The 197,168-nt window shown below is 71.5% G+C and carries 193 protein-coding genes, 1 tRNA gene, 6 pseudogenes and 1 riboswitch; of the genes and pseudogenes, 79 read left to right on the top strand and 121 right to left on the bottom strand.

Annotated elements, in window-relative coordinates; translation table 11 throughout:
* Positions 1-62: 62 nt before the first annotated feature.
* The 3 genes and pseudogenes from ACLQ2U_RS00005 to ACLQ2U_RS00015 all read right to left on the bottom strand — a co-directional run.
* Positions 63-1,712: a glycoside hydrolase family 15 protein gene (locus ACLQ2U_RS00005; RefSeq protein WP_425748352.1), complete on the bottom strand. Its 1,650-nt coding sequence runs from the start codon at positions 1,710-1,712 to the stop codon at positions 63-65.
* Positions 1,713-2,335: 623 nt separating this feature from the next.
* Positions 2,336-2,800: pseudogene (locus tag ACLQ2U_RS00010) on the bottom strand (HNH endonuclease family protein); the annotation flags it as partial.
* 3 nt (positions 2,801-2,803) lie between these two features.
* A pseudogene (locus ACLQ2U_RS00015) lies at positions 2,804-3,328 on the bottom strand (IS256 family transposase); the annotation flags it as partial.
* Positions 3,329-3,432: 104 nt separating this feature from the next.
* Between ACLQ2U_RS00015 and ACLQ2U_RS00020 the strand changes: the two are divergent.
* The gene (locus ACLQ2U_RS00020; RefSeq protein WP_425748353.1) at positions 3,433-4,275 is read left to right on the top strand and encodes an IS5 family transposase; all 843 of its coding nucleotides are present in this window, start codon (positions 3,433-3,435) and stop codon (positions 4,273-4,275) included.
* A gap of 23 nt (positions 4,276-4,298) precedes the next feature.
* On the opposite strand, the pseudogene ACLQ2U_RS00025 reads toward ACLQ2U_RS00020, so the two are convergent.
* From ACLQ2U_RS00025 to ACLQ2U_RS00040, 4 genes and pseudogenes are all read right to left on the bottom strand, one after another.
* Positions 4,299-4,643, bottom strand: a pseudogene (locus ACLQ2U_RS00025) (transposase); the annotation flags it as partial.
* A 190-nt stretch (positions 4,644-4,833) separates the two neighbouring features.
* Positions 4,834-5,103, bottom strand: coding sequence for a hypothetical protein (locus ACLQ2U_RS00030; protein WP_425748354.1), 270 nt, complete (start codon positions 5,101-5,103; stop codon positions 4,834-4,836).
* A gap of 522 nt (positions 5,104-5,625) precedes the next feature.
* Positions 5,626-6,126 carry a hypothetical protein gene (locus tag ACLQ2U_RS00035; RefSeq protein WP_425748355.1) on the bottom strand — a complete coding sequence of 167 codons (501 nt, stop codon included), beginning with the start codon at positions 6,124-6,126 and terminating at the stop codon, positions 5,626-5,628.
* A gap of 1,437 nt (positions 6,127-7,563) precedes the next feature.
* Positions 7,564-8,601 (bottom strand): IS110 family transposase, encoded by a 1,038-nt coding sequence (locus ACLQ2U_RS00040; protein ID WP_425748356.1) that lies wholly within the window; start codon positions 8,599-8,601, stop codon positions 7,564-7,566.
* 190 nt (positions 8,602-8,791) lie between these two features.
* On the opposite strand from ACLQ2U_RS00040, the gene ACLQ2U_RS00045 reads away from it, so the two are divergent.
* On the top strand, positions 8,792-9,160 hold the full coding sequence (locus ACLQ2U_RS00045) for a hypothetical protein (RefSeq protein ID WP_425748357.1): 369 nt from the start codon (positions 8,792-8,794) through the stop codon (positions 9,158-9,160).
* A 979-nt stretch (positions 9,161-10,139) separates the two neighbouring features.
* Here ACLQ2U_RS00045 and ACLQ2U_RS00050 read toward each other — a convergent pair.
* The 7 genes and pseudogenes from ACLQ2U_RS00050 to ACLQ2U_RS00080 all read right to left on the bottom strand — a co-directional run.
* Positions 10,140-11,024 carry a hypothetical protein gene (locus tag ACLQ2U_RS00050; protein WP_425748358.1) on the bottom strand — a complete coding sequence of 295 codons (885 nt, stop codon included), beginning with the start codon at positions 11,022-11,024 and terminating at the stop codon, positions 10,140-10,142.
* The gene (locus ACLQ2U_RS00055) at positions 11,014-11,547 is read right to left on the bottom strand and encodes a sigma factor-like helix-turn-helix DNA-binding protein (RefSeq protein WP_425748359.1); all 534 of its coding nucleotides are present in this window, start codon (positions 11,545-11,547) and stop codon (positions 11,014-11,016) included. The genes ACLQ2U_RS00050 and ACLQ2U_RS00055 overlap by 11 nt, the downstream gene beginning before the upstream one ends.
* Before the next feature lie 153 nt (positions 11,548-11,700).
* Positions 11,701-11,907, bottom strand: coding sequence for a DDE-type integrase/transposase/recombinase (locus ACLQ2U_RS00060; RefSeq protein ID WP_425748360.1), 207 nt, complete (start codon positions 11,905-11,907; stop codon positions 11,701-11,703).
* Entirely contained in the window at positions 11,908-12,132 is a 225-nt protein-coding gene (locus ACLQ2U_RS00065; protein ID WP_425748361.1) for a hypothetical protein, read from the bottom strand. It lies immediately after the preceding gene.
* Between the two features lie 15 nt (positions 12,133-12,147).
* Positions 12,148-13,392, bottom strand: coding sequence for an MFS transporter (locus ACLQ2U_RS00070; protein WP_425748362.1), 1,245 nt, complete (start codon positions 13,390-13,392; stop codon positions 12,148-12,150).
* The gene (locus ACLQ2U_RS00075; RefSeq protein ID WP_425748363.1) at positions 13,389-14,678 is read right to left on the bottom strand and encodes an ATP-grasp domain-containing protein; all 1,290 of its coding nucleotides are present in this window, start codon (positions 14,676-14,678) and stop codon (positions 13,389-13,391) included. Before ACLQ2U_RS00075 ends, ACLQ2U_RS00070 begins: the two co-directional genes overlap by 4 nt.
* Before the next feature lie 51 nt (positions 14,679-14,729).
* Positions 14,730-14,864 (bottom strand): annotated as a pseudogene (locus ACLQ2U_RS00080) (DUF664 domain-containing protein); the annotation flags it as partial.
* A gap of 175 nt (positions 14,865-15,039) precedes the next feature.
* On the opposite strand from ACLQ2U_RS00080, the gene ACLQ2U_RS00085 reads away from it, so the two are divergent.
* The 3 genes from ACLQ2U_RS00085 to ACLQ2U_RS00095 all read left to right on the top strand — a co-directional run bounded on the left by ACLQ2U_RS00085 (position 15,040) and on the right by ACLQ2U_RS00095 (position 16,065).
* Entirely contained in the window at positions 15,040-15,615 is a 576-nt protein-coding gene (locus ACLQ2U_RS00085) for a CGNR zinc finger domain-containing protein (protein ID WP_425748365.1), read from the top strand.
* Positions 15,616-15,712: 97 nt separating this feature from the next.
* Complete coding sequence (locus tag ACLQ2U_RS00090; RefSeq protein ID WP_425748366.1) at positions 15,713-15,940, top strand: hypothetical protein; 228 nt, start codon at positions 15,713-15,715, stop codon at positions 15,938-15,940.
* Positions 15,934-16,065: an alpha/beta hydrolase gene (locus tag ACLQ2U_RS00095; protein ID WP_425748367.1), complete on the top strand. Its 132-nt coding sequence runs from the start codon at positions 15,934-15,936 to the stop codon at positions 16,063-16,065. Before ACLQ2U_RS00090 ends, ACLQ2U_RS00095 begins: the two co-directional genes overlap by 7 nt.
* 20 nt (positions 16,066-16,085) lie before the next feature.
* Here the strand turns inward: ACLQ2U_RS00095 and ACLQ2U_RS00100 are convergent, their stop codons facing one another.
* Positions 16,086-16,649, bottom strand: coding sequence for a hypothetical protein (locus ACLQ2U_RS00100; protein ID WP_425748368.1), 564 nt, complete (start codon positions 16,647-16,649; stop codon positions 16,086-16,088).
* 80 nt (positions 16,650-16,729) lie between these two features.
* On the opposite strand from ACLQ2U_RS00100, the gene ACLQ2U_RS00105 reads away from it, so the two are divergent.
* Positions 16,730-17,374, top strand: coding sequence for a CGNR zinc finger domain-containing protein (locus ACLQ2U_RS00105; RefSeq protein WP_425748369.1), 645 nt, complete (start codon positions 16,730-16,732; stop codon positions 17,372-17,374).
* 307 nt (positions 17,375-17,681) lie between these two features.
* Here the strand turns inward: ACLQ2U_RS00105 and ACLQ2U_RS00110 are convergent, their stop codons facing one another.
* From ACLQ2U_RS00110 to ACLQ2U_RS00120, 3 genes are all read right to left on the bottom strand, one after another.
* Entirely contained in the window at positions 17,682-19,100 is a 1,419-nt protein-coding gene (locus ACLQ2U_RS00110) for an FAD-dependent oxidoreductase (RefSeq protein ID WP_425748370.1), read from the bottom strand.
* A 74-nt stretch (positions 19,101-19,174) separates the two neighbouring features.
* Positions 19,175-19,672, bottom strand: coding sequence for a GNAT family N-acetyltransferase (locus tag ACLQ2U_RS00115; protein ID WP_425748371.1), 498 nt, complete (start codon positions 19,670-19,672; stop codon positions 19,175-19,177).
* Positions 19,672-20,004 carry an ArsR/SmtB family transcription factor gene (locus ACLQ2U_RS00120; protein WP_425748372.1) on the bottom strand — a complete coding sequence of 111 codons (333 nt, stop codon included), beginning with the start codon at positions 20,002-20,004 and terminating at the stop codon, positions 19,672-19,674. The genes ACLQ2U_RS00115 and ACLQ2U_RS00120 overlap by 1 nt, the downstream gene beginning before the upstream one ends.
* A 125-nt stretch (positions 20,005-20,129) precedes the next feature.
* Here ACLQ2U_RS00120 and ACLQ2U_RS00125 point away from each other — a divergent pair, with 125 nt between their 5' ends.
* Genes ACLQ2U_RS00125 through ACLQ2U_RS00140 form a run of 4 tightly spaced genes read left to right on the top strand, consistent with a single transcriptional unit; the run spans position 20,130 to position 21,901 of the window.
* Positions 20,130-20,507, top strand: coding sequence for an ArsR/SmtB family transcription factor (locus ACLQ2U_RS00125; protein WP_425748373.1), 378 nt, complete (start codon positions 20,130-20,132; stop codon positions 20,505-20,507).
* A 58-nt stretch (positions 20,508-20,565) separates the two neighbouring features.
* Positions 20,566-21,312 carry an aquaporin gene (locus ACLQ2U_RS00130; RefSeq protein ID WP_425748374.1) on the top strand — a complete coding sequence of 249 codons (747 nt, stop codon included), beginning with the start codon at positions 20,566-20,568 and terminating at the stop codon, positions 21,310-21,312.
* Positions 21,309-21,494: a hypothetical protein gene (locus ACLQ2U_RS00135; protein WP_425748375.1), complete on the top strand. Its 186-nt coding sequence runs from the start codon at positions 21,309-21,311 to the stop codon at positions 21,492-21,494. Before ACLQ2U_RS00130 ends, ACLQ2U_RS00135 begins: the two co-directional genes overlap by 4 nt.
* The gene (locus tag ACLQ2U_RS00140; RefSeq protein ID WP_425748376.1) at positions 21,494-21,901 is read left to right on the top strand and encodes an arsenate reductase ArsC; all 408 of its coding nucleotides are present in this window, start codon (positions 21,494-21,496) and stop codon (positions 21,899-21,901) included. The genes ACLQ2U_RS00135 and ACLQ2U_RS00140 overlap by 1 nt, the downstream gene beginning before the upstream one ends.
* Before the next feature lie 113 nt (positions 21,902-22,014).
* On the opposite strand, the gene ACLQ2U_RS00145 is transcribed toward ACLQ2U_RS00140, so the two are convergent.
* From ACLQ2U_RS00145 to kdpF, 11 genes are all read right to left on the bottom strand, one after another.
* Positions 22,015-22,167: a hypothetical protein gene (locus tag ACLQ2U_RS00145; RefSeq protein ID WP_425748377.1), complete on the bottom strand. Its 153-nt coding sequence runs from the start codon at positions 22,165-22,167 to the stop codon at positions 22,015-22,017.
* A 41-nt stretch (positions 22,168-22,208) separates the two neighbouring features.
* The gene (locus tag ACLQ2U_RS00150; RefSeq protein WP_425748378.1) at positions 22,209-22,874 is read right to left on the bottom strand and encodes a DUF305 domain-containing protein; all 666 of its coding nucleotides are present in this window, start codon (positions 22,872-22,874) and stop codon (positions 22,209-22,211) included.
* A 96-nt stretch (positions 22,875-22,970) separates the two neighbouring features.
* On the bottom strand, positions 22,971-23,393 hold the full coding sequence (locus tag ACLQ2U_RS00155; protein WP_425748379.1) for a DUF6153 family protein: 423 nt from the start codon (positions 23,391-23,393) through the stop codon (positions 22,971-22,973).
* Positions 23,394-23,464: 71 nt separating this feature from the next.
* On the bottom strand, positions 23,465-25,579 hold the full coding sequence (locus tag ACLQ2U_RS00160) for a heavy metal translocating P-type ATPase (RefSeq protein WP_425748380.1): 2,115 nt from the start codon (positions 25,577-25,579) through the stop codon (positions 23,465-23,467).
* A gap of 149 nt (positions 25,580-25,728) precedes the next feature.
* A complete protein-coding gene (locus ACLQ2U_RS00165; RefSeq protein WP_425748381.1) occupies positions 25,729-26,373 on the bottom strand; it encodes a hypothetical protein in 645 nt (214 codons plus the stop codon).
* 322 nt (positions 26,374-26,695) lie between these two features.
* Entirely contained in the window at positions 26,696-27,373 is a 678-nt protein-coding gene (locus tag ACLQ2U_RS00170; protein ID WP_425748382.1) for a response regulator, read from the bottom strand.
* The gene (locus ACLQ2U_RS00175; protein WP_425748383.1) at positions 27,370-29,910 is read right to left on the bottom strand and encodes a DUF4118 domain-containing protein; all 2,541 of its coding nucleotides are present in this window, start codon (positions 29,908-29,910) and stop codon (positions 27,370-27,372) included. Before ACLQ2U_RS00175 ends, ACLQ2U_RS00170 begins: the two co-directional genes overlap by 4 nt.
* Before the next feature lie 143 nt (positions 29,911-30,053).
* A complete protein-coding gene (locus ACLQ2U_RS00180) occupies positions 30,054-30,935 on the bottom strand; it encodes a potassium-transporting ATPase subunit C (RefSeq protein ID WP_425748385.1) in 882 nt (293 codons plus the stop codon).
* 2 nt (positions 30,936-30,937) lie between these two features.
* Complete coding sequence (gene kdpB, locus ACLQ2U_RS00185; RefSeq protein ID WP_425748386.1) at positions 30,938-33,130, bottom strand: potassium-transporting ATPase subunit KdpB; 2,193 nt, start codon at positions 33,128-33,130, stop codon at positions 30,938-30,940.
* A gap of 20 nt (positions 33,131-33,150) precedes the next feature.
* On the bottom strand, positions 33,151-34,806 hold the full coding sequence (gene kdpA, locus ACLQ2U_RS00190; RefSeq protein WP_425748388.1) for a potassium-transporting ATPase subunit KdpA: 1,656 nt from the start codon (positions 34,804-34,806) through the stop codon (positions 33,151-33,153).
* Positions 34,806-34,895 carry a K(+)-transporting ATPase subunit F gene (kdpF, locus tag ACLQ2U_RS00195; protein ID WP_073839165.1) on the bottom strand — a complete coding sequence of 30 codons (90 nt, stop codon included), beginning with the start codon at positions 34,893-34,895 and terminating at the stop codon, positions 34,806-34,808. Before kdpF ends, kdpA begins: the two co-directional genes overlap by 1 nt.
* 532 nt (positions 34,896-35,427) lie before the next feature.
* Here kdpF and ileS point away from each other — a divergent pair.
* The gene (ileS, locus tag ACLQ2U_RS00200; RefSeq protein WP_425748390.1) at positions 35,428-38,550 is read left to right on the top strand and encodes an isoleucine--tRNA ligase; all 3,123 of its coding nucleotides are present in this window, start codon (positions 35,428-35,430) and stop codon (positions 38,548-38,550) included.
* Between the two features lie 488 nt (positions 38,551-39,038).
* Here ileS and ACLQ2U_RS00205 read toward each other — a convergent pair whose 3' ends face one another.
* Positions 39,039-39,488, bottom strand: a complete 450-nt coding sequence (locus tag ACLQ2U_RS00205) for a hypothetical protein (RefSeq protein ID WP_425748391.1) — start codon at positions 39,486-39,488, stop codon at positions 39,039-39,041.
* Between the two features lie 309 nt (positions 39,489-39,797).
* Here ACLQ2U_RS00205 and ACLQ2U_RS00210 point away from each other — a divergent pair, with 309 nt between their 5' ends.
* Positions 39,798-40,238 (top strand): hypothetical protein, encoded by a 441-nt coding sequence (locus tag ACLQ2U_RS00210; RefSeq protein WP_425748392.1) that lies wholly within the window; start codon positions 39,798-39,800, stop codon positions 40,236-40,238.
* A 227-nt stretch (positions 40,239-40,465) separates the two neighbouring features.
* Positions 40,466-41,467 (top strand): ATP-binding protein, encoded by a 1,002-nt coding sequence (locus tag ACLQ2U_RS00215; RefSeq protein ID WP_425748393.1) that lies wholly within the window; start codon positions 40,466-40,468, stop codon positions 41,465-41,467.
* 33 nt (positions 41,468-41,500) lie between these two features.
* On the opposite strand, the gene ACLQ2U_RS00220 is transcribed toward ACLQ2U_RS00215, so the two are convergent.
* Positions 41,501-41,716, bottom strand: a complete 216-nt coding sequence (locus ACLQ2U_RS00220) for a hypothetical protein (RefSeq protein ID WP_425748859.1) — start codon at positions 41,714-41,716, stop codon at positions 41,501-41,503.
* 547 nt (positions 41,717-42,263) lie between these two features.
* Between ACLQ2U_RS00220 and ACLQ2U_RS00225 the strand changes: the two genes are divergently transcribed.
* From ACLQ2U_RS00225 to ACLQ2U_RS00235, 3 genes are all read left to right on the top strand, one after another.
* Positions 42,264-42,692, top strand: a complete 429-nt coding sequence (locus ACLQ2U_RS00225; RefSeq protein ID WP_425748394.1) for an ATP-binding protein — start codon at positions 42,264-42,266, stop codon at positions 42,690-42,692.
* A gap of 80 nt (positions 42,693-42,772) precedes the next feature.
* Positions 42,773-42,925 (top strand): hypothetical protein, encoded by a 153-nt coding sequence (locus ACLQ2U_RS00230; protein WP_425748395.1) that lies wholly within the window; start codon positions 42,773-42,775, stop codon positions 42,923-42,925.
* A gap of 114 nt (positions 42,926-43,039) precedes the next feature.
* Positions 43,040-43,825, top strand: coding sequence for a GAF and ANTAR domain-containing protein (locus tag ACLQ2U_RS00235; protein WP_425748396.1), 786 nt, complete (start codon positions 43,040-43,042; stop codon positions 43,823-43,825).
* Between the two features lie 6 nt (positions 43,826-43,831).
* On the opposite strand, the gene ACLQ2U_RS00240 is transcribed toward ACLQ2U_RS00235, so the two are convergent.
* Together ACLQ2U_RS00240 and ACLQ2U_RS00245 are read right to left on the bottom strand one after the other, a co-directional pair.
* Entirely contained in the window at positions 43,832-44,185 is a 354-nt protein-coding gene (locus ACLQ2U_RS00240) for an STAS domain-containing protein (RefSeq protein ID WP_425748397.1), read from the bottom strand.
* Between the two features lie 109 nt (positions 44,186-44,294).
* Entirely contained in the window at positions 44,295-45,176 is an 882-nt protein-coding gene (locus ACLQ2U_RS00245; RefSeq protein WP_425748398.1) for a DUF3152 domain-containing protein, read from the bottom strand.
* 165 nt (positions 45,177-45,341) lie between these two features.
* Between ACLQ2U_RS00245 and ACLQ2U_RS00250 the strand changes: the two genes are divergently transcribed.
* The 3 genes from ACLQ2U_RS00250 (at position 45,342) to ACLQ2U_RS00260 (ending at position 48,303) form a co-directional block, all read left to right on the top strand.
* Positions 45,342-46,580, top strand: coding sequence for a DUF2786 domain-containing protein (locus tag ACLQ2U_RS00250; RefSeq protein ID WP_425748399.1), 1,239 nt, complete (start codon positions 45,342-45,344; stop codon positions 46,578-46,580).
* 110 nt (positions 46,581-46,690) lie between these two features.
* The gene (locus tag ACLQ2U_RS00255; RefSeq protein ID WP_425748860.1) at positions 46,691-47,050 is read left to right on the top strand and encodes a YciI family protein; all 360 of its coding nucleotides are present in this window, start codon (positions 46,691-46,693) and stop codon (positions 47,048-47,050) included.
* Entirely contained in the window at positions 47,047-48,303 is a 1,257-nt protein-coding gene (locus tag ACLQ2U_RS00260) for an RNA polymerase sigma factor (RefSeq protein WP_425748400.1), read from the top strand. The genes ACLQ2U_RS00255 and ACLQ2U_RS00260 overlap by 4 nt, the downstream gene beginning before the upstream one ends.
* 47 nt (positions 48,304-48,350) lie before the next feature.
* Here ACLQ2U_RS00260 and ACLQ2U_RS00265 read toward each other — a convergent pair whose 3' ends face one another.
* The 5 genes from ACLQ2U_RS00265 to ACLQ2U_RS00285 form a co-directional block, all read right to left on the bottom strand.
* Entirely contained in the window at positions 48,351-48,860 is a 510-nt protein-coding gene (locus tag ACLQ2U_RS00265; protein ID WP_425748401.1) for a hypothetical protein, read from the bottom strand.
* Between the two features lie 355 nt (positions 48,861-49,215).
* Positions 49,216-49,389: a CsbD family protein gene (locus tag ACLQ2U_RS00270; protein ID WP_425748403.1), complete on the bottom strand. Its 174-nt coding sequence runs from the start codon at positions 49,387-49,389 to the stop codon at positions 49,216-49,218.
* A gap of 195 nt (positions 49,390-49,584) precedes the next feature.
* Positions 49,585-51,840, bottom strand: a complete 2,256-nt coding sequence (locus ACLQ2U_RS00275) for a heavy metal translocating P-type ATPase (RefSeq protein WP_425748405.1) — start codon at positions 51,838-51,840, stop codon at positions 49,585-49,587.
* A 14-nt stretch (positions 51,841-51,854) separates the two neighbouring features.
* A complete protein-coding gene (locus tag ACLQ2U_RS00280) occupies positions 51,855-52,844 on the bottom strand; it encodes a hypothetical protein (protein ID WP_425748406.1) in 990 nt (329 codons plus the stop codon).
* Entirely contained in the window at positions 52,841-53,083 is a 243-nt protein-coding gene (locus ACLQ2U_RS00285; RefSeq protein ID WP_425748407.1) for a heavy-metal-associated domain-containing protein, read from the bottom strand. The genes ACLQ2U_RS00280 and ACLQ2U_RS00285 overlap by 4 nt, the downstream gene beginning before the upstream one ends.
* 95 nt (positions 53,084-53,178) lie before the next feature.
* Between ACLQ2U_RS00285 and ACLQ2U_RS00290 the strand changes: the two genes are divergently transcribed.
* The 3 genes from ACLQ2U_RS00290 to ACLQ2U_RS00300 all read left to right on the top strand — a co-directional run bounded on the left by ACLQ2U_RS00290 (position 53,179) and on the right by ACLQ2U_RS00300 (position 56,458).
* Complete coding sequence (locus tag ACLQ2U_RS00290) at positions 53,179-53,478, top strand: metal-sensitive transcriptional regulator (RefSeq protein WP_425748408.1); 300 nt, start codon at positions 53,179-53,181, stop codon at positions 53,476-53,478.
* 309 nt (positions 53,479-53,787) lie between these two features.
* Complete coding sequence (locus tag ACLQ2U_RS00295) at positions 53,788-55,137, top strand: YibE/F family protein (protein WP_425748409.1); 1,350 nt, start codon at positions 53,788-53,790, stop codon at positions 55,135-55,137.
* Between the two features lie 166 nt (positions 55,138-55,303).
* Positions 55,304-55,434: riboswitch (cyclic di-AMP (ydaO/yuaA leader) on the top strand.
* Between the two features lie 4 nt (positions 55,435-55,438).
* Complete coding sequence (locus tag ACLQ2U_RS00300) at positions 55,439-56,458, top strand: coiled-coil domain-containing protein (RefSeq protein ID WP_425748410.1); 1,020 nt, start codon at positions 55,439-55,441, stop codon at positions 56,456-56,458.
* 73 nt (positions 56,459-56,531) lie between these two features.
* On the opposite strand, the gene ACLQ2U_RS00305 is transcribed toward ACLQ2U_RS00300, so the two are convergent.
* Entirely contained in the window at positions 56,532-57,206 is a 675-nt protein-coding gene (locus ACLQ2U_RS00305; RefSeq protein ID WP_425748411.1) for a carbonic anhydrase, read from the bottom strand.
* A gap of 203 nt (positions 57,207-57,409) precedes the next feature.
* Between ACLQ2U_RS00305 and ACLQ2U_RS00310 the strand changes: the two genes are divergently transcribed.
* From ACLQ2U_RS00310 to ACLQ2U_RS00340, 7 genes are all read left to right on the top strand, one after another.
* Positions 57,410-57,742: a helix-turn-helix transcriptional regulator gene (locus tag ACLQ2U_RS00310; RefSeq protein WP_425748412.1), complete on the top strand. Its 333-nt coding sequence runs from the start codon at positions 57,410-57,412 to the stop codon at positions 57,740-57,742.
* Positions 57,743-57,863: 121 nt separating this feature from the next.
* Positions 57,864-58,211, top strand: coding sequence for a hypothetical protein (locus tag ACLQ2U_RS00315; RefSeq protein WP_425748414.1), 348 nt, complete (start codon positions 57,864-57,866; stop codon positions 58,209-58,211).
* Positions 58,212-58,361: 150 nt separating this feature from the next.
* Entirely contained in the window at positions 58,362-59,159 is a 798-nt protein-coding gene (locus ACLQ2U_RS00320; RefSeq protein ID WP_425748415.1) for a hypothetical protein, read from the top strand.
* 64 nt (positions 59,160-59,223) lie between these two features.
* Complete coding sequence (locus ACLQ2U_RS00325) at positions 59,224-59,565, top strand: DUF1232 domain-containing protein (protein ID WP_425748416.1); 342 nt, start codon at positions 59,224-59,226, stop codon at positions 59,563-59,565.
* A 47-nt stretch (positions 59,566-59,612) separates the two neighbouring features.
* Positions 59,613-60,038: a pyridoxamine 5'-phosphate oxidase family protein gene (locus ACLQ2U_RS00330; protein WP_425748418.1), complete on the top strand. Its 426-nt coding sequence runs from the start codon at positions 59,613-59,615 to the stop codon at positions 60,036-60,038.
* Positions 60,039-60,329: 291 nt separating this feature from the next.
* Entirely contained in the window at positions 60,330-61,025 is a 696-nt protein-coding gene (locus tag ACLQ2U_RS00335) for a C39 family peptidase (protein ID WP_425748420.1), read from the top strand.
* Positions 61,026-61,123: 98 nt separating this feature from the next.
* A complete protein-coding gene (locus ACLQ2U_RS00340; RefSeq protein WP_425748421.1) occupies positions 61,124-61,795 on the top strand; it encodes an HAD family hydrolase in 672 nt (223 codons plus the stop codon).
* Positions 61,796-61,962: 167 nt separating this feature from the next.
* Here the strand turns inward: ACLQ2U_RS00340 and ACLQ2U_RS00345 are convergent, their stop codons facing one another.
* Positions 61,963-62,145, bottom strand: a complete 183-nt coding sequence (locus tag ACLQ2U_RS00345) for an antitoxin (protein WP_425748423.1) — start codon at positions 62,143-62,145, stop codon at positions 61,963-61,965.
* 391 nt (positions 62,146-62,536) lie between these two features.
* Between ACLQ2U_RS00345 and ACLQ2U_RS00350 the strand changes: the two genes are divergently transcribed.
* A complete protein-coding gene (locus ACLQ2U_RS00350) occupies positions 62,537-63,676 on the top strand; it encodes an AI-2E family transporter (RefSeq protein ID WP_425748425.1) in 1,140 nt (379 codons plus the stop codon).
* Between the two features lie 81 nt (positions 63,677-63,757).
* Here ACLQ2U_RS00350 and ACLQ2U_RS00355 read toward each other — a convergent pair whose 3' ends face one another.
* Positions 63,758-64,417 carry a dienelactone hydrolase family protein gene (locus tag ACLQ2U_RS00355; RefSeq protein WP_425748427.1) on the bottom strand — a complete coding sequence of 220 codons (660 nt, stop codon included), beginning with the start codon at positions 64,415-64,417 and terminating at the stop codon, positions 63,758-63,760.
* A gap of 450 nt (positions 64,418-64,867) precedes the next feature.
* Between ACLQ2U_RS00355 and ACLQ2U_RS00360 the strand changes: the two genes are divergently transcribed.
* Positions 64,868-65,047 (top strand): hypothetical protein, encoded by a 180-nt coding sequence (locus ACLQ2U_RS00360; protein WP_425748861.1) that lies wholly within the window; start codon positions 64,868-64,870, stop codon positions 65,045-65,047.
* Between the two features lie 148 nt (positions 65,048-65,195).
* On the opposite strand, the gene ACLQ2U_RS00365 is transcribed toward ACLQ2U_RS00360, so the two are convergent.
* The 16 genes from ACLQ2U_RS00365 to pdxH form a co-directional block, all read right to left on the bottom strand.
* Positions 65,196-67,568 carry a glycoside hydrolase family 65 protein gene (locus ACLQ2U_RS00365; protein WP_425748429.1) on the bottom strand — a complete coding sequence of 791 codons (2,373 nt, stop codon included), beginning with the start codon at positions 67,566-67,568 and terminating at the stop codon, positions 65,196-65,198.
* Positions 67,565-68,314, bottom strand: coding sequence for a beta-phosphoglucomutase family hydrolase (locus tag ACLQ2U_RS00370; RefSeq protein ID WP_425748431.1), 750 nt, complete (start codon positions 68,312-68,314; stop codon positions 67,565-67,567). The genes ACLQ2U_RS00365 and ACLQ2U_RS00370 overlap by 4 nt, the downstream gene beginning before the upstream one ends.
* Before the next feature lie 58 nt (positions 68,315-68,372).
* Entirely contained in the window at positions 68,373-68,840 is a 468-nt protein-coding gene (locus ACLQ2U_RS00375; protein ID WP_425748432.1) for a DUF4442 domain-containing protein, read from the bottom strand.
* Between the two features lie 117 nt (positions 68,841-68,957).
* Positions 68,958-70,262, bottom strand: a complete 1,305-nt coding sequence (locus ACLQ2U_RS00380; protein WP_425748434.1) for an ABC transporter ATP-binding protein — start codon at positions 70,260-70,262, stop codon at positions 68,958-68,960.
* A gap of 129 nt (positions 70,263-70,391) precedes the next feature.
* Positions 70,392-72,569 carry a bifunctional glycosyltransferase/CDP-glycerol:glycerophosphate glycerophosphotransferase gene (locus tag ACLQ2U_RS00385; RefSeq protein ID WP_425748862.1) on the bottom strand — a complete coding sequence of 726 codons (2,178 nt, stop codon included), beginning with the start codon at positions 72,567-72,569 and terminating at the stop codon, positions 70,392-70,394.
* A 16-nt stretch (positions 72,570-72,585) separates the two neighbouring features.
* Positions 72,586-74,562, bottom strand: a complete 1,977-nt coding sequence (locus ACLQ2U_RS00390; protein WP_425748436.1) for a DUF5941 domain-containing protein — start codon at positions 74,560-74,562, stop codon at positions 72,586-72,588.
* Complete coding sequence (locus ACLQ2U_RS00395; protein ID WP_425748438.1) at positions 74,559-75,302, bottom strand: ABC transporter ATP-binding protein; 744 nt, start codon at positions 75,300-75,302, stop codon at positions 74,559-74,561. Before ACLQ2U_RS00395 ends, ACLQ2U_RS00390 begins: the two co-directional genes overlap by 4 nt.
* 1 nt (position 75,303) lies before the next feature.
* Positions 75,304-76,131, bottom strand: coding sequence for an ABC transporter permease (locus tag ACLQ2U_RS00400; RefSeq protein WP_425748440.1), 828 nt, complete (start codon positions 76,129-76,131; stop codon positions 75,304-75,306).
* 74 nt (positions 76,132-76,205) lie between these two features.
* A complete protein-coding gene (locus ACLQ2U_RS00405; RefSeq protein WP_425748442.1) occupies positions 76,206-77,576 on the bottom strand; it encodes an L-serine ammonia-lyase in 1,371 nt (456 codons plus the stop codon).
* A gap of 289 nt (positions 77,577-77,865) precedes the next feature.
* Positions 77,866-78,621, bottom strand: a complete 756-nt coding sequence (locus tag ACLQ2U_RS00410; RefSeq protein ID WP_425748444.1) for a DUF4230 domain-containing protein — start codon at positions 78,619-78,621, stop codon at positions 77,866-77,868.
* A gap of 98 nt (positions 78,622-78,719) precedes the next feature.
* Positions 78,720-79,880 (bottom strand): acyl-CoA dehydrogenase family protein, encoded by a 1,161-nt coding sequence (locus tag ACLQ2U_RS00415; RefSeq protein ID WP_425748446.1) that lies wholly within the window; start codon positions 79,878-79,880, stop codon positions 78,720-78,722.
* Between the two features lie 32 nt (positions 79,881-79,912).
* Positions 79,913-80,218: a type II toxin-antitoxin system VapB family antitoxin gene (locus tag ACLQ2U_RS00420; RefSeq protein ID WP_425748448.1), complete on the bottom strand. Its 306-nt coding sequence runs from the start codon at positions 80,216-80,218 to the stop codon at positions 79,913-79,915.
* A 179-nt stretch (positions 80,219-80,397) separates the two neighbouring features.
* Positions 80,398-81,000: a nitroreductase family protein gene (locus ACLQ2U_RS00425; protein WP_425748450.1), complete on the bottom strand. Its 603-nt coding sequence runs from the start codon at positions 80,998-81,000 to the stop codon at positions 80,398-80,400.
* 12 nt (positions 81,001-81,012) lie between these two features.
* Complete coding sequence (locus ACLQ2U_RS00430) at positions 81,013-81,942, bottom strand: aldose 1-epimerase family protein (protein ID WP_425748452.1); 930 nt, start codon at positions 81,940-81,942, stop codon at positions 81,013-81,015.
* 45 nt (positions 81,943-81,987) lie between these two features.
* The gene (locus ACLQ2U_RS00435) at positions 81,988-83,283 is read right to left on the bottom strand and encodes an MFS transporter (RefSeq protein WP_425748454.1); all 1,296 of its coding nucleotides are present in this window, start codon (positions 83,281-83,283) and stop codon (positions 81,988-81,990) included.
* Complete coding sequence (pdxH, locus tag ACLQ2U_RS00440; protein ID WP_425748456.1) at positions 83,280-83,936, bottom strand: pyridoxamine 5'-phosphate oxidase; 657 nt, start codon at positions 83,934-83,936, stop codon at positions 83,280-83,282. The genes ACLQ2U_RS00435 and pdxH overlap by 4 nt, the downstream gene beginning before the upstream one ends.
* A gap of 245 nt (positions 83,937-84,181) precedes the next feature.
* On the opposite strand from pdxH, the gene ACLQ2U_RS00445 reads away from it, so the two are divergent.
* From ACLQ2U_RS00445 to ACLQ2U_RS00460, 4 genes are all read left to right on the top strand, one after another.
* Positions 84,182-85,288 (top strand): citrate synthase 2, encoded by a 1,107-nt coding sequence (locus ACLQ2U_RS00445; RefSeq protein ID WP_425748458.1) that lies wholly within the window; start codon positions 84,182-84,184, stop codon positions 85,286-85,288.
* Positions 85,289-85,639: 351 nt separating this feature from the next.
* Positions 85,640-86,767, top strand: a complete 1,128-nt coding sequence (gene serC / locus ACLQ2U_RS00450; RefSeq protein WP_425748459.1) for a phosphoserine transaminase — start codon at positions 85,640-85,642, stop codon at positions 86,765-86,767.
* A 187-nt stretch (positions 86,768-86,954) separates the two neighbouring features.
* Positions 86,955-88,037 carry a septation protein SepH gene (gene sepH, locus ACLQ2U_RS00455; protein WP_425748461.1) on the top strand — a complete coding sequence of 361 codons (1,083 nt, stop codon included), beginning with the start codon at positions 86,955-86,957 and terminating at the stop codon, positions 88,035-88,037.
* 59 nt (positions 88,038-88,096) lie between these two features.
* The gene (locus ACLQ2U_RS00460) at positions 88,097-89,083 is read left to right on the top strand and encodes an aldo/keto reductase (protein ID WP_425748463.1); all 987 of its coding nucleotides are present in this window, start codon (positions 88,097-88,099) and stop codon (positions 89,081-89,083) included.
* A gap of 123 nt (positions 89,084-89,206) precedes the next feature.
* On the opposite strand, the gene thpR is transcribed toward ACLQ2U_RS00460, so the two are convergent.
* The 5 genes from thpR to ACLQ2U_RS00485 all read right to left on the bottom strand — a co-directional run bounded on the left by thpR (position 89,207) and on the right by ACLQ2U_RS00485 (position 93,828).
* Positions 89,207-89,785, bottom strand: coding sequence for an RNA 2',3'-cyclic phosphodiesterase (gene thpR / locus ACLQ2U_RS00465; RefSeq protein WP_425748465.1), 579 nt, complete (start codon positions 89,783-89,785; stop codon positions 89,207-89,209).
* Positions 89,782-90,297, bottom strand: a complete 516-nt coding sequence (locus ACLQ2U_RS00470; RefSeq protein WP_425748467.1) for a hypothetical protein — start codon at positions 90,295-90,297, stop codon at positions 89,782-89,784. Before ACLQ2U_RS00470 ends, thpR begins: the two co-directional genes overlap by 4 nt.
* A 180-nt stretch (positions 90,298-90,477) precedes the next feature.
* Entirely contained in the window at positions 90,478-91,764 is a 1,287-nt protein-coding gene (locus ACLQ2U_RS00475; RefSeq protein ID WP_425748469.1) for an MFS transporter, read from the bottom strand.
* Between the two features lie 71 nt (positions 91,765-91,835).
* On the bottom strand, positions 91,836-92,285 hold the full coding sequence (locus tag ACLQ2U_RS00480; protein WP_425748471.1) for a MarR family winged helix-turn-helix transcriptional regulator: 450 nt from the start codon (positions 92,283-92,285) through the stop codon (positions 91,836-91,838).
* 64 nt (positions 92,286-92,349) lie between these two features.
* Positions 92,350-93,828, bottom strand: a complete 1,479-nt coding sequence (locus ACLQ2U_RS00485) for an NCS2 family permease (RefSeq protein WP_425748473.1) — start codon at positions 93,826-93,828, stop codon at positions 92,350-92,352.
* A 90-nt stretch (positions 93,829-93,918) separates the two neighbouring features.
* Here ACLQ2U_RS00485 and ACLQ2U_RS00490 point away from each other — a divergent pair, with 90 nt between their 5' ends.
* A complete protein-coding gene (locus tag ACLQ2U_RS00490) occupies positions 93,919-94,176 on the top strand; it encodes a DUF2530 domain-containing protein (protein WP_425748475.1) in 258 nt (85 codons plus the stop codon).
* Positions 94,177-94,180: 4 nt separating this feature from the next.
* Here ACLQ2U_RS00490 and ACLQ2U_RS00495 read toward each other — a convergent pair whose 3' ends face one another.
* Positions 94,181-95,020 carry a DUF3027 domain-containing protein gene (locus ACLQ2U_RS00495; RefSeq protein WP_425748477.1) on the bottom strand — a complete coding sequence of 280 codons (840 nt, stop codon included), beginning with the start codon at positions 95,018-95,020 and terminating at the stop codon, positions 94,181-94,183.
* Positions 95,021-95,107: 87 nt separating this feature from the next.
* Here ACLQ2U_RS00495 and ACLQ2U_RS00500 point away from each other — a divergent pair, with 87 nt between their 5' ends.
* Both ACLQ2U_RS00500 and ACLQ2U_RS00505 read left to right on the top strand, forming a co-directional pair.
* Positions 95,108-96,811, top strand: coding sequence for an MFS transporter (locus ACLQ2U_RS00500; RefSeq protein ID WP_425748479.1), 1,704 nt, complete (start codon positions 95,108-95,110; stop codon positions 96,809-96,811).
* The gene (locus ACLQ2U_RS00505) at positions 96,808-97,458 is read left to right on the top strand and encodes a futalosine hydrolase (protein ID WP_425748481.1); all 651 of its coding nucleotides are present in this window, start codon (positions 96,808-96,810) and stop codon (positions 97,456-97,458) included. The genes ACLQ2U_RS00500 and ACLQ2U_RS00505 overlap by 4 nt, the downstream gene beginning before the upstream one ends.
* Here the strand turns inward: ACLQ2U_RS00505 and ACLQ2U_RS00510 are convergent.
* Entirely contained in the window at positions 97,421-98,320 is a 900-nt protein-coding gene (locus tag ACLQ2U_RS00510; protein ID WP_425748483.1) for a GNAT family N-acetyltransferase, read from the bottom strand. The genes ACLQ2U_RS00505 and ACLQ2U_RS00510 overlap by 38 nt on opposite strands.
* 423 nt (positions 98,321-98,743) lie before the next feature.
* Between ACLQ2U_RS00510 and ACLQ2U_RS00515 the strand changes: the two genes are divergently transcribed.
* Positions 98,744-99,574, top strand: coding sequence for a 1,4-dihydroxy-6-naphthoate synthase (locus tag ACLQ2U_RS00515; protein ID WP_425748485.1), 831 nt, complete (start codon positions 98,744-98,746; stop codon positions 99,572-99,574).
* On the opposite strand, the gene ACLQ2U_RS00520 is transcribed toward ACLQ2U_RS00515, so the two are convergent.
* Positions 99,535-99,921 (bottom strand): cold-shock protein, encoded by a 387-nt coding sequence (locus ACLQ2U_RS00520; RefSeq protein WP_425748486.1) that lies wholly within the window; start codon positions 99,919-99,921, stop codon positions 99,535-99,537. The two genes, ACLQ2U_RS00515 and ACLQ2U_RS00520, sit on opposite strands and share 40 nt — an antisense overlap.
* 28 nt (positions 99,922-99,949) lie before the next feature.
* The gene (locus ACLQ2U_RS00525; protein ID WP_425748488.1) at positions 99,950-100,573 is read right to left on the bottom strand and encodes an HAD family hydrolase; all 624 of its coding nucleotides are present in this window, start codon (positions 100,571-100,573) and stop codon (positions 99,950-99,952) included.
* 93 nt (positions 100,574-100,666) lie between these two features.
* Here ACLQ2U_RS00525 and ACLQ2U_RS00530 point away from each other — a divergent pair, with 93 nt between their 5' ends.
* Entirely contained in the window at positions 100,667-103,129 is a 2,463-nt protein-coding gene (locus ACLQ2U_RS00530; protein ID WP_425748490.1) for a helicase-associated domain-containing protein, read from the top strand.
* A gap of 4 nt (positions 103,130-103,133) precedes the next feature.
* Here ACLQ2U_RS00530 and ACLQ2U_RS00535 read toward each other — a convergent pair whose 3' ends face one another.
* Both ACLQ2U_RS00535 and ACLQ2U_RS00540 read right to left on the bottom strand, forming a co-directional pair.
* Complete coding sequence (locus ACLQ2U_RS00535; protein WP_425748491.1) at positions 103,134-103,382, bottom strand: hypothetical protein; 249 nt, start codon at positions 103,380-103,382, stop codon at positions 103,134-103,136.
* A 101-nt stretch (positions 103,383-103,483) separates the two neighbouring features.
* Complete coding sequence (locus ACLQ2U_RS00540) at positions 103,484-104,386, bottom strand: L,D-transpeptidase family protein (protein ID WP_425748493.1); 903 nt, start codon at positions 104,384-104,386, stop codon at positions 103,484-103,486.
* 174 nt (positions 104,387-104,560) lie between these two features.
* On the opposite strand from ACLQ2U_RS00540, the gene ACLQ2U_RS00545 reads away from it, so the two are divergent.
* Entirely contained in the window at positions 104,561-106,240 is a 1,680-nt protein-coding gene (locus ACLQ2U_RS00545) for a DNA repair helicase XPB (protein ID WP_425748494.1), read from the top strand.
* 9 nt (positions 106,241-106,249) lie between these two features.
* Here the strand turns inward: ACLQ2U_RS00545 and ACLQ2U_RS00550 are convergent, their stop codons facing one another.
* From ACLQ2U_RS00550 to ACLQ2U_RS00560, 3 genes are all read right to left on the bottom strand, one after another.
* Entirely contained in the window at positions 106,250-106,594 is a 345-nt protein-coding gene (locus tag ACLQ2U_RS00550; RefSeq protein WP_425748495.1) for a type II toxin-antitoxin system HicB family antitoxin, read from the bottom strand.
* A complete protein-coding gene (locus tag ACLQ2U_RS00555; protein WP_425748496.1) occupies positions 106,594-106,839 on the bottom strand; it encodes a toxin HicA in 246 nt (81 codons plus the stop codon). Before ACLQ2U_RS00555 ends, ACLQ2U_RS00550 begins: the two co-directional genes overlap by 1 nt.
* A 95-nt stretch (positions 106,840-106,934) precedes the next feature.
* Positions 106,935-107,876, bottom strand: a complete 942-nt coding sequence (locus tag ACLQ2U_RS00560; protein WP_425748497.1) for an RNA polymerase sigma-70 factor — start codon at positions 107,874-107,876, stop codon at positions 106,935-106,937.
* A gap of 167 nt (positions 107,877-108,043) precedes the next feature.
* Here ACLQ2U_RS00560 and ACLQ2U_RS00565 point away from each other — a divergent pair, with 167 nt between their 5' ends.
* Together ACLQ2U_RS00565 and ACLQ2U_RS00570 are read left to right on the top strand one after the other, a co-directional pair.
* Positions 108,044-108,529 (top strand): carboxymuconolactone decarboxylase family protein, encoded by a 486-nt coding sequence (locus ACLQ2U_RS00565; RefSeq protein ID WP_425748498.1) that lies wholly within the window; start codon positions 108,044-108,046, stop codon positions 108,527-108,529.
* 253 nt (positions 108,530-108,782) lie between these two features.
* Positions 108,783-109,345 (top strand): annotated as a pseudogene (locus ACLQ2U_RS00570) (helicase-related protein).
* A gap of 646 nt (positions 109,346-109,991) precedes the next feature.
* Here the strand turns inward: ACLQ2U_RS00570 and ACLQ2U_RS00575 are convergent.
* The 5 genes from ACLQ2U_RS00575 to ACLQ2U_RS00595 all read right to left on the bottom strand — a co-directional run bounded on the left by ACLQ2U_RS00575 (position 109,992) and on the right by ACLQ2U_RS00595 (position 116,388).
* Complete coding sequence (locus tag ACLQ2U_RS00575) at positions 109,992-111,350, bottom strand: DNA methyltransferase (protein ID WP_425748499.1); 1,359 nt, start codon at positions 111,348-111,350, stop codon at positions 109,992-109,994.
* 118 nt (positions 111,351-111,468) lie between these two features.
* The gene (locus ACLQ2U_RS00580) at positions 111,469-112,398 is read right to left on the bottom strand and encodes a hypothetical protein (RefSeq protein WP_425748500.1); all 930 of its coding nucleotides are present in this window, start codon (positions 112,396-112,398) and stop codon (positions 111,469-111,471) included.
* Between the two features lie 32 nt (positions 112,399-112,430).
* A complete protein-coding gene (locus ACLQ2U_RS00585) occupies positions 112,431-113,990 on the bottom strand; it encodes an ATP-binding protein (RefSeq protein ID WP_425748501.1) in 1,560 nt (519 codons plus the stop codon).
* A 797-nt stretch (positions 113,991-114,787) separates the two neighbouring features.
* Positions 114,788-115,273, bottom strand: coding sequence for a hypothetical protein (locus ACLQ2U_RS00590; protein WP_425748502.1), 486 nt, complete (start codon positions 115,271-115,273; stop codon positions 114,788-114,790).
* An 881-nt stretch (positions 115,274-116,154) separates the two neighbouring features.
* Positions 116,155-116,388 carry a winged helix-turn-helix domain-containing protein gene (locus ACLQ2U_RS00595; protein WP_425748503.1) on the bottom strand — a complete coding sequence of 78 codons (234 nt, stop codon included), beginning with the start codon at positions 116,386-116,388 and terminating at the stop codon, positions 116,155-116,157.
* A gap of 368 nt (positions 116,389-116,756) precedes the next feature.
* Here ACLQ2U_RS00595 and ACLQ2U_RS00600 point away from each other — a divergent pair, with 368 nt between their 5' ends.
* Together ACLQ2U_RS00600 and ACLQ2U_RS00605 are read left to right on the top strand one after the other, a co-directional pair.
* On the top strand, positions 116,757-117,053 hold the full coding sequence (locus ACLQ2U_RS00600; protein ID WP_425748504.1) for a DivIVA domain-containing protein: 297 nt from the start codon (positions 116,757-116,759) through the stop codon (positions 117,051-117,053).
* A complete protein-coding gene (locus ACLQ2U_RS00605; RefSeq protein WP_425748505.1) occupies positions 117,050-117,316 on the top strand; it encodes a hypothetical protein in 267 nt (88 codons plus the stop codon). Before ACLQ2U_RS00600 ends, ACLQ2U_RS00605 begins: the two co-directional genes overlap by 4 nt.
* A 118-nt stretch (positions 117,317-117,434) precedes the next feature.
* Here ACLQ2U_RS00605 and ACLQ2U_RS00610 read toward each other — a convergent pair whose 3' ends face one another.
* The 5 genes from ACLQ2U_RS00610 to ligD (ACLQ2U_RS00630) form a co-directional block, all read right to left on the bottom strand.
* Positions 117,435-118,295, bottom strand: coding sequence for a zinc metalloprotease (locus ACLQ2U_RS00610; RefSeq protein ID WP_425748506.1), 861 nt, complete (start codon positions 118,293-118,295; stop codon positions 117,435-117,437).
* Between the two features lie 268 nt (positions 118,296-118,563).
* Positions 118,564-119,448 carry a GNAT family N-acetyltransferase gene (locus ACLQ2U_RS00615; protein ID WP_425748507.1) on the bottom strand — a complete coding sequence of 295 codons (885 nt, stop codon included), beginning with the start codon at positions 119,446-119,448 and terminating at the stop codon, positions 118,564-118,566.
* A gap of 156 nt (positions 119,449-119,604) precedes the next feature.
* Positions 119,605-120,363: a TIGR03089 family protein gene (locus ACLQ2U_RS00620; RefSeq protein ID WP_425748508.1), complete on the bottom strand. Its 759-nt coding sequence runs from the start codon at positions 120,361-120,363 to the stop codon at positions 119,605-119,607.
* Between the two features lie 92 nt (positions 120,364-120,455).
* Positions 120,456-121,370 carry a non-homologous end-joining DNA ligase gene (ligD, locus tag ACLQ2U_RS00625; RefSeq protein WP_425748509.1) on the bottom strand — a complete coding sequence of 305 codons (915 nt, stop codon included), beginning with the start codon at positions 121,368-121,370 and terminating at the stop codon, positions 120,456-120,458.
* Complete coding sequence (gene ligD / locus ACLQ2U_RS00630; RefSeq protein WP_425748510.1) at positions 121,360-122,301, bottom strand: non-homologous end-joining DNA ligase; 942 nt, start codon at positions 122,299-122,301, stop codon at positions 121,360-121,362. Before ligD (ACLQ2U_RS00630) ends, ligD (ACLQ2U_RS00625) begins: the two co-directional genes overlap by 11 nt.
* Positions 122,302-122,384: 83 nt before the next feature.
* On the opposite strand from ligD (ACLQ2U_RS00630), the gene ACLQ2U_RS00635 reads away from it, so the two are divergent.
* The gene (locus tag ACLQ2U_RS00635) at positions 122,385-123,407 is read left to right on the top strand and encodes a Ku protein (RefSeq protein ID WP_425748511.1); all 1,023 of its coding nucleotides are present in this window, start codon (positions 122,385-122,387) and stop codon (positions 123,405-123,407) included.
* 42 nt (positions 123,408-123,449) lie between these two features.
* Here the strand turns inward: ACLQ2U_RS00635 and ACLQ2U_RS00640 are convergent, their stop codons facing one another.
* Positions 123,450-123,842: a PPOX class F420-dependent oxidoreductase gene (locus ACLQ2U_RS00640; RefSeq protein WP_425748512.1), complete on the bottom strand. Its 393-nt coding sequence runs from the start codon at positions 123,840-123,842 to the stop codon at positions 123,450-123,452.
* Between the two features lie 188 nt (positions 123,843-124,030).
* Here ACLQ2U_RS00640 and ACLQ2U_RS00645 point away from each other — a divergent pair, with 188 nt between their 5' ends.
* The 4 genes from ACLQ2U_RS00645 to ACLQ2U_RS00660 all read left to right on the top strand — a co-directional run bounded on the left by ACLQ2U_RS00645 (position 124,031) and on the right by ACLQ2U_RS00660 (position 127,591).
* On the top strand, positions 124,031-124,669 hold the full coding sequence (locus tag ACLQ2U_RS00645; protein WP_425748513.1) for an FKBP-type peptidyl-prolyl cis-trans isomerase: 639 nt from the start codon (positions 124,031-124,033) through the stop codon (positions 124,667-124,669).
* Positions 124,670-124,811: 142 nt separating this feature from the next.
* Positions 124,812-125,636: an SCO6745 family protein gene (locus tag ACLQ2U_RS00650; RefSeq protein WP_425748863.1), complete on the top strand. Its 825-nt coding sequence runs from the start codon at positions 124,812-124,814 to the stop codon at positions 125,634-125,636.
* 141 nt (positions 125,637-125,777) lie between these two features.
* Positions 125,778-126,434: an HAD family hydrolase gene (locus ACLQ2U_RS00655; RefSeq protein WP_425748514.1), complete on the top strand. Its 657-nt coding sequence runs from the start codon at positions 125,778-125,780 to the stop codon at positions 126,432-126,434.
* Positions 126,435-126,577: 143 nt separating this feature from the next.
* Complete coding sequence (locus ACLQ2U_RS00660) at positions 126,578-127,591, top strand: NADPH:quinone reductase (RefSeq protein WP_425748515.1); 1,014 nt, start codon at positions 126,578-126,580, stop codon at positions 127,589-127,591.
* Between the two features lie 211 nt (positions 127,592-127,802).
* Here the strand turns inward: ACLQ2U_RS00660 and ACLQ2U_RS00665 are convergent, their stop codons facing one another.
* A complete protein-coding gene (locus ACLQ2U_RS00665; RefSeq protein WP_425748864.1) occupies positions 127,803-129,437 on the bottom strand; it encodes a fatty acid--CoA ligase in 1,635 nt (544 codons plus the stop codon).
* Positions 129,438-129,537: 100 nt separating this feature from the next.
* Between ACLQ2U_RS00665 and ACLQ2U_RS00670 the strand changes: the two genes are divergently transcribed.
* Positions 129,538-130,029 carry an NUDIX domain-containing protein gene (locus ACLQ2U_RS00670; protein WP_425748516.1) on the top strand — a complete coding sequence of 164 codons (492 nt, stop codon included), beginning with the start codon at positions 129,538-129,540 and terminating at the stop codon, positions 130,027-130,029.
* Here ACLQ2U_RS00670 and ACLQ2U_RS00675 read toward each other — a convergent pair.
* Complete coding sequence (locus ACLQ2U_RS00675) at positions 130,022-130,951, bottom strand: EamA family transporter (protein WP_425748517.1); 930 nt, start codon at positions 130,949-130,951, stop codon at positions 130,022-130,024. The genes ACLQ2U_RS00670 and ACLQ2U_RS00675 overlap by 8 nt on opposite strands.
* A gap of 65 nt (positions 130,952-131,016) precedes the next feature.
* On the opposite strand from ACLQ2U_RS00675, the gene ACLQ2U_RS00680 reads away from it, so the two are divergent.
* Entirely contained in the window at positions 131,017-131,937 is a 921-nt protein-coding gene (locus ACLQ2U_RS00680) for a LysR family transcriptional regulator (RefSeq protein WP_425748518.1), read from the top strand.
* Between the two features lie 12 nt (positions 131,938-131,949).
* Here the strand turns inward: ACLQ2U_RS00680 and ACLQ2U_RS00685 are convergent, their stop codons facing one another.
* Positions 131,950-133,626, bottom strand: a complete 1,677-nt coding sequence (locus tag ACLQ2U_RS00685; protein ID WP_425748519.1) for an MDR family MFS transporter — start codon at positions 133,624-133,626, stop codon at positions 131,950-131,952.
* 276 nt (positions 133,627-133,902) lie between these two features.
* Here ACLQ2U_RS00685 and rfaE2 point away from each other — a divergent pair, with 276 nt between their 5' ends.
* Together rfaE2 and ACLQ2U_RS00695 are read left to right on the top strand one after the other, a co-directional pair.
* Positions 133,903-135,726 (top strand): D-glycero-beta-D-manno-heptose 1-phosphate adenylyltransferase, encoded by a 1,824-nt coding sequence (gene rfaE2 / locus ACLQ2U_RS00690; RefSeq protein ID WP_425748520.1) that lies wholly within the window; start codon positions 133,903-133,905, stop codon positions 135,724-135,726.
* Complete coding sequence (locus tag ACLQ2U_RS00695; RefSeq protein ID WP_425748521.1) at positions 135,723-136,601, top strand: glycosyltransferase family 2 protein; 879 nt, start codon at positions 135,723-135,725, stop codon at positions 136,599-136,601. The genes rfaE2 and ACLQ2U_RS00695 overlap by 4 nt, the downstream gene beginning before the upstream one ends.
* Before the next feature lie 30 nt (positions 136,602-136,631).
* Here the strand turns inward: ACLQ2U_RS00695 and ACLQ2U_RS00700 are convergent, their stop codons facing one another.
* From ACLQ2U_RS00700 to ACLQ2U_RS00710, 3 genes are read right to left on the bottom strand one after another with little or no spacing between them, the layout of a single operon-like run.
* Positions 136,632-137,756: a glycosyltransferase family 9 protein gene (locus tag ACLQ2U_RS00700; RefSeq protein WP_425748522.1), complete on the bottom strand. Its 1,125-nt coding sequence runs from the start codon at positions 137,754-137,756 to the stop codon at positions 136,632-136,634.
* A 7-nt stretch (positions 137,757-137,763) separates the two neighbouring features.
* Entirely contained in the window at positions 137,764-138,315 is a 552-nt protein-coding gene (locus tag ACLQ2U_RS00705; protein ID WP_425748523.1) for an Hsp20/alpha crystallin family protein, read from the bottom strand.
* Complete coding sequence (locus ACLQ2U_RS00710; RefSeq protein WP_425748524.1) at positions 138,312-138,818, bottom strand: DUF2231 domain-containing protein; 507 nt, start codon at positions 138,816-138,818, stop codon at positions 138,312-138,314. The genes ACLQ2U_RS00705 and ACLQ2U_RS00710 overlap by 4 nt, the downstream gene beginning before the upstream one ends.
* Before the next feature lie 154 nt (positions 138,819-138,972).
* Between ACLQ2U_RS00710 and ACLQ2U_RS00715 the strand changes: the two genes are divergently transcribed.
* Positions 138,973-139,593: a pyridoxamine 5'-phosphate oxidase family protein gene (locus ACLQ2U_RS00715; protein WP_425748525.1), complete on the top strand. Its 621-nt coding sequence runs from the start codon at positions 138,973-138,975 to the stop codon at positions 139,591-139,593.
* Between the two features lie 289 nt (positions 139,594-139,882).
* Positions 139,883-140,185 (top strand): DUF4190 domain-containing protein, encoded by a 303-nt coding sequence (locus tag ACLQ2U_RS00720; RefSeq protein ID WP_425748526.1) that lies wholly within the window; start codon positions 139,883-139,885, stop codon positions 140,183-140,185.
* A 226-nt stretch (positions 140,186-140,411) separates the two neighbouring features.
* Here ACLQ2U_RS00720 and ACLQ2U_RS00725 read toward each other — a convergent pair whose 3' ends face one another.
* The gene (locus ACLQ2U_RS00725) at positions 140,412-141,110 is read right to left on the bottom strand and encodes a TetR/AcrR family transcriptional regulator (RefSeq protein WP_425748527.1); all 699 of its coding nucleotides are present in this window, start codon (positions 141,108-141,110) and stop codon (positions 140,412-140,414) included.
* A gap of 59 nt (positions 141,111-141,169) precedes the next feature.
* Here ACLQ2U_RS00725 and ACLQ2U_RS00730 point away from each other — a divergent pair, with 59 nt between their 5' ends.
* Complete coding sequence (locus ACLQ2U_RS00730; protein WP_425748528.1) at positions 141,170-142,006, top strand: alpha/beta fold hydrolase; 837 nt, start codon at positions 141,170-141,172, stop codon at positions 142,004-142,006.
* Positions 142,007-142,269: 263 nt separating this feature from the next.
* On the opposite strand, the gene ACLQ2U_RS00735 is transcribed toward ACLQ2U_RS00730, so the two are convergent.
* Positions 142,270-142,560 carry a hypothetical protein gene (locus tag ACLQ2U_RS00735; protein ID WP_425748529.1) on the bottom strand — a complete coding sequence of 97 codons (291 nt, stop codon included), beginning with the start codon at positions 142,558-142,560 and terminating at the stop codon, positions 142,270-142,272.
* Between the two features lie 28 nt (positions 142,561-142,588).
* Here ACLQ2U_RS00735 and ACLQ2U_RS00740 point away from each other — a divergent pair, with 28 nt between their 5' ends.
* Positions 142,589-143,194, top strand: coding sequence for a hypothetical protein (locus ACLQ2U_RS00740; protein WP_425748530.1), 606 nt, complete (start codon positions 142,589-142,591; stop codon positions 143,192-143,194).
* Here ACLQ2U_RS00740 and ACLQ2U_RS00745 read toward each other — a convergent pair.
* From ACLQ2U_RS00745 to ACLQ2U_RS00775, 7 genes and pseudogenes are all read right to left on the bottom strand, one after another.
* The gene (locus ACLQ2U_RS00745; protein WP_425748531.1) at positions 143,185-144,234 is read right to left on the bottom strand and encodes a mechanosensitive ion channel family protein; all 1,050 of its coding nucleotides are present in this window, start codon (positions 144,232-144,234) and stop codon (positions 143,185-143,187) included. The two genes, ACLQ2U_RS00740 and ACLQ2U_RS00745, sit on opposite strands and share 10 nt — an antisense overlap.
* 511 nt (positions 144,235-144,745) lie before the next feature.
* Positions 144,746-145,078 carry a hypothetical protein gene (locus ACLQ2U_RS00750; RefSeq protein ID WP_425748532.1) on the bottom strand — a complete coding sequence of 111 codons (333 nt, stop codon included), beginning with the start codon at positions 145,076-145,078 and terminating at the stop codon, positions 144,746-144,748.
* A gap of 112 nt (positions 145,079-145,190) precedes the next feature.
* Positions 145,191-145,838 (bottom strand): DUF4142 domain-containing protein, encoded by a 648-nt coding sequence (locus ACLQ2U_RS00755; protein WP_425748533.1) that lies wholly within the window; start codon positions 145,836-145,838, stop codon positions 145,191-145,193.
* A 334-nt stretch (positions 145,839-146,172) separates the two neighbouring features.
* Positions 146,173-146,928 carry a hypothetical protein gene (locus tag ACLQ2U_RS00760; RefSeq protein ID WP_425748534.1) on the bottom strand — a complete coding sequence of 252 codons (756 nt, stop codon included), beginning with the start codon at positions 146,926-146,928 and terminating at the stop codon, positions 146,173-146,175.
* 965 nt (positions 146,929-147,893) lie between these two features.
* On the bottom strand, positions 147,894-148,352 hold the full coding sequence (locus ACLQ2U_RS00765; protein WP_425748535.1) for a DUF6069 family protein: 459 nt from the start codon (positions 148,350-148,352) through the stop codon (positions 147,894-147,896).
* A gap of 298 nt (positions 148,353-148,650) precedes the next feature.
* Positions 148,651-149,724 (bottom strand): RNA polymerase subunit sigma-70, encoded by a 1,074-nt coding sequence (locus ACLQ2U_RS00770; RefSeq protein WP_425748536.1) that lies wholly within the window; start codon positions 149,722-149,724, stop codon positions 148,651-148,653.
* A 97-nt stretch (positions 149,725-149,821) separates the two neighbouring features.
* A pseudogene (locus ACLQ2U_RS00775) lies at positions 149,822-150,591 on the bottom strand (transposase family protein).
* 268 nt (positions 150,592-150,859) lie between these two features.
* Here ACLQ2U_RS00775 and ACLQ2U_RS00780 point away from each other — a divergent pair.
* Positions 150,860-151,477, top strand: coding sequence for a hypothetical protein (locus tag ACLQ2U_RS00780; RefSeq protein ID WP_425748537.1), 618 nt, complete (start codon positions 150,860-150,862; stop codon positions 151,475-151,477).
* A 173-nt stretch (positions 151,478-151,650) separates the two neighbouring features.
* Here ACLQ2U_RS00780 and ACLQ2U_RS00785 read toward each other — a convergent pair whose 3' ends face one another.
* The gene (locus ACLQ2U_RS00785; protein ID WP_425748538.1) at positions 151,651-152,061 is read right to left on the bottom strand and encodes a hypothetical protein; all 411 of its coding nucleotides are present in this window, start codon (positions 152,059-152,061) and stop codon (positions 151,651-151,653) included.
* Between the two features lie 398 nt (positions 152,062-152,459).
* Between ACLQ2U_RS00785 and ACLQ2U_RS00790 the strand changes: the two genes are divergently transcribed.
* From ACLQ2U_RS00790 to ACLQ2U_RS00820, 7 genes are all read left to right on the top strand, one after another.
* Positions 152,460-152,870 carry a hypothetical protein gene (locus ACLQ2U_RS00790; RefSeq protein WP_425748539.1) on the top strand — a complete coding sequence of 137 codons (411 nt, stop codon included), beginning with the start codon at positions 152,460-152,462 and terminating at the stop codon, positions 152,868-152,870.
* A gap of 623 nt (positions 152,871-153,493) precedes the next feature.
* A complete protein-coding gene (locus ACLQ2U_RS00795; protein ID WP_425748540.1) occupies positions 153,494-154,018 on the top strand; it encodes a hypothetical protein in 525 nt (174 codons plus the stop codon).
* A gap of 133 nt (positions 154,019-154,151) precedes the next feature.
* Complete coding sequence (locus ACLQ2U_RS00800) at positions 154,152-154,523, top strand: tyrosine-type recombinase/integrase (protein ID WP_425748865.1); 372 nt, start codon at positions 154,152-154,154, stop codon at positions 154,521-154,523.
* Between the two features lie 238 nt (positions 154,524-154,761).
* Positions 154,762-155,034: a hypothetical protein gene (locus ACLQ2U_RS00805; RefSeq protein ID WP_425748541.1), complete on the top strand. Its 273-nt coding sequence runs from the start codon at positions 154,762-154,764 to the stop codon at positions 155,032-155,034.
* A gap of 162 nt (positions 155,035-155,196) precedes the next feature.
* Positions 155,197-156,246 carry a GNAT family N-acetyltransferase gene (locus tag ACLQ2U_RS00810; RefSeq protein WP_425748542.1) on the top strand — a complete coding sequence of 350 codons (1,050 nt, stop codon included), beginning with the start codon at positions 155,197-155,199 and terminating at the stop codon, positions 156,244-156,246.
* Positions 156,247-156,445: 199 nt separating this feature from the next.
* A complete protein-coding gene (locus ACLQ2U_RS00815; RefSeq protein WP_425748543.1) occupies positions 156,446-156,583 on the top strand; it encodes a hypothetical protein in 138 nt (45 codons plus the stop codon).
* 585 nt (positions 156,584-157,168) lie between these two features.
* Positions 157,169-158,203, top strand: a complete 1,035-nt coding sequence (locus ACLQ2U_RS00820) for a hypothetical protein (protein WP_425748544.1) — start codon at positions 157,169-157,171, stop codon at positions 158,201-158,203.
* A gap of 397 nt (positions 158,204-158,600) precedes the next feature.
* Here the strand turns inward: ACLQ2U_RS00820 and ACLQ2U_RS00825 are convergent, their stop codons facing one another.
* Positions 158,601-160,643, bottom strand: a complete 2,043-nt coding sequence (locus tag ACLQ2U_RS00825; RefSeq protein WP_425748545.1) for an MSCRAMM family protein — start codon at positions 160,641-160,643, stop codon at positions 158,601-158,603.
* 365 nt (positions 160,644-161,008) lie between these two features.
* Here ACLQ2U_RS00825 and ACLQ2U_RS00830 point away from each other — a divergent pair, with 365 nt between their 5' ends.
* The 3 genes from ACLQ2U_RS00830 to ACLQ2U_RS00840 all read left to right on the top strand — a co-directional run bounded on the left by ACLQ2U_RS00830 (position 161,009) and on the right by ACLQ2U_RS00840 (position 162,309).
* The gene (locus tag ACLQ2U_RS00830) at positions 161,009-161,503 is read left to right on the top strand and encodes a replication initiator (protein ID WP_425748546.1); all 495 of its coding nucleotides are present in this window, start codon (positions 161,009-161,011) and stop codon (positions 161,501-161,503) included.
* A 10-nt stretch (positions 161,504-161,513) separates the two neighbouring features.
* On the top strand, positions 161,514-161,810 hold the full coding sequence (locus tag ACLQ2U_RS00835) for a hypothetical protein (protein ID WP_425748547.1): 297 nt from the start codon (positions 161,514-161,516) through the stop codon (positions 161,808-161,810).
* 136 nt (positions 161,811-161,946) lie between these two features.
* Entirely contained in the window at positions 161,947-162,309 is a 363-nt protein-coding gene (locus ACLQ2U_RS00840; RefSeq protein WP_425748548.1) for a hypothetical protein, read from the top strand.
* 209 nt (positions 162,310-162,518) lie between these two features.
* On the opposite strand, the gene ACLQ2U_RS00845 is transcribed toward ACLQ2U_RS00840, so the two are convergent.
* Both ACLQ2U_RS00845 and ACLQ2U_RS00850 read right to left on the bottom strand, forming a co-directional pair.
* Positions 162,519-162,752: a hypothetical protein gene (locus tag ACLQ2U_RS00845; protein ID WP_425748549.1), complete on the bottom strand. Its 234-nt coding sequence runs from the start codon at positions 162,750-162,752 to the stop codon at positions 162,519-162,521.
* Between the two features lie 88 nt (positions 162,753-162,840).
* On the bottom strand, positions 162,841-163,308 hold the full coding sequence (locus tag ACLQ2U_RS00850; RefSeq protein ID WP_425748550.1) for a YkgB family protein: 468 nt from the start codon (positions 163,306-163,308) through the stop codon (positions 162,841-162,843).
* Positions 163,309-163,486: 178 nt separating this feature from the next.
* On the opposite strand from ACLQ2U_RS00850, the gene ACLQ2U_RS00855 reads away from it, so the two are divergent.
* From ACLQ2U_RS00855 to ACLQ2U_RS00865, 3 genes are all read left to right on the top strand, one after another.
* Positions 163,487-164,083, top strand: a complete 597-nt coding sequence (locus ACLQ2U_RS00855; RefSeq protein WP_425748551.1) for a DUF6518 family protein — start codon at positions 163,487-163,489, stop codon at positions 164,081-164,083.
* A gap of 385 nt (positions 164,084-164,468) precedes the next feature.
* Positions 164,469-164,936, top strand: coding sequence for a dihydrofolate reductase family protein (locus tag ACLQ2U_RS00860; RefSeq protein WP_425748552.1), 468 nt, complete (start codon positions 164,469-164,471; stop codon positions 164,934-164,936).
* An 8-nt stretch (positions 164,937-164,944) separates the two neighbouring features.
* Entirely contained in the window at positions 164,945-165,544 is a 600-nt protein-coding gene (locus ACLQ2U_RS00865; RefSeq protein ID WP_425748553.1) for a hypothetical protein, read from the top strand.
* Positions 165,545-165,824: 280 nt separating this feature from the next.
* Here ACLQ2U_RS00865 and ACLQ2U_RS00870 read toward each other — a convergent pair whose 3' ends face one another.
* Positions 165,825-166,205, bottom strand: coding sequence for a hypothetical protein (locus ACLQ2U_RS00870; protein ID WP_130332038.1), 381 nt, complete (start codon positions 166,203-166,205; stop codon positions 165,825-165,827).
* 352 nt (positions 166,206-166,557) lie between these two features.
* Entirely contained in the window at positions 166,558-167,025 is a 468-nt protein-coding gene (locus ACLQ2U_RS00875; RefSeq protein WP_425748554.1) for a DUF3592 domain-containing protein, read from the bottom strand.
* 103 nt (positions 167,026-167,128) lie between these two features.
* Between ACLQ2U_RS00875 and ACLQ2U_RS00880 the strand changes: the two genes are divergently transcribed.
* The gene (locus ACLQ2U_RS00880; RefSeq protein ID WP_425748866.1) at positions 167,129-168,223 is read left to right on the top strand and encodes an IS630 family transposase; all 1,095 of its coding nucleotides are present in this window, start codon (positions 167,129-167,131) and stop codon (positions 168,221-168,223) included.
* A gap of 174 nt (positions 168,224-168,397) precedes the next feature.
* On the opposite strand, the gene ACLQ2U_RS00885 is transcribed toward ACLQ2U_RS00880, so the two are convergent.
* The 3 genes from ACLQ2U_RS00885 to ACLQ2U_RS00895 all read right to left on the bottom strand — a co-directional run bounded on the left by ACLQ2U_RS00885 (position 168,398) and on the right by ACLQ2U_RS00895 (position 171,897).
* Complete coding sequence (locus ACLQ2U_RS00885) at positions 168,398-168,775, bottom strand: hypothetical protein (protein WP_425748555.1); 378 nt, start codon at positions 168,773-168,775, stop codon at positions 168,398-168,400.
* A 460-nt stretch (positions 168,776-169,235) separates the two neighbouring features.
* A complete protein-coding gene (locus ACLQ2U_RS00890) occupies positions 169,236-169,754 on the bottom strand; it encodes a hypothetical protein (protein ID WP_425748556.1) in 519 nt (172 codons plus the stop codon).
* 961 nt (positions 169,755-170,715) lie between these two features.
* Entirely contained in the window at positions 170,716-171,897 is a 1,182-nt protein-coding gene (locus ACLQ2U_RS00895; protein ID WP_425748557.1) for a low temperature requirement protein A, read from the bottom strand.
* A gap of 362 nt (positions 171,898-172,259) precedes the next feature.
* Between ACLQ2U_RS00895 and ACLQ2U_RS00900 the strand changes: the two genes are divergently transcribed.
* Positions 172,260-172,598: a tyrosine-type recombinase/integrase gene (locus ACLQ2U_RS00900; RefSeq protein WP_425748558.1), complete on the top strand. Its 339-nt coding sequence runs from the start codon at positions 172,260-172,262 to the stop codon at positions 172,596-172,598.
* Between the two features lie 94 nt (positions 172,599-172,692).
* Here the strand turns inward: ACLQ2U_RS00900 and ACLQ2U_RS00905 are convergent.
* Positions 172,693-172,769: transfer RNA gene (locus tag ACLQ2U_RS00905), tRNA-Thr, on the bottom strand.
* A 133-nt stretch (positions 172,770-172,902) separates the two neighbouring features.
* Between ACLQ2U_RS00905 and ACLQ2U_RS00910 the strand changes: the two genes are divergently transcribed.
* Positions 172,903-174,618 carry a metallophosphoesterase family protein gene (locus tag ACLQ2U_RS00910; RefSeq protein WP_425748559.1) on the top strand — a complete coding sequence of 572 codons (1,716 nt, stop codon included), beginning with the start codon at positions 172,903-172,905 and terminating at the stop codon, positions 174,616-174,618.
* Between the two features lie 87 nt (positions 174,619-174,705).
* On the opposite strand, the gene ACLQ2U_RS00915 is transcribed toward ACLQ2U_RS00910, so the two are convergent.
* The 6 genes from ACLQ2U_RS00915 to tmk form a co-directional block, all read right to left on the bottom strand.
* Positions 174,706-175,542, bottom strand: coding sequence for a PSP1 domain-containing protein (locus tag ACLQ2U_RS00915; protein WP_425748560.1), 837 nt, complete (start codon positions 175,540-175,542; stop codon positions 174,706-174,708).
* A gap of 153 nt (positions 175,543-175,695) precedes the next feature.
* A complete protein-coding gene (locus tag ACLQ2U_RS00920; protein WP_425748561.1) occupies positions 175,696-176,346 on the bottom strand; it encodes a hypothetical protein in 651 nt (216 codons plus the stop codon).
* Positions 176,346-176,651: a hypothetical protein gene (locus tag ACLQ2U_RS00925; protein WP_425748562.1), complete on the bottom strand. Its 306-nt coding sequence runs from the start codon at positions 176,649-176,651 to the stop codon at positions 176,346-176,348. Before ACLQ2U_RS00925 ends, ACLQ2U_RS00920 begins: the two co-directional genes overlap by 1 nt.
* A 1-nt stretch (position 176,652) precedes the next feature.
* Positions 176,653-176,982 (bottom strand): YbaB/EbfC family nucleoid-associated protein, encoded by a 330-nt coding sequence (locus ACLQ2U_RS00930; protein WP_425748563.1) that lies wholly within the window; start codon positions 176,980-176,982, stop codon positions 176,653-176,655.
* Positions 176,983-177,089: 107 nt separating this feature from the next.
* Positions 177,090-178,382 carry a DNA polymerase III subunit delta' gene (locus ACLQ2U_RS00935; protein WP_425748564.1) on the bottom strand — a complete coding sequence of 431 codons (1,293 nt, stop codon included), beginning with the start codon at positions 178,380-178,382 and terminating at the stop codon, positions 177,090-177,092.
* Positions 178,382-180,478, bottom strand: a complete 2,097-nt coding sequence (tmk, locus tag ACLQ2U_RS00940) for a dTMP kinase (RefSeq protein ID WP_425748867.1) — start codon at positions 180,476-180,478, stop codon at positions 178,382-178,384. The genes ACLQ2U_RS00935 and tmk overlap by 1 nt, the downstream gene beginning before the upstream one ends.
* 300 nt (positions 180,479-180,778) lie before the next feature.
* Here tmk and ACLQ2U_RS00945 point away from each other — a divergent pair, with 300 nt between their 5' ends.
* The gene (locus ACLQ2U_RS00945) at positions 180,779-181,987 is read left to right on the top strand and encodes an amino acid deaminase/aldolase (protein WP_425748565.1); all 1,209 of its coding nucleotides are present in this window, start codon (positions 180,779-180,781) and stop codon (positions 181,985-181,987) included.
* Positions 181,988-182,017: 30 nt separating this feature from the next.
* Here the strand turns inward: ACLQ2U_RS00945 and ACLQ2U_RS00950 are convergent, their stop codons facing one another.
* On the bottom strand, positions 182,018-182,587 hold the full coding sequence (locus ACLQ2U_RS00950) for a TetR family transcriptional regulator (RefSeq protein ID WP_425748868.1): 570 nt from the start codon (positions 182,585-182,587) through the stop codon (positions 182,018-182,020).
* A 224-nt stretch (positions 182,588-182,811) separates the two neighbouring features.
* On the opposite strand from ACLQ2U_RS00950, the gene ACLQ2U_RS00955 reads away from it, so the two are divergent.
* Positions 182,812-184,113, top strand: coding sequence for a D-arabinono-1,4-lactone oxidase (locus ACLQ2U_RS00955; RefSeq protein ID WP_425748566.1), 1,302 nt, complete (start codon positions 182,812-182,814; stop codon positions 184,111-184,113).
* A gap of 2 nt (positions 184,114-184,115) precedes the next feature.
* On the opposite strand, the gene ACLQ2U_RS00960 is transcribed toward ACLQ2U_RS00955, so the two are convergent.
* The 7 genes from ACLQ2U_RS00960 to ACLQ2U_RS00990 form a co-directional block, all read right to left on the bottom strand.
* Positions 184,116-185,372 carry a CapA family protein gene (locus tag ACLQ2U_RS00960; RefSeq protein ID WP_425748567.1) on the bottom strand — a complete coding sequence of 419 codons (1,257 nt, stop codon included), beginning with the start codon at positions 185,370-185,372 and terminating at the stop codon, positions 184,116-184,118.
* 90 nt (positions 185,373-185,462) lie between these two features.
* Positions 185,463-188,318 carry a type I DNA topoisomerase gene (gene topA / locus ACLQ2U_RS00965; protein WP_425748568.1) on the bottom strand — a complete coding sequence of 952 codons (2,856 nt, stop codon included), beginning with the start codon at positions 188,316-188,318 and terminating at the stop codon, positions 185,463-185,465.
* A gap of 413 nt (positions 188,319-188,731) precedes the next feature.
* Complete coding sequence (locus tag ACLQ2U_RS00970; protein WP_425748569.1) at positions 188,732-189,352, bottom strand: hypothetical protein; 621 nt, start codon at positions 189,350-189,352, stop codon at positions 188,732-188,734.
* A complete protein-coding gene (locus tag ACLQ2U_RS00975) occupies positions 189,343-189,885 on the bottom strand; it encodes a hypothetical protein (RefSeq protein WP_425748570.1) in 543 nt (180 codons plus the stop codon). The genes ACLQ2U_RS00970 and ACLQ2U_RS00975 overlap by 10 nt, the downstream gene beginning before the upstream one ends.
* A 138-nt stretch (positions 189,886-190,023) precedes the next feature.
* Positions 190,024-192,381, bottom strand: a complete 2,358-nt coding sequence (locus tag ACLQ2U_RS00980; RefSeq protein ID WP_425748571.1) for a sodium-translocating pyrophosphatase — start codon at positions 192,379-192,381, stop codon at positions 190,024-190,026.
* Positions 192,382-192,706: 325 nt separating this feature from the next.
* Positions 192,707-193,141, bottom strand: coding sequence for an ATP-binding protein (locus ACLQ2U_RS00985; RefSeq protein WP_425748572.1), 435 nt, complete (start codon positions 193,139-193,141; stop codon positions 192,707-192,709).
* Complete coding sequence (locus tag ACLQ2U_RS00990; protein ID WP_425748573.1) at positions 193,141-193,497, bottom strand: STAS domain-containing protein; 357 nt, start codon at positions 193,495-193,497, stop codon at positions 193,141-193,143. The genes ACLQ2U_RS00985 and ACLQ2U_RS00990 overlap by 1 nt, the downstream gene beginning before the upstream one ends.
* Positions 193,498-193,637: 140 nt before the next feature.
* On the opposite strand from ACLQ2U_RS00990, the gene ACLQ2U_RS00995 reads away from it, so the two are divergent.
* Together ACLQ2U_RS00995 and ACLQ2U_RS01000 are read left to right on the top strand one after the other, a co-directional pair.
* Positions 193,638-196,166, top strand: a complete 2,529-nt coding sequence (locus tag ACLQ2U_RS00995; RefSeq protein WP_425748574.1) for a DEAD/DEAH box helicase — start codon at positions 193,638-193,640, stop codon at positions 196,164-196,166.
* 164 nt (positions 196,167-196,330) lie between these two features.
* Positions 196,331-196,909 carry a hypothetical protein gene (locus ACLQ2U_RS01000; RefSeq protein WP_425748575.1) on the top strand — a complete coding sequence of 193 codons (579 nt, stop codon included), beginning with the start codon at positions 196,331-196,333 and terminating at the stop codon, positions 196,907-196,909.
* Positions 196,910-197,168 lie beyond the last annotated feature (259 nt).

The following is a 197,168-nucleotide window of genomic DNA, read 5'->3' on the forward strand; positions in this document are numbered from 1 at the left end:
TCTGACCTTCACGCCGCACAGACGGCCTTGTCGGCACCCGCCCACCCCTCAACACCCTTTGTTCAGGGGTCTCCTAGAGCCCGGACGTACCAGAAGCTGCACATGGTGAAGGTGCTCTCCTGGCCGGGCAGGCCGTCGGGCGAGGCGTTCGGGTCGTACCGGTAGACCAGGCTGTCGGAAACCAGTTCTGCGTCCATCGCCCGCAACGTTGACTGCCACATCGGGTCCGTCGGCGCAACGAACCCGACCGACGGCATGGTGAGCAGCGCCGCGTCCAGGACGTCGGTTGCGTAGTGCTGCACGAAGGCCCCGCGCCCGGGGTGGAAGCCACGCGTCATGATCTGTTCGTAGATCTGGTTTCGGTTACGCACCCACCGGTCGGTGTCGCCCGGTCGTCCGCGTCGCTGCGCGAGGCGGACCGCCCGGTCCAGGGTTACCCAGGACATCAGGCGCCCGTAGGTGAAGTCCTGGCGGCCACCGCGGGTTTCCCAGATCCCGTCTTCGGGCTGGTCCCAGTGCTTGCAGAGCCAGTCCACCAGTCGCATGGTGTCCAGCCACAATTGGTGGGAGAGCTGCAGACCATGGCTGTCAGCCTCGTGAAGGCCGTTGAGTACCTCGCCGTAGATGTCGAGTTGCAGCTGGTTCGCGGCGCCGTTACCAACCCGCACGGGCGCTGAACCGCGGTAACCCTCGAAGTGATCGAGCACCTCCTCGCTGAGATCGGGTGAGCCGTCGACGCGGTACATGATCTGCAGCGGCACCTCCCGTTCCTTGGCCTCCCGGACCCGGTCGTCGACCCAGTGCATGTACTGCCACGCTTCGTCGGTGAACCCCAGGGCGAGCAGGGCGTGTACGGAGATTGTCGCGTCGCGGATCCAGGTGTATCGGTAGTCCCAGTTGCGTTCCCCGCCGATCTGCTCCGGCAACCCGGCGGTAGGGGCGGCGACCAGCCCGCCGGTCGGCGCGTACGTCATGAGCTTGAGCGTCATCGCCGACCGCTCGACCATCTCCCGCCAGCGGCCGGTGTACCGGGAGCGGCTGAGCCAGCGCCGCCAGAAGTCACGGGTCTGCGCGAGCATGTCGCCCACCTCGCCCGGGGTGAAAAAGCGCGGCCGGTCAGGCGACACTCCGGTTTCCAGGACGACACCCCCCGCCTCGCCCTGGCGCAGCGTGGCGATCGCCCATATGCCCCCCTCCTTCCGCCGGACTCCCTGCTCGCCGGGCCGGGTTTCGGGGTATCGAACTATGTTCGTGGTGAGGGAGAGCGCAGAGCTGCGGAAAACGTGCCCTTCGGGGTATTCGTCGAGCTCGTGCGGATCCCGCCCGTAGTTGAAGCGGGGTTGGCAGTCGACCCGGAACCGCATCGTGCCTCGGACCATCCGCAGCATCCGCACCACGCGGTGGCGGTCGGTAGCCTGATCCCCCGCGACGGGCATGAAATCCACCAGCTCACCCACGCCGTCCGCGCTGAGAAAACGGGTGATCAGGATCGGCGTACCGGGCAGGTACAACTGCTTGCTCACGTACTCGACGCCCTCCGGCGCCACCTGGAAGTGCCCGCCCTTGCGCCGATCAAGCAGGCTGCCGAACAGGCTCGGCGAGTCGAACCGGGGGGCGCAGAACCAGTCAATCGTCCCGTCCATCGCCACCAGCGCCGCGGTCTGCAGGTCGCCGATCAAGCCGTGTGCCTCCACCGCGGGGTACGAGTCCACCCAGCCCCCCCCATTCACCTCACCGCACGCTCAATCACCCTAACCGGTTGTAACACGCATACGGCTCGTATCGTACGAAAGCATCCCCACCTGGTGACACATGCATGCACTTCCTCGACAGGTCCGACAACCCGCAACTTGTGGCGGTACTCCGCGCGACCCCGATCAACGAGCCCGGTCCTGACCCGGCGCAACGACCCGACGTAGCTCGACGCGGGCGGCCACCATCGGTGCAGGCCGCCACACCGCCCCCGACCATCGGCTCGCCCGACAGCGCCGATCGAACGCTTGTACGATGCGGTGGTGCGGGAAGTGGCGGGGCGCTGGTGGAATGGCATCTGGGGACGGTTAGGCCGCCGGGACGTGTGGTTGACCCGCGAGGTTCGGTGGAAGGTCGTCGCCCGCGCTGGCGATGCCGAGACGGGTCGGGTACTGCGGTGGGATTTCGACACCGAGTCCGAAGCTCTCGCCCTGATCCAGCGCCTGCTTGCCGCGGACGCCGGCGGGAGTTGGCGCGAGCAAGACGGTGACGCTGCCTCGTCCCCGCCCCAGTGATTGCTCCAGGGCCCGGCCAGCGGTCGCCTCGCGAGTGATGGCGCCGCTGGCCGGGAACTTGAGCGTGGTCAGGAGCTGCAGGTGTTGAGCATGCTCTGCAGCGCGGACTTTTCCGTCGACTGCAGGGTCAGGCCCCAGCTGTATTTCACGGTGATCCACATCTTGCTGTAGGTGCACCGGTAGGACGACAGCGGCGGTTGCCAGGTCGACGGGTCCTGGTCGCCCTTGGCCTGGTTGACGTTGTCGGTGACCGCGATCAGCTGCGGCCGGGTCAGGTCGTTGGCGAAGCTCTGCCGCCGGCTGGTCGTCCACGAGCTGGCACCGGACCGCCACGCCTCCGCCAAGGGCACGACGTGGTCGATGTCAACGTCGGAGGCGGCGTACCAGGTGGCGCCGTCGTACGGGCTGTACCAGCGACCGGAGGTGGCCGCGCAGGAGCTGTCGACGACGACGGAGGTGCCGTCGCGCTTGAGGACCTGCTCGCGGGTGTTGCAGCTGCCGCTGATGGTGATCCAGTGCGGGAACAGGTCCCGGCCGCCGGGATGCGCGGACTTCGGCAGCGCCGCGAGGACGTTGCCGATCTTGTGGAACCAGCAGCGCTGCTCACGGGTTTCGGGCAACACCTCACGTAACGCCGACCAGAAGCCGAGCGTGCCGTCGCCGACGGCCAGGACCGGGGCGCGCATCCCGCGGCGTTTGCAGTCGCGTAGCAGGTCCGCCCAGGAGCCGGACGACTCGCGGTAGCCCTCGGCCAGGGCGATGAGTTCCTTGGTGCCGTCGACGCGGACGCCGATCATGACGAGCAGGCACAGTTTCTCCTCGTCGAGGCGCACGTTGAGGTGCACCCCGTCCGCCCACAGGTAGACATAGTCCACACCCGAGAGGTCGCGGTCGGCGAACTGGCGAGCCTCGTCCTGCCACTGCACGGTCAGCCGGGTGATCACCGCCGCGGACAGTCCCGAGCCGGTGCCGAGGAAGTTCTCCAGCGCGGGGGCGAAATCCTGCGACGACAGGCCATGCAGGTAGAGCAGCGGTAACACCTCGGTGATCTTCGGCGACTTAGAGGTCGCGCGGAATGGTGGGGTTGCCCGGCGCGTCCGAACGGGTGCAGGCACAGAACCGGTGATCATGAAGGTGCTTACGCCTCGTGATCACGGGAGGTTCTGTGCCTGCCATCCCAGCATGGCTGATCGAGCCGCTGTGGGTCCAGTTCGCCGCGCTGTTACCCGAGCGGCCGACCTACGCCCCGACTCATCCGTTGGGCTGCCACCGTCAACGCGTCGATGACCGGATCGTGTTCGACAAGCTGATCCAGGTGCTGCGGTTCGGCTGCTCCTACGAGGCGATCGCCGACAGCACCTGCTCGGCCACGACGATCCGTGACCGCCGTGACGAGTGGATCAGCATCGGTCTGTTCGCCCAGCTCAAACAGATCGCGGTGGACGCCTACGACCGGCTCGTCGGCCTGGTGTTGGACGACATCGCCGTGGACGGCTGCATCACCAAGGCCCCCGGCGGCGGTGACTGCGCCGGACGGTCCCCCGTCGACCGTGGCAAACAAGGCATGAAACGCTCATCGATGGTCGACGGCCACGGCATCCCCCTCGGCCGGGTGCTGGCCGGCGCGAACCGGCACGACTCACCGCTGCTCGGCCCGACCCTCGACCACCTCGACGACCTGGGCCCTCTGCCCGACGAGGTCACCGTGCACCTCGACGCCGGATACGACTCTGCCGTCACCCGCACCCTGCTCGCTGACCGCGGCCTGACCGGCGAGATCGCCCGCAAGGGCGACAAAGCACCCCTCCAAGCAGGACGACGCTGGCATGTCGAATGCACCAACAGCTGGCACAACTCGTTCAACCGGCTGCAACGCTGCTACGAACGAACCGAGAAAGTCATCGACGCGTACTTCGACCTCGCCGACACGATCATCACCGTCCGTAGCCTGATCCGCCGCACCTGGACCACCCACCGGTGGGACAACCGCCCCACCCGCCGCCCATGACCCCCATCCATTCCGCGCGACCTCTTACGGCACCACGCCGGCAGGATCGCCGACGAGTACCGCTGACGCTCGCCGGCATCGTCGACGCGTTTGTCGTTGACCCGCGGCGCGGCGACCTCCACGGCCCCGGCCGCGGTCAGGACCTTCCGCGGCTGGGCGTGACCGTTACGCACGACTAACCGCCGCCCGGCATCGTCGACGTCGCCGGCGTGCGCAGCGATATACGCAGCGACCTCGGCTTCGAGGGCGGCGGCGAGCATCCTGCGGGCACCGTCCCGCACGATCTCGTCGATCAACGACCCACCCGCCCCGGCCGGGACCGATCCGGTCGCTGGCGTGGGGTCATCAGGGTTGACTACCGTGAGCACGGGCGTACCTTCCCGACCCGCGCTGGCAGGCGCGGGCCTTGCTGGAAACCTTCATCGGCTATCCCCGGGAAGGTACGCCCCTCCCAAGGTCATCCACAGGTTTCAAGCATTGCTCCGGCGCGGCCGAACTCGTCGCTGCCCGAACCGGGCCAGCATCGCCACGCAGAACCAAGAACACCCATTGACGTGGCTACAACCGGTCGGCGATGCGGCGCCTCAGTGGATCCACCGCGTCAAGAGCCTGCTCAACAGCCTCAGCCGACCCCCGGCCTGATCTCATGATCTCCTCCAGTGCTGACTCGGCGGCTGCCATGTCCTTAACGAAGGCCGAGCCGGCCAGAGCCCGGCTCGTGGCGAAGAGCAGCGCATGCACGTCGACCACGGTGGTCTGTCGGTCGAATAGCCGGTCGAACGCATCGAGGAGCGCCTCAAGGAGAGGCAGTTCATCTGCCGGGTTCATGCTTCATGATCCTATCGATCCGTCGCCCAAAGGCAGGGGTCTGCGGTGTGCCATTAGCGTGCCATTGGGCCAGGACAGCATGGGCGAGCCGAGGCCACGAGAGACCGCCGGGACTAGGCCGCCAACCCAGCAGACGGCCGGAGACCGACAATTCCCAAGCTGCGAGTGACCTAGCTAGGCTTCCTGCCATGAAGGTGCGCGAGGTAGTCGTCCGGCTGAGCCATGACGAGGCGCTGGTCCTGTTCGAGTGGCTGAGCCCGCCCCGATGAGCTGACCAACGACTTCGGCGACCTGGTCGAGGACCAGGCCGAGCAGCGAGCGTTGTGGAATCTCACCAGTCTGCTGGGGCGGCGGTCGGTGATGCTGGCCGGACGGTGGTCCAGTTGGCTCGTGATCGCGGCGTGTCGCGGCCGGTCGTGATGTCCGCGACGGTCGTTCACGCACGGCGGGTGCTGCCCTTGGAGCCGGAACCGGTGCGGGTCCTGGGCTTGGATGAGACCCGCCGGGGCCGGTCTGGCGCACTCACTCAACAAGCCGATCCTCAATGAAACGCATCCGCTTCAGGATTTTTCCTTCCTTACTTTTATCATAAAGATCGTATTCTTTTTGCGTTTGGGTATCTGACCAGGTGATCGATGCAATGAGATCGCTTTTATGATGTTCCAGTCGATCCGTATTCATGTAGCTTTCATCAGGTTGCCAGTTTCTTGGCAAATCGCTGCTTTCCCTGTAGAAAGACAAATCAACGAATTTGTTCTCGCTTTCGACTGGATGATTCTTGACGTATCCTTCAACTAAATCCTTCAAATCTATCAGATCTTCTGGTGAATTCAGAATCATATAATGCTTCCTGAGCGTCAACACTTCTTCGCCCTTCTTGCCGACAACCTCTTCGGTATTTGCGATTTCGAAAATCTTTGTTTCCCCGCTTGACTCCCCGTTCTCTGTGCACCCAATCAAGGATAATGGAATGAAGAATACGCCTATCATCAACCCTAGCACCTTCGAATTGACCTTCATCACCCAATCCTCCTTCGAATGGAGTATCCTTGAGTTCGGAATCTACTGCGGCAACCTTGGCGCGAGCACTTCCGCCAAAAGTTCCGATTCGCGGTCGCGGTATAGGCAGCGGCGGATGCGCGGCTCGCCAACGGAGCAGCCGCTGAACACCGCCAGAAGGTAGGCGTTCGCGACAGCAACAGGGGTCGCCTCACCCCGGTCCGCTTCTACCGTCTTGACGGCGTGCCCAGCCAACGGGACCGCGAGGCAGCCCGCGAGAGCGGCGGCGACAGCCGCTGCGGCGCGGAGTCGCCATGAACGCGCGGAGTCGCCATGAACGTGGGGGAGGGGCAGCGCGATCATGAGCGGAGACTACCTACCGGATCATAGTCGCCACAGAGCAGCGCGCCGGCCGTGTGGGACGCCGCTGTGCCGAACACCGCGGATCTTGTACAGTTCCCAAGCTGACATTCTGGGAGCCATGCGTGGGAGCCACCGGGGCGGACTGGACCGGACGGGACGGGACCGATCGGGTTGCCGAGCGCTTGAGGACCAGCACCAGGCGGACGGCGTCGGACGGCCTAGACATGGTCTTGGGAATCTACGGATCAGAAGGTTAGGGGTTCGAATCCCTTCGGGCGCACATAGCAGGGAGAAGCCCTCGACCAGCCGAAACGGCAGGGTTGGGGGCTTTTTCGTGTCCGCCAGATAAGGAGCCCACTCGGGCAGGTCCCCGGGCCGCCAATCTTGATCTCGTAATGCGTAGGTCGACGGTTCGATTCCGTCAGGCGGCTCGGCACAGAAGCCCAGGTCAACGACCTGGGCTTCGCCGCTTTCCGAGGTCGACCGCGCCGCCGGCCGTGCCAGTCCGCAAATAGTCCGCATCCCGCGCCGCGGCCGCCTCGTCCAGCCGGACGCAAGTCTTCACCAGGGCTTCGATTCCAATGGCAACGATCATGCCGCGTGCCATCGGCGCGGCGTTCGCTCAGTGGGGCGGATCGGGTTGTGATAAGGACTGAGCCCATGACCTCTCCACTGCCCGCCTACGCGGTGCCCGATGTCATCCATGAAGGAGCGGGGCCGGTCAAGGCTGGGGTTTTGACCTGCTGACGTTGATTTTTCCGGTTCCGGCAATGGGTTTCGGGCAGGCGTGTGTGCGGTGCCGGGGTCAATGGCTGGGCCGTAGGCCCACCCCGCAGGGGCGTGGCCTTGACGCCGGCGCCGTGCGCGCCATGCTCGTGATGCCGGAAGGCGTTGTGGGTGGTCGCGTCACCAGGTTCCGACCAGATGTCGGAGGGCAGGCCGAGGGGTTCGGCTGCCGGTCATCCATTCGCCCTGCGGGTTCGGGGCATGGTGATGTGCGACCGTGACCGGACGGGGTCAATCAAGCGGGCGGCCACGCCGTCGGCCGACGGGGGTCAGACACAGAACGACCTCGCGTCCGGTCACGTCCGAACCTGCTCACGCCGCCGCCTTGGCCGGTGCGAGGGCGCGGATGTGCCCGTCGCGCAGGCCGTAGTAGACGAGGGTGAGCAGCTTGCGGGCCACCGCGACGGTGGCGATGTTGCGTCCGCGTCGCTCGGCGATGCGGGCGCGGGTGCAGGTCAACCAGGCGGCGGTGTGCGGGACGCCGTGGGCGGCCTCGACCGCGGCCCACCGCACCAGGGTGGAGCCCTGCTTGGTGATCCGTCCCCGGTGCACGACAAGGTCGGACTCGCGGTGCCGCGGGGTGAGCCCGGCCCAGGAGGTCAGCTCCGTCGGGCCGGGGAACCGGTCGACCTCGCCGATCTCGGCGACGAACACCGCCGCCAGGACCGGGCCGACACCGGGGATGGCCTGGACCGCGGTGTAACCACGGTGCCCGGAGAGTCTGGCCCGGATCGGCCCGGCGACCGCGTCGATCTCGAAATCGATTGCGTCGATCAGCCGGCACAGCGAGGACACCCGACCCCGATAAGCCCCGTCCAACGGTGCGCGAGACAGCAGTTCCCGCCCACCAACGCCGAACAGATCCGAGACAGGGATGTGCACGCCCTGTTTGGCCAGCACCGCGTGCACGGATGCCTTCAGCCCGCTGCGCCACGCGACCAGCTTGGCCCGATACCGCACCAGCTCCCGCAACTCGCGCACCACCGGCGGGGCCGCATACGCCTCCGGCAGCCTGCCCATGCGCAGCAGATCGGCCAGGTCGGCGGCGTCCCGGGCGTCGTTCTTCACCCGCCGGTAGGCGAACCCTTTCACTCCCAACGGATGCGCCAAATGCACCCGGGCACCGGCCGCGGTCAGCACGTCCACCGCCCAGTACCAGCCATAGGTGGCCTCCAGGACCACCTCCGGGTCGGGACCGGCCTTGGCGATCTCCAGCCCGAGCGCGACCGGGTCGTTGTCGATCCGCACCGTGTCGAGTTTCTCGCCCGTCTCGGTCATCCGCACGATCACCGACCTGCGCCGATGCAGATCGATACCCACGATCTGCCGACCGTCGTCCTGTGCCTGCATGAGGGGCCTCCTTCGTCGTGAGACGTGAGCACCCCGAGCATCCCGCCCGGGACCCACGAGGAGCGAGGCCCCGCTCCTTCATGCCATCAAGCCCCTACGCGGCACCGATGACCTGCCCCGCATTAGCTACCGCGGCGACCAGCTCGCCACCTGCCCACCCGTCGCCGCCGTCCTCGACCGTATCCCGGCGGTGCTGACGACGATCGAGGAGGTGTGGCCGGGTCACACCCTCACCATCAGCCGCCCCGACCTCTGCGCGCAAGTCTCGGTTGGCAGCGACGACGGCCTGAACTGGGGGCTGAGCTTCGACGACGAGGTGGGATTGCTCGTCCAGCCCAGCTTCGTCCCTGGCCACGAGCCCGACCCCGATGACCTGCTCGAGGAGGCGCTCGCCGCGCAGCCCGAGGTCGACTCCGCCTACCACTACGACCGGGAGTACTTCGAGGTTCGCATGGCCCGGGTGCACCGGGCCGACGAGATGCTCGCCCGCTGGCTCGACGCGATCGTCACCGCCCACCGTGAGTTCGCCAGCCGTCGGGGCATCGACCTGCCGTACTGAGGCCCGTACGTACTGAGACCGGTAACTGATCGTTTCCGGCGGTGACAGGCTGTGGGGCGCCACACCCCGCCAGGTCGGGTGCTCCGCAAACTCGATGCGTGGAAGGCGGGCCACCGGGCAAGATGATTGTTGCCGCAAGGGCGATGACAGCAACAGATGACAGCAGCGGCGCTGGACGGTCCGACGCCACAGCGGACGACTGAAGGCGCTGCGACCAGTAGTTGTGGAGCCTCCTGCACCGAGTCGGACAGTCTGGCCCAGGCTACGAATCAGAAGGTTACGAGCGGCCGCCACGTGAGCAGGGCAACCGCGAAAGGCGGTCAAGCAGGTCCTACAGCCAGCCTGCTGATCTACCGGCCGACGAGCACAGCGCCTACCCGTTGCGAGCGGCACACGTGCGGCAGAATCAGAGGGGATGCAGGTTGTCAGCCTGCAGACGCGGATCGAGCACCGTCTTAGGAAACCGATGCTCTATCCCCTGAGCTACGAGGGCGCGAGCGCCCAGCCTACCTGCCAGCGGATGCCCCCGAGTATCCAGGAGTGCCCGCCGGTGCTCACGTATGCCAGGCGTCCCGTCTCCGACCGAGGGAGCGCACATGGAGCACACCGGTCAGCACCAGACGGGGCATGTCCCAGTGGCTCGGCGCCTCCGTTCGTGGATCTTGCGGTTTGCCTGGTAGTGGACGCAGCAATCGCGCGGTCGTTCGGCTCGGACTACGGATCAGAGGTTAGGGTTCGAGTCCCTTCGGGCGCACAAGATCAAGGGGCGTCTGGCCTCCCACAACAGGGGTCAGGCACCTCTTGACGTTCTCCCCGAAGACCGCCAGTTAGACAGGCAATACGGGTTCCGCAGCTCAGACGCGGTCTGATCTAGCCTGGACACGTCAACTCATCCTTCCGGTCGAGACAACGCTGCCCGCGGCCTTCAGACAGCCGCGGGCAGCTCATCGATGAAACGGGAATGAACCCGGATGCCGCGTTACCGGGCGACGATCACGTCAGTCGGCGTTTCCACCCGTACCGGCGTTCCGTAGTCCGACAACTCCAGGGTCAGCACAGAAGTCGAGTTGAAGGCCAGGCCACCCTTGTAGCCCTTCTTCACCCCCGGCTTGATCTGCCCCTTGTTCGTCGACTCGTAGGTCACCTTGGCGATCCGCTTGTCCGCATTGAGCGTCACATCGCCGATCAGAATCTTGGTTCCGGTCATGGCCTTGTCGTCGTACGGACGGATGCTTTCAAAGTGGTAAACGCTGTCACCGATCTGCGTGATCTTGGCGTCTACCTGCCGCAACGCCCGAAGCAGCTCCTCCGGGTCCGCGGATGCGCCCGCAGCCCCGCCCAGCGCATCGCCGTACTCGAACTTGCCGTTGCTCCCCTGCTGCTTCCACGTCTTCGTACCGTTGGAACCGAGGTACAGCTTTCCGTTGATCAGCCGCTGGTAACAGACGCCCGGACCGTCCAGCTGAGGGGAGTTCAGGTAGCCGGTGGACGTCGCCGGATCGTAGGCACCCTCCGCGGTCCCCCAGCCGTCCGGGTCGGCCTTGCTGCCAGCCGTGATCTTCAACTTGTAGCTGATGTTCTCGCTGGCCGAGATCGCCGAGGCCAGTTGCAGGTTCGCCGACTCGGCGCTCGCGACCGGGGGCCGGCCGCCGCCCGGCGTCGACTGGCCGGGCCCGCCGACCGCCACGACGGCCGCCAACGCCCCGGCCAGGCCGAGGACGCCCGCGGCGTACGCGCTGCGCTGCACGGCGGTACGGCGCCCGTGCCGTCGCGCCGCCTCACCGACGATATCGGTGCTCAGCGCGACGCCGGCGACCTCCTGGCGCATGCCGGCGATCAACTGCTCTTCGATGTCAGTGTTCATCTTCCCGCTCCGTTCCAGGCCGGGACGTCGTCAACCGCCCAGGCAGCCATAACCTCACGCAGGCGAGACAGCCCCCGCGAGGCGTTTGATTTGACGGTCCCGACAGAGCACCCGAGCATCTCTCGGCAGCCTCCGCCTCGCTGAACTGCTCCCAGTAGCGCAACACCAGCACCGCCCGCTGCCGCGGCGGCAGCAAGCCCAGCCCCTGGATCAGTGCCTGCCGCAGATGCAGCACGTCCGTACCGTCGGACTGCCCCGGCGGCTCCACGTCGACCAGAACCTCCGGCCGCCGCTTACGGCTGCGCCACTGATCGACCGCGAGGTGGTACATCGTGCGGCGCAGGAACCCCTCCTTGTTCCCGTGGATCCGGTTCCAGTGCCGCATCAGCCGCTCCAGCGCCGCCTGAAGCAGATCCTCCCCGGCGGCACGGCTGCCGGTCAGCAGTACCGCCGTCGCGAGCAGGGCACTGCCCCGTTCAGCGACGAGGCTGTCCAGACCCTCGAAGCTTCGCTTCCAACGCACGGGCTCTCCTTCCGTCGCCAACAAGGACGATGGCTCGGCCCCGAAGGTTGACCGGCGACCCGGAACTCTTCGCGAGCGGCCGATCGGCCCGTTGACACCGAACTGCGCGCACGCCTCGGTTGAGATCGCTCAGCGTGTCACTCTCGAGCCTGGTTAGTAGCTGTGGACGCTCGACGTGCTGCCACGCCCAGGGGACCAGTTCGTCGAGCACCGCGGGTAGATCGCGGCGGCGTCGGTGACGGCCTCGCTGGGTGTCGCCTTCAACGCCGACAATGCCCGGCGGAAGAATCGCCAGGCCGCGTCGGCGTCCCAGCGGGCTGAGACCAGCACGTCGATGACCTGCCCGTACTGCTGCGCCACTCAGGCACCGGTCGGATGGGCGGTCACCCGACCACGTGGACCTGGCGGGTGGCGGGCCAGCTCCGCGCGCGCCCGATGCCCGTCCGGCGAATAGTCGGGCAGGTCGTCGTCGTGGCCGCTGATGCCGAACTCGGTCGCCGCGGCGGGTTGCAGCCGGGCGTAGTCGGTCACGTCGGCGTCGCAGATCTCGTGTACGCCGGCGGCCGGTGACGTCGCGTCGTCCATCGTTCCACCCCCAGGTCAGGAATCCGGTTCGTGCACTGGGGACGCCGCGCGGCGGCGCGGCAGACAGAGCTGGGCGGACAGCAGCCCGGCCGCGCCGACCAGGGCCCACAGCGCCCATGGGCCGATCGCGTACACGGCGCCGCCGATGAGCGGTCCGGCGCCCGCACCGATCGTGTACGCGACGCCGTACAACCCCTGGTAGCGCCCGACCATCCGCGGCGGAGCCAGACTTCCCAGGTAGGCGTTGGCGACGGAGCTGGACATCATCTCGCCGAGCGTCCACATCAGCACCGTCGCCGACAGCAGGACCATGCCGGGCATGAACCCGGTCAGCGCGAGACCGACACCGATGAGCAGGTTGCCGATGGCCAGTACGTACTCCGGCCGGTACCGGGAGACCGCGCCGGTGATGGGCAGCTCCAACACCAACACCAGCAGACCGTTGAGCCCGATGAGGAGACCGAAGTCGCGCGCGCTCAGACCCACGTCGCTGACGTGTAGGGGCAGGCCGACGGTGGACTGGATGTAGACGAACTCGGCGACCACGGTCATCAGCAGGAATCGCACCAGGGTGTGGTCGGCGAACGCCTGCCGGTACCCCACCGCCCGGCCCGCCTGCGTGTCCGCGTCGACCTGGTCGGACCGCGGCTGGGGCGCATCCCGCAGCAGCACCGCCACGACCACGCCGAACAGCAGGCACGCGGCGGCATTACCCAGAAAGAGCTCCACATAGGAGGTGCTGGCCAGCACACCGCCGATGACGCCGCCTAGGGCAGCGCCGATGTTCATCGCGAACCGGAACACCCCGAAGGCGGCGAGCCGTTGCTGGTTGGTCGCCACGGAGTCGAGCAGCACCGCGGCCGCGGCCGGCCGGTAGATCTGCGACGTCACGCCGATGAGCCCGACCACCGCGACGATGAGCGGGAGCGGCTCGAGGGACGGCACGATCGCCGTCAGCCCGGCGGTGGTCACAGCGGACAGCACGATGGTCCATCGCCGGCCGATCTTGTCGGCGAGGTAGCCGCCGACGGCGTTGCCGAGCACCTTGCCCAGACCGGACACGCCCAGCACCAACCCGGCGGCACCGGCGGAATAGCCGCGCTCGGTCAGGTAGAGCACGATGAACACGGGCAGGAAGTTGCCGACCTGGTTGACCAGAATGCCGAGACTGATGATCCACACCCGGCCGGGCAGGCTGCGCAGCGCGTCGCGGAATCGCGGCTCGTCGACGCCCGACAGGTCCGGCGGCGCGATGCTCACGCGACGGCCTCGGTGCGCACGTGGATCGCCGCGGCCAGCCGCCTGCCGTGGGCGATCGCTTCGGTGGCAGTGGCGCCGCGGGCGATGACGTGACCGACCTTGTCCTCGTTCCAGGTCAGCGGTGGTACCTCGTCGCCCGGCTCCACCTCCAACTGGAGGTCGACGAACGCCGGGTCCGCGCGCACGGCGTCGACGCCGGTCACCTCCACGACCCGTCCGGGCTCCGGCGTGAGGAACCGGACGGCCGCTCCGCCCCGAGGCTCGGGCGACGTGGTCAGCGGCTCCACCACGCCGAACCTGGCGCCCAGCGCGTAGCGCTCCATGTCGACGCCGTACGCGATCTCGGCCAGTTCGTTGATCCGGTCACCGCCGATGCGGTTGTGCGACTCGACGATCCGCGGGCCGCGCGAGGTCAGCTTGACCTCGGTGTGCCCTGGACCGTTGCGCAGCCCCACCGCGTCGAGGAAGTCCGTCACCAACCGCGTGACCTCGCGCAGCGTCTCGGCCGAGCAGCCGCTGGGCTGCGAATGTCCGATCTCGACGAAACCAGGGCCACCGCACTCCTTGTCGGTCACCGCGACGACCACATGCCGGCCGTCGAAGGTCAGGGTCTCCACGCTGATTTCCGGGCCGTCCAGGAACTCCTCCATGAGGAACTCGTCGAAGGATTCGGCACAGGACAGGTCCCTGGCGGCCCAATGCCCGTCGTCGAGGGATCGGAACCGTTCGGCGACGACGTCCACGTCGGCTCGGTCGCGGATGCAGAACACCCCCAGGCTGCCCGATTCGCGGATCGGCTTGACGATGATCGGGAGCCCGTGCGCCTGAACGAACTCCCGAACGTCCTGCGCGGAACGGCCGACCGCGGAGGCCACCGGGCTGATGCCCCTCGCGGCCAGGTGCCGGCGCATCCGCCACTTGTCCAGCAGCAGTTCCACGGTGGCGACGGACTCGCCGCCGAGGCCGAGCGCCTCGTTGATCCGCGCCGTCGGCAGCAGCCCGAGCTCGAACAGCGACACGGCCGCCTGGAACGGGTACGCCTCGTGCAACGCCTGGATCAGCGGCAGGAGCCGGTCGATGTCGCCGTAGTCGAGCAGCAGCGCCTGATCGACGTAGGGCCAGTGGCCGCGGTCATACTCGTCCGGGAACTGGGCGTGAACCACGTCCAGGCCGAGCTCCCAGGCCTTGCGCACATGCTTGAGCTTGCCGCCGATGACCAGGACGCGAGGCCGTCCGGTGGCGACCGCCGAGGACCGTTGGCCGGTGGGTACGACATCGTCGGACAACGTGGCTCCCTCTCTCACGTCGGCGCTCATCCCTACTGCGCCGTCCAGTTGCTCGCGGAGGATGTCGGCATGCCCCGCGTGTCGGTTCGTCTCGGCCAGCACGTGGACGAGGCTCTGGTGCGGCGTCACCTCTGCGCCTCCCCACCAGAGCACCCGGCCGGGCGCGTCGAGGTCGAGGTCGTCGATCTCCGCTCACGGATCCACGCGCTGGCCAGAGCCTCGCTCACGTACGGGTCCATGCCGTGCTCCTTACGTCGGCCTTCAACACCAGCAAAAAAGTTATGCCGGTTGCGCTCGGAAGTCAACCAGCTTTCGGGCTATGCTGGTGTCGAGATCCGCAGCGCCAGGAACGACTCGAGGGGTGATCACGATCGCGACCACCAGTCCGGGCAAGGGCACAGGAACGCCCGCGCACGCGGACCTGCTGTGCGCCTTCGCCAACACCCTCGACGTGGACCTGCCCGACCCGGACACGCTCACCGACGCGGCCGTGCTCACCGACTGGCTCCGCGCCCGCGACCTGCTCGGACCCGACGAGCGGGCGGACGGGGACGACCTCGACCTCGCGCGCACCCTCCGCTCCGGGCTGCGTGCCGCCATGCTGCGTCACCACGAGGGCGACCACACCTCGACGGTGACCGACCTCGACGCGACCGCCACCTGCCTGCCGCTCCGGATCGTCTTCGACGGCACCCGTCCCCGGCTCGCCCCGACCGTCGGCGGCGCCAGGGGCGGCCTGGCCCGGCTTCTCGTGGCGGTGGCCGACGCGGAGTCCGACGACGCGTGGGTACGCCTGAAGCTCTGCGTCGCCGAGGACTGCCAGTGGGCGTTCTACGACACCTCGAAGAACCGTTCGCGGCACTGGTGCTCGATGGGCGTCTGCGGAAACCGGCAGAAGACCCGCACCTATCGCGCCCGCCAGCGAGCCAAGCAGTGAGCCAGACCGGGAACCAGGCAGTGAGCAGCGCAGCGGGCGAGCCGCTGCCGGGCCGCCGCCCGATCCGGTGCCGCCATCGGCTGACAGGACGGTCCGCATGAGCGACCACCCCGCCGACGTCAGCTTCCGGATCGCCTGGGCCGCCGACGCGCGCGACGTCGCCCGGGTCCAGGTCCGCGCCTGGCGGGGGGCGTACGCGAAGGTCTTCCCCGACGAGGTCCTCGAGGCACTCGCCGAACACGCCATCGCCGAACAGTGGGAGCGTTCGCTGGCCAGCCCGCCCGACGCCCGCCACCGGCTCCTCGTCTGCCGAGCGCGGTGCTGATCTCGGGGCAGGGCGCCGGTCACGGCGCGCTGGGCCCATCGGCCTGTGCCACGGACGCTGTCCGCAATTTCCTGGGGGACGGCAGGTGCCCGCGGCGGGCACCGCCTGCCCACCGGCGCCCGTAAGAGGACGTCCTCGGTGTGTGTCAGTCCAGGTCGGTGCAGACGTTGTGTTCGGTGCCGGCGTCCACCCGGATCTCCCGGTAGCCGCCATCGGGGGCGAAGTACACCTCGTGATACCCGTCCAACGCCCAGATCCCCTTTGGGAACCGGTCCGTCGCGCGGAAGCCGACCGCGGCGGCCCCGACCAAGCGCTGCACCATCGAGCCGTCGGTGCCGTACTCGATGAAGCCCGTGCCGTTGAGGTCATGCTCGACGCTCGCGCCGGTGTCGAGGTTCGTGTACCGGAACCGCAGGTCACCGGTGATCACCTGGTGCCGCGGGCTGCCGTCGGAGAAGGTCGCCAGCGTGGCGATCTGCTCCTCGTCCTTCACCGGCTCACCGGCGACCGGGAAGGCACAGCGCTGCCCGGCGGCCACCTGGAACGGCTGCGAGCGGTACGGCTCCCAGGTGAGGCCGCCCGGCAGCGTCGTACCCGGTCCAGGCGCGGGTTGCGCCGACGCCGAGGTGGCCGGGACCGCGACAGACGCCGCGACCGCGAGCCCGGCGGCGACGGCACCGATGGTGGAACGGCTGGTTCGCATACTCATTTCCTAACCGGTAGATGACAGATCTTCGGTTAGCTCCAACCAACCGTCTCCGGCGACCCGTGTCAAGGCAGAATTGAGCCATGCACTGGATCGAGGTCGAGGGGACGCCACTGCCGAAGCGCTACGGCGGACACCCCGCGCTGGACTTCTGCAATACCTGGGCCGGCTGGAACACCCCCCGCCGCAACCTGGGCGGACAGCCGGACCTCACGCGCGAATGGCTGCCGACATACGACCGGCTCGCGCTCTGGTCCGGGTACGTCCAACTGCTCACCCCCGAGACGACCCGACGGATCCGACGCCACGCCCACCACGACCGCGACCAGGCCGACAAGATCCTCCACCGCGCCCACCGGCTACGCGACCACCTGTACCGGCTACTGCTCAACCCCGACGACCGGCACGCGTTCGACACCTTCGCCACAGTGGCGCAGTCGGCGCTCCAGGCGACCAGGCTCGAGATCGACCCCGACGGGGCGCCCCGCCGGGTGCTGCCGGACACCGTCGGCTTGGCCCTCCCGCTGTTCGCCGTCGCCCGATCAGCCGAGAGCCTGCTCACCAGCGCCGACGCACACCACCGGGTCCGCGCCTGCCCGGGCGACGAGTGCGGCTGGCTCTTCCTCGACCTCCGCGGCCGCCGACGCTGGTGTGACATGGCCACCTGCGGCAACCGCGCCAAGGTCCGCGCACACGCCGCACGGTCGAAACCTGCCGCAACGCCCTGACTGTCGACGGTCGGGTCGACCCGCCTGCCCCTCGGAGGGACGGGGTCGAGCAGGCATTGGCACTGTTCCTCGCCCATCCTGATCTCGAGGCCGATACCGATGAGCGGGCCACCGGTTAGGTCCTGCTGCCACAAGAACGCCCCGACGTCGACCGGGTGGTGGCCTGCTTTCCAGGCAATGGGGAAGATCAGGTTGGCGCGTGCCCTTCCAGCGGGCCCGGCCCGGGCGACCGCCTCGGCCGGGCCAGCCGCGGCGGCGCGCTCAGGCTGGTCCGGGCCTTGCCGGGCCCGCCGGTCGTGGTGGGCATTCAGCTGCCGCAGCAGCCGCCGGCCTGACCGCCAGCGGGGGCGGCGTCGAGGGTGACCAGATTCAGCGGCGCGGCCAGCAGGCCGCCCGAGATGCCGGTGGCCAGACCCCGCCCCGCCGACTCGGCGGCCGGCGCGGGCCCGCAGCAACTGTCGCCGCCAGCGGAGTCGGCGGGGTTGCTGTTGCACACGCCGGTCTCGGGCAGGTCGAGCTGCACGTCGCGGGCGGCGTCCCAGTCGCCGGCGAGGGCGGCGACGACGGAGCGGACCTGCTCGTAGCCGGTCGCCATGAGGAACGTCGGCGCCCGGCCGTAGCTCTTCATGCCGACCGCGTAGTAGCCGGCCTCCGGGTGGGACAGTTCGTCCACCCCGTGCGGGGGCACCGTGCCGCAGGAGTGCTCGTTCGGGTCGATCAGCGGCGCGAGGGCGCGGGTGGCGCCCAGCACCGGGTCCAGGTCCAGGCGCAGCTCGGTGGCAATGGAGTGGTCGGGCCGGAAGCCGGTGGCCGCCACGATCCGGTCCACCGTGACGGACTCCTCGCCACCGTGGGCATCCCGGACGACCACCGCGACCCGGCCGCCGGCGGGCGTGAGGGCGTGCACGGAGAAGCCGGTGAGCAGCCGGATCCGGCCGGCGTCGACGTGCGCGCGCAGCCGGGATCCGAGGGCCCCGCGGGCCGGGAGGGCGTCGGCGTCGCCGCCGCCGTAGGTGCGCGCCGGCGAGACGGTCCGGATCGCCCAGGTCACCTCGGTGCCAGACTGGTCGGCGGCCAGTTCCGCGAGGGACAGCAGGGTGTTGGCGGCGGAGTGGCCGGCGCCGACGACGAGGGTGTGCCGGCCGGCGAACCGGGTTCGGTCGGCGCCGAGCACGTCGGGCAGCGCGTGCTCCAGGAACGCGGCGGCGTCCGTTTCGCCGTGGGCGGGCAGTCCGGAGGCGCCGAGTACGTTCGGGGTGCCCCAGGTGCCGGAGGCGTCGATCACGGCCCGGGCCAGCACCTCGTCACCGTCGGCGAGGCGGACCAGGTACGGGGTGGTCTCGCGGCCGGCGGTGCGCAGCCGGTCGAGGCCGAGGCGGCTGATCGCCTCGACGCGAGCGCCGTAGCGTACGTGCGGCTTGAGGCCCGGCAGCTCCGCGAGGGGCTGGAGGTAGTCGTCGACCAGTTCCCCGCCGGTGGGTAGCGCCTCCAGGTCAGGGGCGACCCAACCGGCGTCGTCCAGGAGCCGGCGGGCGGCGGGGTCCATGTTGTACCGCCACGGGGAGAACACGGGCACGTGCCTCCACTGCCGGACCGCCGCACCGGCGGTGTCGCCGGCTTCGAGGACGGTGAAGGGCAGGCCGCGCTCGTGGAGGCGCGCCGCGGCGGCCAGCCCGACCGGGCCGGCGCCGATCACGACGACGGGCAGGTCGTTCAGGGTGTTCATCAGACAACTCCTCTGCGTTGAGAACTATCGAATCAAGTAGGTGGACGGCGGCCCGACCGGTGGGGACCGGGTGGTCAGGTGATGACGGGGCTGCGCCGTTCGAGCAGGACGACGTCGCGCCACCGGCTGTGGTGGCGGCCGACACGCTCGCGGACGCCGATGACCCGGAACCCGGCCCGCTGGTGCAGGGCGAGGCTGGCGGTGTTCTCGGGGAAGACACCGGACTGGATGGTCCAGATCCCGGCCGATTCGGTGGAGGCGATCAGAGCGTCCAGGAGCAGGCGGGCGATGCCTCGGCCCTGGGCGGTCGGGTCGACATAGACGGAATGTTCCACCACGCCGGCGTAGACCGCGCGCGTCGAGGCCGGCGAGACGGCGACCCAGCCGAAGACGGTGTCGTCGCCGTCGACGGCCACGAGGCGATGGTCGGGGAGCCTGCCCGCGTCGAATGCGGCCCAGGTGGGTGCCACCGTTTCGAAGCTGGCGTTGCCCCCGTCGAGGCCGGCCTGGTAGATCGCCAGCACCCGGTCGGCGTCGTCGGTGCGCATGGGGCGGATGGCGGTGTCGGCCATCAGCAGACTCCGTTCGGACTGGGGGCGGGGCGGCCCATGACGACGTCGGCGGCGGACGGGAAGCACCCGACGCACACCTCGTTGATCCGGTAGTGCCGGGCCGTGCCGACCGCCTCCACCAGTACGAACCGCACCTCGGTGAGGATCTTCAGGTGCTGCGACACGGTGGACTGCGCGAGCCCGATCGCCGCGACGATCTCCCCCACGCTCAGCGGCCGGCTGCGGCGGGCCAGGTACTCCACGATCTGCACCCGAGTCGGGTCCGCGAGGGCCCGGAACCACGACGCATAGGTCTGCGCCGTCGCCCGATCCAGCAGCTCGTCCACCACCATCACCTTAATCGTTTATCGCCGATAGACGATGAAATCTAACAACCCTCGCCAACTTCGGACAACTATCTTGACGTCCGTCGAAACAGAGAGTTGCACGCTGATTAGATAGATGTCAACCTAGAGCCATGTCGAAGCAATCGGCTCCCCTCGCCATCATCGATCTGGCCGCTGACGCGCCGTGCTGTCCGCCCCTTGCGGAGCGGCGCGTACCGGCGGAGACCGCCGCGGTGCTCGCGCCGGCGTTCAAGGCCCTCGGCGATCCGGTGCGGTTGCAGCTGATGTCGATGATCGCCTCCGCCGAGGGTGGTGAGGCGTGCGTCTGCGACCTCACTCCTGCCTTCGACCTCACCGGCCCGACGATCTCGCACCACCTGAAGACGCTGCGCGAGGCCGGCCTGGTCGACGCCGAGCGGCGCGGCACCTGGGTCTACTACCGGGCCCGGCCGGCCATCCTGCGCCAGCTCGCCGCCCTGCTCACCGTCGAGCCGGCAGCCGCTGCGTGAGCCGCGGAGCTGGCGCCAGGCGGCTCGGGAAGTCACTGCAATGGGAGACAACAGACTGATGACCATCGCACTCTGGCGGCGCCTGCTGGCCGAGTTCACCGGCACCGTCCTGCTGGTCACCGCCGTGGTCGGCTCCGGCATCATGGCCACCACCCTCTCCCCGGACGACGTCGGCCTCCAGCTGCTGGAGAACTCGATCGCCACCGCGTTCGCCCTCGGCGCGCTGATCCTGATCTTCGGACCCGTCTCCGGCGCGCACTTCAACCCGGTCGTCTCCGCCGCCGACTGGCTCCTCGGCCGCCGCGCCGGCACCGGCCTCACCGCCCGGGACCTCGGCGGCTACGTCGTGGCCCAGGTCGCGGGCGCGATCGCCGGATCGATCGTGGCGAACCTGATGTTCGACCTGGCCGCCGTCGACTTCTCCGGCAAGGACCGGTCGGCTGCGCACCTGTGGCTCGGCGAGGTAGTCGCCACCACCGGGCTGATCCTGCTGATCTTCGCCCTCGCCCGGTCCGGCCGCGCCCCGGTCGCCCCCGCCGCGGTCGGCGCCTACATCGGCGCGGCGTACTGGTTCACCTCGTCGACCTCGTTCGCCAACCCCGCGGTGACGGTCGGCCGGGCGTTCACCGACACGTTCGCCGGCATCGCGCCCGCCTCGCTGCCCGGCTTCGTCATCGCGCAGCTCGTTGGCCTCGCCGTAGGGATCGGACTTCTTGCGGCGCTCTACCCCGACGCTGGGCAGGCCGCCGACCAGGTGGTCGTGCCCACCGACGGCCGCGACCCGGCGCTGGACCACGGCGCATGACCAGCGACCCGGAGGACGTCGGAGCGGACAGGTCGGAGCGCGACCTGCTCAACCCGCTGCGTCCCGCTGGCCGCTACCGGCTGCTCGACCGGAACAGCGACCCCCGCTGGTCGCTGCCCGCAGACCACTCCGAGGCGCCGGTGAACCGGCCCTGCGACCCGTACTGCGAGAAAGGCTCCTGATGTCCGACAAGCCCAGCGTCCTGTTCGTCTGCGTGCACAACGCCGGCCGCTCCCAGATGGCCGCCGGCTGGCTGCGCCACCTCGCCGGCGACGCCGTCGAGGTCCGCTCCGCCGGCTCCGCCCCCGCGGAGACGGTCAACCCGGCCGCCGTCGAGGCCATGCGGGAGGTCGGCATCGACATCACCGACCAGACGCCCAAGCTGCTGGAGTACGAGACGGCGGAGTCCTCTGACGTCATCGTGACCATGGGCTGTGGTGACGCCTGCCCGGTCTTCCCGGGTAAGCGCTACGAGGACTGGAAGCTTGAGGACCCGGCCGGCAAGGGCGTCGAGTCCGTGCGGCCGATCCGCGACGAGATCCGTACCCGGGTAGAGAAGCTCCTCGCCGAGCTGCGCCCCGCCGCCTGACCCACGCTGTCATCGCTGCCCGCTGCCCGCTGGCGAGGTTCCCTACGCCTCGTCGGCGGCGCGCCCCACGGGCTGCTGCTGGCTCGGGGGCGCGGTCCAGCTGGCGAGCAGGTTCAACCCGTCTTCAGACGCCGGTCGTACGGATTCCGGGCGGCCTCCGCGCGCAGCCTCGCCACGATGTCGTCCGCCGCGCGCTTCCAATGGACGTAGAAGTCCTTCGCGCGGGGGTTGAGGAACACGAACCGGGCGTTGTTCGCCGGCCGCACGAATCGGCGAACAACGCCCAGTGCCCGGGCGCCGACGAGTCCTAGAGTCGGGCCAGGATCTTGTTCATGGTGGCGATCTCGGCCTGCTGCGCGGTGATGATCCGCTGTGCGAGGGCCTTGGCGTCGGTGTTCGCGCCCCGGGTGACCTCGTCCTCGGCCATGGTAATGGCGCCCTGATGGTGGGCGATCATCATGGTCAGGAAGTGCTTGTCGAAGTCCTTGCCCGAGGCGGCCTCGAGCTTGTCCATGTCGGCGGCGGACACCATGCCGGGCATCCCGTGGTCCATCTCCGGCATGCCGCTGCCACCGGTCATTCCTGGCATGCCGCCGCTCGCGCTGGCCATCGGGGCGGGCTTGCCCCAGGCCGTCAGCCAGCCGCTCATGGTGGCGATCTCCGGCGCCTGCGCGGCCTTGATCTGTCCGGCGAGCTGCCTGACCTCCGGGTCGGCGGCCCGGGTGTCGGCCAGCTCGGCCATCTGCACCGCCTGCTGGTGGTGCGGGATCATCATCTGCGCGAACATCACGTCCGCGCCGTTGCCGGCCGCCGCGCTGCCGCCGGTGGTGGCGGTGGACGGCGAGCTCGACATGCCGTGGCCCATGCCCGAGGTTGAGCCGTGGTCGTCCGAGCCGCAGGCCGCCAGGGAGAGGGCGGCGGCGACGCCCACGCCGGCCAGAGCCGTACGGCGCAGGAAGGTACGAGTAGTCACGAGGAAAGCCTTTCGATTCGGTGGGTAGACGTGCGCACGCGAACGGACGCGGGAGCGGCGCGTCAACGCGCCGACGGTCCCGCGTCGGTTTCGCTCCTAGATGCGCAGCACCGACACCGTGGCCAATCGCAGCCCGACCATCCCCACGGGCGGCCCGCGAGAGCTCGTCGTACGTCCCGCACGACGCCGGCCGGGTTGCCCGGAAGCCCTACCGGCTGACAGCAGGACACCGAGCACGACCGCCACGGCGAACGACCCGACCACGGCGAGGCAGACCGCCCAGCCGGGAACGTGTCCGTGGTCCCGGTCGGCGGGTGCCGCGAGCAGGCGGCCGCACCCGTCACCGGAGCACTCGTCGTTCGCCACGGCGGCGGGCGACATCGCCGACTCCGCGTGCATCGCGTGGGCGGCGGTCGCCGCCACCCGCATGGCGGCGTCGTGGCCCAGACTGTGCATGGCCGCCAGCCCCACCAGGGTGCACGCCAGCAGCGCGAACCGGACCACACGTCCGGTCGTCACCGCCGCCGCAGCTCGCACGACGACCACGCTAGTGTGCCGCCGGGTCCCCCCGAACCTGGTACGCCGCATCGTCATTCCTGCGGGCGCAGCCGCACCCGGCGCAGCAGCTGGGCGTTGAGCGCCACCACGATGGTGGACGCCGACATCAGCACCGCCGCGACCGCCGGGCTGAGCGCCACCCCGGCCCAGGCCAGCACACCGGCGGCCAGCGGCAGGGCGACCACGTTGTAGCCGGCGGCCCAGGCCAGGTTCTGGACCATCTTGCGGTACGAGGCCCGGGACAGCCGGATCACCCCGCTCACACCCCGCGGGTCGGACGAGGCGAGCACCACCCCGGCGGACTCGATCGCCACGTCGGTGCCGGCGCCGATGGCGATGCCCACGTCGGCCCGGGCCAGCGCGGGCGCGTCGTTGACGCCGTCGCCGACCATCGCCACCCGGAGTCCGCGTCGCTGCAGGTCGGCCACCGCCTCGTCCTTGTCGGCGGGCAGCACCTCGGCGAACACCTCGTCCTCGCCGGAACGGAACCCGAGGTCGGCCGCCACCGCCTCGGCCACCGGTCGCGCGTCTCCGGTGATCATGGCGATCTTCCGGACGCCCTGCTCCCGCAGCTCGGCGATGGCCTGCCGGGCCTCGGGGCGTACCTGGTCCTCGAGGGCGAGGGCGCCGAGCACGCGGGCGGTGTCACCGTCGAGTCGCAGCAGGTGCAGCACGGCGGCGCCGCGCCGGGACCAGTCGGCCTGCCGCTGCGCGAGGTCGGCGGGGATGTCGGCGTGCAGCTCGCGGAGCAGGGTGGGACCGCCGACGGCGTACCCGCTGCCGTCGACCTCGGCGCGGACGCCGCGCCCGGTCAGCGACCGGAACCCGGTGGCCCGCCGGCGCGCGCCGCGCTCTTCGCCGGCCGCCACGATGGCCCTCGCCAGGGGGTGCTCGCTGTCGGCCTCCACGGCGGCGGCGAGCGCCAGCACCTCGTCCTCGTCGGTGCCGGCGGTGGCGGCGACCGCGGTGAGGACGTGCTCGCCGCGGGTCAGCGTGCCGGTCTTGTCGAACAGCACGGCGTCGACGGTACGCATCCGCTCCAGCGCCAGCCGGTCCTTGACCAGGATCCCGCCCTTGGCCGCGACGGCCGTGGACAGCGCGATCACCAGCGGGATGGCCAGGCCGAGGGCGTGCGGGCAGGCGATCACCAGGACGGTGACGGTCCGCACCACGGCCTCACCCAGATTCCCGACCAGGGCCCAGGTCACCAGCGTCACCACGGCGGTCGCCGTGGCGATGTAGAACAGCCAGGCAGCGAACCGGTCGGCGAGCACCTGCGCGCGGCCGCTGGACTGCTGGGCCTGCGCGACGAGGCGCTGGATGCCGGCCAGGGCGGTGTCCTCGCCGACGGCCTCGACCCGGACCCGGATCGCCGCGTCGGTGGCCACCGTGCCGGCCACCACCCGGTCCCCCTCGGCACGGGAGACGGGACGGGACTCACCGGTGACCATGGACTCGTCCAGCTCGGCGCCGCCCTCGATGATCCGGCCGTCGGCCGGCACCCGCGCACCGGGCCGGACCAGCACCACGTCGTCGACCCGCAGGTCGGTGACGGACACCCGCTCGACCTCGCCGCCCGCCGTCACCCGCTCGGCGTCGTCGGGCAGCAGCGCCGCGAGGGCGGAGAGCGCGCCCTGCGCCTGACCGATGGCCTTCATCTCCTGCCAGTGCCCCAGCAGCATGATGGTGACCAGGGCGGCGAGCTCCCACCAGAAGTCCAGGTCGAACGCGCCGAGCGCGGTGGCCAGCGAGGCGACGTACGCCACGGTGATCGCCATCGCGATCAGCAGCATCATGCCGGGCGCCCGATCGCGCACCTCCCGGACCGCGCCGACCAGGAACGGCCAACCGCCGTAGCAGAACACCACCGTGCCCAGCACCGGGCCGATCCAGGACATGCCCGGGAAGTCCAGCCGGTAGCCGAACCAGTCCATCACCATGTGACTGGTCGCCACGATCGGCACGGTCAGAACCAGGCTGAGCCAGAACTTGCGGCGGAACATCTCGGGGTCGTGCCCGGCGTGCTTGTCGTGTCCACCGTGCCCGCCCGGGCCGTGGTCAGGCCGGCCGCCATGCCGCTCCGCACCCGCTCCAGCCGCCGCACCCCGTGGCGAGTGGCCGTCGTGGTGGCGCTCATAGTGGGACATCTCATCGCCTCCTCGCGATCACCATATACCCCCAGGGGGTACTTTGCCTGAGATCTGGACCACCTCCAGGTCCTCGTCCTCGAAGGACGGCAGGGCTCTCCTGGCCGACCGAAATGGAGCGGGTGGCGACCGGAATCCGAGCCGCCTTCTCAGCTACGAAGGAGGTCGTAGGCCCGCGCGAAGTCGTCGGCCCACACCGAATCGTGGTCACGCTCGAACGCTCGGTGCAGCCGGTCGCGGACCGTCTCGCGGCGCAGCCAGTCGCCAAGGGCGCTCGGCTTCCGGGCCGCGAAGTCGAATCCGCTCACCGTCTCGGCCAGGTGACGGTCTGCCGGCGAGCCGAGTGTGACATCCCAGAGATCGAGGAACCGGTCGACGCTCTCCCCGGTGCTACCGGCCGCGTCGAGGAAGGTCGCCGCGTCGAGGAAAGACCCGACCCGCGACGGGTGATCCGCCAGCAACGACCGCCACACCGCATCGAGATATCCGTCGACGGCCTCCTGCTCGGCCGCCGGCCAGGTGCGCCACTCCCCACGGGGGAGCTTTGCCAGAACCATGCCGGGGTCGAGTTCCACGGACACCACCAAGCGCTCAAGAAGCACAGGTAGCAGGCTCTTCACGTCGTCGAGGCCGCCCACCGTGTTGCCGAGGCTGATGGTCAACGAGAAGAGGTCGTGCTCGTCGACCAGCACCGAGCCCCGGCAATGCGGGCAGCCGTCAAGCACCGTCCGGCGCGGGTACCGGGCGAACGCATCTCGAACGCGCGCCATCGCCGCGGCCAGCTCGTCACCCACCAGCCGATCTTCGCATCCGCAAGGTTCGCCTCGGCCATCCGTGACCGGGTGGAGCGGCTGGCGTCGTTACGGTTCGCCCGGTTCGGCGGCGGGTAGGCCACCGGAATGGCGAGGACCGCACTCAGGCTGCCAGGGAGGCCGAGATGACGCCCGCGACGCGCGCGATCATGTTGCCGTCGGGCCGCACGATGCCGGTACTCGGACAGGGAACCTGGTAACTGGGGAAAGCCCCGCGAAGCGGCGCGACGAGATCGTCGCCCTGCGTACCGGGCTCGACCTCGGCATGACGATGAGCGACACCGCAGGGCGTGACAGCGAGCGGTCAGGGTCGGTAGCGGTAGCCCATGCCCGGTTCGGTGATGAGGTGCCGGGGGCGGGCGGGGTCGTCCTCGAGCTTGCGCCGGAGCTGGGCCATGTACTGGCGCAGGTAGTTGGTCTCGTTCTGGTATTCCGGACCCCACACGTCGTGCAGCAGCTGGCGCTGACTGACCAGCTTGCCGGGGTGGCGCAGGAGCTTGTCGAGCATGGCCCACTGGATGGGCGTCAGCTTCACCTCGACCCCGTCGTCGCGGGTGACGGTCCGGTCGGCGAGGTCGACGGTGTGCCGGCCCACGCGCAGGGCCGGCACGGCGGCGGTGACGGTGAGGCGGCGGGTGACCGCGCGGATGCGGGCGAGGAGTTCGTCGATGCCGAACGGTTTGGTGACGTAGTCGTCAGCGCCGGCGTCCAGGGCGGCGACCTTGTCCTCGCTGCCGGCCCGGCCGGAGAGCACGATGATCGGCACGGTGGTCCAGCCGCGCAGGCCACGGATCACCTCGACGCCGTCGATGTCGGGCAGGCCGAGATCGAGCACCACCAGGTCCGGCGGGTGGGAGGCGGCGGCCTTGAGCGCGGCCGTGCCGTTCTCGGCGACCTCGACGTCGTAACCACGGGCGCGCAGGTTGATCCGCAGGGCACGCAGGATCTGCGGTTCGTCGTCGACGACGAGGATGCGGGTCACAGCTCCGGCCTCTCCCCGGCTGCGGGCAGTCGCAGCACCATGGTCAGTCCCCCACCGGGGGTGGTCTCCGGGGTGATGCTGCCACCCATCGCCTCGGCGAGACCGCGGGACAGGGCGAGGCCGAGACCGACCCCGGTCTGGTTGTCCCGGTCGCCGAGCCGCTGGAACGGCAGGAACACGTGCTCCCACTGGTCCTCGGGGATGCCGGGGCCGGTGTCGATGACTCGCAGCTCGACCTGCCCGGCGTGGGCGCTGGCGGTGACGGTGGGCGGACGCCCGGGCGGGCTGTAGCGCAGCGCGTTGGCCACGATGTTCACCAGGACGCGCTCCAGCAGGCCCGGGTCCGCGGTGGCGGCGGGGAGGTCGGCGGGGATGTCGGTGGTGACGTCGGCCGCCGCCGGGCCGAGTTCGTCCAGGGCCCGGGGTACGGCGTCCTCCAGGCCGATCGTCGTGGCGGTGACGCCGAGCGCGCCGGCCTGCAGCCGGCTCATGTCCAGCAGGTTCGCCACCAGGCGGCCGAGCCGGTCGAGGGACTCGTCGGCGGTGGCCAGCAGTTCCTCCCGGTCGTCGGCGTCGAATTCGATGTCCGGGCTGCGCAGGCTGCTCACCGCCGCCTTCGCCGAGGCGAGCGGCGTACGCAGGTCGTGGCTGACGGCGGCGAGCAGCGCAGTACGCATCCGGTCAGCCTCGGCGAGCGGCCGAGCGGTGGCGGCTTCCTCGGCGAGACGTTCCTGCTTCAGGGCGACGGCGGCCTGGGCGGCGAACGCCTCGACGATGCGCCGGTCGGCGGCCTCCAGCCGCCGGCCGCTGAGCACGACGGTGAGCCGGTCGTCGACCGGTACCGCGGTCTCGCCCGCGCTGGGGCTGCCCGCGGGGCTGTCACCGACGCTGGCCACCACCCGCCAGGCGCCCTCGTCGCGGGCGCGGTCGGGCCGTCCCTCGGCGCCGGCGGCCAGCTCCAGGACGCTGACCGCGCGCAGCCCGAAGGTCTCCCGCAGCCGGTCCAGCAGCGCCGGCAGCGGCCGCTCCCCGCGCAGGACACCGCCGGCGACGGTGGCCAGGGTCTGCGCGTCGGCGGACGCCCGCGCGGCCTCCCGGGTCCGCCGCGCGGCCACGTCCACCACCCAGCTGACGGCGACGGCGACGCCGACGAAGACGCCGAGGGCGAGCAGGTTCTCCGCCTCGGCGATGGTCAGCGTGTAGAAGGGCGGGGTGAAGAACCAGTTCAGCAGCAGGGAGCCGCCGAGCGCGGTGACCAGCGCCGGCCACAGCCCGCCGACCAGCGCGACGCCGACAACCCCGGCGAGGAAGAGCAGGATGTCGTTGGTGAGGCTCAGGTCCGGCAGCGCCCGCAGCAGCAGGGTGAGCAGCGGCATGCCGATCCCGGCGAGCGCGAAGCCGAGCAGCCGGCGGCGCCGGGACAGCGCCGCCGGGACCCCGGCCGTCCGCCGGCCGCGGCCCGCCTCGGGATGGGTGACCAGGTGTACGTCGATCGGCCCGGACAGCGCGGTGGTGGTCACGCCGACGCCCCGGGAGAAGAGCTGCGCGAACCGGCCGCGGCGGCTGGCGCCGAGGACGAGCTGGGTGGCGTTGACGCCGCGGGCGAAGTCCAGCAGCGCTGCCGGGATATCGGTGCCGAGCACCTGGTGGTACGTCCCGCCGAGGCTCTCCGCCAGCACCCGCTGCCGGGCGAGCTGGGCGGGGTCGGCGCCGGCCAGGCCGTCGCTGCGGGCGACGTGCACGGCGAGCAGGTCGGCGCCCTTGCTGCGGGCGGCGATCCGGGCGGCGCGGCGGACCAGGGTGTCGCCCTCCGGCCCGCCGGTGAGCGCGACGACGACCCGTTCGCGGGCCTCCCAGATGGCGGAGATACCGTGCTGGGCGCGGTACCGGTCGAGTTGCTCGTCGACCTTGTCGGCGAGCCAGAGCAGCGCCAGTTCGCGCAGGGCGGTGAGGTTGCCGACCCGGAAGTAGTTGCCGAGCGCGGCATCTATCTTGTCCGGCCGGTAGATGTTGCCGTGCGCCATCCGCCGCCGCAGCGCCTCCGGGGTCATGTCGACCAGCTCGACCTGCCCGGCCGCGCGGACGATCTGGTCAGGCAGGGTCTCCCGTTGGGTGGTGCCGGTGATCTGCGCGACGACGTCGTTGAGCGAATCCAGGTGCTGGACGTTGACCGTGGACAGCACGTTGATCCCGGCATCCAGGAGCTCCTGGATGTCCTGCCAGCGCTTCTCGTTACGGGAGCCGGGCACGTTGGTGTGTGCCAGCTCGTCGACCACGGCGACCTCGGGCCGGCGGGCCAGCACCGCGTCGAGATCCATCTCGGTGAACTCGGCGCCCCGGTAGTTGATCGTCCGGCGGGGCACCTGCTCCAGGTCGCCGATCATGGCGGCGGTGTGCGGCCGGCCGTGGGTCTCCACCAGGCCGATGACGACATCCGTGCCGCGTTCAGCGCGCCGCTGGGCCTCCTCCAGCATGGCGTAGGTCTTGCCGACGCCGGGGGCGGCCCCCAGGTAGACGCGGAGTTCTCCTCGTGACACGCAGAACATCCTCTCTGGTCCGGGGCCGCTGGTGAACCCGCCTCGGTCAGCACCGGGTCGGCGGGATGACCGGCGGGGTCGCCGGGCACGAAGGCGGTTCGGGCGGGGCCGGCCCCGGGGCCGGCCCCGCCTGAGGTCGTGCGTCAGCGGGCGGCGAACTGCTCGTCGAGGGCGAGGTTGAGCTCCAGGACGTTGACTCCCGGTTCGCCCATGAAGCCCAGCGCCCGGCCGGTCGTGTGCTGGTCGACCAGCCGGCGGATCGCCGCCGGATCCGCGCCGCGCTGGCGCGCGACCCGGTTCACCTGGATCTGCGCGTATGCCGGGCTGATGTGCGGGTCGAGGCCGCTGCCGCTGGCGGTGACCGCGTCGGCGGGGACGGCGGGCTCGGCCGGAGCGTCGCCCCGGACCGGGGTGATCAGCCCACCGGCGGCGACGTAGTCCTCGCCCGGCTGCGCCAGCTCCACCGGTACGCCCTGCCAGGAGGTCACGAACGGCGTGGCCGGGGCGGCCTGGTTCACGCTCACCACCCGGGTCACCCGGCCGGTCAGCCCGTCGGCGCGGAACACCGCGAGCACGGCCCCGACCCCGTCGGCGGTGCAGTACGGCCGACGCCCGTCGACGCCGTCGAGTTCCCCGACGGCCCTGCTGCGGGCGCAGACCTGGCTGAGCAGGCTCTGCGTGGACTCCTCCGGGTCGGTGGCGATGGTGTCGACCACGCTCTCCGGGCCGAGGTTGCTGGCCGCGGTGGAGGTGGGGTCGTAGCCGTCGCCGGCGGCCGAGGGGCGGGACTGGAAGTAGCGCGGGACCGGGTTGCCGTCCACGTCGGTGAAGGACTGGCCGAGCAGCGCGCTGCCGACCGTCCGCCCGTTCGCCGTCAGCAGCGAGCCGTCGGCCCTGTCGTTCAGGCCGGGCAGGTGGCCGGCGGCCACCAGGGCGAGCGGGTAGGCCAGGCCGAGCAGCACGGTGAAGACCAGCAGCGCGCGCAGCGCGGCGAGGTGTTGGGAGAGCCAGCTGGGAAGGCGCATTGTCAGATCCCCGGGATGAACTGGATGAGCAGGTCGATGAGCTTGATGCCGATGAACGGCACGATGATGCCGCCGAGGCCGTAGAGCCAGAGGTTGCGGCTGAGCAGCTTCGACGCGCTGGCCGGCCGGTACCGCACGCCGCGCAGGGCGAGCGGGATCAGCGCGATGATCACCAGAGCGTTGAAGATGACCGCGGCGAGGATCGCCGATTCCGGGCTGGCCAGCCGCATGATGTTGAGCGCGTCCAGGCTCGGGTAGAGGCCGGCGAACATGGCCGGGATGATCGCGAAGTATTTCGCGATGTCGTTGGCGATGCTGAACGTGGTCAGCGCGCCGCGGGTGATCAGCAACTGCTTGCCGATCTCCACGATCTCGATCAGCTTGGTCGGGTCGGAGTCGAGGTCGACCATGTTGCCGGCCTCCTTCGCGGCCGACGTGCCGGTGTTCATGGCAACGCCGACGTCGGCCTGGGCCAGGGCGGGAGCGTCGTTGGTGCCGTCCCCGGTCATCGCCACCAGCCGGCCGCCCTCCTGCTCCTTGCGGATCAGGGCGAGCTTGTCCTCCGGGGTGGCCTCGGCGAGGAAGTCGTCGACCCCCGCCTCGTCGGCGATCGCCTTCGCGGTACGCGGGTTGTCGCCGGTGATCATCACGGTGCGGATGCCCATCCGGCGCATCTCGTCGAACCGTTCCCGCATGCCGGCCTTCACCACGTCCTTGAGGTGGATCACCCCGAGGGCACGGGCCGGCTGACCGTCGACGTGTTCCGCCACCACCAGCGGCGTCCCGCCGACGCCGCTGATCTCGTCGACGATCTGCCCGACCTGCTCGGTGGGGTGGCCGCCGTTCTCGCGTACCCACTTCATCACGGCGGCCGCGGCGCCCTTGCGGACCCGCCGCGCCGGTCCAGTGACGCCCTCGTCGGCGCTCAGGTCGACGCCGCTCATCCGGGTCTGCGCGGTGAACGGGACGAAGGTGGCGTGCGGGATCAGGCCGGGAACGCGTTCGCGCAGCCCGAACTCGTTCTTCGCGAGCACCACGACCGAGCGGCCCTCGGGGGTCTCGTCGGCCAGGCTGGACAGCTGCGCGGCGTCGGCGACCTCGGCCGCGGTCAGCCCCTCCACCGGGACGAACTCGGCGGCCTGCCGGTTGCCCAGGGTGATCGTGCCGGTCTTGTCCAGCAGCAGCGTGTTGACGTCACCGGCGGCCTCGACCGCCCGGCCGCTCATGGCCAGCACGTTGCGCTGCACCAGCCGGTCCATGCCGGCGATGCCGATCGCCGACAGCAGCGCCCCGATGGTGGTGGGGATCAGGCAGACCAGCAGCGACACCAGCACCACGCCGGAGACGCCGGCGTCGGTGATCGCCCCGGTGTCTGGCGCGGCGGCCTGGTAGCCCTTCGAGAAGATCGCCAGCGGCTGGAGCGTCACCACGGCCAGCAGGAAGATGATCGTGAGCGCGGCGAGCAGGATGTTCAGCGCGATCTCGTTCGGGGTCTTCTGCCGGTTCGCGCCCTCGACCAGCGCGATCATCCGGTCGATGAAGCTCTCCCCCGGCTTCTGGGTGATCTGGACGATGATCCGGTCGGAGAGCACCTTGGTGCCGCCGGTGACCGCGCTGCGGTCGCCGCCGGACTCCCGGATCACCGGGGCGGACTCGCCGGTGATGGCCGACTCGTCCACGCTGGCGATGCCCTCGACCACGTCACCGTCGCCCGGGATGATGTTCCCGGCCTCGACCAGCACGAAGTCGCCCTGCTTCAGCTCCGGTGCGGGGACGGCCTCGTCGCGGTAGGCGTTCGCCGCGGCGCCCGGCGTCCAGCCGATCAGGCGGGTGGCGATGGTGTCCTTCTTCGCCTGCCGCAGGGTGGCGGCCTGCGCCTTGCCCCGGCCCTCGGCGACCGCCTCGGCCAGGTTGGCGAAGAGCACGGTCAGCCAGAGCCAGATCGCGATCGCCCAGGCGAACACCGACGGGTCGGTCACCGCGAGGACGGTGGTGAAGGCGGCGCCGATCTCGACGATCAGCATCACCGGGTTGCGCCACAGCGAGCGCGGGTCGAGCTTGCGCAGCGCGTCCGGCAGGGAGTGGAACAGCTGCTTCGGGTCGAGCAGCCCGCCGCCGACGCGGTTGCCGTGGGTGGCGGGGGTTCCGGCGGTCGGCGCGTCGCCGCCGCCAGTTGTCACGGGCGTGACGGTCATGTCGTTCTTCCTCATGGTGGTCACAGCCCCTCAGCGAGGGGGCCGAGCGCGAGGGCGGGCAGGAAGGTCAGCGCGACGAGGATCACCGTGACGCCGACGACCATGCCGACGAAGAGCGGTCGGTGGGTCGGCAGGGTGCCCTCGGAGGCCGGGGTGGGTCGCTGCCGCGCGAGGGAACCGGCCAGGGCGAGCACGAAGATGATCGGCAGGAACCGGCCGAGCAGCATGCACAGCCCCAGCGCGGTGTCCCACCACGTCGTGTTCACGGTGATGCCGCCGAACGCGGAGCCGTTGTTGTTGCTCGCCGAGGTGAACGCGTAGAGCACCTCGGACAGGCCGTGCGGGCCGACGTTCAACGCCGTCGAGTTGTTACCCGTGGCGAAGGCGGCCGCCGTCCCGATCAGCACCAGGGCCGGAGTGGTCAGGAAGTACAGCGAGGCGAACTTGATCTCGCGGGAGCCGATCTTCTTGCCCAGGTACTCCGGGGTGCGGCCGACCATCAGACCCGCCACGAATACGGTGATCACCGCGAGGATGAGCAGGCCGTAGAGGCCCGAACCGGTGCCGCCGGGGGCCACCTCGCCGAGCATCATGTTGACCATGGTCATCATGCCGCCGAGCGAGGTGAACGAGTCGTGGAACGAGTTCACCGCACCGGTCGAGGTCAGGGTGGTCGCCGCCGCGAAGGTCGCCGAGTTCGACACGTCGAACCGGACCTCCTTGCCCTCCAGGGCCGCACCGACCGCCTGCGGCACCGTGCCGTTGCCGGCCAGCTCGAAGACGTTGGTCAGGGCGATGCTGGCCAGCGCGAGGATGGCCATCACCGCCGCGATGGCGTACCCCTGGCGGTTCTGGCCGACCATCCGGCCGAACACCCGGGGCAGGCTCAACGGGATCAGCAGGATCAGGAAGATCTGCAGCCAGTTCGTCCAGTCGGTCGGGTTCTCGAACGGGTGGGCGCTGTTGACGTTGTAGAAGCCGCCGCCGTTCGTCCCGAGTTCCTTGATCACCTCCTGGCTGGCCACCGGGCCGCCGGTGACGGTCTGGCTGCCACCGGTCAGGGTGGTCACGTCGGTGCCGCCGGAGAGGTTCTGCACCGCGCCGCCGATCATCAGGGCGAGCGCGCCGAGCACCGCGATCGGCAGCAGGATCCGCAGCGTGATCCGGGTCAGGTCGACCCAGAAGTTGCCCAGCTCGCCGGTGCGGCTGCGGGCGAAGCCCCGGACCAGGGCCACCGCGACCGCGATGCCGACGGCGGCGGAGACGAAGTTCTGCACCGCCAGCCCGGCCATCTGCACCAGGTGGCCCATCGTCGACTCACCCGAGTACGACTGCCAGTTCGTGTTGGTCACGAAGGACACCGCGGTGTTCCAGGCGCCGTGCGGCACCACCGGGTCGAAGCCGAGCGACAGCCAGAGGTGGTTCTGCAGGCGCTGGAACGCGTACAGGAACAGGATCGAGACCGCGGAGAAGGCCAGCACGCTGCGGGCGTACACGCCCCAGGACTGCTCGGCGGCCGGGTTGACCCCGACCAGGCGGTAGATGCCCCGCTCGACCCGGGACTGCCGGGCGCCGGAGACCACCCGGTACATGTGGTCGCCGAAGGGTTTGTAGACCGCGACGAGCGCCGCGATCAGGGACAGGATGAAGATGACACCGGCTGTTGTCATGGTCATCAGAAGCGCTCCGGGAAGAGCAGGGCCACGACCATGAACACACCCAGGCCGATCGCCAGCACCAGGCCGACGGCGTTGACGGCGCTCACAGCTTCTCCACACCCCTCACCACGAGGGCGAGAGCCAGGAACAGCCCCACCGTCACCAGTACGAACAACACGTCAGGCACAGCTGACTCCTCTTACCGGACTCGTTCGTCACGACCGCCTTCCGGCCGCGCCGGGCAATCACAACGCCGCCGTCGGTGAATGGACAGGGTCCATAACGGGACCATGACGGCGATCCGCCATTTCTTGACGCGGTTTTCACGGAGGTCGGCTGACAGGTGATGGCGGTCACCGCACACGGGTCGTCATCGACCGGGTTACGATGCGACCGCGAGGCGCAGATGGGGACGAGTACCGCCGTACGCAGCCACGAGCGACCCGGGGACGGTGGAAGCCCGGGGGTGTTGCGCGACGGGAAGATCACCCCGGAGCCGTCGGAGGAAAGGCCCCGGCCGAGTAGAACCGACCGCACCCGAAACGAGAGGGCCGTCCGCGGCCAAGGAGGGTGGTACCGCGGGGCCGCCGGCCTCGTCCCTCCGCCGGAGCTTCCGCACATGCGTCCGACGGAGGAGCGATGTACCGCACCGTACCGACCCAGGTCGACCTGCCCGGGCTCGAACACGAGGTCCTGCACTTCTGGCACGCGAACAGCATCTTCGCGCGCAGCCTGGACCAGTCCCGGGGCCGGCCGGAGTGGGTGTTCTACGAGGGGCCGCCCACCGCCAACGGCATGCCCGGCGCGCACCACATCGAGGCGCGGGTCTTCAAGGACGTCTTCCCGCGCTACAAGACGATGAAGGGCTTCCACGTCGCCCGGAAGGCGGGCTGGGACTGCCACGGTCTGCCGGTCGAGCTCGCCGTCGAGAAGGAACTCGGCTTCGCCGGCAAGCAGGACATCGAGACGTTCGGCATCGCGGAGTTCAACGCGCGCTGCCGCGAGTCGGTGACCCGGCACACCGACGCGTTCGCCCGGCTCACCGAGCGGATGGGCTACTGGGTCGACATGGACGACGCCTACCGGACCATGGACCCGGAGTACATCGAGTCCGTCTGGTGGTCGTTGAAGCAGATCTTCGACAAGGGCCTCCTCGTCGAGGACTTCCGGGTCGCCCCGTGGTGCCCCCGGGACGAGACGGGCCTGTCCGACCACGAGCTCGCCCAGGGGTACGAGACGGTCGTCGACCCGTCGGTGTACGTCCGCTTCCCGCTCACCTCCGGCCCGCTGGCCGGACGGGCGTCGCTGCTGGTCTGGACCACCACGCCGTGGACCCTGCCGTCGAACGTCGCGGTGGCGGTGCACCCCGACGTGAACTACGTGGTGGCCACCGACGGCGCCGAGCAGTTGGTCGTCGCCGAGCCGCTGCTGGCCCAGGCGCTCGGGGACGGCTGGGACCTGACCGGGGAGTCGTTCACCGGCAAGGAGCTCGAACGGTGGAGCTACCGGGCCCCGTTCGACCTGCTGGAGGTCGCCGACGCGCACATCGTGATCCTGGCGTCGTTCGTCACCACGGACAGCGGCACCGGCCTGGTCCACCAGGCGCCGGCCTTCGGCGCGGACGACCTGGCCAGCTGCCGGGCGTACGGCCTGCCGATGGTGAACCCGGTACGGCCCGACGGCCGGTTCTCCCCGGAGCTTCCCCTCGTCGGCGGCCTCTTCTTCAAGGAGGCGGACCGCCCGCTCGTCGACGACCTGGCCGCCCGTGGGCTGCTCTTCCGCAACGTCCCGTACGAGCACAGCTACCCGCACTGCTGGCGCTGCCACACCGCCCTGATCTACTACGCCCAGCCCTCCTGGTACGTGCGGACCACCGCCGTCCGTGACGCCCTCCTGCGCGAGAACGAGCGCACCACCTGGCACCCCGCCACCGTGAAGTACGGCCGGTACGGCGACTGGCTCACCAACAACGTCGACTGGGCGCTGTCCCGGCGGCGTTACTGGGGCACCCCGCTGCCGATCTGGCGGTGCGCGGACGACCACCTGACCTGCGTCGGCTCGCTGGCCGAGCTGAGCGAGCTGACCGGCTCGGACGTCACCGGGCTCGACCCGCACCGGCCGTTCATCGACGAGGTGACGTTCCCCTGCCGCTGCGGGGAGACGGCCCGTCGGGTGCCCGAGGTGATCGACGCCTGGTACGACTCGGGCTCGATGCCCTTCGCGCAGTTCGGTTACCCGTACCGCAACGCCGAACTGTTCGCCGAGCGCTACCCGGCGCAGTTCATCTCGGAGGCGATCGACCAGACGCGCGGGTGGTTCTACACCCTGATGGCGGTCGGCACGCTGGTGTTCGACCGCTCGGCGTACGAGAACGTGGTCTGCCTGGGTCACATCCTGGCCGAGGACGGCCGGAAGATGTCCAAGCACCTCGGCAACATCCTGGAGCCGATCCCGCTGATGGACCAGCACGGCGCGGACGCGGTGCGCTGGTTCATGGCCGCCGTCGGCTCGCCCTGGTCGGCGCGCCGGGTCGGGCACACCGCGCTCCAGGAGGTGGTCCGCAAGATCCTGCTGACCTACTGGAACACGGTCGCCTTCCAGACCCTGTACGGCCGCACCGCCGGCTGGTCCCCCTCGGCCGCCGACCCGACGCCCGAGGATCGGCCGGTCCTCGACCGGTGGCTGCTCTCCGAGCTGAACACGCTGGTGCGGCAGGTCGACGCCGCGATGGCCGCCTTCGACACGCACCAGGCGGGCCGGCTGCTGGCCACGTTCATCGACGACCTGTCGAACTGGTACGTCCGGCGCAGCCGGCGGCGCTTCTGGCGGGGCGACCCGGCGGCGCTGGCCACCCTGCACGAGACCCTCTCCACCGTCACCCTGCTGCTGGCGCCGGTCACGCCGTTCATCACCGAGCGGGTCTGGCAGGACCTGGTCGTGCCGGTGTCCCCGGACGCGCCGCAGTCGGTGCACCTGGCCGGCTATCCGGTCGCCGACGAGTCCCTGATCGACCCGGCGCTGTCCCGGCAGATGGCGCTCGCCCGTCGGCTGGTCGAGCTGGGCCGGGCGGCCCGGGCCGAGTCCGGGATGAAGGTCCGGCAGCCGCTGTCCCGGGCGCTCGCCTCGGCCAACGGCTTCGAGGAACTCACCGCCGACCTGCTGGCGGAGATCGCGGCCGAGCTGAACGTCGGGGCGGTCTCCGCCGTGGGCGGGGCCGGCGGGTCCCTGGTGGACACCACGGCGAAGGCCAACTTCCGTACCCTCGGCAAGCGGTTCGGGAAGGCGGTGCAGCAGGTGGCCGCGGCGATCGCCGCGGCCGACGCCGCCGCCCTGAAGGAATCCCTGCGGGAATCCGGGACGGCGACCGTGGTGGTGGGCGACGAGCCGGTCACGCTGGGCCCGGACGAGGTGGTGGTCGTGGAGACGCCCCGGGAGGGCTGGGCGGTCACCAGTGACGCCGGCGCCACCGTGGCGCTGGACCTGCACCTCACGCCCGAGCTGCGCCGGGCCGGGGTGGCCCGGGACGCGATCCGGCAGATCCAGGAGGCGCGCAAGGCCAGCGGTCTCGAGGTGACCGACCGGATCGTGCTGCGGTACCGGGCGGGTCGGGAGGAGACCGCGCTGGCCCTCGCCGAGCATCGCGACCTGGTGGCGGAGGAGGTGCTGGCGGCCGACTGCGCCGACGGGAAGCCGTCGTGGGCCGACCCCGAGCCGTTCACCGACGAGTCGCTCGGCCTGACGTTCTGGCTCCGCAGGGCCTGACGCTCCGGCGCCTGGGGGCGGCCGCCTTCTGGCAGCTCAACGACGACCTGCTCGGCACGGTCTGGTCCCGACGCCGCCGGGTCGCCGACCTCCGGCGGTTCGACCGTCCGGTACGCGTCGTCTTCGGCGCCCGGGACCGCTACCTGAACCCGACCGTCGCCCGCCGGTTCGCGACCGCCTTCCCCTCCGCCGACCTGCTCCTGCTGCCCGACGCCGGGCACTACGTCCAGGTGGACGAGCCGGAGCGGACCGCCGCGCTGATCCTCGACGCCGGCAGGGTCCGGCCGCGGGGACCGCCAGGTCCGGGAGCTGACCGGGATCCGGTCCCGGCTCAACGCGGTTATCGTCTCGGCCCGCGAGCACGTCGCCCGGTCCACCGTCGACAGCGGCCACACCCGGGAGCCGCCATCACCACCCTGGACGCGGTGGAGGCCGCCGGGAACGTCCCGACGGCCTCCATCCTCAGCTCCGAGGCTGGTGTCTCCGATTCAGCCCAGCAGCGACAGGATCCGGTTGAGCAGGGCAACGACGCCGTCCAGCGCGCCGCCACCACCGGTGTTGTCGAGCAGGCCGGCAACGGCGCAGAGCAGGTTGCCGAGCAGGTTGCCCGGGGCCTGCTGCGCGGTGATGTCCAGCACCACCTTGTCGAGGTGCACCTGGAGGCCGAGCAGGTCCAGGTCGAGCGGCCCGAGCTCCAGGTTGAGGATGTCGCAGCTGGCGACGGCCTGCGCCGGCACGCTGGCCTGCACAGGCACGGTGACCTGCCGCGTCACGGCGCCGAGCGAGGTGCCCACCGAGTTGGTCAGCGTGCCGGTCAGCGTGCCGACGGCGGCCAGCTGACCGTTCTGGTTGACGAAACGGGTGGGCGTGAACGTACCTGCGAAGGTGCCGGTCCCGCCGAGGGCGTCGGTGAAGCTGCCCGTGACGGGAGTGCTCACCGTGGACGCTGCCGGCGCGACGGCCGGGGCCTGCTGGGTCACCGGCGCGGCCTGGGCAACTCCGGTGCTACCGAGGATGAGTCCTGCCCCCGCAGCGAGCGCTGCGGCGGTAACACCAAGGCGTGCTACGCGCATGAGCTGTTTCCTTCCTCTTGGTTGGCCTTGCGCTTATGTCCTACCCCGATCCGATCGACCAAACCGAAGAAGACAGTTCACATTGGCCGGGGGGTCGGTCCATGCACCGTGTCGAGGCGGATCCCTCGGAGACGAGGCCCGATGATGGATCGGCGAGGGGACTGGAGGACGGACATGAACGACAGCGGGCCCAGCAGCGGGATCAGCGAGGACATGCGTCGGCTCGACCGGCTGGTCGGCACCTGGCGGCTGACCGGCGAGGCCGTGGGCACGGTGCGCTACGAGTGGCTGACCGGCGGGTTCTTCCTGCTGCAGCACGTGGACCTGGTGCACGCCGGCAACCACGTGGTCGGCCTCGAGGTGATCGGCCACGACCGCCCGTTCGGGGGCGAGCCGAGCGAGCAGATCACCTCCCGGTTCTACGGCTCAAACGGTGACACCCTGCGGTACGTCCACGAGTTCGACGGTGACGAGCTGGTCATCTGGGGTGGCGAGAAGGGCTCGCCGGCGTACTGCCGAACCCGGTTCAGCGCCGACGGCGACACGATGAGCAGCACGTGGGTCTACCCCGGCGGCGGCTACGAGACCACCGCCACCCGGGTGACGGAGCGCTGACCTGTACGTCGGCTTCGTCCCGCCGCCGACCCCCGCGGCCGAGCGGATGCCGGTGGACCGCGATACGCTCGGCCAACGGGCCCTGCGCCCGATCGGGCGGCCGCCTCGACACGTACGCCGGACGCCGTACAGCCCGGCCGCCCCCTCGATCGCCCGGAAGGCGTGTGTCACGTGGCGGAACCGCGTCCAGCCCGAGCGCCCCTCGACCCGCCTCGAGGGACGGGCCGATGACCCTCGGTCAGGACGCTTTCGCCCCGGGGCGCTTCGTCCACACCGCGCTGATCGTCGACTCGGACGACACGCTGCGGTCGCGGCTCGTCCCCTCCCTGCGGCGCTCGCTCGACGCCCACGAGCGGGTGTTCCTGGTCGTCGGCCCGCACGTCGAACGGGTGGTCCGGGAGAGCCTGGGCGCGCTGGCCGACCGGCTGGAATGGGGTGACCGCACCGAGTTCTACGTCCGGCTGGGCCTCGCGTACGAGGGGTTACGGCGGTATCTCGCCGCGCAGCACGGCGCGCACAGTCCCGTCCACGTGATCACCGAACCCGACGTCGCCACCGACGCCGATCCGGGCTACCCGGACCGGGCCGCCGCCCACCTGTCGTACGAGGCCGCCTGCTGCGACGCGTACGCCGGGTACGGCTGCCCGGTCACCTGCCTGTGGGACAGCCGCCACCACCCGACGATCCTCATCGAAGGCGTCCGGAGCCTGCACAACCACGAGCTCACCGAAACCGGCCACGCGCCCAACGCCGGACACATCGCCGCGGCCGACTACCTCACGGTGCGCGGCGAGGTCCCGCTGGAGCCGGCGCCGCCGGTGGTGGACCTCGACGTCGGTCTCACCGGCCTCGACGAGCTCAGCCTGCTCCGGGGCGCGCTGCGCGGCTGGGCCGGCGACAGGTCCTTCGGCGTCGACGCGACGGGGGACCTGATCGTCGCGGTCACCGAGGTGACCACGAACGGTCTCGTCCACGGCGCGCCCCCGGTGCGCCTGCGGTGCTGGCACCACCGCAACACCCTCGTCGTCCAGGTCGACGACTGCGGCGGTCAGCGGATCCCGCCCACGGCCGGCTACCAGCGGCCGGACCGGACCGGGACGGTCGGCGGCCGAGGTCTCTGGCTGGCCCGCCAGTTCGCCGACGTGGTCACCACGCACAGCGGGGAGAGTCGCACCAGCGTGCGGTTGCACTTCCCGCACGCCGCGGCCAACGGCGGTCCCGCCGCCTGACCGGCGGGTCCACCGGGGCGGCAGGTCCCCGGGTCAGCGGGGCAGTTCGCGCCAGGCCGGGTTGCCCCCGCGCCAGGCGCCGGCGAGGATGCTCGCCGCGCTACGGCTCGGGCACTCCTGCACCTTCGACCGGCCGTACGCGCCACCGATCTGCGCCTGCACTTCCCACCGCCGCCCGTCCGTGCAGATAAACACGTCGCGACGACCGCGTGCCGACGCGTCCCCGTTCCACCAGTGCTCCTCGACCATCACCTGGCGACGATATCTCAACGGGGGTCCGGCCGGCACCGCCCGGCAGCCACACCCGCACCGCCGGCCGGTGGTAACGGCGTTGCCGGGGCCCGGCGGGGCTGCCAGAATCCGGCCGGTGACGACACGTGAGCGACTCCTGACCCTGCACGACCAACAGGTACGGGGCACCATCGCCGACCGGTTGCCGCGCACCTGGCAGCCGTCGTGGGACGGGCCGGTCCTCCGGATCGCCACCCCGACCCGGGGGTTCGCGTTCGCCCGCTGCGACGGCTCGGCCTGCACGAGGTCAGCACCACCACCCCGTGGGTGTGGTCGCCGACCTCCTGACGTCGCGCCCGCCCGGATCAGGCCGGGACGCGAGGTCAGCACCGCGACCCCGCTGCCGGTGCCCGGTGAGCTGGTTGAGCAGGTCGCCGCTGCCGTCACCCTCCGTCGACGTCGGCCCCGGGCGCGGGGATCCGGACAGCCGGGCTACATGGCCGCGATCGGCCACCCGACACCGGGATTCCGCTTAGCGGAGGGCTACGCAGGGTAAGCCAGGATCATGGGACAGCTGCCCACCTCGCCACCACCGCCGCAGGCCACCGAGCTGCGGCGGTGGGAGCTGGCCGAACCGGCCCACCTGCGCGCCCTGCGCGCGTCCCTGCACGAGGAGCTGACCGGCGCGGCGCCCGTCGCGGGCGAAAAGCTCGCCGAGGTCCCCGAGCTGGTCGTCCTGGTCGCCACCGAGCTGGCGACCAACGCGCTGAAGCACGGCAGGCCGCCGACCATCGTCCGCCTCCTGATCGCCGACGACAGCTTCCTCCTCGACGTCGCCGACCACGACCTGAGCACCATCCCGGAGCAGGCCGACACCCGCCCGCTCGGCGCCGGGGGCCGGGGCCTGCAGATCGCCATGGCGGTCTCCCTCGACGTCGGTTGGTACGCCACCGAGAGCACCAAGAACATCTGGGCCTCGGTCCCCCGCCACTGAGACCGCCCGGTCCGCGCGAGCGGCCGGCGGCCGACGTTCCGCGCGGCGTCCGGCGGGGTACCCCGGGAGGTCCGGCCCCGATGCGGCTGGCCGCCGAGATGCTCCGCGCCCACCTGCCGCCGCTGACCTTCTCCACCGTCAGCATGACCATCAACGGCGCGCTGGAGCCCAGCTACGACGTCGGCGGCGACGCCACCGTGCTGCTGGTCCGCTGGCACGGCCCACCGGGCTGAGCGTCGGGATTGGCGTCCGCGACCGCCGGGTAGGGAGTTGCTCCGATTCGAGGGACCGCTCCGGGATCGGCTGACCTGCCGACTGTCCCACCCGGGCGGTGGGGAGGAGACGCCGTGCAGAGCAGCATCCCGTCCAGCGCACTGTCCCCCCCGTCCAGCGCACCGTCCCCCCGGCATGGTGAGCCGTCGCTCAGTTTCCGGGGCAAGGCGGCCGAGGTCGACACGCTCGCCGTCCGGTTCTCCCGGCTCGCCCGGTCGTTGCAGGCGGAGCGGACGGTCGACGACACCCTGCGGGCCATCGTCCGGGCCGCCGCCGAGACCGTGCCGGGCGCGCGGCACGCCGGCATCACCGAGATCGAGGGGCGACGCCGGGTCTGGACCCCCGCCGCCACCGACGACCTCGTGCACCGGGTGGACCAGGCGCAGTACGCGACCGGCCAGGGCCCGTGCCTCACCTCGCTCCACGAGGAGCGGACCGTCCGCCTGCCGGACATGACCGTCGAGGACCGGTGGCCCGACTTCACCCCGCGGGCGTCCGCGCTCGGCGTCGGCAGCATGCTGTCGTTCCACCTCTACCTGGCCCGGGACAACCTCGGGTCGCTCAACCTGTACGCGCCGGAGCCGCACGCGTTCACCGACGAGTCGGAACGGGTCGGCCTGCTCTTCGCCGCGCACGCCGCCGTCGCGATGGGCGGCGCGCGCAAGGTCGCCCAGCTGAGCCGGGCGCTGGACGTGCGGGACCTGATCGGTCAGGCCAAGGGGATCCTGATGGAACGCCACCGGCTGACCGGCGACGAGGCGTTCGAGCTGCTGGTGACGGCGAGCCAGCGGTTCAACGTGAAGCTGGTCGAGGTGGCCCACCGGCTGGTGGAGACGGGTGAGATCACCGCGCCCCGGTGAGGGTGGTCAGTCGCCGATGAGCATGGCGGAGACGCCGGTGATCTCCAGCACCCGGAGGACGCCCGACTGCGCGTTGCTGACCACCAGCGGGCAGTCCTGCCCGGCCGCGCGGGCATGGGCGGTGAGCAGCACGAGAACCCCGGAGGAGTCGAGGAAGCGGACGTCCTCGAGGTCCACCTCGAGGACGGTGCCGGTGAGGCCGTCCAGCGCCACGTCCAGCGCGTCCCGGAGTTCCCCGGCGGTGGCGAGGTCGACCTCGCCGGCGACCCGCACCCGCAGCCGCCCGGCATCCACGCGGATCCGGGTGAGCTGGAGGCCCGTCGTCGACGTGGAGTGGAGGTGCGGTCCGTCCGAGTGCACTACGCCTGCTCCCTGCGTCGGCCGGCCTCATTCCCTCGTAGCAGAAGGCGGAGATCGGCTCGGACCAGCGTAACGACACTCCTCGCGGCGCGCACCTACGGTCCGGCGGTCAGCCCTCGGCGGGGACCGGGTCGTCGTACTCGCCGGACGGGCCGGTACGCAGGCCGCCGTCGACCTGCGGCCAGGCGTTGGGGACGCAGCCGTGCAGGCCGAGCGTCTGCTGCTGCATCACCGGCGCCGGTCCGCCCGGCGCCGGGCAGAGCTCGTGACCGTGGCCGAGCCGGTGCCCCACCTCGTGGTTGAGCACGTACGCCCGGTAGGTCGCCAGGTCGCCGTCGAAGCCGGGCACCCCGCGCGCCCAGCGGGCCACGTTGACCACCACCCGGTCGCCGTCGCGGCAGGAGGTGTAGTGGTCCGTGGTGTCCCCGCACAGCTCGCCACGGGTGACCGGGGTGGTCAGCATCACGGTGAAGTCGGCCGGTACGTCCGGGCCGACCCGTTGCAGCCGCCACCGCCCGTCGGCGGTCCAGCCCCGGCGGTCGGCCAGCACCACCGCGACCTCCCGGCCGAACCGTTCCACGTCGACGTCGTCGATGCCGCCCTCGACCGCCACCCGGTATCGCAGCAGCTCGCCGCCGCGCCCGGCCACCGCGCCCCGGGCGGTGGCCGTCCGCCAGGTGCCCGTACCCCGGTCGGGGTAGCGCAGCGCCGGCGGGGCCGGCGGTGCGTCCGGACGGTCGGGCGCGCCCGCAACGGCGGGTGTGGGAGGCACGACGGCGGCCGCCGGGCCGCCCGGCGCGGGGTCACGGCGGATGTCGCCGATCAGGTCGCCGACGACGTCGCCCCCGCCACGCCGGGCCGCCCAGGCTCCGCCGGCCGCCAGGCCGACGGCCACCACCAGCACCACCGTCCGCGTGCCGGCGCGGGTCGCCGCCCGCCGCCGCCCGCGGTGCCGGCCCCGGTCGGCCACCCCGCTCACCGTCAGGCTCACCGCCCTCGCCTCCGTCCCGGTCGGTCGCTCCGGCCAGGAGTACGCGGGCGCAGCCCGAAGGGTTGAGTGATCCGGGCACCGATTCCGCACCCGGTACCGTTGCCGGGCAGACACTCCCGACGATCCGGACAACCCCGGCCCGTCACCCCTCGGAAAGGACCACCCGTGCCGGACGCCGACGCCCTCATCGCCGCCGCGGTCGCGGCGGTGCGCGGCACCGACGTACGCGACGCGGAGCGGAAGCTGGACCGGCTGGTGGTCGGCACCGGCGCCGCGGACGGCGCGGCGGCGGTGGACGCCGCCCTGCTCGGTCGCCTGGTCGCCACCCTGGCCCGGCTCTGGCCACGCGGCTGGCAGCCGGTCGACGTGGCCCGGATCGTCCCGCGCCGGCTCGGCCCGCGCCCCGGCCGGCTCGTGGTGGACGCGCTCGCCGCCCAGCGGCGCGCGCAGGCCGGCGACGTCCCGCCCTGGTGGGACGAGCAGCTCGACGGCCTCGACGCCCGGGTGTGGTGGGACGACGACGCCGGCTGGCTGGCCCGCTGGGCGGCCCGCGAGGGCGAGGACCGGATCACCGCGCTGCGCGAGGCGGTCGAGGTGCTGGCCCTGCTCGACGGCCTGCCCGCGGTCGCGGTGCTGCGCCCGCCGCCGGGTGGCGGAGGGCCCACCGTCGCGCGCCGGAACGCCGCCGGGCCGAGCGGCTCGCGGATCCTCGACCGGGTACGGGCGCTGCTGGCCAAGGCCGAGTCGACCACTTTCCCGGCCGAGGCGGAGGCGCTGACCGGCAAGGCGCAGGAACTGATCGCCCGGCACAGCCTGGACCGGGCGCTGGTCGAGGCGGCCGCCGAACGCCCCGACCTGCCCGGCGGGGTCCGGCTCGGCGCCGACGCCCCGTACGCGGGCGCCAAGGCGCTGCTGGTGCAGGAGGTGGCGGCGGCGAACCGGTGCGAGTCGATCTGGTCCGACGACCTCGGTTTCGCCACCGTGCTCGGCTTCGAGGGCGACCTGGAGGCGGTCGAGCTGCTCTACACCTCGTTGCTGGTCCAGGCCACCGCCGCCATGCTGCGCGGGCGGGTCGAGCGGAAGGCGAAAGGCCGGCGGACCAAGGGGTACGACGAGTCGTTCCTCAACGCGTTCGCGCTGCGTATCGGCGAGCGGCTGCGGGCCGCGACCGAGGCGGCGAACCGGCAGGCCGCCGACGCCGCCGGCCCGGAACGGCTGCTCCCCGTCCTCGCCGCCCGCTCCGACGCGGTCCGCCAGCGGATGGAGACCCTCTTCCCCGGGGTCACCCGGGCCCGGCTGACGGTCCGGGACGCCGAGGGCTGGCACTCCGGCACCTCCGCCGCCGACCGCGCGTCGCTGGCCGTCGGCGCGCCGCCGCCCCGGCCGCTGCCCGGCCGGCGCTGACCTTTCGGGGAAAATCCTGCGGTACCCGTGTCGGATCCGGGCCGCCGGCTCCGATCCCCTGCCGAGAGGCCACGTCGTGGCCGTACCTGAGGAGCGCTGCCGTGAAGTACATGTTGCTGATCTGGAACCGGCCCGGCTTCGTCGAGGGGCTCTCCGAGCAGGAGCGCACCGCCCTCTTCGGCGAGGTCGACGAGATCATGAAGGAGCTGACCGCCTCCGGTGAGCTGGTCGGCGGCCAGGCGCTGGCCGACCCGTCGCAGACCCGTACCGTGCGGCTGGCCGGGGACCGGCCGGAAATCACCGACGGGCCGTTCCTGGAGAGCAAGGAGCAGTTCGCCGGCTACCTGATGGTCGACTGCGACAGCCCGGAGCGGGCCGCCGAGATCGCCGCCCGCTGGCCCGACGTCCGGATGGGCTTCGGTGTGCTGGAGGTACGGCCGGTGATGGACGAGGCCGGGACCGAGATGTGACTGTCCGGGAGGTGGAGGACCTGCTGCGCACCCTGGCGCCGCAGGTCCTCGGCACCCTGGCCCGCCGGCACGGAAATTTCTCCGCCTGTGAGGACGCGGTCCAGGAGGCGCTGCTCGCGGCCGCCACCCGGTGGCCGGAGCAGGGCGTGCCGGAGCACCCACAGGGGTGGCTGCTCACCGTCGCGGCTCGGCGGCTGACCGACGAGTGGCGCAGCGAGCGGGCCCGCCGGGAGCGCGAGGTCGCGGTCGCGCTCCGGGAGCCGGGGTACGCGACGGTCGCCCCGCCCGCCGACGCCGAACCGTCCACCGGGGACGACAGCCTCACCCTGCTCTTCCTCTGCTGCCATCCGGCGCTGCCCCGGTCGGCGCAGGTGGCGCTGACCCTGCGGGCGGTCGCTGGGCTGAGCACCGCGCAGATCGCCCGGGCGTTCCTGGTGCCGGAGCCCACGATGAGCCAGCGCATCCGCCGTGCCAAGCAGCGGATCGAGGCGGCCGGGGCACGGTTCGTCCTGCCGTCGCCGGCCGAACGGGACGAGCGGCTGCGCGCGGTGCTCCAGGTGCTCTACCTGATCTTCAACGAGGGCTACACCGCGTCCAGCGGGTCCCAGCTGCACCGGGCCGAGCTGACTGCGGAGGCGATCCGGCTGGCCCGGCAGCTGCACCGGGCGCTGCCCGGGGACGGCGAGGTGGCCGGACTGCTGGCGCTGATGCTGCTCACCGACGCGCACCGGGCGGCGCGTACCGGGCCGACCGGCGAGCTGGTGCCCCTCGCCGAGCAGGACCGTTCCCGGTGGGACCGGGCGGCGATCGACGAGGGGGTGGCCCTGGTGACCGAGGCGCTGACCTGGTCACCGCCGGGCCCGTACCAGCTCCAGGCGGCGATCGCCGCGGTGCACGCCGAGGCGCCGACGGCGGAGCACACCGACTGGCCGCAGATCGTCGCGCTCTACCGGGTGCTCGCGGCGGTGGCGCCCAACCCGATGGTCACCCTCAACCAGGCCGCTGCGGTGGCCATGGTGGACGGACCGGACGCCGGGCTCGCCCTGCTCACCCCGCTCGACGCCGACGAACGGATCGCCGGCCACCACCGGCTGGCCGCCGTCCGGGCCCACCTGCTGGAGCTGGCCGGGGAGCCGGCGGCGGCGCGGGAGGCGTGCCTGACCGCCGCCCGGCGGACCACCAGCCTCCCGGAGCGGCGCTACCTGGAGCTGCGGGCGGCCGGGCTGGGCGAGGCCCGACCGTCACGCACCTGACCTACCGGGTGCTCCGCTGACCTGCCGTCCGCCCCGGACGGTGGGCGTCAGACGTGGCAGTCGCGGGTCAGCCGCTGTGGGATGTCGACGAAGCTGGTCTGCATCCACTTCGCCGGGCTGGTCGCCTCGGCGCCCGCGTCGAGCCGCCCCGCGACGTCGGTCAACAGTCTCCTGATCCGTGGGTCCTCGGCCTTCGCGCCCTCGTCGCGCACGTCGTCGGCGAGCCGAGCCAGGCTGCCATTGAGCTGGCCGTTGAGCTGTTCCGGGGTCAGCTCCCGCTCGGTGGCCGCCGACGAGTCGACGGCGATCCTCCGGCTGCCGTCGATGATCAGCTGGTCGACCGCCCGGCAGACGGCGGCGGTGTTGGCCGCGGTACCCACGGACGGGGAGGCGCTCGCGGTGGGCGCGACGAGGACCGTCGGCGTGGCGCCGGCCGTGGGCGTGCCACCAGTGGTGGCGGGGACGCTCTGCGGCTGGTCGTCCCCGGCGTTCTGGCATCCGGCTGCGAGGGCGGCCAGGGTCACCAGGGCGAGGGTGCTGGCGGAGCTGCGGAACATCGGCTTCCCCGTTCGGTTGTCGGCCGTCCGGCGGGGACGGCGTACGTCGGCGTGGAGCGAGGCCCGGTCGCATCAGCCGCGCGACACCGGTCGTGGCGCGACCGGCCGATCACGAGCCGCTCGGCGGCCACCGGGCCGGCCGGCTGGCATGGCAGGTGAGCCGGTGATGCCGCAGAGGCATATTCATGACTCTGAGTCATATCGCCCGTCGAGACCTTGCCCCGACGACGGTCACTCTCCGCTGTCCGCGCGGCGGCACCGGCACCTACCGGCCGCGCCGTGCGGCGGAGGTGGCGACCCGACGCGCAGCACGCCGGGCCGACGAGTGTCGGCCCGGCGTCGCGGAAAGCGTTCGTCAGCTCTTGAAGGCGTCCTTGATCTTCTCGCCAGCCTGCTTGAGGTTGGCGTCCGCCTGGTCGTTGCGGCCCTCGGCCTCGAGGCGCTCGTTGTCGGTCGCCCGGCCGACGCCTTCCTTGACCTTGCCGGTGGTGTTCTCGGACGCGTTGTCGATCTTGTCGTCGATACCCATGCGAACCTCCAAGTAGCAGTTCATCCGACGTCCTGGATGTACCCCACCGTCCGATCGGGAAACTCGCTCCACGGACGGGTGATCACCGACGGTCACCGAGTGCGCGGCCGACCACAGTGGCGCCCCGCGTACCCCCGGAGAGCACGACGGCGCCGCCGGGCCTCGCGGACGGGGACCGGCGGCGCGCGTCGCGACTCAGGCGACCGGGCGGAACCCCCGCAGCCGCAGGCTGTTCGCGACCACGAAGACCGACGAGAAGGCCATCGCGGCCCCGGCGATCATCGGGTTGAGCAGGCCGGCGGCGGCCAGCGGCAGGGCGGCCACATTGTAGGCGAAGGCCCAGAACAGGTTGCCCCTGATGATGCCGAGGGTGCGCCGGGAGAGCCGGATGGCGTCGACCGCCGCGGTCAGGTCGCCGCGGACCAGGGTGAGGTCGGACGCCTCGATCGCCACGTCGGTGCCGGTGCCCATGGCCAGGCCCAGGTCGGCCTGGGCGAGGGCGGCGGCGTCGTTGATCCCGTCGCCGACCATGGCCACGGTCCGCCCCTCGGCCTGGAGCCGCTTGACCACGTCCACCTTGTCGGCCGGCAGCACCTCGGCGATCACCTCGTCGATGCCGACCTCGGCCGCCACCGCCTTCGCGACCGTGGCGTTGTCGCCGGTGAGCAGGATCGGGGTCAGGCCCAGCCCGCGCAGCCCGGCGATCGCGGCCCGGCTGGTCGGCTTGACCACGTCGGCCACCGCCAGGACGCCCCGCGCCCGGCCGTCCCAGCCGGCCACCACCGCCGTCCGGCCGGTGGCCTCCGCGTCGGTCGCCGTCCGCGCCACCTCCTCCGGTACGTCCAGACCCCGCTCCCGCAGCAGCCGCAGCCGCCCGACCATCAGCTCCCGGCCGTCCACCGTGCCGGTGACGCCGAGCCCCTCGACGTTGGCGAACCCGGTGACCGCCGGCAGGATGCCCGCCTCGGCGGCACCCGCCGCGACCGCCCGGGCGATCGGGTGCTCGGAGCCGGCCTCCAGCGCACCGGCGAGCCGGAGCAGCTCGGCGCGGTCCTCACCGGCGGCGGGGAGCACGTCGACCAGGGTCATCCGGCCGGTGGTGACGGTGCCGGTCTTGTCCAGCACCACGGTGTCGACCTGGCGGGTGGACTCCAGCACCTCCGGCCCCTTGATCAGGATGCCGAGCTGGGCACCCCGCCCGGTGCCGACCAGCAGCGCCGTCGGGGTGGCCAGGCCGAGCGCGCAGGGGCAGGCGATGATCAGTACGGCCACCGCGGCGGTGAACGCGGCGGTCGGCCCCGCCCCGGTGCCGAGCCACCAGCCCAGCGTGCCGGCGGCCAGGGCGATCACGATCGGCACGAACACGCCGGAGATCCGGTCGGCCAGCCGCTGCACGGCCGCCTTGCCGGTCTGCGCCTCCTCGACCAGCTTCGCCATCTGGGCGAGCTGGGTGTCCGCGCCGACCCGGGTGGCGGTGACCACCAGCCGGCCGCCGGCGTTCACGGTCGCGCCGACCACGGTGTCGCCCGGACCGACCTCGACCGGCACCGACTCGCCGGTGAGCATGCTGGCGTCCACCGCCGAGGTGCCCTCGTCGACCACGCCGTCGGTGGCGATCTTCTCGCCGGGCCGGACCACGAACCGGTCCCCCACCGCGAGCTGGTCGACCGGGATCCGGGTCTCCGTGCCGCCGCGCAGCACCGCGACGTCCTTGGCGCCCAACTCCAGCAGGGCGCGCAGGGCGGCGCCGGCGGTCCGCTTGGAGCGGGCCTCGAAATACCGGCCGGCCAGGATGAAGACGGTCACCCCGGCCGCCGCCTCCAGGTAGATGTTGCCGGCGCCGTCGGTGCGGGTGATGTCGAGACGGAACGGGTGGGTCATCCCGGGCATCCCGGCGTCGCCGAGGAAGAGCGCCCAGAGCGACCAGCCGAACGCGGCCAGGGTGCCGAGCGACACCAGCGTGTCCATGGTCGCGGCGCCGTGCCGCAGGTTGATCCAGGCGGCCCGGTGGAACGGCAGCCCGCCGTAAACGACGACCGGGGCGGCCAGCGTGAGCGAGAGCCACTGCCAGTAGGTGAACTGCCAGGCCGGGACCATCGCCAGCACGATCACCGGCACGGTCAGCGCGACCGAGACCCACAGCCGGGTACGCAGGCCGCGCAGCTCGTCCACCGGCTCGCCGGTCGGCTCCGCCCCGGACGGGGCGGGCGGCGGCGGGAGGACGGCGGTGTAGCCGGTCTTCTCCACCGTGGCGATCAACTCGTCCGGGGTGACCTCCTCGGCGTACTGGACGGTGGCCTTCTCGGTGGCGTAGTTGACCGTCGCGGTCACGCCCGCCATCCGGTTGAGCTTCTTCTCGATTCGGGCGGCGCAGGACGCGCAGGTCATGCCGCCGATCGCGAGTTCGATCCGATTCGGCGCGACCGGCAGGGACTTCGCGGTGGATGTCATCGCCGCACCTCCTGTCAGTTGTGCCCGTGACCGGGGGCGCCGTGGCCGGCGGTCGGGGTGGGTGTCGGGCCGCCCGTGGCGGTCGGCGTGCCGCCGGTGGTGGCGGTGCCGGCGGCCGGGGCGGTGGCGCCGGCCAGCACGGTGAACTCCGCGGTGTGCACCGCCCCGCCGTGCCGGAAGTCCAGGTAGAGCCGGTAGGCGCCGGCGGACGGCACCTCGGCGGAGAAGGTCACCGCCGGCCCGGCCGGGGTCCGCCCGTCGCCGGGCGCGCCCTCCGGGTGCACGTGCAGGTACGCCAGGTCACCCTGGCGCAGCGCCACCAGGTGACCGTACGCCCCGAGGTAGGGCTCCAGGTCGGTGACCGGCCGGCCGTCCCGGCTGACGGTCAGGGTGAGCGGGCTGGTGCGCCCCGGCTGCGGCGTCCCGCTGAGGGTGACCGTGTAGCCGTCGACCGTGGTCCTGGTCGCGGGCGCCGGCAGCGGCCGGGGCGCCAGCGGGCCGGGGACGGTCACGTCGACCCCGAGGGTGAGCGGCTCCCCGCCCGACGGGGTGAAGTCGGCGAAGGCCCGCCACACGCCCGGCCCACCGAGCGGCGAGTCGACCCGCCAGGTGCCGTCGGCGCCCAGCTCGGGGTGGACGTGCCGGAAGCCGGACAGGTCCCGCCGGGCGACGATCAGGTGCATCCGCTTGTCGTGCGCCACGTCGTAGCGGGTCACCGGCGCGCCGTCGGGACCGGTGACCCGGAAGGCGAACTGCCCGGTCGGGGCGGCCACCGGTTGCAGGGTGTAGCCGCGGTCGGAGACGAGCAGGCCGCCGGGCAGGTGCGCCGTGGCCGTGCCGTCGTGGCCGCCGGAGTCGTCGGCGTCGTGGCCGGCGCCGGCGGAGTCGTGACGGGTGTCGGCGGCCGGGGTGACGGGGCCGGCCAGGTGGCCAACCCCGTACGCCGCGCCGAACACCGCCGCGAGGCCGAGGGCGAAGCCGCTCAGCCTGGTAGCCGTGTTCATCGTGGTACCTCGGTTTCGTCGGTGACCCGTCCCGCCCCGACGAGGTCGTAGCCGGCCTCGTCGACCGCGGCGCGCACGGAGTCGGTGTCCAACGGGCTCTGGCTGGTGACGGTGGCCCGGCCGGTGGCCAGGTCGACCTCGACGCCGGTGACGCCCTCGATCGCGCCGACCTCGGCGCTCACCGAGTTGACGCAGTGCCCGCAGGTCATGCCCTGCACCTGGTACGTGGTGGTGACCATGGCAGTTCTCCTCCCAGCTCCGATGCTATACCCCCCAGGGGTAGCTTGCCCGGAGACCGTAGCATACCCCCCGGGGGTAGGCTATCCTTGTCGCCATGACCACACCGAGCACCCCGACCCGGGGTTACACCGCCAGCAAGGACCAACTGCTCGCGCGGCTGCGCCGCGTCGAGGGCCAGGTCCGCGGCATCGAGAAGATGGTCGACGACGACCGGTACTGCATCGACGTGCTCACCCAGATCTCCGCGATCCAGGCCGCCCTGGACAAGGTCGCCCTCGGGCTGCTGGACGGGCACGCCCGGCACTGCATGCGGGAGGGGGCGGCCGAGGGCCGCGCCGACGAGATGGCCGGCGAGATGATGGCCGCCGTCGGCCGCCTGATGAAGCGCGGCTGACCCGGACACCCGGTCGGCGAGCCGGGCGGACCAGCGGCCGGGATGGCTACCATTCTCCAACGATGACCCTCCGTCCACCGCCATCGCCGCCCGCGCACCGCGCCGGGGGCCGGCTCCCGTGGGCGGCGTCCCGGTCGTGCTGCGCGCGGGCGTGCCGCCTTCCGGGCCACCGCGCCGTCCGCCCGCCGTACGTGACGACGCCGGCACCCCGGGTCGACGCCCGGGCCCGTGTCCCGGTCCGGCCGTGCCGCCGGTGAACCGACCAGCCGGCTGACACGTACCCTGCCCCGGATCGTCAGGAGACTCACCATGGGCGCCGACCACACCCGTCCCGCTCCGTCCACCCCGCGCCGGGTGCGACGGATCCTCGTCGCGACGGTGGTCCCGCTGTTCGTCATCACGGTGATCGCCGCGCTGGTGCTCTGGCCGCAGGACACCCGGGAGCCGGACGGCGGGGGTGACGTGCCGCGCTACCACGGCACGGTGACCCGGGTGGTGAACGAGCCCTGCCCGCCCACGCCGGAGGTCCCCGAGGGGGCGCCGGGGGTGGCCGGTGGGCCGTGCGGCACGGTGACCGTCAAGGTCGAGCAGGGGCCGGACGCCGGGAAGCAGGTGGAGACCCCGATGCCGTCCGGGCCGGGCGCGCCCACCGTGGCGGTGCACGACGAGATCGTGCTGGTCAAGCTTTCCGACCCGGCGGACCCGACGGCCAGCAGCTGGAACATCGCCGAGCACCAGCGGGGCAAGCCGCTGGTCTGGCTGGTGGCGCTCTTCGCGGCGGCGATCGTGGCGTTCGGGCGGCTGCGCGGGCTGGCGGCGCTGGCCGGCCTGGCCGCCAGCTTCGCCATCCTGCTGGCCTTCGTGGTGCCCGGCATCTCCGCCGGCGGCTCACCGCTGCTGATCGCGATCACCGGTTCGGCGCTGATCATGTTCGTGGTGCTGTACCTCACCCACGGGGTCACCGCGCAAACCTCGGTCGCGGTGCTCGGCACGCTCGGCAGCCTGGTGCTGACCGGGATCCTCGGCACGCTGGCCACCGCCGCCACCCACCTGACCGGGTACGGCAGCGAGGAGGCCACCACGCTGTCGATGTACCAGCGCGACGTCGACCTGCACGGCCTGCTGCTGGCCGGCATCATCATCGGCTCGCTGGGCGTCCTCGACGACGTCACCGTCACCCAGGCGGCCACCGTCACCGAGCTGGCCCACGCCAACCCCGGGCTGTCCCGGTTGCAGCTCTACCGGGCCGCCACCCGGGTCGGCCGGGCGCACATCGCGTCCACGGTCAACACCATCGTGCTGGCGTACGCCGGCGCCTCGCTGCCGCTGCTGCTCCTGCTGACCGCCGACAGTCGGCCGGTGAGCCAGATCCTCACCAGCGAGTTCCTGGCCCAGGAGATCGTCCGCAGCGCGGTGGCGACGCTCGGCCTGGTGGCGGCCGTGCCGCTGACCACCGGCCTGGCCGCGCTGGTCACCACCGCCGGACGCGGACCCGCCCCCGACTCGGCGCCGCCGGACGGCCCGGCGCCCACGCCCCGCCCCCCGGTCGACCGTGCCGCGGCGCTGGAGGCGCTCAGCGCGCCGCGGCACGGCCGCACGTCCACCCCGGCCCCCGCTCGGTGGCCCGACCCGGAAAGGAACACGGACACGGCATGGTGACACTCCGCTGCGTGACCGCCCGCGGCGCGGAGGCTGATAACCGCGTCACTGATCACGCACCGCCATTGCGAAATAACGCGTTTAGTCGGGTTCTGGACGTAGATCCCTGGTACTCCTCTCGGGTAACCTCGCTGCCGGTCACCGCCGAAGGCGCGCAGCGGCGCCTGCGGTGCCACCGCCCAATCGCCGCACGGCGAGCCGGGGAACCAGGTATCTGGGGTGAATCCGCGACAGCGGTAGGGGCCACTTCCGTCCCGAACCCGTCAGCTAACTCGGTCGGCGGTCGAGGGAAGGGAACACTGTGACGGCACCCCTGCGCCGCTGGTTGACACCGGTGGTGGCCGTGCTCGCCGCCCTGGCGATCGTCGCCGGGCCGGCCCCCGCGATAGCCGCGCCCTCCACCCCGACCCCGTCGGGGCACGAGGAGGACGGGGAGCCCAAGCTGCTCACCGACGTCATCGAGCTGCGCAACCGCGAGTACTCCAAGGCGAAGTCGCAGCTGGAGAAGTCGAAGAAGCGTCAACGGCAGCTCGCACTCGAGGTACGCCGCGCCCAGGACGAGCTGGAGGCGCTGCGGCCGCGGGTGGGCCAGATCGCGGCGCAGTCCTACCGGACCGGCCGGATCGGCGCGGTGGCGATGCTGCTGGAGAGCGGTGACCCCGACTCGTTCGTCAAGCGCGCCTCCGCCCTTGACGAGCTGAACATGGTCAACGCGCAGAAGCTCAGCGGGATCACCGCCGCCAAGAACCGCGCGGAACAGGCCAAGCTGGCGCTCGACGGCGAGGTGCGCGAGCAGCAGCGGCTCACCAACGACATGGCCCGGGAGAGTCGGGAGGCGGAGAAGGCCCTCGCGCTGGTCGGCGGCGAGGGCTTCACCGGCGGCCTGGTCAACGCGACGTCACCGGTCGCCCGGATCGGGCCGGGCCGGACGGCGGACGGCGACTGGCGTCCCGAGTACCGTACCGAGAACGACCCGACCACCTCGGGCCTGATCACGCCGCGCACACTGCACGCCTACAACGAGGTCCGCCGGGCGGGCTTCAAGCGCTTCGCCGGCTGCTACCGGTCGGGCGGGCCGTGGGAGCACCCGAAGGGCAAGGCCTGCGACTGGTCGCTGCAGAGGAGCGGTTTCGCTCCCTGGTACAACAACGACACCCGGATGTACGGCAACAACCTCGCCGCGTTCCTGATCCGCAACGCGGACCGGCTGGGCATCTACTACGTCATCTGGAACCGGCAGATCTGGTTCCCGGCGACCGGGTGGAGGTCGTACAGCGGGCCGTCGAACCATACCGACCACGTACACATGTCGATGCTCTGACGACGCCGCCGCGTACCACCGAGGGCCGTCCCGCCGAGTGCGGGGCGGCCCTCGTCGCGTACCCGGGGGCGGGTCAGCCGGCGACGGCGGAGGCGCGGCCGTCGGGACCCGGCTGGGCCGGCACCGCGGTGGCGGGTCCGCCGGCCGGCACCGCGGCCACCGTCCGCACCTCACCGGCGGTGAGCCGGTACGACATGCCGACCACCGCGCACCGCCCGGCGGCCACCTCGGCGGCCAGCATCGCGGAGTTGCCGAGCAGGGCCTCGACGGTGTACGCGATATGGATGTCGACGATGCCGTCGATGTCGTCGACGCCCTCGGCGGCCGCCCGCCGCAGGCTCGGCCAGACCGCGTCCACCACCGCCCGGAGATGGCCGGCCGGCGGCGTACCGGTACGGGCGGCGTCCCGGGCGGCCTGCACCGCGCCGCAGGCGTCGTGCCCCAGCACCACCACCAGGGGCGTGCCGAGGACGGTCACCGCGTACTCGACGCTGCCCAGCACCTCGGGGCCGGCGGTGTGCCCGGCGGTCCGGACCACGAAGAGGTCGCCGAGACCCCGGTCGAAGATGATCTCCGCGGCGAGCCGGGAGTCCGAGCAGCCGACGATCACCGCGAACGGGTGCTGCGCGTCGGCGACCGCGGTCCGGTGGCCGGCGTCCTGATTGGGGTGGCGTGGGGCGCCGGTGACGAAGCGCCGGTTTCCGGCGTGCAGTTCGGCGAGCGCCTGGGTCGGAGTGGTCGGGGCCATTGCCTCACCTCGGTCCGCGATCGGCCTGGTCAACCCGGCCGGCGACGGAGGCGGCCGCCGTCCCACCGTCACACGCAGCGGAAGATACGTCAAGATTTACGTGATATAGATTTCATGCTTTCCGCTGGTATCACCCGGCTAAGCCGGACAGGCCGGACGATGCGCGGAGGCCAGGGCCGAAAACCCGAAGGCCGGGCCATACCATGGCGGGCATGGCGACTACAGCGAACGAGAACGGGAGTACCAGGAACTGGACGTTCCTCACCAACCATGGGCACGTGCTGCTCGCCATCGCCCGCAATCCCACCGCCCGGCTGCGCGACGTCGCCGAAGAGGTGGGGGTGACCGAACGGGCCGCCCAGGCGATCGTCGCCGACCTGGAGGCCGGCGGTTACCTGCGACGCACCCGGGTCGGCCGGCGCAACGAGTACACGGTCAACCCCAGCGGCCACTTTCGACACCCGGCCGAGGCGGACCGCCAGGTCGGCCACCTGCTCGCCCTCTTCACCGGCGAACCGGCCGGCTCCGGCTCCTGAGCTGAACGGTCAGGCCGCGACCGCGACCGCCACCCATCCACATCGGACGGGTGGCCCGGGTCACCCGTCCGCTCGCCGTCGTGCCGCTGCACACTCCGGCCCGAGGCGTTAGGTTGGTGGCGTGCCGACCGTAGCGACCACCCGTCCGATCTGGGCGGCGACGCTGCGCGTGATGCGCGATCTCACCCGGCTGGCGGTGACCACCCTGGTGCTCGGCGCCGCGGTCGCCGGCACCACCGGCCCGTCCGCCGCCGCCTCCGCCCCGGTCCGGCCCAGCGTGGTCGCCTCCCGGGTCGCCGAGCTGCCGGCCACCGCCCGGCCGACCGACGCGCCGGCCGCCGACACCTCCCCCCGGCCGCTCCCGGCCCGGCGTGCCGCCGCCTCTGCCCATCCGGCGCCGCTGGCGCCGGCGGCGACGACGGACCCGGTCCGGGACGCCACCGGCCGGCGCGGTCCGCCCCGGCACTGAACCCTCGCGACACCCGTCCGGGTGTCGGACCCGACCGCCGCAGCCGCGGCCGCCCGGTCCGGTCCCACGGGTGCGCCCGCCAGCTCGCACCGGCCGCCGACCCCGTCCCCGCTCGTCCCTCCACATCGTTCCCACCGTGAGGTGCTGGTGATGCAGACCGTCTTCTCCGCCGTCCTGCCCGACGTCCCCGCCGCCGCCCTGATCTGGCTGGCCCTGCTCGCCGTCGCGGCCGTCGCCGTGGCGGGCCTGGTCGTCCGCCCGGACCTGTTCCGGCTCGCCCTCGCCGGCCGGTTCCGGGAGGCCGCGCTCCCCGGCGACCTCGAGCTGGCCGAGGAGGAGCGGGAACGCACCCGGTACGCCCAGGAGGTCGCGGTGGCGGCCGAACGCGCGGCGGCGACCGCCGAGCGGCGGCGGGCCGAGTGGCTGGCCGTCCAGGAGGAGGTCGAGTCGGCCTGGCAGGCGTACGAGACCGCCGAGGCGGACGTCCGCCGGCTCTCCGCCGCCGCAGCCATGCCGCTGCCGCGGACGGTGCGCACCCCGGCCGAGTACGCCGACCGGGAGCGGTACCTGCACCGGGCGGCGCTGGACGCGTACTGGCGCAAGGAGTTCTCGGTCGAGCAGCTCAGCGACGTCTTCGGCCACCGCGCCGGCTGGGACCCGCGCCGGCACCCGGTGGAGCAGGAGCTGCTGCTGCGCCGCGCGGCGCGGGACAACCTGGCCGCCCGGCACCGGGCCGCGGTGGAGCGGGAGCAGGCAGCCTGGCGGGACGCCGACATCGCCGCCTCGGCCGCCCGGAGCCTGCGCGACGAGGCGTTCGCCGCGCTCGACCGCAGGCCGGAGGAGTCGGAGTCGGTGGTGCCGATGCCGGAGACCCGGCGGCCGGTGGCGGAGCCGACCCGGGAGTCGGCGGCCGTGGCGCGCGGTCGGGCGGCGGCCGCCGCGTACTGATCGGACAACGGCCGGCGGCGGCTCGTCCCGGGCGGGCCGGGCGTCGTTCGGCTAGCGTGGCGACATGTCCCGGGAGACGTGGGTCCTCGTGGTGGTCGGCGGCATCCTGGCGCTGGCCACGCTGGTCGGCGCGGTGCTGCTGGCGATCCGGGTGGTCCGCACCCGGCGGCTGCTCGGCGCGCTCGGCGTGAGCGGCAAGGTCGCCTTCTACGGCGCGCTGATCTACACCATCCTCCCGGTCGACCTGCTCCCCGACCCGATCTACCTGGACGACATGGGTGTCCTCGCCGGGGCGCTGTTCTTCCTGACCCGGCTGGTCCACCAGCGTCGTACGGCCGCCCGGCGGCTGCCCGGTCAGCCGGACACTCCCCCGGACCAGGAACCGGTACGCCGTACCGTGCCATGATCGGAGCCGGACCGGGGCGACGCCCGGCCGCGAGACGGGGGACGGACATGGCGGGCGACCATCGGTTGGACCCGCACGACGAGCGGGTGCTCGCCTTCTGTCGGGAGCGGCACCTCGCCACGCTGACCACCCTGCGCGCCGACGGCACCCCGCACGTGGTGCCGGTGGGTGTCACCTTCGACGCGGACGCCGGACTGGCCCGGGTGATCACGTCGGGGGGCTCGGCGAAGGCCCGGCACGTGGCCGCAGCCGGCGCGGCGGGCACCCCGGTGGCGGTCTGCCACGTCGGCGGTCGCTGGTGGCTCACCATCGAGGGGCGGGCGGTGCTCCGTTCCGACCCGGCGTCGGTGGCCGAGGCCGAGCGCCGGTACGCCGAGCGTTACCGGCAGCCCCGCCCGAACCCGGAACGGGTCGTCATCGAGATCACCGTCACCCGCCTGCTGGGCAGCCTGCCCCCGGCATCCGGTTCCTGACCACCCGACCACTTCCGAGGATCGGGCGCGAGGTCTTCACCCGGATGTCCGTTCTGTCGGTGGCCAGCGCCACCCCTCGGGCGGAATCGCCGCCTGCCACCGGTCGTTACACCCTCCGTATGACCGAGCAGCACGGCGGACGGGCCGGAATGGCCCAGGGCCACCGGTCGTTACATCCCCGGTGAGCGAGCGGGCCGAGCGCCCCGGCACACCGATCACTCGAGTGCCCTTCCCGATGCTTGCGTCCGCGTCCCCGACGCCGGACGTCAATCCCCGAGCGGAGCTTCGACCATGAACACGATCTTCCGTAACAGCATGCTTTCCGTCGCCGGCCTGATCATGACCGGTGGCGCCGTCGCCGGCCCCGCCGTGGCCGCGCACGCCGCGCCGGCCGAGAAGCCGACCACCTCCGTCGTCGCCGACAAGGGCGGCGACAAGGACAAGGCCGAGAAGGGCAAGTCCGACAAGGGCGGCGACAAGGGCAAGGCCGAGCGCCGCGCCGGCTTCGAGTACCAGGCCCAGCCGAACTTCTTCTACTGCGGCCCGGCCTCGACCCGGATCGCCCTGTCGGCCGAGGGCAAGACGGTCAGCCAGGACGAGCTGGCCGAGAAGCTCGGCACCACCGAGAACGGCACCGACTCGGCGATCGACATCACCCGGGTGCTGAATGAGTACACCCACGGCAAGTACAAGACCACCGAGATCAGCTCGGACACTGCCTCGAAGGAGCAGGTCGAGCGGCTCCGGGCCGACATCAAGGCCGCGGTGGACGACGGTGACCCGGTCGTCGCCAACATCCTGGGCGGCGCGGTGGACGTCGACGGCGTCGAGCACAGCTACCCCGGTCACTACGTGACCGTGGTGGAGTACAAGGACGACGGCAACATCGTCAAGATCGCCGACCCGGCCGCTCCGGACGTCCAGGAGTACTGGATGGACGTGACCGAGGTGGCGAACTGGATCGCGGGCCGCGGTTACAGCTCCTGATCCCAGCGCACGACCGACGAGGGCCGGCCTCCCCGCACGGGGAGGCCGGCCCTTTCGGCGTCTCAGCGCCGATGCCCCGCACCGGTTAGGATCCGGCGATGCCGCGAGCCGTGGTCCTCGACCTCTTCGACACCCTCGTTCGCGGAGCCGACGAGGAACGCGACCGGGTCGTCGCCGAGATGGGCGCGATGGTCGGGGTGGAACCGGCCGCGTTGGTCGCCGCCTACCACGCCACCTGGCGGGACCGGCTGGTCCGATGGGACGTGGAGGAGACGGTCCGGATCCTCGCCGGGCGGCTCGGCGGCACGCCCCCGGACGACGTCGTGGCGCGCGCGGGGTCGCTCCGCCGTGCGCTGGCCCGGCGGGTGCTCGACTCCGTTCCACCCACCACCCTGGACACACTCGACGCGCTCCGGGCCGCCGGACACCGGCTCGCCCTGGTCAGCAACGCCACCTCGGAGACGGCGGAGGCGTGGCCGCAGAGCAGGCTCGCCCGGCGCCTGGACGCCGCGATCTTCTCCTGCGAGCTGGGAGTGGCCAAACCGGATCGGGCGATCTACCTGGCCGCAGCCGGCCGGCTCGGCGTCGCGCCCGGCGACTGCGTGTTCGTCGGCGACGGTTCGGACGGCGAGCTGGCCGGGGCGGCGGCGCTCGGCATGACCGTGCTCCGCACCACCGAGCACAACGACACCGACCCGACCTGGGACGGCCCGGTGATCGCCTCCCTCACCGAACTGCCCGCCCTGCTCAGGACGCCGGCCCCGATCTGACCTGCCGGCGCCGACCGAACCGCGGGTCGCCGAGCACGACGCGGACGCCGGCGGGGTGGCCAACCAGGCCGGCTCCCCGCAGGTCGACGGTCAGCAGGGGTGTGCGGGTGTGGACACAGCGCTGCCGGGTCACCCGGATCGGGTGGCCCGGCAACGGGAAGGACGGATCAGCGATCCTGGTCGCCCTCACCGGTGCGCTGCTGCGCCATGTCGACGCCCTTGTCGATCTGCTCGTCGTGCCTGCCGGCAGTGCGCTGGTCGGCGTAGTCGCCGGCCTTGTCGAGGCCCTGGTCGACCTGCTTGTCGTGCTTGTCGGCGAAATCCTGGGCCTTGTCCCTGAAGTCACTCATCACGGTCCTCCTCATTCCTTGCCTTCTGCCTTCCCCCGGGTCCCGGCCGCAAACACCCGTAGGATCGACCGGCCGGCAGCTCGCCGGGAGGCTCCTGCTCGCCCGGATCGCCTGGGTGCCGCTCTCTGCGGACCTGAAGCGGCGTACCACATGGACGGTCCTCGCCGGCGCGGTCCATGGCATGGCCGCCGCCTCCGGCCGTGGCGGCGGTGGCGGCCCGGTGGACGAGGGTGCCGGAACCGCCCCACGGCGCGGCCCGACGACGGCGGCCACCTGGCGGCCTGGCCGGAACTGCGCTGAGCGGAACTCCGGTTCCGGCGGGACGTTGAGCCACCGGGTGTCGCGACACGGCCGGTCGGGTATCGACCCCGGCGAGACGAGGAGGGTCGACGTGGTCGATGACAGAGACGGGAGTACGCCCGAGGTGACGACGGCGGGCACCCGCCCGGCGCCGCGCCAGGCCTGGGCGGCGCTGCCCTGGCTGGTCCGCACCGCGGTGGTCTGGAGTGCCTGCGTGATCGTCGTGGTGGTCGGGCTGCACCTGCTGGGGAAGGTCGCGGTGCTGCTGGCGCCACTGGCGATCGCGCTGGCCGTGACGCTCTTCCTGACCGCGCTGCTGGACCCGGTGCTGCTGCGCCTGCGCCGGTTGCGGGTACCGCCGGCGCCGGCCGCCCTGCTCACCATCCTGCTGCTGCTCGGCATCCTGGTCGGGGCGGGCGTGCTGGTGTGGAACCTGACCGCCGCCCAGTTCAGCGAGCTGAGCCAGCAGCTCGGCGAGGGCCTGCAGCGCAGCCGGGACTTCGTCACCTCCACCCTGCCGATCAGCGACGCCCAGCTCGACAAGCTGATCCAGCAGGTACGGGACGGCATGGGCGGCGGCTTCGACCCGGTGGGCGGGGCGCGGACCGCCGCGGAGGTGGCCGGCTCCACCCTGCTCGCCCTGGTGCTTCTGTTCTTCCTGCTCAAGGACGGCCGGTCGATGTGGCGCTGGGTGCTGCGCCGGCTGACCGGCCCGAACCGCGAGGTGACCGCCGAGGCCGGTCGGGTCGGCTGGCGGACGCTCGGCTCGTACAGCCGGGGCACGATGATCATCGCGGCGATCGACGCGATCGGCATCGGGCTGGCGCTGGTGCTGCTCGGGGTGCCGCTGGCCCTGCCGCTGGCGCTGATCACCTTCCTCGGCGGCTTCGTGCCGATCATCGGGGCGACGGTGGCCGGCACGGTGGCGGTGCTGGTGGCGCTCGCCGCCAAGGGTCCGACCACGGCGCTGCTCGTGCTGGCCGCGGTGATCGCCGTCCAGCAGATCGAGGGCAACCTGCTGGAACCGCTGATCATGAAGCGACAGGTGCAGCTGCACCCGGTGGTCATCCTGGTGGCGGTCACCGCCGGCACGCTGATCGCCGGGATCGCCGGCGCCTTCGTCTCGGTGCCGATCGCCGCCGTCACCTACCGAGTGGTCGACACCGTGCAGCGGCACCGGGAGCGGGCCGCCGCCGCCCGCGCCACGCCACCCCCGTCCGCCCCCGCCTGATCCGCCGCCGGCGGGCGTCTTCGGGTGCGTTTCTTGTCGCCGGAGCGACGACAGACGCACCCGAAGACAGCGGAGTGGCGGTCAGGCGGGGACGCGGAGGTGGGTGGCGAACCAATCGGCGGCCGCGTCGGCGACCTGGTCGAGCTTGCCCGGCTCCTCGAAGAGGTGGGTGGCGCCGGGCACGATCCGCAGCTCGTGGGGCGCCTGAAGCGCCGCGGCGGCCTGCTCGTTCAACGTGATCACCTCTTCGTCGAGGCCGCCCACCAGCAGCAGCGTCGGCGCGCGTACCCCCGAGAGCGCGGCGCCGGCCAGGTCGGGACGGCCACCCCGGGACACCACCGCCGCCACCCGGTCCGGTCGGGCCGCCGCGGCGACCAGGGCCGCCGCCGCGCCGGTGCTCGCCCCGAACAGGCCAACCGGCAACCGACCCAGCGTGACCTCGGTGCCCAGCCAGTCCACGATCCCGGCGAGCCGGTCCGCGAGCAGCCCGATGTCGAAACGCAGCTCGGCCGTGACCGCGTCCAGCCGGTCCTCCTCGGGCGTGAGCAGGTCGACCAGCACGGTGGCGAGGCCGGCGCGCTGGAGCACCTGGGCCACCGCCACGTTGCGGGGGCTGTGCCGGGAACTGCCGCTGCCGTGCGCGAAGGCCACCACACCGGTCGCCCCCTCGGGTACCAGCACGTCGGCCGGAAGTCCCGCCTCCACGGCCGGAATCGTCACCTCGTTGCCGCCTGTGCGCATCGTCGACCTCCCTAGCCGCCGGCTCCGCGGCGGCGTCTCCCTAGCCTCCGGCTCCGCGCCGGTCCGCCGGTCATACCCGCACCGCCGGCACCCAAGCCCATCGCCGTGCACGTCGGGCCGGGCTGGGCGCTGCTGCTCCACCGCGCGGCCCGACCGGGGCCGCTCTTCGCCGCCGGGTTCGCCGTCGCCGGGCTGTTCGGCGCCGTGGTCCGCTCGATCGGGCTGGTCGTGGCGGACGGGGCGATCGCCGACTGGCGGCCGGACCGGTCCGGGCGGCAGGCGGTTCAGGCGGCGGGCGGGCGGAGGCAGGCGGCGGGCCGCGCGACGTCGTTCGGACCAGGGCCGGCGGCGACGCCCCGGCGCCCACGCCGTTTGTCGGCGGGGCGATCGGGAAGCCGCGGGGTGACCGCAGAGCCGGCGCAGCCGCGCCCCGACGATCGCGAGGACGTCATGGCCGAGCAGAAGGCCCGACAGCAGACCCGGACCGCCGAGCAGGAACGCCTCGAAGAGGACGCCGAGCGCAGCCGGGACTGGGCGGACGAGGCGGCGAAGGCCCGTACCTCGGACGACCCCCGCGCGACCAGCCCGCGCGACGCCGCGGGCCGCCCCTCCAACGGCCGCCAGTTCTGACCCGGGCCGCCCGACGACAGCGGTGATCATGAGGTTGGCGGCAGGATCGGCGATCGACTACGCCGTCAACCTCATGATCAACCCGGCAGAGGCCGGACGGCCGCGGGGGCGGGCAGGGTCAGGGCCGGCCCGGTCAGGGCGGGCAGAGTCAGGGGCGGCCTTCCGGAAGACGGAGCAGGGGGGCGCGGCCGGGGGGATGCTCCGGAGCCGGTCCGGACGGATCGGCGGGGGAAACCGGGACGGTGACCGGCATGGCGCAGGTGACCCGGACCGTCTCGCCGTGGTGCCGCAACTCCAGCACGGTGTCCGACCCGCCGTTGCGCAGCGAGTACGTCGTCTGGTGCGGCCGGACGTCCACCCGTAGCCGCATCGCGCGCCACTGAAGCGAGAACTCCAACCGGCTCATCCGGCTGGAGAGCCGTGGCGAGAACGACAGCGTCCCGTCGTGGTCGCGGAGCCCGCCGAAGCCCGCCACCAGCGCGATCCAGGCACCCGCGAGCGAGGCCATGTGCACGCCGTCGCGGGTGTTCTCGTTCAGGTCGTGCAGGTCCATCAGCGCGGCCTCGCGCAGGTACCTGTGGGCCAGCTCCGGGTGGCCCACCTCGGCCGCCATCACCGCCTGGGTGGAGGCCGACAGCGACGAGTCGCGGACGGTGCGCCGCTCGTAGTAGAGGAAGTTGCGCAGCTTTTCCGCGCCGGTGAACGCGTCACCCCGCCAGTGCATGGCGAGCACCAGGTCGGCCTGCTTGATCACCTGCTTGCGGTACAGGTCGAAGTACGGGTAGTGCAGCAGCAGCGGGTACTTCTCCGCCGGGGTGTGGTCGAAGTCCCACTCCTGCAGCCGGGTGAAGCCATCCACCTGCTCGTGCACGTCGAGCCCCTCGTCGTACGGGACGTGCATGGCACGCGCGGCGTCCCGCCACTCGGCCGCCTCCTCCTCGGTAACCCCGAGGTCGATGGCGTCGTCCCGGAGGCGCATCGCGCACTCGGCGGCGGCGAGCAGGTTCCGCTGCGCCATCAGGTTGGTGTAGATGTTGTCGTCCTTGACCGCGGTGTATTCGTCCGGGCCGGTCACCCCGTCGATGTGGAACCGGCCGCTCCGGTCGTGGTGTCCCAGCGAACGCCAGAGCCGGGCGGTCTCCACCAGCAGCTCCAGGCCGATGTCCCGTTCCAGCTGCTCGTCGCCGGTGACCAGCAGGTACCGGCGCAGCGCGTCGGCGACGTCGGCGGCGATGTGGAACGCGGCCGTACCGGCCGGCCAGTACGCCGACGACTCGGCGCCCTCGATGGTCCGCCACGGGAAAGCCGCACCCTCCAGGTTCAACGTCCGGGCCCGCTCCCGGGCCTGTTCCAGGGTGGAGTGCCGCCAGTGCAGCGCGTCCCGGACCGCGCTCGGCTGGGTGTACGTGAGCACCGGGAGCACGAACATCTCGGTGTCCCAGAAGGCGTGCCCGTCGTACCCGGGGCCGGTCAGGCCCTTCGCGGCGATCGGCCGCCGCTCAGCCCGGGCGCCGGCCTGGAGCACGTGGAACAGTCCGAACCGGACCGCCTGCTGCACCTCCGGGTCGCCCTCCAACCGCACGTCGGCCGCGTCCCAGAACTCGTCCAGGTATTCCCGCTGCTCCCGGCGCAGCCCCTCCCAGCCGTCCAGGCGGGCCGCGGCGAGCGCCGCGCCGACCTGGTCGCGCAGCGCCGGCAGCGACCGGCGGCTGGACCAGCCGTACGTCAGGTACTTGACCACCCGCAGCGTCTCGCCGGGCTTGAGCACGCACCCGACCGTGGTCCGCACCCAGTCCTGGTACCCCTCGGACTCGATGGTGGCCTTCGTCGGGGCGTCCACGTCGTGACCCATGATGGCGGCCACCCGCAGCCCGCTGACCTTGGTGCGGTGGATCAGCAGCCCGCCGTCGTCGGTGGTCAGCTCCTCCTCGGCCTGCAGGGGGGACTCCAGCACCGCGGCCACCCGGGGGTCGCGGCTCTGCGCCGGCAGGGTCTCGTTGGCGACCAGCTCGGACTGGAGGATGAGCCGCAGCGGGCCGTTCACCGCCTCCACCTCGTAGTGGATCGCGGCGACCGCCCGCTGGGTGAAGGAGACCAGCCGGGTGCTGCGCACCTTGACCTCACTCCCGGCCGGGGAGCGCCAGTGCAGCTCCCGGTGCAGGGTGCCGGCACGCAGGTCGAGGATCCGCTCGTGGGCGAGGAGCTCGCCGTACCGGACGTCGAGCGGCTCGTCGTCGACCAGCAGCCGGATCAGCTTGCCGTTGGTGACGTTGACGATGGTCTGGCCCGACTCGGGGAAGCCGAAGCCGGCCTCCGCGTACGGCAGCGGGCGCAGCTCGTAGAAGGAGTTGAGGTAGGTGCCGGGCAGGCCGTGCGGCTCCCCCTCGTCGAGGTTGCCGCGCAGGCCGACGTGGCCGTTGGAGAGCGCGAAGACCGACTCCGACTGGGCGAGCACGTCCATGTCCAGCCGGGTCTCCCGGACGTGCCACGGCTCGACCGGATAGGCGCGTTCGCGGATCATGCCGCCGCCCCCTTCAACAGGTCGGCGAGGTCGGTGACCACGATGTCCGCGCCGTGCGCGCGCAGCCCGTCGGCCTGACCGACCCGGTCGACACCGACCACGTACCCGAAGTTGCCGGCCCGGCCCGCGGCCACCCCGGCGAGGGCGTCCTCGAAGACGGCCGCGTTCGCCGGTTCGACGCCGAGCAGCTTCGCCCCGGCCAGGAAGGTGTCCGGGTACGGCTTGCCGCGCAGCCCCTCGGCCCGAGCCAGCAACCCGTCGACCCGCGCCTCGAGCAGCGGTTCCAGCCCGGCGGCGGCCACCACCTCGCGGCAGTTGGCGCTCGCCGAGACCACCGCCCGGCGCAGCCCGGCCGCGGCCGCGGCCCGCAGGTAGGTCACCGAGCCGGGGTAGACCTCGACGCCGTCGGTGTGGATCCGCTCCAGCAGGACGACGTTCTTGCGGTTCCCCACCCCGTTGACGGTGTCCGCCTCCGGCGGGTCGTTCGGGCTCCCCTCGGGAAGCACGATCCCGCGCGAGTCGAGGAAGGAGCGCACCCCGTCGGCCCGGGGCTTCCCGTCGACGTACCGGTTGTAGTCCGGGCCCGGGTCGTACGGCCGGAACGGCTCGCCGGTGGCGGCCGCGCGGCCCCGCAGGAAGTCGTCGAAGGTCTGCTTCCAGGCGGCGTTGTGCACCCGGGCGGTCTGCGTCAGCACACCGTCCAGATCGAAGAGACAGGCGGTCACATGAGTGGGTAGACCCAGCACGGTACGAATCTATCCACCGGATCGGCCGGGCAGACCGGATTCACGTCCGACGGGTGGGTCAGCGGTGGGGGCGCAGCGTCCAGACCACGGTCATCACCGAGGTCGGCGTGCCGTCCTCGGTGCCGATCTCGACCTCGACCGGGAACTCCGGCCGCTGCCCGGCGTCCAGCTCGGCGGTCACCTCGGCGGGGGGGCGGCCGAGCCGGGCGGTGGCCAGCACCGGCCCCATGGCCAGCTTCCGGTACGCGATGTCGGCCCGGACGGCGAGCGGCACCGCCCGGTCGAGCAGGTGACCGAAGGCGGCCATCACCACCGCGCCGGACGCGGTCTCGCCGAGGGTGAACATGGCCCCGGCGTGCGGACCGCCGACGTGGTTGTGGGTGGCCGGCGTGTCGGGCAGCCGGACGACCGCGCGGACGCCACCTTCGGCCTCCGGCGCGACCTCGACGAACTCGAAGCCGAGAGTACGGGCGAACGGGACGGCCTGGAGCATTCCGGCCGCCACCTGGCGCGAGTCGATGGACATGCCCCCGACGTTACTAGTCGGTAACTTTGCCGGCAAGACACCCCGGCGATATCGCCGACCAGCGAACGGCGACCAGAAGAGGGGACGACGGCGACTCCTCCGCGGCGGCCCGACGGCTCACCGCCAGCCCACGTCGATCCGGTCGCCGCGCTCGTCGAAGAAGTGCAGCGCGTCCATGCGTACCGCGACGGACATCGGGTGGCCCGCGGAGATCGCCGGGTACGGGGCGAGGCGCACCGCCAGCTCGGCGGGGCGGCGTTGGTGCCGACCCGGGTCGTTCAGCACGCTGGTCCGGTTGCCCCCGCCGACCGCCAGTTCCGGCTCGGTCTCAGCGGCCCGCCCGGTCAGCCGCTGCATCACCTGGCCGAACCGGCGCAGACCGCGCTGGCCACCGGCGGCGCTCTGCACCGGGGTGCCCAGCTCGTCGACCACGATGGCGGTGGCGCCGATGTCGAGGAAAGCCAGCGACTCGTGCCCGTGGTGCTCCAGGTGGCGGATCCGGCCCTGGAGCACGTCGCCCGGGGTGTCCGGGGCCACCGGGGTCAGCGCCTCGGCCCGCATCCCGACCACGATCCTTTCACCGTGGTAGTGCGCCACGGCCCGACTGCGGATGTCGTCCCACGGCAGATAGAGCGACTGCTCGCCGAGGTTGAGCGTGACGTACCGGTCGAGGTGGACGTAGACCGACGCCTCCAGCAGGTTCATCCGAGGGCTGCCGAGGAACGCGGCCACGTAGAGGGTGGCCGGCCGGCCGTACACCTGGGTGGGGGTGCCGACGTCCTGGAGGACCCCCCGGCGCATGATGGCGACCCGGTCGGCCATGGTCAGCGCCTCGGCCTGGTCGTGCGTGACGTAGATGGTGGTGATGCCCAGCTTCCGGGTCAGCCCGGAGATCTCCGCGCGCAGCTCGGCCCGAAGCCCGCTGTCCAGGTTGGAGAGGGGTTCGTCCATCAGGAACAGGCCGGGTCGGCGAACTATCGCCCGACCCATCGCCACCCGCTGCCGCTGGCCGCCGGAGAGCTGGCTCGGCTTGCGTCCCAGCACGTCGCCGATGCCGAGCGCGCTGGCCACATCGGTGACCCGCTCGCCGCGCGGGGCCGGCTCGACGCCGGCCAACCGCAGCGGGAAGGCGATGTTGTCGCCGACGCTCATGTGCGGGTAGAGCGCAAAGTCCTGGAAGACCATGGCGATCCTGCGCTCGCGCGGCGGCAGGTCGTTGGCGACCTCGCCGTCGAGCATCACCGCGCCGGAGGTCGGATCCTCCAGCCCGGCGACCATCCGCAGCACGGTGGACTTCCCGCAGCCGGACGGCCCGAGCAGCACCATGAACTCGCCGTCGTTGACGTCCAGATTGACGCTGTCGACCGCGAGCGTCCCGTCCTGGAACACCTTGGTGACATCCTTGAGCGCGACGGTGGTCACCGTCTCCTCCCCCAGCTCGGCGGAATCCCGCTTGACTGTGACGAGGATCTCTGCGGCAGCACATCGGGTGAACGTGCCATGTTCGACTCGTGACACCGCTATGACGGCCCAGCGTGCCGCCGGGGCGGATCAGGCCGGGTCGTCGAGGAAGACCCGGCGGACCACCCGCTCCGCCGCGTGCCCGTCGTCCAGGGCGCAGAACCGCTCCCGGAACCGTTGCCGCGCCCGGGTCGCCCCCGCGCCGTCGACCGCGCCGGCACGGAAGGTCTCCCGCAGCTCGTCGAAGGTGAGCGCGACCGCGCCGGGCGGTTCGGCGGTGACGTCGAAGTAGACCCCCCGAGCCAGCCGGTAGGCGTCCCGGTCCGGGGCGTAGACGACGATCGGCCGGTCCAGCACGGCATAGTCGAACATCGCCGAGGAGTAGTCGGTGACCAGCACGTCGGCGGCGAGGTAGAGGTCCTCCACGCAGCGGTGGTCGCTGACGTCGACGGCCCGTCCCCGGGTACGCCGGCGGGCCCGGCCGTCCCGGTCGTGGAAGTAGTGGCTGCGGATCAGCAGCCGTCCGGTCGGCCCGAGCACGTCGAGCAGCCGCTCCGGGTCGAACGGCGGCCGGTAGCCCGGCACGTGTTCCCGGTGCGTCGGCGCGTAGAGCACCACCCGCTCGTCCGGGGCGACGCCGAGCCGGTCCCGCACCTCCCGGACCTCCTCGGCGGTGGCGGTGGCCAGCCGGTCGTTGCGCGGGTAGCCGACCTCCAGGGTGGTGTAGTCCGCCGGGTAGGCCCGGTCCCACATCTGCGTGGAGAAGCTGTTCGAGGTGATGCTGAAGTCCCACCGGTCCACCCGGCGCAGCAGCCCGGCGAAGTCCATCCCGGCCGCGCCGAGCGGGTAGCGCTGCTGGTCCAGCCCCATCACCTTGACCGGGGTGCCGTGGTGGGTCTGCACGTGCACCGAACCGGGCCGCTTGCGGACGAAGTCGGGGAAGTTCACGTTGTTGACCAGCCAGCGCGCCCGGGCCAGCGCCTGGTAGTAGCCGCGGGTGCCGGCGACCACGTACTCGACGCCGGGCGGCAGCGTGTCGACCCGGTCCCGCCGGACGATCCACACCCCGCGTACCTGGGGGGCCAGCCGGCGGGCTGCGGCGTCGATGGCGGCCGGGTTGCAGGCGTACCCCCGGTACCAGTAGGCGGCGTAGACGGCCAGCGTCGGGTCCATCGGCCGGCGCAGCTCGGCCCGGTAGTACTCGCGCAGCAGCGCGTCCCGGGTCAGCCTGGCGGTCCGGCGGGCCACCGGCAGCGCCCGCCGGCGGGCGGACCGGGCCGTGGCCCGGGCCTGGTTCGCGCCACGCAACGCGCTGAAGGTACGCCACCGGCCCGCCGCCACCAGCCGGTGCTTGAGCCCCTCCACCCCGTCCGGTGCCGGGTAGCCGCCGGGCGGCAGCCAGCGCCGGTAGTCGGCGGTGATCCGCTCGAAGAAGGCCGGGCGCAGCTCCGGGGCGATCCGTTCGCCGTGGCCGAGCACGGTCAGGTAGTGCCAGATCATCCGCTCGAAGACGGCGGGGCGCAGGTCGGCCACCGGTTCGCCCCAGCGGTCCATCAGCCGGAACACCCGGTGCCACTGCTCGAAGACCTCGAAGTGCCGGTCACCCCGGGTCCGGGTGATCGCCCCGGCCCGCCGCTGCCGGTAGTTGACGCAGACCCGGTCGAGCACGTCGATCCGCTCGGCGGCCAGCATCACCGGATAGGTGAACGAGACGTCCTCGTACCAGCCGGGGGCGAAGCGCAACCCGAGGTCGACCAGGAACCGCCGGCGGACCAGCCGGTTCCAGGCCGTGTGCAACAGCCGCATGGTCTCCGGCCGGTCGCGCAGCCGGAACGTCGCCTCGCCGGGCGGTTCCGGGAAGACCTCGGCCATCGCGCTGCGGGTGGCGGTGTCGTCCCAGTACCGCCGGACGTGGTCGACGACGAGCACGTCCGGGCGGGTGGCCAGCAGCCGGTCGGCCACCTCCGCGAGGCACTCCGGCGCCAGCCAGTCGTCGCCGTCGACGAACCAGACGTACTCGCCGGCGGCCCGGTCCAGCCCCGCGTTGCGGGCCGGGCCGAGCCCGACGTTCTCGGTCAGCCGCAGCGGGCGGACCCGGGGGTCGCGGGCGGCGTACTCGTCGAGGATGTCGCCGCTGGCGTCCGGCGAGGCGTCGTCGACGCCGATCACCTCGATGTCGCCGAACGGCTGGTCGAGCAGGGAGTCCAGGCATTCGCGCAGGTAGCCCTGCACCCGGAAGGCGGGGACGACGACGCTGATCAGGGTCATCCTCACCGCCCGTCCGTCAGCCCGGCGAACCACCCCTCACCGAAGCGGCCGCCGCCCGGGTGGCGCGGGCCGGCAGGACGACCCAGGTCAGGACGACACTCGCCACGAAAACCACGAAAAGGTACGCACCGAGTGTAGCCATCCCGCTGCCCGCCAAACCGGCAATCGCCGCCAGCGCCAGCAGCACCGAGCGGCCCTCCCAGCCCAGGGTCCACGGGTGCAGCGGCGGGGCCGGCTGCCGCTTCTCCAGCCGGGCGACCAGGTCGTAGTGGTGCAGGGTGAGCACGAAGACGTACCCGAAGATCAGCCACGGCGGCCCGCCGCCGACCACCCCGACGGCGATCGCGAAGAGGTACTCCCCGGCCCGCAGCGCCGCCGGCACCAGCCAGTCCAGCGGTCCGTTGTGCGCCGCGCCCGCGCCCAGGCCGGCGACCAGCAGCACCAGCAACGCCACCGGCACCAAGCGGAGCAGCCCGCCGGGGTCACCGGCGCCGCCGAGCCGGAGCAGCTCCGCGACCAGCAGCGCCGCCGGGCCGAGCGCACCGACCACCGCCAGCCTCAACGGCCCCGCCCGCCGGACCACCGGCAGCCGGGCGGCCAGCGGCCCGTCGTCGCGGTGCAGCGTCGCGTCGACCGTGTCCAGCACCGGCACCCACATCCAGCGGGCCCGCAGGGTCCGCAGCGCGCCGGTGTACCCGAACGCCAGCGTCCCCCACACCAGCACCGCGACCAGGCTGACCAGCGGGTTGAACAGCGCCACGGTGAGCGCGATCAGCGCCCACCGCTCCCCGATCGGGAAGACCACCGTCCGCTTCAGCCAGTACGACGCCGACCCGGTGTCCGCCTGCACCCGGGTCGACGCGGTGTTCAACCGGTCGCCGATCGCGCCGCCGGCGCCCCGCGCCGTCCTCGGGCGGTGGACGGCCTCGTCGTGCAGCACGCCGTACCAGGCGTCGGTCATGTGCCGCACGGTCTGCATGGTCATCGCGGCGATCGCCAGGGCCCAGCCGTACCGGAACCCGGCCTGCGTCGCGCCGAAGCCCAGGCCGGCGTAGACCAGGTACTCCTTGGCCCGGTCGGCCATCGTGTCCAGCCAGCCGCCCCAGGCGCTGAACTGCCGGGTGTAGCGGGCCAGCTGGCCGTCCACGCAGTCCAGCACGAAGCCGAGATAGAGCAGGACCGCCCCGCCGACCAGCGCGGGACGCCCGCCGAGGCCGAAGAGGACCGCCGCGCTCACCGCGAAGAGCACCGAGAGCAGCGTGACGGCGGTCGGGCCGAGCCCGATCCGGGCGGCGAACTTCGTCAGGTACGGCGACCAGGTGCTGACGAAGAAGGTGGTGAAGAAGTCGTCCCGCTCCTTGACCGAGAGCCGCAGCTCTGCCCGATCCTCGTCGACCGCGGCCACCGCCGCCTCGGCCACGGAGAGCTCGTCCGGGTCGGCGACCCGGTGCGCGACGAGCAGGCGTACCCGGTGGGCGAAGGTCAGCGTGCCGAGGCCGACCAGCGAGGCGAAGACCCGGTCCACGGCGGGCCCGGCCGCGGGCACCTCGGCGGCGGGCGACGCGGCGGCCCGGGCGGCGGCCGCGAGGGCCGGCAGGTCCTCCGTGCCGACCCGCAGCGCCCCGCCGAAGACGCCGGTGGCGTCGGCCAGCTCCGGACCAGCGTCGACCACCTGCCCGCGCTCCTCGTGGACGGCGCTGCGCCCGGCGGCCGGCGGATCGGTGAGCACCAGGGCCACCGTCGGGCCGACCGGGCTGGTGGACAGGTGTCTGAGTACGGCGGTGTGCGCGACCAGGTCGGCGCCGGTGACGATCACCGGGCCGGCCGCGGTGCCGAGCAGGGCTGCCAGTTCGTCCAGGTCGGCGGCGGACCGGACCTGCTCCGCCCCGGCCCGGCGCCACTGGGCGGCGAGCCGGTCGGAGAGCGTCTCCCCGGTGCCGGTGGGCAGGCCCGCGGCTGGCGCGCCGGCGGCGAGCACGATCGCGAGCATCACGGCGGGACCGCGGCGTGGTACGCGTCCAGCGCCTCCGCGACCGTCCCGTCGATGGTGAGCCGGCCACCATCGAGGTAGAGGCCGCGACGGCAGAACCGGGTCAGGTCCTTCTCGTTGTGCGACACCAGCACCAAGGTCCGGCCCTCCGCGAGCAGCCGGTCGATCGTCGAATAGCACTTCTTGCGGAACTCCGCGTCGCCCACCGCGGTCACCTCGTCCATCAGCAGGATCGGATGCGGCAGGTGGGCGATGATCGCGAAGCCCAGCCGGACCTTCATCCCGGACGAGTAGTGCCGGACGGAGGTGTCGATGGCCCGTTCCACCTGCTCGCCGGCGAACGAGACGATGTCGTCGAAGTGCCGCTTCAGGTACGCCGAGGAGAGCCCGTGCAGCCCGCCGACCAGGTAGAGGTTGTCCCGCCCGGTCAGGTCGCTGGAGAAGCCGGCGGAGAGTTCCAGCAGCGGCGCGACGTCGCCGCGGACCCGGATCCGCCCCTCGTCGGGGATGAGCACGCCGGCGATCAGCCGGAGCAGCGTGCTCTTGCCGGTGCCGTTGCGCCCGATCACGCCGACCGTGTCCCCGGCCGCCACCGTGAAGGAGACGTCGCGCAGCGGCCAGAACTGCGCGGACGAGGCGCCGCGCCCACCCCGGTGGATGAAGAGTTCCCGCAGGCGCAGCTGACGCCGGCGGTTGCGGACGAACCGGATGCCGAGCCCCTCGGCCTCGATGATCGGCGCCATGTCAGAGTTCCTTCAGCACGGCCGGTTCCAGCCGGCGGAAGGCCCACCAGCCGGCGGCCAGCACGAGCACGCTGCCGGCGACGGTGGTGAGCAGCAGCCGGGCGTCCGGGAACTCGTCGGGGTACCAGATGGCGTGCTGGAGCTGGAAGATGCCGACCAGTGGGTTGAGCTCGTACACCACCTTCACCCAGCGCGGCATGCCGGACTGCCGGACCAGGCTCAGCGGGTAGATGATCGGCGTGGCGTAGAAGAGCACCCGGACGATCAGCCGCATGAACCGTTCGACGTCGCGCATCAGCACGTTGATCGCGGACAGCAGCAGGGAGAGGCCGACCAGCAGGGTCGCCTGCACCAGCACGGCGAGCGGCAGGGCGAGCAGCGACCAACCGAGGTGGATCTTCCCGTGCGCGGCGTAGACGGCGGCGATGGCGAGCAGGATCGGCAGGCCGGCGGCGTACTCGGCGAACCGGCCGGTGACCCGGCCGATCGGGAAGACCTGCCGGGGCACGTTCATCGTGGTGATCAGGCGGGACTGCCCGGTCAGCGCGTTGGCCGCCTCGCTCAGCGCCGAGCTGGTCCACATCCAGGCGAAGATGCCGGTGATCAGGAAGAGCGGGTACGACTCGGCGGCCTGCCCGAGATGCCGGCTGGTGTCGCCGGAATAGAGCACGCCGAAGACGAAGAAGTAGATCGCGCCCATCCCGAGCGGCTCGATCAGCGACCAGAAATAGCCGAGGACGGACTGCTGGTACTTGACGGCGAGGTCACGCTTGACCAGGATCCGCAGCGAGTTGCGGTGCGACCACAACGCTCCGACCGCAGAGGTCACCCGCCGCCTCCCGCCTGGAGAAGACTGGACGACAGGCTAGCAGTCGGTGTTCGAACGCCCCAAGTAGGACCAACTCAGCATTCGATCACATTGACGGCCAGACCGCCCCGTGCCGTCTCCTTGTACTTGACCTTCATGTCGGCGCCCGTCTCCCGCATGGTCTTGATGACCTTGTCCAGCGAGACGGCGTGCACCCCGTCGCCACGCAGCGCCAGCCGGGCGGCCGTGATCGCCTTGATGCTAGCCACGGCGTTCCGCTCGATGCACGGGATCTGCACCAGCCCCCCGACCGGGTCGCAGGTCAGCCCGAGGTTGTGCTCCATGCCGATCTCGGCGGCGTTCTCCACCTGCGCCGGGGTACCGCCGAGCGCCTCGGCCAGCCCAGCGGCCGCCATCGAGCAGGCCGAGCCGACCTCGCCCTGGCAGCCGACCTCGGCCCCGGAGATCGAGGCGTTCTCCTTGAACAGCACGCCGATCGCGCCGGCGGTCAGCAGGAACCGCACCACGCCGTCCTCGCTGGCGCCCGGCACGAACCGGGTGTAGTAGTGCAGCACCGCCGGGATGATCCCGGCCGCGCCGTTGGTCGGGGCGGTGACCACCCGGCCGCCGGCCGCGTTCTCCTCGTTGACCGCGAGGGCGAAGAGGGTCACCCAGTCCATCACGCGCAGCGGGTCGGTGGAGTCGGTTTCCGCCTCGAGGCCACGCCGCAGCTCGGCCGCGCGGCGGCGGACCTTCAGCCCGCCGGGCAGCACGCCGTCGCGCTCGCAGCCCCGCTCGACGCACTCTCGCATCACCCGCCAGATCTCCAGCAGGCCGGCCCGGACGTCGGCCTCGCTGCGCCAGGAACGCTCGTTGGCCAGCATTACCTCGCTGATCGACAGCCCGGTGGCGGCGGTGACGTCGAGCAGTTCGCCGCCGGTGTAGAAGGGGTGCCGCACCCGCGTGGTGTCCGCCTTGATCCGGTCCGCCCCGGCGGCCGCCTCGTCCACCACGAAGCCGCCACCCACCGAGTAGTAGGTACGGGCGCGCACCTGCGCGCCGGTCCCGTCGTACGCGGCGAAGGTCATCCCGTTCGGGTGGTACGGCAGCGAGCGGCGGCGGTGCAGCACCAGGTCCCGGTCCGGGTCGAAGTCGATCTCCTGGGTGCCGAGCAGGCTCAGCCGCCGGTCGGCGCGGATCGCGGCGACCCGGGGTCCCACGATGTCGGTGTCGACCGCCTCCGGGGCCTCACCCTCCAGCCCGAGCAGCACGGCCCGGTCGCTGCCGTGCCCGCGCCCGGTGGCGCCCAGCGACCCGAAGAGCTCGGCCTGGACCCGGGCGACGTTGGTGAGCAGCCCGTCGGCCTTCAACCCGGCGACGAACGTCCGGGCGGCCCGCATCGGGCCCACGGTGTGCGAGCTGGACGGCCCGATGCCGACGCTGAATAGGTCGAAAACACTGATCATGGCTGCACTTCCTCGCCGACGTCCCGTGGTGCGGGGTCCGGCCCGGGTCGCGACCACCCCCGGTCGGGGCGGTCGTCGGGCACCGCCCGGGTGTGGGCGGCACCGACCGGCGAGCCTACCCGCCCAGCTCAACCAGGTCGCATCGTCCCGAGCCCGCCCGGCACCTGGCCGCCCGCTTCCCCGCCGCCCGCGCCCACGCCGGGCCGGAGGCGGCGGGGACATGGCAGCGCCCGTCCCGGCGAGCCGGGGCGGGCGTTGGCGTTCGGGGCAGGGCGGGACCCCGGCCGGGTCAGGGGGCCGTGTACGTGACGGTGACCTTCTGGTAGCCGAGGGACCGGAGCAGCCCCTCCAGCATCTTGCGGGTGTTCTCCTCGGCGCGCTGGGTCAGCCCGCTGTCCCGCGCCGCCGCGGTGATCCGATCCTGGGCCAGCTGGTAGACCTGCTGCTGCCGGTTGGGGTCGCCGTTCACCAGCTCGCTCAGCCGGTTGAGCAGGCCGCGCTGCTCGGCGAAGACGTAGCTCTTCTCCAGGTCGAGGTTGGTCTTGCCGAGCTGCGGCGCCGGTAGCTTGATCTCGACCGACTTCCCGTCGGCGGACTCGACCACCGCCCCCTCGGAGATCTTCGTGAAGTCGACGTACGCCTCGACGCTGCCCGCCCCCACGAAGAGGGTGCGCTGGTTGAGCAGGAACTCCGGCACGTTGTTGCGGTCGTTCTGCAGGTCGACCACCACCTGGAAGTTGCCCTCGGCGGCGACGTACCGGCTGAGGTCCCGGATCGACTTGAGCAGCGGCGGCTGGCTGCGGTCGGTCTGCTCCTTGGCGAACGGGCTGCGGAAGTCGGGGAAGATCCCGGTGGCCTGGGCCCCGAGCAGCACCACCACGGCCAGCGCCGCCGCGCCCAGCACCAGGAGAAGGGAGCGCGTCGACCCACCGGAGGACGCCCACCGAAATGCACCCGGCCCATCGCCGGCAGGCCGGCGGTCGCCACTGGACGGGTCGTCCGGAAACTGCCCGGTGGGCTCGTTGGTGTCACCGTCGCGGGCCATCGCCCTCACCGTCCTCGTCAGACACGTCGTCTGCGGATGACGTTACGTGCCGGGTGCGACACGCGCGCGGCGAGCGACCCGAACGGGTGAACGCCCGCTCAGGCGAAGGCGGAGATCCCGGTCAGTTTCTGCCCGATGACCAGCTGGTGGATCTCCGAGGTGCCCTCGTAGGTGAGCACGCTCTCCAGGTTGTTGGCGTGCCGCATGACCGGGTACTCGCCGGAGACCCCGTTGGCGCCGAGGATGGTCCGGCACTGCCGGGCGATGGCGAGGGCCTCCCGGACGTTGTTCAGCTTGCCCACGCTGACCTGCTCGGGGCGCAGCTTGCCGGCGTCGGCGAGCCGGCCCAGGTGCAGCGCGAGCAGCAGCCCCTTGTTCCACTCGACCGCCATGTCGGCGAGCTTGGCCTGGGTGAGCTGGAAGCCGGCCAGCGGCCGGCCGAACTGGGTCCGGGTGGTGGCGTACCCCAGGGCGGTCTCCAGGCAGTCGCGGGCCGCGCCGAGCGCGCCCCAGACGATGCCGTGCCGGGCCTCGGTCAGGCAGCTCAGCGGGGCCTTCAACCCGACCGCCCCGGGCAGTTGGGCGTCCGCCGGGAGCCGGACGTCGTCGAGGGCGATCTCGCCGGTCAGCGAGGCGCGCAGCGACATCTTGCGCCGGATCTCCCGCGCCGTCACCCCGGGCGTGTCCATGGGTACGGCGAAACCGCGCACCCCCTCGTCGGTGCGGGCCCAGATCACCGCGACGTCGGCGATCGGCGCGTTGGTGATCCACATCTTGGCGCCGTTGAGGATCCAGTCGTCGCCGTCGCGGCGGGCCCGGGTGGCCATCGACGCCGGGTCGGAGCCGTGGTCCGGCTCGGTCAACCCGAAGCTGCCGATCGCCTCGCCGGCCGCCATCGCCGGCAACCAGCGCTGCTTCTGCTCCTCGCTGCCGAAGCGCCAGATGGCGTACATGGCCAGCGAGCCCTGCACCGAGACGAGCGACCGGACGCCGGAGTCGCCGGCCTCCAACTCCAGGCAGGCCAGGCCGTACGCGACGGCGGAGGCACCGGCGCAGCCGTACCCGGTCAGGTGCATGCCGAGCAGGCCGAGCTTGCCGAACTCGCGGGCCAGCTCCCGGGCCGGCACCTGGCCGTCCTCGTACCAGCCGGCGACGTGCGGGCGTACCCGGTCGTCGACGAGCTGGCGCACGACGGCGCGGATCTGCCGCTCCTCCTCGCCGAGCGACGCGTCGATGTCCAGCAGGTCGAGAGGGCTCATGGTGGCCACCTTAACGACTCTTCAGGCGGGCGTCACTCGGCGTGACCGCCGAGCACCAGCACCCGGGCGTGGATCTGGTTGCGCTGCTGCAGCGCCGCGCGCAGCGCGCGGTGCAGGCCGTCCTCCAGGTAGAGACCGCCGTTCCACTGCACCACGTGCGGGAAGAGGTCGCCGTAGAAGGTCGAGTCCTCGGCGAGGAGCTTGTCCAGCGCCAACTCCCGCTTGGTGGTGATGAGCTGGTCCAGCCGCAGCGGACGCGGCGGGATCTCCGCCCACTGCTTGAGCGTGTAGCTGTGCTCCGGGTAGGGACGCCCGTCCCGGACCGCTCTGAAGATCACGGCACGCTCCCCTCCCCGCGTCCGGGCCGACCGACGGCGTGGAGCCGGGTCACGCCGTGGCGCCGCGCGGTGCGGCGCCGATGACCGTGCCAGCCTAACCGCCCCCGCCACACCGCGTTTTACTCCCTCATGTCGGTTTCGCCACCGCTGGTACCTACCCGGGACCCTACGAACCGCCCTCAACTCCACCGGCCGCGCCGGACCACCTCACCGACCGGTCGGCGCCCTCGGCGCAGCGACGGTGACCGATGGTCGGGTACTCGGTAACCGACCGTCACCGCGCCGATCGGCTGGTACTCCCCGGGCACCCCGAACGCCTCCCGGTACGCGTCCAGCCGCTGCGGCGGGATGCCGAAGAAGCACGCCCCCAGCCCCTCGTCCACTGCGGTGAGCAGCATCAGCAGCGCGGCGAACCCGGTGTCGACGAACCAGTACGGCACCGGCCAGCGCTCGGTCGAGCGGTCCGCCCAGCCCTTGTCCGGCTCGGCGTACCGCTCCAGGTAGGCGGCCCGGTTGGCGTGCGGCACCACGATCACCGGCGCCCGACGCATGCCGGCCAGCCAGCGCTCCCGCCCGCCGCCGCCCGGGGTGGTCGCGGCCCAGAACCGCTCCCGGTCCTCCGGCTCCTCCAGCACCAGGAAACCCCAGCCCTGGGCGAACCCGGCCGAGGGCGCCCGGACGGCGTGGTCGAGCAGCCGGTCCACCACGTCGGGCGGGACCGGGCGGTCCGGGTCGTAGTTGCGCACCATCCGGCGCCGCCGGACGACCTCGCGGAACTCCATGCCGACCCCCGGTCAGGTCCCGGGCCGGAGACCCCACGTTCCCCGCCAGGTCACCCCCGGCTCCAGCGTGATCACGTCCTTGCCGGACCGGAACGCGTCCGGCGGGCAGGTCATCGGCTCGACCGCCACCGACCGGCGGTGCCGCTCCCCGGTCAGCGTGTCCCCGGTGAAGACCTGCCACCAGCCGAACTCCCGGTCCGCCCAGACCCGCAGCGCGGCGGAGCCGTCAAGGGCGGCCAGGGTCACCGCCGAGCCGCCGTCGGCGTCCCGCGCCACGTCACCGAAGGTCACGTCGAGCACCGCGTCGCCGATCGGGCGGGGCTCGGTGAAGTCGTACTCGGTGCCGGCCACCGCGGTGCCGCCGATTGGCAGCAGCCGGCCGTCCAGCAGCAGCCGGTTCCGGCCCGGGACCCGCAGCGACACCTCGCCCACCGGCACCCCGGGCAGCCGGAGGTAGGGATGCGCCGAGAAGCCGTACGGGGCAGCCTCGGCGCCGACGTTCGTCGCCTCGTGCTCGACCCGCAGGCCGTCCGCCCCGACGCTCCACCGGGTACGCAGCCGCAGCGGCCACGGGTAGCCCAGGGTGGCCGGCAGGTCGTACCCGACCGTGACCGCGTCGGCGGACTGCTCGACCAGGTCCCACCGCACCCAGTTGACCAGGCCGTGCATCGCGTTGTTCCGGGTCGGATCGGTCAGCGTGAGCTGCAACGAGCGCTCGCCGAAGGTGTACGCGCCGTCCCGGATCCGGTTCGGCCAGGGTGCCAGCACCTGCCCGGCGGAGCCGGGGCAGATCTCGTCCGCCTCGTACCCGTCGACGTAGTCCACCCCGTCGTGCCGGTACGACCGCAGCCCACCGCCCACCTCCACGACGACGGCCTCGTGTCCGTCGGCGGAAATCGTCCACTGTGTCCCGGACGCGGGGCGCGGTGCGCGGTTGTCCATGCCGGCGACCTTAGTCGGTCCCCCGAGGCCCGCGCCGGACCCGGCTCAGCCCCGCCGCTCCTCCGCGGCGCTCGCGGCCCGGTAGCGGAGCAGCGCCGGAAAGACCGCCACCAGCAGCACGGCCAGGGCGGCGGAGACCAGGCCGCCGCCCACCCAGGCGACGCCCGTGCCGAAGCCGGCCGCCACCCCGCCGGCCCGCAGGTCACCCAGGCGCGGCCCGCCGGCGACCACCACGGTGTTCACCCCCTGGAGCCGGCCGCGCATCCGGTCGGGCGCGTACACCAGCAGCATCGACTGCCGCAGTACGGCGCTGACCAGGTCGGCGGCCCCGGCGACGGCGAGCAGGGTGACCATCAGCCAGAGCTGGCGGGCCAGCCCGGCGGCGGCGATCGCCAGCCCCCAGCCGACCACCGCCACCACCAGGGCCAGGCCCTGCCGACGCATCCGGCCGATCCAGCCGGAGGTGAGGCCACCCAGCATGGCGCCGATCGCGATGGCGCTGTAGAGCCAGCCCACCGCCGCGCCCCCGCCGAACCGGCTCTCGGCGACCTCCGGGAAGAGCGCGCGCGGCATGGCCAGGATCATCGCGATCAGGTCGATGGCGAACGACGACAGCAGCACCGGCGTGGCGGCGAGGTAGCGGAACCCGTCGACGATGCCGGCGAGCCCGCCCCGGCGTACCTCGCCCTCGGCGGGCGGCTCCGGGGGCATCGCGGGCAGCCGCACGGTGGCCACCACCAACCCGGTGAAGAGCAGCGCGTCCAGCGCGTAGGCGATCGGCAGTCCCGGCCCGGTGCCGAAGGTCGCGAAGATCAGACCGGCGGCCAGCGGCCCGACCACCGACGCGGCGGTGAAGGTGGTGTAGTTCAGCGTGCTTCCGGCCGGGACCAGCTCCGGCGGCAACAGCCGGGGCAGGGTCGCGGTGCGGGCCGGCGAGCTGATCGCGAACGCGATCGAGTGCACCGTCACCAGGGCCAGCAGCACCACCGGGCTGCCCCGGTCGAGCAGCGCGTGCCCCAGGAGGCCGAGCATCGAGACCCACAGCAGCGCCGAACCGGCGAGCAGCACCCGCCGCCGGTCGCGGGCGTCGGCCACCGCGCCGCCCCAGAGCCCGAAGACCAACAGGGGTACGAAGCCCGCGACGCCGAGCAGCCCGACCCAGAACGAGTCCTCGGTCAGCGCGTACATCTCCACCGGCACCGCGACGGCGGTAAATTGAAACCCGAACATGGCCACCGTGTTGCCGAGCCACATCCGCCGGTAGGCCGGCACGGCCAGCGGGCGCAGGTCGATCGCCCAGCGGCGCGCCCCGCGCGGCCGGGTCTCCTTGACGGCGGTCACGGGGCCAACCGCTCCACGGTCCAGGCGCCGCCGTCGGTACGGCGGAAGCGCAGCCGGTCGTGCAGCCGGCTGGCCCGGCCCTGCCAGAACTCCACCGACTCGGGGCGGACCCGGAATCCGCCCCAGTGCGGCGGCGCGGGGATCTGCGCGACGTCGGCGAAGCGCTCCGCGACCGCCCGGTACGCCTCGTCCAGCGCGGCCCGGCCGGGGATCACCCGGGACTGGGTGCTGGCCCAGGCGCCGAGTTGGGAGCCGCGCGGCCGGCTGGCGAAGTACGCCTCGGTCTCCGCCCGCGCGACCTGCTCCACCCGGCCGGCGACCACCACCTGCCGCTGCACGGGGAACCACGGGAAGACCAGGCTGGCGTACGGGTTGGCCAGCGCCTCGGTGCCCTTGCGCGATCCGTGGTTGGTGTAGAAGACGAAGCCGTCCGGGTCGTACCCCTTGAGCAGCACGGTGCGGCCGCTCGGGTGGCCGGCGGCGTCGGCGGTGCCGACGATCATCGCGTTCGGCTCGGGCAGGCCGCCGGCCACCGCGTCGGCGAACCAGCGATCGAACTGGGTGTACCAGTCCGCCGCCAGATCCGCCTCGGAAAGGCCCTGGTCGGCGGCGTACTCGTTACGCATGACCGCCGGAGCCGGTGTGTCGCCCATCACAGTCGCTCTCCCCCTCGTCGGGGCTTCCGCGTCCCCCGACGCTGGCCAGCCCCCACCGCCCAGTCTCGCCGAGGACGTGACGGCGTCCACTGGCGGGGATGTCGCGTGCGGCACAGTCGCAGCGGGTCGCGCACTCGGTTGCCCAGCAGGCAAGATGTCACGAACACATCCCTGAGGGTCGCCTAAGGTACCGGGCCGGATGAGCCCCCGCGGGCGCACCGAGCCGGAAGCCAGGAGACGACATGTCGGACTTCAAACCGGGCCTGGAGGGCGTCGTAGCCTTCGAGACCGAGATCGCCGAACCCGACCGCGAGGGTGGCGCGCTGCGCTATCGCGGCGTGGACATCGAGGATCTGATCGGTCAGGTCTCCTTCGGCAACGTGTGGGCGCTGCTGGTCGACGGCCGCTTCGGACCGGGCCTGCCGCCGGCCGAGCCGTTCCCGGTCCCGGTGCACTCCGGCGACATCCGGGTCGACGTGCAGTCCGCGGTGGCCATGCTGGCCCCGTACTGGGGGCTCGACCAGCTGCTGGACATCTCCGACGAGCAGGCCCGCGAGGACCTGGCCCGGGTCTCCGTCACCGCGCTCTCCTTCGTCGCCCAGTCCGCCCGCGGCCTGGGCCTGCCGGCCGTGCCGCAGAAGGAGATCGACAAGGCGGAGACGATCGTCGAGCGCTTCATGAAGCGCTGGCGCGGCGAGCCGGACCCGCGGCACGTCAAGGCCGTCGACGCGTACTTCATCTCGGCCGCTGAGCACGGCCTGAACGCCTCCACCTTCACCACCCGGATCGTCGCCTCCACCGGCGCCGACGCCGCGGCCTGCATCTCCTCCGGCATCGGCGCGCTCTCCGGCCCGCTGCACGGCGGCGCCCCCTCCCGGGTGCTCAGCATGCTGGAGGCCGTCGAACGCAGCGGCGACGCCGAGGGGTACGTCAAGGGCGTCCTCGACCGCGGCGAGCGGCTGATGGGCTTCGGCCACCGGGTCTACCGGGCCGAGGACCCGCGCGCCCGGGTGCTCCGCCGCACCGCCAAGGAACTCGGCGCGCCGCGCTTCGAGATCGCCGAGGCGCTGGAGAAGGCCGCGCTGGCCGAGCTCAAGGCCCGCCGCCCCGACCGGGTGCTCGCCACCAACGTCGAGTTCTGGTCGGCCGTGGTGCTGGACTTCGCCGAGGTGCCGGCGCACATGTTCACCTCGATGTTCACCTGCGCCCGGATGGGCGGCTGGAGCGCGCACATCCTGGAGCAGAAGAAGCTCCAGCGGCTGGTCCGCCCGTCCGCCCGCTACGTCGGGCCGAGCAGCCGGAAGCCGCAGGAGGTCGAGGGCTGGGACGCCATCCCGCACGGCGTCTGATCCGCGTACGCCGAGGGCCCCGACCGACCGGTCGGGGCCCTCGGCATGCCAGCCCGGGCGCTCAGGACCCCCTGCGCCAGCGCTCCGTCCCCACCGCGCCTCCCCCGTGGTCGACAACCGGTCCCAGCGTGCCCTCCCCGGGCAACCGGACCCGGCGTGTGGGGCACGCCTCACCAGCCAGGGTGGGACTGGCGGGTCGGCCGGCGGGACAGGGTGCGAGGATGGAGGCTCGGCAGTGCCGCCGGACCGGGCTCGGAACCCGGCCGCCCGTGCGCCCCGCGCACGCGTCCGCCGTCGGTCCGCGCCGTTGAAGGGCCCGCCCTAAGCCCATGCGGAAGGATCTCGACAACCGTGGCTGACGCACCGACCATCCGGATTCCCGACGACATCAAGCCCGCCGACGGGCGGTTCGGCTGCGGGCCGTCCAAGGTCCGTCCGGCGGCGGTCTCCGCACTTGCCGAGGTGGCCACCAGCTACCTGGGCACCTCACACCGGCAGAAGACGGTCCGCGACGAGGTCGCCCGGCTCCGCCGGGGCATCGCCGAGTTCTTCTCCCTCCCCGAGGGCTACGAGGTGATCATCGGCAACGGCGGCACCACCGCGTTCTGGGAGGTGGCCACCTTCGGGCTGGTTCGCGACCGGGCACAGTTCGCCAGCTTCGGCGAATTCGGCGCCAAGTTCGCCAAGTCGGTCAAGGACGCGCCGTTCCTGGGCGAGCCGACCGTCCGCAGGTCTGAGCCGGGCAGCGCGCCGACGCTGGTCGCCGAGGCCGGGGTGGACGTCTACGCCACCCCGCACAACGAGACCTCCACCGGCGTGGCCGTGCCGATCAGCCGGGTGGCCGGCGCGGACCCGGGCTCGCTGCTGCTGGTTGACGCCACCTCGGGCGCGGGCGGCCTGGACGTGAACGTCGGCGAGACCGACGTCTACTACTTCGCCCCGCAGAAGTGCTTCGGCTCCGACGGCGGCCTCTGGCTGGCGCTGATGTCCCCGGCCGCGCTGGAGCGGGCCACCGAGATCAAGGGTTCGGGCCGCTACATCCCGGCCTTCCTGGACCTGGTCACCGCGATCGACAACTCGCGGCTGGAGCAGACCTACAACACCCCGGCGCTGGCCACCATCTTCCTGGCCGCCGAGCAGACCGACTGGATGAACTCGCAGGGCGGCCTGGCCTGGGCGGCCAAGCGCACCGCCGAGAGCGCCGGCATCGTGTACGGCTGGGCCGAGCGCTCCGACGTGGCCACACCGTTCGTCACCGACCCGGCGCTGCGCTCCAACGTGGTCGCCACCATCGACTTCGCCGACGAGGTGGACGCCTCCGCGGTCGCCAAGGCGCTGCGCGCCAACGGCATCGTGGACACCGAGCCGTACCGGAAGTTGGGGCGCAACCAACTCCGGGTGGCGCTCTTCCCGGCGGTGGAGCCGGCGGACGTGGAGGCGCTGACCGCCTCCATCGACTACGTGGTCGAGCGGCTCTAGCAGACCCGTCACGGTGGGTGGCCACGGAGGCCCTGGTGGCCACCCACCGTGATCATCGCCGCAGCTCAGTCGCGACGCGCGGGTGTCGCATCCCCCACCTCGGGGAAGAGAAGCGTACGGTGGTCCGAGACGCCCGGGTGGCCGGCTCGTGGCGTGACGGCCAGCGAAGCGGGACGGAGGCTACGCCATGCGCCCAGTACGCTTCGTCGCCCTCTCCGAGGACGGCCAGGCTCTGGTGCTCGCCGACGAGGTCGGGCGCCTGCTCGCCCTCCCCATCGACGGACGCATCGCCACGGCGCTGCACGCCGAGCCCGGCGCGACGCCGCTCGCGGTGGTGCCCACCGCGGCCGACCCGACGCCGTCACTGTCCCCACGGGACATCCAGGCCCGGATCCGCTCCGGCGAGTCCGCCGAGGAGGTAGCCCGGATCGCCGGCGTGCCGGTCGACCGCGTGCTGCGCTACGCCGGCCCGGTGCTCCAGGAGCGGGCCATGCTCGCCCAGCACGCCCGACGCACCCGGCTCAAGGGCGCCGAGAAGCCCACCCCGCTCGCCGAGGTGGTCAACGGCCGGCTGGCCCAGCACGGGATCGACACCGAGAAGATCTCCTGGGACGCCTACCGGCGCGACGACGGCGCCTGGCGGATCATCGCCACCTGGCCGTCCGGCAAGGCCACCGCACAGGCGGTCTGGGATCTCGACAAGCTCCGGCAGAACGTCACCCCGCACGACGACATGGCGCAATACCTCTGCGCCGAGCGGCCCACGCCGATCCTCGGCCAGGAGCCGGCGCCGGAGCGGGGTGGCCACGCGCTGCCCGGCCCGTCGCGCGGCGAGCCGAGCCGGGGCGGGCACGGCCTGCCGGCGGCCGGCGAGCACAGCCGTCCGGGTCGGGACCCGATCCGGGCCGGGCGGGACGCCCTGCTCGCGTCGCTGGACCGGCCGATCGGTGGCACCTCCGGGCGCGGGCTCGACCCGCGTTCCCCGGCCGCGCTGGCCGGTCAGGAGGCTCCCCGGCAGCGGGCGGTCGGCGGTGGCGCGGCGGCGCTGCTCGGCGGCGGCCAGGGGTCGGCGTTCGACGACGACTCGGACGCGCCGAAGGAGGTCCCGGCCGTACCCTCGCTGGCCGTGCTCCGGCCGCGCCGGACGGGCACTTCGGCGGCCGCCGCCGGCGGTGAGTCGACCGACGCCGCCGGCAAGCCGCGCAAGCGGCTGCCCAGCTGGGACGACGTTCTCTTCGGCACCGGCCCGGCGGCCCGCGAGTCCTCCTGATCCATCGGGCGCCCTGGCATCGCGAGGCACGCTAAGTGCCCGCGTGCCAGGGTGGACCCATGGAATACACGAATCTGGGACGCACCGGTCTCTCGGTGAGCCGGCTCTGCCTCGGCACGATGAACTTCGGGCCGCAGACCAGCGAGCCGGACAGTTTCGCCATCATGGACCGGGCGCTGGAACACGGGATCAACTTCTTCGACACCGCCAACGTCTACGGCTGGCAGACCGGCGAGGGGATCACCGAGCAGATCATCGGCCGCTGGTTCGCCCAGGGCGGCGGGCGGCGCGACAAGGTCGTCCTCGCCACCAAGGTGTACGGGAAGATGGGCGACTGGCCCAACGAGCAGGGCCTCTCCGCCCGGCACATCATCCGGGCCTGTGAGGACTCGCTGCGCCGGCTCCAGACCGACGTCATCGACCTCTACCAGATGCACCACGTCTCCCGGACCACCCCGTGGGAGGAGATCTGGCAGGCGATGGAAACCCTGGTCGCCCAGGGCAAGGTCATCTACGTCGGGTCGTCCAACTTCGCCGGTTGGCACATCGCCCAGGCGCAGGCCGCGGCCGGCAAGCGCAACTTCCTCGGCCTGGTCGCCGAGCAGTCGATCTACAACCTGCTCACCCGGCACGTCGAGCTGGAGGTGATCCCGGCCGCGCAGCACTACGGGCTGGGCGTGATCCCGTGGTCGCCGCTGCACGGCGGCCTGCTCAGCGGCGTCATCCGGAAGATGGCCGAGGGCGGCGCGGCGCGCGGCACCAGCGGCCGTGCCGCCGACGCGCTGGCCGAGCACCGGCCCACCGTCGAGGCGTACGAGAAGCTCTGCGCGGACCTCGGCCACGACCCGGCGGACGTGGCGCTCGGCTGGCTGCTCGCCCGGCCCGGGGTGACCGCCCCGATCATCGGCCCGCGCACCATCGACCAGCTCGACCGCACCCTCGGCGCGCTGACCGTAGACATCGACGAGGCAACAGAGAAGCGCCTCGACGAACTCTTCCCCCCGATCGGCAACGGCGGCCCCGGCCCCGAAGCCTGGGCCTGGTAACCCACCCCCCACCCCCCACCCCCCACCCCGCCGATCTTGCACTTTGCGCCCCTGTTCTGCGTCATATGTCTTTTCTGCGGGGGCAGGAAGTGCAAGATCGCGCGAGGGGGTGGGAGGGAGGGGTTAGAGGGGCCAGGCGGCGAGGCGGTCGTACGTGGGGTGGGGGCCCTGGTGACTGCGGACCAGGACCATCTCGGTGGCCGGCCACTCCGGGCCGGCGTAGTCGGCGAGCGCGACCCGGTCGGCCTCCACGTCGGTACGGTCGATCCGGTCGCCGGGGCGGGCGATGGTCAGGTGCGGACGGAACGGCTTTTCATCGTGCGGGAGGCGGTTGCGGCGCAGGCCCATCCGGATCAGCCGGCCCAGCACGTGCAGCGGCTCGACCTCGCCGAGCAGGTCCACCCAGAGCACGGTGAAGAGCCCCCGGCCGAACCGTCCGCCCCCGCCGAGGCGCAGCCGGGGCGAACTGTCCCGCCCGTCCCGGGACGTCTCGGCCGCGAGCCCCAGGACGCTCTCCACCTCGACCAGCCGGTCGGCCTCCACCTCGCCGAGGAAGGCGAGCGTGACGTGCAGGTTGGCCGGGTCGGCGAGGCGTACGTTGATCCCGGCCGCGGCGGCGGCACCGACCTGCAGCCGGGCCACCCGGGCGGTCAGGTCGGCCAGCGCGGCGGGCGGCGGGTAGACCGCGACGAAGAGTCTCACGCCCGCCGGTGACGCGGTCGCCGACCGGCGCGGGCGGCCGGCACCGGCAGCCCGGCGGCCTCGAGCAGCCCCTCCACCCGGACCCGCTCGATCTCCCGGTCGACACCCTCCAGCTCGGTCATGTGCTCGGTGATCCCCAGCGCCCGGCAGGCCGCCCGGAGCCGGTCGTCGTACGCGTCGATGACCGAGCCGTGCCAGACCGCCGAGCGGCCGCCGGCGGCGAGCCGGTGCCCGCCGAGGCGGCGCAGGTCGGCGGCGATGAGTTCGAGGGGTTTGCGCTCCGGCCGGTCCAGCTGGGTCAGGTCGACGTCCCGGGTGAGGGCGTCCGCCTCGATCGCCCGGTCCAGCCGGGCGATGGTGCGCCGCTCGCGTCGCCCCTCGCGCCACTCGCTCCACCCGCAGACCACCCGGTCGAGGATCTCGTCGACGCAGAAGAGCAGGGCGAACGCCACCGGCAGGCACGCCACGGCGAGGAATGCCAGTGCCAGCGTCAGTGCGCGAGCGCCTTCCACGTATCGACGCTAAGGCTCCGACCCACCCGCCGCCACCGGATTGCCGGTATCCGGACGCGAACCGGTCCGCCCATTGGACGGCGCGAACCGGTCCGCCCCATGGGACGGCGCGAACCGGTCCGCCCATTGGACGGCGCGAACCGGTCCACCCCGGGGAGAGGTGGGCCGGAGTCGCAGTTTTCAGCAGTCGGGCGAGGAGACCACGTAGAAGCGGGGCATCGGCAGCACCCGGAAGCGCAGCCGGGCGCCGGAGCGGCGCAGCTGCCAGGTGAGCGCGAGCAGCGCGGTGGCCAGCGAGATGAGCCCGCCCATCCAGATGCTCGCCCCCGCGCCGTAGGTCTCGGCGACCCAGCCGATGATCGGCGCGCCGACCGGGTTGGTGCCGAGGAAGACCAGCACCCAGAGCGCCATGACCCGGCCGCGGAACGCGGCGTCGACACCGAGCTGCACCCGCTGGTTGGCCGCCTGGGCGAAGTAGACCATGAAGAAGCCGGTCGGCAGGAGCAGGGTCACCACCAGCCAGTACGTCAGGGCGAGCCCGACCAGGGTGCCGAAGGTGGCGCAGCCGACCGCGGCGCCCAGCACCAGCCAGACCGAGGGGCGGCTGCGCCGCCCGGTGCCGGCGAGCGCCCCGACCAGCGCGCCGACCGCCAGCGCGCTGCTGAACAGGCCGAAGGAGGCGGCCCCGGTGTGGAAGACCGTCTTGGCCAGCGCGGCGAGGGTGAGCTGGAAGTTGAACAGCGTCATGCCGATGATCGACATCACCACCATCGGCAGCAGCAGATCGGGGCGGCGCCAGACGTAGCGCAGCCCGTCGACCACCTTCGCCGAGTCGCGTTCGCCGACCGGCGGCAGGTCCTTGCGGTGCAGTTCGGCCGGGCGCATCCGGACCACGTTGGCCAGCGGGGCGATCGAGCTGACCGCGGTGAAGAGGAAGACCGGGCCGACGTCGAAGGCGGCGATGGAAAGGCCGGCGACGGCCGGGCCGATGATCCGGGCGGAGTTGAACACCGCCGCGTTGAGCGAGAGCGCGTTGGGCAGCAGCGACATGCCGACCAGTTCGGAGACGAACGCCTGCCGGACCGGGGTCTCCACCGCGTTGGCGACGCCGAGCAGCGCGGCGAAGGCGAAGACGTGCCAGAGCTGGACCAGGCCGGTGAGCACCAGCAGGCTCATGCCGAGCGCGAGCACGGTCCAGAAGGCGTTGGCGACGAAGAGCAGCAGGCGCTTGTCGTACCGGTCGGCGAGCCGGCCGGAGAGCAGGGTGAGCAGCAGCACCGGGGTGAACTGGAGCGCGGTGACCACACCGAGCGCGGTGGCGGAGTTGTCGGAGAGCTCGAGGACGAGCCAGTCCTGGGCAATGAACATCATCCAGACGCCGATCAGCTTGATCAGCTGCCCGGATGCGAATAGCCGGTAGTTGCGGACCTGTAGGGACTGGAACATCGTGCTCAGCTTCGCCTGCACTCTTGGTGCGCCTCCTCGGGTGGTACGCGTCATCCACGACGGACGGCGCGGACCCGGCGGTACGGGCGCGGTCAGGCTCGGGCGAGCTGCTGGAGGATCTCGGCGGCGCGCCGCAGCGTGTCGCGTTCGTCCTCCGTGAGCGCGGCCAGCCGGCTGGCCAGCCACTCGTCACGGACCCGTTCGAACTGGTCGAGCACGGCCCGTCCCCCCTCGGTCGCCGCCAGGATGACCTGTCGGCCGTCGGTCGGATGGGGGGTGCGCTGCACGAGGCCGCGCTCCTCCAACTTCGCGACGATCTTGGTCATCGTCGGCGGCTGCACCCGCTCCACGTCGGCCAGTTCCCGGGGCGTCAGCGCGCCCGCCAGCTTGAGGCTGGTGAGCGCGGAGAGCTGGGTGACCGTGAGGTCGCCGACCGGTCGGGCTTGTCGGACCCGCCGGTTGAGCCGGGTGATCGCATCACGCAGCTGAGGGGCCAGCTGCGCCGGTGGCACGCGTTTCGCCGTCACCGTCCGCTCCGTCACAGTAGTTAGCCTAACTAATGAGCCTGGCTAACGACATGCGATATGACCAGGCTCACGAGGGGGGTCAGTGCACCGCGGACTCGATCGGCCCGCGCAGGAAGTACAGGATGAACAGCGCCGCCACCCCGTAGAGCAGCGGGTGGATGTCCCGCGCCCTGCCCTTGGCCAGCTTGATCACCACGTACGTGATGAGACCGGCGCCGATACCGTTGGAGATCGAGTACGTGAACGGCATCAGGGTGATGGTGAGGAACGCCGGGATGGCGATCTCGTAGTCGGTCCAGTCGATGGTCCGCACCGCGGTCATCATCAGGAAACCGACCACCACCAGCGCCGTCGAGGCCGCCTCGAACGGCACCACCACGGACAGCGGCGCGAGGAACATCGCCAGCAGGAACAGGCCGCCGGTGACCAGGCTGGCCACCCCGGTCCGGGCACCCTCCGCGACACCGGCGGCGCTCTCGATGTACGACGTGTTGCTGGAGACGCTCGCCGCACCACCGGCCGCCGCGGCGATCGAGTCGACCAGCAGGATCTCCTTCGCCCGCGGCGGGGTGCCCCGCTCGTCGAGCATGCTCCCCTCCTGGCCGATCGCGACCATGGTGCCCATGGTGTCGAAGAAGTCGGTGATCAGCAGGGTGAAGACGAACATCAGCGGGACCAGCCAGCCGGCCCGGCTCCACGAGTCGAGCACGTTGAAGTGGCCCAGCAGGGACAGGTCCGGCACGTCCACGATCTTCTTGGGCAGCTCCGGCACGTTCAGCGACCAGCCCTTGGGGTTCGGCTTGCCGTTGACGAAGGACGGCCCGACGTGGGCGACCGCCTCCACGATGATCGCCAGCACCGTCGAGACCAGGATGCCGATCAGGATCGCGCCGCGCACCCGCCGTACCACCAGCACCAGGGTCACCAGCAGGCCGACCACGAAGACCAGCATCGGCCAACTGACGAGCTTGCCGCCGATGCCCAGCCCCACCGGAACAGTGGTGTTCGCGACGTCCGGGACGCGCCGGACGAAGCCGGCGTCGACCAGGCCGATGATGGTGAGGAAGAGACCGATGCCGACGCCGATCGCCGTCTTCAGCTGGGTGGGGACCGAGCGGAACACCGCGGTCCGCAGTCCGGTGAGCACGAGGATCGCGATGATCACGCCCTCGATGACCACCAGGCCCATCGCGTCCGCCCAGGTCATCTCCGGGGCGATCTCGTACGCGACCAGCGCGTTCACGCCCAGGCCGGCGGCCAGCGCCATCGGGAAGCGCCCGACGACGCCCATCAGCATCGTCATCAGGCCGGCGACCAGGGCGGTCGCGGCGGCCAGCGCGGGGATCGAGAGCTTCTTGCCGTCGCCGTCGACGGCACCACCCAGGATCAGCGGGTTCAGCACCACGATGTACGCCATCGTGAAGAAGGTCGCCAGACCACCCCGTACCTCGCGGCTCATCGTCGAACCGCGGGCGGAGATCTCGAAGAATCGGTCGAATCCGTTACGGGGGTGGGCGGGATCGGGCGGAGTGCCGTTTTCCGGCGGCGCAATGGCCATCAGGTCCTCGCAGGGTGATCGTCCGTTGTCGCGCGCATCGTCCCAGATCAGGGGACGGCCGGCAAAGGTTGATCGCGTACGCTTTGCCCCGTGCCACAGGAGCAACCGCCGCGGCCCGAGCCGCTCGACCCGCCGATGGTCCCGTTCGCGGTCGCCGGACTGATCGCCTGGGCGGTGGCCGGCCTGGTCCTGCTGATCTTCTTCCGTGACTGGCTGACCAGGCACGGGCACCAGAACTGGCTCTGGACATGCCTGGCCGGTTTCCTGTGGGGCTTTCCCGGTCTGGCCGTGATGATGCGGCACGACGCCCACCGTCGCCGGCGCCGGGAATCCGCCCGACGGGGCTGATCCGTCAGGAGTGGCCGTACGGCTCCGCCGGCTCGGCCGCCTCCACCGAACCGGGGGCCCGGCTCACCGACATCGCCTCGACCGCGCTGTCGTCGTAGACCGTGGGCATCTCGTCGACCGCGGGCTCCGCGGTCTCGACCAGGGTCTCCGAGTGCGCACCGCAGCCGTGGTCGGCGCTGACCACCCGGCCGTCGTCCGGGGCGTAGAAGTTGCCGCAGGCGCCGAAGGACTGCCGCAGCGCGCCGGCCAGCGGGAGGTAGAAGCCGCAGGTGCCGCAGCGGGCGGCCGCGGGCGCGGCGACCGAGATCGGCGCGGAGGGGCCGTGGTCACCGTCGTACCAGCGCTGGGCCGCCTCGGCGCGCCCCTCCCGGGACAGCACCCGGGGGCGGCCGAGACCCAGCTCCCAGGCGGTCTCCTCGACCGCCGGGTCGTCGGAGAGCAGGTAGCCGGGGGCGAGGCGGTCGTCGTCCGGCGGGGTGGGGAGCAGGTCGCCCGGGCCCAGGTCGCCCGGCTTGAGCCGCTCCTGCCAGGGCAGCCAGCCCGGGGCGAGCAGCGCGTTCGAGCCGGGCAGCAGCACCGTCTCGCAGATGGTGACGTGCTTGCTGCGCGGCACCCGGGTGACGGTGACCGCCCACCGCCAGCCGCGGTAGCCGGCGAGCAGACACTCGAAGTAGTGCGTGACGACCCGGTCGCCCTCGGCGACGGCGCGCAGGTGGTCGCCGACGTCGGCGGGCTCCACCTCGGTGATGCCAGCGCGGGCCACCTCGACGGCGGCGGCGCAGACCTGGTCGAGGCGGGCGGCACGGGTGGAGACGGGCCTGGTCACCCGCCCATTGTTCCCCATGCGCGCGGCCGGGTGACAGGCACTCCCCGATGATGTGTTCCCCCGGTGCTGCGGCATGCCTGGAGCAGATGGGCAAGGATGGTGCACATGCCGCTGTTCTCCCGCTCCGGGCGGTCCGTACTGGGACGGACCGTGGGCACGAGCATCCGCGCCACCCGCCTGCTGCTCCGGGGTTCGGTCAGCAGCGGGCGCTGGATGACCCGGCGGGCCGGGTCGGCCCGGACGAGGGGCGCCGGCGGCGAGGTCGGCATGGTCCGTCTCTTCGACCTGCACGCGGTCTCCTGCGCCGGGGACACGCTGATCGCCATCGGCCTGGCCGGGACGATCTTCTTCGACGTCCCGCTCGGCGAGGCACGCAGCAAGGTGGCGCTCTACCTGCTGGTCACGATGGTGCCGTTCGCGATGCTGGCGCCGGTGGTCGGCCCGCTGCTCGACCACTTCCGGCACGGCCGCCGGTACGCCCTGGCCACCACCATGCTGGGTCGGGCGTTCCTGGCCTGGTTGATCTCCGACTACATCGGCGGCTTCGGGCTCTATCCCGCGGCGTTCGGCGTACTGGCGCTCTCCCGGGCGTACGGGGTGGCCCGCTCGGCGGCCGTGCCCCGGCTGCTCCCGGAGGGGCTCGGCCTCTCCCAGGTCGGCGCCCGGGCCAGCGTCTACGGCACGGTGGCCGGTGCCCTGGTGGCCCCGATCGGGCTGGCCGCGTTCTGGTTCGGGCCGCAGTGGCCGCTGCGGGTGGCCTCGGTGATCTTCCTGGTCGGCATGGTGATCGCGTTGCGGCTGCCGCCCAAGGCGGATTCCGAGCCGCCGGAGCGGGTGCCCCACCCGCTGCGGGCGCTGCGCCGCGACGGCGACCGGCCGCTGGGCCGGGGGCGCCCGGCGGGCCGGCTGGTCATCGCCACCCTGATCGGCGCGGCGGCGCCGCGCGCGCTCTACGGCTTCCTGCTGCTCTTCCTCGCGTTCGCGCTGAAGAAGGGCGACCTGACCACCGACTTCTTCGGCCGCGAGCTAAACACCCAGGCCGCGCTGGGCCTGGTCGGCGGGGCGCTGGCGGTGGGTGGCTTCCTGGCCACCGCGATGGGTACCCGGCTGCGCATCCACCGGCCGGCGGCGATCCAGTCCAGCACGATGATCATCGTTGCCGGGGTGGCGATCCTGGCGACGCTGAAGTTCTCCCTGCCGATGGTGGCGGCGCTCTGTCTGGTCGCCGCGTTGACCAGCGGGATCTCCAAGCTGGCGGTGGACGCCTCGATCCAGGAACGGATCCCGGAGCGACTGCGGGCCAGCTCCTTCGCCCATTCGGAGACGGCGCTGATGCTCGCCTTCGTGGCCGGCGGTGGGCTCGGCCTGGTGCCGTTCGACGGGCGGGTCGGCATCGCCGTCGCCGCCGGGGTGGGCACCCTCGCCGCCGTCCGGGGCGTCGTGGTCGCCGGCCGGCTGCGGGCCGACCGGCTGATCGGCCGCCCGCTGCACGACGACGAGCTGGCCGCCCCGGGCGAGCCCTCCGACGAGCCCGCCAGCGGCGGGGGCCCGGACGCGCCCCACCGGGACGGGCCGGCGCCCGGCCGGCACGGCGCCCACGGCCGGCGGGATCCGGCGGACGCCGCCACGGCGGCCGCCGCCAAGGCCGCGCCGACGTCACCGGCTCCCACCGGGCACGGCTCCCCGGGCCGGGGCGACGACTCCGGGCTCGCCCCGCCCGGCTACCACATCTACCGGCCGTCCTCGGCCGTCGGTGGGTCGGGAACGGACGACGAGCAGCGGCGGGAGTCGCAGGGGCCGGTGTCGTGACCGGTCTGCTGGTGCTGACCGCGGTGCCCGCCGAGGCGGAGGCGGTCCGGGCGGGCCTGGCCGACCCGACGGTGACCGTCCGCCCGGTCGGGGTGGGGCCGGCCGTCGCCGGTGCCGCGACCGCCCGACTGCTCACCCTGGCCGAGGCGGCGGGGCGCCCGTACCGGGCGGTGGTCAGCGCGGGCGTGGCCGGCGGCTTCGCCGGCCGGGTGGCGGTCGGCGGCACCGTGCTGGGCACCCGGAGCGTCGCGGCCGATCTCGGCGCCGAGTCGCCGGAGGGCTTCCTCCCGATCGACGAGCTGGGCATGCCGCCCGAGCTGCTGGGTGGCGGCCCGACCGTCGATGCCGACCCGGAGCTGCTGGCCGCCCTGCGCGCGGCGCTCCCCGAGGCGATGGTCGGCGCGGTGCTCACCGTGAGCACGGTGACCGGCACGGTCGCGAGCACCGCGGCCCTCGCCGACCGGCACCCGGACGCCGTGGCCGAGGCCATGGAGGGGTACGGCGTGGCGGTCGCCGCCGCGCAGGCCGGCCTCCCCTTCGCCGAGCTGCGGACCGTCTCGAACCCGATCGGGCCTCGGGACCGGGACGCGTGGCGGATGCGCGAAGCGCTCACCGCCCTGGCCGCGGCCGCCCGGGCTCTGCGCTGACCGGCAGATCGAGTCGGAGCGCCTCCGGCCGGCTGGCTTCCGGCCGGTAACCGCAGGCCTGCAGGAACCCGATACCGCCGAACTCGGCGATGGCGTGCGCGGTGGCGACCCCGGCCCGATCCATCTCGGCGGCGAACGCGTCGAGCAGCCGGCGTCCGATGCCCAGCTCACGGTGCTCGGCGGCGACCAGCACGCCGTCGAGCACCATCTCCCGCCGGCCGCCCTGGTCGTACCGGCCCAGGAAGTCGGCGCTGCGCTCATGCGCCCGCAGCTCACCGACGAGTTGCCCGTCGGGCAGTTCGGCCACGAACCGCCAGGACGTCCCGGGAAGGCCACCGCCGGTGAACCGCCGTACCCGGACCTCACGCCGGACCTTTTCGTTCCGACGGCGCCGGTCCCGCTTGTCCCGGTCCTGGTCGTACGTCGCCGCGGGCAGTCTCGCGTTCCAGCGCTCGGGTGGGAGGTTTGACCAGTGCGCCCACCAGGCGCCTGGCCAGTCCCGCGGTTCCCGGACCTCCCGGGCGTCGAGGTGTGCGGGACAGTGTCGCCCGGCCGCGTCCCGCAATCCCTCGTGCGGGACCGCCGGCGGCGAGCAGGTCGCCTCGGCAGCCTCGTCCGCCGAGTCCCCAGTCGCCACAGCGGACGCCGGTGGAAACGACACCGTGATCCGACCCGAGGCCGCTCGCACCAGACGCTCGATGGTGCGGAACCTGGGGTCGGCCACTGCACCCGACTCGATCCGGGCGATGGTGGCCTGCGGCACCCCGGACTTCGCGGCCAGTTCGCGCTGACTCAGGTCGGCGGCGCGGCGGATCGCCCGAAGCATGGCACCCAGATCGGCCTGCGGCACGGCGTCGCTCACCCGCACCATGCTCGATGCCGCCGCAGCCGTCTTCAACACCCTCCGGCCTACCTGTGGATAACCCTGTGGAGAACGGCGGAGCTGGGGATGAAGTCGGCCGGAGACACGCTACAAAGCTGATTACGGCAATGCATCGGGCTCCGGGGAAGCCGTCGGTGTCACCCCGGCCTCGATTCGTGCACGTCATCAGCTTTGTAGCGAGTCACCGGAGGGTCGTCTCCCGACCGCCGCCGCCAGGGACGGGCCGACGGGCCGCCAGGGCATGGCGGACGACCGGTGGGCCGGGCCCCTGGGCCGAGCCGCTGGGCCGAGCCGAGCCGGTGGGCCGAGGGCTGCGGCCGGGCGGGGTCACCGCCGGCTGGGCGGGGTCACAGCCGGGCGGGCGGGGCGGGCCGGGGCTGCGGGCGGGGATACCGTGGGAGCGTGGTGCTCACCCTGGCGATCTCGCCCTGCCCCAACGACACGTTCGTCTTCGACGCCCTGGTGCACGGCCGGGTGCCCGGCGCACCGCCGGTCGAGGTGACCTACGCGGACGTGGACGTCACCAACACCGCCGCCGAGCGGGGCGCGTTCGACCTGGTGAAGGTGAGCTACGCGGCGCTGCCGTGGCTGCTCGACGACTACCACCTGCTGCCCTGCGGCGGGGCGCTCGGCCGGGGCTGCGGCCCGCTGGTGCTCACCCGCGGCGACCGCACCGACCTGAGCGGGGCCACCGTGGCGGTGCCCGGTGACCGGACCACCGCGTACCTGCTCTTCCGGCTCTGGTCGGCGCAGCGGCCACCGGCCCGGATCGAGGTGGTGCCGTTCCACGAGATCATGCCCGCCGTCGCCGCCGGGACGTACGACGCCGGGCTGGTCATCCACGAGGCCCGGTTCACCTATCCGCGGCACGGGTTGACCGCGCTGGTCGACCTCGGCGAGTGGTGGGAGGCCGACACCGGCCTCCCGATCCCGCTCGGCGCGATCCTGGCCCGCAAGGGCGCCGTCGACCCGGTCGAGGCCGCCGGCTGGATCCGCGAGTCCGTCCGCCAGGCGTGGGCGGACCCGGCCGCGAGCCGCGACTACGTGCTCGCCCACGCGCAGGAGATGGAGCCCGACGTGGTGGACCGGCACATCGGCCTCTACGTCAACGAGTTCACCGCGGACCTGGGGGACGCGGGGTTCGCCGCCGTGGAGGCGCTGCTCGGCCGGGCCGCCGACGCCGGGCTGATCCCTCAGACCTCCAGCTCGCGCGCCACCGCGTGGACCAGCTGAGCGATCTTCTGCGCGGTCTTCCGGTCCGGGTAACGGCCCCGGCGCAGGTCCGGCTGGACCTTCGCCTCCAGCACCTTGATCATGTCCTCGACCAGGCCGTGCAGCTCCTCGGCCGGCCGCCGGCGCAGCTCCGCCATCGACGGCGGGGCGTCCAGCAGCTTGACCCCCATCGCCTGGGCGCCCCGACGGCTGTCCACCACGCTGAAGTCGATCCGCTGGCCGCCCTTGAGGTCGGTGACATCCGCCGGCAGCGCGCCCTTGGGCAGGAACACGTCGCCACCCTCGTCACTGGTGACGAACCCGTATCCCTTGGCCGTGTCATACCACTTCACTCGACCCGTCGGCACCTGAGAACCCCTGCTTCACTTGAGACGTCTACTGCTCCAAGGCTAGCCCGATGATCCGGTCCAGCGCCGCCGGGAATCCGGTGAGGTCGTCGAGCACCAGGTTCGCCCCGGCGGCCCGCAGCTCGTCCTCCGTACACGGGCCGGTCGCCACCCCGATGCCCGGGATCCCGGCCGCCCCGGCCGCCGTCATGTCCGCCACGTGGTCGCCCACGTAGAGCCCGGCGCCGTGCTCGCGCAGCGCGGTCGCCTTCTCCTCGGCGAACAGGTCGCCGGCCAGCTCGTCGACGGCCAGGCCGAGGTGGTCCAGGTGCAGCCGGGCCAGCCGACCGATCTTCGAGGTCACCACCATCACCCGGCCGCCGAGGGCGTGCACGGCGTCGACCGCCTGCCGGGCGCCGGGCAACGGGACGGTCGGCGTGATCGCGTACGCCGGGTAGAGCTCGCGGTAGATCCGGACCGCCTCCTCGACCCCCTCCGGCGGGAACCAGAGCCCGATCTCGGTGCGCAACGGCGGCCCCAGCCGGGACACGGCGAGCTCGGCGTCCACGGGCACCCCGGTCAGGGCGGTCAGCGCCCGGTAGGTGGCCGCGATCCCGGGGCGGGAGTCGACCAGGGTCATGTCGAGGTCGAACCCGACCATCAGCGCAGACATCCTGAGAACGTACCCGGCCAACCCCGGCCAACCCCGGCGAGCCGGACGTCAGAGGGGCGGGAGTGCCCCGCGCCGGGCTAGCGTGGAACGACGATGACCACCTCACTCGCCGACCACCTGCGCGCCCTGCCCGACGCGTCGCTCGCCGCCCTGCTCCGACTGCGGCCCGACCTCGTCGTGCCGGTGCCGGCCGACGTCTCCGCGCTCGCCCTCCGGGCCGAGTCGCGGGTGTCGGTGGCCCGCGCGCTGGACGGGCTGGACCAGTTCACCCTCCTGATCCTCGATGCCGCCCGGCTCACCCGGCACCCGGAGGACGGCACCACCTCCACCGAGGCGGTGCTCGCCATGGCCACCGCCGGGCCGCGCCCGCCGGCGCCGACCACCGTCCGGTCCGCGGTCGACAAGCTGCGCGCGCTCTTCCTGCTGTACGGCCCGGGGCACGCGCTGCGCGTCGCCGGCAGCGTGGACGAGGTCGCCCCGTACCCGGCAGGGCTGGGCCGGCCGGCGGCGGACCTGGACCCGCGGACGGCCGCGGTCTGCGCGGACCCGGCGAAGCTGCGGCGCACGCTGCTCGCCGCTCCCCCCTCGGCCCGGGCGATCCTGGACCGCCTGGCCGCCGGCCCGCCGGTGGGCAGCGTGCCGGCGGGCGCGCTGCGGGCGCCGGCGGTCGGCGCGGAGGACGACCTCCCCCCGGACGCCACCAACGGGGGCGCGCCGACCGGCTCGCCGGTGCGCTGGCTGGTCGACGCCCGGCTGCTGGTGCTGGTCTCCGCCGGCACCGTGGAGCTGCCCCGCGAGGTGGCGCTCCTGCTGCGCCGGGACAGCGGGCCGCTCGGCCCGCTGCGGACCAGCCCGCCGCCGGTGGCGGCCGCGCCGCGCGAGCCGAAGGCCGTCGACTCCGCCGGGGCCGGGCAGGCCATGGAGGTGGTACGGCACACCGAGGCGCTGCTGGAGAGCCTGGCCGCCGAGCCGGCGCCGGTGCTGCGCTCGGGCGGTGTCGGGGTACGCGACCTGCGCCGGCTGGCCCGCACGCTGGGGCTGGACGAGGCGACCACCGCGCTGCTGTTCGAGGTGGCGTACGCGGCGGGGCTGGTCGGGGAGCTGGACCTGCCCGGGGCCACCACCACCCGGTACGGCGCCGACCAGCAGGTGCTGCCCACCGGCGGGTACGAGGTGTGGCGGGCGATGTCGCTGGCCCACCGTTGGGAACAGCTCGCCCGCGCCTGGCTGACCATGAGCCGGCAGGTGGGCCTGGTCGGTCAGCGCGACGACCGGGACCGGCCGATCAGCGTGCTCTCCGCCGAGGCGGAACGGGCCGGCGCGCCGGCCGCCCGGCGGGCGGTGCTCGGGGTGCTGGCCGACCTGGAGCCGGCCACCGCGCCGACCCCGGAGGAGGTGCTGGAGCTGCTCGACTGGCGGGCGCCGCGGCGCAGCCGGGGGCGGGAGGCCGCGCACCGGGAGGTGCTGACCGAGGCGGCCCAGTTGGGCGTGACCGGGCTCGGCGCGCTCACCTCGTACGGGCGGCTGCTGCTGGCCGACGTCACCGACGCCGACGAGCGCGGCGCGGACGACCCGCTCGGCCTGCGCACCGACGCCGAGAGCGGCGACCCGTCCAGAGCGGTCCGGGCGCTGGACGCCCTGCTCCCCGCCCCGGTCGACCACTTCCTGGTGCAGGCCGACCTGAGCGTGGTGGTGCCGGGTCCGCCGGACCCGGCCCTCGCCGGCGAGCTGGACGTGATCGCCGAGCACGAGTCGGCCGGCGGGGCCAGCGTGCACCGGGTCACCACGGCCAGCGTGCGGCGCGCCCTGGACGCCGGCTACACCGCCGACGACCTGCACGCGCTCTTCCGCCGCCGGTCGCGTACCCCGGTGCCGCAGGGGTTGACCTACCTGGTGGACGACGTGGCGCGCAAGCACGGCGGGCTGCGCGTCGGCTCCGCCGGCGGGTACGTGCGCAGCGACGACGAGGCGCTGCTCGCCGAGGTGCTCGCCGACCGGCGGCTGGAACCGCTGGCGTTCCGGCGGCTGGCCCCGACGGTGCTGGCCACCCCGTACCAGGTGCAGCGGATGCTGATCGCGTTGCGCGACGCCGGGTACGCGCCGGTGCCGGAGGACGCCAGCGGCGCGGCGGTGCTCTCGCGGCCGAAGACCCGGCGGGCGCCCGCCCGGGTGCCGGTGACCACCCGCGCCCTCGACCCGCTGGCGACGCCGAAGCTGGCCATGCCGCGGCTGCTCGGCGTGGTGGAGCAGATCCGGCGGGGCGACGCGGCGGCGCGGGCCGCCCGGCGCGCCCCGGCGGTGGTCCGCGGCGGCGCGGCGGCCGCCGGCCGGATGCCGGCGCACGGTCACAGCGAGGCTCTGGCCGTGCTGCAGCAGGCCGTCCGGGACAAGGCGCTGGTCTGGGTGGGGTATGTCGACGCACACGGGGCGACCGCGTCGCGGCTGCTCCGGCCGGTCTCCATCGGCGCCGGTTACCTGCGCGCGGAGGACGACCGGACCGAGATGCTGCACACCTTCGCCCTGCACCGGATCACCGCGGCGGTGCGGGAGGACTGACCGCTCAGCGGCGGCTGCGGCGCACGGTGCCGATCACGGAGACGGCGAGCAGCAGCCCGAACCCGGCGCCCGCCGTCTCGCCGACCGAGGCGATGAAGCCCTGCCGCTGCACCAGCCAACCGAAGAGGAACCAGCCGACGAGAGCGGCGGCGGCGACGGCGTAGCCGACCACCGTCGCCGTGGAGACCTCGTCGGCCGCCGCTCGCCTGTCGGGTGTCGCGTCGTCGGCGATCACTTCGCGGTCGACGGTCATGCCAGCCCTCCCGCCCCGTCCGGCCCTGCCCTCCAGGGTGGCATCCGGCGGCCGGCGCGGACAGGGGCGAAAACCCTGATCCGCCCGTACGCCGTGGCGGCTCAGGTGCCGGGACGGCGGCCGAAGAGCTTGACCCGGGCGCCCACCTTGCCCAACTCCCACCAGCGCACCGCGTCGGCGTGCAGCAGGTTGACGCAGCCGTGTGAGCCGATCGAGGAGGTGTGCAGGTAGGTGGTGGTCTCGTGGAAGCCGATGCCGCCGTTGAAGCGCTGCCAGTACGGCAGCCAGACGTCGTACGGGTCGGACCACTCCCTGAGGTTGCGGGAGTTGACCTGGTAGGTGCCGGCGGGGGTGGCGTAGCCGGCCATCCCGGTGCGGGTGACGGTCGGCCCGGCGACCACCTTGCCGTCCCTCATCACCCAGGTCGTCTGCCGGGTGAGGTCGACGCAGAAGGTGGTGCCCGCGCCGGCGTTGCACCGCGCGGGGCTGCTGGTCGCCAACCGCTTCGCCACGTCGTACGTCAAAGAGCCGGCGCGGCCGGCGGCGGGACGAATGGCGTACCGCCGCTGGAACTTCTTGATCGCGGCGCAGTCGGCGTCCGACTGCCGGCCGTCGACGGTGACCGAGCCGAAGCCACCCAACTTGGCCAGGTACGTCTCGACGTCGCGCTGGTGCTCGCCCTGCTCGCAGCGGGTCCGTTGGGACGGCGTCGGGTGTTTCTGCGGGCGCCCGGTGGACGGGATCGGCGAGGTCGTGGCGCGGAGGGGCGTCGACCCGGCGGTCGCCCTGGCCCTCGGGGTGGTCGTCGCCGCGGTCGGCCGGGTCAGCTGGTCGGGCAGGGAGGTGCCGCTCGCCCCCGTTGCCTGTTCCGCGTTGCCGACCGGGGCGGGCCCTCCTCCAGTGCCACCCGGATCGGCCTGCGGATCGAACGCGCACCCACCGGCGCCGACCAGCGTGACCACCACCAGGGCGGCGACCCGAGTAATGAAACGTTTGATGCTCATGCGGTCTCCCCGGGTCGTCCGTCACCTTGCAAGACGTTCGGCGCACCGGGACGGTTGCGTCCGGTGCGCAATTTTCGGTGGCCACCCGGGTACGTGCAACACTGGATGGTCGGCCTGCGGCGGGTGTCGCGCGAGGCGGCCGACGACCCGGAGCTTCAAGGAGAGGACGCTGGCGTGAGCGGTGGACCACTGATCGTGCAGTCCGACAAGACCCTGCTGCTGGAGATCGACCACCCCGACGCGCAGGCCTGCCGGATGGCGATCGCCCCCTTCGCCGAGCTGGAGCGCTCTCCCGAGCACGTGCACACCTACCGGCTCACCCCGCTCGGGCTGTGGAACGCCCGCGCCGCCGGGCACGACGCCGAGGGCGTGGTCGACACGCTGATCAAGTACTCCCGCTACCCGGTGCCGCACGGGCTGCTGGTCGACGTGGCCGAGACCATGGACCGGTACGGCCGGCTCCAGCTCGCCAACGACCCGGCGCACGGCCTGGTGCTGCGCGCCCTGGACCGGGTGGTGCTGATCGAGGTCGCCAAGAGCAAGAAGCTCGCCGGGATGCTCGGCGACAAGATCGACGACGACACCATCCAGGTGCACCCCTCGGAGCGGGGCCGGCTCAAGCAGGCGCTGCTCAAGCTGGGCTGGCCGGCGGAGGACCTGGCCGGCTACGTCGACGGCGAGGCGCACCCGATCGAGCTGGCCGAGCAGGGCAAGGACGGCCGCAAGCCGTGGACGCTGCGGTCGTACCAGCGGGAGGCCGTGGAGGCGTTCTGGGCCGGCGGGTCGGGTGTGGTGGTGCTCCCCTGCGGCGCCGGCAAGACCCTGGTCGGCGCGGCGGCGATGGCCGAGGCGAAGGCGACCACGCTGATCCTGGTGACCAACACGGTCGCCGGGAGGCAGTGGAAGCGGGAGCTGATCGCGCGTACCTCGCTGACCGAGGAGGAGATCGGGGAGTACTCCGGCGAGCGCAAGGAGATCCGCCCGGTCACCATCGCGACGTACCAGGTGCTCACCTCGCGGCGCGGCGGCGTGTTCACCCACCTGGACCTGTTCGGAGCCCGCGACTGGGGCCTGGTCGTCTACGACGAGGTCCACCTGCTGCCCGCGCCGATCTTCCGGTTCACCGCGGACCTCCAGGCCCGTCGCCGGCTAGGGCTGACGGCGACGCTGGTCCGCGAGGACGGCCGGGAGGGCGACGTGTTCAGCCTGATCGGCCCCAAGCGGTACGACGCGCCGTGGAAGGACATCGAGTCGCAGGGCTGGATCGCCCCGGCCGAGTGCACCGAGGTACGGGTGACCCTGACCGACGCGGAGCGCATGACGTACGCGACGGCGGAGTCCGAGGAGCGCTACCGGATGGCGGCGACCGCCCGGACCAAGCTGCCGGTGGTGAAGGCGCTGGTCGACCGGCACCCGGACGACCAGGTGCTGGTGATCGGCGCGTACATCGACCAGCTGCACCAGCTCGGCGAATACCTCGACGCGCCGATCATCCAGGGTTCGACGACCAACAAGGAGCGGGAGCGGCTCTTCGACGCGTTCCGCTCCGGCGAGGTCCGCACCCTGGTCATCTCCAAGGTCGGCAACTTCTCCATCGACCTGCCCGAGGCGGCGGTGGCGATCCAGGTCTCCGGCACCTTCGGCTCCCGCCAGGAGGAGGCGCAGCGTCTCGGCCGGGTGCTGCGGCCGAAGGCCGACCGACGGCAGGCGCACTTCTACACGGTGGTCTCCCGGGACACCATCGACACCGAGTACGCGGCGCACCGGCAGCGGTTCCTGGCGGAGCAGGGGTACGCGTACACGATCATCGACGCCGACGACGTGCTGGGGCCGAAGCTGCCGAGCGTGGACTGACCGGCCTGGTCAGGCGGCTCGGAGCTTTCCCAGCACGTACTGGTTGAGGCTCATCCCGTCCTCAGCGGCCCGCATGGCGAGTTCGCGGTGCAGGCTCTCGCCGACGCGGAGATTGAACTTGCCCGAGTAGCTGCGGTCAGCGAACGGCTGTGGCACCGGCTCACCCTGCTCCGCCATGTCCTCGATCACCTCACGCACCAGATCCTCAAGTCCTTGGAGGGCGCCGATCTGCGACGGCGCAAGCCAGGAGAGCGACGGGAACTCGACGCAGGTGGCGACGAACTCGTCATCCTCGGCGGACCAGGTGACGCGGTAGGTGTAGTGGGTGATCTCGGGACGGGCTTCGGGGTGCATCACATGGCCTCCTTCTTGTCGATCGCCTTGAGCACCTGCCGGACCTGGTAGGCCTTGGCCTTGCCCTTGTCGTTCTGGATGTTGACGCGTGGGTCGCCCGCCCAGGGCATCTTGAACACCGCGTGGGAGGTACCGGCCTGCCGGGGCTTTCCAAAGTAGTGCTCGCACACGCCGTAGAGATCGTTATAGGCGACGTTCCGCTGGTTGCTTCGCATCGCTTCAACGAGCTTGGCTACGGACGGCACGAAAAAATGGTACTGCATGCGGTACCAACTTCGCCACGCCTGCCGCAGATGCCGTCGATCGCGGACGAATCGGCCGGCCGCTCGGTCCCGCCGGCTCAGCGGCTCAGGACGGTCTCCCGCTCCATGTGCGACAGCTTCTCGGGATTGCGCACCGCGTAGAGGCCAGTGATGAGGCCGTCGTCGATGCGCACGGCCAGGACGGTGTCGAGCTCGCCGTCGAGCTGGAGGATCAGCGCCGGGTAGCCATTGACCTGCGCCGGCCGCAGCGACGAGATGTCGGCGACCCGGCCCCAGCCGCCGGCCAGCAGGCGTGCGACCTTGTCGGCCCCCACGATGGGCCGCAGGACGGCCTGCTTGACTCCGCCACCGTCGCCGAGAAGGACGACTTCTGGCGCGAGGATGTCGAGCAGGCTCTGCAGATCGCCGGTCTCGACCGCTCGTTGGAACGCATCGAGCGCGTACCGGGTCTCGGTCGCTGAGACGACCCGGCGCGGCCGACGCGCCGCGACGTGCGCCCGTGCCCGGTGTGCGATCTGGCGGACCGCGGCCGGGCTCTTGTCGACGGCTTCGGCGATCTCGTCGTACCCGACGTCGAACACCTCGCGCAGCACGAACACCGCCCGTTCGGTCGGTGCGAGCGTCTCCAGCACCAGCAGCATCGCCATCGAGACGCTGTCGGCCAACGCGACGTCCTCGGCCACGTCGGGCGCGGTGAGCAGCGGCTCGGGCAGCCAGGAGCCGACGTAGGACTCTTTGCGGCGGCCGAGCGTACGCAGCCGGGCGAGAGCCTGGCGGGTGGTGATCCGGACCAGGTAGGCACGCTGATCCCGCACCGTGCCGAGATCGACGCCCGTCCACCGCAACCACGTCTCCTGGAGGACGTCCTCCGCGTCGGCGGCCGAACCGAGCATCTCGTACGCGACGGTGAACAGCAGGTTGCGATGGGCGAGGAACACCTCGGTGGCCGGATCCGGGCGGTCGTCACGGTCGATGCCCCGGCCTCGATCGTCGGCTGCGGTCTGCGGCGTGCCCACCATGGGTGACTCCCGTTCGCTCTCGCCTGTGTCACCCAACAGATGCCGGACCTCGCCGTTGTGTGACACCTCCGGCTGTGGCGACCGTCACCCGGCCGCGCCGTCACAGGGATCTGATCGCCGGCATCTCGTGTTCGTCCAACCGAACACCACGAGTGAAGGACGGAACCATGGACGCCCGATTCAACATGTTCGACAACGAGATCGCCATGAAGTTCTTCAAGCGGTTCGCCAACGCCGGCATGGTGATCCGGCAGTCGCCGCTGCCGAAGTCCACGCAGGAGCTGGTGTCGCTGCGCGCCAGCCAGATCAACGGCTGCGGTTGGTGCATCGACATGCACACCAAGGAGGCCGCAGCCGCCGGTGAGGCCGCGGTCCGGCTCCACCTGGTCGCCGCCTGGCGCGAGTCCACCGTCTTCACCGAGGCCGAGCGGGCCGCGCTGGCGCTCGCCGAAGAGGGCACCCGGCTCGCCGACGCCCACCAGGGCGTGTCCGACGAGACCTGGGCCCAGGTACGCAAGCACTACGACGACGACCAGGTCGCCGCACTGGTCTCCCTGGTCGCCCTGATCAACGCGGCGAACCGGCTCGCGGTGATCGTGCATCAGCGGGGTGGTTCGTATCAGCCCGGCATGTTCGCCGCCGCGTTCGACTGACGCGCAGACGGATCCGGCCCGGCCCAGGATCATCCGATCCTGGGCCGGCGCTTACCTTGGCGACCTCCAAGAAACCCTTTTCACCGCGGACCTCCAGGCCCGCCGCCGGCTCGGCCTGACCGCCACCCTGGTCCGCGAGGACGGCCGGGAGGGCGACGTCTTCAGCCTGATCGGCCCCAAGCGGTACGACGCGCCGTGGAAGGACATCGAGTCGCAGGGCTGGATCGCCCCGGCCGAGTGCACCGAGGTACGGGTGACGCTGACCGATGCCGAGCGGATGACGTACGCGACGGCGGAGTCCGAGGAGCGCTACCGGATGGCGGCGACCGCCCGGACCAAGCTGCCGGTGGTGAAGGCGCTGGTCGACCGGCACCCGGACGACCAGGTGCTGGTAATCGGCGCGTACATCGACCAACTGCACCAGCTCGGCGAATACCTCGACGCGCCGATCATCCAGGGTTCGACGACCAACAAGGAGCGGGAGCGGCTCTTCGACGCGTTCCGCTCCGGCGAGCTGCGCACGCTCGTCATCTCCAAGGTCGGCAACTTCTCCATCGACCTGCCGGAGGCGGCAGTCGCGATCCAGGTGTCGGGCACGTTCGGCTCGCGCCAGGAGGAGGCGCAACGCCTCGGCCGGGTGCTGCGACCCAAGGCCGACAAGCGGCAGGCGCACTTCTCTACACGGTGGTCTCCCGGGACACCATCGACACCGAGTACGCCGCCCACCGGCAGCGCTTCCTCGCCGAGCAGGGGTACGCCTACACCATCGTGGACGCCGACGACGTCCTCGGCCCGAAGCTCCCGAGCGTGGACTGAGGAGACCGGCGCCCCGCTCACGGGGACGGTCCAGCCGAGCGGCCCGTTTCGCAGGCCGCTCGCGCCGCTGACCAGGGGCCGGGCCAAAGCTTCGAGTAATGGCTCCTCGGCCCGGCTCCAGAACCGTGTGACTAGTGATCGGGCCCCGTACCTTTCGCGGATCTCCGCAAGCCGATCACCGGCGGTCAATCCTGCCCGTCGGGTCCAGTCGTCATGTTCGCAAACCAAAGAGCATCCGACGTAGGAGATTCCTCGCGGACAAAACTCTGCCATCAAGACTTTTTCCAGCCCGCGCTCCTTTGCTTCATAGGTAGCGCTGGAGTGATGAGCAACTGGGCCCGCAATTCTCCTATCGAGGCCCTGCCGCACCACCCACCTAGCACCGTCCAAGGCATGAAAACCTGTGTCGGCGATATTCGGCGCGTAGCCGATATCATGCAGCCACGCCGCGGCCAGAAGGGCTTCCCACTTATCACCGGCGATCGCCCTTAACGCCTGCGCCTTTGCTGCAACGCCTTGCACATGCCGCCATCGGCGAGGAAGCGCAGATGCCAGGTGCTCTTCGCTATCCCACCACGTCTGAGTTGAGTAGTGGGACGCAACGAATGCCGGTAGAGCGGCAAGAAAGCGCCGACCGGGGAGCCAGTTAGGCGTACAACCTGTGTGGTTCGAGATCTAGAGGAACGTTAGCTGAGATCGGGATGTAGCCGCCGGTCTTTGGAGAAACCGGAGTGCTCAACAGCTGCTCCATCGTAACGCGACCTGATGTTCGCCACGTCCGGCCATGCTCGTAAAGGTAGAGACCGCCATCCACTACAGAGGCAAGTTCGTCCGAGTGAACGACCCTGATCTCGCCCGCAACTCCGAATCCCGTCAGCGGCTTATTCGCAGCGACCTCCTTCAACAGTCTTTCCATCTCCTCACGCTCACCCTCATCGCCGTCGAAGACGAACGTTACGGAGACGTCGATCAGCTGATGCGGGTTCCGCAGAACTTCAGGTGCGCCACTACGAAGAGACGAGATAGCAAGACGGGGCCGTGCATTTGCAGGATGCTTCTTAATGAACTGCTTCCACATCGTCTTGGGGTACTTCACGGCTCGAAGTCGAAGAATGTCCTGCCGAAGTCGTTCCCCAGCTGACGCACGTTCCGCTAGCTGATCAACACCGCGCCGAAGCATAATCTCGGGCCTGACCACTCTCCGATACGCTTCCACGTATTTTGGATTGAGTTCTACTCCCACGCCTCGCCGGCCGAGACGCTCAGCTTCCGCAACGACGGTTCCAGATCCAGCAAATGGATCGAGGACGACATCACCAGGATCGGTGCTAAGGAAGAGGATTCTCTCAATTAGGTCAGGGGGAAGTGGACACGCGTGCTGAACTGCGGAGTTGGCCCAAGTCCCTTGCGTGGGAATCGGTATCTCCCAGAGATTCGTCGGAGCTTTTCCCTGGGGGTTAAACCGTTCCGGGTACTGAACCCACCATTTAGACAGTTCCTTCGTCTCGCGAAGGCTGTCGACGTTGTATTTATAGTGGTCGGACTTCACTAGGAAGAGAACGTACTCGAAGACGTTCCGCAGGCGCCCCCTCCCCGACCAGGGGCGAGTCTTGTCTTTCTTCCATATGACAACGTCCCTCAGCGTCCAACCCGCCTCGCCGGCCACGCGCGCGAGGTCGAAGGGCAACGGTCGCACAGCGCTGGGCCGCTTTGACTGGTCATATATGGTGTCTGCAACCAGCCAGAGGGCACCGTCGTTGGTCGTCCTTTCGAGGATGGTCTTGAAGATCTCCCGACAATCCGCCAAGTACTCGGTGTAGCTCTGGCCCCAACCGACCTGATTTGGAACCCTATAGTTGATCAGGTCGGCGTAGGGCGGGGAGGTAATCGTGCAGGTGATCGGCGGACAGGCTCCGCCGGACTCCCGATCAAGTACCGTCCCCAGCTCCCGCGAGTCTCCTGGGTGGACAGTGAAGAAGGGATCTGGACCCTGAGCCTGCTGCACTCGTATCCCTCTTCTCGAAGATAGGAGATCTCTGGACAGCATAGATCCTCGGTCTGTCGAGATCTACCCTGCTGACTGCCCAGCCGTCCGCGTCATGCCTGGTCACAGGCCTGATCATCTAAACGTCTACGAGATCTCCTTCCGCTGTGACATACCCGACCCGGTCCAAGGCACGACGCAGGGCTGTCATCAGCACTTCGTTCGGGGTGCTCGAGGCTCGATGATCCCAGCAGAAGTCCAAGATCCAGGTGGCCATGGGAGCCGCGCCTAGCTCACCGCCGTAGCGCAGGATCCTTACCGTGTCAACCCTCCAGCCCGTGTTGTAGACCCGTCCAGCTAGCTTCGCTGGAATAAACGCCATAAGCAGCAGCTGCTGCTCTATCGTTCGACATGAAGCCATCTCGAAGGGCTCTTCGTCCCGCACCTGTCCGTACAGGGGGTCACCGAAAAGACGCTTGCACCCGGTGTCGAACTCCGGGCAGAGCCGGCATTGTTCATCAAGAAAGCGTTGAGCCTCTTCTTGAACCTCTTGCGGCCAAGGGATTTCTCCCTGCGCGGTAAGCAAGAGGGTCCAGTCGTGACGTGGGGTAGCGGCTGCTTGGAGGCTTGCAATCTTGACAACTGCTTCTACGACGGGAAAGAGCCCATTCTTGTAGACGATCGGATCGTTGAGGTCGAGATTGATGACGCCGGCGGTGAAAGTTGCCCGGTCTTTCCCAGAAGGGAACGCGATCTGGCTAAAACCATGCAAGCCGTTGTAAAAGTCATTCTCGATAATCTTCAGGCCCAGGAAGTTGATCTGCAGATCGAGGACGGCCATCGAATCCTTCTCGACCGCGATCACGCGCATATTGTCGGCTTCCGCAATCGCGCCCGATTCTGTTACCGCGATCAAGCCTTCCTCGATAAGTAGCTTCAAGTCAAGACCCGCTGCCCCGGGCAGTGTCAGATAGAAAGGCACGGATTGTGGTAGCTCTGCCTTTCTTCTGCGTACTACCTCGACCCACAACGCACGGATTGCCGCCTTTGCGGGGCGTTCGGCATGCATGGCGTTATCAATTGCCCTCCCCGAGTTCACCATCAGCCTCGCAGCCGCTTGGTCAGCTCTTCAATAAATGCCTGCGCGGTTTCTTTGGTAAGAGTCTCCTGGGCTACTTCTAGTACTATCTCGTAGAGTTCACTCACGGAGAACTTCTTATTGATGTTCTGCCGAGCGGATCTGGCGCGGGGCATTTTCGATGTGGCTGGCCTTGGGGTGGAGGCTTGGGGGGGAGGCGGGGTAAAAGCTTGAGTAATTACCTTCTGAACGCTAGGTCCGTATGTCTGGCCGACCCGCTTGGCGGCGGCCTCAATCCGGTCGACCTCTGCCGTAACCCGTTCCTGCTTGCGCTGCTCCGACTGCTTACTGTGTAGTTCGCGGCGGACTTCCCGGAGGAAATCGCGGAGCTGGTCGTGGAACCATTTGCGTAGCTCCACGTACGCCGGATGCGTGTCTCGCAGCGTTCGCCGGTCGATGTTGAGGGCATCCTCAAGTCGATCGTCCGCATAGATCTCGGCCGTGACCCATCGCTGAAAAAGGGTCCCCTCAGCGTGGGGAAATCCCATGAAGTCGTTGTTGTACTCACCGACAGCGGCATTGCGGATGCGGATCAAGACGCCGTTAAGGTCTTCGGGGCGAAGGACGCCGCGCTGGGCATATAAGTAGCCCCTGGCACCCACATGCCGACCGTTCAGCTCAATTCCGCGGATGATCGAATTACTCTCATCGGCCTTCAATACTACTGGCTTTTGGAGCGCGGTCCCGTCGTACTCGACGCGGAACTTAAGGGCCTCCAGCTGGTCTTCGAAGGGGGTCACCACATCTGCGTAGCTCTCCGCGATCCAACCATCGGGATAAGTTACGGGAACGTTTAGAGCTACTCCCAACATTGTTTGACTGTATTCGTCAAGCGATGACCATGAGTCGAGGCTGGATAGTCTCCTAGCGATCGAGTCGGGCCTTAGGCCGTAAAGCGAGTGGTCTCTGCTCCCACCAACGGGCGCGTCGGCGCCAGCAAGGATGTCTCGCGCCGTACCCCGAACCTGCTTCAAGAAGATTCGGGTGAAGTGAGCATCTGGGTCGGCTCTGAGGATCTCTCCTTGATAATCACCCTTAGCGTAGTCCGAACTGCCTTCACGCTTCCTCGCCTCGGGAGGCAGTCGCATCAGCTCAAAGTCGATGGTTACGTGCAGCAGGTCGGTGCTGCCCTCAGTCGTCGAGAAAATCTCCATCTGCTCGCAGAGTTCGTTCGCGGCGATGAAGCCAATTCCGATCTTCCCGATTTTTGGGCGACCAGACGCGGTGTATTCCGAGCCATCCCTCTTGTGGGATTCGCTGATCCGACTGAAATGCTTGACGAACTGATCGCGGGTCATGCCCACGCCGTCGTCTTCGATGATTATCCGATCGGCGTCAGGCTTAACTAGGACGCGGACCCGGCTGGCGTCGGCGTCGAAGCTGTTGTTGACAAGCTCCTTCAGGCATGCGGCCGGGTCCTTGTATAGGCCAGAGCTCAAGCTGTCAATGATGCGAGAGCCCACGAGGATTTGGCCCTTAAACTGGCTGTCGGTTCCAGGCCCTGGCAAGTCGACGTCCGTCATGTCGCATCACTCCTCGGGGCGTCGAACATCGTTCTGCAGAGGGTAACGGTCCTACGGCCCTCTGTGGACCCCTCGGTGGACGGATCACCGCATCTTGTCCGGCTTGGTCCGCTTACCCTGCGAGGATTTTGTGCACGGGATCAAGGCGGCCCGCTTCGCAGGCCGCTCGAGCCGCCGAACCTGGGCCGGGCCGATGGCCCGCCGCCGCGCCTCTGGCCTCCGGCCACCGGTGCGTCGGTTGCAGCCCGCCGACGGCGCGGAATATGGCGAAGCCCCGGGCCGCTGATGACAGCAGGTTCCGGGGCTTGTGATGTTCGGTAGTCGCTAGGAGGAAGCCGAGCAGCGTGGCTACTACCGCGGTTCAGAGGCTGAAGCGCTAATCGAGGCTGCGGACGACCAGGGTCAGGACAAGGACCGGCGGAGCCGAGCAGACGCGCACAGGATCAACCCGACGAAGTGGAGCTCATTCGGTTGCCCGCGGGTGCGCTGGGGATGCGTAGGTCACCCAGACCACGCGTCGCTCGTGGTCCGGGCAGTACCAAATCCTGCCACCGCTCGTGACCTCATATTGCCATTGTTCAAGATTGTCGCCTTGAACCATACGGCTTCCGAGTTCACCCTTGAGTCGGTGTTGTCGATGGGGTGTGCTCGGATCCTCGGGGCCATAGGTGAGAGCCTCCCAGGCCTTCCACAGGTTCCCGGGCGCGGCCTTGATCAGCTCTTCCCATCCCTCGGCCGCTTCCTTGGTGCCGAAGCGCAATTCCCACCCGCCTGGGGGAGCCGGTGGTGCTACCCGATCATTCCTCTTCGGCACCAGCTTCCTCCGGCGACATCGGCACAGGTACAGGACCGAGGTCGGAGTCTACCGCCCGAGAGAGCTCCCGGGCGAGTGCCGGGTCGGCGTGAATCGCCGCAGTCTGCTGCCATTCGTGAATCATTCTCCCGAACGGCGTCCACACGTCAAGATCGCTACAAGCCTCAAGGGTCCACATGAACTCTCTGACAAACTCGTTGCGATCTTTTTCCGGAAGGAAGTTTGCCCAAGGAAAGGCATCGACCAAGGCCTCCGCTACAAGGTCGACCCCGCCGTGTGCAAGCAGGTTGCGGAGCAGCCGGGCGCTCGTCTCCATCCCCTGCTGGGCCTGCTGAGCGCGGTCTTCCCGCATGATCACAAACGGGACGCCGTCGCCGCGCCGTTCAAGCCGCACCTCACCTGATGAATCGACTGCAGCCGCAACCTCACGCGGTGTGCGCGCTGCGTCACTCCACTGCATAGTCTTCATGGGTCCAATGCTGAACTAGTTCAGGCTCTTGCGCAACACTTTTCGAGTGATGCAGCTCACACTATGCTGGCCTTGACTTGACCCGGCGCTCGCGAGGGGTGTAGTAAGGGCCGTCACGTTCGTCCGGTCTGACGTGCTTCGGCCTGGCCCCTGGCGTGTGTCTCACTGTCAGTGGGCGGAAACTTTGCCATGCACCTTCCTGATCCGCCATCCGCCGTCTGCCTCACGCGGTAGTGATCGTTTGGCTACGGCGTGGTGAGCGTCAGGGTGGGGCTCGTTTATTCAGCGACGCGTCGGAGCCGGCGGACGGACGTGGGTTCCGTCCCTCGCGGTCTGCCTCCGGCGGGGCCTCGGGCACTCCGCGATGGTGGCGCCCTCCCGACAGCCTCCGTCCGGGCGAAGCCGAGTGGGCAGGACCTGCCCGGTCCACGGTATGCGGACGAAGGCCGACGGGATGACTAGAGGCGAGGGCGAGACGGCAAACGCGAACGATTGCGCCAGCCAGATCATTGGGCACACGCCGGGCACAAATGATACCAACAAGGGCTGTCAACCGTTGTGAGGCAACGAGAGACGTCGCCCAGGCCAGCACGCCGATCCGCCCGATCTGAGACGATCAATGCTCCAGCAGAGGGGTTCAGGGTTCAAGTCCCTGGGCCTCCGGAACCGAAGAACGAGCGGCCAGGGAAGCGGCCTGGGCGAAGGCCGGGGTGCCCATTCAACACAGCCCGCCCTCACGGATCAAGACCATGCTGGTTGGCCAGCAAGACCTCATCACCGGGTTCGAGCGTCGCATCACCCGCCGGATGCCCTCACCGCCGAGACCGATCGGGCCGAACAGGAAGGCAGCCCTTGGTATCCACTCGGCCGTTGAACACCGGCTAGTCAGCCGCTGGTCGACTCCCGGTCACATACACGCCCTTGCCTTGACGACCTTCGACCAACCCCTCGGCCTGCAGGATCAGCAGAGCGGATCGGACCGGCTCGGCGGAGACACCGTAGTGCGCAGACATCTCACGCAGTGAAGGCAGCTTCGCGCCGACGCCATAATCGCCCGACGCGATCTTGTCGCGAATATCCTGGGCGATGCGCTGACGGTCTGAGATTCGGGGCATGGCAACTCCTGGTAGGCCCCAAGATCCTCCCACGCCAACGCTCCGTCAGCCAAGACTTTGCCTGCTTAGCATGATTGGTTCTTGCGCTTTGCATGCTTTGCATTGTATGTTGCTTCCCGGGTGCCCGGCATCGGATCGCCTGGTAGGCAGCCGGCCTCCCGGTTGGGCATCCACCACCGCTGGCACGGCTGGCTTCCCTCGCCAGCCGTGCCAGCACCTCACCGATGGGTCCAGCAACCGAAAAGCGGCCCTGCTGTCGTACCGCCGATCGAGGCTGCGGTGGCAGGGCGGGGCGGTCTTCGCCGACCGAAACCGGCAGGAGACCGCCCCATCCACTTCGACCCGATCCGACGAAGGGCGGTCACCCCGTGCGCAACCTGATCCGCCGGCTGGCGAGCCGACGCGAGGAACGACGTACGACGGAAAACGCCGGCCCACCCCAGGGTCGGGCTCCCCTACGGCCCTGGCAGATCCGCGACCGGTGCTTCAACGTCCGCCGGCACGGCCTCGACCCCGTCGAGATCCGCGCCTTCCTGCACCGCGTGGCCGACGAACTCGCCGTCACGCAGACCGCCCTGGTCGCGGTGCAGGAGGAGAACGTACGGATCAAGAACGCCCTGCGCGCGTGGCAGAGTGCCCAGTCGGCGAACCACCGCTACCGATGACCGGCCGCTGGGTGATCCACCTGCCGGTCACCGCGCCCGACCTGCTCCGGGCCCGGATCTTCGCCCGGACCACGGCCCGGGTGCTGGCGCGGCTCAGCGCGTGCGTCGACCCCGGGGAGGTCACGGTGTCGGCCGAGGACGAGCAGGGCGTGCACCATCGGGTCTTCTGCGACCGGCTGCTGCCCGGCGGGGCGCGGTGCGCCCTGCCGGTCGATCACACCGCGCCCTGCTCGCGGCGCGCGCCGTGGCTCAACCGGCGGTGAAGGCGGCCGGGCGGCGGCTTCGCATCAGCCGTCAGAGCAGCGGTCTGCGTATACGAAAGGGGTTGACGAGCCGCTGGCTGCGGCCCGTCAACCCCGACACGTACCCTCCAGGGCTTGGTTACTTGACGCCACCGGCCCGGAACGCCAGCCAGGCGTCGCTCATCCGGTCCGCCTGTCCTGCGCTGAACATGTCCATGCAGGAGTCCTGCGAGTAGTCCATGAAGTTGTGGATCGGGTCCAGCCCGGGTGCGGTGCAGGTGTCCGCGCCCACCGGGCAGTTGAACTGCGGGTGCGCTTCACGCGGGGTGTCCGCGACGTAGTCGCCGGAGGCGGAGCACCCGTGCGCGAAGGTGTGCTCCAGCATCAGCCAGTGCCCAACCTCGTGCGTCAGCGTGTCGCCCAGGGAGTACTTGCCCGCCGTTCCGCCCGGCATCGACTCATCGAGCATCACCACGCCGTCGATGTAGTCCCGGCCGTTGTTGTAACCCTTCGGGAAGTACGCCCAGCCGAGGAGCCCGCCGCCGATGTTGGCCGCGTACACGTTCAGGGTGCGGGAGTCGCCGGTGTACAACGCCTGCTTCATGTTCCGCTCGTTCTTGCCCGGCACGACCGTGTACCAGTCGCTGTTCACCGTCCACTTCGTGTCGGCGAGCGAGAACCGGAACGGCGTGTCGGAGGCGTTCGCCGCCGTGCGCCCCGCGAACGAATCGTTGAGCACCGTCATCTGCGCCGCGATCAGGGTGTTCCACCTGTTCGTCTCGGCCGCGCTGAGGGGGTGGTCGGAGATCATGTGGAAGATCGTGGGCACGGTGACGCTGCCGTTGGGCAGGCGCGGCGAATCCTTGATCACGCCGTAGGCGTTCGCCTCGTTCTTCGAATACAGCTCCGGTTCCTTTGCGGTGGCGCCCTCGCTCACCCGCGCCGCGCTGTGCCCCTCGGCACCCGGCTCACACGCCGCAACACCCGCGGAGGCGGTCACGGACGCTGCCGTGCCCACCGCCGCGGAGGCTCCGCCGGCCGCCAGGAATGTCGCAGCGGTAGCGGTCAGGACCGCCAGTTGGAAAGTCGATCTCCTGCGCATCGTTGCACCTTTCACGCATGGGGGATGGAAGCCGAGCGGGATGGACGGGGGTCCCGCGACAAGGTCCCTACATCGTCGTCCCGGTATAACAACACGCCATTGACGTTAACAACAGCCCAAGAGAGGGAAGCGTCGCCAGATCGTGTGGGTTGTCGGCGATCCGGGGTCACGAGCGGCGGCGCAGGTAGCGGGCGCGGCGGCCGGCGTCGTGGAACCCGAGCCGCCGGTACAGCGCGACGGCCGGGTTGTTGTCGTTCACGCAGAGCCACGCCTCCCGGGCGCCGTCCCCGGCCAGCGACCGCAGCGCCGTCCCCACCAGGTACGCCCCGACCCGTCGGTGCCGCCAGCCGGGGACGACGCCCACCTGGTCGACCCAGTTGTCGATGACGTTGAGGAAGCCGACGGCCGTGCCGCCGGGACCGCGAGCGATCAACGACAGGTCCGGCCGGTACTCGTCGTCCTCCCGCAGCTCACCCCACCAGTCCTCAACGCTGGGCGCGCCGAAGCCGGGTCGGTCGGCAAAGGACGCGCGGTAGGTCTCGAACAGCTCGGGGCCGATCTCCCAGGTCACCGGCTCGGTGCGCACGTCGTCGGGGCGCGCGACATCCGGGAGGGCGTGGAGGTCGTGCCGCAGCACCGACTCGGCGAAGGTCCGCTCGCAGCCGCGCGCCGTGAAGAGGGCCTCCGCGCCCGGACTCCAGGACTCGGTGGTCACGAGCAGGTCGGCGTCGTCGGCCTGCTCGTCCGCCCAGCGCAACAGCCGACTGCCGAGACCCCGCTCCCGCCAGGCCGGATGCACCAGGCCGGTGCTGGTGGCCGGCTGCCCGGCGGTGCCGACGCCCACGGCCGCGACCAGGCTGCCCTCGTGCCAGACGCCGAGGGTACGGTCCTGGAGCAGCCGGGCCCGCAGCAGCGGAGTGCGGGCGAACAGCGGCAGACCACCGTCAACGGCCAGGCACGCCTCGGCCAGTTCCGTCAGCGCCGCGAGGTGTTCCTCGCCGAACTCTTTCCAGGTCAGCGCGTCCCCGCCCGGTTCCGTCCGGTCCAGCATGATCCCCTGCCCCTTCGCCTGCCGCCGGTCGCACGGCGTCCGGCCATGGCGGCTGATAGCGGGCCGGCGCGTACGGCGTCCGGTGGGCAGTAGGCATCCCGGCCCGGACCGGTGTCAACCGGATTCGGTCCCGTCCGGCACCTCGGATCGACAGCGTCAGAGGACCCGCGTGGGCTGCTCGGCGGCGATGCGGGCGTCCCGTCGGGCGGGGTCGAGGTTCGCGCAGATCACCACGGACGCGTCGGCGGCGAGCGGGGCGAGCAGCCACTTCAGCGGCTGCTCGTGTTCGGCCGCGTCGACCAGCAGCCGGTCGCCGGCCCGCAGGTCGAGCTGTTCCGCGATCTCCGTCGCCAGCCGACGCCACTCGCCGTAGCTCGTGCCATCCGGGCTGGCCGGGTCGGACGGGTGGATGGCGGTGTAGTCAGGCGGGGTGTCGGTGTGGCGGAGCACCTCGGTGGTCCAGTCGAGCCAGCCCACAGGCACCTCGGCCAGCGGGCCGGGCCCGGTGCCGACGAGGTAGTGGTGCCGCCCCTCGGGCACGTCCTCCAGCCAGTCGTCGAGGCGTTCCGGGGTCACGAACACCGCGTCGTACGGCTGGTCGCCGCCCGGTTCGAGGACCGGCAGCCCGGCGGTGGCCCGCGGCCGGAACGACACCGCCATCCCGACCGACCAGGCGCCGATCAGCACCGCGGCGGTACGCCAGTGCGGCGGCAGCAGCACCGCGACCCGGCTGCCCGGGCCCAGTCCGCAGCCGTCCCGCAGCAGGCCCGCGCTGCGCGCCGCCCAGCTCCCGAGCTGGCCCGCGGTCAACTCCACCCGCTCGCCGGTCGCGTCGTCGTGGTAGCTGAGCAGCGGACTTTCGACCTCCGCGACGGCTGCGCCGATGACGTGGGTGGCGCTCTGCCCGCTCTGCATCCTCACCCATCCCTTCGGCGGCCTCCGCCCACCCTACCGGTGATGGGTTGGCGGGTGAATGTGCCGACGACGGAGCAGCGAGGAGAGCCGGGCTAGCGCAGCGGGAGTTCGGGGCCGCCGTCGAGCAGCGGGGCCAGCAGGTCCCCCTGCTTCTCCACGCGCTTGAGCACCTCGCCAGCGGTGTAGGGGCGAGCCGACGGCCGCTTCCCGGCGGCACCGGCGGAAACCTCGTCCCAGGTCAGCGGGGTGGACACCGACGGCACCGCCTGGGCCCGTAACGAGTACGGCGCCACCGTCGTCTTGGCCGCGTTGTTCTGGCTCCAGTCGATGAAGACCTTCCCCGGCCGCAGGTTCTTGGCCATCTTCGACACGATCAGCTTCGGGTGCGCCCGCTCCAGCTCCTGCGCGATCCGCTTCGCGTACTCGGAGACGAGGTCGGAGGACTGGGTGCCGGCGATCGGGCAGCAGAGCTGCATCCCCTTCTTGCCGGACGTCTTCGGATACGAATCGATGCCGTCGTCGGCGAGCCGGTCCCGAATCAGCAGCGCCACCTGGCAGCACTGCTGCAGCGCCGCCGGGGCTCCCGGGTCGAGGTCGACGACCATCATGTCCGGGTGTTCGCCGATCTTCCACTGCGGCGTGTGCAGCTCCAGCGCGGCGAGGTTGGCCAGCCAGACCAGGGTGGGCAGGTCGTCGGCGACCACGTAGTCGATGGTCTCCCGGCCCTTGGTCGACCCGGGCGCGGGCAGCGTCTCGGTGCGTACCCAGGCGGGGGTGGCGGCCGGGGCGTTCTTCTCGAAGAACGAGCCGCCGGTGACTCCGTTGGGGAAGCGGATCCGGGTCAGCGCCCGGTCCCGTAGGTGCGGCAGCAGCACCGGGGCGATCCGGGTGTAGTAGTCGATCACCTCGCCCTTGGTGAACCCGACGTCGGGGTAGAGCACCTTGTCCAGGTTGGACACCTCCAGCGAGCGCCCCTCGACGTCCACCTTGAACCGCTCAGCCGGCATCCTCAACCTCCTCCGGCGGCTTGTCGGGGCGCAGGCGCAGGAGCCGGGGGAACCGCAGCCGCCCGTCCGGGGTGCGCTGACCGTACTTGACCTCCACCACGACCTGCGGTGTCACCCAGATCGCGCCCCGGACATCCTCGCGCGGCACGTCCTCGGCGAACGGCGACGTGCCGGAGCGCAGCGGCTCCAGCTCGCGCAGCAGCTCCCGCTCGGTGGCCGCGCCGATCCCGCCGCCGACCCGGCCCCGGTAGGTGAGCCGCCCGTCCGGCCGGGGTACCCCGACCAGCAGGCCGCCGATCTTGCGCGCACCGGGTCGCCAGCCACCGACCACGAAGTCGGCGGTGACCTCCAGCTTCACCTTCACCCAGTCCGGCGAGCGCACCCCCGGCCGGTAGGCCGAGTCGACCCGCTTGGCCATCACCCCCTCGAGGCCGTGCTCTCCGGCCGCCTCGTAGGTGGCCGGGCCGTCCGGGAAGTCCGGCGGCACCGCCCACCGCGCGGCGCCCAGGCCGAGCGACTCCAGGGCCACCCGCCGCTCGCGGTAGGAGCGGCCGGTCAGGTCCTCGCCGCGCAGCCGCAACAGGTCGAAGATCATGTACGTCACCGGGGCGGCCGCCGCCAGCCGGGCCGCCTTCGCCGGGTTCCGGACGTGCATCCGCTCGGCCAGCGCGGTGAACGAGGGCTGCCCGAGCTCGTTGAACAGCACCACCTCGCCGTCGAGCAGCGCGTCGTCGACCTGCTCGGCCAAGGTGATCAACTCTGGGTACGCGGTGGTGATCTCCACGCCGGAGCGGGCGTACAGGTGCTGGTCGCCGTAGGAGATGTCGGCGAGCCCGCGGACCCCGTCCCACTTGAACTCGTACGCCCAGCCGGCACCGGCCGGGAGCTGCCCGGTCATCGCGAGCATCGGCTTCAGCGGCGCGCCGGGCACCTTCTGACTGTAGTTGCCGACGGAAGCGCTCGCATGTGCTTCGATCGTTTGCGATCCTGGGTTGACCGGGGAGAGGAGCGGGGATGCGGGCCATCTGGAAAGGAGCGGTGTCGTTCGGGCTGGTCTCGATCGGGGTGAAGCTCTACTCGGCCACCGAGGAGAGGGACATCCGGTTCCACCAGGTCCACCGGGATGACGGCGGCCGGATCCGCTACAAGCGCACCTGCCAGGTCTGCGGCGAGGAGGTGACCTTCGACGACATCGCCAAGGGGTACGACATCGGCGGCGGCGAGATGGTCATCCTCACCGACGAGGACTTCGCCGACCTGCCGCTGACCACCTCGCGCGCGATCGACGTGCTGGAGTTCGTCCCCGCCGAGCAGGTCGACCCGATCCTCTACAACAAGGCCTACTTCCTGGAGCCGGAGGGCACCGCGACCAAGCCGTACGTGCTGCTGCGGGACGCGCTCGCCGACTCCGAGCGGGTCGCCATCGTCAAGGTGGCGCTGCGCCAGCGCGAACAGCTCGCCACCCTGCGGGTCCGCGAGGGCGTGCTGCTGCTCAACACGATGCTCTGGCCGGACGAGGTGCGTACCCCCGACTTCGGCTTCCTCGACGAGGACCTGAAGGTCCGCCCCCCGGAGCTGGCGATGGCCAGCTCGCTGATCGACTCGATGGCCGGCGAGTTCGCGCCGGACGCCTTCACCGACGACTACCGGGCGGCGTTGCAGGAGGTCATCGACGCCAAGATCGAGGGCCGCGAGGTGGTGCAGCCGGAGGAGGTCGAGGCCGCGCCGGCCGCCGCGGTGGACCTGATGGCCGCGCTGAAGGCCTCGGTCGAGCGGGCGAAGGTCGCCCGCGGCGAGCAGCCGGCGGGCGGGGCGGGCGAGCCGACCCCGATCTCCGCGGCCCGCTCCGCGCAGAAGGCGGCGAAGGCGCCGCCGAAGAAGGCGGCCGAGAAGAAGGCCGCCGCGAAGAAGACGCCGGCCAAGAAGGCGGAGCCGGCGAAGAAGGCCGCCGCGAAGAAGACCGCGGAGAAGAAGGCCGCCAAGGCGCCGGCAAAGAAGGCGGCCGAGAAGAAGGCCGCCCCGCGCAAGACCGCCTGAGCTCCCGCGCGGGGCCCGCCGTACGCCAGGGGCCCTCCCGACTCAGCCGAGGCCGAGCTTCTCGGTCGGGGTGATCCGGACGATGACCCGCTCCTCGTTGGGCTGCCGGAACGGGTAGGTGTCCTTGCCCAGGTACTTCTTCGCCATCCGGTCGATGTGCTCGTCCGCGCCCTCGGTGACGAACTCGGCGGTGCCCTTGACCCAAAGGGTGCGGAAGTCGTCCGCCTTGTCCACCACGGAGACCGCGACCACCGGGTTGCGCTCGATGTTGACGTACTTCTGCCGGCCCTTGGCGGTGTTGAACACGATGTGCTCGCCGTCGGTGTCCACCCACACCGGTGTGACGTGCGGGGTGCCGTCGACCTCGATGGTGGCCACGTGGGCGAGCTGCGGCTCGGAGAGCAGGGCCAGGTCTACTTCGGTGAGGATCGCCATGGTCGAGAACCTACCGCCGAACAGACCGTCACGCCGGGCCAATCGGGATGAACGGGATGAACGGGAGCCGCAGGGCGGGACGCGGCGCGGACGGCGCGCCCCGACGGCATCGACCCGGGTACCGTGTGCGCTGGCCACGGCACCGGGTCGCCGGGCCGGTCACCCAAACTCAGCAGGGAGTCGAGGACGTGAGCGAGCGTACGGAGAACCGGTCGGCGGGCCAGGGCCCGGAGACGAAGGCGCAGCGGCGACTGGCCACGCAGCTGGCCGCCCAGAAGGCCGCCGAGGCGAAGAAGCGCCGGCAGGCGTGGCTGGGTGCACTCGCCGGCGTGGCCGTCATCGCGGTGATCGTCGGGATCTTCGTGGTCAGCCGGAGCGGTGACGAGGCCCCGAAGCCGGCCGCCGCTCCCGCCGGCTGCCCGGGCGGCTTCCCGACCCTGCCCGAGGGCGGCGACCGGGAGCTCTGCGCCAAGCCGCAGGCGGCCAAGGGCGAGGGCGAGCTGTCCGGCCTGAAGGCGACCCCGCTGATCCGGGGCAACGGCCCGGCCGCCCAGTCCGGCCAGCAGATCACGGTCAACTACGTGGGCGTGTCTTACCAGACCGGCGAGGAGTTCGACGCCTCCTGGAAGCGCCAGGAGCCGTTCTCCTTCGTGGTCGGCCAGGGCAACGTGATCCCGGGCTGGGACCAGGGCATGCAGGGCCAGACCGTGGGCAGCCGGGTGCAGCTGGACATCCCGGCCGACCTCGCGTACGGCGACAAGCCGCAGCGCCCGGGCGCGCCGTCCGGTCCGCTGCGCTTCGTCGTCGACGTGCTCGCCGTGCAGTAGCCCACAGGGGGCTTCCGGCCGGTCACCTACTCCCAGTAGGTTCGGGGTCACCGTGGGCGGTTCGTCCGCGCCACGGTGACCCCTTTCCCACGCGGAGGTACACGTGCCGGCGCTGGACGATCCCGGGCGAGTCGCCCGGTTGATGTGGACGCACTTCGAACCCCTGCACGCCGTCACCTACTTCCACCCCCGGTGCCGGGCCGCGACCGAGGCGATCGGGCTGCGCGGCTACTGGCGGGGCTACTTCGCCGGCCGGTCCGCCCCGCTGGGACCGGTCGGCGCCGCCCCGGTGATCGCGGCGTTCTTCACCTTCGCGCCCCCGATGGTGGCCCGCGCGCTGCCGGCTGTCTGGCGGCTGGCCACCCCCGAGGAGTCGCTGCGGGCCCGGCTCACCGGCGCCGTGCAGGCGCTCGCGGAGCTGACCTACGAGCTGCCCGAGACGCACCTGGCCGAGGCGGCGGACCTGCTGGAGGAGGCCGCCGCGGCGGCGGACACGTCGGGCCGGGTGCTCGGCGCGGTCAACGCCGCGCTGCCCCGCGGCGAGTACCCGCTGGCCCGGCTCTGGCAGGCCGCCACCACGCTGCGCGAGCACCGCGGCGACGGGCACGTCGCCGCCCTGGTCGCCGCCGACCTCGACCCGGTGGAGACGCTGGCCTGGCGGGTCGCCGTCGACACGCAGCCGCAGAACCTGCTCGGCCGCGGCTGGTCGGAGGAGCAGTGGGCGCGGGCCCGCGGCCGGCTGGCCGAGCGCGGCTGGCTCACCGGCGAGGGCGAGCCGACCGAGGTGGGCCGCGCCGGATTCCGGGCCGTCGAGGACGCCACCGACCGGGCCGCCGCCCGACCGTGGCGGGCGCTCGGCCCGGACCGCACCGACCGGCTGCGCGAGCTGCTCGAGCCGATGGCCCGCGCCTGTCACACGGTCATCCCGGCGAACAGCCCGATCGGCCTGCCGGCCCTGCGGAGCTGAGCCGCGGCAACGGTACGGTGCCTCGCCGCCGACCCGTACTTCACCACGCCCGGTGTCGAGGTCGTCCGGGTCCGGGGTGGGCGCCGTTCCTGACCTGATCCGGGCCGGGTTCCGGCGCGCCCCGTCGGGCAGGATGGGCACATGGCGGTGGATGCGGTGGTCTTCGACCTGGACGGCGTGATCGTGGACTCGGAGCCGGTCTGGGAGGAGGTCCGGCGGGCGTACGTGGCGGCGCACGGCGGTACCTGGCAGCCGGACACCCAGCACCGGCTGATGGGGATGAGCACCGGCGAGTGGGCCGACCACCTCAGCGGTGAGCTGGGCGTCGACCGGAGCCCCGGGCAGGTCGCCACCGAGGTGGTCGAGGAGATGACCCGGCGGTACGTGGAGCACGTACCGCTGATCGACGACGCCGACCGGGTCGTGCGCCGGCTGGCCGCGCGCTGGCCGCTGGGGCTGGCCAGCTCGTCGCCGACCCGGCTGATCGCGGCGGCGCTGGCCGCGACGGACCTGACCGACGCCTTCGGCGTGACCCTGTCCACCGAGGAGACCGCGCGCGGCAAGCCGGCGCCGGACGTCTACCTGGCCGTCGCCGAGCGGCTCGGCGTCGACCCGGCCCGCTGCGTCGCGGTCGAGGACTCCTCCAACGGGGTACGCTCCGCGGCCGCCGCCGGGATGCGGGTGGTGGCGGTGCCGCACGGGTCGTACCCGCTGGACCCGGACGCGGAGGCGCTCGCCGCCGTGGTGCTGCCCACCGTGGACGCCCTCACCCCGGAGGTCGTGGACCGACTGGGCTGAGCCGGCACGTCCTCCATGACACCCTCCAGCCGTCGACTACCTGGTTGTACGGTTTGCGGGGCGGGCCGGATCGGAATGATCAGGGTCGACCCGGGTACGGCGAGCGGGGACGGGCCGCCGGCGTCCGAGATGAGGAGACGGCGATGAAGGCGATCGTGTACGAGCGCACCGGCGACCCTTCGGTGCTCCAACTGGTCGACCGGCCGGTGCCGGAGCCCGGCCCCGGTGAGGTGCTGGTCCGGCTGGCCGTCGCCGGGGTCAACCCGACGGACTGGAAGGGGCGGCGGTCGTGGCCGCTGCCGGCCGGCTGGCAGACGCCCGGGCAGGACGGCGCCGGGGTGGTCGAGTTGGTCGGTGAGGGCGTCGACCAGCAGCTGATCGGCAAGCGGGTCTGGGTGTGGGAGGCCTCCTGGCAGCGGCCCTGGGGCACGGCCGCGGAGTACAGCGTGGTGCCGGTCCGGCATGCGGTGTCCCTCGGTTCCGCCTCCTTCGACCTGGGCGCCTGCCTCGGCATCCCGTTCCTCACCGCGCACCGGTGCCTGACGGCCGGCGAGTACATGCCAACCAAGCTGCACGCCGGCGCGCTCAGCGGCCACGTGGTGCTGGTGCAGGGCGGGGCGGGTGCGGTCGGCAACGCGGCGATCCAGCTGGCCCGCTGGGCCGACGCCTGCGTCATCGCCACGGTGAGCAGCCCGGAGAAGGCGCAGCTCGCGGCGGCGGCCGGCGCCTCGCATGTGATCAACTACCGGGAGCAGGACGTGGTCGAGGAGGTCCACAAGGTCGCGCCCGACGGGGTGCACACGATCGTCGAGGTCTCCGTCGCCCGCAACGCCGCCACGGACGCGCGACTGCTGCGGCCGGGCGGCGCGGTCTGCGCGTACGCCGACGACGGCGGCGACGAGGTGACCATCCCGATCCGACCGTCGATGGTGACGAACGCCCGCTGGCAGTTCGTGCTGGTCTACACCGAACCGAAGGCGGCGAAGGCGCAGGCGGTGACCGACGTCGCGGCGGCGGTCGCCCAGGGGGCGGTACGCGTCGGCGAGGAGGCCGGGCTGCCGCTGCACTACTACCCGCTGGCCGACACCGCCCGCGCGCACCAGGCGGTGGAGGACTCGGTGGTCGGGAAGGTGCTGATCACCACCAGCGAGCAGTGACGGTCACTCCCACCGACAGCGGAACCATCTGAGCTGGGCGGATTTCCCGGTCGCCGGGACAGAGGCGAACAAGTTTCGCAAGAATGACATTGCGGGTCGCCCCGCATGGAACGGGCGGCCCCGGCGCGGTGCGAACGCCGGGGCCGCCCCTGGGGAGGGATGCTTCAGGAGTCACGTCCCTACCCCATCGGCGACGAAGCGCCGAGAAGTGTTACGGCCCAGCGAGTTCCCGCACCTCCAGTCCGCCGTCGGCGTACCGGGAGCGGACCACCTTCTTGTCGAACTTGCCGACGCTGGTCTTCGGCACCGCGTCGATGAACGCCCACCGCTCGGGCAGCTGCCAGTGCGCCACCGACTTCGCCAGGAACGCCCGCAGCTCCTCCGCGGTCACCGAGGCGCCCTCGCGGACCACCACCGTCGCCAGCGGACGCTCGTCCCAGCGCTGGTCCGGCACCCCGACCACGCAGGCCTCCTGCACGTCCGGGTGGGCCATCAGGGCGTTCTCCAGCTCCACCGAGGAGATCCACTCCCCACCGGACTTGATCACGTCCTTGGCCCGGTCGGTGAGGGTGATGTAGCCGTCCGGGGAGAGCATGCCGACGTCCCCCGTCCGCAGCCAGCCGTCCCGGAACTTCTCCTCGTCCGGGGCGTCGTCACCGACGTAGATGGCGGTCACCCAGGGCCCACGGACCTCCAGCTCACCGACGGACGTGCCGTCGGCGGGCAGCGGCTCGCCGAGCGGGCCGACGATCCGGGCGTCGACCCCGGCCGGCACCCGGCCCTGGGTGTAGCGGTAGCGCCAGGCCTCGTCGCCGGTGGCGCCGGCGGGCGGTCGGGAGACCGAGCCGAGCGGGGACATCTCGGTCATCCCCCAGGCGTGGATCACCTCGATGCCGTGCCGCTCGGCGAACGCGTGCATCAGCGCGGGCGGGCAGGCCGACCCGCCGACGATCACCTCCGTGAGCGAGGAGGTGTCCACGTCGTGGCCGTCCAGGTGGGTCAGCAGGTCGTTCCAGATGGTGGGCACCGCGCCGGCGAGGGTCGGCCGCTCGGCGGCGATCATCTCGGCGATCGGGGCCGCCTGGAGGAACCGGTCCGGCATGATCAGCGACGCGCCGGAGATGAAGGCCGCGTACGGCAGGCCCCAGGACATCGCGTGGAACATCGGCACGATGGCGAGCTCCCGGTCGGTCGGCCCGAGGCCGAACGACTCCGGCATGCAGATCTGCAACGAGTGCAGGTAGATCGAGCGGTGCGAGTAGGCCACGCCCTTGGGGTTGCCGGTGGTCCCGGAGGTGTAGCAGAGGGCGGCGGCGTCCCGCTCGTCCACCTCGGGCCAGTCGTAGCTGTCGGGGCGGCCGGCCAGCAGGTCGTCCCAGTGGTGGAAGGTGATCCGGTCGCCGGCCGCGGCGCGCAGCGGCGCCGGGTCGCCCCCGCCGACCACCACCACGTGCCGGACCGTTGTCATCTCGCCGATCACCCTGGCCAGCAGCGGGATCAGCGTCGAGTCGACCAGCACCACCCGGTCCTCGGCGTGGTTGGCGATGTACACGACCTGGTCCGGGAAGAGCCGGATGTTCAGCGTGTGCAGCACCGCGCCCATGCTGGGCACGGCGAAGTACGCCACCAGGTGCTCGTTGTTGTTCCACATGAACGTGGCGACCCGTTCGTCGCCGGTCACCCCGCACTCCTCGCGCAGGGCGTGGGCCAGCCGGGCGGCGGTGCGGCCGACCTCGGCGTACGACATCCGGCGGGGCTCGGCTCCGGTCCAGGTGACGACCTCGGCCGTGCCGTGCACGGTGGAGCCGTGTTCGAGGATCCGGGATACCTGGAGGGGGGCGTCCATCATCGTGCTACGCATGGGTAACAAGCTAGTGTCGCCGGTCACAGGTTGGGAACCCCCGGAACGCCGGAGGAGTCCCGGGGAAGCTGCGTAGATTGTCCGAGTGAGCATCTCCTGGGCCGACTCGTACGTGGGGCAGTTGCGCGCCCTGGCCGGTGACCGGACGCTGATGTTCGTCGGCGCCCGCGCGGTGGTCCGCGAGAACGCGGGGCGGGTGCTGCTGATCCAGCGCTCGGACAACGGCCAGTGGGCGCTGCCGGCCGGCGCCATGGAACTGGGCGAGTCGATCGCCGACTGCGCGGTACGCGAGGTCCGCGAGGAGACCGGGCTGCGCGCGCTGCGGGTCAGCGCCTTCGCCCTCTACACCGGGCCCGACCGCACCCACACCAACATGTACGGCCACACGTACCAGATCTTCACCACCGCGTTCCGGGTGGAGGACTGGGACGGCGAGGTGACCCGGGTGACCGACGAGACCACCGACGCACGCTTCTTCCACCGCGACCAGTTCCCCGCGCCGCTGTCGGCCTCGGTCCCGGAGACGCTCGCCGACCTCGACGTCTTCGAGCAGACCAACCGCCTGATCCTCAAGTAGTCCCGGTCCCCGCGCCGACCGAGGCCGGCTCGCCCGGCCGGCCGGCTGACGGGTCGGCGCCGGCCTCGGCGGGTCGGTCGGCGTGGGCGCCGGCCCGGGCGCCGGCGCGTTCCGCGCCGATGCCGGCGACCACCACGAAGGCGATCCCCACCACCGGCCCGATGCCCGGCACCTGGTGCAGCGCGACCAGACCCACCGCCAGGGCGATCGCCGGTTCCACGCTCATCAGGGTGCCGAAGGCGGCGGTGGTGAGCCGGCGCAGGGCGAGCAGTTCCAGGACGAACGGGACCACGGGCAGCAGCACGGCCAGGCCCAGGCCGGCCAGGAGCAGCTGCCAGGTCAGGTCGCCGAGCACCGACGGCCCGACGACCACGGTGGCGACCACGGCGGCCACCGGCATGGAGACCGCGAGGCCGCGGATCCCGGAGACCTCGTCGCCGACCCGCTGGGTGAGCAGGATGTACGCCGCCCAGCAGGCACCCGCGGCCAGCGCGTACCCGACGCCGACCAGGTCGGCCTGGCCGCGCCAGGGCTCGGTGAGCAGCAGCACCCCCACGGCGGCGAGCGCCGGCCAGAGCTTCGTGCCGCCCCGGCCCCGGGCCAGCGCCACGCCGAGCGGGCCGAGGAACTCCAGCGCGCTCGCCGTACCCAGGGGCAGCCGGGCCACCGCGGCCATGAACAGGATGGTGATCCCGGCCGTCACCACGCCGAGCGCCAGGCAGGCCCGCAGCGCGGACCGGGTGAGGGCGGACGGGCGCGGACGCACCAGCACGGCCAGCAGCAGCCCGGCCCAGGCCAACCTGAGCCAGGCGGCACCCTCGGGTCCCACCTCGTCGAAGAGCGCGACCGAGGCGGCCAGGCCGAGCTGGACGAACATCATCGAGGCGACCGCCATCGTCGCACCGGCACGAGTGGGAGTCATGCCCCCAGTAGAGCCGGCCGAGACCGTTCGCGTCCACGTGACTTCGATGGACGGACCATTCGACAATGCTGAACAATGACGGGATGGACCTGCGTCGCCTGCGGCTGCTCCGGGAGCTGGCCCGGCTCGGCTCCATGCGGGAGGTCGCCGACGAGTTGGGCGTCACCACCTCCACCGTGTCCCAGCAGCTCGCCGTGCTGGCCCGCGAGGCCGGCGCGGAGCTGATCGAGCCGCACGGCCGCCGGGTTCGGCTCACTCCCGCCGGGCGGCGGCTGGCCGAGCACGCCGTGACGATCCTGGCCGCCGTCGACGCGGCCCGCCTCGACCTCGACCCGCAGGCCGAACCGGCCGGCACGGTCCGGGTCGCCGGCTTCGCCACCGCCGTCCGGCGCTCGCTGCTGCCGGTCACCGCCGACCTCGCGGCGCGCCACCCGCAGGTCCGGCTGCGCATCCACGAGCACGAGCCGGCCGAGGCGTACGCGCTGCTCGCGGCGGACGACGTCGACCTCGCGCTGACCTACGACTACCACCTCGCGCCGGCGCCCTTCGACCGCACCGTCGAGGCGACCCCGCTCTGGTCCGCCGCGTGGAGCCTGGGCGTGCCGGCGGCCGGCCCGTCGGCGCCCGCCGGCACGGCCCCCGAGGTCTTCGGCCACTTCGGGGAGCACGACTGGATCGTCAACTCCCGCAACACGGCCGACGAGGTGGTCGTCCGCACCATCGCCTCGATGGCCGGCTTCGAGCCGCGGATCGCGCACCGGGTGGACAGCCTCGACCTCGTCCAGGACCTGATCGTCGCCGGGCTGGGGGTCGGGCTGCTCCCGTCCGACCAGCCGACCGTGCCCGGCGTACGCCTGCTCCGCCTCACCGACCCCGAGGCCCGGCTGCGGTCGTACGCGGTCACCCGGCGCGGGCGGACCGCCTGGCCCCCGCTCGCCCTGATCCTCGACCTGCTCACCACCCGGGCCCACGGCTCGATCCGGTGAGGCGGCGGGCGGTCAGAGCATGGTCTGGCTCTTGGCCTCCATCTCGGCGGCCGCCTCCTCCTTCGACTCCCTGGTCAGCGGCTTGCCACCGGGAGCGGCGGCCCGGCCGCCGAGCGGGTCGGCGCCGCCGGTCGCGCCCTCCGGGCCGGCGCCACGCAGCTGGTCGTCCGGCAGGGCCAGGGTGACCAGCACGGCCAGCACGGCGATCAGCCCGGTGGTCAGGAAGACCATGTGCAGCGAGTCGACGAAGGCGCCCTGGATCGCTGCCCGGACCGGGCCGGGCAGCGCCAGGATGGTCGCCGGGTCGTTGATCGAGATGTTCGCGCCCCCGCTGGCCGCCACCGCCGCCCGCTGGTCGGGCGGCAGCTGGGCGATCGCGCCCGGCAGCCGGTCGGCGAGCTGGGCGGTCAGCCGCGACGACAGCACCGCGCCGAGGATGGCCACCCCGAACGAGCCGCCCAGCGACCGGAAGAACGTCGCCGAGGAGGTGCCGGCGCCCAGGTCGCGGACGTCGACCGCGTTCTGCACCGCGAGGATCAACGACTGCATGCACAGGCCCAGCCCGACGCCGATCACCACCATGTAGCCGAAGGCCACCCAGAGCGAGGTGTCCACCTGGAGCCGGGTGAAGAGCAACATGCCGGCGAGCAGCACCACCGAGCCGGCCACCGGAAACCACTTGTACCGGCCGATCCGGCTCATCGCCTGGCCGGTGAGGACCGAGGTGACGATGATGCCGGCCATCATCGGCAGCATCAGCAGACCGCTGCGGGTCGGCGAGGCACCCTTGACGATCTGCAGGTAGAGCGGGATGAAGATGATCGACCCGAACATCACCAGACCGAGGACGAAGCCGGCCGAGTTGGCCAGCGCGAAGGTGGCGCTGCGGAACAGCCGCAGCGGCAGGATCGGCTCGGGGACCCGGGCCTCCTGGAGCACGAAGAGCACCCCGAGCACCGCCCCGGCCACGAAGAGCCCGACGATCACCCCGGAACCCCAGGCGTACTGGGTGCCGCCCCAGCTCAGCGCGAGCAGCAGACAGCTCACCCCGGCGACCAGCAGCCCCGCCCCGATCCAGTCGATGGCGTGCTCCCGCCGCTCGAACGGGATCAGCCGCATGACGTGGTAGCAGACCACGATCGCCAGGATCGCCAACGGCACGTTGATGTAGAAGATCCACCGCCAGTTCGTCTCGGCGAAGTACCCACCCACCAGCGGCCCGGCCACCGACGACACGCCGAAGACCGCGCCGAAGAGCCCCTGGTAACGGCCGCGTTCCCGGGGGGAGACCACGTCGGAGATGATGGTGAACGCCAGCGTCAGCAGGCCGCCCGCGCCGATCCCCTGGATGCCCCGGGTGACGATCAGCTGGGTCATGTCCTGCGAGAGCCCGGCCAGCAGCGAGCCGAGCAGGAACGTGCCGATCGAGAAGAGGAAGACCGGTCGGCGCCCGTACAGGTCGGCCATCTTGCCGTACAGCGGGGTCGAGGCGGTGGAGGCCAGCAGGTACGCGGTCACCACCCACGAGTAGTGGTTGATCCCGCCCAGCTCGCCGACGATGGTGGGCAGCGCCGTGCCGACGATGGTCTGGTCGAGCGCGGCCAGCAGCATCCCGGTCATCAGACCGAACATCAGCAGCCGGATCTGACGGGTGTTGAGCACCGGGCCGCCCTGGGCTTCCGTGGTCATTCCGCTTCTTTCCCGCATCGGGCGGAACATGCGCCGCCGGCAGGAAAAGCCGTCGACAGCCTGGTCGACGGTCGACCATCAGGCCGCCGTGAAGCTGCTCCGCCGCCTGGCCCTGGACGTCACGCCGCTGCGGACGTCCCGGGGTGCCATGTCCTGTTTCTCCTCTCCTGGGTACCTCCCGTCGGCTCCCGGGGCCTGCGGGGCGAAACGTGACCGGGGTCGCCGGCCCGCCGGCCGTCAGGTTTGGCCGGGAAGCCGCGGGGGACCCCGGAGGGCATGGCAGGAGCAGCAGCGGAACAGCGCCGGCTGGCCACCGTCGTGGAGAGCTGGCTCGGGCGTCCCGTCCTGGTCGTCGGCGACGCCATGCTCGACGAGTGGCGCTTCGCCGAGTCCGACCGGCTCTGCCGCGAGGCACCCGCCCCCATCCTCACCCTGCGCCGGCGCATTTCCGCAGCCGGTGGCGCCGGCAACACGGCCGTCAACGTCGCCGCCCTCGGCGGCCGGGCGCTGCTGGTCGCCCCGGTCGGCGCCGACGTGGCCGGCGACGAACTGCACGACTGCCTGGACCGGGCCGGCGTGTGGGACCGTACGGTCAACCAGCCGCACCGGCCCACCCCGGTGAAGCGCCGGATGCTGGCCGGCAGCCAGATCCTGCTCCGGGAGGACTCCGGCGACCCGGAGGACGCGCTCGACGCCGACGGGGTCGAGGGGCTGCTCACCGCGCTGGACTGCGCGACGGTGGAGCTCAAGGCCGCCGCCGGGGGCGCCGACCCCACCCTGGTGGTCTGCGACTACGGCCTGGGCGCGCTGCCCGCGGCGCTCCGCGCCTGGCTGGTCGTCAACCGGGAGCGGTACGCCACCGTCGCGCTGGACGCCCACGACCTGGCCGACTGGCGGGGGCTCAACCCCACCGTGGTCACCCCGAGCTTCGCCGAGGCGACCCGGCTGCTGGCCCGGGCCGCGGTCGGCTTCGGTGCGCCGCCGCCCGCCAGCCGTACCGGCGGCACCGACCTGCACCTGGACCACCCGGCCGGCGACCCCGCCGACGGCCCGTCCGAGCTGACCGTCGGCGCCGCCCCGGGCGGGGCGGGCGAACGGCTGGCCGGCGCGCCGACCGGCGAACCCACCCCCGGCGAGGGACGGGTGGCGATGACCGGGGACGGGCTCAGTGTCACCGGCGCCGGCGTCACAGTGAACGCCGCCGCCGGCGAGGGCGTCGACCGGGCCGAACTGGCCGGGTCGCGCCTGGCGGAACTGCGCGCGCACACCGGCGCCGACGTGGTGGCGGTGACCCTGGACACCGACGGCGCGGTGGTCGGCGGCGCGGACGGCGAACCCCGGCGCAGCCACAGCACCCCGGTCCCGGCCAGCCACGCGGTGGGCGCCGGGGACGCGTACCTGGCGGCGATGACCCTGGCGCTGGCGGCCGAGGCGCCGCTGCCGACCGCCGCCCAGCTGGCCCAGCTCGCCGCCACCATCACCGTCTCCGACACCGGCACCTGCGTGTGCCGCCGCGAGGACCTGCTCGCCGCCCTGGGCAGCGCCCCGGACGGTACCGCCCACCCGACGCTGGTCGGCCCGGACGAGCTGGAGGTCATCGTCACCCACCACCGGCGCGCCGGCCGCTCGATCGTCTTCACCAACGGCTGCTTCGACGTGCTCCACCCGGGCCACGTGCGCTACCTGGAACAGGCCCGGGCGCTGGGCGACCTGCTGGTGGTGGCGGTCAACTCCGACGGCAGCGTCCGCCGGCTGAAGGGCCCGGACCGGCCGGTCAACCCGGTGGAGGACCGGATCACGCTGCTCGCCGCGCTGGCCTGTGTGGACCACGTGGTGGTCTTCGAGGAGGACTCCCCGGCCAGGCTGATCGGGGCCGTCCGCCCCGACGTGTACGTCAAGGGCGGCGACTATCCGCCCGAGATGGTCCCCGAGGCGCCGCTGGTCCGCCGGCTCGGCGGCCAGGTCCGCACCCTCGGGTACGTGCCGGACCGTTCCACCTCGGCCATCATCGAGCGGATCCGCGCCCAGTCCGCGCCGTCGGCGGCGGTTCCGCAGTCGCCGGCCACCAGCACGCCGCAGAGCATGGGCAGGTCCGCGTGAACCGACCGCTCGACCTCGGCACACCCGGGGAGTTCCGGCAGCCGCGCCAGCTCGACGTGCTGATCCCGACCCGCAACCGGCCCGCCGAGCTGGCGGTCACCCTCTCCGGGCTGGCCGCCCAGGAGGGCGTACCCGGGTTCGGGGTGGTGGTCAGCGACCAGTCCGACGGGGAGCCGGCGTACGCGCACCCGGCGCCGGGCACCATGGTCCGGGCGCTGCGCCACCAGGGCCACCCGGTGCTGCTGACCCGGCGGCTGCCCCGGCGCGGGCTGGCCGAGCACCGCGCGTACCTGCTGGACCGCTCGGTGGCCCGGTACGTCCTCTGCCTCGACGACGACGTCTGGCTGGAACCGGGCACCCTGGCCCGGCTGGTCACCGCGATCGGGGAGCTGGGCTGCGGTTTTGTCGGCAACGCGGTGCACGGCCTGTCGTACGCCGACGACGTGCGCCCGGAGACGCACGGGCACTACGAGGAGTGGGACGGCCCGCCCGTCCCCGAGCGGGTACGCCCCGACACCCCGCAGTGGCACCGGGCGTCCATCCACCCGGCGGCGAACCTGCTGCACGTCACGCAGAAGCTGGACCTGCCGCCGGGCGCCTGGCGGGCGTACAAGGTCTCCTGGATCGGCGGGTGCGTGCTCTACGACCGGGCCGCGCTGGTCGACTCCGGGGGCTTCGACTTCTGGCGCCGGCTGCAGGAGAAGCACCAGGGCGAGGACGTCGCCGCGCAGCTCGCGGTGATGGCGCGGCACGGCGGCGCCGGCGTCCTGCCCAGCGGGGCGTACCACCTGGAGTCGCCGACCACGGTGACCGAGCGGGACGTGGAGGCGTGGGAGATCGTGCTCGTCGAGTCCGACGCCCCGCAACCGGCCTGACGTCGCCCGCGCGGCCGTGGACGCCTGCCGTCAGCGCGGCGCGCCCGGCTCCGGGTGGAGCAGCTCGGCGGCCGCCTCCAGCACCTCCACCACGGGCACGTCGGTGACGAACGAGTCCCGGTGCGGGCAGTCGCCGTCGCCGGGCCGGTGCGGGTAGATCCCCGGGGTGCAGTCGACACCGCAGACCGGGCAGTGCGTGGTCCAGGAGGCGATCGGCCGGTGCCGGGCGCGCAGCGGCGTGGCCCCGTTGATCAGGTTGCCCAGCCAGTAGACGCCGACAGTCGAGGTGCCCACCGCGCCGGCCAGGTGCAGCGGGCCGGTGTCGTTGGAGACCACCAGCTCGCACCCTTCGTAGGCGGCGGCCAGCCCGCCGAGGCTGAGCGTGCCGACCTGGGGGCGTACCGGTACGCCGGCCGCCGCGACCACCGCGTCCACCACCGCCTGCTCGGCGGGGGTGCCGGTGACCAGCACCTCGTACCCGTCGGCGTGCAGCGACCGGGCGACCTCGGCGAAGCGTTCCGCGGGCCAGCGCCGGCGGGTGTCGGTGGCCCCCGGGTGCAGCGCCACCCGGGGCCGCTCCGGCCCGCCGAGCACCTGGCGCGCCTCGGCCCGGTCGGCGTCGGTGACCGCGAGGGCCGGGGTGACGGTGCTGGCCGGGGCCCCGACCAGCGCCACCACCTCCAGGTAACGGATCACCTCGTGCTGGTAGTAGACGTAGCGCATCCAGCGGTCCAGCGGCGGCGCGTCCTCGGCCCGCAGGCCGGCGGTGACCCGGGCGCCGAGCCGGCTGATCAGCGGGTTGGAGTTGGCGCCGCCGCCGTGCACCTGCAACGCGAGGTCGAAGCGTTCCTTGCCGGCCCGCTCCAGGAAGTCGTCCATCGACGCGGGCGTCTCGTCCGGGCCGGGGTCGCGGATGCCGGGGGCCGGCGGGATGACCACTACCCGGTCCACCGGGCCGGGCCGGTCGCGCCAGAGCTTCGCGTGCCACGGCGCGCCGAGCAGCACGATCTCCGCGGCCGGGTACGCGGCCCGCAGCGACTCGAGGGCAGGCAGCAGGAAGATGAAGTCGCCGAGCGCGTTGGCCCGCAGCACGGCGATCCGTTCCACGTCGGGTACGCGCTCGCCCACCGGGCCGAGCAGGGGCGGGGCACTCACGCGACCCCTACGGCCGGTTGATCTCGTCGATGGTGGTGTCCGGGTGGTGCAGCTCCCGGTCCGCCGCCGGATCGGCCAGGGCGGCCGGACCGCCGGCGGCCGGACCGCCGCGGTAGCCGGCACGGCCGACGGTGATGGTGCGCGGCGTGGGCCGCTGCGCCCTGGGCAGGCGGATCCGCAACAGGCCGTGGTCCATCACCGCGTCGATCGCGTCCGGGTCCACCCGGGACGGGAGGTCCACCCGGTATTCGAAGCCGCGGGTCTCGAAGCCGCCCGGGATGCCCTGATCGGCGTTGACCTCGGCCTCCGAGCGGGCGCGGACGCAGAGTTCCCGGTCGTCCAGCTCGACGGCGACCTCCTCCGGCGCGACGCCGGGCAGCCGGACGACCACCTCCCAGCCGTCGGCGGTCTCGGTCAGCTCGACGTCCGGCGAGCCGGCCCGGGCGCCACCGACCAGCCGGCTCAGCTCGGAGCGCAGCGACTGCAGCTCGCCCATCGGGTCCCAGCCCTGCTGCCGGCCCCGCCGTCCCCGGCCGAAACCGCCTGACTGTTCGGTCATCGCACGTCTCCGATCCGCTGGTCGGCCGTCGCGGGCCGCAGTGAGCTGGGGGCGTCCAGGCCGGCGTCGCGGTCGACCCCGACGCCGAGCCGGTCGACCAGTTCACCGCCGAGCCAGGCGCTGACGCCGAGGATGGCCACCCCGACCACCTCGATGGCGAGCAGCGCGCCGCCGGCCGACCGGGAGTCGGCGTTGAGCCGCACCACCCAGACGGCGGCGAAGAGCAGGACGACCGCGACGTTCGCCGCGGCGTGGGTGAGTGCCACCCGCTTGGCGCGGGTGCCCGCCGGGATGGCGAGCAGGTCGACCGACCCGGCCGCCGCAGCCAACAGGGCGCCCACCAGGCCGACGGTGATGTTCCAGTACGCCACCTCGGCGAGGAAGTCCGGCCCGCCGACCGTGTCCACGATGTCGAAGAGCGTGCCGGTGACCAGGAGCGCCACCGGGAACATCACCAGCATCGGGTGCACGGGGTGGCCGAGCACCTTCAGTCGGCTCTCCATGGGGCCTCCACTGCTCGCATCCGGGCGCGCTGTGTGAGCCGGTACCCACCGCGTCGATGGGCAAACCCGCGCTCGCCACGCCCTTCTAGGCTGACGGACGGCGGTCGGTGTCTCGCCCGGCCGCCACCGAGGTCAACGGTCGGGGGAGGCGGACGTGACGGTGGAGATCACCTCGCACGAGGAACTGCGCGACCTGCTGGGGGCGCCGATGCCCCGGGCGGTCGCCAAGGAACGCGCCGTGCTGCACGAGCGGGACCGGCAGTGGCTGGCCGCCTCGCCGTTCTGCCTGGTCGCCACGGCCGGCGCGGACGGCAGCTGTGACGTCTCCCCCAAGGGCGACCCGGCCGGCTTCGCCCTGGTGCTGGACGACACCACCATCGCGATCCCCGAGCGGCCGGGGAACCGGCGGGCCGACGGCTACCGCAACATCCTGGACAACCCGCACGTCGGGCTGATCTTCCTGATCCCGGGTCGCACCGACACGCTGCGGATCAACGGTCGGGCCCGCCTGGTCCGCGAGGCGGCGTACTTCGACGACATGACGGTCAAGGGGCACCGGCCGATCCTCGCCGTGGAGGTGACCGTCGAGCAGATCTTCTACCACTGCGCCAAGGCGTTCCTCCGCTCGAACCTGTGGCGGCCGGAGACCTGGCAGCCGGAGGTGCTGCCGCCCCGAGCCCGCCTGATCAAGGAGGTCGAGGCGCCGGCGGAGAGCCTGGCCGACCTGGAACGCCGCTACGGCCCGGCGTACCTCGACACCCTCTACCGGGGTTAGACCGAACGGCTACCGCCCAGTCGTCGACGAGGGTGACCCCGTCGGGCAGCGGGCCGGGCCGGGCTGGGCCGGGCAGTCGATCCCCCCGGGCCGACCCGTGGCCGCCGGACGTTCTTCCGGGTGGAGAGCCGCACCGCGAGGACGGCTGAGCCGTACCCGTCGCTCCGGTCCTCCCGCCGCTCTGCCCCATTGAGTCCGGCTCTCCACCGTCGCATTGATCGCGATGTTTGAGCAGGTCGCCAATCGGATAGCAGGGAGGCCCAGGGCACACTTCACAAAGGAGGCTCCGATGAGCCAGCCCGCATACGCCGAGCACCCGGCCGAGCACGGGCACCACGCGCCCGCCACCGGCGGCCAGGTCCGTGGCACCAACGTCATGGCGATCCTGTCGCTGGTCTTCGCCTTCGTCTTCTCCCCGGTCGGCATCGTCTTCGGCCACATCGCCAAGAAGCAGATCCGTCGCACCGGCGAGCAGGGCAACGGCCTCGCCACCGCCGGACTCGTGCTGAGCTACATCTTCACGATCCTCGGGATCCTCTGGATCATCTTCGTGTTCGTCGTCGCCGCCAACTCGGGCACCACGGCGAGCTGAGCCGCCGGGCCGGCACGGGCCGGGCGGGGGAGACACCGAACGGAACAAGCATGGGTACGGCGGGCGGTCACGATGACCACCCGCCGTACGCGCGCCTGGCTGCAGACCTGGACACGGCCATCGGCGCCCTCGACATCCGACGCGTCTGAGCCGACCGGCTCGGGCATCGGCCTCTCCGAATGGCTGGCGTCCCGTCGGACCGGCACGGACAGCTGTACGCCGGCGTTCAGGCCCGGAGCGGGCGGTCGGCGACGAGCAGCCCGGTCAGCAGGCTCCGGAGGGTCCGCTCGAAGAGGTCTCTTCGGGGCTCGGGCACCGAGGGCTGGCTGAACGCCGCGACCAGATGCGGGTACGCCGCGAGGTCGACGCCGGCGAAGGTGAACGACCGGGAGGTGGCCTCGCTGCGCGCGAAGAGGCTGACCACGCCGGTCATCATCGCGATCGCCTCGAACTTGGCGGTGACGGCGCAGCGGACGGGCTCCATGATCCGCAGGCAGTTGTCGAACCAGGCCAGGCTCTCCGGGCCGATACCGGACGTCCGGTGACTCACGTCGAGCAGCCACGGGTGGCGCCGGTGCAGCGCCAGTTGCCGGCGGCCCAGCTGCAGCATCGCGTCGAGCCAGTCGCCGTCCGCCTCCGGGTACGGCCGCAGTTCGCCCGCGACCCGGTCGGTCATCAGGTCCAGCAGGTCCTCCCGGGACGACAGGTACCGGTAGAGCGACCCGGCGCTGGTGCCCAGCGCGGTGGCGACGGCCCGCATCGACACCGCCGCCAGTCCTTCCGCGTCGGCCAGGGCGATAGCGGCCGCGACGATGGCGTCCCGACTGTGCGCCGGGGCGGGCCCGCGGCTGCCGCGTTCGGGCCTCGTCCAGATCGGCTGCCGGGACGAGCCGCCCTCGTCGGGATTCCTGGGTGCGTCGCTCACGGATCCACTGTAAACTGCAAACAGCGTTCGCGGTTGTTCGAGAGAAGGGCGGGCGAGTCATGGAGCGAATCACGGCATCCGACGGTGCGACCATCGTGCTGCACTCCACGGGATCCGGACCCGGGATCGTCGTGGTGCACGGCGGCGGGGTCACCATCGACGTGTACCGCCGGCTGGCTGCGGCCCTGGCCGACCGGTTCACCGTGCACCTCTACAACCGGCGGGGGCGGGCGGACGCCCCGCCCAGGTCGGAGCCCTACACGTTTGAGCAGGACATCGACGACCTCGCCCTCGTACTGGAGCACACCGGCGCCGGGAACGTCATCGGCCACAGCTCCGGCGGCTTCATCGTTCTGCAGGCCGCGCTCCGGCTGCCGATCGACCGGCTCGCGCTCTACGACGCGACGGTCTCCATCGATGGCGGCTTTCCCACCGCATGGCTCGACGCCGCGCGCGAGGCGCTGCGCGCCAGCGACACCGCCCGGGCCCTCGCCATCACGGCTGGCGGCATCAACACGCAGATGGCGGCGTCGAAGCTGCCGCTCGGCGTCCGGACCGCGATCTGCCGGGCGTTCCTTCGCACCCGGATCGGTCGAACGATGGGCGACCTGCTGCCAATCACCCTGGACGAGTCGCACCAGGTCCGGGTGCACGACGGTCCCGCCGACCAGTGGGCGGGGGTCACCGCCGAGGTGCTGCTGGCCTGTGGGGCCGACGGCCCGCCCTACTACGTCGAGCTCAACGAGGCGCTGGCCCGAGCGCTGCCCCGAGCCCGGACCCTGCGGATCCCCCGCAGCGGCCACGACGCCATCAACAGGGCGCACCCGAGGCTCGTCGACCCGCTCGCCGCGTTCTTCGCGGCCCCGGTGACCCCGGAGCGGGCGGATCAGGTGTGAGGCCGTTCGGCGGATTGACCCGTCATCGCCGACGGCGCGTACGGGATCGTCGCTCAACCCGCCTGGTAGCCGGAATGAACTCCGGCTCGCACGGCTCGGCGGCCGCCGGTAGACCTCGACCGGACGACCGTCCTCGGTGACAGGGCCAGGACCGCGGCTCTCCCAACGTTCCAACGTGGGCCAGCGCGACTCCCCCTGCGACCCCTCTCGGCGGGCGCCGGATGCGACGTCAGCGTCTCTGGTCGAGACGCCGAACTGTCACCTCACTGCGTCGAGGTCACAATGCAGCGCCGCAGCTCCTCAATCGCTTCCGGCGCGCCCTCGACCGTGACGCCGCTCGGCTCGCCGGTCCGCTCCCGGCCCCACAGCCAGCGCAGCACCGGCGTCGGCGGGCCGCTCACGATCACGTCGGCGGCGTCGTCCGCGCCGTGGTCCACGGTGAACAGCCCCGGGCCGCCCCGCAGGCGCCACGCCGCGCCGTCGGTCCGCACGGCGTACGACCGGCCGGGCGAGCCGGCCAGGATCCCGGTGAAGTAGTCGGGCCACTCGGCCACGGAACCGGAGTACGACGAGGAGTGGCTCGTGCTCGACGCCGTCGACGGTCGCGTCCTGGGACGGGCCTCGACCGACACCGCGGCCGCCGGCTCCCACCACGTCCCCCACCCCGACCTCGGCAAGATGGGCCTCAGCGTTGGCGAGGGCCAGGACGGCGTGCCGCTGCGGTGGGGTCGGTGGGACGGCGCCCGACTCACCGTCACCCGCATCGGGGATGACGACCGCTGCCTCATCGACGTCAGCCCGCGCGGGACGCGGTTCCTCACGGTCGCCCACGAGCAGGGGGAGCTGGCGATCCATCGCCTTCCCGACGGTGCGGTGATGCACGAGGTCGCCGCCTACCACCGGCTTCCGCCGCATTCCAGGGCGCCGTCGGACAGCGAGGAGGAGCCCTTCTGGGACTACCAGTGCGGCCTCGTCGACGAGCGCACGGTGATCGCGAGCACCGGGGAGAGGGGCGAAGAACATCAGGATCTCGTCGAGCAGCCCGGCCTGAATGCACTGCTTGGCGACGTTCGCGCCGAGTATGTTCGCGTACTTGCGGCTTGCCACCGGAGCCCGCCTCCGCACTACCCGGCTCGGCGCTGCTGCCGCATCCGACCTGCGGCCGTCCCGCGGGGGTATTACGGGTGATACTCGCCCCGGGTGCGTGGGAGCCATTGCGGGTGTTGGTCCCGGACGTACGTGGTGAGGGCCTCCCGCATTTCGCAGGCGAGGTTCCAGGCGCTGGGTGAGTCTGCGGCCCAGGCGCGTAGCTGGACGGCGACTGTTTGCGGTGTTACGTCGACCATCTGTAGTTGCCATTTGTTGTCGCGTTCCCACAGCGCGTTCACCTCCAAGAGGCGTTGCGCCTCGCTGCGCAGCTCGTTCAAATCGGCGGTGAAGTCCAGGTGCAGGGTGACTTCGCTGATCACCCGCGCGTCGTGTCGGGTCAAGTTTTGGAAAGCGCGTTCGGTGAAGAAGGTGGTGGGCACGGTTAGCCGCCGTTCGTCCCACATCCGCACGACGACGTGGGTAAGGTTCACCTCCTCGACGCGGCCCCACTCGTCGTTCACCACGACGACGTCGTCTTCCTGCATGGCGTGGGCGACAACCACCTGGAGTCCGGCGAGGACGTTGCCGAGCGTGCTCCGGGCGGCGAGGCCGACGACGACGCCGAGGACTGCGGCGGATGTCAGCAGGGATATGCCGAATGCCCGCACGGTGTCGAAGGTTGTCAGGACCCAGCCGATCGCCAGCACTGCGACGATAGCCCCGGCCAGTTTGCGGAGCAGCCGGATCTCGTTGCGGGTCCGCCGGATGGACGGATCCTTGCTGTGCGGGGGGAGTTGTAGCAGGGCGCCTGCCTCGGTGACGCGCAGTGCCTTGGCCACCAGCCAAGCGAATGCAAGGACCAATACCAGGCGCAGCGCGTTACGGCCGTGGGGCAACCAGTCATTGGGCAGGTCGGTGTATTGCAGTGTGAAGTACAGCGCAGCGAGTACCAGGATGAGGATTGTCAGGCGGCGGCAGGCGCGATAGGTCGGCATCAACAACGACCGGTAGGGCTCCCTCGCCGCCTTCTTGATGGCTACGCCAATGAGCCAGCCCACGAGCCAACCAGCGGCGACGGCAGCCGCGATGACCAGCGCCGTGCGAACCAACGCGACCGGGGCCAGCAGAGGAGCCGGCACCGCAACGTACGACGCGTGCCGTGCGTCGCCGTCTTCGCCCCCGCCGCTCCGCAGCGCCTGACACCACCGAGGTTTATCGAGAGGTAGCCGTGTCCGGTGCCGTCGCGTCATCAACTCCTCGGAGCGCCGACATCGACCGGACAGTCGCCTGCCAGCTAGCGCACCTAGCGGCCGATGGTCTCCTACGCACCCAGCGTCCCGGCCCTCGGCCATGAGGAAGCGTTTCGTACCGTACCGCTCCGCGCCGCCGAGGGTGGGCGTCAGCAAGGGGAGCTTCTTGTGGCCTGGGATACCCACAGGAGGGAATACCCATGGCGACAACGACTAACAGTGCTTTGTTAGGTGGGCGTTGGCCGTTTGCGGCAAATGATTCTGATCTTGCGGCGGCAGGTGCGGCAGGCGCCGGTCCAGGCTCGTGGCTAACGTTCGTCCGGTGGCGACTGTTGGCGTCCTCCGGGGGTCAGGCTGGAGTCAGGAACTGCCAGCTTGGGAATTGCCGATGTCGGCCTGTCTACCGAGTTGGCGGCCTGGTCGCGGCGGTCTCTCGTGGCCTCGGCTGGCCCCTGCTGTCCTGGCCCAATGGCACGCTACTGACACGCCGCGCTGCGCTCCTCGGCGTCGGGCGCAGGCGTTCCCACTGCGGGTCGTAACAGACCAGCCCGTGCTCGTCGTCGGGCATGTCGACCCACCGCCGCAGCAATGCCAGGACGTAGGCACGGATGCGTGGGGTTGGTGGCGGTTCCTCACCCTCCATGTACGCGGCATAGCGCTGGTCGTAGACACCAACCGCAACGCCGTCGTCGGCCGGGTGCTCGCCTTCCCAGACCGCCAGGTCGTAACTCATGCCGGGGGTCTGGCTGTCATGCCCGGCAGTTCCTAACGGCGGTGGCCACTGCCACTACCCCTGCCCGTGGCAGCGACTGCCACTGCCCACATGGGCAGTGGCAGCTGCGGCCTCAGCTCTGACCCGGACTCGGGGTCTCCGTGCCGCCGCCCGGCGACTCGGTGGTCCCACCCGGGGCCGGCGTGGTGCCGCCCGGGCTGGGCGTGCCGCTGGCGGTGGCCTGCGGCACCGGGATGCCCAGCTGCTGAGCCAGCTGCACCAGCGCGTCGTGGTGCGCCTGCAGCGTCGGCAGAGCGGACTTCGCCAGCTGGACCACCGACTGCTCGGAACCCTGCGAGATCTCCGTCTGGGTGGCCTGGATGGCCTGGACGTGGCCGGCCAGCTGGCTCGTCACCCAGAGCCGGTCGAACTCCTCACCGGTCTTCTCCACCTTCTCGATCTGGTCGAGCACCGACTGCTGGTCCGCGGTGGGCTTACTCGGCAGATCCACGTTGAGCTTCTTCGCGGTCTGCTTCACCGTCTCGTCCAGCTGGGTGTGGTCCGTCTTGAACATGGCGCCCAGGTCTTTGATTTCCTGGTTCTGGCTCTCCTCCTGGGCCTCTTCACCCGCCTTGATCTCGAACAGGTTGACCTGATGGAGCGCCTTCAGATATTGAGTGTCCTGCTTCGACGGCTGCACTGCGGCCTGCGCCACCCCGGCCGGTGCAATTCCCACCAGCACCAGCGCGGCCAGCAGGCCGAGGCGTTTGATACCCGACATGCTTCCCCCCTTGAGACGTTGGACCGCACGGATACCCTGCTGACCGGGGTTATTCCTGCGATTCACCTGTCCGGGGCGGGGCGGGGCGCACGGGCGGTTTTGGGCCGGGCGGGGTGACCAGGTACGCGGCGTCCTGATGCCACCAATGCCACCGCCCGAGGTGGGGGGAGTGCGATCGGACGGCTACCGAGCGCCGGCGCAACGACCCGAACATGCCGGTCGCCCAGGTTCCTGCAGAACGCACCCTGCTGCTGGTGGCCGCCGAGGACGCTAAGGTCCTCGGCTCACCGACGGACCACCGCCGACGGGCCACCCGATCCCGTCGCCACTCAAACTACGCGCTTTGCAGACGCAGCCAGTCGAAGAAGGGAACTCCTGGCTCGGCCGCTTTGTACTCAATCCAGCTAGTGAGCTTATCGACCTGGTCCCTGATCCCGTCTGCGTACGATGCGGGTAGAGCGCCGGATGGGGAGCTCTCGATGATGCGCTCGGCCTCTCGGGCGGTCTCAAGCCACTCCCCGGCCCCACCGTCGACTGGTCCTCGGCCCAAGTTCCACTCGTGGGTTCCATAGCCCACCCGGTCAAGCAACAGCTCGGCGAGCAGCCGCCAGGTCATCACATCGTCGGGATCCAGGGCGAGAGCCTCGCGAAGCAGTCCACCGTACGCATCTTCGTCCTCCCGGAACGACAGGACCCGACGGAGATCCAGGCTGACGGCTACACAGACTTGATATAGCCATCGCAGCTCGGGAACGCACGGTTGGGCGAGCCGTTCGAGTAGCGTCGGCAGGATCACCCGCTCGGCGAGCCCGGCGCGCAGGATTGACCCAAGCCAGAACTTGTCGGCAGTAGTAGGAGTCACATCAAGCCACCGCCAGCAGATGGCGTCGGTGACGATCCCACGGATCAAAGCCGGCGCTGTCACCACTTGAGCGGCGAGTTCCTGACTTTGCTGTTCAATGGCTCTCCGCTCCGCCTTCCACTCCTCCAGTCGCCCCTGCGGGATGGGCGCCGGACGCAGCAACGGCACCAATAGATCACGCAGGTCATCAGACAAGAGATCCAAGGCGGCCGGCTGAGGCACTGACATAGGCAGATCATGCCTGCCGCTCGCTCGACACCTTTCCCGCCATCCCGTTCGCCGTCGACCCGCCCCTTTGGGAGCGGGCCGCTGCCCGGGCTGCCAATTCCGACGGGCCGTGACGCAGGTACGGGCGCTGGCGGCCCGGGCGGTGGTCTGCTCGGCTTCGCCCGGGTCGACGGTGGGCGGTCGCCAAACTGTCCGCTGTGGTCGAGTGAATGAAGCTTTGGCTGCTCGCTTGGCTGTTCGGGGCTGCTCGCTTGGCCGTTCGGCTTCGCGACGGCGTGGTAAAGGCCCAGGTCATGATCGGCGATCAAGCCGGTGACCTGGGCCTTCCTCTGGAGCCGCCTGACGGAATCGAACCGTCGACCTACGCATTACGAGATCAAGTTGCCCACAACGGTCTACCTGCCCCAACCCCGCCTGGCCTGCGGAAACCCCTCTCGGCATCTCTCAGCGTCGGCGGCCGGGGCTCGACCTCTGGAGGACTGGATGAGGACTGAGACGGGCAACGCTTACGGCCATCTGATCCGTAGATTCCCAAGACCATGAGCCTTTTCCAACCTCCCACGTCACAAACAGCACTCCCTGCCCCGCCGGCTACGGCGTGGCCGCCTCCCGCAGGCGTAGGTGTCAGGGCTCGGCTGCGAGCGCGTCCTGGCGCGGCTTGAGCCTGACGTCGACCCGAGAGGTCAGATCCCGGCTCAAGCCGCCGCGCAGGAGCCGAATCCACGTGGGAGGCGCGCGACGGTGGGGTCGGCCAGGGTGAACGCGACCGGGGTACCCGGTGCGCCCCAACCGAAGCGGATGGCGTTTGGTCTTCATCCCGCAAGGTGCCCTGTGCTTCTTCGCACACGCGACTCAGCTTTCGAATTGACCAAGAAAAGGAACCTGGAATGGAGGGTGGCAGCACCGGGGGCCACGTTAGTTCGCTCGCGCACGCCCTTGCGCCGCGTTGTCCCGTTGCGGAATCGTCAATCGGTCCGGGTGCGGAGGCTCCGCGCCAGGGTGGGGATCATCACCGTCGCAGGGACGAGGTGTAGCCCGAGGAGGGCGGTGGTGGTGGCGGTGTTTGCCCCGGAGAGGAGGGGCGGGACCAACGAGATCGCGGTCAGCGACACTGCCGTCCACACGAATCGCTCGGCGGGGCGAGCGCTCCAACGAAGAAGAGCGACGGCAATGACGATGCCCACGACCGAGAAGAAGCCGGTCACCACGGCGAACCCGGACAACGGGATCGTCTCGCCACCATCGGGGACCTCGAAGTCGACGCCAACGGCCTGGGCAAGCGCAGCGGCGAGGGTGGCGGTGGCCACCATCGCTGCGAGCGTGGCAATGAAGCCGGTGCCGGCGAGCCCGCGGAGTCCGTGGGTGTGGCTGGTCTGGCCCGATGCCCGGCCTGCGACGACCCCGGTGTCATTCATGCTGTTCATGTCGTTCCTCCATCATTCGGTAACTGGCGTACGGGGTGTGTTGACTGGCATGTGACGGTCCTGGCCCTGGGCGTGACGATGCGCACCCTCGCCGTGCGACGGCCGGGGTTCCGCAGGGCGCGGACGCCGGTGCCGCGGAGCCAGAATCCGGCGTCGCGTCCGAGGACCGGCCCGGGCTCGCCGTCGCGCAGCTCCAGCTGCACCCGCCCGCGGGTGACGACGCCGAACGCGTCGCACCACTCCGCCGCGACCACCGCGACACGCGCGCCACCGCGCAGCGCGAGCGTCCACACCGGGACTACTCCGTGCCGTCCGCCGGCAGGCGCTCCGGCAGCCCGAGCCGCGGGAACTGGTCGTCGTGGAAGATGACGATCTCGGCGACCGCCCCGCCGGTGACGCGCAGGACGTCGATCGTCAGCGGCAGGTACGCGTCCTCCCGCTCCCGCCAGAGGTAGAAGGCGACGGCGGGCTGCCGGTTCACGGAGGTCAGGACGCCGCGCAGGTGCCCCATGTCTGCGAAGCCATCCTCCACCCAGTCGTTCACCACCGTGTCGCGGCCGACGCACAGGCCCGGCGTGGGCGGCATCGAGCAGCGGACGTCGTCCCGCAGCATGGCGGCAAGCCCGTCGATGTCCTTGGCCACGCTCGCGTCGGTGAAGCGGCGCACCAGCTCACGCGTCCCGGCGTCCTCCTCGCCCCCGGTCCAGTCCTGCCGCTCGGCGGGCAGGTGCTCCCGCATGCCGGCGCGGGCCCGCTGCAGCGCGCTGTTCACGGAGTTGACGGAGTCCCCGAGGAGCTCCGCGACGTCCTTCGCCGGCCAGCCGAGCACGTCCCGCAGGATCAGCACGGCCCGCGGGCGCGGCGCGAGGTGCTGGACTGCGACCAGGTACGCCAGCTCGATCGTCTCCCGCGCGACGGCGACGGTCTCCGGCTCGTCCGCGTCGCCCGCGGGCAGCTCGTCGAGCAGCCGGTCCGGGTAGGGCTGCAGCCACAGCACCTCGCCGCCGGTCGCGGGCTCCGGGCGGCACTTGGCGAGCAGGTCCAGGCAGGCGTTGGTGGCGATCCGGTACAGCCAGGCCCGGAACGTCGACCGCCCCTCGAAGGTCTCCCGCCGCCGCCAGGCACGGAGGAACGTCTCCTGCACGGTGTCCTCGGCGTCCTCGAACGACCCGAGCATCCGGTAGCAGTGCACGTGCAGCTCCCGCCGGTGCCGCTCCGCCAGCCCCGAGAACGCTGGCTCGTCGACCTCGCCCAGCCCGCTCCCGCCCAGACCGCTCCCGCCCAGACCGCTCCCGCCCAGACCGCTCTCGCCCAGACCGCTCACGCCCAGACCGCTCACGCCCAGCTCCTCCAGCCGCGTGTCCGCACTCATCACGTCATCCTTCCGTCTCGTCGTGTCCCGTCGTAGGTGTGACGGGTGCGGGCGCGACAACTCATCACTAGGGTCGGTCGGCATGGCTGAGCGTTTCTCATCCTTGGTAGGTCGGGTTTTCGACGTGGTGGAGAACGAGGATGGCCTGCACCATTGCGGTCGTCCGGGAGGGGCTGCAGCGCAGCTTGGTCAGGATTTTCCAGGTCTTGAGGGTGGCGACGGCGCGTTCGCCGCGGCAGCGGATCCGGGCGTGGGCCTTGTTCACGGCCTTCTGCTGGCGCGACAGCTTCGGCCGGTAGCGGTGCCGCTTGAACGGGGTACGCACGGAACCGCCGGCGCCTTGATACGCCTTGTCCGCGAAGGTCATCACGTCAGCGTTGGTCAACGCGGCGATGATGCCGTGGGTTCGCGCAGCAGTCAGGTCGTGTGCCGAGCGGGGAAGTACCGCCGACGCCCAGACGAGGCGTCCGGCCGCATCCGCGATTACCTGCACGTTCATCCCGTGCCGTCGGTGCTTCCGGAGTGGTACGGCTTCTGATCGTGCACGCGGTCGATCGGGATCAGCGTGCCGTCGAGGATGACGTAGGCCAGCAGCCGGATCCTGGTCATTGCCTCGTGCAGGTCGTTGGCGGCCGCGGCGAGCAAGGTGATCGCCTCGCGGATATAGCGCCAGGCGGTGGCAACCCCGACCTGGAATCCGGCGGCCAGGCGGGTGAGGGTGTCGCCGTTGCGCAGGTGGGCCAGGGCGAGCAGGGCCTGCCGGCCGGGGTCGAGTCGGCGCCAGCGGGATCGTCGCTGGTGGCGGTGGGTGCGGATCAGGTCGGCGAGGTGGTTCAGCGATCGGGTGGACAGCGGGATCGAGATCACCGCCGCGAGATGCCGGGAACGCCTGCTCGCGGTAGGGGAGTGGGTCACAGCTCGTGCCCGCTCGTGCCCGTCCGGGGCACCGGCTACTGGCACGCAACCGACATCTGATGTCCGCTTGCGAATCGGACAAGACCAAGAAGTGAGCATGGCGGCGGCGCCTGCTCGCGTGAGTCTAATGCGTCCTGATTTGACCTGGGTTGGCATCGACTTGTGGCCCTTGGATGGCCCGGGAGTCTCACCCGTGTCAATGAAATCCTAAGCTGTCGCGATGTCGGAGGAGCATGGATCGATCGACCTGGACGAGCACAATCATGAGTCCGCTGGTCCGGGCAGCATTCCTGACGACCGCCTGCGGGCCAGACAGACGACCGTCCTGCGCCTTGTCGCTGCCTTCGTAGCCGGCGGCGTGCTTGGCGCTATTGGTGTCAACGAGATGCGCGACTCGCGCGAACAACGGGAGCGGACCGCTTCGGTCGTACTCTTGGCCGTCCCCGCGTCGGCCGGCAGCGGGAATCCGAACGGCACAGGTCTCGTCCAGCTGAGCGGGCAACTAGCGCTGATCAACGCTGGCCCCGCGCCAATCACGGTCAGTGCCGCCAGGGCGCAGGAGCCGGGTGTCATCATCCATGACACCGGTCAGACCCGGCTGTTGCCCTCTGGCGGTACCGACCGAATCGACGTCAAGGTGCTGATCGACTGCGACACGGCCCTGGAGAGCGGCCCGTTGCCGATGCAGTTTTCGGTCAAGACCGATGACGAGCAAGTCAGAGAGGTCCGCCACCCCATCGCCCTCGTTGAAAGCGTCTGGCATGAGGCGATTGAGCGCACGTGCGAATCAGCCTATGGGGTGTTGGACAAGGACAGCAACGTCCGCCGGCTCGGATGAGACCTGTCCCCATACAACGAGTAGCGCCCTTCCGGATGATCTCCGGAGGGGCGTTTTCTCTGCTCAACGGCTGCGCGCCCGAAGGGACTCGAACTCCTAACCTTCTGATCCGTAGCCTGGGCCCGGCTGTCCAGCCCCGTGCAGGAGGGTCAGCAACTACTGGTCTCAGCGCTTCACTCGTCCGCTGCTGCGTCGGTCCGTCCAGTGCCGTTGCTGTCATCCGTTGCTGTCACTGCTGTCAGCTCGGCAAGCAGCTCCTGCGAGGGCTGCAAGGGCGCGAGGAGGTCACCCACGTATGCGGCACGCTGCTCCTCGCTGGCGTCCTGCCACCACTTGCCTGCTTCGGCCACGTGGTCACGAACGGCCTTGACGCGGTGAGGATGAGCGTCGGCCCTCCGCCAGTTACGCCATTCCCGGCTCGGGTCGGCGGCCTCAAGCGCATCGGCCAGGCGGTGCTGGATGGCGGCGATGAACGGGCTGCCCGCATACACGCTCCCGAGGTCATCGGACTTGCACTCCATGAGCATCCGATGAAGCGCCAAGACCTCGTGGTAGCCCTCGACACGTACCGCCTCAACGTCCACCGCCCAAGCTTGCCCGATGCGCCGCACCGTCAGTTTGGAAGGACGAAGATCACAGCCGCGAAGCACGTGGTGGGCCAGATCAGTGCATGAAACGCATGACCGTTCGTGCCCCCCCCCCCGATGACCGCCCGGGGCACCGGCTACTGGCACGTGGATGGCACGGGAAGCGCCATGCGCATGCGCGTTGTAGCGTGCGCTGTCATGACGTTGACGGCGGTGCACGTCCCCACGCGGAGGCCCCTGTGACGCGCCATCGGCGGCTCCTGATCGCCGCGACGCTAGCTGTCGCACTGTGCGCCGGGTATCTCTCGGCCACCCTCGGCCATCGCCTCGATCACGGCAGCTCGTGGTGGCACGGGGCTGACGCGGAGTCCCGCGCGGAAGGGCCGAGGACGGAGGTGCGGTTCGCGTTCAATCCCGGAGGGCAAATCACGTTCGGCGCGTCCATCCGCAATCCCGGTCCGTCGCCGGTCACGATCACCGGCATCGCGGTCGATGACGGTCCTGCCGATCAGCACGTGTTCAAGGTCGCGCGCTTGGCGGCAAACCATGCCGTCGATGAGTCCACTGCCGTCGTGTTCGACCCGGCTACGGCGGCACCGTTCCGGTCGATCAGGGTGGGAGCGGGCATGGAGCTGCCGGTCTTCGTAACGATCACGATCCCGAACGTGGAGCAGGCTCCCGGAGCAGGGCTTTTCTTCGATGACCTCGCGGTCGACTACGACGTGCTCGGCCTGTCTCGCCACCAGCGGGTGCCGATGGGCTTCCGCTTGTTCGTCCACTCTCCAAAGGGCTATGTCCCAGACTGACCGGCGAAGACCGGAAACCGCCTTGGGAGGTGGCAGGGTGATTGCGGCCTAAAGCGGATCTCCTCGTCGGGCAGTCGCCAGACCGTCCAGCCTCCCCGGACGGGGGCAAGGTGGAGCGCCCTACCGGACGTACGACCTTGGCCCCGTCCGGGGAGGCTGGTAGCCCTTGTGGTGCCCGGCGAGGTGATCCGCCCCGGCCGATCTCTGAGGAGGGCCGGGGTTCGGGGCGGAGCCCCGAGGTCTTCAAGGGCTTGGTCGTCCCAAGTGTGGCCGGCCGGCCCGGCCGATGCCGGCCGGAGGTCGCCAGCAGGCCGGGGCCGGGCCGGCGCGGCCCGCTTGCGGGCCGCCTTGATCTGATAGAGCCCAATTCGGCAATGCACGCGACATAGCCGATGTCCCTGACACTGAGACATGCTTGACAGTCGCGTCCCACCAGACGCTTGACATGATCGATATTTGGCTTCTTTATCGCGTGAGGTTGCGGGCCGTAGAGGCTGGCACTGGGCGCTGGGGAACAGGCCCGTCACGGGGCGCACGGTCAGCGGCCGACGCCCTTAGCATGGGTCAGTGATCGACTCTTGGCTGCCCGCGCTGTTCCTCCGGATCCGGCCGTGAGGCGCCGGGTGGTCGGCATCGTCGCCCTGGTCGCACTGTCGGTGCCCCAGGTCGGCTGCTTCCCCGGGCCGTTCGACTGCCCAGAGCCGGAGGTGACGGTTGACGCGTCCGTGCACACCGAAACCGCGCGGATCGAGCGGGAGCTGCAGCCGCTGGGCCGGGTACTGGAGGTCCACTGGTTGGAGTGGACCGAAAGCGGCCGCTGCGACTTCAACGTCGGCGACCTCATCTTGCTGCGGGAGGGCGTGGCTAGGGTTGCGCCCGCCGATGTCGCCAGGGTGACCCTACTGACGGCATCCGACGCCGGGGAGCTCCCCGGCGATCGGGTGCCAGATCCCCGGCTGTCGTCCTGGCTGCCGTCCGCAGCGCAGTGGCATAGCGGGACGGGCCTGGATTGGCGCGACGGTGAGGAAGGCTCGTTCGTGTCCGCCTCGTATTGGCTGGACCCGGCGAGCGGCGTCGTCTACTTCCGATCCGACGCCGACTACGACCCAGCGGCGACTCCGACCGCCTCACCCATCGTGTTGCGCTGACTCAAGCAGGCGGACCCCGTCGTGGTGCCTGATGATGGGTCCTCCCTCGTCCCTGAGGGCGTCCAGGATGCGGGCGGCGAAGGTTTCGTTCATCTCAGCCGCTGGTCGACGTGCTGCGCGGTCGTTGCAACGGATGGAGCGGGAGGCGGCCGGAGATCGCTGGCACGAGCATGGCTTGCTGTTCACCACGAAGATCGGCACGCCGATCGAGCCTCGCAACATCCATCGGCACTTCGACCAGTTGTGCGAACGGGCGGGGGTTCGGCGAATTCGCGTGCATGACCTGCGCCATTCGTGCGCGACGCTGCTTTACGACCAGGGCGTGCCGCTCGAACGGATTCAGGACGTGCTTGGGCACAGCTCCCCACCGTCACCAAGTCGATCTACGTGGAGGCGACGCGCCGGGTGCAGCAGGACGCGGTCGACCGGCTCGGGTTCCTCTTCGATGCGTAGGCGTAGGGGTCAGCCGTGGGGGTCAGAAAGATCAAAGGCCGGTCTCCCGTGATGGGAAACCGGCCTTTGACCTGCTGTGCGCCCGAAGGGATTCGAACCCCTAACCTTCTGATCCGTAGCCTTGGCGAGGCCGTCCAGAGCGGTTCGGCGCAGACTTCGGCCAGTGGTCCGACGCCTGCGGCCGTCCGCGCTCGTCCTCACCCGTCCGGCGGCGTTGCTGTCAATAGTTGCTGTCAAGAATCGGGGGCGCCCGCCGGCAGCACGGGCGTCCGGTTGTCAGGATGCCTGGCATGGACGACGACCATCGCCACCTGCTGCCCCTCATAGACGCCTTGCTTGCCGCCGGCAATGCCCTCGAACCTCATCCGGCAACCGAAGAGGCCTTCCGTCCAAGCCAGGGCGGCTACTACTGCCAGCTAGCGAAGCCGATTGATTTCCAGGTTCTTCAGGGTCTACCACTCGGCGAGAAGGTGCACCTGGTGGAGCAGGCGGACTACATCTGGTGCGAGCACTGCTGGGCCGAGATCCGCGGCGGTGGACACAAGCAGGCCGAGACTGGGTGACCTACGGATTATGAGATCAAGTTGCCTACCCCGGACCACCTGCACGGACCGGGACCTAACAGGGGAAAGGCCTTTAGGTAGCCACCACTGGCGGGGGTGTTATGCCGCAGGGCACGGAAATTCGTTGGCCCCGCTCACATCAGGCGACTAGAACTGGGTGTCATGCCCGCTGACTCGGCTCTCGCCGCACCTCGGCTCACCACGGCCCACCTCGTCCTCGTCCCGCTGGACGCCGGCACCGCCGATGCGGTACGGGTTGGCGATCTGAGCGGCCTCACCCCCGGCGACGGATGGCCACATGCGGACACCCTCGACGGCCTGCACGGGATCGCCGCCGGTCGCGCGTTCGGCTGGCTGGTGACCCTCGACGGGGTGGTCGTCGGTGACTGCGGCGTGCACACCGCTGCCGACGAACGGGGGGACATCGAAATCGGGTACGGGTTGGCCGCGCCGTTCCGGGGCCGCGGCTACGGCACCGAGGTGGTCGCCGCGATCACCCGCCACCTGCTGTCCCGGCCCGGCATCCGGCAGATCGTCGCGGGCACCGAGCAGGACAACCAGCCGAGCCGTCGGGTCCTGGAGCGCGCCGGCTTCACCGTCACCGGCCAGGACGGCGACGAGGTGCGGTACGCGGTGGTCGACCCGCCGGTGTCGATCCTGCTGGTCTCCGGCAGCACCCGCCAGGCGTCCACGAACACCGCCGCCCTGCTGGCCGCCGCCGCCGTCGCTCCGCCCGGCGTCGCCACCGAACTGTACGACGGGCTGGCGGACCTGCCGGCGTTCAACCCCGACCTCGACCAGGAGTCGGTCCCGCTGCCGACGGCCGTCGCCCGGCTGCGAGAACGGATCGACGCGGCTGACGGCATGCTGCTGTGCACTCCCGAGTACGCCGGCACGCTGCCCGGCAGCTTCAAGAACGTGCTCGACTGGACCGTCGGCGGCGGACAGCTGTACGGCAAGCCGGTGGCGATCCTGAACGTCGCGGCGCCGGGCCGGGGTGACGGGGCGCAGGCCACCCTCCGCGTCGTCCTCGGCTACGTGTCGGCGGAGATCAGCGAGGTCGCCAGCGTGCGGCTGACCGTGCCCCGCGACGCCGTGGGGCCGGACGGGCTGCTCGTCCGCGACGGCATCCGGGACGAGCTGCGCCGGCTGCTCACCGCCTTCGCCGCCGAGCTGCGCGAGCGCGTGCCGGTCGGCTCGTTCACCGGGTGAGCCCCGACCTACGGGCGCTGCACCCACTCGATCGGGTTGTCGTCGGGTCGGCCAGGGAATCGAACCCGCACTGTCAGCTAGGGAAATGCCGATGCCCGGCTGGTTGCTGGGTTGGCGGCCTGGTCTCGGCGGTCTCTCGTGCCCTCGGCTGACCCCTGCTGTCCTTTCCTAATGGCACGCTAATGAGCTACGAGAGCACGTGGGCGCGGACAAGCTCCGAGCCGTCGAGGCTCTGATCAAGGCAATCGATCAATCACCCGAGAACATCGACGAGTGGATCACGTGGGCCGTGGAGGTCTTCCCGGTGATCCACGACCGGGGCAATCCGGAGGACTGAGACAGCCGCACCGTCAGTTTGGAAGAGCGTGCTCAAGCGGTCGTGATGCCCGAAACGCCTGCGGGCGGCGGCCGGCTCGGTTGCGTCTCCTGCCCGCTCGTGCCCGTTGCGCGCCGCGGTTACTGGCCCACGGATGGCCCATGCCGGCCTTCGGATGAGAAGCAAATCGCGGATGGCTGGTCGGGCAGCTGCACACCTGGTCAGCCTGTCCGCCGCTGTCGGGCAGTGTCGGCATCGGCGGGCGGGCTTGGCTGTACGGATGGCTGTACGACAAGCCGCTGCTGACGATCTGATCCGTAGATTCCCAAGGCCACTCCCCAGTCGTTCGGCGCGGTCCGCTTCACCCTGGTCGTCGCGCTCTCGGCAACTTAACTGGTTCGATTTCGTCCGCCCCAGTTCGTCCCGCTGGCTCCCACGTGTGGCTCCCCACCGGCTGGCGGCGGTCGTGCAGGACTGATAGACAATTACTGATCCCAAGGCCTGCCTCGTCCGTTGGTGCGTCGGCCAGTCCAGATCCACCCGCCAACGCGAGGCGCTGCTATCGTCCGACCGGTGTCTAGGGTGGCCCGCCTTTCCGTCGGACCGATGCTCACGGTCGGCTGTAGCGCGCTGCTCGCCGTCGGGCAGCCGTGGCTCGCCAGCCGTACCCGGGTCCTCGACTGGCATGCCTGCTTCTGCGACCCAGGCGGCGATCAGTCCAGCTTGTTCATCACCACGTTCATCACCTGGTTTCAGACCATGGCAGTCCTGGGGGGTGCGCTGGTCGGTCGGCTCGCGGTGCCTCGATCGAGTGGCCGGGGCCGGGCGGCGACAACAATGGCGCTGAGCCTGGCGGCGGCGCTGGGCGCACTGGCCGGCATTCCGGCGGCCGTCCGGGAGGCGGCGGTTGGGCAGCGACCGCCATACATCGGACTAACCGTGGCCTCCGTACGTGAGGCCGCGATCGTCGGTCTCGTGCTCGGCGCCTTGGCAGCGTTCGGGACGCTTTGGTCTGCCCGGGCGGCTGTCGGCGCCACGCTGGGCTGGGCATGGCTGTGGCTGGTCGGACTGGCGTCAACGTCGCACAGCGGCGGGTACACGGCCGCACTCGGCATGCTGTACGGCTACGAGGGGAGGAAGGGCACCGACGCGCTCTTGGCAGACATCGTTCCGCTGGCGGTCATGGCGGCGATTACCGCCGGCACCGCCTGGTGGGGGACACGCCGCGGTCGACCGAGGTACGCGGGGATGTACGCCGCGATGCTCGGGCCATCACTCGTCCTCGTCGCCTACCTCAGCTCGGGCTTTCCTGCCGACAACACGGGAGGCCTCCAGAACGCGTTCGCCCTGGTGCTGATCACGATGATGGCCGCTGCGGGCGGAGCTGCCGCGGGGGCCTGGCGGGGTCCCTGTCGGCATCGACTTCTTGACCCCCTGATCATCATTCTGGCGATCGCGGGCATCCTCAGCGCCGCGGGGGTTGGCGTCGCGCCGGTAGTCTTCGGCCCTGCTCCCTTCAGCAACCCCTTGACCGGAACCCTTGTCGTGGCAGCGCTCCTCACACTGCCCTTCCTTCCCGGCGTCGCCGACTCAGCGACCGCCAGTCATCGAGATCAAGTTACCTACTCTCCGCGCCCCTGAAGCGGATCTCCTCCTCGGGCAGTCGTAGACCGTCGAGCCTTCCCGGACGGGGCCAAGGTGGAGCGCCCTACCGGACGTACGACCTTGGCCCCGTCCGGGGAGGCTGGTAGCCCTTGTGGTGCCGGGCGAGGGGATCCGCGGCGGCATCTCTGAGGAGGGTCGGGGTTCGGGGCGGAGCCCCGAGGTGTTCGTGGTCCTGGTCGTCTGCAAGTGTGGCCGGCCGGCCCGGCCGATGCCGGCCGGAGGTCGCCAGCAGGCCGGGGCCGAGCTGGCCCGTCTTCTCCGGGCGCTGGCAACGCGCGCTCCTGCTACGCCCCCGAACGGGCCTCGCGACACGCGCGCCCTCGGACACACGAAGGCCGGACACGGCGAGCGTGCCCGGCCTTCCTCGACGTGATCAGCCGAGCGTGAGCTCGAACGCCCCGTCCTTGTGCTTGTGGATCTTGTACGTGGCCGCCGAGGCGAAGTCCTCGCCGCCGACGAACCTGCGGCCGCCCTCGCTCGGGTAGTACTCGAACCGGATGTGCTGCTCGCCGACGAGCTGCCTGGCGACGCCGACGTTCGGTTCGGAGATCCACCACACACCGGCGATGTCGCCGGTGTCGGCGTTGCGGGCGACCACGTACCCGTTGAACGGCGTGGTGCTCGCCACCGTCACCGTGACCCCGGCCTCGAGCCGGTAGTCGTAGGTGGTGGTGCCGCCCGCGACGACCGTGATCCGGTCGGCCCGGTCGCGGTTGGCCTCGCCGCCGCTCCACTGCATGGCCTGCCCGTACACGTCGAACAGGAGCGGCCACTGGTACGGGCCGAGCTTGTCGATCCGGTAGCGACCCTCGTCGCCGATGGCGAAGGCGCCGAAGCCGCCGCCCAGGCCGACCGGCTCACCGGCGATCCGGACGGCCCCCTGGGACAGCGCGGCACCGTCCGGCCCGAAGACCTGACCGGTGATGACACCCGCGCGATCCATCCGGATGACCGGCGGCATGACCGTCTCGCCGGACTCCACCGCGAACTGCGTGGCGCTCCGCAGGTCGCCGGTGCCGCCGCGCGGACCGAGCCACTGGGCGCCGTAGCCCTCGGCCTGGTCCGGCCAGGCCAGCAGCTGGTAGGTGCCCGAGCCCTTCGAGATCATCTGGGTGACCTTGCCGTTCGCGTCGGTGACCTCGCCACAGCCGTCCGGCATCCGGACCTCGTCGACGCGCACCGGGACGATGCACACGCCGGCCAGCGGAGCGCCGGTCGCGGCGTCCACCACGGTGGCGGTGATGCGGGCCAGCGGCTCCATGACCAGCCTGACGTCGACCTGCTCGCCGGCGACGACCGTCACGGAAGCGCCGTCGAAGGAGTAGCCCGAGGCGTTGGCCCAGATCTCGTGGGTGCCGATGGGGACGGTCGGGTAGATGACCTCGCCATTCTCGGTGTCACGCGCGTCGAGGCCGATGCTGGAGGTGAAGTTCAGGATCGGCTGGCCCGTACGCGAGTCCACGGCGGTGAGGCGGACGCTGCCGGTCGGCAGCTTCTGGTCGTCGACCGTGGTGGTCTGGCCCTCGGTGACGGCGAACCGGGCCGCCGCCGACTGGTCCACCGTGCCGTAGGCGTACTGCTGCAGGAACAGCGCCGAGTTGGAGAACTGGACGGTGTAGTTCGTGCCGACCGGGACCTGGTCGACCCGGTAGCGGCCGCCCTCGTCGGTCTGGGCACCGCCAAAGAACTGGCCGTTGCTGACGTAGACGTCCACGCCGGACAGCGGCGCGCCGGACGTGTCGGTGAAGCGGCCCGCCACGGTGCCGGTGGGGACCAGGGTGTCGTTGACCGTCACCGTGCCGCCCGCCGTGACCGCGAAGACCGTCGCGGCGTCGCGGTCCAGCGTGCCGTACGCGAACTGGCCGAACGCGCCCACGTCGAACCGGACCCGGTAGCTGCCCGGCACGACCTGGATGGTGAAGTTGCCGTCCGGATCCGTGCTGCCGTAGCCGGAGCTGCTGTAGTCGACGGCCTCGGCGCTGACGGACACGAACGGCACCGGGGCACCGGTCCGGTCGACCAACCGCCCGGTGATGGTGCCGACCGGCAGCAGCTCGTCATCGACTACCGTCGCGCCGCCAGCCGTCACGGTGATGAGATTCGCCGACGACCAGTCGGTCTTGCCGTAGGCGAATTGCGTCGGGTGCCCCCAGGCCTCGAAGTTCACCCGGTACTTGCCCGGAGGGACCGCGTCGAACGCGTAACGGCCCTGCTCGTCGAGACTCGTGTAATCCCAGTGGCCGACATCGTCGCCGTAGAGGTAGACGGAGCCGCCGGTGACCGCGACTCCGCCGTCGGTCAGCTGGCCCGTGATGGAGCCTGTGTCTGCCGCCTGGGCCGGCGTGGCCAGCCCGGTCAGGGCCAGGGTGGCACCCAGCAGCAGTGCGCCGAACCGGCGCAGCATTGATCTTCTCATGGTTCCTCGGGGTGTGAGAGGAGTGAGGATGTGTCGCGAACACGACCCGCGTCGGCCCGTCAGCCTAGCGGGGGGGCGCACTCGCTGTCCCACACCGGATCAGGTGAAGAACGCCGCGGCGAGGTCCTCGTCAGTGAGCGGGCTGGGCACGACCCCGATCAGGTTCTTGTCAAAGACCAGCACGTCCCGGCCGTGCACCAGGGGCAGCGCGCGATGGCAGTCCCCAACACGATCAAGGTTCCGGTTCCGTTCGAGTACGTGTGGCCGCACGGCGCGCTGCTTCTGGGTGTGAAGCCGGTGACGGACTTCGACAAGCGCGGCCAGGGCGATGACCAGGCGCGTGACAAGGACACGGGCGAGCGGCTGTGGGTGGTCAAAGTGCTCGACCTGGACCCGGAGGCCGGGAACAGGTCCACAAGCGGGAAACCCTCGGCATCGGCGGCCGACGCGTCCTCATCTCCCGCCAGTGGTCCGGCAAGACCCTGGCCGACCACCGCGCCGACCGGAAGGAGTGGGTCAAGGCCCTGCTCCGGATCGCCACCGACGCCGACACCGCCCCGCCCGGTGGCGAACACCGGCATGCCTGGGAACTCGCCAAACCCACCGACCCCGACGTGCCACCCCTCGGGCATCGGGTCCTGCGGGCGATCTCCGAACGCATCCAGTGGCGGGCGCAGCTCGATGCCGCGAGACCCCTGGGTGTCCCATCACAAGATCCCCTTGCCGCAGCCGGTTGGTCAGTTCAGTCACGTGCTCTTCTGCTCGCCCGCGCTCGGTCGGCCCATGCAGGCCTGCCCGTCCATCGCCGCGAGAGTCGCCACCGCGGCTCCGATCTTCGACTGCGAAATCGGCGACGCTGACCCAGAGGTCGTGGTTGACGCCCGCATTCACGGGCACGATTCGTTGAAACACGCTGACTGGGCCCGCTCACCCCAGCCAGCTCTTGATGCGCGCTTCGATATCTCGTCTCGTCCGAGTGAGAGGAACTTTAAGGTCTATACCCTGGGGGATCTGCCAGGCCTGCTGAACGACCTGCGTAGCGCCGCGCCGGACAGTTGGCTGGAAATCCGGTGCTTCCGCGGCGACGTCAAACGACTAGGGCCTGCCGAGGTCAGCTCCAGCACCCCTCACGAGGTGGAGCAGTTCCTGCTCGCGACGGGCCCGTGATGGCCTTGGGTTTAGAAGAAGATCAAGGATGGCTGGTCGGGTGGTGGCTCCCCTGGTCAGCCCGTCCGTGGTTGTCGGGCAGCGTCGGCGCTTGCGGGCAGTCTTGGCTGTACGGATGGCTGTACCGTCCCGGGCCGTGAGCACAGACGTGACTTTGCTTGTCGGTACCGCCGAGCCGGACGATGCACCCTCCCTGGCGCGATTCGCGCGAGAGGTCGCAGGAGTGCTCGATCTCGAAGACTTGGAATGGGTCGGCGACCCTAAGCGTGTCCTTGGTGACGGGAAGGATTTTCGGGCTTGGCTCGGCTTGCGGCCGGACGACGAGGAGCCGGGCCTCAGTCACCCCTTCTGCGTAGACGTGGCGACCGGAAAGGGCGCCGAGGTCGAGGTCGGTAGGAGGTTGTTCCAGGAGCTGGCAGACACCGGACGCTTCCGTGTGGTGCTGTTCCTGGACTGGGAATGCGACCGGTCGACGCACTTTTCGTGCCAGGACTGGTGACCTGGCGGTACTGCTGGGGGCGAGTGCGGCGGATCTCCTCGTCGGGCAGTCGTAGACCGTCCAGCCTCCCCGGACGGAGACAAGGTGGAGCGCCCTACTGGACGAACGACCTTGGCCCCGGCCGGCCGTTCGTCTACGGTCGCCCTCGTACGCTAACGAACGAGACGAGAAGTGAGACGAAGGCAGGACGGCGCCCCGATCATCCTGATCTAAAGGTCGCCCCCGGCGCCCAGACGTAAATCCACGGCGGGCCGGTGCCGGCCACGGGCTCCACGCTCGTAGACGCCGGCCATGTCGGCATCGAGTAACTCGCCACCGAACTCCACCCACAGCCAGTTCTGGTCGATCACGTCGGGCGGGACGCCGACTTCGTCGACGGGCACCAGCAAGGACCCGCCGTCGACCGGACCTCCAACGCACGGCACGTCGACCTTTCCCCACATGTCCCGATCATCAAACGGCCGCGCTGATGACCAGGCAATTTCGCCCGTTCCCGCCTACGCGTCCAGCGCTCCGAGCGCCCTGCCGGGATCATCGAGAGCGGGCGGCGCGCAGCGACTCGGCAGCTGTCAGGAGAGCGGCACCGAGGAGCACCGTGTCCTTCAACAGGAATTGCCCCAGCTGAGAAAGGCTCAACATCCCCTGCCCTTCCTGCCGAGTCCCGGGCGTCGTGGCCAGGAAACTGAGCGTGGTGAGGAACATCCCCACCGCCCCGAAGCTACCGATCGCCGACGCTCTGGGCGCAAGCGGCTTCGCGGCGATCAGAGAGCCCACGGTGATCTCCGTGACCCCGATGAGTCGGTTGAGCTTTTGTGCGCCCAGCTTCTCGCGGACCCGCGAGAACAGCGGACTCGATGTGACCAGCGGCTCGTCGTTCTCGACCTCATACTGCTTGAACTTGAGCGCACCGATCCACAAGATGTTCGTCGCCAGTGCGGAGCGCAGGACCGAGAAGCCTACGGAAGCGAGGTCATCCGCCGAGGCGTGTCGTGTGCCCATCGCTCACTCCTAGTCGCTGTGTCGACGGTCGGCGTGCTGGCGGACCATTACCCGCTGGGACCCGCCACACGCACCGAGGGCGCGCCACTGCAGTGTCGCCTGGCTGCGCCATGGGTGCTGAGATCATCGCAGGGGCATACTCAGTATGCTGCCCACCATGCGACCTGATCGTCGAACGTTGGCGCTCACCGCCGTGGTGGGAGGTTTCCTGCTCGGCTTCCTCGACTTCTTGTGGATCAAGTTGGTGCCGTACCCCTTTGCCGAACTCGGCAACTCCACCGCCACGTGGGCAGTTGCCGCCTTCGCCTTCGGGTACTGGGTCCGGTCGGGCTGGATGTGCCCGGCCCTGGGCGCCGCCGTCCTGCTCGTCGTAGCGGTGCCCAGCTACTACCTGGCGGCAACGCTCATCCAGGGAGACGACCTGGCTGTGGTGTGGGCACCGGCGTCGCTGCTCTGGATGGTCTTCGGCGTCCTCGCCGGGGTGGTCTTCGGCATCGGCGGCACCTGGGCGCGTGAGTCGGGCTGGCGACAGGTTGTCGGGATCGCACTGCCTGCCGCGGTGTTCTTCGAGGAAGCGGCAAGGTTCGCCCGCAAGGCCAATGATCCCAACTACCCCCCAGGCTCCGGGTGGAACGTCGCCATCGACGTCGCGCTCGGTGTCCTGGTCGTCGCGCTGATCGGGAGAACGAGCCGGCAGCGAGCGCTCGCGTTGGCCGTGGCCCTGCCCCTAGCCATGATCATCTTCATCGGATTCGCGGTGGCCGGCGGTTACTAACCTCTGCGCGCTTCGCTCGCCTCGGTCCGCACACGTCTCTGACGTTCGGCGCTGGCTCAGCTGGGAAAGGGACGACCCCCGCCGGGGGGAGCCTGGTCGGGGCCAGTGTCAGCGGGTGTCGTTCCCTGTGGTCCTGCCCTCGGTGTCACGCCTCCTGTAACCACTGGAGTCGGTCGCGCATACAGCGTTTGCTGACTATCTGCTGGCGCGGCACCTTCTGCTCCACCCCCAACGCCACGGCTCGATGATGCCTCCGCCGCCCAAATCCTCAGTTCGACCGGAGCGGGTACATGTCGAAGACGGCCGCCTGGCTCCGTCCCAGCCGGTGAGAGCCATTCTGCGGCGTGCACGTGGAGCCGCGGACAACGACCGGTAGGAGGCCGGGATGCGGAAGGTGATCGCGAACGAGTGGATGACGCTGGACGGGGTGGTGCAGGCTCCCAGCTATGCCGACGAGGATATGACCGGTGGCTTCGGGCACGGTGGCTGGCATGCCCGCTACTTCGACGACCTGTCGATGAACTGGGTGATCGAGAACGTGCGCGGCGCGGGCGGCTACCTGCTGGGGCGCGGCACGTACGAGATCTTTGCCGCCCACTGGCCGAGCGCGCCGGAGGAGCAGCAGGTGCTCGCCCAGCCCCTGAACGCATTGCCGAAGTACGTCGCCTCGACGACCCTCGACGAGCCGCTCGGCTGGCAGAACTCGACGCTGCTGCGAGGCGACATCGGTACGGAATCGAACCGTCGACCTACGCATTACGAGTCAGTCCCCCAGCGCTGGTCCACCGCCTGGTCCTCATGCCGGACCGGGCGCCTCGGTCCGCCATCGTCCGCTCACTGGCGGAGCCAGTGAGCGGGCTCATGCTCCGCTGGTTTGGCTGCTCGCTTGGCTGCTCGACCGGATCCTGGTCCTGCACTGATGCGTCAGGCATCGACTATGTTGCCGAGGTGGAGCAACGGAGCACCGACGGACCGATTGCCCGCTACGTCGTGCCGTTCTACCTCGACATGATGGGAACCAACGCCCTCAGGTACGGACTTCCCTCGCTCGCAGCCGTTGCAGAAGTGAGCCGAGCCGCAACGCCCTCCGATGTGATCGCACTCCTGTATGACAGCTGGCGTCCACGTGTCATGGGCGCCTGGTACTCGGTAGGGGTCGGCGGTCCGGAGGTAACCGCCGCCGTTCTCCACGCCCTAGCCACATCGCGGGGTGCCCTCGACGCGCCGCCCCTTGCGACAGCCGCCGTCGTCCTGGCCGGCCCCGAGGCCGTTGAAGCCCTAGAGCAATACTTCGCCGCGGATCAGGCCAAGGGCTGGGGGGCAAGTGGGGTGATCGCCGCAGCAGCGGACCACGTCCGTCTTCACCACCACGTCGCCACCTCGCTTCCACTTCCAACCGACGCAGACCGAGACACCTTCACCGCTCTCATCGACATCGCCCGCCGGCTGCAAGCCGCCTGACCGGCCTGTTGTCCACGACGTCTCGCTTACAAGGCGCTTTCGGCGAAGGTCGCAGCGTCCGCTGACGTCCAGCCTATTAGGGCTGGAGGCGACCCCCGTCCGCGCTGGTCCGGCCTCGGCCGCCACCGTTGATGTCAACGACTGATGTCAGCTCGCCGCTGTTGCGGCTTCCTGGTCGACGAGGGTGACCCTGCCGAGGAAGCCGGAGATGGTCGTCGGCCCGTCTCGACCACGCTCGTCTCCAAGTCGCTGCTCCGATGCCTGCCGTGAAGCGCGGGGATCACGACCAGGGCGGCTCGCCCAGCAGTTCACGGCAAGCCGTCATGAGCTTCTCTTGAGCGTCGGCGATCCGGGCTTCGGCTTGCGTCATGTCCGCCTTGCCATGGCTGCCCACGTCCAGGTCGCCAGCCTCCTTCACCGCCAACACCAACTCCCCGCCGGCCGCGCTGACAGCGGGGTCCGTCGAATTGGCGGCCCGGGCCCCAACGGTGCCGTTTGGGGCGTAGAAGCGCTCATTCTCGTCCACCAGGCGTGCCACCCCAGCACAACCACCACGGGTGTACTTGTCAGGGCTGGGCGGGCTTGCTGCCGGTTTTTCGTCGGTACAAGCGGCCAGAAGCAGGGTGGCGCCAAGGAGGCACGCGGCGAGAGACCGATTCACCGGCGGATCGTATATCGGCGATCATGGGGGACCGCATCGACTCGGCTGAGTGCTATCCCACGAGGATCGGGTTCATGGGTTCACCTGGGCGGCTGCGTGGCCACATGCCGACTTGACTGTCCGCACTCGTCCTCGAGCGGGTGTCCCCGTTCGGGCAGTTTGCTGTCATCGTTGCTGTCGACACAGAGACGGGCGGCTCACCCACCCGGATGCTAAGGGCCCACCCGAGCGGGACCTGAAAGTGCAGCAGTGCGCGGGCGACGGCAGACAGCACGCCGGCTCGAACCCGACCAGGCCAGCCAGTTGCAGGAGTTGGCCTGCGGCCCCGGCTGAGGCAACCCGACCACGAGTCTCAACCTGAATCGGGTGACGGTCCTCGCCCCCGGCGTCTGAGCCGAGCGAGAGCCAGCATGATCATGATGATTCCGGCGGCTTCGAGGAATGCGGGCAACTGGAGAAGCAGGTCCTCCGTCGCGTACCCCTCGGCCGTAGCAGCTTTGGTCGCATCCGTTCGGTCGACGTGCAGCCTCACCGCGTCTCCGTTGCGATACCGAACCTCATCGAGTTCGCTGGAGAGCAACTCCCGGTGCCGCGCACCGTTGAGGGCGTAGTCCACGGTCACCCTCGTCACCGAGGTCGAGCGCCCGATCTGGTATCGCTCCACGTGGACGACTCGGCCGGTCGTCTCGACGCCGACGCGCACCCTCTGGCCGATCACCGCGTCTAGCCGGGCCGAGAGCATGAGTCCGCCACCGACCAGGAGACTGCCCAGGACGACCGCCACGACGACCCGTAGCCGCCGTCCATCGAAACCGGTCACCGACGTGGGCCCTCCAAGCCGCGGCAAGCTGACCAACGGGAACTGGGCAGGCGCCAGCTAGTGTCGCGTGTCTGAATTGATTTGACGGTGCGGGTGCGGGAGACTGCCTTTCGTGTCTGTTGCTGCCGCATTGGTTCTTCGTCCGGGCGATGGTGCTCGGCTTCGGGAGCTGACGAGGTCGTCGTCGGCTCCGGGCGGGCATGTGCAACGCGCCCGGATGCTGTTGTTGGCAGCCGAGGGGTTACCGAATGCGGAGATCGGGCGTCGGGTGGGGATGACTCGGCAGACGGTGATCGCGTGGCGGGCCCGGTACGAGGCCGGCGGGATCGACGCCCTGGCTGATCTGCCGCGTTCCGGGCGTCCGCCGATGATCGATGAGGCCGCCGTGGTGGTGTCCACCTTGAACCCGCCGCCTGCGGATTTGGCGGTGACGCACTGGTCAGCACGGTTGTTGGCTGATCACCTGACGCGCAACGGCATGCCGGTCAGCTTCGCCGAGGTCGCCCGGATCTGGCGAGCCTGGGACCTGCAGCCACACCGGGTGGAGACGTTCAAGTTCTCCACCGACCCGCAGCTTGAGGCGAAGATCCGCGACGTCGTCGGCTTGTATCTCGACCCGCCCGCCAACGCCGTCGTCGTGTGCGTCGACGAGAAGTCCCAGATCCAGGCCCTCGACCGGACGGCACCGCTGCTGCCGATGCGGTTCGACCAGGCCGAACGCCGCACCCACGACTACAAACGCCACCCGACGACCACACTGTTCGCCGCCCTGGAGGTCGCCACTGGGAAGATCACCGCCGACGCCTGCTACGACCGGCACCGCAACAACGAGTTCCTGCGGTTCCTCAAGCAGGTCGCCAAGGCCCACCCGCGGGTGAAGCTGCACGTCGTGGCGGACAACTACGCCACCCACAACCACCCGAACGTCAAAGCCTGGCTGGCGCGCAACCCGCGGATCACCATGCACTTCACCCCGACCAGCGCCTCGTGGATGAACATGGTCGAGATCTTCTTCGGCATCATCACCCGCCAGGCCATCCGCCGCGGAACCTTCACCAGCGTCCCGGACCTCACCCGCGCGATCCGCACGTTCATCGACGCCTACAACCAACGCTGCCAGCCGTTCTGCTGGACCAAGACCGCCGATCAGATCCTGACCAAAGCCAACCGTCAAAAGACCTCAGACACGCGACACTAGTGGTCGTTGAGCATGAACAAGAGCGTCTGGTGCTCGACATCGAGGAACGCGACCCGCCATCGTGGCGACGGCGCTGTTTCGTTGTACGACCTGCTGTGCAGCCACCGCGACTCGCTTGGCAGAAACGGCACCAGGGCAGGCCACACGTCTGCGGGGCTACTGTCGTGGGGAAGCTCATCCAGGTTGACAGATGTGTACGGTACGAAGTCGTATCGCTTCGCCAACGCCTGCGCGTCCTCCGGTCGCAGCTTGACCACGCCCTGGTACGCCCAGTCGGTTAGGGCCGGGCATTCTGGAACACGGGTTGCCCGAGGTGCGCAGCTGCCAGTGGATTTCTGGGTAATCGCCGAGGTCCGGCAAGTCATCCGGAGGATCCCAATGGTCGGTGCGGACCTTCGCCTCTGCGACCTGCATGGACTCCTGGCAGGTACGCGTCTCCGCCGGATCGTCACCGATGAGCAGGAATCCGGCTGCGGCGCACCCGACGACCGCCAGCAGCATCGCAGCAGCCGCGCCGAATACGGCCACCAGCAGCGGCCTGCGCGTCTTCATGGTCATTAGAGTACGAGTCCTCGGCCACAACCGTCGTCCACAGGTCGCCCCTGGATCAACGAAGTACGAGATCAATTCCGTGAACGCTTGACCGGCAACCAGCTCGTGAGCAGAGGTTCCAGCTTTGGCATCAGGCGGAGGCCGAAGATGCGGATCTCCGCGGCGGGCATGACACCTGCCCACATGCGTCGACCCCTTGACCCCAGGCAACCAACGAGCGATCTTGACCAGCAGTGCCACAATCGCTCACCTGCACAAACAGTCCCCGTCGTCCGGGGACGTCCGGCGTTGTGCGTGCTGGTAGTCACGCAGTTAGCCACTCAGCTGGCGGCCTCCAGGGCGGCGATGACCACCTCGAGCACGGTCACGCGGCTGGGATGCTCTTGCCGGTAGACGGCGACGGCCTAGTCCCGCCACTCGGGTCGCAAACGGCCCTGGCCTCGGCGGCGCGTAAGGCCATTCAGGATCCGGTCGTCTGGTATCTGCGGAGCGCAGCTTCGGCGAGCTGGGTGAGGTATTTGTCGCCGCCGGGTTTGTTGCCCTGTTCTTGGACGACCACCAGAGTGGTTCCGATCCGGACGAGTATGCTGTCGCCTTCCAGCGTGTCAGAACCGGACGTCATGCTGCAGCTGACGTGCATACTGTCATCGCCCAGCCGCGGCCCTGGTGCCACTGCGAAGCGGTAGCTGTCGCCGGCGCGCTGGCCGGACAACGCGACGGTGGGGCAACGGCCGATGAAGGTTCGCAGGTCGGTCATTGCTCGTCGTGCACCGTCATCGGCGTACGTCCTGAGGAATTCGTTTCCCACCCAGAAGTCATCGGGACCCGCGTCATAGCTGAGGGTGGCTGCGGCCATCGCTGACGGAGTCCCGGTTAGCCGCGTGGCCGACAGCAGCGGGATCATGCTGTCCGAACAGGGCACGTCGACGCCTGGGCGTTGATCTCCAGCATCCGCCGGCATGACGGTTGCGATCTCCACAGTGAATCCGGGCGGCACTGAGTCCGTGGCCAGCAAGCGTGCGGACAGCGTCGCCGAGTAGCCTGGTCCGCCGGTCGCCGGAACTTCTGGGGAAGCTGGCTTCGTGGCTGCGGCCGAGCTCGTCGCCTGCGCCGTGGAGGGGATCGTTTCGCCTGCTGATCGATCCGCTGTATGAGCCGTTGAAGAACCGCATGCGGTCACCATGCAGACGGCCACCACCGCGACTAACCTACGCAGCACCATCCTGAGCACCGGGCTGACTCCACCTCTCACGTGAGACGCGTCAGGCCCGCGTGGGCCTCGCAGCTCGCCGCCAATCGATCATCGTTAGTTGGGCCGACACTGGTCCGAACGATCTTTGCAGGACTCGGCGAGTCCTCGACGACAGCGGTGCCGGAGGAGTCATCCCGGCGGCAGGGGTGATCCAGCAGCATCAATCCGAGGGGGAAGCCGACGTGGCGATCTGGGGTCTAATTAGCATCAACGCCGCGGCCTGTTCGGTTACGGTCGGCTGACAAGAGTCCTTCTGCGCCAGGCGCCGGGCCGTCTGTGGGCCGAGCTGCTTGGACTCCGGTGAGGAGGAAGCTTTCGGGCTGCAAGTGCGGATCTCCTCGTCGGGCAGTTGTAGGCCCTTCCAGCCTCCCCGCTATTTGCCATCCCGCCTGCCGCCGACCCGCCCTCCTGGGGAGCGGGCCACTGCCCGGTCCGCCACGTCAAGCGGACCTTGACGCACGTACGGACGCTGGCGGGCCGGGCGGTGGTCTGCTCGGCTCGCCCGGGTCGTCGCCGGCGGGATGGCCCTGCGCAACCACCCACGGACCGCAACGCGCGCACGAAGCCCCGGCCATCCTGGAGCCGTTGCGCCCCCGCCGGAGGCGCAGTGACCGCGACCGGGCGACCGGCTGTCGAGTCTCAGGACCTCAGTGACAGAACAGTCTCAAGACGTGAGTGACACTTCCGGCTAGCCGGGTGGGGACGGCGGCTCGGGTGGGCGTCCGCGGGTGCGTGCCGCGTCGGCAACGGCGATCCCGGTGAGGACTGCGATAGCGGCGATGGCAGTCACTAGCGGCGGCACGAGGAGCATCGGCGGTGCCAGGGCGGCCAGCGCGAGGACGCCGATCCACCGATCCCGGGACACACGGGCGAAGATGGCGTATTCGAAGCCGGCCCGACCGACCAGAAACAGCGCGGGTCCGCCGAGGATGACGGCGACCCAGGCTGGTTGCGTGTGTTCGAGTGGATGAGCGATGACGAGTTTGTCGCCGACGGCGGTGACGACGATGCCGGCCAGCATGATCAGATGAGCGGCCGCCGCCGTTTGGGCAACGCGGTCCGGATTGCGGGCCGCTTCGATGGCGGCGGGCAACAGTTCCCCGGACCGATGGATGTAGATCCGCCAGAACAGGGCCGCGCCGACGAACGACACCACGAACGCCGCCGTCCGATCGGCCGCGAAGCCGGCGCCACCGAGGGCCATCGTGGTGACCAGGATCAGCTCGCCGAGCGCGATGATGAAAACTTGCTGGTACCGCTCGGCCAGGTGCTCAGCCACAATCGGAAACGGCGATATGGGCGAGCGACGCAGCCCCGGGGTCGAGTAGCGGAGGGCGGCGCCCGTGTAGTCCATGGCAACCGCCAGCGTCCACAGGACCGCGCGCCCCGTATCGGGCACGAGCGCACCCGCGATCCACGGCACCGCCGAGGCACCGAACCAGGACAGCGCCCGGATGCTTCTGCCCTGCGACTCGTGGCCACGCAGGGCGAGGACCAGGAAGAGTTGGCGGCCGACATGGATGCCGACGTACATGCCAGCAAAGACCAGACCTCGCGCGCCGAATGCGTCGGGCAGCGCGACCACCATCACCAGGCTGCCGAGCATGGTCGCGGTGACCACCAGCTGAATTTCCGGCTGTTGCGGGTCGTACAGGTCGGTGACCCACACCGTGATGCTCCACATCCACCACATGGCCAACAGCAGCACCAGCGTCTCGAAGGCGCCGCTCCACCTGAGATCCTCGAGCAGCCCTTGGGAGAGCTGGGCGAGCGCGACGACGAACACCAGGTCGAAGAACAGCTCCAGGAAGTTCGCCCGCCGCGGCTCCTCGGGCATCCGCAGGAACCGGGCCCCGCTCGTCGTCATCATCCCGCCCGTTCTGCCGGCTTTACCCATGCTTGGGGCATTCTTACCATGAGGCAGCGCTGGTGAATACGGAGGTGGGTGGGCTGGAATCGGGCGGCCGGTTACACGGGCGGACGACGGTAGAGGCCGATCAGTTCCTCCTATCCCGTCGCCGCCTGTTCGGCTCAGCTCGTCGACCTGGCCTAGGGGGCGGGCGGGCGCTATAGGCGGCTGAGTGTCACCTAGTCGCCGGCACGCTCCGGGTGCGTGGGCAGCTGCAACGCGATCCCGATACGGGCGGCTTGGCCTTCGTCGAGACGAAACCGCGCGGTCCCGTCGGACATTGCCGCTGCCGCCCACAGTGTTGGCGGCCCTACGCCGCCATCATGAGCGCCAGGCGGCCGAACGTCTCGACGCCGACAGCTGGGGCCGACCCGGGTCTGGTCTTCGCGACCAGCGTCGGTACCCCGATCCACCCACGCAACGACTACCGCTCGTTCCGGGAGATCATCCGACAGGCCGGTCTGCGGCAGGTTCGGCTGCACGACCTACGGCACACGGCGGCGAGCGTCCTTCTCGCCCAGGGCGTACCTGCCCGCGTGGTCATGGAGATTCTGGGCCACTCGCAGATCAGCGTGACCCTCAACATCTACGCCCACGTGGCCCCGGAGATCGCACGGGAAGCCGCGTCTCGGATGGAGGGGGCGCTGTGGTCGAGTGAATGAGGGTTGGCTGCTCGTTTGGCTGCCCGGCTCTCCAACGCCACGGAAAAGGCCCAGGTCATGATCGGCGATCTAGCCGGTGACCTGGGCCTTTCTCTGGAGCCGCCTGACGGAATCGAACCGTCGACCTACGCATTACGAGTGCGTCGCTCTAGCCGACTGAGCTAAGGCGGCAACGATCGTCAAGTGTACGGCACGGCCCGCCCCACGGCCGAGGGGGTTCCCCCGCCGAGAGACCCGGACATCGGGCGCGATCGGTACGTTCGCCGGACAGCGATCGCCGCCGGTCGGGACTACGCTGCGGCGGGTGAGCGACGACCACGCCGAGCACGCCCCGGGTGAGCGGGCGGTCCGCCGGCCGCGCAGCCTCGATCCGATCGAGCTGGGCTTCACGCCCCGCAAGCCGGTGCCGTGGCTCGCGCCGTTCCTGCTGATCAGCACCGGCATCCGTACCCTGCTCGCGATGCTGTTCGGGGCGTACCTGGACAAGCGGGAGCTGCAGAACGCGCTGGACTCGAAGCTCGCCAAGCAGGTCGGCCCGGACGGCGGGCTCTGGCTCGACTACGTGGCCGACCTGGGCGACGGCTTCAACGCGACCTATTCGGTGGCGTACCTGCTCGCCCAGCCGGAGCTGGAGGTGGACGGGCACCGGCTGCCCCGGGCGCAGACCCTGGTGATGGGGGGCGACCAGGTCTACCCGTCGGCGGCCTACGAGGCGTACGAGGACCGGTGCAAGGGGCCGTACCAGGCCGCGCTGCCGGTGAAGCCGCCCGGGAAGCCGACGCTCTTCGCCGTCCCCGGCAACCACGACTGGTACGACGGCCTGACCGCGTTCCTGCGGCTCTTCGTCCGCTCCCGGGACCGGAACTTCGGCGGCTGGGGCACCGGCCAGTCCCGGTCGTACTTCGCGGTCGAGCTGCCCGCCGACTGGTGGCTGCTCGGCCTCGACGACCAGTCCGGGTCGTACCTCGACGACCCGCAGCTCGCCTACTTCGACGAGGTGGCCCGCAGGCTGGGGCCGCAGAGCCGGGTCATCCTGGCGGTGCCGGCGCCGACCTGGGTCAAGGCCGTCGACCACCCCACGGCGTACGACTCGATCGACTACTTCATCCGTACGATCGTCGCCCCGACCGGCGCGCACGTGCGGCTGCTGATCTCCGGCGACCAGCACCACTACGCCCGGTACGCGGGCCCGGAACGGCAGCTGATCACCTGCGGCGGCGGCGGCGCGTACCTCTACCCGACGCACCAGCTCCGGGAGCGGATCGAGGTGCCGCCGCGGGACACCCTGTCCCGCCGGGCCAGCCGCACCCGCCCGTACGACCTGGTCGCCCGCTTCCCGGACGCGGCCCGCTCCCGGCGGTACGGCTGGGGGATCTTCCACCGACTGCCGCGCCGCAATCCGGGCTTCGGCACACTGCTCGGCACCCTGCACGTCCTGCTGATGCTGGCGATGGCCGGCGTGGCGGCCAACCGGGTGGGCGGCACCGAGCAGCGGCTGTTCAGCGTCCCCCTGGCGATGATGCTGGTGGTGACGCTGCTCGGGGCGGCCTTGTTCGCCAAGCCACCGAACGCCGGCGGGAAACGGCACGCCCGGCACTGGATCCTCGGCGTGGGCCACGGGCTGGCGCACGTGGGGCTGGCCGCCGCCGGCACCTGGGCCTGGCTCCAGCTGCCCTTCTACGACTGGCCGTGGCCGCTGCCGGTGGTCGCCGCGGCGGTGCTCTACGGCCCGGTGAGTGGCCTGGTGGCCAGCCAGTTGGTGGCGGCGTACCTGCTCGTGGCCGGCGCGTTCGGGGTGAACCTCAACGAGCTCTTCGCCGGGCAGGGCATCGAGGACTCGAAGGCGTTCCTGCGGATGCGCATCGACCCCGACGGCACCCTCACCATCTACCCGATCGCCGTCGACCGCGTCGCCCGCGACTGGCAGCTCAACCCCGACAACTCCCCCACCGCCTCCTGGCTGACCCCGAAGACCCCCCTGACCCCCCGCCTCGCCGAACCCCCCATCACCCTCACCTGACCGTCGAGGAGTTGACCAAGAAGTGTGCGTCCGGATTCGGGGCTCCCGAGGACGCAAACTTCTTGATCAACTCGAAAAGGGCGGAGGTCAGGGGGTGTAGTGCTGGTCGTGGGCCTGGCGGGGGGCGCAGACGGAGGCCCGGGAACACGAGCAGCGGGAACCGTCGGCGTCCAGGCGTACCGTCACCGCGTCCCGGGGGACGCTGTGACCGACCACCTTGCCGTCACCCTCCGGGCTGGTCACCCGGCTGCCGATCGGCGGTGCCGACTCCTGGAACCGCTGGTAGAGCGGGTGCTCGTACTTCAGGCAGCACATCAGCCGCCCGCAGGCGCCGGAGATCCGCAGCGGGTTGAGCGGCAGGTCCTGGTCCTTGGCCATCCGGACGGTCACCGGCTCGAAGTCGTTGAGGAACGTCGCGCAGCACAGGTCCCGGCCGCAGGAGCCGATGCCGCCCTGCACCCGGGCCGAGTCGCGGGCCGAGAGCTGGCGCAGCTCCACCCGGCAGTGCAGGGTCGCGCCGAGGTCCCGGACCAGCGAGCGGAAGTCCACCCGGTGCGGGGCGGTGAAGTAGACGGTGGTCCGGTCGCCGCCGTCGGCGACGCCGAACACGTGGTCGACGGCCAGCACCTTCATCGGCAGGCCGTGCTCCCGGATCAGCCGCTTCGCCGCCACCTTGGCCTCGGCCTTGCGCCGGCGCAACAGCTCGTCGCGGCGCAGATCCTCCTCACCGGCCAGGCCGGCCAGCTTCGGGAAGCCGTCGGTCTCCTCGGTGACCCACTGGGCGGCCCAGACGCACTCGGCCACCTCGGGCCCGTCGTCGGTGGGCACCAGCACGCGGTCGCCTACCTGCGGGCGAAACTCCCCCGGATCGAGGTAGTAGAGGCGCCCGTACCGGTTGAAGCTGACCGCGCAGAGCATGCCCATGCCCACCACCCTACGACGGACGGTCGGCGTCGGCTGTTCCACCCGTCGCCGGGCGGTCACCCCATGCAGTCGCCTGCGCCGGTCGACCCGTCCCTTGCGCCTCGCCCGGACGGTTGACGATCCGGAGGCGGTCGGCCTCCCGGCAACGCGGGCTCAGCCGATCCGGACCGAGGCGCCGTGGTACGGAGACCCGCCCACCGGCGTCCGCCAGGACGACTCGGCCAGGCTCGGCGACCACTGGCGCAGCAGCGTCTCCGCGCCGTCGTACGCCACCCCGAGCACCGAGAGCACCCGGGTGGCGATCTCCGCCGCGGCCAGGGTGCCGACCCCGGGGTCGGTCACCGCGCGGACCCGGACCGCCTCGGCGGAGCCGAGCACCTCGGCGAGCACCCGGGCCACCGCCAGCCGGCTCCCCTCCACCCAGTGGGCGAGCGCGTCGGCGTAACCGGCGGTCGACTCCAGCCGCCCGGCCAGGCTTTCCGGGCCCTCGTCCAGGTGGCGCAGCAGGGCCGCGCGGGCCTCGCCGTACGCCCCGGCGGCCGGGCCGGACCAGATGCCCGCATCGGTCAGCGCGGCGCACGCGTCGTCGTACCCCCGGACGAGCCGGCGCACGGCGTGCCCGGCGGTCGCCAGCGGCGCCGGATGCAGGTCGAGGAAGCCGCGCAGCGCCTCGCCCGGCAGCACCTGCATCCGGCGCAGCAGCGGCCAGACCGGATGGCCCTCGGGGGCGCCGGCCGCCAGCTGGGCGTCGACCCGGGCGAGCAGGTCCAGTCCCGGTTCGGCGAGCCGGTCCAGGGCATCCATCACGCCTCCCCGGCCAGCCGGCGGCGCGCGGTGTCGTCGGCGGCGGCGTAGCGCTCGGCGGCGGTGCGCACCGCGGCCGCGGCGGCGGCCAGCCGGGCGGCGGCCGCCCCGGCCTCCCGGGCCCGGTCGCCGGTGGCGGTGGTCCACTGTCGGTGCAGAGCCCGGCCGATCTCGCCGGGCCGGCCGGAGGCGTGCGCCCCGAAGGCCGGATGCGCGGGATCGCTGGCGGTGACGGTGCGGGCGAGCACGGAGAGCGTCTCGCTCGCCTCGTCGAGGCGGGCGGCGAGGGCGCGCAGGGTCTCCATCTCAGGCCCCCGCCAGCGGCCGGTACGCCGCGAAGGTCTCGTTGTGCAGCTTCTCCCGGGCCCACTGCGCGGCGTCCGCCGCGGCGGTGACCGCGGCCCGCACCGAGCCGGCGACATCCCGGGGGTGGCGGGTGTGCAGCGGCCCGAGAAACCGGACGTCGGTGATCCGGCCGCCGGCGGTCACCACCACCTCGACCAGCCCGTCCGGCGAGCGGACGGTGACCTCTACCGTGGCCACCGCCTGGTCGAACTCGGCCTGTAGGGACTCGATCCGGCGGTAGCGCCGCACCGCCTCCTCGATCCAGGCCTCGTCGATCTCCCCGCGCGGCATCGGTTCTCCCCCCGGCCGACTTCACCCAGCGTGCCGCCATCGTCACTGCGGCACGCTGGACCGTACCGCACGCCAACAACGCGTGTCGATGCCCTGTGGATGAAGGGTCAGCCTCGCCAGAGGGAGAGCATCATCGCCTCCACCGCGATCCGCGGCTTGACGTTCGCCTCGATCGCGGCCCGGCACTCCAGCACCGCCTCCAGCCGGCGGAGCGCGCCCTCGGCGTCCCACTTCCGCGCACCGGCCTCGGCCAGCGCGGCGGTGTCGGTGTGCACCGGGGCGACCGGCGCGCGCAGCGCCATGGTGAGCGCGTCCCGGTAGAAGCCGGCCAGGTCGACCAGGGCCCGGTCCAGGGCGTCCCGCTGCGCCCGGGTGGCCCGCGACTTCTGCCGCTTCTCCAGGTCCTTGAGCTGCCCGGCGGCACCCCGCATGGCACCGGCCGCGCCCCGGCCGGTGCCGCCCGCGCCGAGCGCGGTCTGCAACGCGGCCCGCTCGGCCGCGTCGGCCTCCGCCACGGACGCCTCGGCCTCCGCCTCGGCCGCCTCGATCAGCGCGGACGCCGCGTCCAGCGCGGTGCCCACCCCGGTGAGCCGGCGCGGCACCGCCAGCACCGCGTCCCGGCGCTTGCGGGCCTCCGGGTCGCGGGCCAGCCGCCGGGCCCGACCGACGTGCCCCTGCGCGGCCGCCGCCGCCCACTGCGCCACGTCGGGCGCGATGCCGTCCCGCCGCACCAGCACCTCGGCCACCGCGGCGGCCGGCGGCTGCCGCAGCGGTACGACCCGGCACCGCGACCGGATGGTCACCGAGACGTCGTCCGGGTGGGTGGACGGGGCGCAGAGCAGGAAGACGGTCCGCGGCGGGGGTTCCTCGATCGCCTTGAGCAGCGCGTTGCCGGCCGCCTCGGTCAGCCGGTCGGCGTCCTCGATGACCACGACCTGCCAGCGGCCTCCGGACGGGGTGCTGGCCGCCCGGAGCACCAGGGCGCGCATCTCGCCCACGCCGATGGAGAGCCCCTCGGGCACCACCAGCCGGACGTCGGCGTGGGTGCCGGTCAGCGTGGTGTGACAGCCGGGGCACTCGCCGCAGCCGGTGCCGTGCACACACTGCAGCGCGGCGGCGAACGCGCGGGCGGCCACCGACCGGCCCGAACCGGGCGGGCCGGTGAAGATCCACGCGTGGGTCATCCCGGCGCCGGGGTCCGCGCCGGCGCCGGGCCCGCCGTCGGCCTCGGCCTCGTCGGCGTACGCGTCCTGGTCGTCGGTCGTCGCGCTCCCGGGCCCGACGGCGGCCGGGACGGGGTGGTGCGCGGCGCGCAGCACGGCGGCGGCCGCGGCGGCGGCCCGGCGCAGGGTGTCGACCGCCTCGTCCTGGCCGACCAGGTCGGCGAAGACGTCCGGCATCAGGTCCGGTGCTCCATCGCCACCAGCTCCGTGTCGGATAACTCGGGCTGGACCGAGGTGTCCGGCCCGTGCGCGGGGCGCGGGTGCACGATGCCGGCCGGGTTCACCAGGAACTCCTCGACCCGGCGGGCGACCAGTGCGGAGATCTCCCCGGCCGGCCGGGAGGCGTCCAGCACCAGGTAGCGCTTCGGGTCGTTGGCGGCGAGGTCGAGGAAGGCGTACCGGACCCGCTCGTGGAAGGCGACCGACTCGGCCTCCAACCGGTCGGCGACCTGGTTGCGGGCGGCCACCCGGGACAGGCCGGTGTGCGGGTCGACGTCGAGCAGCACCACCAGGTCTGGCTTGAGCCCGCCGGTGGCCCAGGAGGAGAGCCAGGAGACCTCATCGACCGGGAGGGTACGACCGGCGCCCTGGTAGGCCAGCGAGGAGTCGACGTACCGGTCGCTGATCACCATGGCGCCGCGGACCAGGGCCGGCCGGACCACGGTGGCGACGTGGTGCGCCCGGTCGGCGGCGTAGAGCAGCGCCTCGGCGCGCGGGGACGGCGCCTCGGCGCCGGTGTCGAGCACCAGGGAGCGGATCCGCTCGCCGACCGCGGTGGCGCCCGGCTCGCGGGTGACCACCACGTCCCGGCCCTGCCCGCGCAGCCGCTCGGCAAGCGCCTCCAGCTGGGTGGACTTGCCGGCACCCTCGCCGCCCTCGAAGACCACGAAGAGGCCGCTGGAGACGAAGGGCTCGGCCGGCATCAGCGGACGGCCCCGGATCGACCCCCAGAGGTCGGCCAGGACCGGTACGCCCTTCTTGTCGTCCATCTGCCCGAACGCGCTGATCCCGGCGAAGATGCCGGCGGCGCCCGCGGCGAGCAGCAGCAGCCGGGTCGAGGAGAAGGAGATGCCGAGGTCCGCGATGGGCAGCTTGCGGGAGCCGCCGACGCCGACCAGGAGGCTGCTCAGCCCGATGGCCAGGATCAGCACCAGCCGGGTGCCGATCTGCACCACCGCGAAGACCCGGCCGCGCACCTCGTCGGCGACCTCGCCGCCGAGCAGCGTGATGCCGGCCAGGAAGGCCATCCCGGCACCGGCGCCGACCAGGATCGCGCCGAGGATCGCCATCGACAGGTGGATGGCGAAGGCGAGCACCAGGACGGAGGCGCTGGCCAGCACGATGCTCATGCCGAACCAGCGGCGGCGGGACATGTCCCGGACGATCATCGGACCGAGCCCGATGCCGACCGCCAGGCCGATGAAGATGGCGCCGAAGAGCATGTAGAAGGCGGCGTCACCGGCGCCGAGCGAGGCGGCGAAGAACTTGGCCGTGCCGATCACGATGCCGCCGCCGGCGAACGCGCCGAAGATGCCGAGCACCAGGCCGCGGACCAGCGGGGTCTGGCCGATGAACTTCCAGCCCTCGGTGAACTGGCTCATCATGCCCTGCTCGGTGCGCTCGCGCTCGCTGGCCTGCGTCTGGCTGATCTCCTTGATGCCGAAGAGCACCACCAGCGCGGTGGCCAGCCGGGAGAAGGCGTTGAACCAGAGGGCGAGCTGGGCGGGCTCGGCCCAGCCCGGCATCGCGCCGTCGGTGATCCCGCGCACGGTGCGGTCGAGCACCGCCAGGCCGATGGCGGCGGCCACCGGGGTCAGGCCGTACGTGGTGATCAGGGTGAGCTGGTTGGCGGTCTCCAGCCGGGCCCGGGGGATCAGGTTGGGGACCGCGGCCTCCTTGGCCGGGATCCAGAGCAGGGTGAGCGTCTCGATCAGGAAGGTGGCGATCGCGGCCCAACCGACGACCACTCCGCCGCGGGCCCCGGTGAGCGCGAGCAGCGGGATCGAGGCGAAGAGCAGGAAGCGCAGCAGGTCGCAGATGACCATCGTCCAGCGCCGGTCGAACCGGTCGGCCAGCACGCCGGCCACCGGCCCGAGCAGCAGCGCCGGGAGCAGCCGGATCGCGATCACACCGCCGAACGCGGCACCCTGGGCGGTGCTGCCCTGCACCTGGGCGGCGGCGAAGACCGAGGTGGCGAGCAGGCCGAGCCAGTCGCCGAAGGAAGCGGCGCCGAGCACGATCCAGAGCCGGCGGAACGGCCGGATGCGCAGCACGGAGCGGATCGCGGCTGCGCCTGAACGGTCTGCGGCGGCCTGGCCGGCGGTGCCGCCCTGCTGGTTCCCGGACGACGACACGCCGGACGACTCGCCGTTCTGCTGGCTTTCGATGGCCGTACCTCCACGTGCCGACCCAACGCTGGGCAGTCTCGGTGGAACACTCTAGTCCCGGTGGGGGGCCTCCCCACCGGCGACATTCTCCTGCTCGCCGAGCGTAGGCCGCCGAGACCGACGACCGCAGCCCGGCGGTACGTGAGTGTGTTTCGCATTGCTCCCCCGGACAGTTAGCGTGCACCCGTGGCCATCGACAGCGACACCCTGCGCGAGCGCCTCGACCGGGCGACCGCCCACCTCGACCCGCCGTACGCCGTGGTGGACCTCACCGCCTTCGACGCCAACGCCGCCGCGCTGGTCGACCGCGCGGCCGGCAAGCCGGTCCGGGCCGCCAGCAAGTCGATCCGCGCCCGCGACCTGATCGCCCGCGCGCTGGGTCGCCCCGGCTGGGCCGGCGTGATGGCGTTCACCCTGCCCGAGGCGATCTGGCTGGTCCGGTCCGGCGTGACCGGGGACGTGCTGGTCGCCTATCCGACAGCGGACCGGGGCGCGCTCGCCGCGCTGGCCGCCGACCCGGCGCTCGCCGCGGCGGTCACCCTGATGGTGGACGGCGCCGAGCAGCTCGATCTCGTCGATGCGGTGTGCGCCCCCGGGCGCCGGCCCGAGCTGCGGATCTGCCTCGACCTGGACGCCTCGTGGCGACCGCTGGGCGGGCGGGTGCACGTCGGGGTGCGCCGGTCACCGGTGCACAGCGCCGCCGCCGCCGCCGCGCTGGCCGCCACCGTCGCCGACCGGCCGGGCTTCCGGCTGGTCGGGCTGATGTCGTACGAGGCGCAGATCGCCGGCCTCGGGGACGCCCCGCCCGGGCAGGCCGTCCTGGGCACCGCGATCCGGATCGCCCAGCGCGGGTCGTACCGGGAACTGCTGGCCCGCCGGGGCGCGGCCGTCGCCGCGGTACGCGAGCACGCCGAGCTGGAGTTCGTCAACGGCGGCGGCACCGGCAGCGTCGCCGCGACCAGCGCCGATCCCGCGGTCACCGAGGTCACCGCGGGATCGGGCCTGTACGGGCCGGCGCTCTTCGACGCGTACCGTGCTTGGCGGCCGACCCCGGCGGCCTTCTTCGCCTGCCCGGTGGTCCGCCGCCCGGCGCCCGGCCTGGCCACCGTGCTCGGCGGCGGCTGGATCGCCTCCGGCCCGGCCGCCGAGGGCCGGCTCCCCCGCCCCTGGCTGCCGACCGGGCTGGCGCTGGTCGGCACCGAGGGCGCGGGTGAGGTGCAGACGCCACTGGCCGGCGCGGCGGCCGACCGGCTGCGGATCGGCGACCGGGTGTGGTTCCGGCACGCCAAGGCGGGTGAGCTCTGCGAGCACGTCAACGAGCTGCACCTGGTCGACGGCGACGAGATCATCGCCACCGTGCCCACCTACCGCGGCGAGGGCCACGCCTTCCTCTAGGCGCCACCCTCCGCCGAGGCGATCCGCCGCTCAGCCCTGCGGGACGGCCTCGGCCGCGACCTGGCGGTGCAGGTATTCGCGGATCAGCGCCTTGGCCTCGGCGAGGACCCGCTCGTCGCCCTCCGGCTTGCGGCGGAACGCCAGCTTGATCAGGGCGTCCGCGGCCTCGACGGCGATCTCCAGGCAGAACCGCAGCCGCGGCTCGTCGGTCATCCCGAACCGCTCGGTCAGCACCCGGGCCAGCTGGTCGGCGATGACGCCGTTGTTGTCACGCTGCTCATCGAGCAGGTGCAGGTCGACCACGTCGCCGAAGTGCAAGGTACGGAACCCCGGGACGTCGCGGTGCATCGTGATGTACTCGTCGATCCCCGCGTCGACGCCGTCCCACCAGTGGGTCAGGTCGTTCGAGGCGAACCGCTCGTCGAGCCGCTGCAGGTAGGACTCCATCGTGCGCAGGGTGAGTGCCTGCACGATCGCCCGCTTGTCCGGAAAGAACTGGTAGACCGACCCGATCGCCACCTCGGCGCGCTCGGCGAGCAGCGTGGTGGTCAGCCCCTCGTACCCCACTTCGTCGACGAGCTCGGCGCAGGCGTCCAGCATCCGCTGGACCCGCGCGACACTTCGACCCTGCACCGGAACGCGGCGCAGCGGCCCGGTCGTGGCGGCTGGTGTGGACACTCGGTGCCACCCCCCTTTCGACGAAAACACACCCATATGTCACGAGGCCGTGACTACCGGTACAACGAGCGGGCCTCGATTGCGGTATTTACCAGGTACAACGATCCTGATATGAAGTCAGTTCACATTCATCTCGAGGAGCGCCGATGGCCGGCACCGCCCTCTCCTGGTCCAACTGGGCCGGCAACCAGCACAGCGTCGCCACCGCCATCCTGCGCCCCGGCACGATCGACGGCGTCGTCGAGGCCGTCCGCGACGCGGCGGCCGGCGGCGAGCGGATCCGGGTGGTGGGCAACGGCCACTCCTTCACCCCGATCGCCCTACCCGCCGGGCGGCGGATGGAACTGGCCGATCTGGACACCGGCGTCCGGGTGGCCGGCCACTCGGTCACGGTGCCCGCCGGAACGACCCTGCGTGCGCTCAACGAGCTGCTCGCCGCGCACGGCCTGGCGCTGCCCAACCTCGGTGACATCGACGCGCAGACCGTGGCCGGCGCGATCTCCACCGGCACCCACGGCACCGGCGCCGGATACGGCTGCCTGTCCACCTTCGTCGAGGCGCTCACCCTGGTCACCGGCACCGGCGAGGTGCTGCGCTGCTCCGCCGACGAGCACCCCGACGTGTTCGCCGCCGCCCGGGTCGGGCTGGGGGCGCTCGGCGTGCTGGTCGAGGTGACGCTGCGCTGCGTCGACGCGTTCGTCCTGCGGGCGCACGAGCGGCCCGCACCGCTGTCCGCCGTGCTCGCGGAGCTGCCGACCCTCGCCGAGGCGCACGACCACGTCGAGTTCTACTGGTTCCCGTACACCGACCGGGTGCAGGTCAAGACCAACGACCGGGTGCCCGCCGACGACCGGCCGCTGCCCCGGTGGCGCGGCTGGCTGGACGACGACTTCCTGGCCAACACCGTCTTCGCCAGCGCCTGCCGGCTGGGCCGCGCCGTGCCGGCGCTGGCCCCGGGGATCAGCGCGGTCTCCGCCCGGGCACTCACCGAACGCACCTACACCGGCCGCTCCGACCGGGTCTTCTGCACCCCGCGCCGGGTCCGCTTCGTGGAGATGGAGTACGCGCTGCCGCGCGCCGCCCTGCCGTCGGCGCTGGACGCGCTGCGCCGGATCGTCGACGGGCTGCCGTTCAAGGTGCTCTTCCCGGTCGAGGTCCGGTTCACCGCCGCCGACGACATCTGGCTGTCCCACGGCTACGGGCGGGACTCGGCGTACCTCGCCGTCCACCAGTATGTCGGGATGCCGTACGAGCCGTACTTCCGGGCCGTCGAGGAGATGGCGACCGCACTGGGAGGCCGCCCGCACTGGGGCAAGCTGCACTACCGCGACGCGGAGTCGCTCGCCCCCGTGTACCCCCGGTTCGCCGACTTCCTGGCCGTCCGGGACCGCCTCGACCCCGACCGCCTCTTCACCAACGACCACCTGGACCGGATCCTCGGCGGCTGACCTCAGCCGCCCGGCCGGACCATCGGGTCCACACCGCCACCGAGGGCGCGCACGTGCCGGCCCACCCGGTCGTACGCCGCGCGGTAGACCGCCCGCCGCCCCGGCGGCGTGGCGCCGTCGGCAAGCGCCGCCGCCACGTCGACCAGCCGGATGTCGGGCGCCAGCTCCGTCCAGGTCGGCAGCGCCTCGATCGCGTCGATCCGCCACCGCCGCGGCGCCACCTCGGTGAAGGTCACCCGGGCCATCACCCCCTCCCGGTTGGCGTCGACCGGTCGGGCGTGCCGGGCCAACTCGTTGCCCATGCCGTAGACCACCCACTTGTCACCGATCCGGTGGAACGGCTGCACCACGTGCGCGTGGTGCCCGAGGATCAGGTCGATGTCCGGGGACCTGATCAGCTCGGCGGCCCACGTCCGCTGGTCGGCGTCCGGCAGATGCTGGTACTCGGTACCCCAGTGCAGGCTGGCCACCACGATGTCCGCGCCGGCGGCGCGGGCCCGCCGGGCCGCCGCCCGGATCCGCGGCGGATCGATCAGGTTCGCGCGCCACGACTCGCCCGGCGGGGTGCGGAGTCCGTTGAAGTTCAGGGTGTACGACAGGTGCGCCACCCGGACGTCGCCGACCGGGTAGATCGTCGGGGCTGCCGCCTCGACGGCGCTGCGGGCACTGCCCGTGTGACGGAGACCGACCGCGTCCAACGCGCGCAGGGTCCGGGTCACGCCGGCCGATCCCTGGTCCAGGGTGTGGTTCGAGGCGGTCGAGCAGCCGTCGAATCCGGCGGCCCGTAGGCCGTCCAGGACCTGCGGCGGCGCGTTGAACGACGGCCAGCCGGAGAACGGCCCGGTCGGCTCGGCCAGGGGCGTCTCCAGGTGGCACAGCGCCAGGTCGGCACCGCTGACCGCCGGGGCGACCCCCGCGAAGATCGGAGCGAAGTCGAGGCCACCCGGCCGGTTCGTCCGCCGGGCGTCCCGGCGGGCCTGGGCGGTGACCTCCGGGTGCACCAGCACGTCGCCCGCAGCGAGGATCCGCACGGTCCGTCGCCCGGCGGCGTCCGGGTGCGGTCCACCGGTCGCGCCGAGGCCCGGCGGGCCCACGTCCGGGTGCGTGCCGGCGATCGGGACCGGTCCGACGGTGTCGGCCGCCGGGGCGGCCGGCCGGGCGGCGTCCCCGGCCACGGTCGCCAGCAGCAGTACGACCGCCGTCGTCGCGTACCCCGTCGTCCGGCGCCGCCAGCCGCTCCGCCCCCTGTGTCCGGACACGGCGCCACGCTACCGCGCTGACTCCCGACTCAGGAGCCCCGAGTTGACCAGTGACTCAGGAGCCCGGTCCGGACGGGCCGGACTCCCGACTCAGTCCTGGTTCGCTGAGGCCTGCGACGGGGCGGCCTTCTTGGCGGCCGCCGCCTTCTTTGCCGGGGTGGCCTTGGCGGTGGCGGTCTTCTTGGCGGCCGTCGACTTCGCGGCGGCGGTCTTCTTCGCCGCCGTGGCCTTGGTCGCCGCCTTCTTCGCAGGGGCCTTCTTCGCAGGGGCCTTCTTCGCCGCCGCCTTCTTCTTCGGGGCCGGCCCCTTCGCCCGCTTCTCGGCGAGCATCTCGGAGGCCTGCTCGATGGTCAGCTCCTCCGGCGTCTGCCCCCGGCGCAGCGACGCGTTGAACTCCCCGTCGGTGACGTACGGCCCGAACCGGCCGTCCTTGATCACCAGCGGCTGCTCGGTCAGCGGGTCGTTGCCCATCTCCCGCAGCGGCGGCGCGGCGGCCCGACGCTGGCGGGCCTTCGGGGTGGCCAGCAGGGCCAGCGCCTCGTCCAGCGTGACGGTGAACATCTTGTCTTCCGAGTCCAGCGAGCGGAACTCGTCACCGCGCTTGACGTACGGGCCGTAGCGGCCGTTGTTGGCGAACACCTCGGTGCCGTCCGGGGCCACCCCGATCAGCCGGGGCAGGGTGAGCAGCTTCAACGCCTCGTCGAGGGTGAGCGAGTCCGGCGACTGCGAACGCAGCAGCGAGGACTTCCGCTCGCCGCTGGCCACGTACGGGCCGAACCGGCCGGACTTGAGCAGGATCGGCTCGCCGGTGGCCGGGTCGTCGCCGAGCTTGCGCTCGCCCCCGCCGCCGAGGAAGAGCTCGTGCACCTTCTCCGGGGTCAGCTCGTCCGGCGCCAGCCCCTCGGGGATCGGGGCCCGGTCGCCCTGGGCGCCACCCTCCTCGCCCTCGGCCTTCGGCGCCGGCTGCTCGCCGGGCAGCGCCCGCTGCAGGTACGGCCCGAACCGGCCGACCCGGACGACGATCTCGCGCCCCTCGTCGTCGGTGAAGAGCGGGATCGAGTTGACGCTGCGCGCGTCGATCTCGCTGAGGTCCTCGGTGACCAGCTTCTTCAGCCCGCCGGAGCGGGCGATGGTCTGGTCCCCGGCACCGTTGGCGCTGCCGAAGTAGAAGGAGGTGAGGAAGTCGACCGCGGCGTGCTCGCCGCCGGCGATCTCGTCCAGCTCGTTCTCCATGCTGGCGGTGAAGTCGTAGTCGATCAGGCGCGGGTAGTGCCGCTCCATCAGCCCGATCACCGCGAACGCCAGGAAGGTCGGGATCATCGCCTGGCCGCGCTTGGTCACGTAGCCGCGATCCTGGATCGTCTGCATGATCGACGCGTACGTCGACGGGCGGCCGATGCCCAGCTCTTCGAGCGCCTTGACCAGCGACGCCTCGGTGTAGCGCGACGGCGGCTGGGTGTGGTGGCCCTGAGCGGCCAGCTCGTCGGCGGTCAGCGGCTGGTCCTTGACCAGGGTGGGCAGCCGGCGCTCGGCGTCCTCGGCCTCGGCGTTCTCGTCGTCGCTGGACTCGACGTACGCCCGCAGGAAGCCCGGGTCGGTGATGGTCTTGCCGGTCGCGCCGAAGTCGGCCTCCTCCTGCGAGGAGGAGACCGCCCGGATGCGCACCGAGACGCTGGAGCCGACCGCGTCGGTCATCTGCGAGGCGATGGTCCGCCGCCAGATCAGCTCGTAGAGCTTGAACTCCTCGGCGGAGAGCTCCTTGGCCACCTCGCCCGGGGTGCGGAAGTTGTCCCCCGCAGGGCGGATCGCCTCGTGCGCCTCCTGCGCGTTCTTCACCTTGCCGGTGTAGCGGCGCGGCTCCGGCGGAACGCTGCGCTCGCCGTACAGCTCGACGATCTGCCGGCGAGCCGCCGAGATGGCGGTCTCCGACAGGTTCACCGAGTCGGTACGCATGTAGGTGATGTAGCCGTTCTCGTAGAGCCGCTGCGCGGTGCGCATCGTCTGCTGCGACGAGAGCCGCAGCTTGCGGGCCGCCTCCTGCTGGAGGGTGGAGGTGATGAACGGCGCGTACGGGCGACGGCGGTAGGGCTTCTCCTCGACCCGGGTGACGGTGAACGGCCGCCCCTCCAGCCGGGCGGCGAGCCCGCGGGCCCCGCCCTCGTCGAGGTGCACCACGCCGGCGCCGGCCCTGACCCGGCCCGTGGTGGGCTCGAAGTCCTTGCCGGTGGCGATCCGGTCCCCGTTCAGCGCGACCAGGGTGGCGTTGAAGTTGCGCGGCCCGCCAGCGGGGTTCGCCACCGCCAGGGTGGCCAGGATGTCCCAGTATTCGGCGGTGCGGAAGGCCATCCGCTGGCGCTCCCGCTCGACCACGATCCGGGTCGCCACGGACTGCACCCGGCCCGCCGAGAGCTTCGGCATGACCTTCTTCCACAGCACCGGGGAGACCTCGTAGCCGTAGAGCCGGTCGAGGATGCGTCGGGCCTCCTGGGCGTCGACCAGGTCCCGGTCGATCTCGCGCGGGTTGGCCACCGCGGCCTGGATCGCCGGCTTGGTGATCTCGTGGAAGACCATCCGCTTGACCGGCACCTTGGGCTTGAGCGTCTCGACCAGGTGCCAGGCGATCGCCTCGCCCTCGCGGTCCTCGTCCGTCGCCAGGAAGATCTCGTCGACCTCCTTGGCCAGCTTCACCAGCTTGCTGATCTGCTGCTTGCGGTCGGCGGAGACCACGTAGAGGGCCTGGAAGCCGTTGTCGACGTCCACCCCGAGCCGGGCCCACGCCTCGCCCTTGTACTTGGCCGGCACGTCGGCGGCGTTGCGCGGGAGGTCCCGGACGTGGCCGAAGCTGGCCTCCACGACGTATCCCGGGCCGAGGTAGCCCGAGATCGTCTTGGCCTTCGCCGGTGACTCGACGATGACCAGACGGGTGGTTCCAGCGTTGCTCGGCACGTCTCTCCCCGACCTCACTCCTGCTCCATGCCCGATTCGGGCAGTGTTGCGCCCACCGGACCGCCGCCGGTCCGGATGTCCAACGTAACGCGCCGCCCGGCTTTCGGGTTTCGCGGGCGACAATCCGCCCCACGCGGCGCGCCCCCGGAGTCGCGGGCCGCACCGGCCGGACGGCGCCACCGTACACCGTGGGTAGGGCCGGAAGCGGAACACTGTGACGATGGCGGACCCTCGGCCGAGGGCGACCGGGCCGTTCACCTGTCGCCAACAGGACACCCGGCGGCGGCCCGATCCGCCGGGTCGGCCGGATTGATCCGCTCCGTTCCGGCGACGTGGCGGTGTCCGGCGCACTCCGTCACCGCCACCTCAGCGATCTGAAGTCGATCTTGGCCCGGCCCGGATCCTGGGGCGGGTCAGCCGGGCGGCGTGGGCCAGTCGGCCGGGGGCGCGGCGGGCGGCCGGTCGCCGACCAGCTCCGCCAACCGGGCCAGCCGCCGCCGGCCGCCGATCCGGAACGCCGGGCCGCCCGCGTCCGGCTCCAGCAGGGCCGCCGGCAGGCCCACCGCGGCGAGCGCGGCGCGGACGCTCGGCCACCAGTCCTGGTCGCCGTCGCCGAGCCGGAGCAGGAAACCGGTCTCCTCGGCGCTGCCGGCGGCGGCCAGCCAGAGCCGCAGCCGCCGGCCGTTGAGGTGGAACCCGGCGGGCGGGCGCTTGCGCTGGCCACCGGCCAGCCAGGCCGTGGCCAGCGGGGCCAGGGTCCGGGCGTACGAGGTGCGCACCGCGTACCGCTGGTCCTCGGTCCCCTCCCAGCTGGCGGAGAGGCCGCGCAGGCCCAGCTCGGCGACGATCACGTGCACCCGCCAGGCGGCGTCGACCACGATCGACAGTCGGGCGGTACGACCCATCCGGACCACCCCGCCGGTCCCGGCGAGCAGTCCGGCCAGGTCGGCGACGGACGGATCCGCCGCCTCGGTGCCGAACAGCGACAGCTGGCGCACCGGTTCGGGGGGTGAGTCGGGAGGGGTCAGCGACACTCCGGGACCTCGTCGAAGGCCTGTTTGAGTTCTTCCGAGTTGAGCCGGCTGGTGTCCAGCGCGCTCGCGTCGTATTCCTTGTTGAGGGTGTCCACGGCGGCCTGGACGCCGTCGTAGAAGGCGGTGGGCTGCCCGATGCCGAGCCCGTCGATGGTGTCCCGGGCCCGGCCGTAGGCGTCCCGGATCTTCTCCAGCGAGGACCGGAAGCCCTGGGAGATCTCGTCGCCGTGGTCGGTCTCCGGGACCCCGGCGTCGGAGATCCGGCGACGGGCGGTCTCGCTGGCCTCCTCCGCGCCGGCGAAGAGTCGCACCAGGTTCTCCTTCGCCTGCGCCGGCGTGGTCTGCGCGGTCATCTGCTGATGTGTGCTGCTGGTCAGCTTGCTGATCTCGGCGCGCCAGGGGGTGAGCGACTCGCAGACCGACGCCGCCCAGGCCCGCGGGCTGGGCCCGGCGCCGCAGCCCGCGACGGTGAGTACGAGCGTGGCCAGGACCACCGTGAGCTTTCCGGCGGCACTCGCCCGGCACGTACGCATGCGGTGCAGCGTACGGCCTCCGGGTGAATGTGCCACCGCTCAGGCGGAGAGCCCCGACCCCGACGCACGCGCCTCCGGAGAACCCCGGCGGACGGTTCCCCGGCCGGCGTCGCGCCGACCGGGGAACCCGCGGTGCCGTCAGGCGTTGACCGTCTCCGCGTGCTGGTCCGGGCTGCCCGCCCCGGTCCCGCCGTCGCCGGAGTCGGACATCGCGATCCCCTTGCGCTTGCTGAACACCACCGCGGCGACCACGATCGCCGTCGCCACCAGGGCGATGCCCACCCGCAGCGGGACGTTCCTGTCGTCGCCCACGCTCCAGGCCACCACGGCCGGCGCGATCAGCAGCGAGACCAGGTTCATCACCTTGATCAGCGGGTTGATCGCCGGACCGGCGGTGTCCTTGAACGGGTCACCGACGGTGTCGCCGATGACCGTCGCGGCGTGCGACTCGGAGCCCTTGCCGCCGTACGCGCCGTCCTCGACCAGCTTCTTGGCGTTGTCCCAGGCGCCACCGGAGTTGGCCAGGAAGACCGCCATCAGCGTGCCGGCGCCGATCGCCCCGGCCAGGTACGACGCGAGCGCGCCGGGCCCGAGGCCGAAGCCGACCGCGATCGGCGCCAGGATGGCCAGCAGGCCGGGGGTCATCAGCTCGCGCTGCGCGTCCCGGGTGCAGATGTCGACGACCTTGCCGTACTCCGGGCGCTGGGTGCGGTCCATGATGCCGGGCAGCTCGCGGAACTGCCGACGCACCTCCATCACCACCGCCCCGGCCGAGCGGGAGACCGCGTTGATGGCCAGACCGGAGAAGAGGAAGACCACCGCCGCACCGATGATCAGGCCGACCAGGTTGCGCGGGTTGGCCACGTTCAGCGCGTTCAGGATCTCGGCGCCGGCGTCGCCCACCCCCGCGTCCTCGTACGAGCTGCGCAGGGTGTCGGTGTACGACCCGAACAGCGCCGTCGCGGCGAGCACCGCCGTGGCGATCGCGATGCCCTTGGTGATCGCCTTGGTGGTGTTGCCGACCGCGTCCAGCTCGGTGAGGATCCGGGCGCCGTTCTCGTCGATGTCGCCGGACATCTCCGCGATGCCCTGAGCGTTGTCGGAGATCGGGCCGAAGGTGTCCATCGCGACGATCACGCCGACGGTGGTGAGCAGGCCGGTACCGGCCAGCGCCACCGCGAAGAGCGACAGCGTGATGGAGCTGCCGCCGAGCAGGAACGCGCCGAAGACGCCCGCGGCGATCAGCAGCGCGGAGTAGACCGCCGACTCCAGACCGATGCTGATGCCGGCGAGGATGACGGTGGCCGCACCGGTCTGCGAGCTCTTGCCGATGTCCTGCACCGGGCGCCGGTTGGTCTCGGTGAAGTAGCCGGTCAGCGCCTGGATCGCGGCGGCCAGCACGATACCGATGATCACGGCGCCGATGGCCACCAGCCGCGGGTTGCGGTCGACGTCGGTCAGGCCCCCCTCCAGCTCGGCGAAGGTCGCCGGCAGGTACGCGTAGGCGGCGATCGCCACCAGCACCGCGGAGAGCACCGCGGAGATGTAGAAGGCCCGGTTGATCGCGGTCAGCCCGTTGCGGTCCGAGGCGCGCAGCCGGGTGATGAAGACGCCGACGAACGCGACGAGCACCCCGATGGTGGAGATGATCAGGGGGAAGACCAGTCCGTCCTCGCCGAACGCCGCCCGGCCGAGGATCAGCGCGGCGACCAGGGTGACCGCGTACGACTCGAACAGGTCGGCGGCCATGCCGGCGCAGTCGCCGACGTTGTCGCCCACGTTGTCGGCGATGGTGGCGGCGTTGCGCGGGTCGTCCTCCGGGATGCCCTGCTCGACCTTGCCGACCAGGTCGGCGCCGACGTCGGCGGCCTTGGTGAAGATGCCGCCGCCGACCCGCATGAACATGGCGAGCAGCGCGGCGCCGAAGCCGAAGCCCTCCAGCACGGTCGGGGCGTCGCCCCGGTAGATCAGGACGACCAGCGCGGCGCCGAAGAGGCCGAGACCGACGGTGAGGAAGCCGACCACGCCACCGGTCCGGAAGGCGATCTTCATGGCGGCCTCGCGACCGCCCTGCGCCTCCCGGGCGGCGGCGGCGACCCGCAGGTTGGCGCGGGTGGCCAGCCACATGCCGGCGCCGCCGATGGACGCGCTGAACAGGGCACCGACGACGAAGAAGGCGGAGCGGCCGAGCTTCACCGCGACCTGGCTGCCGTCGGTGTCGTGCACCGGCAGCAGGAAGAGCAGTACGACGGCGATGACGACGAAGATCGCCAACGTCCTGAACTGCCGGAGCAGGTACGCGGAGGCGCCCTCCTGCACCGCCCCGGAGATCTCCTGCATGTTGGTGGTGCCCTTACCGGCTGCCAGCACGGCCTTCGTCAAGGCGCCGGCAAAGACGAGCGCCACCAGCGCGATCACCGCGGCGATGACGACGTACGTCAGGTTTCCTCCGGTGAGGGACAGCGCGCCGCCCTCGGCGGCCAAGGTCCCGGACATCTATGTCCTCCTGTACCGAACACTGTCGCGCCGGCCAGCGGACGTACTGACCCGACGCCTGGATGCGGTTCCGCAAGCGCGCCAACCCGCCCCAGCGGACCAGCGATGAACGCCCATACCCGCTGGTTGCGGGAAGGATCACTTGCTGACAACCCCGGTACTGTAGCCCCGCCGAGTGTTGAGGGTCACACCTGGGGGATGCCGTGTCGGGATGATCTTCGCAACTGTGTTATGAGGAGAAATCTGATATAGGGGACCCTCAGCACGACAAGGCCGCGACCCCGCAGGGTCACGGCCTCGATGCCTGTCAGTGAGCGGTGGACGGTCAGCGGCCGACGGGCCAGACCATCCGCACCTCGGTCCCGACGCCCTCCTCGACCGGGCGGACCTGGAGGTCCTCCACGAAACCGGCGAGCAGGGCGAACCCGACGCCGGTGGTGAGCGCCTCGTCGGTGAGCGACTCGTTGGCCAGCTCGTCCGCGTTCAGCGCGGCCAGACCGATGCCCGCCTCGATCGGCGCCCGGTCCACCACCCGGACCGCGTACGCCCCGGAGTCGGACATCTCCACCAGCACCGGGTCCGGCAGACCGTACTGCTGGTGCAGGGCGACCGCCCGGGTGCACGCCTCGCCGATCGCCAGGCGCACCTCGTCGAGCAGATCCTCGCGTACCCCGGCCCGGCGGGCCACCGCCACGCCGACCAGGCGGGCGGTGCGCACGTGCACCGGAGCCGGCGAGAAGGAGAGCCGGACCGTCGCCATCAGGCGCCGTTGCCGGTGGGGTCGGCGGCGATCGCCGCGTCGACCGTCGGGTGCAGCGGGAACACCTGGTCCAGCGCGGTGATCCGGAAGATCTTGAGCAGCGGCTCCTTGTCGCAGACCAGCGCGAACGAGCCGCCGGCCGAGCGGAGCCGCTTGAGGGCGCCGACCAGCACGCCGAGGCCGGTGGAGTCGAGGAAGTCCACCCGGCCGAGGTCGACGACGACCTGCCGGGCCCCACCGTCGATCAGCTCCAGGAGCCGTTCGCGCAGCCGGGGTGCGGTGTAGACGTCCACCTCACCACCGACCTCGAGCACCGTGTGCTCCCCCACGGTGCGGGTCGCCAGCGACAGCTCCATCAGTCCCTCCTCCGAGAGCCGTAAACTCTCCTGGGCATCTAACCATCCCCGCCGGAGCCCCTTCCGGTCACCGGCGGTGACTCCTCCTTACCCACGCCCCCGGTCGTTCACCACCGAACACCAGTGCGAGAGTGCAGGACGTGAACCCCGCAGCCACCGTATCCGCAGCTCCAGGCCCCGGGCGACCGCCGACGGCGACGCCGGGCGACGTGCTGCGCCGGCTGCGCGCGCGCCACCACGGCGCCGACCCGGTCACCCACGTCGAGCGGGTCCCGGCCCGCCCCGGGGAGCCGGCGCCCTGGCCGGGGTGGGCCCCGGCGGAGCTGCGGGCGGCGCTCACCCGGCGCGGCGTGGTCGCGCCCTGGCGGCACCAGGCCCAGGCCGCCGAGCTGGCGTACGCCGGGAAGCACGTGGTGGTCGCCACCGGCACCGCGTCCGGCAAGTCACTGGCGTACCAGCTGCCCGCGCTGGCCACCCTGCTCGCCGACCCCCGGGCCACCGTGCTCTACCTGGCCCCGACCAAGGCGCTCGCCGCCGACCAGCTCCGCGCCGTCGCCGGCCTGGAACTCGACGGGGTACGCCCCGCGACCTACGACGGGGACACCCCGCGCGCCGAGCGGGAGTGGATCCGCCGGCACTCCCGGTTCGTGCTGACCAACCCGGACATGCTGCACCACGGCATCCTCCCCGGGCACGCGCACTGGTCCGGCTTCCTGCGCCGGCTGGCGTACGTGGTGATCGACGAGTGCCACACCTACCGGGGCGTGTTCGGCTCGCACGTCGCGCACGTGCTGCGCCGGCTGCGCCGGCAGTGCGCGCGCTACGGGCGTACCCCGGTCTTCGTGCTGGCCTCGGCGACCTCGGGCGACCCGGCGACGGCGGCCGGCCGGCTCACCGGCCTGCCGGTGGCGGCTGTCACCGAGGACACCTCGCCCCGCGGCGGGGTGACCTTCGCGCTCTGGGAGCCGCCGCTGCTCCCGTCCGATGTTTCCTCTGCTGCGGCGGACCTCGCCCCGGTGCGCCGGTCGGCGCTGCGGGAGACCGCGGACCTGCTCGCCGACACGGTCGCCGAGGGGGTACGCACGCTCGCCTTCGTCCGCTCCCGGCGCGGCGCCGAGGTGGTGGCGGCGAACGCGCGGCGCTCGCTCGACGAGGCGGTGCCCGGGCTGGGCGACCGGGTCGCCGCCTACCGGGCCGGCTACCTGCGCGAAGAGCGGCGCGAGCTGGAGCGAGCGCTGCTCCACGGCGACCTGCTCGGGCTCGCCTCCACCAACGCGCTGGAACTCGGTGTCGACCTGGTCGGGTTGGACGCGGTGCTGATCTGCGGCTGGCCGGGCACCCGGGCGTCGCTCTGGCAGCAGGCCGGCCGGGCCGGGCGCTCCGGCGACGAGGCCCTCGCGGTGCTGGTGGCCCGGGACGACCCGCTCGACACCTACCTGGTGCACCACCCGGAGGCGCTCTTCGGGCGGCCGGTCGAAGCGACCGTGCTCGACCCGGCCAACCCGTACGTGCTCGGCCCGCAGCTGGCCTGCGCGGCGGCCGAGGCCCCGCTCACCCCCGCCGACCTGGACCTCTTCGGCGACGGCGCCAAGGAGGCGGTCGACTCGCTGGTCGAGGCCGGCGCGCTGCGACAGCGACCGACCGGCTGGTACTGGCGGCACCGGGAGCGGCCCGAGGTGGACCTGCGCGGCGAGGGCGGTGCACCGGTCTGCGTGGTGGAGGCGTCCACCGGGCGGCTGCTCGGCACCGTCGACGGCGGCTCCTCGCACTTCCTCATCCACCCCGGCGCGGTCTACCTGCACCAGGGCGTCTCGTACGTGGTCGACTCTCTCGACCTGGCCGACGGGTGCGCGCTGGTGCACGCCGAGGAGCCGGACTGGTCCACCCACGCCCGGGACGTCACCTCGCTGTCGGTGGTGTCGGTGCGCTCGTACGTGGATGCCGGGCCGGTCGGGATGTTCCTCGGCGAGGTGGACGTGACCAGCCAGGTGGTGTCGTACCAGCGGCGGCGGATCGCCACCGGCGAGGTGATCGACACGAGGCCGCTGGACCTGCCGGCCCGGGAGCTGCGCACCGTGGCGGTCTGGTTCACCGTCTCGCCGGAGTCACTGGCCCTCGCCGGGGTGGCGGCCGCCGACGTCCCTGGGGCGCTGCATGCCGCCGAGCACGCCGCGATCGGGCTGCTGCCGCTGATGGCCACCTGCGACCGGTGGGACATCGGCGGGCTGTCGACCGCCGTGCACCCCGACACCGAGGCGCCGACCGTCTTCGTCTACGACGGGCACCCCGGCGGGGCGGGCTTCGCCGAGCGGGCATACGGGACGGCGGCGGCCTGGCTGCGGGCCACCCGGGACGCGATCGCGGAGTGCGGCTGCGAGGCCGGCTGCCCGTCCTGCGTCCAGTCCCCGAAGTGCGGCAACGGCAACAACCCGCTGTCCAAGCCGGATGCCGTCCGGGTCCTCGACGTGGTGCTGGCCAACCTGCCCGCGGTGGACCAACCGACCACCGGCGGCTCGGCGGCCGGCGAGACCGCCACCGGCGACGCGACGGTCGACGAGCCCGCCGCGGGCGGCGAAGCGGTCGACGCGGGAGCGGAGCTCCCCTCGGGCGGACGGGGGCCGGCGCTGCCGCGTCAGGACGAACGGATCGCCGCCCCGACCGACCTCTGACGCCGCCCGGCCGGCACGCGCCCGGGGGGCCTCGACCAGTTCAACGAGCGGCTGCGCGGCATCCACCAGGTGCTGAACGCCTGGGCGCTGAAGGCCACGATCGAGGGCGGACGCTGAACGGCGGTCTGTGCGAGACTCCGGCGCACCCTTCGGAGGAGATCGCGATGCAGCTCGACAGTTTGCAGACCCAGCACCAGTTCCACATCCGGCAGCGGATCCGGATGATGGTCAACCAGTACGAGGTCCGGGCCGTGGCCCCGGACGGTACCGAGGGAGAGCTGCTGGCGTTCGCGCAGCAGAAGCGGCTCGCCTTCAAGGAGCAGGTGACCATCTACACCGACGACTCCAAGCAGCACCCGCTGCTTGGCTTCAAGGCCCGGCAGCGGCTCGACCTCGGGGCCACGTACGACGTCACCGACCACGCCGGCACCCCGATCGGGCTGTTCCGCAAGGACTTCGCCCAGTCGCTGCTGCGCTCGACCTGGCACGTCGAGCAGCCCGGCCTGCCGCAGGTCACCGGCCAGGAGCGGAGCATGCCGGTGGCGCTTCTGCGCCGGTTCGTCGACTCGCTCTCCTGGCTGCCGTACCACTTCGACTTCGTCGCCGGCGGCCAGCCGGTCTTCTCGGTGATCAAGAAGTGGGGCCTGCGCGACCGGTACGTCGTCGAGGTGCAGCACCCGCAGGTCGACCGTCGGCTGGTGATCGCCATGGCGATCGGCCTGGACGCGCTCCAGGGCCGCTGACCAACCTGGACGGCCGGGATGCCCGGCGCGGCAGCCCGACCGGCTCGCCCGGTCGCCCGTCGCAGGCAGCCGCCCGGCGACCTGCCCCTCGCGCGGCGCGGGCGCCCCGGCCGTCCAAGGGCGGGGTCAGCCGCGCCCATGGGTGGCGGACGTCAAGCCCGCACCAGGCCGCAGGCGCGGCGGCGGCTCCAGCCGCAAGCCGGACCCGCGGGCGGCGGCGTCCCCCGCCACACACCCGGCCGGCGCGGACAGTGGCGGT

This window comes from Micromonospora sp. DT47, from assembly GCF_049844475.1.
Classification (GTDB): Bacteria; Actinomycetota; Actinomycetes; order Mycobacteriales; family Micromonosporaceae; genus Micromonospora.

Bases quoted from the DNA above. Each gene is read 5' to 3' on its own strand.
- kdpB (WP_425748386.1), bottom strand. From the start codon at position 33,130: ATGACCGTCACGCCCGTGACAACTGGCGGCGGCGACGCGCCGACCGCC.
- ACLQ2U_RS00595 (WP_425748503.1), bottom strand. From the start codon at position 116,388: ATGCCCCGAATCTCAGACCGTCAGCGCATCGCCCAGGATATTCGCGAC.
- ACLQ2U_RS00220 (WP_425748859.1), bottom strand. From the start codon at position 41,716: ATGGTCGAGGAGCACTGGTGGAACGGGGACGCGTCGGCACGCGGTCGT.
- ACLQ2U_RS00065 (WP_425748361.1), bottom strand. From the start codon at position 12,132: ATGGACGACGCGACGTCACCGGCCGCCGGCGTACACGAGATCTGCGAC.
- ACLQ2U_RS00605 (WP_425748505.1), top strand. From the start codon at position 117,050: ATGACCGGCCGCTGGGTGATCCACCTGCCGGTCACCGCGCCCGACCTG.
- ACLQ2U_RS00750 (WP_425748532.1), bottom strand. From the start codon at position 145,078: ATGAGTTACGACCTGGCGGTCTGGGAAGGCGAGCACCCGGCCGACGAC.
- ACLQ2U_RS00530 (WP_425748490.1), top strand. From the start codon at position 100,667: ATGACCACCTCACTCGCCGACCACCTGCGCGCCCTGCCCGACGCGTCG.
- ACLQ2U_RS00665 (WP_425748864.1), bottom strand. From the start codon at position 129,437: ATGGACGCCCCCCTCCAGGTATCCCGGATCCTCGAACACGGCTCCACC.
- ACLQ2U_RS00720 (WP_425748526.1), top strand. From the start codon at position 139,883: ATGAGCCAGCCCGCATACGCCGAGCACCCGGCCGAGCACGGGCACCAC.
- ACLQ2U_RS00130 (WP_425748374.1), top strand. From the start codon at position 20,566: ATGACCATCGCACTCTGGCGGCGCCTGCTGGCCGAGTTCACCGGCACC.
- ACLQ2U_RS00425 (WP_425748450.1), bottom strand. From the start codon at position 81,000: ATGGAGTTCCGCGAGGTCGTCCGGCGGCGCCGGATGGTGCGCAACTAC.
- ACLQ2U_RS00330 (WP_425748418.1), top strand. From the start codon at position 59,613: ATGGCGGGCGACCATCGGTTGGACCCGCACGACGAGCGGGTGCTCGCC.
- ACLQ2U_RS00705 (WP_425748523.1), bottom strand. From the start codon at position 138,315: ATGACCGAACAGTCAGGCGGTTTCGGCCGGGGACGGCGGGGCCGGCAG.
- ACLQ2U_RS00365 (WP_425748429.1), bottom strand. From the start codon at position 67,568: ATGATCCGCGAACGCGCCTATCCGGTCGAGCCGTGGCACGTCCGGGAG.
- ACLQ2U_RS01000 (WP_425748575.1), top strand. From the start codon at position 196,331: ATGCAGCTCGACAGTTTGCAGACCCAGCACCAGTTCCACATCCGGCAG.
- ACLQ2U_RS00430 (WP_425748452.1), bottom strand. From the start codon at position 81,942: ATGGACAACCGCGCACCGCGCCCCGCGTCCGGGACACAGTGGACGATT.
- ACLQ2U_RS00915 (WP_425748560.1), bottom strand. From the start codon at position 175,542: ATGGGCATGCTCTGCGCGGTCAGCTTCAACCGGTACGGGCGCCTCTAC.
- ACLQ2U_RS00355 (WP_425748427.1), bottom strand. From the start codon at position 64,417: ATGCGCACAGGCGGCAACGAGGTGACGATTCCGGCCGTGGAGGCGGGA.
- ACLQ2U_RS00675 (WP_425748517.1), bottom strand. From the start codon at position 130,951: ATGACTCCCACTCGTGCCGGTGCGACGATGGCGGTCGCCTCGATGATG.
- ACLQ2U_RS00540 (WP_425748493.1), bottom strand. From the start codon at position 104,386: ATGAGCATCAAACGTTTCATTACTCGGGTCGCCGCCCTGGTGGTGGTC.
- ACLQ2U_RS00270 (WP_425748403.1), bottom strand. From the start codon at position 49,389: ATGGGTATCGACGACAAGATCGACAACGCGTCCGAGAACACCACCGGC.
- rfaE2 (WP_425748520.1), top strand. From the start codon at position 133,903: ATGGCAGGAGCAGCAGCGGAACAGCGCCGGCTGGCCACCGTCGTGGAG.
- ACLQ2U_RS00985 (WP_425748572.1), bottom strand. From the start codon at position 193,141: ATGGCGACGGTCCGGCTCTCCTTCTCGCCGGCTCCGGTGCACGTGCGC.
- ACLQ2U_RS00360 (WP_425748861.1), top strand. From the start codon at position 64,868: ATGGCCGAGCAGAAGGCCCGACAGCAGACCCGGACCGCCGAGCAGGAA.
- ACLQ2U_RS00765 (WP_425748535.1), bottom strand. From the start codon at position 148,352: ATGAACAGCATGAATGACACCGGGGTCGTCGCAGGCCGGGCATCGGGC.
- ACLQ2U_RS00115 (WP_425748371.1), bottom strand. From the start codon at position 19,672: ATGGCCGACACCGCCATCCGCCCCATGCGCACCGACGACGCCGACCGG.
- ACLQ2U_RS00345 (WP_425748423.1), bottom strand. From the start codon at position 62,145: ATGAGTGACTTCAGGGACAAGGCCCAGGATTTCGCCGACAAGCACGAC.
- ACLQ2U_RS00280 (WP_425748406.1), bottom strand. From the start codon at position 52,844: ATGAACACGGCTACCAGGCTGAGCGGCTTCGCCCTCGGCCTCGCGGCG.
- ACLQ2U_RS00755 (WP_425748533.1), bottom strand. From the start codon at position 145,838: ATGTCGGGTATCAAACGCCTCGGCCTGCTGGCCGCGCTGGTGCTGGTG.
- ACLQ2U_RS00850 (WP_425748550.1), bottom strand. From the start codon at position 163,308: ATGGGCACACGACACGCCTCGGCGGATGACCTCGCTTCCGTAGGCTTC.
- sepH (WP_425748461.1), top strand. From the start codon at position 86,955: ATGCGCCCAGTACGCTTCGTCGCCCTCTCCGAGGACGGCCAGGCTCTG.
- ACLQ2U_RS00335 (WP_425748420.1), top strand. From the start codon at position 60,330: ATGAACACGATCTTCCGTAACAGCATGCTTTCCGTCGCCGGCCTGATC.
- ACLQ2U_RS00930 (WP_425748563.1), bottom strand. From the start codon at position 176,982: ATGCCGCGCGGGGAGATCGACGAGGCCTGGATCGAGGAGGCGGTGCGG.
- ACLQ2U_RS00895 (WP_425748557.1), bottom strand. From the start codon at position 171,897: ATGATGACGACGAGCGGGGCCCGGTTCCTGCGGATGCCCGAGGAGCCG.
- ACLQ2U_RS00120 (WP_425748372.1), bottom strand. From the start codon at position 20,004: ATGGTGGTGGACGAGCTGCTGGATCGGGCGACGGCGCAGACCTATGCG.
- ACLQ2U_RS00550 (WP_425748495.1), bottom strand. From the start codon at position 106,594: ATGCACCCCGAAGCCCGTCCCGAGATCACCCACTACACCTACCGCGTC.
- ACLQ2U_RS00580 (WP_425748500.1), bottom strand. From the start codon at position 112,398: ATGCATGCCGAACGCCCCGCAAAGGCGGCAATCCGTGCGTTGTGGGTC.
- ACLQ2U_RS00820 (WP_425748544.1), top strand. From the start codon at position 157,169: ATGCTCACGGTCGGCTGTAGCGCGCTGCTCGCCGTCGGGCAGCCGTGG.
- ACLQ2U_RS00825 (WP_425748545.1), bottom strand. From the start codon at position 160,643: ATGAGAAGATCAATGCTGCGCCGGTTCGGCGCACTGCTGCTGGGTGCC.
- ACLQ2U_RS00680 (WP_425748518.1), top strand. From the start codon at position 131,017: ATGCTGAACAATGACGGGATGGACCTGCGTCGCCTGCGGCTGCTCCGG.
- ACLQ2U_RS00810 (WP_425748542.1), top strand. From the start codon at position 155,197: ATGCCCGCTGACTCGGCTCTCGCCGCACCTCGGCTCACCACGGCCCAC.
- ACLQ2U_RS00325 (WP_425748416.1), top strand. From the start codon at position 59,224: ATGTCCCGGGAGACGTGGGTCCTCGTGGTGGTCGGCGGCATCCTGGCG.
- ACLQ2U_RS00620 (WP_425748508.1), bottom strand. From the start codon at position 120,363: ATGCAGAGCGGGCAGAGCGCCACCCACGTCATCGGCGCAGCCGTCGCG.
- ACLQ2U_RS00920 (WP_425748561.1), bottom strand. From the start codon at position 176,346: ATGGATGCCCTGGACCGGCTCGCCGAACCGGGACTGGACCTGCTCGCC.
- ACLQ2U_RS00730 (WP_425748528.1), top strand. From the start codon at position 141,170: ATGGAGCGAATCACGGCATCCGACGGTGCGACCATCGTGCTGCACTCC.
- ACLQ2U_RS00285 (WP_425748407.1), bottom strand. From the start codon at position 53,083: ATGGTCACCACCACGTACCAGGTGCAGGGCATGACCTGCGGGCACTGC.
- ACLQ2U_RS00110 (WP_425748370.1), bottom strand. From the start codon at position 19,100: ATGAACACCCTGAACGACCTGCCCGTCGTCGTGATCGGCGCCGGCCCG.
- ACLQ2U_RS00710 (WP_425748524.1), bottom strand. From the start codon at position 138,818: ATGGAGAGCCGACTGAAGGTGCTCGGCCACCCCGTGCACCCGATGCTG.
- ACLQ2U_RS00030 (WP_425748354.1), bottom strand. From the start codon at position 5,103: ATGAACCCGGCAGATGAACTGCCTCTCCTTGAGGCGCTCCTCGATGCG.
- ACLQ2U_RS00225 (WP_425748394.1), top strand. From the start codon at position 42,264: ATGGGACAGCTGCCCACCTCGCCACCACCGCCGCAGGCCACCGAGCTG.
- ACLQ2U_RS00535 (WP_425748491.1), bottom strand. From the start codon at position 103,382: ATGACCGTCGACCGCGAAGTGATCGCCGACGACGCGACACCCGACAGG.
- ACLQ2U_RS00320 (WP_425748415.1), top strand. From the start codon at position 58,362: ATGCAGACCGTCTTCTCCGCCGTCCTGCCCGACGTCCCCGCCGCCGCC.
- ACLQ2U_RS00990 (WP_425748573.1), bottom strand. From the start codon at position 193,497: ATGGAGCTGTCGCTGGCGACCCGCACCGTGGGGGAGCACACGGTGCTC.
- ACLQ2U_RS00100 (WP_425748368.1), bottom strand. From the start codon at position 16,649: ATGAGTATGCGAACCAGCCGTTCCACCATCGGTGCCGTCGCCGCCGGG.
- ACLQ2U_RS00640 (WP_425748512.1), bottom strand. From the start codon at position 123,842: ATGGCGATCCTCACCGAAGTAGACCTGGCCCTGCTCTCCGAGCCGCAG.
- ileS (WP_425748390.1), top strand. From the start codon at position 35,428: ATGTACCGCACCGTACCGACCCAGGTCGACCTGCCCGGGCTCGAACAC.
- ACLQ2U_RS00865 (WP_425748553.1), top strand. From the start codon at position 164,945: ATGCTCCGCTGGTTTGGCTGCTCGCTTGGCTGCTCGACCGGATCCTGG.
- ACLQ2U_RS00885 (WP_425748555.1), bottom strand. From the start codon at position 168,775: ATGAAGACGCGCAGGCCGCTGCTGGTGGCCGTATTCGGCGCGGCTGCT.
- ACLQ2U_RS00135 (WP_425748375.1), top strand. From the start codon at position 21,309: ATGACCAGCGACCCGGAGGACGTCGGAGCGGACAGGTCGGAGCGCGAC.
- ACLQ2U_RS00385 (WP_425748862.1), bottom strand. From the start codon at position 72,569: ATGACCCTGATCAGCGTCGTCGTCCCCGCCTTCCGGGTGCAGGGCTAC.
- ACLQ2U_RS00925 (WP_425748562.1), bottom strand. From the start codon at position 176,651: ATGGAGACCCTGCGCGCCCTCGCCGCCCGCCTCGACGAGGCGAGCGAG.
- ACLQ2U_RS00340 (WP_425748421.1), top strand. From the start codon at position 61,124: ATGCCGCGAGCCGTGGTCCTCGACCTCTTCGACACCCTCGTTCGCGGA.
- ACLQ2U_RS00275 (WP_425748405.1), bottom strand. From the start codon at position 51,840: ATGACATCCACCGCGAAGTCCCTGCCGGTCGCGCCGAATCGGATCGAA.
- ACLQ2U_RS00495 (WP_425748477.1), bottom strand. From the start codon at position 95,020: ATGGGGAACAATGGGCGGGTGACCAGGCCCGTCTCCACCCGTGCCGCC.
- ACLQ2U_RS00160 (WP_425748380.1), bottom strand. From the start codon at position 25,579: ATGTCCCACTATGAGCGCCACCACGACGGCCACTCGCCACGGGGTGCG.
- ACLQ2U_RS00900 (WP_425748558.1), top strand. From the start codon at position 172,260: ATGAGCGCCAGGCGGCCGAACGTCTCGACGCCGACAGCTGGGGCCGAC.
- ACLQ2U_RS00760 (WP_425748534.1), bottom strand. From the start codon at position 146,928: ATGTCAGTGCCTCAGCCGGCCGCCTTGGATCTCTTGTCTGATGACCTG.
- pdxH (WP_425748456.1), bottom strand. From the start codon at position 83,936: ATGGGCGACACACCGGCTCCGGCGGTCATGCGTAACGAGTACGCCGCC.
- ACLQ2U_RS00525 (WP_425748488.1), bottom strand. From the start codon at position 100,573: ATGTCTGCGCTGATGGTCGGGTTCGACCTCGACATGACCCTGGTCGAC.
- ACLQ2U_RS00560 (WP_425748497.1), bottom strand. From the start codon at position 107,876: ATGGTGGGCACGCCGCAGACCGCAGCCGACGATCGAGGCCGGGGCATC.
- ACLQ2U_RS00500 (WP_425748479.1), top strand. From the start codon at position 95,108: ATGCCGCTGTTCTCCCGCTCCGGGCGGTCCGTACTGGGACGGACCGTG.
- ACLQ2U_RS00180 (WP_425748385.1), bottom strand. From the start codon at position 30,935: ATGCGCCTTCCCAGCTGGCTCTCCCAACACCTCGCCGCGCTGCGCGCG.
- ACLQ2U_RS00685 (WP_425748519.1), bottom strand. From the start codon at position 133,626: ATGACCACGGAAGCCCAGGGCGGCCCGGTGCTCAACACCCGTCAGATC.
- ACLQ2U_RS00655 (WP_425748514.1), top strand. From the start codon at position 125,778: ATGGCGGTGGATGCGGTGGTCTTCGACCTGGACGGCGTGATCGTGGAC.
- ACLQ2U_RS00210 (WP_425748392.1), top strand. From the start codon at position 39,798: ATGAACGACAGCGGGCCCAGCAGCGGGATCAGCGAGGACATGCGTCGG.
- ACLQ2U_RS00650 (WP_425748863.1), top strand. From the start codon at position 124,812: ATGTGGACGCACTTCGAACCCCTGCACGCCGTCACCTACTTCCACCCC.
- ACLQ2U_RS00805 (WP_425748541.1), top strand. From the start codon at position 154,762: ATGGACGACGACCATCGCCACCTGCTGCCCCTCATAGACGCCTTGCTT.
- ACLQ2U_RS00410 (WP_425748444.1), bottom strand. From the start codon at position 78,621: ATGGCCCGCGACGGTGACACCAACGAGCCCACCGGGCAGTTTCCGGAC.
- ACLQ2U_RS00375 (WP_425748432.1), bottom strand. From the start codon at position 68,840: ATGTCCATCGACTCGCGCCAGGTGGCGGCCGGAATGCTCCAGGCCGTC.
- ACLQ2U_RS00660 (WP_425748515.1), top strand. From the start codon at position 126,578: ATGAAGGCGATCGTGTACGAGCGCACCGGCGACCCTTCGGTGCTCCAA.
- ACLQ2U_RS00485 (WP_425748473.1), bottom strand. From the start codon at position 93,828: ATGGCCATTGCGCCGCCGGAAAACGGCACTCCGCCCGATCCCGCCCAC.
- ACLQ2U_RS00860 (WP_425748552.1), top strand. From the start codon at position 164,469: ATGCGGAAGGTGATCGCGAACGAGTGGATGACGCTGGACGGGGTGGTG.
- ACLQ2U_RS00295 (WP_425748409.1), top strand. From the start codon at position 53,788: ATGGGCGCCGACCACACCCGTCCCGCTCCGTCCACCCCGCGCCGGGTG.
- ACLQ2U_RS00780 (WP_425748537.1), top strand. From the start codon at position 150,860: ATGTCGGAGGAGCATGGATCGATCGACCTGGACGAGCACAATCATGAG.
- ACLQ2U_RS00105 (WP_425748369.1), top strand. From the start codon at position 16,730: ATGCACTGGATCGAGGTCGAGGGGACGCCACTGCCGAAGCGCTACGGC.
- ACLQ2U_RS00215 (WP_425748393.1), top strand. From the start codon at position 40,466: ATGACCCTCGGTCAGGACGCTTTCGCCCCGGGGCGCTTCGTCCACACC.
- ACLQ2U_RS00255 (WP_425748860.1), top strand. From the start codon at position 46,691: ATGTTGCTGATCTGGAACCGGCCCGGCTTCGTCGAGGGGCTCTCCGAG.
- ACLQ2U_RS00635 (WP_425748511.1), top strand. From the start codon at position 122,385: ATGCGGGCCATCTGGAAAGGAGCGGTGTCGTTCGGGCTGGTCTCGATC.
- ACLQ2U_RS00615 (WP_425748507.1), bottom strand. From the start codon at position 119,448: ATGCTGGACCGGACGGAACCGGGCGGGGACGCGCTGACCTGGAAAGAG.
- ACLQ2U_RS00935 (WP_425748564.1), bottom strand. From the start codon at position 178,382: ATGCCGGACGTCTTCGCCGACCTGGTCGGCCAGGACGAGGCGGTCGAC.
- ACLQ2U_RS00460 (WP_425748463.1), top strand. From the start codon at position 88,097: ATGGAATACACGAATCTGGGACGCACCGGTCTCTCGGTGAGCCGGCTC.
- ACLQ2U_RS00800 (WP_425748865.1), top strand. From the start codon at position 154,152: ATGGAGCGGGAGGCGGCCGGAGATCGCTGGCACGAGCATGGCTTGCTG.
- ACLQ2U_RS00395 (WP_425748438.1), bottom strand. From the start codon at position 75,302: ATGGCGCCGATCATCGAGGCCGAGGGGCTCGGCATCCGGTTCGTCCGC.
- ACLQ2U_RS00265 (WP_425748401.1), bottom strand. From the start codon at position 48,860: ATGTTCCGCAGCTCCGCCAGCACCCTCGCCCTGGTGACCCTGGCCGCC.
- ACLQ2U_RS00975 (WP_425748570.1), bottom strand. From the start codon at position 189,885: ATGCGTACGTGCCGGGCGAGTGCCGCCGGAAAGCTCACGGTGGTCCTG.
- ACLQ2U_RS00090 (WP_425748366.1), top strand. From the start codon at position 15,713: ATGAGCGACCACCCCGCCGACGTCAGCTTCCGGATCGCCTGGGCCGCC.
- ACLQ2U_RS00310 (WP_425748412.1), top strand. From the start codon at position 57,410: ATGGCGGGCATGGCGACTACAGCGAACGAGAACGGGAGTACCAGGAAC.
- ACLQ2U_RS00290 (WP_425748408.1), top strand. From the start codon at position 53,179: ATGACCACACCGAGCACCCCGACCCGGGGTTACACCGCCAGCAAGGAC.
- ligD (WP_425748509.1), bottom strand. From the start codon at position 121,370: ATGCCGGCTGAGCGGTTCAAGGTGGACGTCGAGGGGCGCTCGCTGGAG.
- ACLQ2U_RS00950 (WP_425748868.1), bottom strand. From the start codon at position 182,587: ATGCTGGACGCCTGCGCCGAGCTCGTCGACGAAGTGGGGTACGAGGGG.
- ACLQ2U_RS00770 (WP_425748536.1), bottom strand. From the start codon at position 149,724: ATGAGTGCGGACACGCGGCTGGAGGAGCTGGGCGTGAGCGGTCTGGGC.
- ACLQ2U_RS00040 (WP_425748356.1), bottom strand. From the start codon at position 8,601: ATGCAGGCACAGGACGACGGTCGGCAGATCGTGGGTATCGATCTGCAT.
- ACLQ2U_RS00050 (WP_425748358.1), bottom strand. From the start codon at position 11,024: ATGAACACTGACATCGAAGAGCAGTTGATCGCCGGCATGCGCCAGGAG.
- ACLQ2U_RS00405 (WP_425748442.1), bottom strand. From the start codon at position 77,576: ATGATCAGTGTTTTCGACCTATTCAGCGTCGGCATCGGGCCGTCCAGC.
- ACLQ2U_RS00125 (WP_425748373.1), top strand. From the start codon at position 20,130: ATGTCGAAGCAATCGGCTCCCCTCGCCATCATCGATCTGGCCGCTGAC.
- ACLQ2U_RS00140 (WP_425748376.1), top strand. From the start codon at position 21,494: ATGTCCGACAAGCCCAGCGTCCTGTTCGTCTGCGTGCACAACGCCGGC.
- ACLQ2U_RS00590 (WP_425748502.1), bottom strand. From the start codon at position 115,273: ATGAAGACTATGCAGTGGAGTGACGCAGCGCGCACACCGCGTGAGGTT.
- ACLQ2U_RS00305 (WP_425748411.1), bottom strand. From the start codon at position 57,206: ATGGCCCCGACCACTCCGACCCAGGCGCTCGCCGAACTGCACGCCGGA.
- ACLQ2U_RS00445 (WP_425748458.1), top strand. From the start codon at position 84,182: ATGTCGGACTTCAAACCGGGCCTGGAGGGCGTCGTAGCCTTCGAGACC.
- ACLQ2U_RS00415 (WP_425748446.1), bottom strand. From the start codon at position 79,880: ATGAGCCCTCTCGACCTGCTGGACATCGACGCGTCGCTCGGCGAGGAG.
- ACLQ2U_RS00845 (WP_425748549.1), bottom strand. From the start codon at position 162,752: ATGTGGGGAAAGGTCGACGTGCCGTGCGTTGGAGGTCCGGTCGACGGC.
- kdpA (WP_425748388.1), bottom strand. From the start codon at position 34,806: ATGACCATGACAACAGCCGGTGTCATCTTCATCCTGTCCCTGATCGCG.
- ACLQ2U_RS00585 (WP_425748501.1), bottom strand. From the start codon at position 113,990: ATGACGGACGTCGACTTGCCAGGGCCTGGAACCGACAGCCAGTTTAAG.
- ACLQ2U_RS00230 (WP_425748395.1), top strand. From the start codon at position 42,773: ATGCGGCTGGCCGCCGAGATGCTCCGCGCCCACCTGCCGCCGCTGACC.
- ACLQ2U_RS00955 (WP_425748566.1), top strand. From the start codon at position 182,812: ATGGCCGGCACCGCCCTCTCCTGGTCCAACTGGGCCGGCAACCAGCAC.
- ACLQ2U_RS00980 (WP_425748571.1), bottom strand. From the start codon at position 192,381: ATGTCCGGGACCTTGGCCGCCGAGGGCGGCGCGCTGTCCCTCACCGGA.
- ACLQ2U_RS00565 (WP_425748498.1), top strand. From the start codon at position 108,044: ATGGACGCCCGATTCAACATGTTCGACAACGAGATCGCCATGAAGTTC.